Origin of the sequence: Oxalobacter vibrioformis (assembly GCF_027118995.1) — a bacterium.
GTDB classification, from domain to species: Bacteria; Pseudomonadota; Gammaproteobacteria; order Burkholderiales; family Burkholderiaceae_D; genus Oxalobacter; species Oxalobacter vibrioformis.
Genome location: NZ_CP098242.1, coordinates 2,347,268 through 2,575,913, shown reverse-complemented (window position 1 = coordinate 2,575,913; position 228,646 = coordinate 2,347,268). Strand labels below are relative to the sequence as shown.

Here is a 228,646-nt window from a genome sequence, read left to right as displayed (position 1 = left end):
TTTTTACAAACAGAGGTAATGGGAGAGCCTGATGAAGTTTTCGACAAGAACACGCTATGCCCTGCGTTTGATGCTGGATCTTGTGTCTGTTCCTGCTGGTGAGTTTGTCGCCCTCAAGGATATTGCGAAAAAACAGGATATCTCGGTCAAATATCTTGAACAGATCGTCATCTTCCTGACCCGCGCGGGGCTGCTTGTCAGTTCCCGCGGTCCGCAAGGCGGATACCGGTTGGCAAAAAAGCCATCAGAATACACGCCGGGGGACGTCATACGCGCCATTGAGGGAAATCTTGCCCCTATCGCCTGCCTGGAACAGCAACCCAACACCTGCCCCCGCGCAGCCCACTGCACGACGCTCAGGTTCTGGGAGGGGCTGCATCAGGCTACCAGCGCCTATTTTGACAGCATGACGCTTGAAGATCTGGGCAGCTCCGAAAACCCTGCCGATCTGTGTATGCGCTGAATGCAGCATGATCTGTATATGAAATAACGCAATGACAAGGATGGTGTTCTGAAATGACTGTCAGGCAATCTTTTCCGGATACGGAAAACACTCAAAGCCGGGAAAGGTATTCCCGCCATATCCTGCTGGATGAGCTTGGTGAAAGCGGGCAGGAAAAAATCAGGCGCGCCCATATTCTCGCTGTCGGCGCAGGCGGGCTGGGGTCTCCTGCCTGTTACTACATGGCTTCTGCCGGTATCGGGAAAATCACCCTTGTTGATGATGACAGGGTGGAACTGAGCAATCTCCAGCGCCAGATATTGCACCCCACGGACAGAATTGGCGAAAACAAGGCTTTATCCGGCGCGATGACCATCAGGCAACTCAATCCGGATGTGGAGGTTATCCCGGTGACGAGCCGTCTGGATACCGGCCTCATACATGCGCTTTTACAAGATGTCACACTGGTGATGGATTGCTCGGACAACTTTGCGACGCGGCATGTGATTAACAACGCATGTGTTGCCAGGAAAATACCGCTGGTTTCCGGTGCTGCGCTGAGATTTGACGGGCAGGTCTGCGTGTTTGATTTACGCCGGGCCGATGCCCCCTGTTATTCATGCCTGTATTCTGCCGATCTGGATTTTACCGACAGGAAGGCGGCCCAATTTGGTGTTTTTGCGCCGATGATAGGCGCAATCGGCACGATACAGGCGGCAGAAGCCCTGAAATTGATTGCCGGCATCGGAGAATCACTGTCCGGCAGATTGCTGTTGCTGGATGCCCTGAAAATGCAATGGACCGAAATCCTAATCGAGCGCAGTCCTCAATGCCCGGTTTGCGCCTCCCGCCGGTAAAAAAGGGGCAATAACGATGGCGTGGCCCCGTCTTTTCACAGGGCAAAATTATCTTTGCTGACACCCAGGCTGCTCAGATAAGCCTGCAGATCTGGCGGCAAAGCGTCAAACCGTGCCTTTTCCCTGCCTGGCTCAGGCAATACCTGGCGAGCATCAGGCTTTGGCGCTGTTCTTTGGTCCTGTCGCCACGAATACTGCCGTTAATTATGCGCAGCGATTTCATCCTTTTGTTTTTCAGAAATCAGGCCGGGCTTTACAACGACAATATAAGCTGGAATATGTTTTTTAATATCAGTTGGTTATATATTTAATTTAATGCAATATATAGCATTAAATTTGGCGTCTATGTGATTTTTGTGCGGGCGGCGGGCATCGCGGTTTAATGCGATTTTTTCTGCACATCAAACCAGGCACGGGCAACACATTTCTGAAAGCGGACAATTTGACCGGGATCGGGAATATAGCGATACATCTGGTATGGCATAACGGTCACCCAGGGTTCCGGCGGCATCGGGATCACCCTGTCACCCGTGTAAAAGCCCTGCGTGAAAAAATTCCACAGGCTTTTTCCCTCATCAAGGGCAACACCAAAAATCAGCAGGGGGACGCCCTCGGGCATCACTTCCTCCCCTCTTTTGCTCAATACGTCAGGCGGTATGAGGCTGGCCGGGGCATAAATCGAGCACACCAGCCCATCATCGCCCTTGTCCACCAGGGCATTGTATTCACTCAAGGGTTCAGGCAGCGAGACAAATTTCTGACTCTTTACGGCACTGGAAAGCCAGGCACTCATATTGTTAATTGCTTTTTCAGTAAATTCGTCCGGTGTTGACAGGACAGCTTTACCTTCATCCATGTTCAGGTAGTTGATTGTGTTCATATATTCAGCATTCCGTAGCGGAATAAAAGAAGGGATATCCGGGAAAGCACTCATTATATGTCGTATGGCCCTGTTTTCCAGATATCCGTTTGCCCTGATCCATAATCGGCCCCCGAGCCTTTACAAAACTTTACCTGCTTTTACATTTACTGCTCTTAAGAAATTCTCTGATTTGCTGATAATTACTCATGTTATTTCAAAATCAAAAAAACGGAGGGACATCATGATATCGTCAATCAGCAGCAGCATTTCATCCTGGAACAGCTCACTCTTTTCCAAACTGGATACGCAGGACAAGGGATACCTTGAAAAAAGTGATTTACAGTCTGCCCTTGAATCGGTTACTGCTGTAGCAGGCACAGCATCGTCTGAAAATATTGATGACATTTTCAGCAAGATCGACAGCGATGCTGATGGCAAAATCACGGAAAATGAACTGGGTACGGCATTGGCACAGCTTGCCGAAGAACTGGACAACCAGTTTTTCCAGTCGCGCATTGAACGCGGCATGACAGGCGATATGCCGCCTCCCCCGCCGCCAGAAGGCATGGGAGAAACCGATTCAGCGGGATTCACACTGGAAGAGCTGACCAGCCAGCTTGAGGAAATCGGCTCTTCTGACAGCAAGCGCTCGGCCCTTATTTCCAACATCATCGAAAACTTTGAGGCAGCAGATGCTGATGGCGATGGCAAGGTCAGCATGGAAGAGGCACAAGCGTATGACAAGGCCAATTCCACCACCCAGGCTGAAAATGACGAAACGAAAACCGCGATGAATCTTCTTCAGTTGCTCCGCGCCTATGGCATCGGCGAAGAATCTTCAGTATCGCCCATGCTGTCGGTAACGGCCTGATTACACTCCCCCCTGTAACCATTATTCCAGTACTGAAAAGAGCTGGAATAATGGTTTTTTTCATGGAAATGATACTGGCCGGCTCTGGATAAAATAAAAACGCTGCTCCTGTTTTTTTTATTTTTCTGCCTGCCTGTCATGACAAAAATTCTGCTTATTGATGATGATGTTGAACTGACGGATATGCTCGCGGACTATCTGAAACAGGAAAATTTTACGCCAACCATCGCTCATGATGGCGAAGAAGGTGTGGATGAAGCGCTTTCCGACGCTTATAGCATGGTTATACTTGATGTCATGATGCCCAAGATGGGCGGGACAGAAGTCCTGAAGCGTGTCCGGCAAAAAAGTACGGTTCCGGTGCTGATGCTCACTGCCAAGGGAGATGATACAGACCGGATTTTAGGGCTTGAGCTGGGTGCAGATGATTATGTTCCCAAGCCATGTACCCCTCGTGAACTGACCGCCAGAATACGCGCCATACTGCGGCGGGTATCCCCTGCTTTGCCGGATTCCCCCGAAGTCATCCATGTTGGCCTGCTTGAGATTTATCCTGAAAATCGGCATGTGACATGGGATGGCACCCCGGTTGTGCTGACCAGCACAGAATTCAACCTGCTCAAGGTACTGGCTCGCCACGCAGGGCAGCCTGTCAGTAAAAACGATCTTTCTCTCATGGTGCTGGACAGGCCGATGGCGCGTTTTGATCGCAACATTGATGTACACATGAGCAGCCTGCGCCAGAAACTGCCTTTGCTTCCCGGTGAGCGCTCCTGTATTCAGACTGTTTACAAGCACGGTTATCAGCTAATCAGGGAATAAACTCGTGGGACGCCTTTTCTGGAAATTTTTCTTTTCGATCTGGCTTGCACAACTGACATCAATTTTTGCCGTGGGTGCCGCGTTCTGGCTGCATCAGCAGCATCTTGCCAATGTCATGCGCGAAATCGATAGCAGCCCGCCCGCGCTTTTTGAAATTGAATCTGCTGCGGCAACCCTTGAGTATGGCGGTATAGAAGCCCTGCAGAAATTATTGCAAAGTAGAAGCAACAAGGACCGGCCAGCTCTCGTGTATGCCATTGATGAAAAGGGCCAGGAACTGCTTGGCCGGCCAATGGAAAACACGCTGGTAACGCTGGTTCGCAAAAATAAGGACGCCAATATTACACGGCACGTCAAAGCACCGGATGGCCAGTCCCTTATTCTCTTTGTGCCGGCACCGGAAGGCATGCTGAACCGCTTGCCACCCCCACAAAACGGCGCGGGAATGCCCCCTCCACCACCCAGGCCACCCCCTCTTTTACCCTGGCAAGCCATTTTGGCGGCGCTTTTGGCCAGCCTGTTATTTGCTGCCCTGCTTGCATGGTATTTCTCAAAACCCATCAATTTATTGCGAAAGGCTTTTAAAGCCGCCTCTTTGGGAAACCTGCAGCCGGAATTGGGAAAGCAAATGGGAAAAAGGAAAGATGAACTGGCTGATCTCGGGCAGGATTTCGACAATATGGCCGCACAGCTTCAGGCGCTGATAAATGGGCAACGCAGGCTCATGCATGATGTTTCACACGAATTGCGTTCACCGCTGGCACGGCTGAATGTGGCAATCGGCCTGGCCAGACAGCAGCCGGAAAAACAGGAGTCCTCTTTTGAGCGGATTGAATATGAAGGCACCCGGATCAACCGGCTTGTTGATGAGCTTTTGGTCCTGTCGCGGCTGGAAGCCGGTGTGATCGATGTGAAAGAAGACTGGATCAATGTTGATGAACTCCTTGCCCATGTCGTCAATGATGCGCGTTTTGAGGTGCAGGCGCGAGAAAAAAACATTCTCTTTGACAGCCGCTCTGATGCCCGGTTGAAAGGAAACGAGGAGTTGCTGTTTCGCGCCGTGGAAAATGTTGTTCGCAACGCAATCAAGCATACTCCTGTTGGCAGCAAGGTATGGATTACATGCGAAAAAGACGTAGCACAGGCCCAGGTACGTATATGCGTTTCAGACGAAGGAGCGGGTGTGGATGAAAACGAGCTTGATACGATTTTCAGGCGGTTTTTTCGCAGTACGCGAACATACAGTACGACAGAGGGTCATGGGCTGGGACTGGCTATTGCCCGGCAGATTGTTGAGTTGCATCACGGCAGCATCAAGGCATTTAATCTGCCGGATGGGGGCTTGTGCGTGGAAATTATTCTGCCTGTTGAGGCATGACAGGAGGTTCCTGCCTGTCTTGTAATACCCTGATATACTTTGACCGTCTATTCTATTCAGGAAGTTGCCATGCGTTTTGAAGGAAGCTCAAATTACGTTGCCACGCCCGAACTGCAGATGGCGGTGAATGCCGCCATCACGCTACAGAGGCCTTTGCTGATCAAGGGGGAGCCGGGTACCGGCAAGACCATGCTGGCCGAAGAAGTGGCGAGTGCGCTTGATATGCCGCTCATGCAGTGGCATATCAAATCGACCACCAGGGCCCAGCACGGGCTGTATGAGTACGATGCGGTTTCCCGTCTGCGCGACTCGCAGCTTGGAGATGAAAAGGTTGCCAATATCGCCAACTATATTATCAAGGGTGTTCTCTGGGAAGCCTTTGAGGCGGACAGGCCGACGGTGGTACTGATTGATGAGATTGACAAGGCGGATATTGAGTTTCCGAATGACCTGCTGCGGGAGCTCGACCGGATGGAGTTTTATTGTTATGAAACTCACCAGCTGATCCAGGCGAAACACCGCCCGCTTTTCATCATTACCTCCAATAATGAGAAAGAACTGCCGGATGCCTTTTTGCGCCGCTGCTTTTTCCACTATATCGCCTTTCCGGACAGGGAAACGATGACCAAAATCGTGGATGTCCACTTCCCGCACCTGTCGGAAAACCTGATGCGCGACGCGCTGGAAGTCTTTTACAATCTTCGCCAGGTCAATGGTTTCAAGAAAAAGCCCTCGACATCGGAGCTGATCGACTGGTTAAAGCTCCTGAAAGCGGAAGGTATTGATCCGGGATATTTAGCCGCTGGTGACAGGCTCTCCAATGTGCCGCCACTTTATGGCGCACTCATGAAAAACGAGCAGGACGTGGACATGCTGCACCGCCTTGTGCAGATGAACCACCAGCGCTAGGCACCCTCTTCTTTTCTGTCATGCTGGTCGATTTTTTTCTGCATCTGAAAGAACGGCGTGTTCCGGTAACCATCACGGAATTTTTGGCGCTGCTTGAAGCCCTGCAGGCGGGGATGGCCAACTACAGCCTGGATGATTTTTACGCACTGGCCCGAATCTGCCTGGTGAAAAACGAGGCTCACTACGATCGTTTTGATGTGGCCTTTGCGGAATATTTCGAGAAAATCAGGGCATCAGGCGAAAATGGTGGAGCCATTCCGGAAGCCTGGCTGCAAAATGCCACTGAAAAGGTGCTTTCCGCAGACGAACTGGCGCTCCTGGATACCGCGTTGAATGACACACCGGAAACGCCCCGCGAGCTGACACCGGAAGAGGAAAAACCTGTTGATGAGGAAAGTGACAAGCTATTTGGCCGTGGCGGCAGCGGCAAGTTTGGCGCAGGCGGTATCAATCCGGAAGGTCTGCGTATGGACGATACCGAAGTGCCCAGACAGGGTAGCGTCAAGGCCTGGAACAGCCGTGAATTCAAGGGGCTGGATGATGAAGTCGAGCTGGGCACGCGCAATATGAAGGTGGCGTTAAGGCGCCTGCGAAAATTTGCCCGTGAAGGCGTGCCTGATGAGCTGGATCTGGATGAGACCATCCGCAGTACCGCCAAAAATGCCGGCTGGCTGGACCTGGTCATGCGTCCGGAACGTAAAAACAAGGTCAAGGTGCTGCTGTTTTTTGATACCGGCGGCTCGATGACGCCGCATCTGAAAATATGCGAAGAACTCTTTTCGGCTGCCCGAAGTGAATTCAAGCACATGGACTATTTTTATTTCCACAATTGTGTGTATGACACGGTATGGAAGTATGACGGCCCTTCTTTTACCACCCACTATCCGATTCAGTACATTACCAGCAAATTTGGCAAGGATTACAAGCTGATCTTTGTTGGCGACGCCACGATGGGCCCAACCGAAATCAGTGAGCCGCTCAATAATACTTACCAGCAGACGCACAGCCGGCATTCCGGGGAGACATGGATGCGAAGTCTTTTGCTGCATTTCAGGCATGCTGTCTGGCTGAACCCGGAAGAAGAACGTTTCTGGAATATCACCCAGTCCATTGAGATGATCCGTGACATTATGGAAGACCGTATGTTTCCCCTTACCCTGCGCGGGCTGGATGATGCCATGCGAGCACTCAGCAAGTAAAATATCGGCTATGGCGCACAATATTGAAATCAAGGCGAAAATCAACAGTGTCGAAGCGATGGAACCGCTGGTTGCCATGCTCTCGGATGGCAACCGGGAAGTGATTTATCAGGGTGATGTTTTTTTCATTGCCCGACGGGACGCCTGAAACTGCGGATTTTCAGTAAAACCGCAGGGGAACTGATTTTCTACCAGCGGGAAGACAGGACCGGGCCGACGTCTTCTTTTTATGTCCGCACCACGGCAGCAGATCCGGCAGGCCTGCACGAAGCGCTGACTCTCGTTTATGGGGAGATCGGCCAGGCCGTCAAGGAACGTGCCCTGTACATGATTGGCAGGACACGCATCCATCTGGACCGGGTTAAAGGGATCGGGGATTTTATTGAGCTTGAGGTGGTGCTGGAAGATGATGAGTCTCCCGAGTCCGGTATTGCTGAAGCCAGGCGTCTCATGGCAGATCCGGGGATCGCTTCGTCAAGTCTGGTTGCATCGGCTTATATTGACCTCATCAATGCGAAAACCGATAAAGGCTGACCGGCTTTTTCCCTTCTCTTTCTCTCCTGCCTCTTGAGGAAATCGCCAGGATAGTGAAAAATAGACAGACTCACGCTGTTTTTTTCACTGGACTCTGCCTCATTCTAAGGAAAACAGGATGTTTACTGCTAGCCGTGTTCTGCTTTGTGTCACCCTCTTTTCCCTTACTGTTCCCGTTGTGGCACAGCAGATGCCGATCCTCTCGAAAGCCTGCCCTGTCGGGACAAAAGAAGCGCAGGCGCTTTTCCAGACCGGTATGCTGATCCGTTCCGGAAAAGGAAGCGAGAAAAAGAATCCGCAGCTTGCCGAAGAGTATTTTGAAATGGCAATTGTCAAAGGCAGCGCCCAGGCGGCAATCGCGCTGGGTGATATGTACCGCTACGACTTCGCCAAAAAGCATCCCAAAGCAGTGCGTGAAAAGCAGTCGAAGGCCATGTACACGCTTGCCACCGAGCTGGGCTGCCCTGACGCGAGTGCGTTTCTCGCCGAGTACCACAACAAGGGAATGGGCGTAAAAAAGGACCCGGAAAAGGCACTGGAACTGGTAAAACAGGCCGCTGATGCCGACTCCCCCAAGGGGATGGAAGTGTATGGACGGCTCATTGCCGAATATAAAAAGGATGTGGATTCCGGCAGGATATGGCTCAAGCGTGCAATAGAGATGGGCAATGGTGATGCGGGACTGCCGCTGGCTGATACCTATGCGCGGGAAAAGGATATCGGTGGGGTTGTTGTGTCACTTCGCTCTGGCGCCGCACAGGGCAGCAGGCAGTGTCTGCAGGTATTGACCGCCATCTTTGCCGATGGCCGCTATGGGCAGAACAAGGATGCCATGCACGCTTCCTGCTACCGGAAACTGGAAAAATCGATCGATGAATACGCTGCGCCCCAGCCCATTGCCAACCTGGAAAAACTGTGCGCGATGAAGAAATTTTTCATGCCGTTCAGGAACAGGTAATACGTTCTTTAAAAAACCGGCGGTTCAGACATGAACCCCCTCACGCTGTAGATGTCTGCGGCATTGCTTCCGGCTGCTTCTATAGTCATATCAAGCTGGAAAAAATGGCTTCGGGCGATGCCGGTGAAAAACTTTCCAGATCGGCAATATCGCTACAGAAAAAATCGTGAATCGCTAATCTGCCGGCAGATTGGTTCATGGAATCCCGCTTTTCCGATTCGATGCGGCCTCCAGCAACGATCCGGTTTTTTTTAGCGCGTCATCAGAAGAGAGCACAATCCTGTGGCCATCACAATGAAAAGAATGGCCAGGTACCAGATAAAACGCTGGATAAGGCGGATTTCCTGCGGACGGCCTCTGAAAAGAAAATCCACAACCAGGAAATACAGGGAAACAAAGATGAGGGCGGCATTGCCCATGTGGATAACGGGAACCGCCTGGCTTAATCCTGCATTCTGCTGCCCGAGTAGCCAGGAGGCAAGCGCGTAGCCTGAAAGAATGAAAAGTACGGTGGTAAAAAGAAGTGATTTGACTGTCAGGTAGGCGCTGTGCTTTTCAAGTTGCGCCCCCCATCGCCTGATGCGCGGGGAATTTTCAATCGGGTTGGGCTGCTGGCATGGCATAGTGTGGCTTGTATCAGTAGTTTTTGAAAATACAATGGCTGCATTGTATTCCATTTATACCGGGCTGTGACCTCCTGCCGGATTTGATCTTTCTCGTTATACCCGCTTAACAGCGAGGTGCAAACCTCAGCCTGATGTATGTTAAGCTTATTAACAGATAGTTGTCCTGCTCCTGATCGATGAAAATACTGCTGGATTTATTCGACTTGCTCAAGCTGACGCTGCTTGGCGTGACAGTAATCCTGCCACTGGCCAATCCGCTCACAACGGTTGCCCTCCTTTTGGGACTCTCCGGCCACATGACGCCGGATGAACGCAATGAGCAGTCGTTAAAGGCATCCATTTATGTCTGTATTATCATGCTGGTAACGTTTTATGCCGGGCAGATTGTCATGTCGCTGTTTGGTATTTCGATTCCAGGCCTGCGTATCGCAGGTGGCCTGATTGTGTCGGTGATCGGCTTTAAGATGCTTTTTCCGGATCAGAGTCCTCATGAATCAACCGAAGCAGAGCTGAAATCAGCTGAGATCAATCTGCACAAGAAATCCGATATTGCCTTTGTGCCACTGGCAATGCCAAGTACCGCCGGTCCCGGCACAATGGCGATGATCATCACCTCCACTTCTGCTGTCATGGCGGATGGCGGGGTATCGACCTGGGTTTATCTACTGGTCCCCATCCCGATTTCGATCATTGTCTCGCTGATCATCTGGGGATGCCTTCGCAGCTCAAACTGGATCATGCGGCTTTTCGGCAACAGCGGCATTGATGCCATCTCGCGTGTGATGGGTTTTCTGCTGATCTGCATGGCAGTGCAGTTTGCCATCAACGGCGTCATCGAAATCATCAATATGTTCGGTATCAAGCCGATTGTTGGATAACGCGATTTTCCCTTCTTCCCCTGCGTTTTATGCTTTATTTGCGGCGTTTGGGTGCTGTCGCGGAAAAGGTGAAATTTTTGTCACCATCGAGCGTCATGCGGTATGTCCAGCCATTCACCACCACTTTTCCTTTTCCTTTCTCTTCCCCATGTTTCGCTATGTTTTCCAGCTTTTTCCAGACTTCATCCATTGAGACATCAGGCTGGCTGGCCTTGATAAGGATACCAACAAGAACCGGAAAAAATCTTCTTCACAACCACTTCAAAATATTTTTTATATCATCATGTTGCATAATAATTTTAAAGCCATACATCAAAAAACAAAACGGCCTCTTTCAAGGCCGTTTTGTCCTGTTTTCCTGATTCGCCAACGCCTATTTCAGCGACGGCAGGAGTTCCTGCGAGCTGTATCTGGCAGCGCCCTCTCCCATTGAAGCCCCCAGCTTCTTGAGCACACGGTCAGAGAGTTTTTCTTCTTCGGTATAGTCCACGATTGTCTGGGTTTTCAGGACATCCCTGGCAACACTGTCCACATTACCCAATTCGTCAGCCAGCCCCAGCTCAATGGCCTTGGTGCCAGTCCAGACCAGGCCGCTGAATATATTGCCATTTTCTTTCAGACGGTCACCCCGGCCGGTTTTGACCACCGCAATGAACTGCTCGTGTATCTCATCAATCAATTCCTGGACATACTGTTTCTGCTGGGGATTCTGCGGGGAAAACGGGTCCATGAATGCCTTGTTCTTGCCGGATGTCATGAGGCGGCGCTCAATGCCAATCTTGTCCATGAGGCCGGTAAAACCGAAGCCATTGACCAGCACACCGATTGAGCCGACCAGGCTGGCCTTGTCCACATAGATGTTATTGGCAGCGGCAGCAATGTAATAGCCGCCGGATGCGCACATTTCTTCCACCACAACATGCACGGGCTTGTCCGGGTACTGTTGCTTCAAACGCTGGATTTCATCATAGATACGGCCCGCCTGCACAGGACTTCCACCCGGACTGTTGATGCGCAGGATAATGCCAACGGTCTTTTTTTCACCGAATGCTTTCTGCAATGCCTTGATGATGTTTTCGGCAGAAGCCTTTCCTTCAGACTGGATGACGCCATTGATCTTGATCAGCGCGGCATGGGACTCCATCGGCACGGTTTCGCTGCTGGAAAGATCAAAGGTCTTTGCCATGCCAAAGATAATGAGGACAATGGCAATGCCGACAAATTTGAAAAAGATACTCCAACGGCGTTTGGCCCGCTGTTCCTTGAGGCCGGCCGTCAGCATTTTCTCGATCATTTCTCTTTCCCAGGCAATGCTTTTTTCGGAAACAGCCTCCGGCTGGGGAGATGATGTGGCTGGTGTTGTGGTGTCGTTGGTGGTGTTTTCCATAAGCTCTCTTTCGGGCCTTGTCAGGCATTTTTCTTGAGCCAGTCATGCAGGCTGATCACGGATTCTGCAGTATACAGCGGCTTTAAGCGTTTGAGTTCATCAAGGGGGTGGGCGCCATACTGGACCGCAATGCCTGCTGCCCCGGCATTGGCGGCCATCAGCAGATCGTGGGTGGTATCACCGACCATGACGGTGCGGGCCATGTCTTCTCCGAGTTCTTCGGTGATCTCCTGGAGCATGGCGGGATGCGGCTTGGAATGGGTCTGGTCGGCGGTACGGGTGGCCTGAAAAAAACGCCCGGTGCCGGTCTCGGCAAGAACACGGTCCAGCCCCCGGCGGCTTTTGCCAGTAGCAACAGCCAGCAGGTAGTCGCTTAAAGCCAGGTCTTCGAGCATCTCGATAACGCCGTCAAACAGCGTGATTTCCTGGCTGAACTGGAGGTAGAGGCGCCGGTACTGGTCTGCCATCTGCGGATAAATCGCCGGGTCTGCGCCGGGCATAACCGCTTCCATCGCCTCATAAAGGCCAAGCCCGATAACATGGGCGGCCGTTTCTTTATCCGGCACAGGCAGTTTTAACGCATCGGCGGCTGCCTGGATACTTTTGACGATGGCGGCCGTGCTGTCCATGAGCGTGCCGTCCCAGTCAAAAACGATAAGGTCGAAGTGGTTTTTTGCCATGTGGTGAAGAGGGATATACCATCCCTCATCCTCTTTTGGTTAGGGAATCAAGGCGACATTGTAGCCTTTTCGCCGGTCGGGGTGTTGAGGCTTTCCAGGTAGCGGGCGCATTCGGGAGGCAATGGTGCCGTGACGGTCATCTCTTCTCCGGAATGGGGGTGGATGAAAGTGAGTCGGTAAGCGTGCAGGAACATGCGCTTTAAGGCCGCACCGGTATCGCCCGCTTTCTGGAGCTGGCGGTTCAGGTCAAAATCGCCGTATTTGTCGTCCCCGGCAATGACATGGCCGCTGGCAGCCAGATGCACCCTTATCTGGTGGGTTCGCCCTGTTTTGAGTTCAGCCTCAAGCAGGGTGAAGTCATCGTATTTTTCCATGACATTGAATATGGTGTGGGATTCAATGCCGCCGGGCTGGACGCGTACCCGCCTTTCACCATCGGGCGTGAGGTATTTGAAAAGCGGCAGTTTCACATGCTGGCGCTGGTTGGCCCAGTTGCCCTGCACCAGGGTCTGGTAGCGCTTGTCGATACTGCCTTCGCGCATCTGTTCGTGCATACGCCGCAGGGCCGGACGCTTTTTTGCCAGCATCAGGATACCTGAGGTTTCCCGGTCCAGGCGGTGGACGAGTTCGAGGTATTTCAGTTCGGGCCGGGAAGCGCGAAGCTGCTCAATGACGCCGAAATCCACACCGGAGCCGCCATGCACCGCCACACCGGCCGGCTTGTTGATGATAAGCAGGTGCTCATCTTCAAAGAGGGTTTCAAAGCGGGCCGGGGGAATAGCTTTTTCCTCCCGCTCGGCCATCCGGACAGGGGGGATACGGATGATGTCGCCAGCTTTAAGCCGGTAGGTCTGGTCGATCCTGCCCTTGTTGACCCGGACCTCGCCCGAGCGCAGGATGCGGTAGACATGGCTTTTGGGCACTCCCTTGCAGTGTTTGAAGAGGTAGTTGTCGATGCGCTGCCCGTCTTCGTTTTCGGTGATGGTGACAAGCCGAACCTGCGCCGGATTTGATCCAACAGGCCTTTCCTGCTGTTTTTTGGCACTTTGGCCCACCCTACCCCTGTTAGTTTGGCTCATTTGAATATATAATCCCGGAACGGTTCGTGCACTTTTTTCTGCACAACTGTTTTTTTGTGTGTACGCTGCAGATTTTAGCATTCTACACAGGGGGCATATCCATTGGCCTCGCCAAAAGGCAAATTGAATGGATGAGCTGTGTACGCACTTTTTTTAGCCGGTCAACGTTGCGCCCTGATGCTGCAACCGGATCAGGCAGAAAAAAGCAGGATTTTGCGTAGGAAATTTGAAGAATATAAAGCGGCAAGCATGATAGTAAAAACCGTATATAAATTGCTTGCCAACTGCGTGTTTGATAAGACTGCTGTTTTTTTAATGGTAAACACCCTGTTCTGCCCGATCAGGCTGTTTTTTTGAAAACGCACTGAAATGTATATTGCAGGCATTATTGCCGATATTACTGATTATCAGGCCCTCTCCTGTCCGGTGAGAAAACGTGCGCTTGCGCCTTTCCACCATCCGCCCGGGCATTTTTTCTTTTCCTCTTTCCATCCTGGCGTACACCCCAATGAACGACCGCTCCCCTAGGGTCGGTTAATACGATGAGGGCGTCTGTGAAAAGCAGTTTATGCTGCAAAGAGCAAGGCGCCGAGGGAAATCTGGATGCAGGCGTAGCAACCTACGTCAAATTCAGGTTTTGCGAGGCAACACCGCTATTTACGGCGTAAGCGCTTTGTAACAGGCATCATCGTTTTAACAGGTCCTACAGTGTGAAGCGGTGTAAAAGCGGCCCTTTGGGCCCCGGAGTGTATTTATTATGAAACGTATGTTGTTTAACGCAACACAGCAGGAAGAACTGCGTGTGGCGATTGTCGACGGGCAAAAGCTCCTCGATATTGATATTGAAACAGCAGGAAAAGAACAGCACAAATCCAATATCTATAAAGCCGTCATTACACGCATCGAGCCATCGCTTGAAGCGTGTTTTGTCAATTACGGTGAAGACCGGCATGGTTTTCTGCCTTTCAAGGAAGTGGTCAGAGGCCTTTTCAAGGAAGGCGTTGATGTCCGTAACGCTTCCATCAAGGATGCCCTTGCCGAAGGCCAGGAGATCATGGTCCAGGTGGAAAAGGAAGAGCGCGGCAATAAGGGCGCTGCACTGACCACCTTTGTCTCACTGGCTGGCCGCTACCTTGTCCTGATGCCGAACAATCCGCGTGGCGGTGGTGTCTCCCGCCGGGTTGAAGGCGAAGAACGCCAGGAACTGCGTGAAAACATTGATAAGCTTGACCTGCCGCCGGGCATGTCTGTCATTGCCCGCACTGCCGGTATCGGCAGAAGCGTGGAAGAGCTGCAATGGGACCTGAATTACCTGCTCCAGCTCTGGCGTGCCATTGATGGCGCCGGCAGCTCGGCGCCGGGCGCTTTTCTGATCTACCACGAATCTTCGCTGGTGATCCGCGCGATCCGCGACTACTTCCAGCCGGATATTGGCGAGATCCTGATTGATACGGACGAGATTTATGAGCAGGCCCGCCAGTTCATGAGCCACGTCATGCCGGATATGGTAAACCGGGTCAAGCGCTATCGTGACGATATTCCGCTCTTTTCGCGTTTCCAGATCGAGCACCAGATTGAAACCGCCTATTCCCGCGTGGTTCCGCTGCCATCCGGTGGCTCTATTGTGATCGACCATACCGAGGCACTGGTATCGATTGACGTCAACTCCGCGCGCTCAACCCGTGGCGGCGACATCGAGACAACGGCATTCAACACCAACTGTGAAGCCGCAGAAGAAGCCGCCCGCCAGCTTCGCCTGCGTGACCTGGGCGGCCTGATCGTGATTGACTTCATCGACATGGAAGTCTCGAAAAACAAGCGTGAGATCGAAAACCGCCTGAAAGATGCCCTGCGCCATGACCGTGCACGGGTGCAGATGGACAAGATTTCCCGCTTTGGCCTGATTGAGCTTTCACGCCAGCGCCTGCGCCCTGCGCTTTCAGAAGGCAGCCATATCACCTGCCCGCGATGCAATGGCACCGGCCATATCCGTGATGTGGATTCTTTTTCTCTGCAGGTGCTGCGCATCATTGAAGAAGAATCCATGAAGGAAAGTTCGGCAGCCATTCATATCCAGTTGCCGGTGGGTGTTGCCGCTTTCCTTTTGAATGAAAAACGCGGCGAAGTCATCAAGATTGAGGCGCGCCACCGTGTTGCGATAACGGTCATCCCGAACAAATACCTGGAAACGCCCCGCTACAAGCTGGAACGCTTAAAACATGACGATCCGCGTCTTGATGACAATCACCTGAGCTTTGAACTGGCTGAAGAGTCAACTGATGTGGACATGAGCTTCAACAAGACACAGAAAGAAGCGCCCAAGCCGCGTCAGGAAGCCCTGGTGAAAACCATTTCACCGGATGCGCCGCCACCGGCCCCGCCGCCGGCACCAGCCGCTGCCGCGCCTGTAGCCGCACCGGCTTCAGGTGGTGTCTGGGACAAGATACTGGCCTTTTTTGGTATTGAAAAAGCCGAGGAAGAAGTGGCTCCGCCACCGAAACCTTCCGGTGATACCCGCGCCAAACGCAATAATGGCGACCGTGACCGCAACCGTAACCGCAACCGTAATCGCCGGGGACGTGACCGCAATCGCGAAGATCAGGCGCCAGAAACAGCCATAGAAAACACCATGGACGTGGTCAATGACGAAATGACCATGCCAAAGGCGCCAAAGCAACCCCGGCAGCCGAAAGAAGGCGGCACAGGGGAAAGAAAGCGCAACCGCCGTTCAGGTGGCGCCAAGGGTGAGCAGAAGGAAAAAGCCGCTGCTACAGAAGAAATGGAACTGCTGGATGCCAACAACGAAGTCGTGAAAGAGCCTCGTGATACCGGAATCATTGACGCATCGGGACCGGCTGACGCGAAAACGGCTGATACCGCTTCGGGTGAGGACGAGCCGCGCCGCCGCCGTCGCCGTGGCGGACGCAACCGCAACCGCCGTGATCGTGACAGTATTGCGGACAGTGCGGAAGTCGCGGAAATCGTATCAGGCGAAGCCCGTGAAATCGATGAACTGGTTGATGGCCTCATGGCGGATACCCTCAGCCAGAATGATCTGGCAGGAAGGGATGTCTCCGAAGTGGCAACTCGCGATGCCAGGGTCGAAGATGTGGCTTTCAGGCCGGTTGAAACCGTTGAGGCAGTTGTCAAGGAAATACCCGCCGAGAATCCGCGTGTGACGCCAGTGGCTTTTTATGATCCGAATGATGAGGCTGTCGTGGATCTGGACGCCCTTCCTGCGGACAATCCGGCAGGGGTGCCGCTTCCTGTCGCTGAAGAAGTGCCAGTGGTTGCTGCAGAAGCCAGGACAGCCGATGCATCGCCCGAAACCGTGGCACTGGAGGTTTCAGACTTCCTCACGGCCCCTGTCTTGGATGCGGAGGTAACAGAAGAGACTCCTGTCGGGGAAGTGGTGATTGAGGAAACGATCCGGGTAGAAGAAGCGGTCATTGATGAAACACCGGCCGAGCCGGAAGTCATCGTGGTGGATGAGCCGGTTGTCGAGCCTGAGACGGTTGTCCTTGCCGAGCCGATGGAAGAAGCCGGCGTTGAGGTCAAACCCCTTACTGAAGCGGAACGCCATCCGATGGTTGAGGCGGAAGTGACTGAGGATTTCAGTGATGTGCTGGCTTCTGCCGGGCTGACCATGGCTGCAACTGACCCGGAAAAACTGCGCCAGGCACAGGAAAGGGCAGCACAGGTGGCCGTGGAGGAGGAAGCCCCCCGCCCTGCCCGCCGCCGCAGGATGCCGCCACCGGTTGCAGATGAGCCGCTGGTACAGGTGGATACGAAAAAATAAGCCGGATCACTGGCTTTGATGGGAAAGGGAGCGTGAATAACGCTCCCTTTTTTTATACCGTCATGTTGCGATTCCCGGAAACCGCCGGTTATTCCTCATCGTCATGCTCAACCGCTTCTTCAAGCCATTGCCTGAAAACGGGAGTATCGCGCGGATTCAGCAAAAAGGCTCACCTGGATATTGCCGAAATCTTTCTGCGTCATTTATCTTGTGACATCTTTTTCAGCTTGGCAATGGCATCCTTGTCGCCCTGTAGAGCAACTTTCTTGTACCACTTGACAACCTCCTTGCGATCCGGCTTTACGCCGTTGCCGCGTTCCTGTGCTTCGCCAGGAAGCACCTGTGCATCTGGCAAGCCCTGGTTTTCCGCTTTCTGGAACAATGCAACGGCTGCTTCAAAAGCCTTTCTGACACCCTGTCCTCGCATGTAATACCCAGGATTGAACCGGGCCGGTGCATATCCCTGTTGGGCAGACAGGCTCACGCCATGTTTCTGAAGCTTAATCTTTGTCTGCTTCTTCCATTTTGAGCCGGAAATCATCTACCCATTCATTCCGGGATAATCCCTGTTCTTTCATGGCCTTTTCTGCCCTGGCTCTCCATTCAGCCGCTTTCTTCTTGTCTACCGCCTGCCCCAGTTTGCCGTATTCGTATACTTCATACAACCGATACATGGATTTTGCGTGATCTTTCGCGGCAGCTTTCTGATACCAGTTAAGTGCCGCAGTCTGGTCTTTTTCGACACCGATACCGTAATCCAGATCACGTCCCATCATATACATGTCAACAGCATCGTCACCTGCTGCTGCCTTTACACGAAGTTCGTGCGCTTTTTTAAAGTCTCTCGACACACCCCACCCGTCAGCATACAGTTCAGACAAGCGGCCATTACAGCAGGCGTTATCAGGATTGGCCTGCAAACACTGGTTTAAAACTGCATGCGCCTTATTGTAATCGTGTTTGATGATCTTGCCATACATGAGCACATAAGCCAGGTTGCAATGGCCGAGGGCATTCCCGTGATCGGCGGCTTTCTGATACCACTTCGCTGCCTGTTGTTCATTCTGTCTGATGCCCCATCCATTGTCGTAGAAGAGGCCGACCGCATTCATTGCTTCAGGCATACCCCTGTCAGCGGCATCCCGATAGTATTTCAAGGCCATGGCCTTATCCGCATTGACACCAATGCCTTTCTGGTAAGCCATGCCAAGATGGTATAACGCTGTGGTATTGCCCTGGGCACCCGACTTGTGGAACCACTTCAACGCTTCCTTTTCATTCCTCATGCCGGGCTTCATATAAATCATGCCGATATTGTTCTGGACACCTGGATGGTCTGGATACTTCAGATAAATTTCAAGAGCCTTCCTGTATTGCCCTTTGTCATACAGCGCATCCGCATCACCCAGTTCCCCACTGAATGCGTAACCGGCAATGGCACAAGTCAATACAACCAAGAACAGTTTTAAAACGGTTTTCATATCAATCCTTTTATGGTTCGGGATAAGCAAGAGCTTATCCCGATTTGCCAAGGATGGGAACGGTTTGGCTATTTCATACGACGCGGCATGATCTTTTTCAACAGAGGTAATGGGCCGTTATCTGTGTTGTCACGAGGCACAACGTCGGTTTTGTCGATATCCTTCTGTTTGACATCCTTCGTCATCAGATGGAACATCTGTTCCTTCTGCTCCTGAGTCAGAAATCGGTTCAAAAAGCGGATGCCCTCGCTGGAAGCCAGGGGAAGTTTGCTTGTCGCTTTAGCCACCATGAAGTCCCAGCCTTCTGCCGGTTTCCCGGCTTTGCCGTATACAATGGCCGCCTGCAAAATCTCATCCTTCTGGCAAAAGATACGCGCGATGCCGGTCATGGTCCCTTCGACTTGCTGGTTAAGGATTGGGTTACCCTTGCTGCCAGGGCTGTCGATCATGCTGAGAGCAAGCCCATAGGCGTAATTCCCGACTACGCTCTGACGGAAATACTTGCCGCCCAGTTCCACTACCTTGTCTGGATGCTTTTTCCAGTCAATTTTCCAAAAGTCCCGAAGTTCCGGCAAGGGGTTGTTTTCCAGCCACGCTTCCTCTTGTTTCAGCCACGCATCCATTTCTTTGGTCCTGGTGCCGTCGGGAGAAAAGAGCTTGTTGAATAGTTGTTGGGTCGCCCGTTGTGATACTTCATTTTCCCGCGAGGTGTATTCAATGCCTTTTGAGAAGTCGTCATTCGGGTTGGCCATGTCGCTTTCATGATTGAGTGTGTCAGCGGCATAAATGGCGTTCATGGCATTGACGACGTTATCCTTTTTATAGGTGTTTAACAGTGCGTCGCTCACGGGTTTTGATGTTTTCAGCAAATCGGCTTCGGGTGTGGGAACAACATTGGGTCTGTCTTTGATCGGAGCCCAGTTTTCTCCCGTCACTATTTCAGGAAAAAGTTCAACGCCCTGTTTTTCCCTTATTGATTTCTGGACATACTGTACTGTGGGTTTCACCACGTTTTCGATGGTTAGGTCGCTAAGCGGCTTCAGTGTTTGGCCCACATCGTTGTATGGGTATGTGCTGGCAGCAGGGGTAACCTGATCGGTTTTCAGTTTCGCCTGCCTTGACTGGAATTCCTGCCAGGCGTCTGGATGTGGCTTCAGTCCGGCTATTTGCTTCAGCATTGCATCGTTGTCCCCATTTTTGATCGGATCATAGCTAGATGGCGCAAAATTGTTTTTTTGCGAATACAGTTTAAATCCCGTTGTTGGCGCAGTTGCCGCCTCAAAGGGATTGGGCAAGGATTTCGTATAGTCCGGTATTTCCATCGGCTTGTAGTCAGCTATAGCGCCTGGCGTTTGTTCGGCGGCCTGTGCTGGCGGGTTGGCCAGCTCGCTTTTACTTTTGGGATATTCGCCTTCATCCCACAGCCAGGGCATTTTGAGCATGGCCCTGCCTGCCGGGTTTTCCTCCCAGTCCTCAAGGGAGTCGTAATTGATTCTGTTTTCGTGATTGAACATAGCGTATTACCTTTATGGTTATCGGCAGGCTCAAAATTCGCCTGCAACTACCACAATATACGCACGTTGTGAACCTCAAAAGGCTAACTGTCACAATCTTTGTCCTGCGCCTCTGACAGCCCCGCCAGATAAGCGTTTCCGTGACATGAGGACACGCCGTTTTTTGGAGGTAAAAGCATTCGGACGTCAACGTACCGAAGAAACGCGCCATCGCCGCATTATCCAGACAATTTCCCTTGCGCGACATACTCCGGGTGATTTCACGCTGCTGCAACATTCTTCGCCAGGGTTTCAGCAATCCAACCATCTGCCGGTCTTGATGGTTTTTGACTCCCCCAAAAGATGAATCGGGCAGTTCATGGTATCTTTGGGGATAAAGCTGTTTTTCCGGTTTTTGCCGGATTTTCTTATTACTGGCATGCAAGAGAAAGTCATTTCCATTATTCCTGTGGCAACGCCTGCTGCTGCGAGGCAGGCTCCTGCTATCCCGGTAGCAGACAGGTTGGCGCGCCCGCTGCGTGATCTGCGCATATCGGTGACGGACCGCTGCAACCTGCGCTGTGTCTACTGCATGCCGAAACAGGTTTTCGGCAGGGATTTCCAGTTTATCCCGCATTCGGAAATGCTGTCTTTCGAGGAAATCAGCCGTCTTGCCGGTATTTTCGTGAATCTTGGCGTTGAAAAGATACGCCTGACTGGTGGCGAGCCGCTGATGCGGCGTCATGTGGAAAATCTTGTTGAACAACTGGCAATGCTCAAAACGCCGGATGGCCATGATATTGACCTGACACTCACCACCAACGGCGCGCTCCTCGCCAAAAAGGCCCGGTCGCTGTATGACGCAGGCTTGAAACGCATTACGGTCTCCCTGGATGCGCTGGATGACAGAGTATTTCGCCGGATGAATGATGTGGATTTTCCGGTCGCGCAGGTATTGGCAGGCATTGAGGCGGCGCAGTCTGCCGGTTTTTCTCCGCTCAAGGTGAATACGGTTGTCAAGAAAGGGATGAATGAGCAGGAAATCCTGCCGATTGCCCGCCATTTCAGGCACACGGGTATCATTCCCCGCTTTATTGAGTATATGGATGCGGGAAATACCAATGGGTGGCTCTCAGACGAGATTGTGCCGTCTGACACGCTGGTCAGCCTGATACATGCCGAGATACCGCTGGAACCCCTGTCACCGAATTATCCGGGCGAGACAGCCTCCCGGTGGCGCTACCGCGACGGCAGCGGTGAAATCGGGGTCATTGCCAGTGTGACGCAGGCCTTTTGCGGCGACTGCACCCGGATTCGCATGTCAACAACAGGCCGGCTGTATACCTGCCTTTTTGCCACGGCCGGTTTTGACCTGAAACCGCTCATCCGTGATGGCTGGTCTGATGAGCAACTCGCCCATGTGCTGGCGCGCCACTGGCAAAACCGCGAAAACCGGTATTCGGAACTGCGAAACACCCGTACGGCGATGCCTGGCCAGAAGGTGGAAATGTCCTATATAGGCGGATGAGATGGCGGCGTTTTCCTTTAACAGGCAGCAAAAAACATGAGCAAAGCGCTGGCAAAAGAAGCGGTTACGGGGCTGGTTCTGGCTGGTGGACGCGGCACAAGAATGGGCTCGGTAGACAAGGGCCTCCAGCTTTTTCGCGGCAAACCGCTTTTCATACACGCGGCAGAAAGGCTGGCTCCCCAGGTCGGTGCTTTGCTGCTGAATGCCAACCAGAATATTGCACGTTATGCTGAAAGCGGGCTGGCGGTTGTTTCAGATGAGCCTCTCACGTTTTCCGGCCCGCTGGCAGGCTTTGCCACCGGCCTGAAGCACTGCAAAACGCCTTATCTGGTCACGGTCCCCTGCGATTCTCCCTTTTTTCCTGAAACGCTGGTGGAAGCACTGGGCAAAGCGCTCCTGCGGGAAAATGCCGATATAGCGATTGCCGCTACAGGTCGTGTGACAGACGTCACACTACAGCCGGTTTTCTGCCTGATGCGGCGGGAACTTCTTCCGCATCTTCTGGCTTTTCTTGAAACCGGCCAGCGTAAAATAGATGCCTGGTATGGATCACTTCATGTGGCCCATGCGCACTTCATGGATGAGACGGCATTTCACAATATCAACACACTGGCAGAGCTGGAAACCCTGGAAAAAACAACCGGCAAAAAAGAATAAATTACTTCAATAAATAATTGCAATGCACTGATTTATAAGAAATAACCTCCAATGAAAAACAAAAGTCATTCATTGCCTGTGGCGCATGCACAACGTGTCATCAGTGAAGTCGTTCGTCCGCTCGACATGAAGGAAAAGGTGCCGCTGAAGGAAGCGTTTTTCCGGGTGCTGGCAGAAGATATCACTTCCCCGATTGATGTGCCTTTTCAGGATAATGCGGCGATGGACGGATACGCTTTTTCCGCGAGGGGGCTGGACCTGGGAATAAAGCAGGTACTGAAAATCGCCGGTGCGGCTTTTGCCGGGCATCGCTTTGAAGGCACCCTTGTCCAGGGGGAGTGTGTGCAGATCATGACAGGCGGTGTGATGCCCGAAGGCTGCGATACCGTGATCCAGCAGGAAAATGTGGTGGTGAAAGATGGCACTGTCACTCTCCCTGCCGCAAATGTCGCACCGGGCGCCAATGTCCGGCTGCGCGGTGAAGATGTGAAAGCGGGGGAAACCTGCCTGACAGAAGGGACGCTGCTGCAGCCAGCCCATCTTGGGCTGTTGGCTTCACTGGGCATGGCAGAAGTTGCAGTGAAAAAACGCCCGGTTGTCGCGATTTTTTCAACCGGGGACGAGCTTTGCCCGGTTGGCACGCCGCTCTTGGCCGGGAGCATTTACGACAGCAACCGGTATTCGCTTTACGGCATGGTCAAACGCCTGGGCTGCGAGATCATCGATATGGGTGTAGTCAGGGATGATCCCAAACTGATCCGGGCGGCATTTCTTGAGGCGGCAGGCAGGGCCGACGCCATCATCACCACAGGGGGCGTGTCCGTCGGCGAAGCCGACTATACAAAGGAAGTGATGGCCGATCTGGCTGAAATGGCTTTCTGGAATATCAGCATGCGCCCCGGACGCCCGATGGCTTTTGGGCGCATCCTCTCAGGCGAACGGCAAACCTGTGTTTTTGGGCTGCCTGGCAATCCGGTTGCCGTGATGGCCACGTTTTACTTTTTTGTCCGGGATGCGCTCTATTACCTGATGGGAACGTACCCTGCTCCCCTTCCTCACATGCGGGTCAAAACCGTTTCTCCGCTTTCCAAGCGGCGGGGGCGCACGGAGTACCAGCGCGGCATCCTGGCACCAAATGAACAGGGTGAATGGGTTGTGCGCACCACGGGTGACCAGGGCTCCGGCATGCTTTCTTCAATGACACAGGCCAACTGTATGATTATCCTGCCTGCTGAAGGTGAGGCGGTACCGGCCGGGGATACCGTGGAAGTTGTGTTGTTTGAGGGGCTGGTGTAAGGGAGACAACCCCTACAGCTCTCGCAACTGCCAGCGCTGGTTCTGGATACCGTAATAGCGGTCTGTCATGATGTCATCGCTGACGCCATGCTGCGCCATCAGGGCTTCAAGTTTTTCCATGCGCTGGCCAAAGGTGCGCAGTTCGTTGCGCAATGCGGTTTTTTCCGCGTCTGAAAACGGGAGTGCATTGAGGATATCGGCCCAGTTGGCAAGTTCATTGCCGTTTTCATCCACCCATTCGAGGGTACGGGATATGTCATCCCTGTCGAGATACATGGGGGCAAAATCATAAAGCGGCGTCAGCCGGGTTTGTCCATTCACCGTCTGCACAGCGGTGTTGTACGGGCTGTTGTCGGTATTGCCAAGGGCAAGGTTCATGATGTCTCGCCTGAGGTATTCCAGGGTGGCCTGGTGCGGATCGCTCACGTACTGCCGGAGGGTCTCCAGTATCCGGTTATGCGTCACGCCGGTCTCGGGATCAATCAGCCCGGCCAGCGAAACCATGCTTTCCTGCTGGTGGCGGATCACCCTGCCGGGCGTGACGAGACGGTCAAAGCGCGGCACGAACAGCATGTCATTTTTCCATTCGGGCATGTCGCCCGTGGTGAAAAGCCCCATATCCCTTGCCAGGCGCATGTAGGCCGCCTCGTGCTGGAGAATGGTCCAGTCGGCCATGTTTCTCGCGCGTGAAAGCTTGAGAATGACATGCCGCGCCACCCTGCTGTCCGGTAGCGTTGCATCGGCATACCAGAGGCCATCTTTCCCCTGCACCAACAGCAGCTTGGGCGCGAGCCCCTGAACACTGGTTGCCCCGGCACTGAATATGCCGTGGGCGTCAAAATGTTCGGCAAAGGCGTCGCTGCGGGAGAGTACTTCTTCTGTGGTAAAGCCCTGCTCCCACCATTTGGGGTCCAACTGCCGCATCCGCACCTTATAGGCATCTGCCGCCTCGCGAACGCGTATCTGCCCGACCGGGTTGATGGCGCCCGTCAGGAGCATGCGCCAGTCAGCCTCCGGGCCGTCAGACAGCTCCAGCACTTCCTGCAGGTATTGTCTGCCATCGCCCTGCGGGATGAGATCAAGCAGAAAGGATGGCCAGTGCGGTAATTCCAGCGTGGTGGATTGCGGACTGAAGCGCAATGAAGGCGCCTGGTGCCCTTCAAAGAGATAATCCGGATTAAAGGTCGTGACAGACGAACTGTTTCTGCCGACGGCGATATCGTCGACCGTGACAGTACAGCATTCCTGCCACCAGTTGTTCTTGAAGATTTCTATCGTGCACTGCATGGCTGTCCGGACAAAAAAGGAAGGTTACCAGGTCAGCGGCGCTGGCTCGTTTTTCCAGAAAATCCAGCGGCGTTCTTCATAGTGGTCGCCATTGCCTATCTGGTATGGCTGCTGTTTCCCTGCATCCAGTTCAATCAGGGAAATAAAACCGGCATAAGTGGAGACTACCAGTTTTTTGCCGTCGGGTGACATATCGATGGCGCTGATGGTCGACCCGATGAAATGCTGCCAGCGTGGCTCTCCGGTCTTGCTGCATGCCCGGAGATAGCCATAGGCATCGCCCAGGATAAACTCATCATTGCGGGAAACACCGGCATAGACGCGTGCGCCATCCTGCAGGAGAATGATCCCTTCTTTCTCTTCGTAGTAGTCGGTATTCAATCCGTTGAGCATGGCCGTGGGAACCCCGATTGTCGCCCCGTTATAGAAATGGCAGGCATTTAAGGCCAGCATGTCACTGTCTGCACTGAAAAGCGCATAGTGCGGGTACTCATTGTGCGGACCGATTTCTGCTATCAGCTTCAGACTCTCGTCAAATACATGATGTTTGCCATCCTGTGCGCCGACAGCGATATATTTTCCATCAGGCGAAACCGCGCCATGCTCCATCGAGACATTAACCGACAACTCTTCTTGAGGATATTCTTTTTGCGACCACGAGAAATATTCTTTCAGTTCTTCAGGGGTTGGCTGAAGGCGGTTTGCGCCATCCGGGGACAGGACAAATATACCGTCTTCGCTCACCAGGAGGACACGCCTGCCATCCGGGAAAGGGATGAGCCTTGTCGGGTCCGGGCGTGATTTCAGGGGGGCGACGGAAAATCCTTCGGGAATGTCTTCGATTCCTGTCGGCCAGGAACAAAGGGCGACCTCTTCGCCCTGCCAGCCATCGGTAATCCTGATGCCATTGCCTGAAGCAACGGCAAAGTAGCGCTTGTTGGGGCAACACCCGAAAAAGTCGATCCCGGGAACCGTTTCAACCGTTGTTCCCTGAATATGGACCACCTTCCCGCTTTCATAGGGCGCACCAATCCTGGCAAGAATGGAACCATCCGGCAACAGGCAGAGCATGGGAATACTCTGGCCGTTTTCATCGAGCATAAAGGCAAAAGGCTCATGGGCAGGCGGCCAGTACTCCCTGAAAAGATCGGTCTTGCCCAGCCGGTTAGCTTCTCTTAAGACAACCAGCAGGTGAGGAACGAGATGATCTCTTCCCGCCGATGACGGCTCATCTCCAGCATTTTCCCATCCGTCTTTTGTGCCTTTTTCGACATAGTCATTGATCGCTTTGGCATAGGCCAGCGTTTTTTCTTTCCATTCTTTTTGCGGATCAGACTCGGTCTGCATTGTGCCCTTTCTTTATGTTGGTTCGTCCGTGATGTCCTTATAGAAATGCGCCTGGCAGGCATTTTGCGTGGCAACAGGCAAGCAGGAATAGTATTAATAAATTCCCGGAAAAAAGTCCAGCGCACCGGTTAGGCTTTTTCAAAATATCAGGAAATACAACAGGATCGCTTTTTTCAGCAGCATGCTGTACGTTATGGCTTGTCCTGGTCGGCTTTGCCGGATGGCAAATTTTCGGGCAACGCAACAGGCGCTGCCGGACGTTTTCTTGTCAGGATATAAAGCCCGGCAATCGACGCGACGAAGAGTGAGCACAGCATCAGGGTCTTTGTGTCGGAAACCGGCTCCGAGCCTGCGGGAGGGGCGATGGCAAAAGCGGCATAGACGAAGAAACGGGCGGGGAAAAGGCTCAAGAGAAGCCCCAGCAAGTGCGCGATCAATGGCCGTGCACTTTTCCGCATGATATGAAGATAGACACGGCGCCATCCCCATATAAATATCAGAACAAAACCTGCCAGTACGATTGTTTCACCCATGCCAGATACTCTTTAATTACTCGGGCTGGTCTTTTAGTGTATCAATCTGCCTGTTTTCCGGGGTGTTTTCAAGATCCTTGTTGATGTAATTGAAAAACTCCAGGGCACGCACAAGATGTTCATCGACAATAGCAAGTTTTCCTGCCCCATCAGGCGTTCCCAGCTGTTCATCCCTTAATATGCTTTCCATCAGGATATTCAGGCTGCGCAACTCGTGCAGGCCATTGGACACACTCATGCCGATTTTGGGATCATACTGGACGGTACCGAGAATCTCTTCCATCCTTTCATGCGATGTCCATTCGCTGTACAGGTTTTTCAGGGCCGCATAGCGGACTTTGGTTTCCTTGACATCCATCTGTGCCGGGTCCTGCTTTTTCAGCCAAACCTGAAATTCACCAAGCTGGTTGCGGACATCTTCGAGCTTGACGAGAAGAAGCGAGGAAGCAAGCTGCGCCTCGAACTCGGTCGCTTTCTTTTTTCTGCGGCGGGAAATCTTAAAGCCGCCAAACAGCACCGCCACCAGCAGGGAAAAGATACCGCCAAAAATCTTCACGCCTGGATGCAGGAGAAAACCCAGCAGGCTGAATTTGCTTTTACCGTTCTCTGACTTTTTCTTGAACATATTTTCCTCAAAAAGGCTGCTGTAGGGGTTTTTAGGGAAATCTGCCGGAAACAGGCCCGGCAGCCCTTTTCCCGGCTTTACACGAACGCCACCCTGTCTAGCATACAGGAATATGTGGCGCTCGTAAAAGGACAGCACCCATCATGCGGGCAGATAAAAAAAGCCCGCCCCTTGCCAGGGACAGGTTTTCTTTCGGATGCCGTGCCGGCAACCGTTATTTTTTGTCTTTTGCGCCGGTATCCGGTTTGGGGTCGTCGCAGATTTCCATGGCGCAGATCCAGGTCTGTTTTGTGAAATAAGCCTTGCGCTGGCTTTCATCCTTGATCCTGCCCAACTCCAGGCAGGTGTTGCGCGCATCAATAAAGGCATATCCCTGGCGCTCATCCTGGCTCAGGACTTCAATACGGTCGATCCGGGCCTTTTCCCAGCCCTTTTCCGGATTGGCAACAAGGACAGAACAGGCGCCTTCTGAGATGACTTTTTCGTAAATGTCGCGGCTAACTACGGCATGGGTTGTTATGAGCTTGAGTGTGCCCTTTTGCAAAGACACCCGCATAACGTGATGCCCTTTGAGGTTGCGCATCAGCCTGGGGGGAACAGGATCAGCGCAGGCTGCATTCAGAAAAAGGGCGGTAATCATGAATAACAGTATTTTTCGCATGGTTTTTCCTTTGCAATCTGAAAAGCTGAAAATATTTTACCCCAAGCCATGCTCAATCAGATGGTTTGTCGCGTAAGCGCTGTGCCCCCATGGGAACCAATAACCGGTGAATGACTCCAATTGCCTTTACCTGCCCCATGAATAACACAGGAGATCGCCATGCCCATGCCAAAAGCGAAAAAAGGCGAATCAAAACAGGGGTTCATCTCCCGCTGCATCGCCAGGCTGACAAAAGATGAGCGTGACAAATTCCCGGCAAGGGAGCAACGTGCCGCCATCTGCTATTCCGAGTGGGGAGAAACACCGGAAGAGCGAAAAAAATATGACGCCGCGCGAAAAAGAAAACGCGAAAAGATGCACTGAAAGGCTTTGCAGCAGGCAATTTAATGAGGCCTGACCCTATCTGCCTTTTTTCGCCACATCGGCTTTCAGAAAAGCAACGAGTGACTGTTCGCGGGCACTGCGGCGCGCCTCAATGGTTTCTTCGGGCCAGTCATAGATGCCCTTGCCGGTTTTCATGCCCAGATTGCCTGCTTTTACCGCTGCTTCCATGAGCGGGCCACCATCGATGCGGTCAGAGAGCGTGGGGGCAAGCTGGGTGAGCATACTGGAGAGAATATCAAGCCCGCCCATATCAGCGCTTTCAAGAGGACCGGTAACCGCATAGCGGCGTCCTAACGACATGGCGATTGCCCGGTCAATTGTCCCGGCACTTGCCCAGCCCTGCTCCAGCATATGAAGTGCCTCACGCAGACAGGCTGCCTGGATGCGGTTGATGATCATGCCGGGCACTTCTTTTTCCATAACTACCGGCTCATTGCCAAGGGACCTGACCCATTCGGCACCCATTTCGCGCACGGTAGGCAATGTCTGTCTGATCGGGCAGACTTCAACGACCGGCATGAGATAAGGCGGCGTAAAGAAGTGGATGCCGAGAAAATATTCCGGGTGCTTCAGGCCGCTGGCGATCGCAGAAAGGGAAAGACTGGAGGTATCTGTCGCCAGGATGGCGCCTTCACGGCTGTGGCGCTCGGCTTCGGCAAAAACATACTGCTTGACTGCCAGGTCTTCAATCACGGATTCCATCACCATATCCGCACCGGCTACGGCTTTTTCAACACTGGTAAAAGGCTGGATACGTTGCCTGATCGCATCAGCCCTGCCGGTTGGCATCAGGCCGCTGTTCTCGTAAAGCGCGATGGCCCGGTCAATGTCAGCCATGCCTTTTTCAATGCTTTCTTTTGTGCGGCCAAAAAAGCGAACGTCATATCCGGCTTTCGCAGCAAGGAAGGCAATACCATGTCCCATGGTGCCGGTTCCCAAACAGGCAACTGTCCTGATTTCCTGAATTTGCATTGGCGTCACCTTTCCTTTAAGGGGTCTCATCAGAGCATACCAGCCTCCCGGATGAAAAACAAACCACTGTGCTGTTACAATCTGTGGCAACAGCAAGATCTCTGCCTGCCATGAAAAAACCTACCTGCTCTTTTTTCTTTTGATGCTTTCTGCCTCGTTTTCCGCGGCAGAAACAGGAAAGGCTGTGAATGTGGAAAACATCCCTTCTGCGCAGCATCTGAAAACAGCATGCCAAACGGATCACCAGGGCGAACATCTCATCACCGAAGCCCGGGCCGTGGTGAAAGACGGGACGCTTTATATCCATTTTCCGATGAATCCGGCCTATCATCTTGTCACGGATATTATGGTGAGAAACGGCAGGTTTTTCACTTCCCTGGCGTGGGTGCCGATATACCCTTCCGGGCCGCTAACCCTCCCCCTCACCCACGAGCACCTGATACTGGACAAGGCACACTATGTACCCGGAGATATCATCAATGGCTATCTTGACCTGGCTTTCACCATAACAGGAGACAAGCGCGTTATCGACGATGGAAAACAGGCTTTTTATGTCAGAGGGACTTTTTCGGCTATTGTCAGACCGGAAGGGTTTGACTCGCGTGCTGATGACAACATCAGCGCTTATGACCTTGGATACTGCCCTGTATGAACTGGGACTCCCCTACCACGCTTTTGAACTGTCTTTTTTGAAAAACAGCTTGTATATACGGAAACGGCTGGATCCAATCGGGTTACCGAAAGTGGGAAGACCCCGCTTTTCCCGGCTACGGGCAGCAGCAGACCCGCAGATGTATCCCTGCGTCTTTTCCCATGCCACCTTGATCTGTCTCAAGCCCTTCCTGCTGCCTGATCCGGAAATTCAAAGAGATGAAACGCTGAATCAACACACCCAATTTCCAACAATTAACTTTAATAAACCGCCATATTTAAATGATATAAAATAGTTTTTTATGTTTTTTTACAGAATAAGTCAAGTTTTTATATTTCCTGCCGTAAATAATGTAGCTAGGCGGAATCAGACCGGGAAATGAATCCTGGTTGCCTTTATAGTGATACCCATACCGTACAGGAGACCTGGAAATGACGACTATTAACAATATGCAGCAAAACGCTGCGGCCGTTTCCACGAGCAAAGAATCAAATACCAGCAATGTCACAAGTAAAATTGCCAGCCAGAAACCAACTGCTTCCAATATGCGTGCATCACAGAATGCCATGATTATTGAAGCTTCTCTCAAAGTTTCCGTCAAAGCCGGTGACAATCCACAGGGACTCTTGTTCCGCTCCAGCCTGGAAAGCGTTTACGAATCAATTGGCGGTTTTCAATCCAAGATCGACCCGGATTACCAGATGCCGTCGATGAACGACGCAAACAATCCGTTTGCCACCCCGGAAGGCACGGCAGGTGTTATCCTGGGCTTTTCACTGGGCCTGTATGAGCGATTTGCCGCTTCCCATAAAGGTGAAGACGAGGCTGAAGTGGCTGCCAAATTCATCGAAACCATCCGCGGCGGCTTTGAAAAAGGCTACGGCGAGGCTGTTGATATCCTGGAAGCGCTGAACGTCTTTGACGGCAACGTCAAGAGCGAAATCCAGAAGACCTGGGATCTGGTGCAAAAAGGCTATGATGATTGGCTGTCAGACAAGCTGGCTTCATTTCAGAAACCGGAAACCCAGCCAGAAACCAAGCCTGCTGATGTGACGGGTGATACCAAGGTAAGCGATTAAGCGTTTTTTTCATCTGCCCTTTAAGAAGATGATATTTGTAAGCCCGGACATTGTCCGGGCTTTTTTTATGCTGCAATCAAAACGCCCAGCGGGCACCGAAATTAACACCCCACTTCTGCCTTACGTCTGCGCTTCCCACACCGGTTTCAAGCTCGATATGGAATTGTCCCTGCCGGGTGGCTGTCTGGAGGCCTGCGGAAAGCACCCATGAGCCCCCTTCTTTTTCAGCGCTGAAACGATCCCCATTGATGGAAACCTTGCCGTTGGAGGTAAAATTCCTGATATGGTCAAGACGCCCGTAAAGCTGGGTTTTATTGTTTTTCCCGATATCCAGCGTGCGCCCGGCTGTTATCCCTGCCCGTCCCAGCAGGGTATGAAAACCATCCATCACAATGCGGTTTCCGTTATCTGTCGTAAAGTCAGAGCGGGTTGTCTTCAGCCAGGTCAGCTCTGCCTGCGGCTCAAGGAACCAGCCGCGGGCCAGGTCAAGCCGGTGGCCGGCTTCAATGTCAATAGAATAAGCCCGGTAACGGCCGGAACCCTTCTCCGTTGCCCCGTTACTGCCAAACCGGTAGTCACGGTCAAACCAGAAATGGCGGCCCACAAGGTCAATGTAGGAGCCATTATCAAACATCAGGCTGGCATAAGCGCCCACCAGGATATCCTCCGATTCACCGTTCCAGCTGTCAACGCCTGACAGGGTTGAATCGGCATACCCGACCAGGCCACCCAGGTAAAGCCGTTTGCCGTCCAGTTCCACCAGCCTGTCGGCACCGATTTCTCCTCCGGTTGCATACAGGGTGGCACGGGCATCCTGGTGGAGGTTGTTCTCATATCCTCTCCGATACGAGCGCATCCACACGCCGCCTTTTTCCGACGCATCCAGGCGCAGCTCACCCATCCGTTTGTGGATATCATTCAAGGATGCGATCGTCGCATACTTGGTGGCGTTGGCAATGGTCTGCACCTGCCGGGTCAAAGGCGACGCCATGCCGGTGTTGTACAGGTACCAGTTGTTGTAGGCGAGGGTGCCGCCCGCCCCGTCATCCACGGCGTCACCGCGCACCAGCGTATAGCGGTAGGCGCCCACATCCACCCTGCCCTTGTTCAGTGCAAATTCACCCTTGCTGCTATTGGCGACTTCAATGATCTTGAGCGATTCGCCGGGTGCCGCAGGATTTCCGCCACGGTTGGTAACATATACGACATGATTGCCTGAGGTATCGTCAGCGACAAGCATGTCGCCAACCCGGGCGCCCAGGTTGGTGTTGAGATGGATATTGCCACTGCCGCTCAACGTATCAACGGTAAGTGTCCGGTAAGCGGCCTGCTGGCTGATATCGCCTGTTGGCGCGGCATACCGGACATGGCCGGCTGCCAGCGCCAGATCATTTACTGTCGAGCTTTCCGTCATGTTCCATGCGGAATGCTGGCCGATCGAGGCATCCACTGCGCCGGACGAATCCTTGATGGTGCCGGTGAAGACGGCAGCATTGACCAGATCAAGATTTGTCCCGTTGCCGGTAAGCACCCCGCTTGTCAGTTTGCCCCCGTCCAGCTTCAGGGTTCCTGCATCAATATGGGTTGTACCGACCGAGGAGACGCCTGCCAGTGTGAGTGTGCCGGCACCTTCCTTGAGAAGCTTGCCTGTGCCGGTGATGGCGCCGGCATAACGGGAGTCATCTGTCCCGTTGGCTGTATTGACCACCGTCAGGGTCTTGGCGCCGATATTGACCGTGCCGCCGGTACCGGAGAGGCGGTTGAATTCCTGATCATACCCATTCAAGTCCAGTGCGCCATGATTGACAACGATGTCGCTGCTGGATTTGATGGCATCGATTGCCCCCATCTTCAGTGTGCCGCCGTTGAGTGTTGTCGATCCGGTGTAGGTATTGACCTTTGAAAGGATGAGGGTTCCATCGCCCGCCTTGCTCAGGCTCTTGCCGTCCCAGTTGTTGCCGGGATTGGCCGTCTGATCGCCCAGCACAATATCCACATCAAAGGATGTCCCGTCACTCATGGTAAAGCTGCCGGTACGCTTGTCCTGCCCCTCTGTCCACGCCAGGCGGAAACCCAGGTTATAGGATTTCTCGTCGGTGGATTTATAGCCGCTGTACAGCAGGTAATCCAGCCCTGAGGGTGACAGCGGATTCGTGGCAAAATTGCCGACAATGTTATTGGCTGACCTGATAATGGTATAAGGCGAGCCCAACTCTGTTGCCTTGACAGGCGGCGTTCCCGTATCGGCAAACCCGTTCACAACCAGCGTGCCAGCCAGCGTGACATCGGTCGCGTCAATGTCAGGGGACGCCCCGACCGTCACCTGCAGCGTGGAATTGGCTTTTTGCTCAAATTTTCCTCCGACCACCAGTTGCGCATTGTTCAGTCCGATGTGTGTAGTTGCTCCGGCCTGTGTTGTGTAATCGCCTGTTACGGTAAATTTGCCATCCTGCGCCAGATTCAGCGAGCCGCTATTTACGGAAACGCTGCCAACAGAAGAGGGTTTTCCGGAAAGCGTGAGCATTCCCGCCCCTGTTTTGGTCAGCCCTCCCGTGCCATTGATGGTGCCGGAAAATACGGTGTCGTCAGTGGCCGCTGTGGCATTATTCGCCGTCAATGTCCCACTACCCAGCGTGATGCTCCCGGCCCCACCAAGCTTGTTGGCTGTCTGGTTATAGTTGTTCAGATCCAGCGTGGTACCGGCTGCCAGTGTCACCTGGCTGCTCGAGGCAAAGGCGTTGGCAGCCCCTGTTTGCAACACCCCGCCATTGACCGTGGTTGTGCCGGTATAGGTATTGGTGGCGGAAAGAATCAGGGTGCCGGCTCCATTCTTGGTCAGGCTCTCGCCGTCCCAGCCGGTGGCAAAGCTGCCCTGTGGCGTCTGGTTGCCAAGGATGGTATCGACTTCAAATGTGCCGCTGTTTATGGTAAAACGGCCTGTGGCATGGCTGTCCTGCCCGTCTGTCCATGCCAGGCGGAAACCGATGTTGTACGCTTTTTTGTCTTTGGAAAGATGTCCGTCATACAGGAGGTAATCCAGCCCGGTGGAAGTCAGCTCGGTGGTAAAACCACCGCTCATGGCATTGGTTGAGCTGATCAGGGTATGCAGTTTTCCGGCCAGTTCGCTGGATTTTACCGGCGCAGCCGGATTAAAGCCTGTCACCACCAGATTGCCACCCAACACCCCGTCCACTGTCGTGATGCTCGGGTTGGATGTGCTGAAAGGATTTGATATGGTCACTTCCAGGGTCGAACCAGCCGCCTGGGTGAATGTACCGCCAACAGCCAGCTTTGAGGATGCTGTATCCAGGGTGGTTGTTGCGCCTGCCTGTGTTGTGTAATCGCCTGTTGTGGTAAAGGCGCCGCTTTGTGCCAGATTCAGGCCACCGCCACTCACCGTGACGCTGCCGACAAAAGAGCCGGTGCCATCCAGTTTCAGTTCGCCAGCGCCGGTCTTGCTCAGGGCACTGCTGCTGCCGCCGGTAAGGGTGCCGGAGAAGATCGTATCATCTGCCGTAGTGGCATTATTCGCCGTCAGGGTGGCCGTGCCCAGCGTAATGCTGCCGCTACCGGAAAGCCTGTTGGCTTTCTGGTTATGGTTGTTCAGGTTCAGCGTTGTGCCACTACCCACCGTTACCGCACGGCTGGAGGCAAAGGCATTGGCAATGTCGGTCTTCAAGGTGCCGCCGGATACGGTCGTGGCGCCGGTATAGGTATTGGCGCCGGCAAGGGTGAAAACCCCTCCCCCTGTCTTGGTCAGACCGCCGGTGCCGGATATGATGCCGGAAAAGGCGGTATCGCCTGCTGCAGCATTATTCGCCGTCAGGGTGGCCGTGCCCAGCGTGATGCTGCCGGTGCCGGAAAGCTTGTTGGCTGTCTGGTCATAATTATTCAAATCCAACACCGTACCGCTACCGACTGCCACTTCACTGCTGGCAGCAAAGGCATTGGCAATGCCGGTTTCCAGGGTACCGCCGGATACGGTGGTGGCGCCGGTATAGGTATTGGCGCTTGAAAGGATAAGGGTTCCAGCCCCCTTCTTGGTCAGGCTCCTGCCGTCCCAGCCCAGATCGAAAGTGCCGGTCTGGTTTGACAGCGCAATATCCACATCAAACGTTTTGCCGCTGCCAATCGTAAAGTCGCCGGTACCCAGTATCTTTTTCCCGTCTGTCCAGGACAGGCGATATCCGATGTTGTAATCCTTGCCGTCTTCCGATTTGTGGGCATCATGGATAAGGTAATCCATGCCCGATCCTGTCAGCGATGTCTTGCTTGCGAAATCGCCGCTAATGCCGTTGGTGGTATGGATCAGCGTGTAGGTGACGTCAGAGATGCCCGTGGCGCTGGTCGGCAGTGTGCCTTGCGTATACCCGCTGACAGTCAGTGCGCCATTAAGGAAGGCCTTATCGGCCGTGATGGCCGGTGTCCAGGAGGCATTTGACGCCATGGTGATATTCAGCGTGGCGCCGGTTTCCTGGGTGAAGTCATCGGCAACTTTCAGCTTGGCTGATGCAGCCCCGATGGTGGTGGTGGCGCCTGTTTTTGTCGTGTAGTCATCCGTAACGGTGAAGTCGCCGCTTTGTGTCAGGGCAAGCGTGCCGCCGCTCACCATGACATTCCCGACCGATGAGCCGGTGCCGTTTAGCGTGAGGGTTCCCGCGCCTGTCTTGCTCAGGCCACCTGCCCCATTGATGGCACCGGAGAAAGTGGTACTGTCAGACGTGGTTGCATTGTTGGCTGTCAGGGTGCCGCCACCGAGTGTGATATTCCCGGCGCCGCCAAGCTTGTTGACTGTCTGGTTGGTACTGTCCAGCAATTCCAGCGTCCCGCCCGCATTCACGGTAACGGCGCTGCTGGTGGCAATGACATTGTTTTTTGTGCCGAGCTGCAGGATGCCGCCATTGACCGTGGTAGTGCCGGTATAGCCGTTGACTTCGGAAAGGGTCAGGGTACCGCCCCCGCTCTTGGTCAGGCTCTTGCCATCCCAGCCGGTGGCGGAATTGGATGTCTGATCGTTCAGCGCAACATCCACATTAAAGGATGTCCCGCCACTCATGGTAAAGCTGCCGGTGCGCTTGTCCTGCCCGTCTGTCCAGGCCAGGCGGAAACCCAGGTTGTAATCTTTTTTGTCGTCAGAAAAATGGCCGTCATACAAGAGGTAGTCCAGCCCGTTCGATGTCAGTGGATTGGGGGTAAAGCCTGCGCCTGTCATGGCATTGTCAGAGCGGATCACGGTGTAGATCGTACCCGGCAGGTCGCTGGCTTTTGTCTGCGCGGATGAGGAAAATCCCGAAACGACAAGCGCGCCGTTCAGTTCTGCATTTTTTGCCGTGATATCCGGTCCGGCTGCACCGATGGTGACATTGAGGGTTGATCCGGCTTCCTGGGTGAAGGTTTCCTTGACATCCAGCTTGGAGTTGGCGCTGCCAATGGTCGTGGTGGCGCTGTTTTTCGTGGTGTAGTTCCCGGTTGCGGTAAAGGTGCTGTTCTGGGAAAGATTCAGGGTGCCACCGTCAACGCTGACATTGCCCACGCTGGAGGTGGCCGAGCTGATGGCGGTATTCAGGGTAAACGAACCTGATCCGGTCTTGACCAGGTCACCCGTGCCGTTGATGGTGCCTGACAGGGTGCTGTTGTCTGCCGTGGTGGCATTGTTCGCCGTCAGGGTGCCGCTGCCAAGCGTGACATTGCCGGTGCCGCCCAGCTTGTTGGCTTTCTGGTTATGGTTGTTCAAATCCAGCGTGGTGCCGCTACCCACTGTCACCTGGCTGCTGGAGGCAAAGGCATTGGCAATGCCCGCCTGCAGGATACCGCCGGATACGGTGGTGGTTCCGGTATAGGTATTGGCAGTGCCCAAAACAGCCGTGCCGTTGCCCATCTTTTCAAAGGAACCGGCGCCGGAAATCCGCTTGTTTAAGGCTTCCGAACCAGAGGTGATATTCAGTGCCAGCTTGCTGCCGCTGGCTGTGGCAATCCCGTTGGCCGCATCACTGGTGTTTTTACCCAGGGTGCCGACACCATCGGCCCGGAGGGTTCCTCCTGAAATGGTGGTAAGACCACTGTAATCATTGGCGGTATTCGTAAGGATGAGGGTACCTGTTCCCTCCTTTGTCAGTGAGGCGACATCGGCCGCGTTAACACCGGAAATCTTGCCGGAGAGCGTCAGCGTATGCGCGCCGGTGGCAAATGTTGCGGTTTGGCCATCGCCGATATGGATGGCATTGGCCAGGTTTTGCCCTGTTGCGGCTGCTTCCAGTCTGGCATTGCCTGAAAAAGTAATGCCGGCAGTGCCGGTGCCAAGCTGGGCAGCCCGGTTGAACTGGATGGTCCCGGCAGAGATATCTATGCCGCCCTCAAAATTGTTGGTACCGGCATTGGTAAATGCCAGGGTGCCGATCCCTTTTTTCTCCAGTTTCTGGGGAGCGGCATTATGCCCATAAGTCAGGATGTCTCCGGCATAGTCATCCGACGTGGTAATGCCATAAGCGCCGCCAAAAGAATAGGTACCTGCCGTATTCACTTCCATATTGGTGACAACGACATCCGAGCCAAGCGTGATGGCCTTGTTTTGGGGCGTGGCGCTGCCGTAAACCGAGGCATCCTGGAAGACAACCGAATCCCGGTTTTCAACATGGGTTTCTTCTTTGTGGTCGGAAGTTGCCGTCTTGTCCAGCCAGTTGCCATTATAGTCGGTCACATTGGTGTTCCAGACTGCATTTTCTGCACCTGTCCAGAACATCTTCAGGTTGTTGTAGTCGGCTGCCAGCCAGAGCTGGTTGCCGTGGCTGGTATTGTCAACGCTGTGAATGGCGGCATCATCGCCGTGTTTGATCGCAAAACGGTGGCGGTCGGTCTTGCCCATGCTATGGGCCGTCATATCAAAGGCCAGGTCAAAACTGCTTACGCTCGCATCCAGGTTGGTCGCGTCGATCAGCTTGTAAAACCCGCTCTTGTAATTGTATATATTCAGTATGACCTTGTCAGACCCGGCTACTTTCAATGTGCCGTCCACTTTCAGTAAATCCGCCTGCCCCAGGGTTGTGTTGGTCGGGTTGGGCGTGCTCTGGTTCAGGTCAAAGGCAATGAGCGGCTGCGTGGCATTGCTGTGCAGGATGACCTCCCCCTTCAGCGTCAGCGTACCGATCCTGTCGGCGGCAGCTACCGTGGTTGTCGCCCCCTTGTCGATCGTGGTTGTGCCGTAAAGGTTGAACTGGTCTGCCGTCAGCGTACCGCCGCCGGAGAGGATTGATCCGGCCTTGAGATCAAACTGCGTCGCCCCAGCAGAGCCGTAGGTCACGCCCTGTGCGACACGGAAGGTGCCGGTATTGACCGTTGTCGTGCCATGAAAGATATTGTTGTTGCCATTGCCGGTAAAGGCGAGCATGCCATCCCCGTTTTTGACGAGGCTGTGTGTCCCGGCAGAGGAAACCAGGGTATCGGTAAATTCGACGGTTTTCTTGTCCGCCACCGCAACGGTCATGTCTGATCCGGTATCCAGATACACCGCTTCACCGCCATCGGTACCTGCCGTATTGCCGCTGAAAGTGATATTGCCACCGGATGCGTTGATATCCAGGGTGCCGCCACCAGCCACATAGAAGGCGCCGCCCTTGTCGCTTGCCGCATTATTTCCAATCGTTCGTGCCGTAGCGCTGCTGTTGGTCAGCGAAATGTCTTGGGCATAGATGGCACCCCCCTGCACTGCCTGGTTACCGGTAATATTGAGTGCCGTGGTATTGGCATAATTGAGCGTGACCTTGCCGGTGGCGGTATAAATGCCGCCGCCTTTTCCTGCCAGCGCCCTGTTGTCAGTCAGGCTCAGTCCTGCCGCAAAATCAACATCGCCTGCAGCATGAATGGCACCTCCATCCCCGGCGGTTGCGGTATTCGTCGCAAGTGTCGTGTTTGCGGCAAAGTCGATATCCCCGTCGGTGGACTTGATCGCACCGCCGCTTCCACCAGCGGTGTTGCCGCTTAAGGTGGCTGCTGCGTTAAAGGCGAGCTCACCGGCAACATGGATGGCGCCACCATCCCGGCTGGCTTCATTTGAAGTGAAAGTGGAAACCGCGCCCAGTATCATGTCGCCTGCATGGATAGCGCCACCATCCCTTGCCTTGTTTCTGCTGAACAGGGTGGTGCCGCTGCCCGTGGTTGCAAACGCTTCTGCGCCGGTATTGATATTGACTGCACCGCCATCTGCCGATGTGCCCACATTGACGTTATCCATGCTGAGGATCTGGCCGCTTCCCACATTCAGGGTCAACTGGTTGCCGGCAGTACCTGCCACGTCGAAGTGATTCTGGATGGTGTGCGAATCCGTGAGCGTCAGGGTTTTGGATGTGCCGCCTGCCAGGCTCACCAGCCCGGCGGTGCCGCCTGCGGTGGTATAGGCGCCCAGGTTGGTGTTGCCTGCGCTTTCCCCTCCCAACTGAATTGTTCCTGCATTCCAGGTCGTGCCGCCGGTAAAGGTGTTTTGCCCTTCGATCACGAGCGTGCCGGTGCCGTCCTTGACGATGGCGCCGCCTGTACCGGCAGCCAGGTTACCGACCGTGCCACTGAGTGTCAGTGTGTTGCTGCCGGTATCGAATGTCGCTGCCTTGCCGTTTGCAATACGCATGTTGGAGGCAAGTGTGGTCGTGGCAGCAGCACGCAGTTTTCCGAAATCGATGAAGTCGATAAATTTGCCGGTGCCGACCTGGAGCTGGTTGCCGTTGGAAAAGGCGATAGTGCCGCCATCCACACCGGCCTTCCCGATTTCCACCCCGCCGGCAAAGGTGTTGGCCGCCGTATTGGAAAATATCAGGGTATTGCTGTTGTACTTGTACAGCTTGCCGGTATAGCCGGCAATATCATAGTCATTGTCGGCGGTAGTGGTCGTGATCGTGGTTTTTGCCTGGTCCGCAACCGCCGTGGAATACGTTGATATCCCGCCGGCACCGGAAAACGCCATGTCTGCGGTGCCATCAATAAAGAGGTCTACCGGCTTGACGACCGAGCCGAGCGTGTAATTCCCGCCGGTCAATGTCACCATGTCGCCGTCGATGTAGGCGTTGGTTGCCGGGCCGGTATCATTTTCTGACCAGCCACCCCCGGCAATGCTGCTGCCGGTACCGGTAGGGGTCGGGATAGTACCGGAAAAGGTCCAGTTGTTGTATGCCCAGGTACCGCCATCGGATGCCGTCACATGCCGGTTGCGCCCGATAATGTCGAGGGAAAGCGTGGTCTCTGTTGTCTTGTCAACGTATGAGGTGGCCTTGAGGCGGCCCAGGTAGTCGCTGTCCAATGAGGTGAGCTTGCCGGCGCTCAGATCAATCCCCGGCTGGGCACTGTTAAATATCCGCGCGTCGCTCTTCGTAACATCGGTGTTATAGCCGGATATCTTCCCGGTCGATGTCATGAGGGTGTATTTGTCCCGGATAATATCGTCAATATGGATGTCGAGTTTTTCCCCGTCGGTTACCCCGCTGAAAGCGGCGGTGCCGGTGACATTGATAAGGTCGGTTTTCGGGGTGCCGCTATTGGTGAGATTGAGGTGCCACTGTGCCGTATCGGCAATGGCAACGGCGCCTTCCAGTTCCATGGTGCCCTGTGAGGCAGGAAGACTGACCGTACCGCTTCCATCACGTCCTGCCGGGCGGGAAAAACTGCCGGCATCGAGGCTGACAATGCCGTCAAGCCGGATCGTGTCTGCCGCTATTTTTCCCTGTCCGGTAAGCGAAGCGCCATCTTTTATCTCGAAGGTATTGGCCGCCGCATTTGTTGCCGCGAGGGTGCCTTTTCTGCCGTATACCGGGTCAAGCGCACCGGCCGCCTCTCCTTTTTCCAGGCGGAAGGTGGCGCCATTGGAAACGGTCGTGCTGCCGTAGTATTGCGAATCTTCCTGGAAAATGGTGGTGCCGGACTGTCCCCCCGCAACGCCATGCCCCGTTTCCATATTGACGCCCGGATTGGATGCCAGTCCGGCGATATTGATCTGGGTTCCGGCGTCGCCGGTAATGGGATCGTAAAAATAGGTATTGTACGGGCCTTCGATATTGAGAATCGCGCCCTTAAAACCGGCAGAGGTGTTGCCGTATGCCAGGTGCATGGCATTCTTTGTGGCATTGGTCAGGTCAATCTTGTCAAAGTTGGTCGGATCATCCGGGGCAAAAACAGCGCCGCTATAGTTGCCTTCAAACCAGATGTCACCACCCTTGAAGCTGCCGGAAACATCCGTATATTTTTTGGTCACCAGCTCAACCGTCCGGCCACCATCGGCATACAGCCCGCCACCAGCATTTCCCACCAGATTTTTTGTCAGCGAGGAATTGCCGTGCAGGGTAAACGTCTTGTCCAGGCTGCTGGGGCCGTCATATCCGACATAAACGCCGCCACCATCCCCATAGGTGGCATTGCCGATGATGTCCGAACTGTCACGCAGGGCAAACTGCTTTTCGGCATAGATGCCGCCACCCTTCTGGGTAGCGATATTTCTGGAAATATCCGTGGGTACGGCCAGGGTATAACCCTCATTGGTATAGATACCGCCACCCCGGATAGCCAGGTTGTTGATGACATGCATCATTTCAGAGCCGCTGTAGACAACCTGCCCGCCATCCCCGATGTAAATGCCGCCGCCCTTGCCGCCGTTCACGCTGTTTGCGCCGCTGTCTGCCGTCGCATTGTTATTCTTGATGGTAAAGCTGCCCGAAAAGACGATATCCAGTATTTTTCCGTCATCCACCACAAAGCGGTTCTGCACGCTGACATCGTTTCCAAATACCAGCTTCGAACTTTCATGGACATACACCACGCCCCGGCTTAAAAAACCGCTTTCCGAATTATAGGAACCAAAAGCCTTGTTGTTGTTGACCTCGATGATACCGCCGCCCTGCACAAGACTGGCATAGCTGCTGTCGTAATCATGCAGGTTTCCGCCGAGGTGCACGCCGCCGTAAAATTCATTGGCATTGTTGATGACCAGGGTGCCGCTGCCGATCTTGACGAGTTCACCCGATGGCGTTTTTTCGCCTGCGCCCTTGTCAAGCGTGGTATAAAGCGCACTGTCGTAAGCAAGGATATTTCCGCCGTTAAAGGTAAAAATCGTACCGGAGGCACCCTCGTCAAATACCCGGACTTCCGGCACGATCACGTTGCCAGCATATTTTGTGTCGGTCGTAATATCAACAACCCGGCTGCCTGCTGGTGCATTCGCCGTCATCCAGGTATCGTCAAAGGTGACGATGTCGCCATCGAGAAACTGCTCTGTCCCGCCTGTCGTTGCGCTCTCAAAATTTCTGGCAACCATATTCCAGTCATTTCCGCCCGCACCGGTCCAGTGAGTGATGACATTGCCATTGGTCGTGGTATCGACGGAAAGCCACAGTTCCGTACCGCTGTTTTTTACCTCGGTAACAAGACCACCGGCAATGTCAATGCGGTCATTGCCCTTGAGGGTCTTGCCATTGAGGTTGATGTCAATGGCATCTGGGCCGAGCTGCGACAAATCCCTGTCGGTATATCCGCTGATGGCGCCGCCATCCGTCCTGATGAGCAGATAGTCCCCGTCCAGCGCACGTGACATGTTGATATTGAGATTGTCGATCTCCAGATCACCGTGCACAACCACCTGGTCAGACAACCCTGCCCTGTCCAACTGGGTCTGGAAGGTAGTGTTTTTGAAGAAGGTATTGACGCTGGCATTATCAGTAATATGAAGTGTGCCCAGGCTGGTCAGTTTATTGGCTGCGCCATTCCGGTCAAAGTCGTACATCCAGCGTGAGCCGGGCGAAATGGTTGCCCCCTCTACCCGGAACTGGTTGCCGGCAATGATATTGCCGTGGCCGGAAACGACGGCGCTGTTGGTAATGAGAGTGTCACCGATGGCATTGCCGCTGCTGCTGCCATCGTCTCCCTGGTTGCGGAAGGTGCCGCCGCCCATGCGGAGTTCGGCGCCGCTGCCGCTGAAAGTGGCCTTTCCGGCTGATGCTGCATCCTGGGCGCCCATGGACAGAAAGCCGCGCACATCGACAATACCCTGGTTGACGGTCAGATTGGCATTGCCCTTTGCGTAGCCGGGATCGGTTACCGTCCCGCCGACAAGCCACCCCCTGTCTGCATTTGTCACATTGCCGGTATTGATTGTCACATTGGCTGTGGAACCGGATTCCTTCGCCAGGATAGCGGTACCCGTGCGCAGGGAGCCGCCGTTGCCGATCGTGACGCTTGCATTGCCTTCATTGCCCAGTGTGATGTCCCCGGTAGTGAGGGTAGCTTCCATCTGGCCGCTGTTGCCGCCGCGCCCACTCAGACTGAGAGATCCGCTTGTCCCGGCCTGGTCACCAAAAACGGCGGTGCCGCCAACGGTAAACTGGGCGCCTTTGCTAATACTCAGGTTGGCATTGGCATTGCCTCCGACAAGCAGGCTGCCGGATGCGGAAATGCCGGTTCGCGTGTCGCCAGTACCGACCCCGTCAAGGGAAACGGTGGCCTGCCCGCCTTTTCCCAGGGTGACATCCGTAACACCGCTGATATGACCGCCATCGGCCATCGTAAGCGTTGCACTGGCGGTGTCGCCTACGACAAGGCTGCCGGTGGCGGCCAGTTCTGCCGGCAGGACACTTGTCGCTTCAGTTCCCTTGATGAGAAGCGAGCCGCTATTGCCTGTGCCAAGTGTAATGTTGGTGATGCCGCCGATTTTACCGCCATTGGTAATCTCGACAGCACCGGCATTGGTGGATGTGCCGATAGTAAGCGTGCCTCCCGCCACGACTTCGGCACGCCAGGTCTTGCCGGAATCGGCATCTTTTACTGCGCCGCCAACGATAATGGCATTGGCGGCGCCACCTTCAGCCGTGATGTTTTGCACGCTGGTCAGTTTGGCGCCATCAAGGATGCGGATGCTTCCCCCCTGCGTGACGAGATCATCCCCGCCAAGCGCCACTTCGGTCTGGTAGCTTTGTCTGCCGGCGGCATGGGAAAAGATGCCGGAAGCCGTCAGGCTCTGGCCTGCCGATGCCGTGTACCCCGGCAACAGGCTGCCCAGGTTAACTGACGCACCATTGTCAAAAAGCAGGGTATTACCCGTGTAGTTCAGTGTGCCGGTACCGGACAGGGTGGAACGGTCATAGGTGAAAGTGCCTGAGCCGGGTGCGGTTTCTGCCACATGTACCCCGCCAACTTTCAGGCTGCCGGTGATGGTACTTGTGCCATTCAAGGCCAGCTTGCCGCCATCGGTGACAGTGACATTGCCGAGGGTAGCCTGCCCATTGATGGCAGCCTGCCCTTTTTCTGAAATATTCAGGGTACCCGCCTTTACTGTGGATGAGGCATCCGCACTGGCCTGTGCGCTTTTGGAAACCGTCAGGGTACTCACATCGACGGTGGAGGTATTGGTCAGGTCAAGCGCACTGCCCGCGCCGGAAAGATTCAGGGTACCCGCAGTTATCGTGCTGTTGTCCAGCTTGACGGTAGCGCGGTAGTCGGCCCCCACGCCCCCGCCAATGCCGACGGTGGTGGCGGAAAGTGTGCCGTTTTTGAAGGTGAACGTGCCGGTACCGGAGTGAAACCCGAGCTGGCTGGCGGAAAGCGTATGGGAGTTAAGATCAAAGCCCAGGGAAATATTGTCCGCATCCGCCTTGATAAGGGAATAGCCGCTCATCAGCCAGCTGGTTTCAGGGGAAAGATTGATGCTGCTGTCGAATTGAATGGTGTTTCCGGACGCGGCGCCCTGCAACGCGCCTGACAGGCTGTTTGGCGGTGCTGCCGCATCGTCCCTGGCCCCTGCTTCATCAACGGTATAGTCGGCAGCCATGGCAGAGGAACTGAATCCGGCAAGACTCAGCATCGTCAGGAAGGCAAGCCTGGAAAGAGAAAAAGAGAACGTGTTGCGTGGGAAAGAGCGGGACAGTGCGGCTGTATTGGTGTTACCAAAGACATTTGCTCCCGGTTTTCTCAGAAAGCGTTTGGTGCGTCTTGGGGAGAGATATCCCTTCCCTGAAGACCTGGCGAGTTCGGATACAGCTGTCCATGCTCCCAGCGCCTGATTCCAAAGACTTTTAAAAATTCTGTTCATGCACGCATTCCTGCACAGCAAGCTCTCCGGTGCCTGCCAAGAAACCGTCTGCGTTAGCTTATGTCGAAGCCTGTTATTGTTTTATGGTGCTTCTGCCGGTACCACCTTTTTCTGCAAAATGACCTGTAACAGCAGCACTGACTCAGGCGACCCTGGATGCAAAACGATATCCAACTGACTCCCACCGAAAAGCATCAGGCTGCCTGAGTACGGTTTCATCTTATGATCCGGTTATGATCCGGTAATTGACAAAAAACAACATTTATAAATAAATATTTGATCATATAATTGACAAAAAACAACAGGCTGCATTCGCAAAAAACCGGCAATATGCAGGATGATTCATATCCGCAAACAGGAAAAAGGCTATGATGAATGGATGAATGGATGGATGGTCGACAAGCTCGCTTCACTTCAACCACAGCCGGAGAGCCTGTTCTAAATTTTGTGTAAGTGCTTATCATATAGTTAGGGCGTGTTAACACTAGACCGCTGTTCGCGAAAAGTCGTTTTGTTTCAAAGGGCAAGGCGCATCGGAAAATCTGGATGCAGGCGTAGTAGACCTACGTCAAATTCAGATTTTTCGAGGCAACACCGCCATTTGGGACACAACGGCTTTGCAGCAGGCTGTTTAGTGTTAACACGACCTAGATAGGAGATAAGCATGAAAAGAGAAGAACCCGAAGCCTTAGCCAAAGAAGCCGCCAAAGGCATCAGGACCCAGGAAGATTTAGATAGTGTCTACATGAGATATAAGAGATAAAACTCCCTCTGTTTGCCAGATGGCAGATGTTATGAAGCGATGATCATTATAGGAAGACCACCCTTTAACAGGAGATTCCATGAGACCAGCGTACAGACGCCACGACATATCCGACCAGGCCTGGGCTTTACTTGAGCCCCACCTTCCAGGACAGCCTGGTCAATGGGGCAGGATAGCCAAAGATAACCGCACCTTCATTAATGCTGTATTCTGGATATTACGCACAGGCGCCCCCTGGCGTGATCTTTTGCCGGAGTACGGAAAATGGGGAAGCGTTCACCAGCGCTTCATCCGCTGGCGCGACAAGGGCATATGGGAGCGCCTGCTGGAAATCCTGATAGATGAGCCTGATTTTGAATGGCTTCTGATAGATGCAAGTCACATCAAGATTCACCCGCACGCGGCGGGGGCAAGAGGAGGCAACCAGGGCATGGGGCGCACAAAAGGGGGCTCAACTCAAAAATACATCTGGCCGTGGATGCGAATGGTATGCCGGTCAGATGTCTTGTCACATCGGGTACCGTTGCAGATTGTACGCAGGCTTCACGGTTAATGGATGGGATATCCCCTCGCCATCTGGTGGCGGATCGGGGTTATGATTCAAACGCCATTCTTGACCATGCAAAATCCCGCAACATCATACCCGTCATACCCCCGAAAAGAAATCGCAAGGAGAAAAGAAGCTACGATCGGCAGATTTATCAGAAGCGTCACCTGGTGGAAAATGTCTTTCTTTATCTCAAACGCTGGCGGGGTATTGCCACAAGATACGCAAAAAATCTCGCGACATTTGCTGCCGCTGTGCAGGTGCGCTGTATCGCCCTTTGGTTGAATGCGTTAACCATACTCAAGTAGACGCTATCTAGCCGACTTTCGTCGTATGCTAACAAAAGTCACAGTCGAGGCGGCCTTAAATGCCGAACTGGACGCCTACCTGGGCTACGGCAAACATGAGAAATCAGAAGCGGGCAACAATCGTAACGGCAGTAGCAAAAAGCAACTCATTACAGAAGACGGCCCCCTTGATGGATGGATGGTCGACAAGCTCGCTTCACTTCAACCACAGCCGGACATTGTCCGGGCCAGACTGCTGACAAAGTATTGCAAAGTCCCTGGCGTTAAGCCGGGGATTTTGCTTTAATGGAATTGCTTATAGATATCCGCATAAAAGGCAGGCTCTGATGCTAAAGACACCGACACCGCAGCAACACGAATTGGAGATGGTCACCCTTGAAGAACTGGTTCCCAAAGACCATCTATTAAGACTGATAGACCGCCACATCCATTTTGACTTTATCAGAGAGCACACCGCCCATCTTTACAGTGCGGACAATGGCAGGCCCGCCCTTGATCCCGTAGTTTTATTCAAGATGCTCTTCATTGGGTACCTATTCGGGATAAGATCAGAGCGCCAGATAGAGCGTGAGATTCAGGTTAACGTAGCCTACCGCTGGTTTTTAAGCTTACGCCTGACAGACCGTGTTCCAGACGCCAGCATCCTTTCCCAGAACCGCCGTCGTCGCTTTGCTGGCACAGACATAGAACAAGTCATTTTTGACGAGATTGTTGAGCAGTGCATCCGTCATGGATTAATAGGCGGTCGCGTTTTTTACAGTGACAGCACACACCTCAAAGCCTCGGCCAACAAGAACCGTCACGAACGTCACCTTGTTGAGCAAAAGCCCGTTGCCTACCTTGCAGAACTCAACAGCGCCATAGAAGCCGACCGTTATTCCCATGGCAAAAATCCCCTTTCAGACAGAGACGACGAACCGCCCTCACAAAAAGAAATCAAAGTCAGCCCGGCAGACCCTGATGCTGGCTACCTTGTTCGTGATGGCAAGCCCAAAGGTTTTTACTACCTGGACCACCGCACCGTTGACGGCAAGTACGCCCTGATCACAGACACCCATGTGACGCCGGGAAATGTCCATGACAGTGTTCCTTACCTGAAGCGTCTTGACAGGATGCAGTCACGTTTTGGATTTGAGATACAGGCCGTAGGCTTGGATGCAGGTTATGACACACCACACATAGCCAAGGGACTCATAGAGCGAGGCATATACGGCGTTATCGGTTACCGTCGTCCGAATCACAAGGCGGGCTACTTTTACAAGCGGCAGTACAGCTATGACCCTCAAGGAGACTGTTATCTCTGTCCCAATGGAAAGCTTTTACCTTACCGTACGACCAACCGTTCAGGGTACCGGGAATATGCCTCTCAACAAGGGCAATGTACGGACTGCGCCTTTCTTATGCAGTGTACCCAGAGCCGCAACCAGATAAAACTGATCACCCGGCATATTTGGCAGGGCTTCAAGGAACAGGTTCATGACAATCGCCTGACGGCAAAGGGCAAGGCGATTTACCGTCGGCGACAGGAAACGGTAGAGCGCAGTTTTGCGGATGCGAAAGAGTTGCACGGTCACCGTTATGCGCGTTACCGTGGTTTATCGAAAGTGAAGGGGCAGGCGCTTTTAGCGGCAGCGTGTCAGAACATGAAGAAGATGGCACGCCTGCTTGAGGCAGCAAGCCTTGCTTTTTTGCGCCATTTCCCGGGAAGATTCGGCCTTGTCATTGGGATATTTCGGCCAAGGGGGCTTAATGGAAAATGTGATTGCTATTTTAATTTTGTTTTGATCTCCCGATAATGCGCCAATGAAAAAACCCCACTTCGAAAAAAATGGGGTTTGTCAGCAGTCTGAGCCGGACATTGTCCGGGCTTTTTTTATACCGATTCAATGCGGCTAAAACACTTCCATCTCTTCTTTATCCAATGAATAGCGCATGGGTTTCGATACAACCCTACGAGATATCAGGGGGGCTTTTCCTTGTGCGGAAAGTAACGTATCTGATGACGACTCACCGGTATTGAAGATACTCACCAGTTGCACCAGGCTGGTTGCCTGATCCTGCAATGACTCTGCCGCAGCGGTTGCCTGCTCGACCAGTGCGGCATTTTGCTGTGTTACTTCATCCATTTGCGTCATGGCCTGATTGACCTGCTCGATACCCTGTACCTGTTCACGCGTTGCCGCATTGATCCCGGCCATGGTGTTGGTCACATCACGGATGCTGCTGACAATCTGCGTCATGGTTTCACCCGCCTGGTCAACGAGCCGGCTTCCTTCATCAACCCTGCTCACCGAGTAATCGATCAATGACTTGATTTCACGGGCGGCACTGGCGCTGCGCTGTGCCAGGCTGCGCACTTCTGTTGCCACCACGGCAAACCCTCTTCCCTGTTCACCCGCCCGCGCGGCTTCGACGGCAGCGTTCAAAGCCAGAATATTGGTCTGGAAAGCAATGCCGTCAATCACATTAATGATATCCGTCATTTTCCTTGACGACTCGTTGATTTCACTCATCATGTCGACAACTTCAGATACAACGGCACCGCCCTTGACAGCGATATCAGAAGCCGATATGGCCAGTTGGTTGGCCTGATTGGCGTTATCACCATTCTGACGCACATTGGACGTCAATTCTTCAATAGTGGATGCGGTTTCTTCCAGTGAGCTGGCTTGCTGCTCGGTCCTGGATGACAAATCCTGGTTGCCGGCGGCGATTTCCATTGAGGCTGCTGCAATGGTATTGGTGCCGGCCCTCACCTTGCTGACAATGGAAATGAGGCTGTGCTGCATTTGCTGCATGGCATAAAGCAGGCTGGAGGTATCCCCTGCTTTCAGCCTGATCATGCCGGTCAGGTCACCCGATGCGATCTGGTTGACTATTTCATGTGCATATTCAGGCTCTCCGCCCATCTGCCTGAGCAGGCCGCGGGCAATCCTGATACCAACAATGGTGGCTATCAGCGATAACAGCAGGACGGCACCACCCAGCAAGGCACTGTTTTTGTAAAGACGGTCCACACGCGCATTCAATTGATGCTCCAGTACCTGCATGGAGGTGTCAATCAGCTTGAATTGCAGGTCAATGGCAGCGGTGTACTGGTTGAAAAAGTCGGCCGATCCGAACGACAACTGGTCCTTGTTGACGATTTCGGCCAATGCCAGCGCCTTTGCGGCTTTTGCCGCATTGATTGCCTGCTCTCCTTCTTGTGACAGCCGCTGCTTTGCCTGGGCATTTGCCGCAGTGGCCTTGTTGAGTGAATCCTGAAGTTTATTGATGTTGGCCTCGGCTTTTTCCAGTAATGCCGAAAAGGCAATACGGTCATTCATTTCTGCCTGTTTTGCCGCAAGCAGGCCAGCGCCTTTTGCACGCAATTGCCCAAACGCTTCCGTTAAGGCAGGCGCGGCAAAAAGTGTTGCACTGATCAGGTGAGAACTGTCAGGTGCCGGGTCAAATGTGAGGTGATAGTGGTCCTGTAAAAGATCGTTGAGGTCAAGCATGACAGCGATGGCATCTGTGTGGCGGTTAAAGCTCTCCCCGGCTGTTATCGTCTTTTGCGTGACTTTTGCCGAAACGTCATCCCACTGTTTTCTGGCGAGCGCCAGTGACGAGTCGATTGCCGGATTGGCTATTTTCTGATTGATAAATGTCTCGACTTCGGCAAACGCCTTGTTAACCTCCTCCATCTTTTCCTGGCGCTTGTCCTGGATAGCCGTATTACCGCTCAACAGCATATTCGACATGCCCCGATGCTGCTGTGCCAGCTGGACCAGCTTGAGAAGCTGCCGGGAAGGCGCAATGCCGTCAACTTCCTGCCTTGCGTTGGATATGGATTGCCAGACATCATGCAGATAAAGCGAAAACGGCAATGCCATCAGGAAAAAACCACAGACACCCAAAACCATCATCCGGGCTGATAAAGATAATCGCTGCAATAGTTTTGGCATGTGCCACCTCATGTATAAACAGTTGATTTAAACGATGCATTGCCTGGGCGAGTATACCGCAAAATAAAATGATGTGTCCTTGATGCGTGATCCCGGGGCAATGCCAGGAAATGGCCTGCTGTACGGTCTGGAATCGGCTCTGCCTCACGTATATAATACCCTCTTGTTTTTTCATCCGGGGATACTGTCATGAAGCAATTCCAGCTATGGGGCGTACGTTTTCTTTCAATCATTTTAGGGGTTGCCCTGACATCGGCATGGGCCGATGCCGCTGAACTCGATGCCTTCAAGGGCATGCGCGGGCAGATCGACATTGCCGGCGGCACAGCACATATCCCGGTCATGAAAGACGCTGCAAGGAAGATCATGCAGTCCAATCCGGACATCCGCATCAGCATTGCCGCAGGCGGCTCCGGTGTGGGGGTGCAGAAGGTTGGCGAAGGGCTGGTACAGATCGGCAATACCGGCCGGGCATTGTCGAAGGAGGAAGTGGCAAAGTACGGCCTGAAATCCTGGCCCTTTGCACTGGACGGTGTGGCAGTGGCCATTCATCCCGGCAATGGAATTGATAACCTGACCCCGGCACAGGTGCGCGATATCTTTGCCGGTAAAATCACCAACTGGAAAGCATTGGGCGGACGTGATGCGGCTATCCATCTCTATACGCGTGATGAAGCCAGCGGCACACGTGAAGTCTTCTGGGAAAAGCTGCTGAAAAAAGGCACGATCATCGATACCGCCAATGTGGTGACGTCCAACGGCGCGATGAAAACCGCACTGGCCAACGACCAGGATGGCATCGGGTATGTGTCGATCGGCCATATTGACCGCACCATCAAGGCACCGACACTGGATCAGGTCTCTCCCACCCAGGCCAATGCCCTGTCCGGCAAATACCCGATCGTGCGCAAGCTCTACATGAACACAAAGGGTGATCCGGATGCGCTGACCGCAGCGTTCATCAATTATGTGCGTTCTCCCGCAGGCGAGCCGATGATCAGGGCCGCCGGATACCTGCCAATCCAGTAAAGATGGTCGCCAGGCTGCTCTTTTGCGCTGCCGCCCTTTCAGGGCTGACCGTCCTGGCGATTTTCGGTTTTCTGCTGTGGTTTTCTTTGCCGCTCTTTCACGGCGGCATGCTGCTGTCACTTTTTTCCTGGCAGTGGCGGCCCACTGAGGAGGCATTTGGTATTTTGCCGATGGTGGCCGGATCGCTGTGCCTGGCTGTATCTGCCATGCTGATCGCCTTTCCTGTTGGTGTGGGGCTTTGCGGATTCATTCACGGCATCGGCCCTTCCCGCCTGGCCCGGCCATTACTGGGCATCGTGCGTTTCATGACCAGTATTCCGACGGTGGTTTACGGGCTGGTTTCAGCTTTTCTGCTGGTCCCTCTCTTGCGCGATGGTTTTTCCGGCTCAGGGTTTTCCTGGCTGGCAGCATTACTCACGCTGGCGCTCCTGGTATTGCCGACTATTGTGCTGGTGCTTGATAACCAGTTTCGCCTCCTGCACGAGGAAATGCACCTTTCTGCGATGGCGCTCGGGCTCTCACGGGCACAGCAGTTTCTCCGCCTGACGCTGCCGCTCTCGCGGCACGGGTTATTGATGGCGCTTGCACTTGGTTTTGGCCGTGCGATTGGCGACACGATGATTTCACTGATGCTGGCTGGCAATGCGCCACAACTGCCGCATTCGCTGCTGGACTCGATTCGCACGCTGACCGCACATATTGCCCTCGTTGTGTCGACTGACAGCCAGAGTATGGCGTATGGTTCGCTCTTTGCCTGCGGACTGATGCTGTTTGGCGTGTCGGTGGGGGTCAATGTGGTCCTTTACCGTCTGCGGCAGACAAACAGCAGGCAGGGGGAACGCTATGTCTAGGACTTCGCGCCTGGAAAAAATGGCCGCCATCGGTTCGTGGCTGTCGACAGGCGCTGTCCTGATGGCACTGGCCGTGATGCTGCTTTTCCTGCTCGTCAAAAGCGCACCGGGGTGGTCGTCTGCGCTCTTTTTCGGTGATACTCCCGCTCTGGACGCCCTCTTTCGCGGCGCGCCCGTGTTTGACGGGCTATGGCCAGCCTGCGTCGGCACGCTGGCACTGGTGCTGCTCTCGATGGTGATTGCCATTCCGCTGGGGGTGGCAACCGGGGTTTACCTGGCTGAGTACTCCCACGGGCGTTTTCGTGATGCCCTGTCATTTTTCGTGGATGTGCTGGCCGGCATGCCGTCGATCCTGGTCGGGCTTTTCGGCTTTGCCCTGATCCTTTTTCTGCGCAAGACAGTTTCCCCAGATGCCAATACGGGCCTGGTGCTGTCCGCCCTGTGCCTTGCCGTGCTGGTACTGCCCTATCTGATCAGCACAACACGCCTTTCAGTAACCGCATTGCCGATTGGCTTGCGCCTTACCGGGGCAAGCCTGGGGCTTTCCCACGACCAGATCGTCTGGTGCATCCTGCTTCCGGCGGCGCTGCCCGGTATTTTCAGCGGCATTATCCTGGCTATCGGCCGGGCGGCGGAAGATACGGCTGTTATCCTGATGACGGGGGCAGTGGCAAATGCCGGTACACCTTCCTCGCTCACGGGCAAATATGAAGCCCTGCCCTTTCATATCTATTATCTGGCAGCTGAGCACCAGTCACCGGCAGAGCTGACGCAGGCATTTGGCGCGGCGGTGGTGCTCCTTATCCTGACGGGCCTGATGTTTGCCTGCGCACGATGGCTGCAAAAACGGCTTCAGCAGCAATGGAAAACCGGAGGTGCCGCGTGACATCTGCCGCGATACGCCTGGAGCATCTGTCTGTCCTCTTTTCCGGCAAACCGGTGATCGACGATATCAGCCTTGTCATTGCATCCGGCGGACCGACCTTTCTGCTGGGGCGCTCGGGCTCAGGCAAGACGACGCTCCTGCGCGCGATCAACCGGCTCAACGAATGCTTTCCCGATTGTGAAACACGGGGCAAGATGAGTGTACAACTGGGCGGTGAATGGGTGGATGCCTATGGGCGGGATATACCGGCGGAAACCCTCCGGCGGCGCGTCGGCATGGTGTTCCAGAATCCGAATGTGCTGCCGCTGTCGATCACGCGCAATATCAGCATGCCGCTTGAGGCGACCCTGTCGCTTTGTACTTCGGAAAACCAGGACCGTATTGAGCAGGTCTTGCGGGATGTGCACCTGTGGGATGAGGTAAAGAACCGCCTTTCCTCTCCCGCGGCAACGCTCTCGGGCGGCCAGCAGCAGCGCCTGTGCCTGGCGCGGACGCTGGCTTTGCAGCCAGAAATTCTGCTGCTTGATGAGCCGACAGCCTCGCTGGACTTCAAGGCAGCACGGCAGATCGAAGACCTGCTGCTGGAACTGAAAGCGCGTTATACCCTCGTTGTGGTTTCTCACAGCTTGAGCCAGGCACACCGGCTGGCCGAGCATGTGCATGTGCTGCATGAGGGCAGCCGGATAGAAACCCTGCCGCCCGATGTATTCAAGGACAGGGAAGCGCTTTTTGCGGCGATGGGTGAACTGATCTGACAACCGGCAGGAAGACTCAGCCCGCCATCAGTTTTTGTGCTGCGGCACGAAAATCGGCTTCAGCGATACCGGATAATTCCAGCGTGCGGGCGTCCTGTGCACAAAGGAAATTGCGATGGATGGAGCGTTCGTACAGCGGATCGTAATGATCGGCCAGCAGTTCATCGATGAGGGTTTCCATTTGGCCTGACAGGGCAAGCTCGTGCCAGTGGGCGATCCTGTCGTTCCCGTGCAGCAGGGTCAGGCGGGAGAGCCGTTCGTTCAGCCACAAGGGATCGCGCACAAAATGCACATAGTCTTCCATCAGCAATCGCATGCGGTTTGGACGGGAAAGGTTCACCGCCGTACATTGCGAGGCGCGGATGCGTTCCATCAATGCTTCCGGTACGCGCAGCATGCCGACTTTCTTACTTTCGGATTCGACAAAAACCGTGCGGGCCGGATCAAAGCGACGCAGGGTATCCCACAGGTGGCTTTCAAAGCATTTCTGTGAGGGCTGCGGCTCTGCGGGAATGTTGCCAAGCACTGATCCGCGGTGGGCCGCGAGCTGCTCCAGATCGAGTACCTGCGCCCCCTCACCGGCCAGTACCTGCAAGAGGCGGCTTTTGCCGCTGCCTGTCGTGCCGCAGATGACATTGAAGGTGTAGTGCGCAGGGGTTTCATCCAGCGCATCGATGACCTGGCGGCGGTACTTTTTGTAACCGCCCTCAAGCTGTTCGGCATGCCAGCCGATCCTTGACAGGATATGCGCCATGGCGCCGCTGCGGTTGCCGCCGCGCCAGCAATAGATCAACGGCTTCCATTGGCGCGGCATGTCGATAAAGCGCTGTTCGATATGGCTGGCAATGTTTTTGGCAACAAGCGCCGCACCGACTTTTTTGGCCTCGAAGGGATTGGTCTGCTTGTAGAGCGTACCCACCCGTGCGCGTTCTTCATCGTTCAACACCGGGCAATTGATGGCGCCGGGAATGTGGTCTTCCGCATATTCGGCGGGGCTGCGCACATCGATGATGGCATCGTACCGATCAATGCGGGCAAAGAAATCGGTAACGGTATTTACTGCGAGGTATGGCATGGGTTATTTCAGCAGCGGCTGACTGCCTGCTATTGGCAATGATCAAGGCACCAATATAGCCCTGGAAGGCATGGCTGTCAAAGCAGGCCGCCCTGATGAGATAAAATGTCATGCAACACATTTTCAGGATGAACCATGACTGCTGAAGAACAATCCTGGTGGTTCTGCTGGTGCCACCACACCAAATTCATCGCCCACCAGGGCGTGGTTTCACGCGGCTGGATAGGTGTCAGCGAGCCCTTTGCCAATGAATCTTTCTGTATCGGGATGGCACAGGAAAAGGCAAGCTCACTGGGGGCAAGCTACCTGGCCTTGTGGCCGATTGCGGCGGCAACAGCAGAGGAAGCTGTCGATAAATTCATTGCGCATTTCCGCGAGCGGTATACCTGATTCGGGAGCACCGTGCCGGATACCGGGCAAAAAGCCGGATGGACGGGGAAACACCTTACAATACGGCAGCAAAAAAGGCGGCACGCCTTTCCTGGTCACTCAGGTCCATCATGTGCATGTGGTGCTCCATGGCACGCGTAGCCCTGGAATACAGGCGAAAATGGCTGCGCACGGTTGAGACTTCAATCACCACCCCGGAAAAGTCCAACGCTTCACAGCTTTGGAAAACCCCTTCTGACGCCGGATCACTCACCCGTTTTTCTGCCACATTCCACGCCGGGCCAAAATACGCAATCAGTGAAGCCTGTGCCATGCAGATTTTCTGGAATTCGCTCAAGGGATGGTCTTTTGTGGATAGGAAACGCGCCTCCTGCCTGTCTGTGCTCTTTGGCTTTAACGCGCCGGGCATGGGAAGCAGGTCATAGGGAAGATACTCAAAGGCATAAACAAGGATATCGTCGTCAGGCAGCGCCTCACGCATGGCGGCAAGCAATCCCTGCAGGGAGGCATCCCTGCGGACACGCTCGAAAGCGGAAAGCGCTGTCCCCTCCTCATATACATTGCCTGCGTACAGGACTTCCAGTTCATTGACCCAGCGTTCCTGTTTCACGATGTCCGGATGCTGCGAAAGGCCATGTGCATAAAGCCTGCGAACCGGATCGCCCTGCCCGTTGATGGTGTGGATTTCCCGGTGGGGAAAAGGCGAAAGGACGATGGCGGTTTCATTGGCCTCTAACGGATAGTCGAAGGAAAAAGGGATGGTGCGCGTCTGGCCATCTACACGGCAGAGCAACTGGCAGGCAATATGGCTGCCCTCGACGGAGAAATGTGCCGGATCAAAGGCAAAGCGCGGACGGCGGCAGAAAAGGATCACATGGGCAATCGACAGCACCCGGTTGATCGCTTCGCCGAAATTCATGTTTTCGCGGAGTTCGTCGGCGGGCATGGCAATGCCTCCCCAGGAGCGCAGGTGAAGGCTGAGGTCGGATAGCGGTTTTCTGGCAGTATCGTTCATCGTATGGTGTGGGAAAAGATCTGGTGGATGGGCTATTCCCCTACTGTATCGAAAACTGCCTGCCTGCTGCAAGTGATTGTGGCAAAATCGGCAAGAAGGAGACGCCAATTGATCAATGGCTGACCCTGATCAGGTATTTCAGATCATGGCGGGCTTTTTTCATCTTTGCCAGATGTTGGGGAAGATTTTCAAACACATCGGCCGTCTGCTCTCTCAGCAGATACTCGCCCTGGCCAACAGCATGCAGTAATCGCTCTCCGGTGGACATCAGCTCATGAACCTGCTCGGGGTTTACGAACCGGTGAAAAGCGCCCAGCGCGATTTCGTGAAGGGATATGCAGGTGGTAAACGGGGCAACCGGATTTTTTTCCACGCGGTCCTGCACGGCAACAAGGTGCCCGTAGTAATCCAGCAAACCAGCCAATTGCGTGGCCGCCTCCCCGCTCACCATGTCAAAGGCGGCATGAAAACCGGCCGGCCTGATCTCCCCCAGATTATGCAGCCAATCGGGATCGCGGTAATCCACTGCATGCTGCACGCCCAGCCGGATCAGATGTTCATGATGCTTTTCGCTGGCGGTGACCACAAGGTGAGCGCCTTCTTTGAGCAGCAACTGGGTCAGGAAATACCCGACCGAACCGCCTGCGCTGTTGACCAGCACGTTTTTTCCTTTCAGGGAAGGTGTTTTTTGAAATGCCTGCCAGGCGGTTAATGAGGGACAGGGAAATGCCGCCGCATCCTCATCACTGCAGTTATCAGGCACACGCATCAGGGTATTGGCTTTCATGCGGATATGACGGCTGAAGGAACCGTTGCGTGTCAGATCCGCGTGATAACAGACGCGCATCCCTTTTTCAAGGTGGCAAACATTTTCCCCCAGGGCGGTAATAATGCCCATGCCATCCACGCCCGGAATATGCCTGTCTTTCCACTCGGGATGCCCCCACTCGATCAGTTTCCAATCGACAGGATTCAAGCTGATGATCCGGTTTTCGACCAGCACCTCATCTGCTGCCAGATTGCCAAGCTCGACGCTTTCAAGTATCAGATCGGTTGGTTCTCCTTTTTCATGCCAGCACCATGCTTCGGTTTTCATATTTGAGTAAGTCTTGTTATTAGCCCTGAAAACTTTATCATATAAAATATCTCATCAAGGTCGGCTATATCATCAGATCAGATACATCAAAAAAACAAAAAAAGGCCCACATTTTCATGTGGGCCTTTTCGTATTCTGGCTCCCCGACCTGGGCTCGAACCAGGGACCTGCGGATTAACAGTCCGTGGTCGGGAAACGTTCAGTGTCTGGCTTAGTTATGGGTTAAAAATTAAGTCACAAAACTAAATCCATGCAATTCCGGTAGGGAGTTTAATCAGATGAATTTCCAATGTCAACCCCTACCGCCCACTTTAGTACCCCTCAATTACCTGTGGGAGGTCCTTAAGGTGCTCCCCATAGAGGGTCACATACTGCTGAGTGGTCTGGATGTTTCGGTGGCCCATGAAGGCCTGTATCTTGAAAGCATCCACACCCTTGGCAGCTAATCTACTGGCTACCGTATGGCGTAAGGCGTGTAAAACAAACTCCTTATCATCCTGAAAGCCCAGGGCTTCCCTTGCCTTAGCAAAGTGCTTATCTGCTGAGTGCACCGTAAGCCCCTCAAAGGGGTTCTTAGCTCCCCTTGGGGTTTCTCTGAGTGCCTTGAGCACCCTCTCTGTCATGGGAATCTGCTTGGGACTGTCTGCCTTGTTCTTCCAGATAAACAGCATGTTCCATTCCCACTTAACATCTTTATTGACATCAAGCTCCAGCATTTCAGACAGCCTACAGCCGGTATCAAGGAGGCACTCAACCAGCTTCCTCATCCGGTAGTTGTCCTGAAAATATGCAAGGAGGTTTTCCTCTTCCTGCTTATTCAGGATACGCTTCCGGCCCTGCCTTGGTTTCGCTCTGGGCATTTTATAAGGGGACAGCGGGTGCCCCCAGTTATAAGCCGCAGCTTCAATTAAAACTGACAAGAGGGACAGCCTTTGGTTTACTGTTGACGGGCTGATGTCTGGGTTAGTTTCCCGGAGCCACTCAACATAATCAACAGCGCGTGGCCGTGGAATTTCTGAAAGGTCCGCGTGTTCCCCAAAGTAAGCTGCCAAGGCCCTGAAGTTCCCCTCCAGTGTCTTTGGGCTCTTGCTGGTTCTCCACTGTTCTCTTTCCCTCATGCACCTGATAAAGGCCTCCCTCAGGCTGACTGTCCGGGGCTTTAACGGTTCCTCTAGAGAGACTGCTGGGCCTGACGAAACCTCCTCACGAAGGGCCTCAGGCACCCTCAAGGTGGCCTCTCCCCTATTACGAGTTTTCAGAGACTTCCTGATCCTCTTTCCACATGGGAGTGTTGTGTCAACCCACCAGATACCATTACGCCTAATCAACATTATTGTCCCCTCCTTTCACACTTAAATGATTTAAAATTCTATTTAGTGCTGATTGGCCCCTCTTTGTTAAAGCGATAGTCCTATATCGCCTGTCATCGTCGTATTCATAGTTGGTTAGAAGTCCTAACCGAGAGAGCAACACCACATTTCTAGAGATGGTGGCCTTGGGGTATCCCAAAGCCCTGCTCAATTCAATGTGGGTCATTTCACCACGCTGGGCCACTTCAAGGAACACAAGCATTCTTGGCATAGACAAGTCAGAGTTATTAAACTCCTTTGCCATGGCCTGAAGTGCCCCCTGAAGGTTCCCTACCGTCCTGCTGTAGTTTTCTGGTGCTGACATAATGGTCCCCTCTAAAAGAAGATAACTTTAAAGATGCAAAGGACATTTGTAAACAACCCATTTCCACAGCCCGGACGGCAATCACAGGACAGCCATAGCCACGATAACGGCCACAACAAAGGCAATCACGATGAACGTATCCACGTAGCTGTCTCCAGCTTCAGGTGCCCCCGTAGTATCTTCCACGTGCCCCACAATAAGGTCTTTGTAAGTTTGTTTATACATGCTATTAGTCTCCTTAGCGAAACTATTGGTTAAATGAAGCGGGCCGCCTGGGCATGATGAAGGTGCTCAGCTACAGATTCCTGAAGCTGTTCCCCAAACTCCATAACATCGTATTGACGCTCTGGGCCTAATGCAGCTGTCAGTAAAGAGGCGTTATATCGGCCTGTGCTGGCACCTGAATATTGGTTGACCATACTATCAATAATGATCTTTTCCATGTTCTTTTCTCCTTTAGTATTGCGTTTCTCACCAACTCCCCAAAGCCTGCAATCCCCAGCGGCTCTTAAATCCCAGCCAACCACACGAACCCTTTTAGTTTCCTTTCGCAGGGCCTCCAAAGCTGCCCTAATGGTTGCCGGTGGTTGTATTAGGCGGACTGCGAGTGCCTGGACGGTTCTGGGGGATTCCTTGAGTAGATTAAAGATGCGGCTTTTAATGTCTTTGGGTGTCATTTAAATTCGACTTGATTCAGACACTCATTTATGCAAATAGCTGCCAGACGGTTTTCATCTGGTTGCAACCACTTGGCATAGAACCCCTCAAGGCCTGCCAGTGTCAGCTCCCTTTTCGCCCTACTAAAATCGGCCAGCTCTTCCAGTGCAGCGTTCATAGCAGGTGTTTGTTTAATATCTTGCATTTTGTTATCTCCTTTAGTTGTTAATCATCCCAGCGAAGCTGTGAAATGATCTCTTGTAATTCTTCAGCCTTTGCCCCCTGCCTTAGGGCCAGCACAAAATGCCGATTGTTTACTGCTTGGTTTCCTGAAACTATAAGCTGGTGGACTTGCTCTTCCAGAGTGTCTCTCAGGATGTTTCTTTGGGCGGTGCTAAGGTTTTTCATTAGTGGTTCCTTTCTCACACTTCAAAACCATCAGCGGTATACCGCCGGTCTATGTAGACATTCATCAGGAAATCCCTTGCATCAGCTTCAGTTTCCTCTACAGGCTCCCCTGTAGCATCATCTATAAGTGGTGGTTCGGATTCCAGATAGTTGTCTATGGCTGTCTGCTGGGCTTCACTACTCAACTCCCCGAAGTCAAACCCGGTGCAGCTTCTTTCTACAATGTCCGCAGAGGCAAGCCACAGGAATTTGATTTTGTTTTCCTCATGATCTGTTACATCCCAGTCGGAATACTCGGAGACCACATCACGCAAGCTGTTTTCATCCATCTGGTCCAGTTGCGTCTTTATCTCGGGGGCCAGCATGAGGGCCTTTACATCTTCATAACATTGCCCTGAGTGGTAGCCGTAGTTTGCCTGCTCAAGTGTTAGCTGTATTTCTAAACGTCCACAGCCGGATACATGCCAATATTTGTGTGTGGTGTTCATGGGTTACCTTTCGTTATCTCTTTTGACTTGCTTTAAGTGTTCTCTTTCCATCTTCCGGAACCACTTCAGTTTTTCCTTGATATCTCTTTGGAGCCACTCAAGGTCACTTATGATCTCGTTTACAGCAAACTCGCTGTCGTAACAGTGGGAGTCCAGTTTGTTGATGATTTCGTTAATCACGGCTAGCCTCTTAGGAATATCTACCGGCAATCGCAGGAACCCTTACAAGGTCTACAGGTGTCTTAGCCTGCTGGTAAAGATATCCTGAGTAATCACAAAGCCACAGCCTTTCTTTACCTGCTTTCCATTCCTCAAGATGTTCTGAATCAGGGCGACATCCCTCTGGGGTTTCATGCACTTGGATATCCACCCGCCCGGTTTCGTCACAAGCATTGATGAGAACGCTTTGGCAATCTTCATCACTCGAAGGATCAAGGCCTACGAAATCCATAAATTGCTCTATGGCTTCCCGTGGGGTATTCCCGTAGAAAGACTGTGCGATGTATGTTGAATAACCAGAGCTGAGAATACAGCCCTGTTCAAAATCATCCTGTTCAGCAGTCTTGTTGATGCCGTCAATAACGTAAATCGGTCTGTCCATTTTGATTTCTCCTTTTGGTTATCAGTAAAAACACTCACAGATGCCCCTAAGGTGTCTTTAGAGGCATGAGAGAGGGCTTTAGTAGCAATTCCAAAGTTCTTCTAAAGCCTCATCAATACCGATGTTGTCTATGAAGGGGGCTTCCACAGCCTCCCCTCCCCAATAACCCTCTACATAGCCTGTCTGGGTGTTAATCCAGATGTTTGGCCCTCCAAAAGCCACCAGCACCCGGGCCGCAAGATATGTACGGTTCCCATCGACTATGTATTGGATGTCCAAAGCGTCTTGGAGATAATCGAGAGCGTCCATAGGCTCACCACATTCATTTAGGTAGTCTTCAGGGAAACCTTCAGTGAGGTGCTGGGCAATTCGGTTGACGTGGTTTTGTAATATTGGGTCCATGATGTGTTCTCCTATTAATTAGTGTCTTGCCATTTACCAGCCACCTTCACAGAGACAATTTCACCGGTCTCGTATGCGATGGTCAGTACAGTGTTTTGATACACCCGGGCAGATTCAGCGGCCCTTTTAGCTGCTGTGAGGCTTCTTGCGCTGAATCGGGTGCCCTGCACTTGGCTGTTGATGTTCTGTTGTTCTTTGAAGATGTATACGGTCATTTAAGGTTCTCCTAAGCTGTTATTGTTGGTGGTTACTTTGTTACTATTACACCATTATCAATAGTAACTTTGTTACCAGTCAATAGGAGAACGGAAAGAATCCTTGACCTAGATCAAGAATCCTTAAAATAAATGGTAACTATGTAACTACTTGCTTTGGGTGAAGGTAGCCAGCTTTATGTTCAGCAGTTCCCATCCCATGAGGGGCATCTTACGATGTTTTGAGGATGTAATAGGGTCGCACCAGCTATGGACTGTAGCAAGTTTGACATGCAACAAGTCAGCACACTGCTGCCGGGTAATCCCGTGCAGCCTTAGGAGGTTCTTTAGATCATCTGGGGTAGGCTGTTTCATTACAATCACTGTACAAAAGCCTTTGACATGTTGGATATAGAGCTAGTAATCTCTTGTAAATGATTGAGGCGCATCGCATATAAACAGCCTGCTTCCATGTTGGCTTTATTTTTCTGTTCTACTGTTATTCCCCAATAAAACTTACAACGGGCTATAGAATCTGTATCAAAGGATTCAAACCAAACTTTAGCTCTGTTCTTATTCTCTTGTGCTGGCAAAAGGCTAATAAGTGCGTCCCTATTTAGCATAATCTGGGCATCCACGACCGCCAGCTCTTTACGAGCGCATTTTCCGTACGCGCTTAGCCCTTGCTTACCATCACACACAGCCTGCCCCCAGGACAAACTAAAGACACTCATTAGAACCCCTAAAGCTACCCAGCGTTTAATCATGATCTTATCCCCCCTTTAATAGAGAATAAAATATAGCACAAGCTGGCCCCCGTGGATCATCAGACTATCTACAGTAACCGACTGTGACAGCCATGCCACCTCTTTAGTGTCTCTTTGGGTGTCTTTTTAATTAGAGGCCCGTAGAGCGCTTTTAATGCTTCAGCGCAGGGTAGTAGCCTGAGGTGTCTTTTGGAGGCTTCTAGGGGCCTTAAATAGTCTCTGAAGGGGAACTAAAGTGGTACTGAGGTGGTAGTGAGGCTCGAAAAACGCAGATAGAAATAAACAGGTGAAAACATTCTCAATAATACCCGACTAAACTGTAGGGTTATTCGAAAAAAGGAGGGATAAACTAAGCTATCTCTAGCCTGTCTACCCCTCCTGAGAGAGTAATTCGGTTGCTTAACGGATTGTTAGTCCGTGGTGAGCATAATAAAAACAAAGACTTAACGCTCTACAGTATCAAGACTGTGACTAGAGACCATCCCCAGCCCCTTCAATCGCATCATCAGGCTGCCTTCACGTGGCAACCATGGGCACCCCACGGGGGGACTTTCGGGGTCCTGAGCTCATCAGAGGGTTCTCAGATTTTTATAATAAATTATTCTGGATCATGGCCCACCTCAGGACCGCAATAGACCCGCTTTACGGCCAGCCTAAAGAGGACCATGAGGTGGTCATAGGAGAAATCTGGTACACGATGGGTGACTCGAACAACCGGCCACAGACTTATCAAGTCTATGCTCTACCAACTGAGCTAATCGTGCATGGCGAAGGGAGAAGGACTTGAACCTCCATCACTGGTTTTGGAGACCAGCGTTCTACCACTTAAACTATCCCCTCAGATAAATCTTTGGAACACCTACAGGGACTCGAACCCTGCCCCTCTGGTAGAAAGCCAGATGACCTAACCGCTAGTCTATAGGTGCTTTGTTTGATGATAATAATTATGGGAAAGCTACAGGGGCACCTATAGACATCTTTAGACATCTATAGGTATCTTTAGTACCCCTTAAGATATCTTTAGTATAACTATAGATAATCCCTATTCTTTCCCCTCTGTAGTGTCCCCTTGGGTACCACTTTTCTGGATTCCTTATTTAAAACAACACATTAAGCTGTATTCCAGATATACCTGTTTGAGTAGGTTTTAAAGTCCCCATAAGCATCCTCCAGGAACCTGTCCAGTTCCTCCTCAAACAGAGCGTCCTTATGCTCCTGCTCAGCGGTCTCCTGGTCTTTACCCATGTATTCGACCCAGTAGGCCACAGCCATGGCTAAGACATCCAGCCTATCGTCCTTTGGCAGTGAACCACGGTCTCTTGTGATCCTGGTCATCTGGTAGAACAGCTGATACTTGTGGTACTGATCCTGTCCATAGCTGTTGTAGTTCTCATAGTCCCTCTTGATGAGTCCTTCATCCACAACCAGCTTGTGCTGATTCATGACAGGCTCAAGGGTATCAATGATCCTCTTTTCCTTCTGGATACTGCTACGGACCTCCTCAGTGGAGCATGGGTATATCCTTGTCAGGAATGGAGTGAGCAGCTTAAGAAACATCCCATCACCAAAGTTACTTTCAACCAGGATGGTGTTGGCCCCATACCGCTTAGCTGCCCTCGCAAGGTATTCAAGGTTCTCATCTGAGTAGCCCCCTCGGAGGCCCCTACACTCCCTCAGGTACAGCCAGCCATTGAGCATAGAGACCACAGCAAAGGCCAGCTCATCACCGCCTCTACCAGCTGGATCAACAGCCAGGACTGTTCCTTGGTACTCAATGAAGTCCTTACTGATAAAGATAGGTCTGTGGAGCCTGTCCCCCTGTAGACCAACCACAGGTAGGTCTGAGCGTATCTGCTCGCCTCCTGAAGCCCATGATAGGCTGACAGGGGCAAGGTCACTACCAATGCCACCCATAACAATGAGGTCTGCCAGCTTCAGCGGGTACCTGTCGGCATCACTTGTGCTGGTATCCAGCATGAACTGCATGGCGAACCCAGAGCGACCATAGGAGGCTTCACGGGCCAACAGGTCCATGTCAGGGAACCTAAGGGGTTCTGTAGGGGCTCCACGGCCTTCGAAGGCTGTCATGAGGTCCGGAGACCGGGCTACATTATTGAGAATGAATGGAGCAAGCCTTCTCCCATACTTCTCTATAGCGGACTGAGATGGGTACCGTGCAGGCCACACATAGAGCCTGTAGCCGCGCTCCTCAAGCTGGTTATAGAGGCTCATCTCTGTCTGAGGAGTCCCCAGGAAGATGATCCTTGAAGTTGTCTTAGGAGTAAGAATTGCATCAAACTCCTTGACTGAGTTAGCCAGCTTGTCTCGCTGTGCCTGTGTCAGGGAGTTGTTTGGGACCTCAATATCATCTGCCACGACAACATCAGCACGGCTACCGGCCATCTGACCAGTGATCCCCACGGACTTAACTGAGGGGGCATGAGCTGCTGCTGCGGGTCCCACGTCAAAAGCAATGTTTGAATCACGCTGCCCTTCACGGGCCTTAAGGTGGTTAAGAATTGGCATCTCATAAATAAGACGCTTTGTGAATGTACTGAAGTCATCAGACCTTGACTTAGAGGCCGAGACAACCAGAATCTTTAGCTGTGGGTCACAGTACAGCAGCCACAGCACAAAAGCTGAAGTGATCCATGACTTCCCTACTCCCCTGAATGCCTCAATGATAATGCGCTGCTCCCCGTGTTGAAGGGTGTAGGCAATGTCATACTGAATGGAAGTGGGGTCTGGCAGGCCTAGGTGTTTCCACACCAGGTACAGAAAGTTCCTGAAGTCGGCCTTGAGTGGGTCATTAAGATCACTGGAAGTAGTTTCGATAGCGAGACTCTCCAATGGACATGGTGGCACCCACAGACCTCATTAGAGGCCCGTAGAGCGATTTAAATTAACTTGGGTAAGCAACCCTACGCGAGCTTATTTTGAGGGCTTAAAACGCCTCTAATCAGGTCGCGCAGGGAAAGACTTATTGGACAACCATAGGCTCCTTCTCGAAGCCTTCTTGGGAGGGGAACGGTAAGACAGTAGCGAGCTGTCCTAAGGGGGATGTAGGGACAGCCAGAGCTTCAATCCCATTGTCCTTCAGGAACTGCCTTGCCACATTCAGGATAGCGGCTGGAGTCTCATCCTTCTTAATTTCTGCAAGGAGTACCTCTGCAAGGGCCGTATGGAGTTCCCCAAGCTTCTCTTTTGGGGCTGCTTTAGTCATCTTCAGTTTTCCTTTCTGGTAGTTCTACAGTTTCCATGGGAAGACCAGCTCGGTATGCTGCGATCCTCCTAATGATGATTAGGGCTCGTGACCCAATATGACTCATAATGGCAACACAGACAGCCGAGCCAAGCTTAGGGACTTCCCCAAGTTCGCAGCCCCAAAAGGTGACCAAGCCTACAAATATGGCAGCCACAATGTCTGCTAACACCCGTCCCCACTTGATGTCCTTAAAGGCAATCTGTGAGTATTTTCCGGTAGCAGCAACAATACCGCCCATCAAAGCGATTGCCATATAGAACCCGTAAGTGGCTAGGGAATACAGCTGGGGGTCTTTTTCATCGGACATCAGTCTCCCCCCTAAACTCTGAAGGTAGGTGGGACCTTTTCATCTCGGACTCATAGGAACGGAGACAGTGGTCCTCTTCCCAGAAGAAGAGGCCATCAATAAGGATACCTAAGGCATACCAGTGTTTCTTGTGTTGCTGTCTCCAGGCACGAGAAGAAAGCGTTTCGTCAGCCCAGCCTCCCAGAAGTGCATTAAAGAGTTGGTCTAGAGCGATCAGAACCTGTTTCATGTAACAGGCCATTCAAATGGAGGCATTTCTGCAATGACTTCTTCCAATGAGGGAGCCTCACGATTACCTACAATCATCTGAGGGAGAACCGTGTTGAGTAGTTCAAGCGCCTTCGCCCAACATTGAGCATTCCAGTCCCGGATTTTCTCACCCTCAAGTGACCACTTTGGATTCACTGTGTTGCCGATATAGTTCCCTGCGGAAGTCACTGAGGCATACCCAGGGGTTCCATCAGGGCGCGTAGCGATTTGCCGATGAATCCATGTAGATAGTCCCGCATCCAAGAGTGCTTGGATTTCCTCAATTGTTGGTGGAGGAGCCGGAGGGGGATTATCTGCTGCATCTTTTTCTGCTTCCCAGAGGGCAATTATGCGAGCATAAGCATCCAGCGAATAGAATGAGGTATTAGCAGGTTTTACACCCTGAGCATTTATCTTGTATTCAATTTCACCAGAATTACCATACCACTGCACGGCATGGATATTTGATGCAAGGCTTGTCATATCCAGTCCCTCAAAGCCCCTGCCATCAATCATGACAAGGCCGTTTTCGGGGACAATTGTTATTTGCTTCATTGTTTATTCTCAAAGGTTAAGGGAGGGCGTGGGGTACTACTCCGCATAAGTAAAAGGCTGGCTTCGTTGGCCTTCACCATCTCGTTACGGAATGATTCGACAGCTGCTCCAGTCTGCCGCTGCTGCTGGCTGTTTTCAATGAGAAGCATAGGAATAAAGCTGTCAACACATCCACAACGATCAACAGCTTCACCACTGTTTGGGTCAGTTCCGCGTATTCGTATATATTTTGGACATTCGTGCTCTACGATGATTTCCCGACAGGTTTTACTAAAGCCTGTGGCTGGGCAGCGGATATTCTTGTCTGGGAGGCTCATCAATCTTTCCTGGCGATGATGGCATCTACATACTGGACACCTAAATCAACAGAAACACCTGTTAAGCTGTGGGTGTGTGCCCCATTACCCCCCGCTGCTCCTGTGTTAGAGCCCGCCGGACGCGCGGATGTGCCGTCTTGGGAGGGGTAGCATGTGCTGCCACCTGCGGCAGTATAACTGTGGCTATGGCTTGGCATTTGTGCAACTGTTAGAGTTGTGTTGCCAATCGATCCGCTAATCTCTCTTAAGGTAAAAGCAGTTGTAAAGGGTACTGTGCCCCCCGATATCCCGCCAACACTACTCACAATTCGTAGGGCCTTATCATTATGGGTAATTACTTTTGTCCAGCCTGTAGGGGCAGTGGCCTGGATAAAAAGCATCTGGGTTCCAGATTCAAACGCCGGAGAGCTGCTCTTTAAATTTGGGGTGGTAATTGCTGTTTCCCCAAACTCCATCTGTAAAACGTAGCTTGCGTCACTGTCCTCAACAACAGTTACCGACACGGTGTTGTTAAGCAGGTCTTCTGCCTCCTCAAGTGCCTTCTCAGCCCTCTCTGCGGAGTCGGTAGCAATCGTTACACTGTCTTTCAGTGTTTCATACAGTTCTAGAAGTAAGTCTGAAGTTGTCTCTACCTCTGCTGCCGTTGCCCTAATCTCCGTAAGAACGACCAACGTTTCTTCCAGAATGGGGGCAAGGCGTTCATCCACAGCGGCCAGCGCCTCTTCAATAGCGTCATTGACTTTATCAAGGGCTTCTTGTGCCTTTGCATCAATTCCTTGGGAGACCTCAAGGGCCATCTCCGCTTGGTCTACTGTTTCTTGAACAATGTAAAGGTAGAAAATATTTAGAAGGTCTAGGGGCTCTTCCCTAAGAAGGGCTCCGTCTACGAAATCAACAACAGACTCCTCCCTGGGTGTTATCCTGCGAACGACAACATCAGAGCCTTGAGGGGGTACTGAGGCTGTCTGGATTACTCCCTTATTCAGGAATGTGAAAGAGACTGGAACCTTATCGACCTCAACATGAATATGTTCAGGGGCTAGGAATGGGAAGTGAAATGTGAAAACATTCTGAGACCCGTCCACATTTTCATAGGTAACGTAGCTGTAAGCCACCATGGTTCTCCATATAAAAAGACCACCCGAAGGTGGCCTCTATTTGGTTTAAAAATTCCACCTAAGGGATTACCTCCCTATCTGGCTGGTTCTTTGGAAATGAATCGCTGAAGTAGTCATTAATGTTCCTCATTCCCCATGTGTTACCACCGGGGAGTAGGCTGAAAGCATTCTTGAAATCCTGCTTGGTCCACACCTTCCCTGAGGTAGGATTCAGGGATGAGCCCAAGGCACCCAGAGAGTTCAAACCTTTCTCTGCAAGCATCAGTGAAGGAGTCTTAAAGAGGTTCCTGTTATCGGTATTGGCTGTGCCGACACCACCAAAGAGGTCTTCTCTAAAACCCACCCAGTATCCCGTAGAAGCAATCGCTGGCATGACACCGAATGCAGACCCCCGCTGGATAGCTGCTGCTGCGATCTTATTCAGCGTCAGCTTCTCTTGGAGGGCTTTAGGGTCATGGGCATAGTTCAGGGATGTCTGGAGCATGTAGACCAGGGCTTCCCCAAGGAGTGCGTAGGTGAATACTGAAGCGGTCGTACGATCCCTGTAATGAACATTCTTATAGAAGTTCTTAGCCTGAGCCACAGAGATGAAGGTCTTAAGTTCCAGAGCCATCTTCCCGAAAATGGTATGACCAAAGTACATGGTTTCCCCGATATCGTGATCTTGGATAGCATCCCGAGTTTCCCTCTCAATAGCCAGCTGAAACTGATCGTATGTATGTGGGTCAGCATCATGCCACTTCTCCCATTCGATCTGCTCAACCTTGCCAGAATGCTCATCAGCCACTGTGTACTTCTTCAGGGCCGCCATAACATCACCCATCTCATCAGCCTCAATCCCCTGTCCTACAGCCCTTTTGATTTTGGACTCTCGGAGCGAAGACCGGCCAGTAGCCATGTTGTAGTAGTCCTGAACAAAGTTCCTGGCTGACCACATTCGGGTAGCTGAGGTGATCGTAGCGTTCCCCGACAGTTTGTCTACAGCATGGGAGACCTTGTTGGTCACGTTCTCAAGACGAGTCAATCCCCTGTCATAGGTAGCATCAGTAAGCTCATTCTGCCGTGCATAAGACATGGAGAACTCATTACCAAACCCCCACATATTCTGGATGTCACGAGCCAGTTGGTTGTCCGGAAGCTGTCCTCTCCTGAGGCCGTGTAGAAGTTCCCTGAAGCTGCCCGATTGCTGCCACACAGCCTTGAGGTGCCCGAGTGCCACAGCCTGCTTAAGCTCCCCCAAGGCGGGGAGACCAAGCTGTCCGAGGTAGGTTGACCGAGCATAGGCCCGTACAGCGGAAGCAATACGAGCCCCCTTCGAGAACACCTGAGTGGACATTGGTCGGCCTACAGAGTGGTCATAGATGTCCCTCATCCACTGGATTTCTTCACGAAGTTTCTCACCACTCACTGAGGTTTGATGCTGAGTCATGTGCTCATGTTCAATACCTTGGATGACGATCTTCTCGAAGTCTGCCTTGGATCGGATACCTTTCTTTGCCCAGGCTGTGTGACCGGCCATAGACCGCGTATACCTGTCTACAAGAAGTCTGGAGTCCCTCTCAAGCAGCTCAGTGATTTTCAGTTCTCTACCATCAGAAAGCTTCTCAGCATGCAGCTCATCAAGAGGCATCCTGAATTTCAGATTTGTGGCATCACCTTCAACCTTCTTACTGCCTGCACCAGCCTTGGCTTCAAACATGACATCAACAAGGGTATTGATACGTTCTTGGGACATCCCCTCTTTGGCTAAAGTTTCCCTGAGGGTTCCCATATCTCTCGGTGCGAGGAAAATATCCTGTACCGTGGACTTGAACTCACTACTCATGATTACATCAACAAAGGCTTCAGCTTTCTTAACGTCGCCCCTGAGTTTGGGGTCGGTGAAGGCATTAGCCACCAGCTTGTAAACAGTATCCCTGTCGTATTGCTGCATGATGTTTCTGATCTTCTCAGCACTCCACTGCCTGTTGACATAGAAATCATTTACATCAACATGCTCAGCCCCCTTAACGCCAGCCTTTTTTGCTTCAGTGAGAAGGTGTGAGTAGACCTCTTTATGAGCCTTTGAAGCTGCCAGAAGGTCATCCGCAATGTCAGCATTATCAGAGAGAACCTTCCGATCCCCTCCAGTGACATCTGTGACCATCTGGTAGAAGTCATCTCTGAATCCCTCTTTCTTGAGAGCATTCAGCTGCCGTTTCTGGGATGCACTATTTAAGGCTGCCTGAGCTTTTGCATGGTACCCGCCAGCGACTACACGGTTCTGGAGCGACACCTCCTCAGTTACTGTCCTACCTTGTACGAAGCCCCCCTCAAAACCAATAGGGTCCTTGACTGCAATAGAAGCCCAGCGGCGAACTGTTTGGTTCTTAGACCTGTTGAGGTGAGCTGAGAGGTCAAGACGGAGTGGAACCTTTACTTTGTAGTCTCCAATCCCGATTTCCCATCCGCCCCCCATAATAACGTCAGAAGCCATTACAGGTTCAACCTGAGCTGCCCCGACAGACCCTGACAGGTAGCCTGCTTCAGTAGCGACCGTAGGTTGACCTGCTTCAGCCCCCAATGATTCTGGGTGGAGGTTGTTCCTATCAATGAGGATCGTATCACCACTGATACTCTCTTCTACCCGGAGCTTCCCAGCCTGATCGGTGCCTAAGACGGTACCACGGGTTACTCCGCTCCCTCCGTCCTCACGAGGCCAGAAGACTTCTTCACCGATAAGCTCAGCGGTTGTGTAGCTTCTGGAGACTTCTTTATGGGGTACTGTTGGAGTGGCTGTTGGAAGCTCTCCTAATTGCGGCTCCTGGGGAGCGACTTCAGCGGCCTCATGTTTGGCCCAGACAGCCTCATAGGCATCATGAGTAATCTTTCCCTCATCAAATCCCTTGATAGCCGTTGAAATCTCACTATGAGTTTCCAGTATCTTGCTCTCAGCCGGGGTGGGTAAAGTATCGGTCTCCAGCCTCGTCTTGATGATATCAGCCACTTGACGATCAAGGTGCGCAGCTTTCATCACTCTATTAGCTTTCCAAACACCAGCCCCAGTAAACGGAGCTGAAAGAGCAAGCCCTGTGAGACCGGCATACAGAAGCTGCCGTTTGTCATCCTCCATGTTGAGAGACTGCCGAAGCTGCTCTACAGCCATGTTTTCTGCACCAGCTAAGCCAACCACTGTAGCAAAGGTCTTGAGGGACCCCTGCTTAGCCAGCGTAGCGGAAGCCTCAGCTGCTAAAGCGGCTCGTGTAGTTGCTACCTCAGCCGCTGTAGTGGCCTTGTTGAGCTTGTCTAAAGTGTTGGCTGTCTTCAATACCCGGCTGCTTTGAAGGACCGTTGAGAGTCCCCCTGAGGCAGCCATGAGAGCCAAGTTCTCAGGGTACACAAAGCCAAGCAAGAGAGCCGTAGCGTGTTCCCCCAGACCAGCATCAGCGATCCTTTGACGGTCCCTTTGGTTACTCAGGAGCCAATCCCTACGATACTCGAACTGTGCTCTTGAGGTGGACTCTAGGAGGTACTGATGCTCCTTCTGGGGAATCCCCTCAGTATCCGCTTTCCATTGCTCATTGTTCTCAAAGGCATAGAAGCCTTCCTCTGGGTAGAACTTATTACCAACATAGGTGTTAATGAGTGGAGGGATGATAGAGCCCTGCCTGAAGAAAGCTCCCTGCCCCTCCAGCCAGTCCTGAGTTTCCCCCCTCTCTTTCTTCTCAAGATAAACTTCAGAATCAGCTTGGGGGTACCCAGGGTGGTCTATGGTGGTGAAAGGGTTCTCTGAGGGATCAATGCTACCGGACAGAATTTGTTGTGTATGCTCCCTAGCCAAGCCGGGGATCATCGGGTCTGCCATGTTTAATTATTCCTTCAAATAGTTATTGGCGTACAAGTAAGAGGCAAAGCCAGCCGCGCCACGATTCCACAAGGCGGCCCTGAGAGCGTAGCCCTGGGTATCCAGACCTGTCTTACCAGACCTGTCTGTGTACTGCACCTTAAAGATGTTATCCATGGTGTGTGCCTGTTCAGTGACAACAGCGTTAATCGAGCTCTTGAACTTGGACAATCCCTGTGGACCGAGCTGATAGGCCATGTCAATAATCACGGCCCTTTGTGAGGCGGGCATGTGGTCCCAGTAACCCGCCCTAACGCCATTGATGGTGGATTCAGCGATCCTCTCATACTGCGGGAAGGTAGCATCAAGGAGCATCCGAGCCTGATCTGAGGTGAGCTCACGCTTACCAGACAGGATGTCATCATAGTATCCGGTGGGGATTCTAGCGGCCCTAAAGTCTCTCAAGACCTGCTCTTTGGTTCTGGAGCCAAGGTTGTAGCCAATGCCAATGTTCTTACCGGCCCCCCTCGCAGGGTCATTGTAGACTGACAGCCGGACCCCTTCGCGGGTAGCAATGAGCGCCTTAGCCAAGTCCTTGTAGTTACTGGTACCTGTCTTGACATCCGTAATACCGTTGGAGCTCAGGTACTGCTTCACAATCGTATCCCGGCCATACGGGTCTCCAGTCCCTTTCGGGGAGGTTGCAGGGGCATCACTCGCTTTCACGTTGATAACACTACTGAAGTAATCATTGAATTGGTCCTCATAGATTTTATTGATTGCTTGGATAGGTAAATCACCGTCCCTACCAGCTGCCCTGAGTTTCCCTGAGAGCTCCTCTAGGTTGCCCAAGTCAGCGGCCTTGAGGGTGCCTGAAGCAACCTTTTTATTAAGCTCCCTTAGGGCCGCTTCGTCCTCTGCTGTGACAAAGCTCTTACGGTGCATAGAGTCAATCTGGCCCCACGTAATCTGCCTAAGGGGGACTACAGCATCCCCGCCTCCGGGAGACCACATCACATCATAGTTGCCATTACCTCGGTGAGACAGGAAGGGCTTATTCTCAGCTCCCACTTCTTCCCTGATCTTGTTCATGTAGAACGATACCGTTTCTTTCGCACCCTCCCCCACAGAAGTGGGAACTCCCACATACTTGTTTGTAGAGGTGTCATGGATGAAGTTTCGGGATACATAGCGGGTCATCTCACTCTGAAGGTCATCCTCACTTGCCCCTGGGTTCTGAGCAATCCAGCTTTCCATGTAAGTTCCCAGCGAGCCCATCACCACAGCAGAGTTATCAACATCCTTGAACCAGTTACTACTGGCCTTGTTGATTGCCGTGTCACGCATAGAGACCATCTTCTTACGGAACTCAGGGTCCTTCTTACGTTCCTCCACGGCCTTCTTGTTCTCTGGAGAGATTCCCCTGTAAGCCAGCGTGTAAGCCTCAGCTTCTGAGTTGCCATTTCTTCGGGCGATCATGTAGGCATCCATAAGGGCCTTAGCGTCCCCCGTTGCGTAGGAGTCTTTAAGGTGGTCTGGGATGCCTTCATACGCCTTAGCCATGTTAAGGAACATCGGAGTAGGCTCTGAGTTCTGAGCTGGAGCTGCCTGTGCGAGTCCTGTGTACTTCCTTACGGCCCAATCAAGGGGAATAGAGGCCCCCGCCTTGGCAACATAATTCAGAGTCTGTGACAGAACTTGCTGAGCATGTTGCATCTGTTCGGGGTCATTAAGAATCTGGTCCAGACCTGCGGTGGCCTCTCTAGTGGCCCCCTCAAGGAACCGCTTCTGTGCCTCAGGGGTAGCAGCATTCAAGTTTCCGGTGCCTCCTAAGCGGCCCATGTGAACATACTCCTGCTGGGTTGCAATCTTCTCAGCTTGCTTGTGGTACCAGCTTAGGGCCGCTGAAGCTGTGCTAAAGGGCTTCCCTGGGCCAGTCAACTCAGCAATGTACTGTGGAGAGATATATTGACCAACATCCCACCCCGCCTCAAGAGAAGCCAGTGTCATGAAGTTGGCGGCCTGATTGGTCTGCTCTAACCTCTGTTCATACTTTGCTTGTGCCTGTGCACGTGCGATAGCGACCTTAGCACCTAGCTCAGGGTTCTTATCAACAATGGAATAGCCATCAGCCCTCTTACGGGTGAAAGCATCAAACAGCTGTGGGGTCCCTCCGTTTTCATTGGAATACCTGATAGACTGCCCAAGGTTCGCTTCATCCATTTCATTGAGGCTTCTGTAGGGCTGTGAAGCGGACAGAGACACCTGCCTATTGGCTTCCCATGCCTGCCCCACTCTCTCAGGATCACCGCCACCTTCCACAATGGCATTGTATGTGTTGGCATCAACATCATTGAGTGTGGCTTCCTTGAGCTTTGCCAGTCGGATGTTCTTGGTATCGAGAAGGAGTTTACCCTCTAAAGAATTGACATCAGATAGGACCTTAGTGGCAATAAGGGGGTCCGCTTGCTCCAACCCCGTTAGGTCCTGAGCTTTAAACTGTTGAGCAGCTGCCAGCGGATCGTAGTCGTCTTTGAGCTTATTGGCTTCATGATCTGCCAGCCGCATTGCAACCGCCTGAGAACCAAGCCTTTGACCAACTGCAGAGGCCACCCCACGGGCATAAGACGGGTCATAAGCAGGAGCTGCGGTGGCCTCTGGGGGAACCTCTATGGCTGTCGGAATTGAATCCAGAGAGACATCCTGCTTCTGGGCGTCAAGCTGGCCCCTCTCGAATGCCTCCGTGCGGCCTACAGCGTCTCTGGTATTCAGGTATCCTTCAATCTGTGGCCGAATGTATTTAAGAGCCTGGAGGAGCTCGGCAGAGTTTGAGGGCCTTGCCTGGACAAAGGTGTTGTGCTGTCTTGCAGCTACATCACCAATCAGCTCCTTCCTTCTTGAAGCATCTGGAAGGTTGGCTTTGCCAGCTACGTTTGTTTTATATTCTCTACCTTCTTCCATTTACTATCCTCTGTATCCCAGCTTGTTGAGAGTGTTACGCTTCTGGTCATCAAGGTAGCCACCAGCGATAGTGAGGCCAGCCCCGATGAGGGACGGCTTCTTAACACTGTGAGCTCTACTCAAGTTAGCCGCCATGATTGCTGAAGCCTCCGCTGAGGACTGGTTGTTAGCCATCCTTCGGTTGGTCTCCAGGGTAGCAATGTCAGTCCCTTCAGCCATCCTGATGTCACTTCCAAGCCTGTCAGCATTGGCGCCACCTAAGGCCGTATCTCCAGCTGCGGCTCTAAGCTGCCCCATGGACCTTATGGAGTCCAGAGCAATGTTGGACATCTTGTCTGAGGCTTGCATATTGTTCTGCTGTTGCTGGGTCTGAAGCTGTGCCTGAGCGGCCATGTTGGCCACATCAGCCTGATTACGCATGGCCTTGGCGTTCTGCCGGTCTGCATAATAGTTGTATCCAGCGGTACCAATGCTCAGGGCAGTTCCCCACCCAGCATTATTGGCATACCCAGCCAAGGAGGCCCCAAGGGAGCTCAGGAGGCTTGTAGAGGAAGCCGCTCCGGCCATCCCAGCACCACTTGCAGCTGTGGCCGCAGAGCTTGCTAGAGCTGTCCCAAAGGAGCTAAAGAGGCCCCCAGCGGCAGCTGTACCCGCAGCAGTTGCGGTAGCTGCTGTAGCAGCACTTGTGGCAGCAGCAGTTAGGGCCGCTGATGCAGATACTGGTTCACACATAATTAATCCTGTTTAATAGACATTCTGATAAAGGGCTCTGTCCCCTCTCCATAGTTTTCCACTATCTCCCCCCGTTCATAGCCGATCCTCTCAAGCCACCTCAGGGTGACTCTGTTTTCCAGATGAACATAATTGAACAGGTAACCATAGTGGGGGAGCATGGACATAGACCACGTTTTACCAATCAGGTAGATGAGCCGCTTGTGAGCGTACATTTCATCGGTACCTACCATCCAGATAACACCACCCTCAGGCACCCTTGAGATACCGAAGATGGTTATAGGCTCCCCATCCTTGACTGCCACAAGAGCCACCTCAGAGCTTTCTACAGACTCCTGTAGAGTGAGTAGGATGTCTCCCCCATGGGAGTGGGTAAGTTCTACCTTATCCACGTCCCTTAGGTTTACTGAGAGCTTCTCAAGGTGCTCCTGAGTGGGGGATTCAAAAACAATAGCCACGACTTAACCTCTCTGTGATTTCACTACCATCTCAGCCTCCCACTCAGCAGACTGGAAATGGGAAGGAAGGTGTGAGTCATTGATAATTTCAATCCTTGTTCTAAGGTTGCTTGACTTGATTGGAAACCTGTAGCTTCCAGAGACAATGGGAACTGTCCCGATGACAGCTGAAGCATCCCCTAAGGCTGTCCCTGTAAACACATAGGTGTATGTTTGACGAGCCCATGGGGTGACATTGATACGGAAATACCCTGAGTCACTGTAGTTGACCAGCATCCTCCGCAGCTTCACCGTGGCAGACAGTAGAGCGTTCTTCTGACCATCCTCAGCGTACTGCTCAGAGAACTCATAGCGCATAGTATATGGCACTCCAATGAACGCCTCGCCACCGCTGTAGTCCCCCTTGGCTGTCACCTTGTTGCCCTCTACAGTTGTCCCAAACAGCTGAAACCCTCGCTGCCCTTCAAAGGAGCCTCCAAGGACCACACTGACAGGACCTGTGGGGGTATAAGGGAGCTCCCAAGTGGTGAGCTTTGTGGCTGGATCATAGGAGCCTGTGAGCGTCACACGGCGATCCAGGAGCACCCTGAAGGAGAGCCCACGGTCTTCTAAAGATGGCTGGAAGTTCATTGTCTCCAGATACACCCCGTCAGCTCTCTTGATGATGAGGTAGAGATTGTTAGCAATGAAATCCATGTCCAGAATCTCCACCCCTTCTTCAAAGATAAAGCGGAACCAAGCGGACTGAAGCTTCTCATCCTTGGACCAGTAGAACTTGTAGGCATACAGGACGTTAGGCTCCCTTGCTGAAGCCGCTACGAGTAAATCCTCATTGGAGCTAGAGGCCAGCTTAAAGATGTCTCCAGGCACATAAGAGTCCACGTGAGCTGTGATGTCGATGGCATCATTGGAGACCGTAGTGTTGTCCACGTAATACTCCCGGACACCTGAGTACCCTCCCCTGGCAACCGTGAAGAACAGCTCCATACCGATAGACACTGGGCGAACCAGAGGAGAGCTTTCAAAGGATGTTGTGGGGTCAATACGAGCTGTCTTAGGGGTCAGTGTCTCCCCAGCTGTAAGCTGAAACTGTGTCTGATCGGAGAACAGTAGCAGGACCTTATTGAAGGACACAGCGTACTTTAAGATAGACACCTTGTTACCCGGAGCTGGAGCATCAATAGGATCACTATCAATTACTGTCCGGGCTGACTCGCCATAGAAAGAGTAGAACTCATTGGCCCTTGAGAGGACAACATTCTCATCTGCGAGTAGCCCAAGGCGGTTCCTGATTAGGTAGATGTCATTGATTGATGCACCAATAAAGGATGGGTTAGGGTTTGAATCCTCATCCCCAGTTGTCCTTCCGGCCCACTCAGCCTGCTTAAAGGTGAAAGTCCCGTCAGCTTCCCTGATTAGGACATGAGGCATTGTGGAGAGATCAAACTCATTGGAGATGTCAGAGGCTGTGGTTTCAATCCACCGACCATCCTTGTATTCAACGTAGTAATCAGACTCTGAGTTGTCCGGATCACCAATGACTTCAATCACATAGTCAGGAATCAAAGTGGCCGGTAGGTATGAAAACCTTGAGACCCCATTGCTGATGGCTTTAACACCCTCGTTACCGTAGGTGTCGGAAGCTGTTATTTCTACCTCTCCCCCATCAACCTTTTCAACCATGATCCCACCAGAGGTGAACCTTGTGACAGAATATCCGCCCCCTAGTTTTGTACTGAGCTCGGACCTAAGGCTGTCCGCAAGTCCGCTGATGGTTGCCCCTCCGGCCCCAAGGGATACCGTGGCGGTTGTACCATTTACCGTGATGTGGAAAGCATGGCTGGCCGGAGAAGCAATCACATTAGCAAAACCAATATTCACAGGGTTAGCTGGCTTCTTCCCTTCAGCCATACCGGCCTTCACAGTCCTGTTAAGGACAAACGAGTGGTCCGCTATGGTGGTCATATTAAAGTCAATCTTAGGGTTCTCACTGGTGAGGTACCCAAGGCCATCAGGCGTGTTGACTGTTTTCTTTTCAAAGGTGATTAAGTCATAGACCTCAATCATCCCGTCTGCAATGAACACCTCATAGCGTTCTGAAGTGTCCCTGTTGATGAGCTTACTGAAAACTTCCCTATCAAGGGTGTCCCGGAGCTTTGCTCTGTACTCCGTATTTGTTCTCTTACTGAAGCCAATGGCTACCGTAGGGTAGATGTTGTCGGCCACCTCACACTGACTTGTGTGCCGCATTGAGGCTGGCTGTTGACTGACTCCATTGAACAGGCTGGGGATGCTCTTATTAATCAGCATCCATTACCTCATGAGAATCCGAGCAGCATCCCAGTTACCAGACAGGATGTTGTAGTCCCCTGTCTCGGTCTCATGCTGCTGCATGGCCGTTAAAGCTGCATACTCGACTTCCTCAGAGAACTTGTGCTGGGAGTCAGAGCCAAGCTGACGAGCCTGAAAGACACGGGAGGCTCTAATCATGATGTACTGCCGGGCAGCTTCTGGGAGCTCGTCCCATGGAAGGAGCCAAACTACGTTTACCTTCAGGGGCTCCTTGAAGATGTATGTGTGGTTTCTCTTGTCATACGCTCGGCCACCACGCTGGACAAGATCAACAGCGGTATTGGTGACTAAGGAATCAATCTTGAGAATGTTTTGAGGGAGCGTAATGTGGCCCTCTGAATCTGGATAAAAGGGAAACAGTTCTTCACTGTTGAAATTCCAGCCTTTGAGCTGTACCTGCCTACTTACTTCATCCAGGGTGTCTTTAGCTTTAGCAACATCAACCAGCCCTGAGGATTCCAGAGTGTCCACAGGGGACTCCTCAATGGCATCCAGGAGTGTATTGACAGCTTCCAGCTTGGTTGTGAGTGTTGTGGTTGTCATCGCCAAAGAAAGAAGTGGGAGTAAAAAGAAAAAAGGGGAACCCCCATGAACTCTGGAGATTCCCCTAAGGTGTGCTGACGCTGTATTAAGGCGTAGCGGCTGTTACGATTTCTACTGCACAATCAGGACGGAGCCAGTCCGAACCGATTGCATATTTGGAAGTGACCAAGTGGCCCAGCCTACGTGGGTCGTAATCTGCCCGTGTGGTTGGATTAATCAGCTTCACGGTACCGGCAGCTTCACGAGTAGCAACCACAGCAGCTGTTTTCGAGAAGTCACCTTGGTACTTTGTGGGACCAGTAGTGATGTTGCTGTTAGGCAGGTTGTTGGTCTTGATGATTGGAGACCCAGCAATCCGCAGGATCGTGCCGTCAGAGTAACTGCCGGCACCCATCCAGTCCCTGTTAATCAGGTCCGTAGATTGAGCCATCAGGTAATACTGAGCTGGCCGTACATACGCAAAGCGTTCTGCGGAGGTTGGGATGTCCTTCTCATCCATAGCCTGATTGGCCGAGTAGATTGCGTTTGCCAGTACCTTGGCATCACTCATGGCTGTTGCACCAGTGAGCTGAGTACCCCCATTGGTGCCAGTTACGACAGCTGGTTGGCGAGCAGCTTTACACATGAGCTGGAGGATTACTTTGTCCCAAGCATCTGCCAGCGCATAACCAGCTTTCTTGGAGTATTCACCTCGGATGTCAAAGTGTTGCATCTGCTCATAAATATCGGCAAAGAACACATCAGCAACAAGCATGTCATCAATGGTGATGATTCGCTCATTCTGATTGGTTGCCTGGCCCAACAGCTCAGAGCCGGGGGTGTGGTACTTGGCAACTACATAGCCCGTCATCGGGAACTGTGCAGACTTACCATTACGGATAGAACGGACAATATGCTTGTCTTGGGTTACACATTGGCGTTCAAATGCGGCAAGGACCTCACCGGCATATACTTTCAGGTAAAGGTTCTTTGGATCACCAGTACCATTGACTTGGCCGCTTTGCGCGACTACTGCATTAGTCATTATTTATTACCTCATAGAGAGAATGTGAAAACGGTACATTGCGTACCTGCGGGGTTCACTTCGTTTCTCTATACCTTCACTAGATCAAAGATTATTCCGACCGCAGCCGGAGGCTATGCCTTGTCAAAGCAAATAGATATTTTGAAGATGAAGAATTACTGCTTAGAAACTTGTTGTGCGGCTTACCTTTGCCTCCACTAACTTGCGGAAGGCTGGGTCAGAGCTGTACCGTGGATCATTGATGTCACGGGTCATCTCTGCATGAGATGCGTAGCCGACTGAAGATGGGCGTGAAGTACCGCCTGACATCAGGTTAGGTGCTTTACCATTGGCCTTTTCATACTGAGCCTTCAGACCCATTACGGCAATCTCCATGTCCTCTCTGGAGGTATTGACTGCCCTGTTGAATGCCTGAAGCTGTGCCGGAGTGAAAGCTGAAGCGGCCCACGTAGCCATCTTGTTGAAGGCTTCTTCACCGCCAGCGAGGGTGTAGCCCTCTTGAGTCCGGCTGTCTACCAGAGCCTGCTGGCCTGCAATGTAGGCATTAACAACCTCAGGAGGTAGACCAGCCTTAGACAGCTTTGCGTAAGACGCTTCGGAGAGCTCGCCGGTCTCAGCATACTCATCATGGAAAGCATCAAGGTCCAGCGTAGAGCCTTCTTTAGATTCACCCTGCTCGCCCTCTTTAGACTGTTCAGCAGGCTCTTTAGCTTTCTCCTGCTTTGACTGGGTGTACTCTTTCTCTAAAGCCTTGTAGCTTTTGAGGACCTCATCAACCTTCACAGAGCCGGTCTCAGGGTCCCAGAACTTCTCAGGGACATCCTCAGGCCGCTGTGTGGCTTCACCATTAGAGGAACCTTCGGGGGTGTCTTGTGGAGTCTCCCCCTCAATACCACCCTCACCCTTAGCTGCCATCATCGCATTGTATTCATCCGATCCCGGCACCGGCTCAGCTGCTTTCTGAGTTGTCGGGGAGTCACTTGGGAGTGTGGTCATGTCTGTCATATTTAGAAATCCACCCGAATCAAGCCGTTGCTGTCTTTAGCACCACCCTTACGTTTGTAAGGAGAAGCTGGGGTGTCCGCTGGTTTCTCAGCGGGTTTCTGAACTTCAGCTGCTTTTGCAGCTTCAGGGGTGTCCGCTGGTTTCTCAGCGGGTGCTCCTGCTACTTTTGCGTTAGACATAATTCCTTTATGGTTGTTGTTGCTGATTAATCATTTCCTGCTTTGCCATCCCACCAAGAGCGTTTACTGCATTAGGCAGTCCTTGGCTAATCATTGATTGCATCATGGCTTCCTGTTGCATCTCAGCACGTTGCTCAGCTGGGATAACAAGACCCTTAACATCAATATTCAGAGATGCGGCTGTTCGCTTGATTAGCTCCCCTTTATCAAGGTAGAGCTCAAGACCTTCAGCCTTTGATACCTGCTCAAGAATCCCTACGAACTGCATCAGCTTCTGAAGGTCATTACCCCTTCCGATGGCTTCAATACCCGTAGTGATAAGCGGTTTGACGATTCCCTTAGGCAGCTTCGGAAGCTCTCCTGCGGCCTCCATAGCGGACATGATGATCCTGAGGGTGGGACGCTGGATGCTCTGAGTAAAGGCTGAATAAGAGCCCCCTCTAGCTGTCTCAAGCTCTGCCGCAAGATACCGAATCTCCTCAGCTGTTACCCTTTCTCCGTTCCGCTGGATGGCCGAGTTGAGAAGGAACGCATAAGAAAGAGATTCCTCAATAGCAGCTGCCTGCTCCTGAGCCACCTTGAAGTCCGCATACTTATCGACCTGAAGGACATCTACATCTTGCCTGTTGCCATTGATGATGGCCCCGTTCTCAGCTTGAGCCAGGGCTCTTTGCTTGGTGGTCCCATTAGGCTTAACAAGGAAGATGACCTTACTGGCAGCTGCGGCTCCGTCTAGGATTGCTTTGCGGAGGCCCTCAAGTGCCCTGAGGTCACCTAGATATTCCTCTACAAGGCCACGGCCATAGTCCTCACCAGTAATCTCGTTATAACGGAATACCAGCCATGGAAGGTTTTCATCGGTGTACTCACCTTCAGAAGCCTCCACATAGAGACCATTGATCTCTTGCCAGACTTCCCATTCTCCTGGGGCCTTCTTCCGGACGCACGTGTAGAGCTCCAGAGAGTCCTCAGTGTCATGCTTCATGGAAGCCTTGAGGGTGCCCTTGAGTTCCTCTCGGAGTTCTTCTGGGACCTCCATAAGAGATAAGTCCTCTTTGACAATAATCTCCAAGAGGTTGCCCATGGGGTCACGCTTGCATACGTACCTGTCCAGCCGGAATAGCTTTGCGCCTTCCAAGCCAGGTAGGAAGTGGAGACAAACATTGCCTGCCACAATTAAATGCTTAAAGGCTTCAAAGATGATTGGCCGGATTGGAGTGGTTTCCATTTTGAGCATGATTGAACGCTCAATGGACGCCATGGCTTCTTCAACTTCTCCTCTCGCGCCTTCAGTACCAGAGAGCTCCGCAAGGACACTCTCAGCTACCGTAAGCCGAAAGAATGGTTCATTAGGGGGGAATAGAGTAAGAAGGTATCTCGCTGAGATACTGTTGACACCCCTGCTCCCTACAGACTGCCTGGGAGTGGGATATTTAGTGCCGCTAGAGTTGGACTCTGGGGGAATGAGAGTAGGGATAGTAAGTGCTGCACACTCACGTGCCCTATCTAAATAGGAAGATCGTATACCTGATAATTGCTCATACCGCTGAGCTAGGTTTGGTCTGTTATGTTTATCCTCTGAAGGGCTCATAGGCTCCTCCATGGATTACGTAGGGGCCTTGATGCCGCTACCACCGGATGCACCGGCTGGGTCAATACGGAGACCTTTCCGTGTAGAGCTGACCTTACGGGTACCTGTAACAGAGCTTGAAGATGCTCCGGTGCTCTCTGGGAGCTGGAGTGTCTTAGGGGACTCTGGGGGGGAAACTGGAGGTGGGTCCACTTGTTTGGGTTGTTTGGGTTTGCTACCACACATTTAAGCTACTCCTTGGAGTCCTCAAGATACTCATCATGCTTTGCTTTGAGTTTAAGAACTAACCTACGCTCACCTGCTTTCATCCAGATTTCTCTGTCACTATCATTGGGATTGGGGGTTTGTTCAGGAACGCATTCATCAAGTCTTTTAATGAATGGTGTTGGAATGAGAGAGCCTAGACTCGCCCATGGGGAAGATTCAAACATATTGAATATTTAGAGGAAGGGTTATTGAATGGAAGATAGGGGGACCCTAAAGCTGTCTTAATACAACTATAGATAGCTTTAGTTTATCCTCCCTATCTGTACCTCTTTAGTGTCCCTTTGGGTGGCACTTTCCCTGTTTCAATAATAGAATCAAGGGGTTACCATGGCACCGCTACGAGCCCCTGATTTCACCAAAGAGATGAGGATTTCGATATTGTGTTTGGCTTTCTCAAGGTCCTGAAGGCCACCCTTACGCTGCCACCGGGTCAGGTACTTAATGGCATTTCCTTCGCAGAACCCAAGCCCATTCTTTTCAATGTACTCAACAGGCTGGATGGGAAAGTGTTTGTAATGCTCCCCGCCAACCTGGGTTTCCAGAGGGGCCTCTTTGTCCTCAGGCACCCTCTCTGTTAATTCAGCCACATACTTCGCAAGTGCTGGGTCCTCCTTGGTGAGCTCTGCAACATGCAGGACAGAGTTCTTACCCCATGAGTTTGTGACCGTGATGAAATCCCCGTCCACTTTGTTTACGGTGTACTTCTGTCCAAATTGTAGTGTCGCTGTGGCACTGTCAGGGCTTATCAGATAAACCCAGTCATACAGCTTGATTGATTCAGTTGCCCCTACTTGGGTTCCCAAAGAATTACCTCCTTCTTATTAAAGTCATAATCAGTGTGTCGAAGGATGCGAGCCAGTCTTGCCTGCACCAGAGCATCCTCCTCAGTCAGTCCTTTCTTCTTAAAGGCCCCTACAACAGCATCCCATGCTTCCATTCCAGACTTCCCCTTCAGAAGGGCTGTAGCTGTCTTAATGCCCACTCCGGGACACCCTGGGTAGTGGTCCACCGTATCCCCCATGAGGGTCTGAGTTAGGTGAAACCTGTCAGCAGAATCCAGAGAGACCTTACGGAGCCTGTAGGTGTCCGGGTTATAGAACTTGCCTGGGAGCGTAGCCATGTCCTTATCAGTGGAGACAATGATCTTCTCCCCTTTCACCAGCGTGGGATGGGTAGTCAGAATCCCCATGACATCATCGGCCTCCAGAGTGTCCCTCTTGTAGCTTCTGTAGTTCTCCTCAAGGTGGTCCTTAAGCGGATTAAGGAGGGCTGGCCTCGGTACTGCGGCCCTGTTGGCTTTGTAAGGCGGGTACAACTTTATACGGAAGCCTTCTGAGGAAGGACACGAAAGGCATACGATGACATCATCAGCTTTGAACTTCAGCATGAGCTGGCTGATCCATGTGTCCATGTCCTTAGCTGCCTGCTCAAGGTCCCCGATGGCTACTGAAGTGGCCCCGTTGCCCCACTTGAACTCCTTCTGGGAAACTGATGCATACTTGTAGGCTATGATGTCAGAGTCCAGAAGGAGGGTTACTATTGAGGTCACTCCTTCAGCAGTTCTACAGAGAGTGGGAGACCTGTCTCAGGGTCGAAGGTAAAGCGGACATTAGGGTTAGCAGCACCCCACAGCGCGGTTATCCCGATTTTCCCGTGTTTGACAACCACATCCCTAACCACAGGAACTGGCTTGACCCGGTACTCCATTTTGGGACTATCAAATTCCCAGCTTGGTTCTGTGTGCCATCCAAACGAAGAGCCAATTACACGGGCCTCTACAGCCTTCCCTTCATGCTGAGCGATCTGCTCCTTCTCCCACAAAAGTGGTACTCCTTTTACCCTAAAGAGTTTATCTGCGCCCCACCTTGGGACCTCTCCAGCGGGTACCCAGCGGCCTTTAGTTTTGCTGTAGACCTCAATATCAGCACCATCCAGCCATTGCTTAATGATGTTACTGTGCTTACGTTCCCGCTTTGGTTTGGTAGGGGCCGTAAGGGGACGACCAAGGTACGGCATAAATCGTGGACTGCGTGGTTTCATTCATCCTCCAATATTTCAATATGATCGCTCTCATTGAGAACATCCAGTAGGTTTCTTAATTGTTCTGAGTCGGTGTCTGCCTCTTTGGTGAGGCTGTAAAGGCTTCCTTCAATTTGCCTTGGTAATACAAAGATGGCTTCGGCTCCTGCATGAGGGACCTCGGAATCTTTATCTTTGGCCTCTCCTCTGTCGGGACATACACCTTGGTAGCGCAACCTGTCAGGGTTACCATAAGCAGCATCAATAGCAGCTTTTGCATTCTTGAAATCCTTCCCAGCCGCTTTGGCTGTATTGGTTAATCTCCCATCCTCCTTCTTGTTTTCTTCCTTACGTTTCTCAGCAAGGACCGCTGTGGTTTGTCTCTCAACATCCCACTCGGCTTGGACTTCAGCTTTTCCCAAAGAGAAAGCCAGGTAGAGGGAAGTGGCGAAAGCCAACAGCCCAAGGAGAACACCAAGGAAAGGAGAGCTCTTTTCATTAGGTAACATCAGCTCACATACGCCCGTGTCTTGAGCCAGTCCTCTTTGGCTACACTTGCGTACATCGGGAGAGGTGGTGGACTACCTGGATTCATCCGGCTCATGAGAAGCCAGAAGTAGCCCTCCATGGTTACCCTCCACTCATTCGTGGGGGCCAATGTAGCCAAGTGAAGGGATGTAATGAGGCCCCTTGAGGCCGCTGCTGCCACCGCTTTAGCCCGTGCTCTGGCCTCATTGGATTGTAGAGCTAGGGGCTGCTCTTGGATTAAGATGAGGAGAGAAGTGATCTCTGCCTCCATGCTTAGCTTGATTGTGTGTGTCATTTAATGTGTTTCACTCCAGTTGTTTCCAATTTTGTATTCACCGCTTAGTGGGCACCTAAAGTTGTAATACTCCCCAGCCAGCCTGATAGCCTCACAGCCCAGCTTCCCGACCTCCTCAGCAATCCCTTCATCAACTTCAACCTGCCACTCATCATGGACATTGGCTACAAACTCGTAGTTGACTCCAGGAAGATACCCACGGGACTGTAAGGAGTTATCAAAGATGACCAGAGCCCGTTTCATGATTGCAGCTCCGGCCCCCTGAAGAAGGGTATTAAGAGCAGCATGAAGCCCCCTCACAGACAGGAGTCTCCCATCAAGTCCCTTTAGAATCCCCTTACGATCCTGCGCTGTTACCTTCACACGCTCCGTAAGTTTCCCTAAAGCTGGGAGACTACGGGAGAGGCCCATGCGGGACCTATGTCCTGCCGTTCGGTTGTTTATGATGCGGGTTAAGATTTCCCCTAGCTTGGGGTCTTGAGCTCCGTAGATAAATGCGTAGAACCAGGTCTTAGCTATGTCCCTGCCAGACTCTCCTTCAAAGTAAAGCTTGACAGGATCAAGGCCAATACCTCTGGCGGTTACTGAGTGGATGTCAGTCCCCTTGGATTTGTCACCCTCAAGAACTGTCTTGATGTAAGCACCGTTGTCCCAAGCAGCCATATAGCCAGCCAGACAGCGAAGCTCCAGAGCTGCTGCATCAATCCCCACCAGCTTCTTATCACGCCTTACCTCAAACAGCTCTCGGCACTCTTTACCATATGGTGAGTAACCAGCAGGAACCTGAGCCATGTTAGGGCCGCTGTGTGTCATCCTTCCGGTGACAGCTCCGTTGGTATTCACAGAGCCATGCATCCTTCCGTTAGATACACACTTAAGCCAAGCGGCCTTCCCTTCAGCTATCTGCCCACACCTTTTGACCAGCATCAGGTATTCCTTAAGAGGCTCCGCTTCTGGATAAGGGAGATTCATTAAGGTGTCATCGTCTACCTTAGGCTTGCCATCAGCTGTGAACTCTGTGGGAACCCATCCATAAAGAGTTTTCAACCAATAAGCTATGTGGTCCCTACTCCCAGGATTAAACTCGGTGAGCTTGATCTTCTGAACAGGAGAGCCTGCTACATAGCCCATCCTTGAGTTGTCCCTCTTGGGGGTAAATATCTTCCCATCTCGAAGGTACTTAGGACCAAACACCTTACGGACCCTCTCAGCTGTCTCCAGCTTCTTCTGGACAAGAGTCCCATAGAGGTCCACAGCTTTAGGCTCATTGAACTGGAAGCCATAGCGTTCCTGACGAGCAATCACCCAGGCAACTTCATGCTCTAATGTGATTGACTCCTCAGAGAACGCTTTAGTTTCCAACAGGTTGAACAGCTTCAGGGTAACTGCGGTGTCCTGCTCACAGTAGTCCTCCATGTCCTGATTCCAAGCTGCCCATGGGTCCAGCCCCCGTGCCTCCATCTCTTTGGCATAGTCCCCCTTGTGGAGGTTAAGCCGGTGCCCCCAAGCCTCCAGACTATGAAGCCCAGAAAACTCTCCAGGTAGTCTCCGGGATTTAACCAGCTTTGCATCCTTGATCCTGATGTCTGCAAAGACGAGCCTTGCGTACACCAAAGTATCAATGACCTTGGAGGTGTCTACTTTGAAATGGGGATATAACTTCTTGAGAAGGGGGATATCAAACTTGATGGCGTTATGGCCGATAAGTCTGGGGGACTGCATGAGGACCTCAAGTCCCTCCTGAAGTGGGCGTCCAGAGGATTCTGGGTGGTCAGAGTACCGTGTTGATTTACCTGTTGATGTGGCTCGCATTACTAAGCAGTGAACCTTGGTGGCCTCATTAAGAAGGCCATCAGATTCAATGTCAAAGATCACTCTGACTCATACCCGTACTTGTCCATGAGTGCCGGAAGCTGTGCTGAGAGAGTCACTACATCTTCATAGTACAGCTTCTCTGTAGGACAACCTCTGTAGCCATCTGGCCGGTGCCCCTCAATATCTACCACAATACCGTTGTCGATTGGACGCAACACTAAACTCACCGCAGTTGGTGTGCCTTTATCTTTTCTCATTTAGAACATCTCCTTTTCAGTTGATTGAAATTCAATTCGCTCCTTCTCATACAGCCTCCACTCCTCTTGGTGGAGAGCTATAGGAATTGTTGAGCCAACCACACGGCCATCATTACGATGCTTAAGAAGCCGTACAGTTGTCTCTCCCTTAACCTCAGGGTCCTCTGCCTGTTGGTCCCTTTCGAGACCAATTAAGGTGTGAGCCCAGAAGCCAATGGCGCGGGAGCCTTTAAAGTGCTTGATATAAACCCTTCCCCCTTCCTCATGGGGTTTCCCATCGGGGGTAGCCAGGTGCGATACAAAGTGAATGATTACTTGAAGCCGGTGAGCCAGCCCTGCCATGGCGGCCATAAGGGTTTCCAAAGATTCCCGTTCATTGGAGGGGGCCGCAAGGGCAGTAAGGTGGTCCAGATAGAAGATTTGAATGCCCTCTGTAAGAGCCATGTAGGTGATCTTACTTTCCACCACTCCCCAGTCAGCTGTGCCGAATGAGTTGTAGAGCATCACCTTCCCATCAAGGGGACCTACAGCGGCCTTACGTTCCTCTTGGGTCCAGCTCCCATCATTGATGTGAAGCTGCTTCTTGAGGTTCTTACCAGCCAGTCTCACAAGGGTATCTAAAGGGGTCTGCTCAAAGGATAAGACCCCCACCCTCAGGCCCAGCTCAAAGATGTCAAAGGCCATCTGCTCTGCCAGAAACTCAGTCTTGCCAACACCGGTCCCTGCACCGATCCCTATGGCCTCCCCTAAGAGCCGCCCATGGGTAAGATCAGTGAGCGTAGGGAGGAACCAAGGGAGCCCCTTCTGAGGCTCCTTATCGAACTCTGGGAGGATGTCAGCTACTGTTACCAGCCCATCAGGCCGGAACTCATTGGCATTCCAGATAGCATTAATGAGGTCTTTCCCTCTGCCCGCTGTAAGCATCTCATTGGCATCCTTGAGGGGGAGCTTCGCTACCTTAACCTTGCCCGGTTTAAATAACGAAGCGCACTCCTCAATGGCCTTCTGAACCTGCTCTCTTGCTTTGGTACCTGGAGGATCATTGTCAAAGCAGATAACCACTTCATCAAAAGAATCCAACCACTCCAGATTGGTACGGAAGTCCTTGGCTGCCTTATTGATGCCGCTGGAGATAGACACTACAGGCCACTTGTTGTCCTGAAGCTGTGACAGCGACATGGCATCTATCTCACCCTCAGTAACCACCACACGCTTGCCTTTGGAGGGCCATAGGTGTTGCCCAAAGAGTTCTACCTTAACGGTCCCATTGATCCATGAGAAGTTCTTATCACGGTCCCTTAGGTGTTGAGCTCGTCTATGACCATCTCGATAATAGTTGGCGATCTGGACGATAGCACCTGAAGAGAGTTTGCCAACCTGGTAGTCAAACTTTCGGCAAGTCTCCTCTGAGATTCCTCTGGCAGGCAGGGATACATAGTCTCCACTAACTTCCTTATGTCCCACCCCCTCCCTCTGCACCTTGGACTTACCTTCACTTTGACCTGCCCTTTTTTCGCAAGAGAAGCAGTAAGTATGACCATCGTCATACACAGCGTTTGCATCGGATGAGCCGCAGTTGTCACATGATGTCTTGTGGAGGTACTGAGAGTCACTCATCGTCCCCAACAGTTACAACCATCAAAGGATTGACACTTTGTACATCCCACTGAGTAACCTTCAGGGACTTCAGTTACCCTACGGTTCCATGCTTCAATACAGTCCCCAGCATCAGCCCAGAATGTTGTCGCTACACCACACAGCCTGTGGTTTCCACAGTAAACAGCATGGGTGTCAAGTTCATCGTTGTATTCATACCTGGCTTCTGAGCCACAGCAAGGGCACGGCTTCAGAACAACTTCAGACATCTTTAACCTCCTTTAACAATCCCATCCCATAAGAGCCTCTCCCAACGCTTTATGGAGACTAGCGGTGGAATCCCCTTGGTACCTTCCTTCGGAGAACATTTGAATCAAGGCTGTGTGCATAACTTCCACTAGGAGGCCCTCTCTATGGGCAATCTGTATGGCAGTCCCAACAGACCTAAGCTCCCCTGCAAGAGCGTCTGGGGTGTCATGTACATGCGGCCCATTACATTTCCAAGGGGTCACACAGTTTGGACACAGACTTTCTTCAGACATCTTTAACCTCCCTATAAACAACCTTAGCCCTCTCCTGAAGGCCTCCAAGGTTCACCGCAAAGTTCCTCACACGCCATGCATTGAACATTCTTTCAAGGACCCTCTGAGGGACCACTTTGCGTTGTGCTTGGTCGGACTTAAGTTCCTCTTTGGCGTTCCTTTCAGTCAGCCTTTTGATTGACACTTCCATGTTTGGTTTGAAGATAACGACTTCCACAGGGAACTCTTCAGGGATGTCCTGAAAGAGTGAGAACTCCCCGATGTGGGTGTTGTCAAACACAATGTCTTTACCAAGGAATCCCGCAAGTTCTACTGCGGTAGAGAACATGACCTTCTCGATTTCTTTGACAAGGTGCCGAGTTTCAAGACGAAACATCTCACCGTAAGAGACTCCCAGAGAGTTCGCCAGGAACATCGTGATATCGTCATAGCTGATAACTATGGGATCACTCATTTCCTCTGAGACGTATGTGGATTTACCGCTGCATGGAAGGCCAACCAAGAAAACTACTTTACTTTGTTGGCTCACTTGGCTCCTTCAGTCCAGCTTCAGTTTTCGATAGGTGGTCATTCTCAAGGAGCTTCTTGAAGCCAACTCCAGCCGCCTTATGGTAAATGACGATTCCCTCAGGATTCATAAACCCCGGTGCCAAGTAAGAGCCATTTCTTTCAAGAAAGCGCAGGGCATTATCTATAGCTTCCTTAGAGAACACCCCTTGGTAGAGGATGGGAACAATTAGGCAGCACTCAGGAAGCTCTTTAAGGGATGTCCAGCGGCCAACGTTAAACAACGCAAAGTACCTGTCACACAGCCCATAGCCTCTCTGAATGCCCCGACCGTACCACTCACCAAAGTGTCTCCCAGGGCCGAGCTTAAGGAGTTCCTCTTTATTTCCTAAGACCCACGAAGCGAAACCATAGTTGTCATTCTCAGGAGTCAGGTAGCGGTTCCGAGAACCCGCAAAGATGTCGCCATCCTCAGTGATATGAACCTGGGCATTGGTGCCGTCAATCTTTTCGGTGATAATAATTTCGCGGGAGAGTCTGTGGAGTTTGGGGAAGGGAACGAATGATTCCATATTACTCAATTAAGTTTTCTCCTTATTTTTAAAACCTGTGTTGTTCATTTCCTTTCTCAGGGAAGCCAGCCACTTCTTTTCCAATGCTATGAGCATGGGAGATACTCTGCGAGATATACGGTCATAGAGATATCTCTCACTCAGGAACGCAGCCAGCTCCGCAGCTTTTTCTTCAACTTCCACAGTCGAATATATTGGTTCCTCACCATCAAGGACCTCCCGTATATCTCGAAGAACAGAAAGCGGGATGACGACCATTCGATCTTCAGTTTCCATGTCTAGCCCTCCAGTTGTTCAACTCCCGGACAGCCACAGGATCAACATAAGCTCCTGCTTCGTTTCTCTTCAGGTTGATCTTTGGGAAGTAACACAAGGCCCATGCCTCGAAGGACTGAAGGGTTTCTTCAGACATCTTTGGCCTCCTCAATGCGGACTACCTTGTTGCCTGGGAACCGTGCGATAAACTCACGGCCATCCTCCATACGGGTGCAGCGGACAGTCCTTGGTAAAAGCTCTATGACATTTCCAAGGAGCTGGAAAGAGCCCCCATAGCGGCTGGCCTTCTTGGCATAGGCAATCCTATCGCCCACCTTCAGGACATTCCCAAGGCAGTCTTTGACTTCATTTTTAGTTATCATTTGTTTTCCTTCCCAGTAATAACCATGTTGCCGCCAGCAAGAAACAACTTGTGCTCATCATATGTGTACCACTTCCCATCCTCGGCTTTGATAAAACAGGACATAAAGCACATTTTTGTGTCTCGTCCTGTTGCTTCCTTATAGACACCGCATTCATAACCCACGCCAAGACGGGCTATCCCCATGATGATAGAAGTAGCAGCCACAAGAAAAAGAAAAACTGGAAGCAGGAACTCCTTATAAAATGAAGGCATCACTTCGCCTCCACCACAGTTCCACTATGGAGAACTTCAGCCAACTCAGCGAATACCTTGGAGAGTTCTTCGGCATCTTGGGCTGTAATGTACTGGTGATTGAGAGCTAACCCTGTAAAGCCAGCTTCCCCGAACTTCACCCTGAGTTCCTCCCTAGCTACAGCCGGAGCAATTTGTAATTTCGCTCGGGAAGCCCTTGTTACAATTATCTGAGGCACCTCCAAGGTTTTCTTTACAATGGTTTCTTCTTTGATTTTCAAAAGTGACATTTCAGTTTCTCCTTTGTTCAGCCTCAAGCTGCCTTCAGTTGTTTCTTCAGTTCAATCTCAGCCCGTCTTTGGGCATCCCAGTGCGCCCTTAGGCTGGCACCATAGTTACCCCGCTGGCCCATTGCTCGGCGAACCTTGCGAGGAAGGTGGCGGTGAAGCTGGGGGTTATAGCGAGTGGTGTCTAAAGGTGCCTGAGGTTCTTTTGTGGAAGGCTGAGTAAACTTGTTCCAGAGTTTTGTAAGGAAGTTCATTTCGAGACCTCCTCTCCTGAGTTGAACCAGAACTCAACTGACTGGATGAGCATGTTGTAATGCTGGCCGTAACGGTTGTTGCCATGAGTTTTCTGTACAGCAGCTTTGAACTCTTCCAAGGTGCCGCCGAAGCAACCCCGTATCAGGAACACGCTTCCATCTTTCTGTCGGAATACTGTGAGAGTTCCTTGGTCGGAGCCAACTCCAGTGAACCACTGGATGTCTGTGCGTTTAGACACCCGCGCATCGCCGGACACCCACGCATTGCCGTACACCCGCGCATCGCCGGACACCCACGCATTGCCGTACACCCACGCATCGCCGGACACCTCCGCATTGCCGTACACCCGCGCATTGCCGGACACCTCCGCATTGCCGTACACCCGCGCATTGCCGGACACCTCCGCATTGCCGTACACCCGCGCATTGCCGTACACCTCCGCATTGCCGGACACCCACGCATTGCCGGACACCGAAAGATTCTTTTCAGATTCGATGTACCCGCCAAGGGTGCCTGGGGATACCAACAGTCCAATAGCAACAAGGGCCTTAACTCGGTAGAGGGTCTTGCCGTCCCAAGTCTTTTTAGTGTCGTCTTTCAGCAACACATACTTCTTGTTTTCTTTACTTGTCATTCAGTGTTCTCCTATGAATATCTACGAATGAAAAGAGGAGCCTCTTTGGGCTCCCCTTGGGTGGTATTTAGGTGATAAACTGCCGATACTTTCGACCCCTTTTCTTGTAGGACTAGTGGATGCTGGCAGGCTGTATCTGCCAGATGTTCAGGAGGTACACGTAAGGTGTGCCATGCTCTGTGCAAAGGAGCGGCTAGTACCCGTTCCGCTGCATTACTACCACTTGAGAAGGGGTCTTAAAATTTAATGTTGAAATACATGTTGATTGGCAATTCATAACAGCACTGGCGACCATCGTTCAGGCTGTTTTGGACTACATTTAATGTGGACTAAAGGGGACCAGAAGCGGTCCCTTTAGTTTTTCTTTGGCCCTTTCAAAGTTGAGAACCACTCCCGGACATCAAAGCATGGACAGGCTTTCTTTACGCCCTTGAAGTCCCTATGGCCCAGCACTTCAGCCTTAGGGAATCTTTGGGTAAGCTCTGACATAATGTCCTCAAGAGCATTGAACTGCTTCTTGGTGTAGTTCATTTCTGGAGTCTTTCCATCCTCCGCTACGCCACCCGACAGACAAATACCAATGGAGTAAGCGTTGTGGCCTTCTACGTGGGCACCGGGCTTTTCAAGTGGCCTACCTGTTTCAACGGTGCCATCTCTTTTAATAACGTAGTGGTATCCAATACCAAGCCAGCCTCGCCCCCTATGCATACGATCAATATCAGCAGCAGAAGTGTCCTGGGACGGGCGCGTAGCGGAGCAATGAATGACTATGTGGTTAATCTTTCGCACAAGCCTCAGCGTTCTTAAGGTGGTTGGAGAGCTCTCCAAAGTAGTCCGAGAGCTGCTTAGCGTCTGAGCTGTTCAGCCACATCAGCACACGCTCTGCTGGGTCCGAAAGCTGGCTCACCTCCACATAGCCTGTAGCGTCTGTCAGGTCAACTTCATGGAGGGCTATACATACATCAGCGTTGTGGAAGTTCTTCCGCTGACCGGCCACAGGAACCTGCATAGGGATTACCTGAATGTGCTCCTCTGATTTACGAAACACCTGTCTTGGTTCCCCTACAAGTGTGAAATTACACATTACTTTCCTTTCTTTTTCTCTTTGAGCCAAGCCGCTGGTATCTCCTTGTCTGCATACAGGAACCCATTCTTCTCACACCACTTGGCATAAGTAGTTGGACTACCCTTATAAATAGGAGCTGCTGAACGTTGGAAAACGAAGCGGATGTCTAGCTCAGGATGCTGGGCCTTTATCAGGAGGTGCTTTTTGCGATCCTCAATTTGAAGCCAGCCTTTTGATTCAATGATGATCCCATTAGGGAGCTGGAAGTCCCATGTATAGGTGTGTTTTTGTGGCGGGGAGGTGTACTCAAGTTTCCCTCCCTCATACTTGGCATCAATACCTGCGGCCTTGAGCTGCTCGTCCAGTCTTTCTTCTAGTCCAGACCTGTAGCCATTAGCTCGCCCCCGCAGGTATTTAAAGTTTCTTCCAGTTGCCACTTAGAAGTCGATGTCCTCATCTGAGGGGTCACTCATGGGAGCCGCTGTAGGTGGCTCATCGTCCTCAGCTTCGTAGCCGTCTTTCACTCCAAAGCCGTATGAAGATGCGCCTCCAGAGGACCCATTGCTAAGGGCAATGATCTGAACAGCAGACAGCTTCAGGGATGCTCCAGCCTCCCCTGTTCCTGGCACATAGTATGGGGAAATCTGTCCAGCAACACAGCCTCTGGTTCCTCCCCAGATGTCTGGAGGGTTCTTAAGCTCAACACCCTTAGCATCAAAGATTTTGGGACGCTGTGTAACGGTGGCCTGAGTTTTCCGGTTCTGATAAGAAGCGTTCATCTTGAATCGGAAGGCAATGTTCCCATTAGGATTGCCATCATCATCGTAACAATCTTTATAAGCCGGAGAAGCCAGCTTAAGGCTCTCCAAACGTTTCTTCATGGGACCTTTCTTCTTCCCATCTTTCTCAGCCTCAAGCTGCTTTTCAAGCTCGGCCTTGGCATCCTCAAACGATTGTTGAGCTACAGCGTCAACTTTTTCAATGAGTGGCTGAGCGACATCTGAAGGGAGCACAAGGGTTACTGAATACTCCCCTTGAGATTTAAACTTGGTGTCCGGCTCGCCCAGCTTTGGGTAGCTGAAATCACCTTCAGGCGTTGTGACTTTTTCATACTTAACTTTTTTATTGCCCATGTGTTTGTGTGTTTTCCTTTCGTTGGTGGTACTCCTCCTCAGCCGCTGAAACATCTACGCCTAGTCCAAGAAGGTTGGTGTGAATATCAACAGGGAGAGGCTCCCCGTGACTCCAATAAAACTTGGCCCTGCTAAGAAGCCTCTCCAGGTCTATCCTCACAGGTCACCTCATTTCATTTTTGATGTACTCCCTCAGAGCCCTTATCTCTGAGTGGTAGTGTGTGTTAAGGTCCCCCACAATTCGATCTGCCCTGTTAAGGAGCTCTCCTACAGGAACCCCTAACATGCTGGACACCTCCCTCATCAGGAGCGAAAGCGCATGAACGGCATCATGCTTTGGGATGTTTTGAATGGTGTTGATAAGGGAATAAGCCGCTGTAACAACCTCAGGCGGCCTAACCATGTTTAAAGAGTCTCTGTTCATCAATCCTTTTTGTTGGTTGACATCCACGGGTGTCTTGCCCGTGCCTCAAAAGAAAACCAACCGGCTGGAGCATGTCCATACCGGCCAGTTGTTCTCGCTTTTCTTTCCTTTTGGTTCCGTTGTTTCTTCTGCTGTGGTTTCATCTTGGCCTCCTAAGTTTTAATGGCTGGGCTGTACCTCTTTAGGGTCCCCTTGGGTGCCTTTTCCATTAAATTAGTTTACCGAGCGGAACTATTAGGCAAAAAAGTACAAGCTATCCATGACCTGTGACAGATCAAGATTTCCCTTTGGTGGCAGCTCAGGGAGTTTCTTAGCGGCCTTCTCCGGGAGCTGTGTTTCAAGCTGTGCTTTGAAGTCAGCCAGGACATCCCCTGAATACTGCTCAACAAAGGCCCTCCTTAACTGGTACGAAAGAATGTCTACTGATCCTGCATGGGTCCCAAAGGAATCATGGATCATACTGAAGTGCTCCACCCCTTCATCAGCACAATGACATACGGTCCTTTGCATGTGTGCTGCGTCCAGGCTGTGCACAAAGTTAGGTGCAATCCCCAGAGACTGCTTCCGGGTGTCCAGCACTTCTGTCTCAAAGCGGAGGGTAAGCTTCAGCTCACGGCCATTGATTGTCATACGAGTCCTTACCCCCTTCATCTTCTTGTAATACTGAAGAACCTGTAGACCAGCTGGAGTTACCCACTGAACCGGCAAGCCATTGGAAGCTGCTACCTGGGCAGACTTACGAAGCCACTCCATTGCCCTCCTTGCGGCCACTACAACACGGCCAATGGCCTCATGATTGTGCTCTGCAAGGTATGAAGCATCATCCCAGTCATTCTCGGATGCTTCCCCATCAGCAGCATCACTAAACTCTTTCATGAGCTGTTTCTTCATGCCATTTAAGGTGACTGCGTAGGGCACTGTCATGGTGTTACGCTTAACCAGCTGTCTGGTCACATTCCCTTCCCACTTCATGCCAAGCAAGATCCCGTTCTCAGCATCCTGTTTCACCAGCTCGTTAGTTACCTTAGCCACCTCCCCATATAAATCGCTAGGGACAGCTGAAGGAACCAGATTAGTGGCCTTACCTCCAACCTCATCCAACAGCATGGCAGAGAAGTTCTGAAGGCCGTTACAGGAGCCATCAAGGGACACCGGAAGGTCACTCTGATATTCCTCTGGCCTACCACCGGCCTTAAGGTGAAGCTCCAGCCCCAGATAAACAAAAGAGAACGCAAGGAACTGGAAAGGATCATCAGCTTCAGTCCAGAAGCGGGAACCATCAAGCGGGTTTAAAGCTGAGTCAAGGATGTGCTCATGGTGTTCCTGGACCCACGTAATGCGGTCATCAAAGGCCACCTTATCTACCCCGAAGCAGTTGGCACCATGCATATAGAGCCAATACTGTCCGTTGGTCCCCAAGGGTTTAGCATCAGCAAAAGTGAGGAGGGCTTTTGATACATCATCCCCCTGTGGAGTCAGCACAGAAGAAACTGGGTAGGCTCTTCCCCGTGTATCAAGGGAGTGTGGGAAATAAAACCTGTCAGTATCATGAAACTTACGGGCTATGGCAATCCGCTGGGCCGCTATGACACGTTTACTTGTTGTCCTGTAATTAAAATCATGGACCTTGGCGGCCTCCCTCCTCCAGCCCTTGTGAGCTTCTTGGTCTTTATCAGGGTCATGAGCCTTAGCTGGGGTCTCAAGGAAATTACTGGAGGGGAGCTTACCCACCCTCATTCCAGCTTGCCAGCACTCCTCAATAACCCTTAAGACTGGCCTATTGATCTTCCATGGGGTGTTCTGAAGAGCATTGATGGCCTTATAAACCATCGGCATTTCTACCCACTCCAGCTCCTGAAGGTAGTTCTTATTGGCTGTTTTAATAAGGGGATACTTCAGGGCCTCTGTGTAATACCCTCCGTTATACGGAGTAGACCACTCCAGCGGCTTGGCTATCATGGGCATGTGGAATGGGTGGAGCAGCTCACAGCGGCCATGGGCTTCCTGAAGCCACTCAGCTACAGATGGCTCTGGGCAGACAAAGTATGGCCTATCGCTGCCCTTTCCTTGTCCCATTGCCTTGAGATAAGCAAAGCCGGTTTCTTCTATGAAACAGTCAATGAGATAAGTCCCCACTTTGGTTGTCTCTGAGGCTCCCCACTTCACAGTCTTAATCTCAAAGTTCTTCAGGTACCGCTTAAAGACCAAGTGTCGGTGGCCTTCATGGGGGGACTTCGCAAGCCGCTTAAGGAGCACCCTGTAGATTCCCGGGTGTTCTTCTTTAAGCCGGTCATAGTTGACAGCGTTCTCAAGGGTTCTACCGATTTCCTTGGCTAAGGAAGTCAGTGCTGGGAACCTGTGGAAGCTGCTGATAATAGTCCGGGCTGTAACATAAGCAAGCATGTCAGGCTCAAACTGATCCAGAAAGTAGAAAACGGTGGAGCTCTTTAGGGGTGTCCCAGCCAAGACACGTTCTTTGTCTCGCTGTATCCGGTCTGCCAGTGGTTCAACAGCCCTACGAACCAGCCGCATCCCCGGAGGTAAATCCGCAGCTGCTCTCTTGGTGGTCATTGCCCGATAACGGTCAACACCCATTTTCACAATATCTTCTTCAAGATCGCGCTGGGCTTTGTTCAACTCTTCCATGATTTCTCCAATCGTTTGAAATAAAAACAAAAAGAAGAAGCCACAGGGAACCCTGCCGGTTGGCATAGAACAAATAAAACGGAAGTCGGTCCTCTGTAGCTTCCGGCTGGGCTAACTACAGAGGCCTAAAAATGAAGGCCGTTTAGGCAAAAGAAAAGGAGCCCTGGGCATGGTGCCTAGAGCTCCTAAAGTTGTTTCTAAAGGGATACCTTTTACTATCTTTGTCACAGTTTGAGTCACAATTAGTCTCTTGAAGAAAACTAAACCAGACACAAACTCAGGTAACCCTTTGTTTTGTTTTGGCTCCCCGACCTGGGCTCGAACCAGGGACCTGCGGATTAACAGTCCGTCGCTCTACCAACTGAGCTATCAGGGAATAAAGAAGAAGATTATAAGCATGCTCTGGGCCGATGTCAAATAAATCTCAGACTTATTTTGCGTTTTTTGCGGTCATTTCGGCTTTGTATTTGCTGTAGGCTTGTTTGCTGTGCCCGCAGACGAATTGGCAGCGGGTTTTTGTGCGGGTGCAGCCTGTGCGGATGGTTTGGAAGTGGTTGTCTGCCCTGCGGGCTGGCTTTGTGCTGGCGCAGGGTTGGTCGCCTCCTGCGTGGCCGGCTTTGTGTCTGTGGGCGCGGCTTCGGGTTTTGCGATTGGCAGGGCCAGATCGCCCTCTACGGGCTTGCCCTTGCCGGGGAATTTGGAGGTGTCGATCACCTGGATAAAGATTTCATCCCGTTTGATCATGCCCAGTTCAAAGCGGGCGCGCTCTTCTATGGCTTCGGTACCGACTTCAAGATCACGCACCTCGGAAGCCAGCTTGGCGTTGCGCAGGCGGTAGTCCTCGTTTTTTTCCTGTGCGGCCTCCAGTTGCAGGGAAAGCTCGCGCGCACGGAAAAAGCCGCCCTTGCCCATCCACAGCGGGTACTGGATGAGCAACAGCAATACGGCAAGGACAATGGTAATCAGACGCATTGTTCGGGCGGCTTCATACCAGACTGCCGGTAATATACCGGCAGTCTGGAAGGTTTATTTCAGGTTGTAGTAGGCGTTTTTACCGGGATAGCTGGCGATCTCGCCGAGGTCTTCTTCTATGCGCAGCAACTGGTTGTATTTTGCCATGCGGTCAGAGCGTGACATGGAGCCGGTCTTGATCTGCAGGGCATTGGTACCGACTGCAATGTCAGCGATGGTGGAATCCTCGGTTTCGCCCGAACGGTGCGAGATAACAGCGGTGTAGCCTGCCCGCTTGGCCATTTCGATGGCAGCGAAGGTTTCGGTCAGCGTGCCGATCTGGTTGATCTTGATGAGGATGGAATTGGCAATACCCTTGCTGATGCCTTCACGCAGGATCTTGGTGTTGGTGACAAAGAGGTCATCTCCCACAAGCTGGACTTTTTTTCCCAGCGCTTTGGTGAGTATTGCCCAGCCTTCCCAGTCGCTTTCTGCCATCGCGTCTTCGATGGAGATGATGGGATACTTGTCGCACCAGGTTTCAAGCAGGTTGGTAAAGTCGGCGGCGGAAAGGGAAAGTCCTTCCCCGGAGAGGTTGTAGCGGCCATCCTTGTAGAATTCGCTGGCGGCGCAGTCCAGGCCCAGGGCGATCTGGGTGCCCGGCTCGTAGCCTGCCTGCTGGATGGCCTGTATGATGAGCTGGATGGCTTCTTCATGGTGGGCAACGGATGGGGCAAAGCCGCCTTCGTCTCCGACGTTGGTATTGAGGCCGCGGTCGTGCAGGATTTTTCGCAGGGTATGGAAGACTTCCGCGCCATAGCGCACGGCTTCCCGGAAGCTGGGCGCGCCGACAGGGATAATCATGAATTCCTGGATGTCGAGGTTGTTGTCCGCGTGCATCCCGCCATTGATGACGTTCATCATGGGCACAGGCATCTGCATGACGCCGGAGCCGCCAAAGTAACGGTAAAGCGGCAGACCGGCCTCTTCGGCTGCTGCCTTGGCAACGGCCATGGAGACAGCCAGCGTGGCGTTGGCGCCAAGGCGGCTCTTGTTTTCGGTACCGTCCAGGTCAATCAGTGTCCGGTCAAGGAAAGCCTGTTCGCTGGCATCCAGCCCGATGATTGCTTCGGCGATCTCGGTATTGATATGTTCGATGGCGGTGAGTACGCCCTTGCCCATGTAGCGGCTGGCATCGCCGTCACGCAGTTCGATGGCTTCGCGCGATCCTGTGGAAGCGCCGGACGGTACGGCTGCGCGACCCATGACTCCGGATTCGAGCAACACGTCGCATTCTACCGTCGGATTGCCGCGAGAATCGATGATTTCACGCCCGATGATGTCTACGATAGCACTCATGATGGTTCCTTTATTGAATAAAACGTCGGGTTGGTGGTTTATGCAAAATCAAATTCGAGAAAGCCGGCTTTCTTGACAGCACGATCGATCTCGACAAGTGTGGCCAGGAGTTCTTCCATCCGGTCAAGCGGCACGGCGTTGGGGCCATCGGATTTGGCTTCTGCAGGGTTGGGATGGGTTTCCATGAAAAGCCCGGATATGCCGACAGAAACCGCTGCACGTGCCAAAACAGGTACAAATTCGCGCTGGCCTCCAGAGGAGGTGCCAAGCCCGCCGGGCAATTGCACGGAATGGGTCGCGTCAAATACAACCGGGCAGCCGGTCTTTCGCATCATGGCAAGTGAACGCATGTCGGAGACCAGGTTGTTGTACCCGAAGGATGCGCCTCTTTCGCAGACAAGGAAATTGTCTTCGGATACCCCTGCCTCTTTGGCGGCTTCCCGGGCTTTTGCCACGACATTGAGCATGTCGTCCGGTGCGAGGAACTGGCCCTTTTTGATGTTGACCGGCTTGCCGCTCCTGGCGCATGCCTGGATGAAATCGGTCTGGCGGCACAGGAAAGCCGGTGTCTGGATGACATCGACGACGTTGGCTGCGGGGATGATTTCATCTTCGCTGTGGACGTCGGTGATGACCGGCACATTGAACTGTTTTCTGACATCCGCCAGGATTTCCAGCCCCTTCTCTATTCCCGGCCCCCGGAAGGAGGATGAGGAGGAGCGGTTGGCCTTGTCGTAGGATGATTTGTAGATGAATGGTATGCCCAGGCGCTTTGTCATTTCGGTCAGTGCGCCGGCGGTGTCGATGGCGAGCTGGTGTGATTCGATGACACACGGGCCCGCAATGAGGAAAAAGGGCTGATTCAGCCCTGTATCAAAGCCGCAGAGTTTCATGCTGCCCTTTCTTGTACGTTGTGTTGCGTTTCTTTGTGCTTCAATGCTGCTTTAACAAAAGCGATAAAGAGCGGGTGGCCTTCACGTGGCGTTGACTTGAATTCGGGATGGTACTGCACGCCCATGTACCAGGGATGCGCACTCTTGGGCAGCTCCATGATTTCGCACAGCTTTTCATTGGGCGTACAGGCTGAGACAACGAGTCCGGCGCCCTTGATGCGGTCGAGGTAATGGTTGTTGGCTTCGTACCGGTGGCGATGGCGTTCTGTCACGACATTGCCGTATATCTCGGACGCCAGGGTACCCGGCTCGATTGCACAGGTCTGTGCACCGAGGCGCATGGTGCCACCCAGTTCGGATTCTTTGTCACGCTGCTCTATTTTGCCATCCTGGTTTTGCCATTCGGTGATCAGTGCGACAACGGGTTGCTCGGTATCGGGCGCAAATTCGGTGGAGTTGGCGTTTTTGAGGCCAGCCACATTGCGGGCGTATTCAATGAGCGCTACCTGCATACCCAGGCAGATGCCCAGGTAGGGGATTTTGTGTTCGCGAGCATACTGTGCCGCCTGGATCTTGCCTTCCACACCGCGTGAACCAAAGCCGCCGGGCACGAGGATGGCGTCGTATTTTTCCAGCAGGCCAGCGGTGCCCTTTTCCTCGATCTCTTCGGAGTCCAGGAAATCGATATTGACCCGGCTGTTGGTATGGATACCGGCATGGCACAATGCCTCGATCAGTGACTTGTAGGATTCGGTGAGATCAACGTATTTGCCGACCATGCAGATGGAGACTTCTTTTTCAGGGTTGTCCAGTGCGTGGACCAGCTTGTTCCACACGGTCAGGTCTGCCGGTGGCGGGGAAAGGTTCAACTCCTTGCAGATGATGGCATCCAGCCCCTGGTTATGCAGGAGATTGGGGATCTTGTAGATGGTGTCAACATCCCATACGGAGATGACGGCATCTTTCGGCACATTGGAAAAGAGCGATATCTTGGCGCGCTCGTCTTCGGGAATGGGCCTATCTGCCCGGCACAGGAGCGCATGGGGTGAAATACCGATTTCACGCAGTTTCTGCACGCTGTGCTGGGTGGGCTTGGTCTTGAGTTCACCTGCTGACGCGATAAAGGGAACGAGTGTCAGGTGAATGAATGCGGCCATGTTGCGGCCTGCTCTCAGACTCAATTGCCTCGCGGCTTCCAGAAACGGCAGGGATTCAATGTCGCCCACGGTGCCGCCGATTTCGACGATGGCAACGTCGTAGCCTTCTGCACCACGGTAAATGAAGCTTTGTATCTCGTTGGTGATGTGCGGAATGACCTGGACGGTCTTGCCGAGATATTCGCCGCGCCGCTCCTTGCGGATGACGGACTCGTATATCTGCCCGGTGGTGAAGTTGTTGATCTTGCGCATCTTGGTCGAGATGAAGCGCTCGTAGTGGCCAAGATCGAGATCAGTTTCCGCGCCATCATCGGTGACAAATACTTCGCCGTGCTGGAACGGGCTCATGGTGCCGGGATCCACATTAATGTAGGGATCGAGCTTGAGCATGGTGACTTTGAGGCCGCGCGATTCAAGAATCGCTGCGAGGGATGCGGCTGCAATCCCCTTGCCCAGGGATGATACAACGCCGCCAGTAACAAATACAAATTTTGTCATCACAAATGAGTGCCGGTGGAAATCCAGATTATAACGCATCATCCGCCAATTCCGATGGTGCCCGGCGTATTTTGTGCCGCAATGTTGCAGCGAGGCGACGCACCGCGTTTTTACCGGAAAATCATGGATTTACCTGCCATACCAGTAGCGTTTTCGCACGTTTCGCCAGCCTTCGGCTTCGACTTTTTTTCCAAACCGGATGAGGATGGCGCCCTCCTCGTCTGTGCGCATGCGCCTGATGCCCAGCACATCGTACCGCGCAGAGACGGTGTCGTCTGGGTGGCCGTACCGGTTGCGGTAACCCATCTGGAAGATGGCGATGGATGGCTTGACGGTGGCGAGAAACGGCAGGGAGGAAGAGGTATTGCTGCCGTGGTGCGGCGCGAGCAGGATGTCGCTTTTGAGTTTTTCGGGCACACGAGACAGCAGGCCGGATTCTTCCCGTGTACCGATATCGCCCGGCAGGAGCATACTCTGGCTGCCGGCGGTGATCTTGAGGACGCAGCTCAGTGCGTTGGACTTGTTTTTGTCTTCGGGGGCCAGGTGGATATCCATTGTGGGTCCCAGCATTTCAAACTGCACGCCATCCCATTCCCACATCTGCCCCGCAAGGCAGGGGCGATGGTCACGGGCAAGCGCCACCAGCGGATCGTCGGGCTTTAAGGAGGAATAAACGCTGCCCACGGTGATTTCCGGATCGGTGAGAAGTGATGCAGCGCCGCCTGCGTGGTCCATGTCGCCATGTGAAATGACCAGGACATCAAGCGAGGTAATGCCCCGCGCATTCAGGTAGGGGATAATGATCCGTGACCCGGCATTGACTTCATCGGTATAAGCCGGACCGGTGTCGAACAGGAGGCGGTGGTTGCCCGTTTCGACAAGGATGGCGCTGCCCTGTCCCACATCCAGTGCAATGGCCTGCACTTCCCCGCCTGGAGGATGGGAGGGCTGGGAAAGAAAGAGCGGCACCCAGCAGGCCAGGCCCAGCCATCTGGCAGGCCAGCCTCTTGGCGCGAGCATCCAGATCGTGCCCATTAAGGCCACCACGAAAAACCAGGTTTCAGGGATGGGGGCTCTCCAGACAGCGAAGGAAAAGGCACTGAAGTATTCCAGAACAATCGCCAATAGAGAAACCAGGTAATGCGCCACGCCGAGGAGGTAATGGGCAAGAAAGGACGGCATGATGCTGCCCAACAGCGCCATGGGTGTAACCACCGTGCCAACCAGGGGGATGGCAATGGCATTGGCCAGCGGACTGATCAGCGAGATGCGGCCAAAGAAAAGGAGTGTCAGCGGGATAAGGCCAATGGTGATGCCCAACTGGACACGGGCGGCATTTTGCAGGGCAAAGATCCAGCGTGTTTTTTTTGGCACTTCCTGGCGAAAGATGGTCTTGCGACCGGATGAGATAAAGAGGATGCAGCCGATTGCACCAAAAGAAAGCCAGAAACCGGGGGCAAGAACAGCCCAGGGGTCAAAAAAGAGTACGATTCCCAGGGCGGCAAAAAGGACATGGGAAACACGGGTAAGACGCCCCATCCAGAGGGCAATGGCAACGACGATGAGCATGTAGAGCGTCCGCTGCGCCGGTACGCCAAAACCGGCAAGGAGCACATAGACCCACGCCATGAGGACACCTCCCACGGCGGCGGCTTTCTGGGCAGGCAGTAAAAGCGGCAACTTCGCCCGGGTAAAAAAGGAACGCCGCCACAGAAACGAGACAAGGCCCGCAAACATACCGGATATGAGGGTAATATGCAGCCCGGAAATGGACACCAGGTGGGATATCCCCGTGCGGTTGAATACATCCCAGTCAGAGGTGGCTATCCCCTGCTGGTCGCCAATCACCAGCGCAACGATGACGCCGGCATAACGCGCATCCGGCAAGGCATGGCGGATATGGTCGCGCAGGCGGCTTCTGGCCCGGTTGATGATGCTTCCGGGTGTCATGACAAAGGGGGCGAGTTCGCGGTTTTTGACCGCCTCTTTTGTGTCGTGGCGCACGTAGCCGGTGGCCCGGATATGCTGCTTCAAAAGCCACATCTCGTAATCAAATCCGTCAGGATTGGCGCTGCCATGCCCACGCTTCAACCTGACATTGAGCCGCCAGCGCGCACCGGGCCGCACATCAGGGATGGGGGCGGCATCATCTTGCTGGAAGGTGTTGCTCCAGGAAAGGAGGAGCCGGGCAGGAACGGTAACCGGATGGCCGCTGAATTCGGCACGCTCTACACTGAACTGGAAGCTTTTGCCTGTTTCTGCCAGTTTTGGCAGGCTATCGATGGTGCCGGTAACAATGATGTTTTTGCCTTCGAGGTATTCGGGCAACTCATCAGACAAATAATACTGTGCAAAGACCGATGCCCAGAAAAAGCCGAACAGGATACCAGCAAGAAAACGCAGCAGCCGTTTGAGGGAAGCCCTGTCAGCAGCAAGCCGTTGCCAGAAGGAGGCAGCCATCAGTCCGATGCTGGCTACTGCCAGCAAGAGCAGCACAGGCCAGCCAGCCAGGTCGGCCTGCTGTTGCAGGATGATGACCCCCAGGGCAAAGCCGGCAATGGCTGCACGCATCAGGCGTTGAGGGGAAGCTTTGAAAGGCGTGGCATGACCTTGAGGGCATTTTCGGTGGTTGCCGTAGCCAGCGCTTCAGGTGTGATGCCGCGTAACCCGGCCAGCTCGGCACCAATACGCGGTAGCTCCTCCGGGGTATTGAAGGGTTTGTCGAGCCAGGCGGGTGGCAGGTCGGGCGCATCGGTTTCGATAACGATGGCGTCTTCCGGCAGCTCGACGGCAAGCCGCCTCATATGTTGCGCCCGTTCATAGGTAAAGGTGCCGGTAAAGCTCAGCATGAAACCCAGCCCGATAAAGGCATGGGCCTGCTGGAGGCTGCCATTGAAAGCATGGGCAACCCCGCCGGGTGTTTTGATCTGGCGGAGATATTTGAGGACTATGTCAACGGCGCGCAGGCTGTGCAGGAGCACGGGCAACCCGAGGTCGCGCGCCATTTTCAGTTGCTCCACGTAGTAATGCTCCTGTTTTTCCCGCAATGGCCCTTCCCTGCGTTCGGGTTTGTAAAAATCCAGGCCAATCTCGCCGATACCAACAAACTGCGGGTCAGCAAGGCTCGCTTCCAGCAATAGGCGCATGGCTTTCAGATCATCTTCTGTGGCGTCCACCACGCAGGACGGGTGAATACCCAGCGCATAGGCACAATTGGGGTGGCGGTGTGCCAACTGGCGCACGTCGGCAAAACCCTGCCTGTCGATGGAAGGAATAACGATACGGGATACCTTGAGATCCGCCGCACGGCGGGCAATGGCGTCGCATTCATCGGCCAGTTCGAGCGCATTAAGATGGCAATGGGTATCTGTCCACATGGTCAGTCGCATTCGGGTCAATCAGGTAATGACAGTTTACCGCATGGACTCCTGCTTTGCCATGCGGGTAAAAGCCCCGTGCTTTTTTATTGTGGTCCGGCGGCAGGAAAAGAAAGGCTTGGGCAGGATGGGAGCATAGCCGCCATGGCGTTCATCTAAAATCTGCGGGTACGCCCGCCAGCCGCAAAAACGGCGGCAATAAAACAGGAGGCAGGTCAATGACAGGAAAAGTCTTTCCACCGGAGACAAAACCCAGGGAAATCTTTGTTTATGTGTGCGAAAGGATCGCCCAGACGCTTTTGCCCTACGGATTTACTTATCGCAAAAGCCGCAATGAAATAGCAAGGATAAACGATGATACCGACTGTATTTTTCATTTCCAGCCATCCATCAAATCAAGTTCTGTCCGTTTCCGGATTTACATTGAGGTTTTCTCAAAAAAATACCGGCAACTCGAAAAAGAACAGGGTGAAAACGCGCCAACGGGCAGCCTTTTCCTGTATTAACCCGTATCAAACAATGTGTCCACCAGCGCCTGGATAACGCATCATGGCCGCTAGAATGCGGCTGGCATATGCCTGAATCGAGTAACAAGGGGATGACGATGCGGGGGAAAACAGCCGTAGCACCGGCTTTGATCATGACGGCAGGTGCGGTATCCTGTGGTCTGCTACTGATCAACCTGTCTGCTGCCCCTGCCGTGTTTAACCGTTCGCTGCTGTCATTTCTCTTCATTATCCTGCTGATTTATACGGGGTTTTGCACTTATCTGTATCTTTATCAGCGCTCGCTGCTTTATTTCGGGCAGCCCAGACGGCTGGAAAATGCCCCGCTCATGGTACTGCAACGCCCGGATGCGAAGGTGATGGTGACGATGCTGGAAAACGACAGGCCGGATGCGCTCATTTACTTTGGCGGTAATGCTGAGGATGTGTCGATGAATCTGCCGGACTTTGCCGAGCGCTTCCCGAACCATGCCCTGTACCTGATGCACTATCGCGGCTACGGCGGCAGCGAGGGCAAGCCATCAGAGCACGCCATTATGGATGATGCGTTTGCGCTGTACGATGAGGTGGCAAAAAGGCACGGACGTATTGTCGTGGCCGGGCGAAGCCTGGGAGCGGGTGTTGCGGTTCACCTGGCAGCAAAACGCCCGGCTTCGCGCGTTTTGCTGATTACGCCTTATGACAGCATAGAATATGTCGCCGGGCGCGCTTTTCCCTATGTGCCGGTGCGCTGGCTGCTGAAAGACAAGTATGAATCCTGGCGCTATGCGCCTGAAGTTTCTGCCCCTACCCTCATCCTGATGGCTGACCATGATGAGGTGATCCCGGCTGAAAGCACCGAGCGGCTTTACGCGCTTTTCCCGGAAGGGATTGCCACCCTGCTGGTGATTCCCGACTCACGGCATAACAGTATTTCCGCCTCGGAAAACTATCAGCGCGCGCTGACGGCTTTTGTGAATGCGGATTAGCTGGAAAGATAGGATCAATCCTGGAGGATTCTTTGCAGGAATCGCTTTCCGGTACTCGGTTTGTCGTCGCGTGTTGACCAGGCGATTTTTGCCCTGGCTTCCCATTCATCGGCTTTTTTCTCATCCACCGGCTGCCCCAGCTTGCCGTAACGATAAACGTCTGTCAGGCGGTCCATTGCTCTGGCATTGCCATTTTCAGCACTCCTGGTATACCAGTAAAGTGCATCACTGGCGCTCTTTTCAACACCAAATCCATGGTCATAAGAACGGGCGAGATTGAACTGTCCCATGTCATTACCTAGCTCGGCAGCCCGACGATTAAGTTCTGCCGATTTACTTAGGTCTTTACTTGTTCCTTGTCCTGTATAGTAAAGCGCGGAGAGATGAATCAATCCTGCTGCATTGTCCTGCTTTGCTGCTTTTTCAAACCATTTGAAAGCTTGCTCGTAATTCTGCCGGACTCCCTGACCGTTTTTATATAAAAGGCCTATTGCTACTTGTGCTCTGGGATTATTATGTGAAGCAGCTTTTTGATACCATGCCATGGCTTTGGTATGGTCCTTCTGAATGCCCGTCCCGTCTTCATACATAAGACCAAGGTTATACTGCGCACCGGGATACTGTTGATCTGCTGCGCGGTTATACCAGTAAAGGGACTTTTGATAATCTTGTCTGACGCCAGCACCTTCACTGTACATATAACCAAGCGCATTCTGCACTCTGGGGTTTTCCTGAACCTCCGGTTTCTGGAAATAGACCAATGCCCTCTCAAAATCTTTATTGAAATAATGCTTCAGTCCCTCGCTGATATCATCAGCAAATGCGAAGCCAGCCATAAAAAAAATCATCAAGCAGGCGAATACTCTTTTTTTCATGGATTCAACTCTTCCAAAAAAATAAAAAGGAATGGTAACTGTACCATTCCTTTTGTCGTTTTATTAAAGTTCCTTTTCTTTTTTCGCAGGCATATCCAGGCCACCCACATAATCAATCAGCATCTGTTTTGCCTCATTGCTCATCGTGTCATTAACGATGAGGAGCATCGTGCCTGTTACCGGGCTCATGGTATTGGCAACCTGCCGGATATTGTCGTTCCACTCGGCAACCGACTTGCCGACCATGCTGCCAAGCACGGTGGCTTTGTTCAGGTCTCCCCCGTTTTTGAGAAGCGAATTGGTATAAAGCTGCGCAATGGCGTCATACACCTGATACAGCTTTTCCACGCCCAGGGCGACATGGTTTCCGGCAAAGAGCCCAACAAGATCAACGAGCTTGCCGCCCATCACCGTCTGGTAGCCGAATTTTTCGAGCTTGTCGGCAAATTCATCGCTGTTTCTGGCTTCCCACAACTCCCTGGGAGAGATCAACCGGTTGCTGTCGAGCAGTTCCTTATCCTGTTTGTATGACACCAGCAGGTCTTTTTCGTAGGAGATATAGCGATCCCCGAATGTGGCTTTCATGTAGCCGTCGGCAGTCAGGGCAAAACGCCTCAGGGAATTTTTTGCGTTGCGTACCTTGGTGTCCATGCCGTGTTTCCAGTATTCCAACACTTCTGGATTATCCATTTTTTTGCCATAGGTGTTGCTGCGTGTGGCGGCATGGGCAGAAAGTATCTGTTTGAGGCTGTTGCGTGATGCCGTGCCGTACTGCTCATAGGCAACACCTCCCATTTTGGCAAGATTTTCAACAGGCGACACCCGGTATTTTCCCTGCCGGGCATCCTCGTATGCATTCGCCATATTTCCGCCATCGTCTGTCATACCCGCCATGACGGAGGAAGTAATGGTTGGCAGGTTGTTGAGGATGCTCTGCCCTGTTTCCTGTAGGGTTTCATTTGTCTTTTGCATGCCTGTATGCAACTGGCTGCGATTGTAGGCATCCGCGTCACCTAGTATGCCGGATGCGACAGATTCGGCTGACCGCCTGACCAGATTACCAGGTTGACCTTGTGCTGTTTTCAATGCCGGTTGTGTTGCTGTTGTCAGCGCCGAAGTCTCAACCAGATTTTGCATCTGTGCCTGCGGCACTTTCATGTTGAACTGAGTATTCATCATGTCAGTCACATCCGGTGCTTTAGCCTGCCCGGACAGGGAGGGGGCTAAAGCAGCAGAAGATGATGTGGCAATGCTGCTTTTCATTCCAGTAGACACCTTGGGAACGGTAGTGGGAAATCGTCTTTCCAGCCGCTGTTGTTCCTGCTTCTGTTGAAACTGTTCTGTAGCGACATTTCCGATCATGTTGACTATGTTATCGCTGGCTTTTTGTGCTTCATACGAAAAATCGGGTTCAGGCAATTCGGGTGTATCTGGCACAACAGGGGTAACCGGGCGTTTTGCCCGTTCATCTTCTGTCAGTAAATACGGCATTTTTTCACGTACGACTTTGGCAGCAGGACTGTCATCGGTCCAGATGTCATATTCCGGCCGCCCCCAGCTTATATCTTGTGACATACATTCTCCGTAAAAAATTATTGATCAATGGAATGCGGCAACATGGCCGCGCTATATCAATATATGCCCGCTGGCAAGGGGTTTTTGCTGTTTGCGCGAATGTTTGTCACGTCAGCCGGAGCGTAAGGGCTGGTGCGGGGTTTAGGAAGAGCTATATCCGCCGTTTTCAATTGTGAATGTCGGAATATGGTGGCTTTGGTTTTTTCTGGCAGCTTTTCGGTTTACTGACCGGTGTTCCGGTAACCCTTCAGCCAGGCATCCAGCCGTTTCATGGCTTTTTCCCGCTGGCGGCCCAGCGACATCGTGAAGCCGGTGTGGTCGTCCTGCCAGTTCCAGGGTTTTTGGGTTGTCAGCATGATGGCCCATACTGATTCGCCCTTTTGCCGTGTGGCACTGTTGGCAATGAGCGGATCAACAAGGAAAGTGAGCCAGGCCTGTTTTCCCTGTGGTGACCAGACGGACTCCAGTACCCACATTTCATCGGCCCACCACTCAAGCGAAACAAGATCGACCGGATTGATGTGCCAGCCCAGCTCTGCCAATAGATTGCGGATTTCTATGACGTGGTGTTCCATAGCTGTCATGTTATGGCCTGGCAGGGAGAATGACAAGAGACGGTTTCGTGTATTCGTGGGTCGGTGTCTGGGTGAGCCAGCCTTTTCTGACGTAGAGGGAAAGAGGCTGGTCATGCGCTGAAAACTGTTTTCCTCAAACCAGGAGCGAATACCGGCGTGTTCGGGACAGGTCTGCAGATACCCAAGGAAAAAACCGCCATGCACGTCATGGCGACATTTTTCCCCGCCAGGCCCGGTAATGGTGTCGCTATCGCCCTCTTCCAGCCAATCGTAGCTGTCCGGATGGACCTGGTAATCGTCCGGGCGTATCTGGCCGGTCTGGACACTCAGTATCTCGCACAGTTCGCGGGCCAGGCGGGTGTAATCATCAAAGAGTGAGAGGATATGGATATCCCAGAATGCTGAAAAAAAGGTGTTGTGAGGGACGACATAGCCGAACACCACATCAGGAAAGCTGTCAGCATAGGCATCATTGACGGCATCATCAGCGCTTTCCAGCAGCTCGTCATGCACCTGCATGGGCAGCGGATTGCAGGGGGGGCTTCATCCACGTCCATCAGCTTGATTTCCCACAGGCGGGCAAGTGAGATGTGCCCCTGCCCTTCGCGGGCTGCGGCTGATAAAAAGCGGGTCAGGTCTGGTCGGGATGCTGTAAGTGATTTTCCAGCGCATCATACAGCTGGGCATTGGCCTCTTCTTCCAGCAGATGGATGTCGTTTTCGCTCAGACCGAGAGTATGAATGGCTTCGGAAATCCAGCTGGTCGTATCGCTCACAAGCGTCCCACATGAATTAATGCAATTTATTATCAATGCATTATATTTGACAATGCGAATTTGCATGAAGAGCCCCTTCTCTGTTGAGGCTATTCTTCCAGCCCGTTTTCGGACATGCGCAGGATGCGGTCGCAACGCTGTGCCAGATCACTGTCGTGCGTCACAATGACAAAGGCCGTGCCGGTCGTTTTGGAGAGTTCCAGCATCAGATCGAAGATCTGATGCGCTGTCGGTCGGTCCAGATTGCCGGTGGGCTCATCGGCCAGGACACAGGCAGGCTGTGTCACCAGCGCACGGGCCAGGGCCACCCGCTGCCTCTCGCCGCCGGAAAGCTCGCCTGGACGGTGGGTCACGCGGTGTTCCAGCCCCACACGGGCCAGGATATCTTTCGCCGTTTTATGGGCGTCTTCGCGGCTGATGCGCCGGATCATCAGTGGCATGGCAACATTGTCCAGCGCGGAAAACTCGGGCAGGAGATGGTGGAACTGGTAAACGAAACCCAGGGACTGGTTGCGTACGGTACCGCGTTCTGTCTCGGACAGGCTGGCAAAATCCCGCCCTTCAAGGCTGACGGTGCCGGTTGTCGGGGTATCCAGCCCGCCCAGCAGGTGCAAAAGCGTGGATTTGCCGGAGCCGGAGGCGCCGACGATGGCAACGCGCTGGCCGGGGAATACATCAAAATTGACGCCTTTGAAGACTTCCACGACATACTGGCCCTGGGAGAAGGTCTTGCCAAGATCACGGCAGGATAATACGGCATCACTCATAGCGCAGCGCCTCCGCCGGATTGACGCGGGAAGCGCTCCAGCTTGGGTAAAGGGTGGCAAGGAAGGCCAGGATAATGGCTGCGCCGCTGGTGAAAAGCACATCGCCCAGTTGCAGGTCTGACGGCAGGGTACTGATCATGTAGATATCCTTGGGCAGGAAATGAAAGCCGAAAAGGCTTTCGATAAAGGGCACGATCACGTCGATATTGACGGCAATGAGGATACCTCCGCTCACACCGATCAGGGTGCCGAGTATGCCGGCAATGGCGCCCTGGATCATGAAGATTTTCATGATGGAGCGCGGCGACGCGCCCAGGGTGCGCATGATAGCAATATCCGCCTGTTTTTCGGTCACGGTCATCACCAGCGTGGAAACGAGGTTGAATGCCGCCACGGCGACAATCAGGAGCAGGATGATGAACATCATGCGCTTTTCCATCTGGACGGCGGCAAACCAGTTGCGGTTCATTCGGGACCAGTCACGAACCAGGAGATCACTGTTGTTAAGCTGTTTGGAGATTTCCCAGGCAACGACCGGCGCCTGGTACATGTCCCGGATGCGAAGGCGCAACCCGTTGGGGGCTTCCTGCTGGAACATTTTCATGCCGTCTTCCATGCTGATAAAGGCCTGGCTGGTATCGAGCATGTGGTGTCCGACATCAAACACCCCGGAAATCGTAAACTGTTTCAGGCGGGGGATCATGCCGGCCGGGGTAAGCTGGCCCTGCGGCGCGATCAGCGTGATTTTGTCACCCACAAATGCCCGCAACTGCCGTGAAAGACCGATACCGATCACGATATTGAAGGTACCGGGCTGAAGACTCTCGAAGCTGCCTGTCTTGACTTGCCGGGCGACATCGGAGACCTTGACTTCTTCTGACGGCACGATGCCGCGCACGATCACGCCCTGCACGCGGTCTGAGCGGGTGAGCATGGCCTGCGCCATGATGTACGGGGCAGCGCCCTTCACGTCGGGGTTTTTCATGACCTCAAGGGCAGTGCCCTGCCAGTCAGGCAGCGAGCCATAAGTATCGTATATCTCGATATGCGGCAACACCGACAGCATCTTGTCACGGACTTCTTTCTGGAAGCCGTTCATCACTGACATCACCACAATGAGCGCCGCCACCCCCAGCGCGATGCCGGCCATGGAAATGAGTGAGATAAACGAGATGAAGCGGTTGCGCCCGCTTTTGCGTGCGGAGCGGATATAACGCAGGCCAACCAGCCATTCATAGGGCAATCGGGATAGTACGCTCAAATTAAACTCCTGATGAGATGGCACAGTTTGCCATAGAATAGAGGGCAACGTCACTGACAAGTTACACAAATTACAATGATTTTTGCGTTTTTACATAAAGCCATGCGCCACCTGATCCTGAACGGTTTTGCATTGACAACACCATCCGGGCTTTTTTTCCTGAAAGATCAACCGCATGACAACCATCACGGTCAGACCGTACGCTTCCAGAACGGCCGATATGCTCTCCCAGCAGGGACTTCATCCCGTGCTGGCACGGATTTATGCCGCGCGGGGCATCAACGATATCAGCGAGCTGTCCACCGAACTCTCTGCCCTCCTTCCACCTGCCGGGCTCTTGAACAATGAAAGGGCCGCTGTGCTTTTGGCCGATGCGATTGCCGCAAAAAAGAAAATCTGCATTGTGGCGGACTATGACTGTGATGGTGCCACGGCCTGTGCGGTTGCCATCCATGGCCTGAAGATGATGGGAGGTGATGTTTCCTTTTTAGTGCCCAACCGTTTTGACAACGGGTATGGCCTGACCCCTGCTATTGTCGATGAAGCCCGTAAAAAGCACGGAACGCAGGTGCTGGTCACGGTGGATAACGGTATTGCCAGTATTGACGGGGTGCTTGCCGCGGTGAGCCAGGGCATGGAGGTGCTGGTCACCGACCACCATCTGCCGGGTGACAGCCTGCCCGAGAACTGTGTGATCGTTAATCCGAACCACCCTGCCTGCACGTTTGACAGCCGGAACCTGGCCGGGGTCGGTGTGATCTTTTACGTGATGCTGGCGCTTCGGGCCGAACTCAGAAAGCGCGGGGTTTTTGATGCCAAAAGCCAGCCCCGGCTGGACAGCCTGCTCGACCTGGTGGCGCTGGGCACGGTAGCCGATGTGGTGCGGCTGGACAGGAATAACCGTATTCTGGTAGCCCAGGGCTTGAAACGGATCGCTGCCGGCAATATGCATACGGGTATCGCTGCCCTTTTCCGTGCCGCCGGGCGGGAATGGCGCAGGGCCACCACGTTTGACCTGGGGTTCACTGTCGCACCCCGGCTGAATGCGGCAGGACGTCTGTCGGACATGGCGCTGGGGGTGGAATGCCTGGTAACGGATGATGAGGGCCGCGCCTGGGAAATCGCACAGACACTGAATAAAATCAACCAGGAAAGACGCGAGATCGAGAGTGGGATGCGTGATGAAGCGCTGGCGATGCTGGAAAATTTCCAGCCGGATGAAAGCGCCTCGATCAGTGTGCTGGATGCCAACTGGCACCAGGGGGTTATCGGTATCCTGGCTTCCCGCCTGAAAGACCAGTATTACCGTCCGGTATTTGTTTTTGCACCTGACAAGGATGGCAATATCCGGGGATCGGGCCGCTCGATACCGGGCTTTCACCTGCGTGATGCGATTGATCTGGTGGCAAAACGCCATCCCGGCATGATTTCCCGTTTTGGCGGGCATGCCATGGCGGCAGGCCTGACCATGCAGGGCGACGCTTATGATGTTTTCTGCGAAGCGTTTGAGGCCATCGCAAAAGAATTCCTGAACCAGACACAGCTGGAGCGTGTCATTGAAACGGATGGAACGCCGGATAATTCGTGCTATACACTGGACTTTGTGCACCAGCTGGAATCCCGCATATGGGGACAGGGGTTTGAGCCGCCGATTTTTTCCGACCGCTTTCATATCGTCAACCAGCGGGTATTGAAAGAGCGTCACCTCTCCCTTCAACTGGAAAAAAACGGGATGGCGTTATCCGCCATTTACTTTAACCATACCGCCCTGCTTCCCCGTGATGCCCGCCTGGCCTTCCGTATCGCAAGCAATGAATACAACGGCATGACATCGGTGCAACTGATTGTCGAATACGGGGAAGCGGCATGATTTTTTCTTCATGGATATGATGATGACAAAAACCAGCCGGATGGCAAAGACCCTGGCTGCCGGCATCGCTGGTTGTTTCCTGCTGCTGCCGCTTTCAGGGCAGGCCCGGTCCCCCCTTGAGATCGCCTCAATCACCGATCAGCATGTACGACTGACCGATTATGCAGGCATTGTCGAGCCGGATGCCGGGGACAGGTTGACCGGGATGAATGACTGGCGGGAAGCCAAAGGCGTCATGCAAGCGCACCTGAGCGCTTCGGGCTATGTCTATCTGGGTTTTCTGAGGCTGGCAAAAGACGGCGCCTTCCAGCAAGGAACCAGGCATGGGGATGGGGTGGACGCGCAGCAAAAGCACGGACAGGCCACTATGAAATAGATAGCGAAAACCATCTCCTGATCCTGAAGGATAAGCAGGAAATTACCCTGAAAAAGGATGGCACGCCTGAGGGAAAATATGTGCAGATTCCGGTATCGTCTCAACCGCGTATTTATCACATGGCCTGGTATTACCGTGACTGGCATTCGGAAAACCCGGCGGCAAATGTGCCGCATGAAGAACTGCTAGGGCGTGTTAACACTAGACCGCTGTTCGCGAAAAGTCGTTTTGTTTCAAAGGGCAAGGCGCATCGGAAAATCTGGATGCAGGCGTAGTAGACCTACGTCAAATTCAGATTTTTCGAGGCAACACCGCCATTTGGGACACAACGGCTTTGCAGCAGGCTGTTTAGTGTTAACACGCCCTAGTCTTGCAGGAAAAGCCGCCTGACGGGAAAAAAGCGCATGAGATCACTTATGTCCGCCACTATGAACGCAATAGGCAAAAATAAACCGCGAGGAAATATTGATGAAAAAGCACCGTTACCGTGTCACGATTGAATACCTGGCTGACAAGGAGGGGCAGCCGGTGACTGCCCCTCCCCTGCAATTCGAGGTGGGCAACCATGATGAAATTCTCTTCATCATTGAAAAAATCAAAAGCAGGAATGACTTTAACGATGAAGATGCCACGGCCTTCGGGGTCGGGCTGAAGCTTTTTACGGAAGTGATGCTCAACAACCGGAAAATGGATCTTTTCAGTGATTTTTACCCGCAAATGGTAGATTTCATGAAAACACTCAAGAAAGGCATTCCCTGATCAGGCAAAAGATTTTCTGTTGAAGCGCCGTGGAAACCATCCATAAACAACATTAAGCGGCTATTTTTCAGGTGGAGGCACCTGATTTTTTTCAAGAGCTGCCAGAGGTGGCTCCTCTATTAATCACCTGAGGGCAAAAGAAGAGCCCTTTTTCTGGTAAAACCGCATGACGAAGCCGTCTGAATCGAATATAGTTAGGTGACTTCCACTGATATTCGGGTGCCTCATGGATTTTGATGTTGTTATTGTTGGTAGTGGACTGGCCGGGCTTTCCGTTGCCCTTCGTCTTCCCGCTTCCTGTCGGATTGCCCTGATATGCAAGCGCACACTGGATGAAAGCGCCAGCAACTACGCACAGGGCGGTATTGCTGCGGTGCTGGACCCGGTGGACTCCATCGAGCAGCACGTGGCCGATACGATGCGGGCTGGCGCCGGGCTCTGTGAAGAAAACGTCACCCGCTTTATCGTGGAAAACGGCGCGGAAGCGATCGACTGGCTGATTGGGCAGGGCGTGCCCTTTTCACGGGATGAAAGTTCCGCCATCGGCTTTCACCTGACGCGGGAAGGCGGACACAGTGAAAGACGTATTATCCATGCAGCTGATGCGACCGGGCACGCTGTCCAGGTCACGCTGGAAGAGAAGCTCCGGGCCAGCAGTCATATCAGCATCTTTGAAAATCATTCTGCCGTGGACCTGATCACCTCCGACAGGCTGGGCAGTGATGTCCACCCGGTTCGCTGCCACGGTCTGTATGTGCTGGATGAAAAAGCCGGTGAAGTCCGTACTTTTTCCGCCCGGCACACGGTGCTGGCAACCGGCGGCGCAGGCAAGGTTTATCTTTACACCACCAATCCGGATACCGCCAGTGGCGACGGGATTGCCATGGCATGGCGTGCCGGATGCCGGGTGGGTAATATGGAGTTTATCCAGTTTCATCCGACCTGCCTTTACCACCCCTGGGCCAAGTCTTTCCTGATTTCGGAAGCAGTACGCGGCGAAGGCGGCCAGTTGAAGCTGCCGCCTGAAGCCGGAACGGACGCGGGAAAACGCTTTATGGAGTGGCATGATTCCCGCGGTGAGCTGGCATCGCGCGATATTGTGGCCAAGGCGATTGACTTCGAGATGAAAAAACGCGGTCTGGACCATGTAAACCTGGATATCACGCACCAGAGTCCGGGGTTTCTGAAAAGCCATTTCCCCACGATTTATGCCCGCTGTCTGGAACTGGGTATTGATATCACCCGTCAGCCAATCCCTGTCGTTCCTGCTGCACACTATACCTGCGGCGGGATCATTACCGACATGAGGGGCAAAACGGATCTGGACGGGCTGTATGCGGTGGGTGAAGCTGCCTGCACCGGCCTGCACGGCGCCAACCGGCTGGCTAGCAACTCCCTGCTGGAATGCCTGGTGCTGGGGCGGATGGCCGCGGCGGATATCGTCAAGCAAAAAGATACGCCGCTTGTGGCGCTTCCCGCATGGGATGAAAGCCAGGTGTCCAACCCGAATGAGGAAGTGGTGATCTCGCACAACTGGGATGAACTGCGCCGCTTCATGTGGGATTATGTCGGGATCGTCCGCACCACCAAGCGGCTGGAACGTGCGCAACGCCGTATCAAGCTGTTAAGAGAGGAAATCGACGAGTATTATGCCAACTTCATTGTCTCCAACAACCTGCTGGAGCTGCGTAACCTGGTCGAAGTGGCATCACTGATCGTTCAAAGCGCCCTGTCAAGAAATGAAAGCCGGGGGCTGCATTACAGCCAGGACTTTCCGGAGACGCATCCGAAAGCTTATCCCAGCATATTGACGCCGCAAAAAAGGAAACGTCCGCTGCTGAACTGATCCGTCTTTCGATACAACCCAACAAAAAAGCCTGTCGATTGATGAACTGCACCCCAAAAGTTGGACAAAGTCTGACGAATTGGAGGTGCAGTTCATCGACAGGCTTTTTCGGGAAAGATGGTGGTTCAGTTTTTCATGGCGGCCATGGCTTCGGCCTTGTCGAGGCGGCTTTGCAGGCCTTTTTCTAGGCTGGTGAAGTCGCCGTCACGGGCAAAATCGACAGCACTCATGTCCCACTCGTTACGCAGGCGTACGTCTGCGCCGTGATCCAGCAGGAGCTTGGCGGTATCGGTGTGCCCGCTTCTGGCAGCCATCATGAGCGGTGTGGTCTTGTTGGGTGCAGGCGAATCAACTACGGCTTTTTGGGCAAGCAGCATCTTCACGATCTCTTTGTTACCGACTGATGCAGCATAATGCAGCGCGGTCCAGCCGGACTGGTTGACCTTGGCGCCTTTTTCCAGGAGGGTCTTTACAGCGGGCGCATTGTTTTTCCAGGCAGCCAGCATGATGGCGGTATTGCCGTTGGTGGCGCGCTTGTCCAGATCAATTCCTTTTGTATTGACCAGCAGATTGAAAACACCCATGGAGCCTTCCTGCATGGCAACGATAAGGCCGGTATTGCCTTTGTAGGGTTCGGTGAGATTGGGGTCAACGCCTTTTTTCAGGAGGTTTTCCAGCAGATCGGGACGATCCATCTCAACAGCCCTGAAAAAATCGCTGCGGTCATCCGCCTGCGCCAGTGACATGAGAGAAAAACCGGAAAAAACGAGGGCAAACAAGAAGCATGCCTGTCTCAAAAAACGGGTGGTATTCACAGCAGTCATCGAATCTTAACCTTTTGATAATATATTGAAATTGTTATTGTTTTTCAGGAAAACCGGGTGCTGTGCGTATTGTACCCTGATAAAGCGAATACTGCACCTTCCAAAAGGCAGAATACCTTAAGGAATACGTAATCAACGCACCGGATCGGATCGGATCGGGTGACAGGAGAAAGAAAAGCCGGGAAAAAGGAAAGTGACGGGAGGAGGAGGTTTTTATGGGAGATTGCGAGAAACAACCTCCCTGGCTAGTCAAGCTAGTCGGATAATTGCATTACATTACGAGAACTGCAACGCAAACGGCTGCTGCCAGAACAAAGACACCAGCGATAATGTTACTTGTATTCATGATGTTACATCCTTAGTAGTTTGAAAATGCACCTTTCAACTTCCAGTCTTCTCTCCAAGACATTCACCGCTTGGTGCATACGGCTGGCCCATTGTACGCCTGTTTTTTTTGAATGTCAGTGCCGGGATTCGCGCATATACAGCAGTTTCACCCGGCATTAACATTTTACAAACATTGACTTAGGTCAATTTTATAACCATTCGTCATGAAAATCTTTTTTTCGTACACTTTTGTAATAAGCGTCAATCGGCACGTTATCAGGCCTTTTCCGCCTCAAGCAGATGCGTCAGGCCAAAGAGACGGAAAAAGTTTTGCGCACTTTCTCTGGCGATACGCGCTACCGGTACGCCTTTTATCTTCGCAAGCTGCGCGGCCACTTCACTCACGTAGGCCGGCTCATTCTGCTTGCCGCGGATGGACTGTGGCGAAAGATAAGGCGCATCGGTCTCGATCAGGATACGGTTAAGCGGAATCAGGCGCGCCACATGCTGGAGTTCCCGGGCATTGGGATAGGTGATAACGCCGGAAAAGGAGATGTAAAACCCCATCTCCATGGCAGCCTTGGCAATGGGCATGGTTTCATTGAAGCAGTGCATGATGCCGCCATAGCCGCCAGCATCGGTACCTGCGCCCTCTTCCTTCAACACGCGGATCACATCATCTGCCGCTTCACGCGCATGAATGATAAGCGGCTTGCCGCATTCCCTTGACGCGCGAATCTGGATGCGGAAACGCTCGAACTGCCAGTCGCGGTCTCCCTTGACATGGTGGTAATCCAGCCCCGTCTCACCAATGGCAACGACCTTGGGATGCTTGGCATACTCGACCAGGGTTTTGACATCCGGCTGCTTGTTTTCCTTCCTGCCGGGATGAACCCCCACTGCGGCATACAGATTGTCATGCTGCTCACAAAGTTTCAGCACATCCGGGATGTCATTCAAGCTGATGGAGACGACCAGCGCGTGGGATACGCTGTTTTTCTTCATGTTGGACAGGACTTCCGGGAGGCGTTTGGCCAGTGCGGGAAAATGGATATGGCAATGGGAATCAACGTACATGGATTACTCTCTCTGGTTATAAACAGGTGCAGGAGAGCATTGTAATTGATCCTGCCTGCGGGTGCATGTCAGTGCGCCGGAATGCTATCGGGTGAACAGCCTGCTGTAATCGAGAAGGATGTCTTCAATCAAAAGGCGCAGGACGAGCGGATGCTCGGCAATGCGGTTTCTTTCAGCCGTTTTTTTGATCAGGCGGAGCAATTCATCGGTGCTTACGCTGGCGGCCTGGGTTTCGAGGGTTTTCCGGTAGCGGGGAAAATAGCGCTGGCGGCCACTCATGGACAGCGACAGCAAATCGTACAGCCAGCGCTGCAGCCAGGCAATGATGTTCCGTGCGGATGAACGCTGGAGTTTTTCCGCAGTCTTTAGTGCCATGTCCACACCGGGAGACGCCAGCGCCGCCAGAAAGACATCCATTTCCTCACGGTTGCCGTTTTGCGCTTCTTCCAGGGCAGCAACAGGCGCACCGCCCTGCTCTGCCAGCCAGGTTTCGGCATCAGCGACACCCTCTGCTTTAAGCCAGGCCAGGGCTGCCGCAAAGTCGGGCATGGGCATGGCGAGCTTTCTGCAACGTGACAGGATGGTGGGGAGCAAGGCATTGATATTGTTGGTTACCAGGATAAATACGGTGCCTGGCGGCGGCTCTTCGAGCATCTTCAGGAGCGCATTGGCCGATTCGGTGGTGAGGGCTTCTGCAGGCCAAAGGCAGATGACACGCAGGCCGCCACGGTGCGTGGAAAGATTGATGACATCGGCTAGCTGGCGGATCTGGTCAATACCGATCCGTCTGGATGGCTCGCGGGCTGAACGCCCGGCTGTTTTTTCGTCCTCACCGTCTGCCGCTTCTGCACCCTCATCAGCCGCCCCCTTTTCGGCTTCAAGTGCCGCAGGCAGGATACGGCGATAATCCAGGTGTGCATACTGGTCAAACCAGCCGCAGGAAAGACAGGCATGGCAGGCATGTCCACCCGGGTGCCGGTTTTCGCACAACAGGGATTTGGCAAGCGTTTCGGCAAAGGCGCTTTTGCCGGTACCGACAGGGCCATGCAGCAGGATGGCATGGGGCAGGCTTGCCTGCATGCGATCCAATTGCTCCCAGACAGGGAGATGCCAGGGCAGTATGTTGTTTTGCGGATTATCCAATGGGTTGCAGCGAAAATATCATTTATCGACCAGTACCGGAGACCATGAAGGGTGCCCGGACAGTTGACTGTCATTTTACCTGACTTTGTGCCAATCACCAGTAAACAAAAAAGCCGCCTTGGAATGAAGTGCCCCCCTAAAGTTGGACAGCCAACGCTTAAGGGTTTCACTTTATGGGCAAGAAGAAATACAGTCCAGGTTCTGCTAACAAATAACATTCAGCCATGATTTGATGGCAGCGAGAAGCACGAAATTGGCGAAATGTGAAGCTTTCTTGTCATACCTTGTTGAGACTCTGCGGTTTTCCTTGATTCTGCCAATAAATCGCTCAACAATATTACGTTGTTTGTCGTGTCTTTTGCTCAAAGGCTTTTGTGCCCTGGCATTCCTGCGATAGGGGATGAGCGCTTTTAAGCCCGCTTGATGAATCTGGCCTCGTAAAGAGGCGCTATCGTATCCCTTGTCTCCAACAACGGCTTTCGCTTTACAGCTTATGGCGCTTTTGATCAGCACAGGCGCATAGGTGTGATCACTTGCCTGCCCCGACGACAGGCACAGCTTCAGCAAACGCCCCCTCTCATCAACAAGGATGTGCAGCTTTGTCCCAAAGCCGCCCCTAAAATAGCCTAATGCCTGGCAGCCCCCTTTTTACGAGCCCCCGCAGCATGGCGATGGGCTCGTATGATGCTGCTATCCATGAAGGTGATGTTGACTTGCAGTGCTCCTGTCTTTTGCAGGCGCATGAGGATTTTCCAGAGAGTTTCAGTCTCTTTTCTCCCAAAAGAGAAGAAGAGGAATGAAACGAGTGAAACAGGCGGCATGAAACCTGTCATCCGCACTGTTTGCACGCCCTGTTGAGAGACAGGGCTTTTTTTATGTCCTGTACAGCGCTTCCCGCAGGTTTTGCACTGTCTCATGTCCCTTTTGTGCTTTTCCGGCAAAACCGGCTTTTGCTGCTATGATGTTATAAGGAGGAAAGAGATATGAAGAAAACGTTTTTTCTTTTGCCAGCGGCACTCTTTCTGGTATCGGGCTGTATGCTGTTCGAGTCTCCTGTGGGTCCGGACGGACGGCCGATTGCGCCAATCTCATCGCCTCCCCCCAAAAAAACGCCCGACAAAAAGCCCGCAACAGGCAAGACCGCCATGCCTGAGGCTGTGGAATCGTCGATGAAGCATGATCCGACGCTGACACCGGACAAGGATGTCAAGCCGGACCCGTATGCCACGCCGCCGAAAACGGTAACGGGTTATCCCATGAAAACGGACAGTATCCGCGGCACGTCTGAGGCCTACCGCGACCTGAATTCCCGGAGAAGCACGCCGGACTACCTGCAAACAAAGCCGCGTGAGCGTGACCCGTTTTATAACGAGGTCAACCGCACGGGCAGCAACCCGATGAATACACCGGACAGGACAACCAATCGGCGCGTCTATCCCTGAGGTGGCCTGCCTCTTACCGGCATATGTGCCCTTCCCCATCTCATGCCGGATATCGGTGAATTTTTTGTCGTATTGGCACACTGGCGGCGATGAATGGCTATGCACCGTTCGTGATAAGCGCTAAAATCAGCAATTAATCAACTTTTTATGTCTGTCATGACAAGGTTTTTTGCCGTTGTCGTGACACAAGGCACCGGTCTTAGCGGGTGAGCTGCCGGAGGTTTGCAGGTAAACCGCACATGAGGGGAAAGACCATGAAACGATTCTGGATGGTACTGGCATGGCTGATGGTGCTACCGCTTGCCTCACACGCTGACACGATCACTGTCGGCGGAAAAAGCCTCACCTACCAGACACCCGCCGGGTATGTGGTTGCTTCAAAGAGCAAGTACAGTGAGCCGCTGGCTTTCCTGAAAAAGGCGCTGCCAGCCAATACGGTCATCCATGAAGTTTATATTGAAAAAGAGGTTGACCGGGATTATGGCAAGAAGAACCACATGCTGGACGACTATATTGTCATCGTTTCCCATGTGAAGTCAGATACTTTCCTGGTTGGCCTGGCTGATTTTGAAAAGCTGAAAGACCAGATTACGAAAATCCAGGAAACCCAGCTGACGACTTCGGTAAAGGAGCGCTCAAACCAGCGGCTTGATGAGGTCACCGAGGGTGCCCTGAAGATCGGCAATGTGCGCCCGATGGGGATACTGGAATCAACCGATACGCTCATTTCTTTCATGGCCGTCATGTCGCAATCCGCCAATATCAACGGCAAAAGCTTCAACTTTGACCAGGCGTTTGTATCGACGACGCTTCTGGCCGAGAGCAAGGTGCTCTCGATCAATCACTACCGCACCATTCACTCCGAGGAAGATATCAGCCGCTTCAAGTCAGATGCCTTACGGGCCGTTGCCAGCATGGATTTCAAGCAGGGTGCAGCCGCTGGTATAACGCAAACCCGTTCGGCTTCTGCTCCGGCTTCTTCTTCCTCATCCCCTCTTTCTTCCACGTCATCCGGCGAGAAAAAATCAGGCATGTCGCGCCTTGTTTCCGGCCTGATTTTTGGCGGCATTGCAGCCGGGATCATTTATCTTTTCAGGAGACGCAAGGCGAAAAAGGCAGAACAGGCGCCGACGCCGACAAGCCTGCCTGGCAGCACGCCGTTTCCTTCGAGTGGGGGCAACCCGGTAACATCGGTAAAAATCGGGGAGAACCGGGACAAGAAAGACGACGACCCGTTCAAGCCCGGCGGGGATACCTGATGTTCCGACGGGAAAGACGCGTATGACTGGGCAAATAACGATTGGCAATGCAGGACTGGTGCTGGCAGCGCCTTTTCTGACCAATTTTTTCAGGCATCTCGGGTATCTCGATGTGATGCGTTTTATTGATGAGGAAACGCACGCCAGGGCGATTTACCTGCTGGAATACATGGTCACGGGTGACAATGGCATAACGGGGGATTTGAACCTCAATGCCCTGCTCTGCGGATGGCCGCCCGGTCGCCCTGTCCCCCCGCCACCGCTTTTGAGCGAGGTGGAAAAGCAGCAGGCAGACCTGGTGGTGGAGGCGATACGGGCACACTGGACGGCCCTGGGCAATATGACGGTAAATGATCTGCGACATGCTTTCATGAAGCGCCGTGGACTGCTGGAGATGGGGCTGGCATATCGCCTCACGGTACAAGCTGAACCGCAGGATGTCCTCTTGAGGCAGATTCCCTGGGTATATGCGGTAACAAGGACGCCCTGGAGTGAAGTGATCGCTGTTGAGTGGTACAGCTGAGACCAGGGTCAGGTCTCATTAATTTTCCGTTTGCGAAAAGCCGTTTTGGCTCAAAGGGCCAGGCGGTGCAGACCACCATCAAGCTCCCGTTTTTCGATGCAACGCTGCCATTGGGGACACAACGGCTTTGCAGCAGGCAATTGATGAGGGCTGATCCTAATAACGCAGCTCCTGCCAGGTGGTGTCAAACAGCATGCCACTCAAAAGATCAAAGAAGCTCTCAGGCGAACGTCCGACGAAAACAAGATCGCTGTTGCCGGCAAAAGCGATGATGCGCACACAGCATGGCCGCATTTCATCATCGGTGGATACAGGTTGACGCGGTGCTTCTCCGAGGAGGCTGCCGAGCTGCCCGGCCCGGGTGATATCCCAGCGAAAAGGCGTTTCGGTCACGCATTGTCCGCGGAAAGCAGCATGCCCAGCTGCGGGTAAAAGCCGGGGATGTGAAATTTGCGGATGGTAAAGCTCGCAATTACATCGGAGTTTTCGATGGTCGCCTCAAATCGCCAGGGATCTTTCCAGATGACATCGCCCAGCCAGTATGTCTGGTAAGGCGCACCGATCTGCCGATGGGAAAGGACGCGGGTACAGGCTTTGTCGATGAGGGTAAAGCTGATGACTTCTTCATACATGCAGTCATAGTCCGTGACCAGGAGATAGCCGGCTTCTGTCTCAAACTGCCTTAAGAGGGTGTACCCACCGATGGTAAGGTCGAGCATGGCGCCATCGGCAACCAGTCGGGTTTTCAGCGGCCATTTCTCGTAGGGCCCACGATGCTTTTCAAGCGAAAAACGGGTGATTTCCAGCATATCTTTCTCCTGTATTTCTATTCGATCGCAGTGCCCCTGAAATAAGGCAGGGACATACCTGCCCTTCTGTCACCTGGTGCCTCATAGATGATTGTACCCCGTGGCAGCGGGGAAGAGAGGCCCGGCTTGAAGGTTTTGCTGTCAAGCTTGATCTGAATATAACGCCTTTCAATGTACGCTTCTTTGACGTATGCGTAAAGGGTGTGCGTATAACGCAACCTGCCGTTTTTATCCGGCAGTGACGGTAACGCCACCTCAAGGCACTTCCAGCCGCTATCACCACCATACGGGCCGCAATCCGCCAGTGTTTTTTCATCGCGCATGTCCAGTATACGGGAGTCTTGTACGCCATGAAGCAGGCCTGGCGCTGGCTGAACGCTGAAAAAGATAAAAAAAGGCCCGTACCGAAGTACGGGCCAAAGATGTAAGCAGAGAACACAAACACATTAGTAACTGTGTTCTGTGAAGTACCCCTGAAAAATACTTCACGATAAAACTATAACCGCCATTTTTGAAATAGTCAAATATGGATTATCCTAAAATGGCTATTAAATATTACTTGAAAATCAATAAGTTGTAGTAAATACAACGTTTTTTGAAGCAGGCATTGCCTGGCCTTGCGCTCCGGCCAGGCGCATCGGGAAATAGGAATGCAGGTGGTGCAGACCACCATTAAGTTCCCCTTTTTCGAGGCAACACAGCCATGTGGAGTACAACGGCTTTGCAGCAGGCTGTTTCGTGTTAACACACCCTAGAGCATCTCGACCCTGTTCCTGCCTTTTGCCTTGGCCTTGTAAAGGGCGCTGTCGGCCTGCTCGATAAGTTCTTCGAGGGTTTGCAAGGGGTCTTTCCTGATGGCGGCGCCTATGCTGATGGTCACGGGTATGGACGTGTCAGCGGCATCAAAAGGGGCCTCGCTGACTGCGCTGCGAAGCCGCTCGGCAAGCCGGCCGATCATGTCTTCATTGACATCATCCACAATGACAATGAATTCTTCCCCGCCATACCGGGCAAGGAAATCGGATTCGCGCAGGGTGTCCTGTATCTTGCCGGCGACCGATTTGAGGATGACGTCACCCGTGGTATGACCGTAGGTATCGTTGACATTCTTGAAGTGATCGAGATCGATCATCATGATGGAAACTGCCCGGCCTGGCGGCAGGTTGATAAAGGCTTTCTGGGCATTGTCCATGAAGTGGTAACGGTTGGCGATACCGGTAACGGCGTCGGTAAAGGCAAGCTGCTCCATCTTGTTGAGCCGGGAAACGGTCCACTTGATTTCCCGGAGATCGAGCGTGTAACCGGCCACGGCGTAGCCGGTCTCGTGCTTGACCCGCACCAGGGTGATTTCGGGTGGCACCGGTTCGCCATTCAATTTCTGGTGCATCCATTCAAAGCGCACCCAGCCGGTATCAAAGGCCCGTGAGATCATCTCTCCGGCTTTTTCTGACGACAGGCGACCATCGGGCTGGTACTCGGGCGAAAGGTCAAAGAAGCGGTCGAGGTATTCCTGCTTGTCTTTCAGCTCAAACAGGGTGACGGCTTCCTGGTTGCAGTCGATGTTGTTATGGTTCGTGTCCCATAGGTTGCAGCACAGCGGCACGGCATCAAACATGATGCGCATCTGCTCGGTGGCCTTGTTGGCCTCGGCTTCGGCGGCCTTGATTTCGCGCAGGTCACGCGTATAACCGGCCACGACGTAGCCGGTCTCATGCTTGACCCGCACCAGGGTGATTTCGGATGGCACCGGTTCGCCATTCAATTTCTGGTGCATCCATTCAAAGCGCGCACAGCCGGTATCAAAGGCCCGTGAGATCATCTCTCCGGCTTTTTCTGACGACAGGCGACCATCGGGCTGGTACTCGGGCGAAAGGTCAAAGAAGCGGTCGAGGTATTCCTGCTTGTCTTTCAGCTCAAACAGGGTGACGGCTTCCTGGTTGCAGTCGATGTTGTTATGGTTCGTGTCCCATAGGTTGCAGCACAGCGGCACGGCATCAAACATGATGCGCATCTGCTCGGTGGCCTTGTTGGCCTCGGCTTCGGCGGCCTTGATTTCGCGCAGGTCACGCGTGTAACCGGCGACGAGATACCCATCATCGTACTCAACGCGTACCAGGGTGATTTCGGATGGTACCGGCTCGCCATTGAGTTTGCAGTGCATCCATTCAAAACGTGACCGCCCCATATCAAACGCCTCACGGATTTTTTCAGTGGCTTTTTCTGACGACAGGCGACCATCGGGCTGGTACTCGGGCGAAAGGTCAAAGAAGCGGTTGAGGTATTCCTGCTTGTCTTTCAACTCAAACAGGGTGACGGCTTCCTGGTTGCAGTCGATGTTGTTATAGCTGGTATCCCATAAGTTGCAGCAAAGCGGCACGGCTTCAAGCATGAGGCGCATGCGCTCCTGTTCATTTTTGAGGATGGCATTTTTTTCTGTCTGTTGCATCTGTTCCACGCAGTACCTGTATGAAAATAATGAGGTTTAACATTTCAGGTTTGTTTTTATTTCCGTATTGTAATGCCAAACCGGGAAACTTGCTTGTCAGCAATATTACTTTTCTCTCGCCCTTTTTACCGTTTTTCAGGCGGTTCTTTTTTCCCTCCCGACGTGAGGCCAGGCGCTTTTCTTTTTCTGATATCTGCCTATAAAATAGAGTAACAGGCGACAGCACTCCATGAAAGGCATTACCTTATCAATACAGGGGGTATCCATGAAAGCACTGACAGACAATATCAGGGAACAGATCAACAATGGCTGGAAAGTCGGCATTGAGCATGACAACACGATGCTGGTTTATGACGTGATTGCCAAAGATGGCGATACCGTTATCGGCAAGGAGCGCTGGATACTGTATCCGAAGGATTCGGGCAAGCCGATTGAGGAAGTGAAAAAATCACTGCCGAAACTGACGGCGCTTTCTGAAGCGCAAATCGAGGAGCTGAAAAAGACCCAGACAACTTTTGCGTCGATTCCCTTAGATGAGGTCGTCAGTTGCCTGTCTGCCGCAGACGGCTATGTGTACAGCACCCCGGAGATGCAGGCAAAATACGGGGTCGATTACGAATAAGGCGAAAGCCCCGCTATTGAAGTGAACCCTTAAAGTTGGACAGCCAACGCTTAAGGGTTTCACTTCATTTGAAGACGGCTTTTTTGTTTTCTGTGCGATAAATCAGGTATGGGCTTGCCATTGGCGGGCCCGTGTCGGCTATAATGGCACATCTCCTTGTTTTTACTGTGTTATTACTGCCTTATGAAACGACTCTCCTGCGCCCTCCTCTTTTGCCTTTCCTTTTCTTTTTTCCCGTTTGCCCTGGCTGATGACATGAACAAGGCGATGGACCTGTATTTGCAGGGGGAATACAAGGAAGCGCTGGCTTATTTCCAGAAGCCGGCCATGCAGAAAAACCCGAATGTGCAAAACCGGCTGGGTGTGATGTATACGAGAGGCAATGCGGTCAGGCAGAACCACCAGACGGCTTTTTCGTGGTTTATGGAGTCCGCCCGACAGGGCAATCCGGCCGCCCAGTTTAATGTGGCCTACTCTTACGCGATTGGCGAGGGAGTCAGAAAGGACCCGGCCAGGGCGCTGGAGTGGTATGAAAAGGCAGCCGCCAACGGGGTACCGACAGCCATGTTAAATATCGGCGATATGTATATGGATGGCGTGGCGGTAGAGAAAAACCCGGGCGAGGCAGCCAACTGGTATATCAAGGCAGCGGCCAAAGGCAATGGCCCGGCCCAGTGCAAGCTGGGACGTATGATGCTGGAAGGTAATGGCATGACGCAAAATACGGTGGGCGCCATCAAGACGCTGGAGCGTGCTGCACGGTATAACGATGCGTGTTCGCGCAACCTGCTGGCCCATATGTATTCGGAAGGGATTGGTGTCAAGCGTGACCGTGCCAGAGCAGCCCGGCTGCGGATTGAAGGCGCCGGCAAGGGTGACCACCAGGCGCAGTACGAACTGGCCCATTCGTATGACAATGGTGTCGGCGTGAAAAAAAGTGAGAAGGAATCGCTTTACTGGTACGCCAGGAGCGCTTCAAGAGGCAATCTGTATGCCATGCAGCGGCTGGCCGAGATTTACCAGCATGGCCAGCTGGGGCTGTCTGCCGACTCGAAAAAGGCATCCCGGTGGCGGGAAATGGCCAGCACGGAGAAAGCCGAACTGGAAAGAGGCCGCCGTGACCGTATCATGGATCTGACGAATCTGACGTTGCGGTGATGGGGGTAAGATTTTATTACCGGTTCCGGGAGATATACCCGCAACGTGTGCTGAACCGCAGGTGAAGTGCACGGAACCGCCATCACACCAAAACCGCCCCGATTTACCCCATCCCCCCTTTTTTCCATTGACGCCACTACCTTGCAAAAAATATAATAAAATAATTGCATTTGCCAACAAAATAACTCGTAAGTCATTGAGAAAAAAGGATAAATATGCTAGACTACAATTGCAAGCTCTGACCTGACCACTCCACGCGCTCCCCTCCGCACCCCCTTACCCGCTCGCAAATCAACCCTTGCCATCTTCATCGCCACTGCCATTGTCGCAAGTCCGGCCATGACGCACGCCGATACACTCACTTATACCGGTAATGCCAGTGACCTGAAGCTCATACCGGCATGGGTGCCAGGCATGTCCAACGATCTTTACCCCGGCACCCGGGCAAACCCTTCGGGTTCCGGCAATACCATCATCATCGACTATGATCCCGCCGCTACCGGTATGGCTAATCCCGGCTACGTCTCCGGCGGACTATCACAAACTGAGGCCTCCTGCAATACCGTTATCCTCCGTAACGGTTATGTCCGGTTCAATGTCAACGGCGGGGAGGTCTACTCCACCGGCACCGACAGCAGCACCGCAAACTACAATACCGTCATCATCAACGGCGGTAGTGTCAGTAGTGTCAACGGCGGGTATGCCAACTCCACCGGCGGCACAGGCAACGCTACCGCAAACTACAACACCGTCAACATTACCGGCGGCACCATTCGCAACACTGTCTACGGCGGGTATGCTTCCTCCACCGGCGGCACCCGCACCGCAACCCACAACACAGTGACCATCGGACAAAACGCCCGACTGGCAAATATCACAGGGATCTACGGCGGCCGCGGCATGAGTATGGGCGACAGCTTCACCGGCAACACCCTCAATATCGCCGGGCAGCATACGGTAGGCAGCATCTATAGCTTCGAGCACCTCAATTTCACCCTCTCCAACAGCATGGGCAATGGCGATACGCTGGTTACGGCTGACGTAGTCAACCTGAACATGGGCGCTCCCGCTCCAGGCACAGCCTCCACCATCGGCCGCATCGATATCGCCAGCGGCGGCACGCCCCTGGCCGCCGGCAGTACGGTTACGCTGATTGAGGCGACGACCGCCTGGAACAGCGGCTCCATTGCCAATTCCACCGCCACCGGCATGAAGGGCATGTCCCTTCTTTATGAGTGGGAAATTGATACTTCGGGTATTACTCCGGGAAGTGCCAGCACCCTCAAAGCCACGGCCAGATCATTTCGCCTCAACCCCCAGACCCATGCCCTGCTCTCAGGCCGTTCCGCACAGGGCGCCCTCTTGAACCAGGGCGCTGATCTGGCTACCGGCAGGGGGATTGCCAATATGAAAGCGTCTGTAAAGGCTGGCAACCAGAGCTTTCTCGCCATGCAGGGTGGATCTTCCCGTTACAAGACCGGCTCGGGGATTGATATGGATAGTTTTGCCTTTATGGGCGGTGCTGTATGGGGAACGAAGCTGAATGCATCGACTGATACGGCTTTTGGTCTCTTTTTTGAAACGGGTTCGGGCAGTTATAACAGTTCGAACAGTTTTACGAATATGGCAAGCGTGAGGGGTAGCGGGAATACGCACTATATCGGAGCCGGTCTGCTCGGCTCTCTGGAATGGGCCAACGGGCTTTATACGGATGCCTCGCTTCGTTTCGGGCGGGTGGAGAGTGATCTGTCCACGAGTGTGGTGAATTACGGGCAACGGGGCAGCTATGATGATACGACCAGTCTTTATATTGGCGCCCACCTGGGGCTGGGGTACATCTGGCAGATGACCAGGGCGGATGTGCTTGATGTGTATACGCGTTATGTCTGGACTCATACGAATAGTGATGATGTACGGGTATTGGGAGATAAATACCACTTTGACAGTGCGGATTCTCATCGCTGGCGCACGGGGATGAAGTATGGTCATACGATCGGGAATTTTACGCCTTATGCAGGGCTGGCTTATGAGTTCGAATTTGACGGCAAGGCTGGCGGCCGGGTACACGGGTACAACCTGAAGGAAACGGATATGGGCGGCTCTACCTTCGTTGGTGAGCTGGGGCTGACCTGGGTGCCGGCGTCTATGCGTAATGCGTCCCTTGACCTGGCGCTGGAGGGCTTGGCCGGGGAGCGCGACGGCTTTATGGGGAATGTAAGGTTTAATTACCGGTTCTGATGCCACGTTGTAGCGTGTGCCAAATGCAATGCGGCGCACGATGGGCGTTCGCCAGGGGTGAGTACTTTGGCTTTGCCAGCATCCGGGGTCGTGCGCTTCGCCGCAGGCTCAGCACACGCTACGTGATATGCCTGTTGTGCTGCTTTTTCAAGGCAGCTTCGCTGCCATACCGTCTGCGCAGCAGGGATCCATACCACACAGCCGGTACATCCCCCCCCATACCGCATACCCATCGTGCGCCGCACTGCGTTTGGCACGCTCACTGCGTTCTCTGCACGCTACGAGGCAAACGCCACAACAAACGCATCTCATCACAACACCCTTTCTCCTTGATATATAACAAAACCCCTCCCCCCTTCTTCCTTTAGGATGAGTTTGCCACTCTGAAGCAAGGAGGATTTATGGACGCACAAACGTTTGAAAGCAAGTACCGGATCGACCTGGGAGCGACATATCTGATGCACCAGATGCGCTCCGGCGCCCCGCTGCATTATCATTTCAGCGATGGCTACAGCTATGACGTCATCAAGCGCAATACGTCTGAGAAGGAACTGTTGAATATGGCCCGCAGCATTGTTTACCTCAACGGGCACGGACAGGAAATGGTGAAAGAGGTGCTGGATGATTTACGGCAGTTACGCGCGGGTCTTCACAATCCCTACAAGGTGCTACGGCAGCCGGAAGTTATCCAATAGCGTGCAGTTTGCCGCTGCTGCCTGAATTCTGGTGGATGGTTGACAGCGAGGCATAGGCGTCAGCCGCTTTCTGGCCGCGTGCCGCAGCAGCGCCGGAAAGATCGATACCGGATGATTTTTTGTCATCGGTGCTGCCGGATGAGGTGGCGCCGGTCTTGCCGAACCGGGTTTCTTCTGCTTTTTCGCTTTTTTCCGCCTGTGCCGCAGTGCGCTTTTCTGCGGCTTCTTCACGTGCCAGCTTGCTTATCTCGGCTCGTGCGGTAGTGGCTTTTTGTGTAGCGCCGGCAGCAACGGAAAGGTCCTGGCTGGATGGGTTGGCCGGTGCAAGCGCCGCCCTTTTCACAAGTTCGGCCATCCGGAGGGCTTCTTCTGGGTCATTGGTTGAAGGGGTGCGGATGGAGACTTCGCCGCCATCAATATATCTTTGATCGTCAGGACCCGTGGTGTAGGTATAGGTGGCGGCACTGGCGTACTGGCCGCCTACGGCCTTGTGTGCGGCTTCATGGGCGATGACTTCCTGCTCTCGTTGCTTTAACTGGCTGATTTCATTTTTGATGGAAGGATCATCTGCCGGGGCTTTTTCGGCATCGCCTGTCTTGTCGGTGCCGGTTTTTTCCGCGTCTTTTGCCTGCCCTGCCTCATCGGCTGCGGCGGCGTCTGATTTTTTTGTCTGACCGGGCAGTACGATTTCGGGCTTATCAGCGGCGGCGTCTGATTCTGCCGCCTGACCCGGCAATATCACTTCGTCTTCGGCCTTGGCAAAAGGCATGCCCTGCAAGGCCGGGTTTTCTTCTTCTGCGGATGTCGTACCCATGACAGGGGCTTTTGTACCCGGATCGGTGGCGTGAGTATGGCCCATGCCGACAGTACCAGGGCCGGTAGGCGCCCTAACGGCCCTGCTGTAAGTCAGGGCTTCCTGAGTGGCGGCAGTACCGGTTGAAAGCATGATTTCAACGGACTTTATTTTTCGGCGACTTTTTTGGTCGCTACACTGGGAAGGTGGTTTTTCTTCTTCTATTTTCCGGTTTTCGGCCACACGCGCCCCCTGCTGCCCGAAGGCGCTTTGCAGCATGGCACTGGTGTGGCTGGAATCAATCCGCATATCCCCCCGGAAAAACGCCTTGATAACTGAATTATAACTGATTTTTCATTTTCCGCAGAGAAATGTTCCTTTCAGGGAACATACTGTTGCGGGCCGATTTGTGCGCGTCGGCATAACGCATTATCCTATTGACAACTTAATTTCATGTTACGACTCAAGGAATCTTTGATGAAACAGCTTGTTCCTGCCATTTTCGCGTTATTGATTTGCCGGGTGCGGGAAAAAAAGCGATACCCCGTCTAAAGAAGAGGCGCACAAAAGCACACTTCACTTTGTGGCACTGATGGTGATGGATGACCTGATCGAAAAAGGACAGCGCTCGGATTATGCTATCCTGCTGCCGAAGGAGATGCGACTGGCAGGCCATGTCAGGAAGGCGGAGGCGATCAACCTGGAATACGCGCAAAATCCCAGGCAGGCGGAATTCATCAGCTATGGGAGATATGAGAAAACCCGGCGCTTTTATGAAGTGAAACTGCATACGGAATTTACCGGGATTTTTACAAAAACGACACATATCCTGTCGGCAAATTCGGTCTGTCGTACCGGCAGCTATGAGGCATGTATGGGAATCAGGGAAAAGGGACTGCCCGAGGGCAATGCAGAAAGCCAAAAAGCCATACTGGCAAAAATAGCGCGCCTGCCACAAACGGATGAGGCAAGGAAATAGCTTTTCGGCCCGGCAACAAGGCACAGGCGCAAAAACCCCTGTGAGGGAAAACGATGAAGTTAAAGAAGATTGACGCAACGGGAAAGCCGTACCGTATTTTTGCGGAGCACCTGGAAAGCCAGGCGATTGACCAGTTTGTCGGCGCGATGCAGTTAGACAGCGTGTTAAAAGGCGCACTCATGCCCGATGCCCATTCAGGCTACACCCTGCCGATAGGCGCTGTGGTGGCGGTACAGGGGATGGTTTATCCCAGCTTTGTCGGTTATGACATCGGCTGCGGCATGTGTGCGATGAAGACGACTTTCCGTCCGGCCGATATTCGCACCCATGCGCCAGCCATTTTCAAGCGGATTTATGAGCAGCTTCCGGTGGGCTTTGCCCATCGCAAAACCCCGTCCGAATGGGGCGACTTCAAGCGGCTTGACCACACCCCTCACCTGAAAAAGCTGATGGTGAACGGCGGCCTGAAGCAATTGGGGACGCTGGGCAGCGGCAACCATTTTGTGGAGGTGGGCGAGGATGAATCCGGCGCGGTGTGGATCGTGATCCATTCGGGCAGCCGCAATATCGGGCATTCGGTGGCGACGCATTACCTGAAAGCGGCCTCCCCCGATGGCAGGCCGCGGGAAGGGTTTTTCGGGCTCTTGACCGATTCGGCAGCCGGGGAGGATTATATCCGCGATATGGCGTACTGCCTGGCATTTGCGCTTGAAAACCGTCGCCAGATCATGCACGTGGTGGCTGACGCCATTGCCTCGCAGGTGGAGGGAAAACTCATTGTCTCCAGCCTGATCAACCGCACCCACAATCATGCGGAAAAAACCGGCGGGCTGTGGATTCACCGCAAGGGCGCCACCCATGCGGAAGACGGCATGCCGGGTGTGATACCGGGCAATATGCGCGACGGCTCTTTTATTGTGCGCGGCAAAGGCAACCCGGAAAGCCTGTCATCCAGCTCGCATGGCGCGGGACGGGTGATGGGGCGAAAGGAAGCGAAAAGAAAGATTGACCTGGCGTCCTTTGCTGCGGACATGAGGGTGCGTGGCATCACGGCGAAGGTGGATCGTCACACGCTGGATGAAGCACCGGGCGCCTACAAGGATATTCATGAGGTCATGGCCATGCAGGCCGACCTGGTCGATGTCCTGCACCATATCCGCCCGATCATCAATATCAAGGGATAGCCGCCGGCTTTCTCTTTCTGCTTTTCTCCTCCCGGTGCGCATCAAGGTGCATTATCACGATGCGGCATAAGCATATGAAAACTCAATCGTTAGGATTCCCCCTGCCAGTCTCCTGAAATGGCACACTTGGGTATAACTGCAAAAAGCAGGAATCCGGTCAAAATAACACGAAAAAAACTGTCCGGATATCACAAGACTTGAAGCAGAAAACAGACACTGAAGGTTCTTATGAAATCCCTGAAGAATCTCTCTCCCGGCAAAACGCTGATCTTTCTGGTATCGCTTTGCCTTTGTGCCATTCTGGTCGTTTTTTTGATCGGGCATAAATCACGTGCGGAAAACATGCCAATGGAAGGACCATTCGCGCGGTTATCCCTGTCAGGGGACAGTCTGCCGTTTTCACGCGCTGCTTTTCAGTGCTCAAGAAGCATCCGGCGTGATATTTCCATGCAGAAAAAGCAGATGAAAAAAATGGAAAACCCGGGTATCATTGGGAAAAATGGCCCGCCGGCAAAAGAGGCTGACTAAAAGGTTTTTGCGCCTGTCACAAGACATGACGCAGCAAACAGACAACGACAACAGATGAAGACTGTAAGAAATCCGTCCCGGGCGGCCATTCTGACTTTCCTGGCATCTTTCTTCCTTTGTGCGGTTCTGATCACTTTTTCGATCCGGCACAAATCGCGTGTGGAAAGCATGGCCATGGAAAGGGTTATCGGCGAGAAAAGCGCACGGATCAGCGAGGTGCTGACCCGGCTGCTGTACAAAACGCAGGTGCTTTCCACACTGGCGATTGAAAATGACGGCAATATTGAGCGGTTTGAGCGCGTTGCACCAGCCATTGTGGACGATCCGGCCATCCTGAATATCGTGATTGCGCCGGGGGGCATTGTCTCGCATGTGTATCCCTTGAAGGGCAATGAACAGGTGCTTGGGTATGATCTTTTTGGTGAAGGGGAAGGCAACCAGGAGGCTATCCTTGCCCGGGAAAGGGGCCAGTTTGTCTTTGCCGGGCCTTTTAACCTGGTCCAGGGCGAAAAGGCGCTGGTCGGGCGGCTGCCTGTCTGGAGGAAAGCGGCTGAGGGAGAAAAAGCCTTCTGGGGGCTGGTCTCCGTGGCGCTGAAATACCCGGAAGCCTTTGCCGGCACGGGCCTGGATGACCTGAAAAAGGCCGGATTTGATTATGAAATCTGGCGAATCAACCCGGACACGCAAGAACGGCAGGTGATTGTACGAAGCAGCCGGGAGTACGTCAGCAGCACAGGCTATATCGAGATGCCGCTCAGAATCCTGAATGCCGAATGGGTTTTCCGGATATTGCCGGTGCGCGCCTGGTATACCTGGCCGGAAAACTGGATACTGATCCTTGCCGGGATTTTCATCAGTACGCTGATTGCGCTGGTGGTGCAGAACAACCACGAACTCAGGCATATCCATAATGATCTGGAATCAATGATACAGACCGATTCACTGACCGGCATCCTGAACAGGAAGGGTCTTTTTGACCGGCTTGACGGCCTGATCACAGAGAAAACGGCCTTTCAGCTCTGTTATATCGATCTGAATTATTTCAAGCTGATCAACGATATCTATGGGCACCATATCGGGGATTATGCCCTGGTTGCGTTTTCACGGAAAATGCAGGAGCACCTGGGTGAAAACGTCATTTTTTCGCGGATATCGGGGGATGAGTTTGTCCTGGCACGGATTGGCGATCCGCTTCCTGTCACCCAATGCGACAGTTTCTGGGCAGGCGTGGAAGCCGATTTTACGCAACCGCTTTTTTCGGCCGGCAGCGAAGCCATCACGCTGACTTTCAGCAGGGGTATCGCCCTTTTTCCGGACGATGGCAATACTGTGGATGAACTCATCTGCGCGGCAGACCGAAAAATGTATGCCGCAAAAAACGCCCGGTACGCCGTGGAAAAGAGGCGGCGCCATACCGACAGGTTCTTGCCGTAAACGGATCGGGCGGCAACAGAAACGGTTGCCTGATTTTTGCCTGCTTTTTGATCGATTCTGTTTGTTTGTCCAGGGCAAACACGGTATGATTCGCTCTGTTGAATTTGTCCGGATATTCCGCGTCACATCATGAAAAAGCTTTTGACCTGTTTTTTGTTCCTGCTGGCGCTTGCCGGCTGCAAGGACGCGCCCAAACCGGTCAAGCCGGAAGACATGAACGCCGGATATGTCCATTTTGCTGCCAGCCTGATCCTGGAAGATGTCATTCACAAGGGCGATGCCTCGGTTTATGCCCAACTGGTGCAGTCCCGTCCCCTCTCCCCGTACAAAATACTTTATGCCGATAACGTGATCGGGGATTTCAGGCGTGATTTCTCGTCTGCGGAAGACCGGTACTACCGCCTGCGCGGGACCGGGGCCGTCGTGCGCGGCACGGTTGCCGGTGTTGACAAGGCGGAGCAGGAAGTGATTTTTGTGAAAGAGGACGTGGAAGGAAAGCCGCCTTTTACCGGCACACTCCGCATCTCGCTTGACAGGGAGTTCTACAAGGATGGCGCGATGCCGGCCTATGAAACAGGCGCTGCCGCCACTTTCATGTGTACGCAATACCGTCCTGTCCATGATTTTAAAAATGAAACAATGCACAAGGTTGAGATCCGCATGATCGAGTGCAAGTCAGCGAATGATTATTATGGTGAAGTCCAGGACAGGATAAAGGAACGCCTGACAGATATTTATGCAGGCCGTGAATCGGTCAATCCTGATCTGGCAAAGGGCCTCGCCGCCCTGTACCTGACCGGGCAATCGGTCCCGGAAGATTCTGTCTGTCTTTACGGCGGCTACCTGGCCTGCCATGAAAACCTGGTGGATGAATTTGCCCGCAAATGGGGTGAGGTCAAGGTGGAAAATATCGGCAATATGGATATCGATCCGGAAAAGGTAACTTCCCGGAAAATTGAACAGGTAAAATCCGGCCCGGCAGAGCGCCCGGAAAATGCGGACCGCTCACCCTCGGGTGAAAAAATCCATGAGCAGCCTGAAGGGGTGACAAAGCAGAAGGAAGCCATTTCCCGGGTGAAAGTCCCCGGTGCTGACTGATCCGGAACAGAAAACCCGCAAAAAGCGGGTTTTTTTATCACTGCCACCCATTACCCGCCCCGGAAGTTGTCCCATCTGCTTTGACTAACCCTGGTGCTTGGTGTAATGTGGATTGTTAGTGTCAAACCCGATATACAGGAGCCAGAACATGAAGAAAATTATTCCTGTTGCATTGCTTTTGCTGGCGATCTCCGGCTGCGACAAAAAGACGAAGGAAGAGTCCAGCCAGGGGCTTAATCAGGGCAAGATCAATTTTGCCACGATCCTGGTACTGGATGACCTGATCACCAATGGCATCAATTCGGATTTTGTCTCGCTCTCCCCTGTTCCTATCGTGAATCCGGACGACACGGTAGCGGCAGATGCCATCCTGGAGGATTTCCGGCGTGACTTTGTGGATGCGCAAGACCAGTATCCGCTGAAACTTTCCGAAGGGCTTTCCATCACCTGGAACCTGGATCACAATGCGGACACGCAGTACGGCATGTCTTTCCACAAGGAAGACCGGGCAAAAAACATGGTGTTTGCCGGCAAGCTCTCACTGCGCTTTGACCCGGAATACTACAGCGCCACCCCCTACCCGACGTATTCAAAGGATTCGAGCGCAACGGTTATCTGCCGGGAATTTACCAGTGCAACGGAACGGAAAAACGATTACCTGCTCTGGGTGGAGGTGGCTTTTGACAAGTGCATGGCTGCCACCGACTATTACGCCTCGGTCAGAAGCCAGTTGAAAAACCAGCAGGAACCGCTAAAGGAGCGCCTGGCGAATATCTACGCGGGTAAGGAGGAAGTGAACGAGGATATTGCCCAAAAACTGGTCGCCTACTACCAGGCAGGCGGTGCCTTTACGGCGGATTCGGTGTGCATGACGGGTGGGCGGGAAGAATGCCTTGCCAACCTGAAAACGGAGATTATCCGCAAGTATGACGACGCGAAAGCCACTGATATCGACAGCCTGAAGGTGCGTACCAGCGAAAAACCCCAGCCGAAAAAGGCAGAGGAAGCCAAACCGGAAGGGGATGCGCCCAAAGCGGATGTAACGCTGGAAAAACCGGCAGTGGAGGAAAAAGCGGCACCGGACAACAAGGCGGCGGCACCAGCAGTAACGGAAGAGCCGAAAGCGGCAGGCACCGCCTCTGAGCCAGTGGAAAAACCGGCTGAGGCAGCGCCTGCCCCGGCGGACAAGCCCGCTGCCGCACCAGGGGGTGAAGCAAAACCGGCCTCCTGAGCACCGGCAAAAGAATGAGGAAAACCCGCAAACATGCGGGTTTTTCTTTGTGTTTTTTCCATGACGGGGTATGGTTTCATTGACAGGAACCCAATTAAACGGCACATGAAGATACTGGCTTTTATCAGGAACTGGACCCTGCCGCTGGCGATGGTCGCGGGCGCGGCAGGCTTTCCCGTAATCGGCTTTTTATCGCCCATCACGCCTTACCTGATCTTTGTCATGCTGCTGTTGACCTTCTGCCGCATCCCGCTGTCTGACATCCGTTTCAAGATGGAGCATGCGTGGCTGCTGCTTATCCAGATCGTCGGCGGGATGGGGGTGTATTTTGCCCTGGTCCCCTTCAATGTGCTGGTCGCCGAAGGCGCCATGGTCTGCGTGATGGCGCCCACGGCAACGGCAGCGGCTGTCATCACCGACAAGCTGGGCGGCAGTGCGGCAAGCCTCACGAGCTTTACGATTTTATCCAACCTGGGCACGGCGATAGCGGTACCGCTTTTCTTTCCGGCCATCCACCCCATGTACGAAAGCCTGGGATTCTGGGCGGCCTTTTTCATGATTTTCGGACGCGTGCTGCCGCTGCTGGTGGCACCTTTCGTTATGGCTGTCGTCCTGCACCGTTTTTTGCCGCGTGTGCACAGGAAGCTCTCTGCCATGCACAGGGCATCTTTTTACCTCTGGGCGATGGCGCTGATGATTGTCATGGCGCAGACGACGAATACGCTGGTGAACGAACCGGCTGAGGGGATGACTGAAATCTGAATTGCCGCCGGGGCGCTGCTGGTATGCTGCGGACAATTTTTCCTGGGCAAGAAAATCGGCGCCGTCTATGGCGAGCGGATCACCGGCGGGCAGGCGCTGGGACAGAAAAACACCATCCTTGCCATCTGGGTGGCGCACACCTACCTGACACCGATTACGGCGGTAGGCGCCGGCTCTTACGTGGTGTGGCAGAACCTCATCAATTCCTGGCAGCTCTGGCGGGAGAGGAAGCGGCAGGAAGCGGGGCTCGTGAAACTGCCGGAGTGATGGGGCTGTGGTGACGCGACGGCCCCCTTACACATCATATTCCCCCTCCAACCCCTTCGCCAGGTAATGGCTGCCCAGCGACTGGTTGTAGCAGTAGCACACGTCTTCCATGCGGACTTCGGTAAAGATCTTCGGCTCAGCCACGGCCCAGTTGCCCCTTTTTCCGGTACTTTTGCGATACACAAACCAGGCTTCGTCTGCCCGCATGGCATTGCCGATACGGGAGCGGACATCATAGACGAGGATGCCCTCTTCCTTTTCCACCCCGACACGCCAGTCCTGGTTGATAATGCGCCTGATGTCGTCTGTGAGTTCGTTTGCCATGGGGTGATTTTATCCTGCCTTTATGCGGGGCTCTTTTTGGGGATGCCTGTTTTCGCCACCATAACGAAAAAACAGCGCAAGGACAAGCGTCTTTGTCAGGGACATGCCCCTGTGGAAACGCCCCTTCTACAGCACGCTGAGCCAGATAAAGAGGGTAATGACGGAACCGATGGTGGAAAGCAGGATGGTGCGCGAGGCGATGCCAGCGCCTTTGCCGTACATTTCGGCGAGCATGAAGGGGCCGGTGCCGGTGGGCATGGCGGAAAGGATGACAGCGGTCTTTGCCCAGATGCCGGGCATGGAAAAGACGTGGTAGGCAAAAAACCAGGCGATGAGCGGCTGGACGATGAGCTTGAGTAAAACCAGCTCGATGGAGACGAGCGCACTGGTGGTTTCCTGTTTCTGCGCCAGGAAAAGGCCGGTGGCAACGAGCGCACAGGGACAGGCTGCCGATCCCAGCAGCTTGATGCCCTGGGTCACGCCGCCCGGAAAATGGATGCCGGACGCGAGCATGATGCCACCGATGACGGGCGAGACAATGAGCGGGTTTTTGATGAGGGAGACGGCCAGGTCTTTGAAGGCGGCCCCGATACTTGCGCCTTTTTTGCTGCTGATTTCCATGAGGATGATGGAAAAGGCGAAGTTGAAGGAAACGGTGAGGATACCGGCAATGACGGCCGGGGGGAGGCTTTCCTTGCCGAAAGCGAGCAGGCACAGGGGGATGCCGATGTAGCCGGTATTGGCGTAGGATGCTGCCGTGGCGTCAATGGTGGCCCTGGCCAGGTTTTTGCTTTTCATCCAGTGAAACAGGAGGACGGGAATGAAGAGGACAGCCACGCCAATCTCGAAAGCGATGATGAAGCCGGGCTGCCACAGCGCCTCAATACTGCTGCTGATGATGATGTCGATAGTGAGTGCCGGGAGCGCCAGGTAGACGACAAAACGGTTGAGTTCGGTGATGGCGGCAGCCGACATGATGCCGGTGCGCCGGAAAGCGTATCCCAGGGCAATCAGCGCAAAAACCGGCAGGACGATATTGGCAACTTCAAGCATGGGTCTGGTCTGTGGCTTTTCGCAATCGGTTGACGGGACAAATGCGCAAAAAAACCACCACGGATATCAACCATACCAGTGGTGGTTTATGCTGGCAGAAATTTTACGCTTTTATATCAAGCGCTGCTATCCCTGCCTTGGCAATGATGACATCTTCATGAGACTTGGCGCCGGAAATACCGACAGCACCGACACACTGCTCGCCGACCATGATAGGCACGCCGCCTTCCAGCAGCCCTTCGATATGGGGCACGGAAAGCACGGCATAGCGGCCATTGTTGATCATGTCTTCATAGATACGGCTTTCGCGTACACCCATGGCGGCGGTCTTGGCCTTGTTGGGCGCGATATAGGAGGCGATGGGCGCGACATTGTCCATGCGTCCGAAACAGAGGAGATGGCCGCCGTCATCAACGACGGCAATGGCGACACTCCAGCTGTTTTTGCTGGCTTCTTCTTCTGCGGCGGCCATGATTTGCCGGGCCTCGTCCAGTGTCAGTACGGGTTTGGTATTCATTGTTTCCTCTTTTTCGCTGGCATTTTAAGCAGGTTGATGGGAGGTCTTGATAAATTTCGAACGGTCATTGTAAGCCAGTGCCTTTCAAAAACTTCTTGTACGGAGTCAAGATTTGCCATCTCTGCATGAAAAGGCAGGTAACATTATCTGCTAAAAGGCAGGTATTATTAGGGATAACCCTAATGTTGCTATGCCTCTCTTTTCCCACCGCATGATGAATGTGACGATGTCGCACCGCCTTGATACGCTGGCAGCCCGGCTGGCGGCCAGGCTGGGCGCATCCATGGCGTCGCCTTTTGCGGCAGAGGAAGTCATTGTCCCCAGCGCGGCCATGCGGCGGCACCTGTCGCTTGCCCTTGCCGACACCAGCGGTATCTGCGCCAATGTGCGCTTTTCCTATCTGGCCCAGTGGTTCTGGGAAACGATCCGCAAAGTGCTCCCGGTTGCCGCCGAATCGCCTTATGCGGCGGATGTGCTCAGCTGGCGGATTTTTCATATCCTGGAAGATGGGGACTTTGTTGCTTCCCATCCGCGCCTGGCAAACTGGCTTAAGCGCAACGACCAGGCGGGGCGCTTCGAGCTGGCTGCCACGCTGGCCTCGCTTTTTGAAGCGTACCTGACTTACCGCCCGGACTGGCTTTATGCCTGGTTTGAGGGAAAGACGCTCACCCTCCCCCGCCCGGCAAAAAAAGGCGGGAAAGTGGAGGAAGCGGATGCTGCCTGGCAAGCGGCGCTGTGGCGCAGGATCGAGGCACAAACCGGCTCGGACGGTGTGCATCCGGGCGTGCGTTTTTTTGAGGTGCTGGAGGCTGGCAGGGAAAAGGCGGGCTTTCTTCCTGAAAGGCTGTCGGTTTTCTGCCTGCCGGCGATTGCCCCACAGTACCTGCAGATGCTGGAGAAAATCAGCGAATGGGTGGAGGTGGACCTGTATGTCCTGAACCCGTGCCGCGAATTCTGGTTTGATGTGGTGCCGGAAAAACGACTGGCTGTCATGAAAAAAACCGGGCAGGAAACGTATCATGAAACGGGCAATGCGCTCTTGGCGGCATGGGGAAAGCAAACCCAATCGCACCTGTCGCTTTTGATGGATCTCGGGCATGACTGGGATTTTCTGCCCGATACCGGGAATCCGGCCGTTTCGCTGCTGGGCCGCCTGCAGGAGGCGGTACTGGCGCTGGAAGAACCGGCTCTTGAAGCGATCGCCCCGGATGACCGGAGCGTGGAAGTGCATGTGTGCCACTCGCTGATGCGTGAGGTGGAGGTGCTCCATGACCAACTGCTGGCCCTGTTTGCTTCGGATGATCCCCCGGCCCCCGGCGATATCCTGGTGGTCACGCCCGATGTGGACACTGCCGCGCCGCTGGTGGATGCGGTTTTTGGCAATGCGCCGTCCGGAGCGCGGATTCCCTATCGCATCATGGGACGCGCCGCAAACCGGATCAACCCGGTGGCCCGCGCGGTAATGGATATTTTTGCGCTGGCAGCGTCGCGTTTTACGGCGGCCGATGTGTACGACCTGCTGTTGCAGCCGCTGGTGGCAAAGCGCTTTGGCCTGCAGGGTGCGGCAGACCAGGTGTACGGGTGGCTGGAGGAAGCGGGTATCTGCTGGGGGCTGGATGGGGAGCAGAAGCGCTCGCTCTCCCTGCCGATGGATGACAGCCGCAGCTTTCATGACGGCTTTTACCGACTTTTCCTGGCGTATGCCCTGCCCGCTGATGCCCGGATGCCTTTCGGCACACGGCTTCCCGCCGGGAACCCGGAAGGAACGGAAGCGGCGCAGCTGGGGAGCCTGTGGCACTTTATCCGATGCCTTTCCCGGCTGTCAGCCTCGCTTGAAAAACCGGAAGATGCCGAAGGCTGGCGGGAGGTGTTTCTCGCTGTGCTGGATGATTTTATCTGCCCGGACACGGCGCAGCTGGAAGACGATCTGGCAGTGCGGCAGGCGGCGGGACGGCTTTTTGACAGCATGGGGATGAATGGCAGGGGGCTGGCGGTGGATGCGGATGTCATGCGCCGTGCGCTGGGCCAGGCGCTGGATGAATCCGCCCGCGGGGCGGTGCCTTCCGGCGCAGTAACGATTACCGCCATGGCGGGGCTGAGAAACCTGCCCTACCGCATTGTCTGCGCCATCGGCATGAATGACGGCGCTTTTCCGGGTGACGCAAGTCCGCTGGAATTTGACCTGATGGCGCGCGCACCGCGTGCGGGGGACATGCAGCGGCGTGACGATGACCGCAATATTTTCCTTGACCTGCTGCTGGCTGCCCGTGAACGCTTCTATATCAGCTATACGGGAAAAAGTGTGCGGGATAATACGCCGGTTCCACCCTCGGTGGTTGTCTCCGAGCTGCTGGATACGATTGCCCGCGCCCTCGCGAAAGGCCATCCGGGGCTTCCGGTACCGGAAGCGGAAAAACTGGTGCGCGAGTCTCTGGTGATTGAACACCCCCTTCAGGTTTTTTCCCGCCGCTATTTCGAGCCGGACGGCGATACGCGGATAAGGAGCCATCATGCGGACTTTTGCCGGGCGCTGGTGAAAAAAGCCGAAGCGATGGCTGCACTTTCGCTTGCGGCTGACACGGCCCTGATAGATGACACAGACGGGGATGGGAAGGATGCCGCCTGGCACCGGGGTGCGCCCTTTTTCAGCGCCCCCCTGCCCGAGCCGGATGCGGCATGGCGGGAAGTGAGCCTCACCGGGCTGGCACAGTTTTTTGCAAATCCAAGCCGCTTTTTGCTGCAAAACCGGATGGGGGTATCTTTTCCTGCCAATGCGGGTGAGCTGCCTGTCAATGAGCCTTTTGTCGCGAGCCGCCTGGATGCCTGGCAGCTGGCTGACCGGCTGCTGCCGCTGCTGCTTCAAGGGCGCAGCATGGATGAGGTGCTGGCTGCCGCACAGGCCGGGACGGAATTTCCCTCCGGGATGCTGGGACAGGCCGGGATTATCGAAGAGCTGGACGCCCTGGTGGGGTTTGTGGACAGGATAAGGGATGCGCTTTCACCGGATTGTCTCCCGCCTTTCTCTGTCGGGCTGGAATTTGACATAGAGGGGCAGCCCTGGACGCTGGAAGGGGTATTTACGGAACTGCGGGAAAACGGGCTTATCCTGTACCGCTATGTGGATGCTGACGGCGACAGCGGCACGCGCTTTACGCTGTCGGCCTGGATCACGCATCTTTTCCTGAATGCCGTGGCGCCGGAAGACGTGGTGTGCAAAACGGCCTGCCACTTAATGAATGCGTCGTTTTCTTTTGTTCCCTGCGACAGGGACGAAGCCCGCCAGCTGCTGAAAGACCTGCTGGGGCTTTACCGCACGGGGCTTAATGAGCCGCTGCGCTTTTTCCCCTTGTCTGCCCGCGCCTTTATCGAGGGCAACGGCAATATCGGCGCTGCGCGGCGCAAGTGGGACAGCGGCAATGACCGGCAGCGCAGCGAACGTGATGATGTGTTTTACCGGCTGGCCCTGCGCGGGCAGGATGACCCGCTGGATGATTTTTTTGTCGATTGCGCGCGACGGGTGATGGAACCCATGAACCGCCTGATGAAAAGGCATGACGATGCATAGCGCACCTGACAATCTGGATATCCTGAATTGCCCGCTGTCCGGCATGTCGTTAATCGAGGCGTCTGCCGGGACGGGCAAGACCTGGAATATCTGCATGCTGTACCTACGCTTTTTACTGGAAGCGAAGCTTGCCGTGCCGGAAATCCTGGTGGTGACTTTCACCAATGCGGCGACGGCTGAACTCAAGGAGCGTATCCGCGCACGCATCATGGAGATGCTGCTTTTCCTGGAGGAAACGGCAGCCCCGTCAGAAGCGGACCCTTTCCTTGCCAGCCTTGTCTCGCACCTGGAAGCAGCCGAGACAGGACGCGAAGAGATGCAGCTGTTGCTGAAAGCGGCGCTGGCGTCTTTTGATGAAGCGACGATCTCGACGATCCACGGCTTTTGCCGTAAGGTGGCTGGCACGCTGGCGTTTGGCACCGGGCAGCCTTTTTCCTTTACGGTAGAGCGTGAGGAAAAGGAAACGCTTACGCATGTGGTGCACGACTTCTGGCGGCGGCATGTGGCAGCTGACACGCTGCCCCCGGCAATGGCGATGTACCTCAATGCCATCCGCATCACCCCGGAAGGGCTGGCAGCCTTTTTGCAGCGGGAAATGGAAAAGCCGCTGGCCCAAAAACGCTGGCCGGACGATCTCGCACCGCTGGATGAAAGCGACATGGATGCGCTCATCGCGGCGTATGAGAAGCTGAAGGATAGCTGGCAGCAATACCGGGAGAGCCTGCCGGATGTCATTGGCAACGCGGTGACTGAAAAGGTATTGAGCGGCGCGAAGTATGGCGGCAGGCCCCTGCCGAATATCCTGGCGGCGTATGAGTCGCTTTTTGCCCGGAAAGACCCGGCAGCCCTTTCCATCCTGTCAGACAACACGGCAAGAACCCGCCTGTGGCGCCTGACCACAGATGGCATGGCAGACGGCGCTAACAAGGGGAAAACCCCACCCCCGCATCCGTTTTTTTCGCTGGCAGAGACGTGGTTTACCCTGCGCGACGAGGCGATAACGCGGCTTCACCAGGCTTACCTGCACCTGCTTTTTATGCTCTCGAAAGAAGCGGATGAAGTGCGCCGCCGCCGCCAGGAAAACCGGGTGCTCTCTTCGAGCGACATGCTGTACCGCCTGTATGCAGCACTCTCCGACCCGGCCCTGCCCGATCTGCCGGCGGCGATCCGGCGCATGTACCCGGCGGCTTTGATTGATGAATTCCAGGACACCGACCCGATCCAGTTTTTTATTTTCCGCACGATCTATGCGGGTTCGGACGCGCCGGTTTTCTTTGTGGGTGACCCCAAGCAGGCCATCTACCGTTTCAGGAATGCCGACCTGCACACCTACCTTGCCGCCCGGGAGGAAGTCAATGCCCTGTATTCGCTGACACTGAACCAACGCTCGACACCGGAAGTGATCGCGGCCTGCAATGCGTTTTTCCTGAAAAATCCCAACCCCTTCATGCTGGACGGGCTGGGCTATCCGCCGGTCTCTCCCGGCGCCCGGCAACGGGAAGCACTGGCTGACGAAAGTGATGCCAGCACTGGCAACGGGATCGTGCTGTGGCGCTTGCCGCACACAACAGATAGCGGCTACCTGCGGCGCAACGATGCCATGGCCGCCGCTGCCAATGCCGTGGCCGATGAGATCGCCCGGTTGCTCCACGCCGGGCAGCACAATGAAATCAGGATCGGTGAAGCGCCTTTGAAGGCGGCGGATATGGCGATACTGGTGCGCACCCACAATGAAGCCCGGCGCATGCAGCAGGCGCTGGCTCTCCGCGGCCTGGCCAGTGTGTCGCTTTCACCGGGCAGCGTGTGGGACTCCCCGGAAGCGGCAGAACTGGGCATAATACTTTCCGCCATCATCACCCCGCGAAACCTGCCCAGGCTGCGTGCCGCGCTTGCTACCGAAATGCTCGGCCTTGACGCCCCTGCCATCGAGGCGCTTTCTGCGCAGGATGAAAAACTGCTGGCCAAAGTGGAGCGTTTCATGGCGTACCAGGCCGTATGGCTGGAACACGGGATAAGCTTTGTCCTGCGGCAGGTCATGGGAGAACACGATGTCTACGCCCGCCTTTTGGCCCTGCCTGACGGGGAACGCCGCGTGACCAATCTCCTGCACCTGGCAGAGTTGCTCAATGACGCCGCCCAGCATCACGCCATGCCCGAATCGCTTTTGCGCTGGATGACAGAACAAAGGGAAAGCGGCGCATCGGACGAAGAAACGCAGATACGTCTGGAGTCTGATGAAAAGCTGATCCGCATCATGACGATCTATGCAGCAAAGGGGCTGGAGTTTCCTTTTGTCTTTTGCCCTTTCCTGTGGGATGCCTGGCGAAGCAATCGCAACGACAGCCTGGACGGGATGGAGTACCAGGACGGCAACCGGCTGGTGATTGATTTCAGGGAGCATGATGCGCTCTCGGAGGCGGCGATCAAAAACCGCATGGCGGTCGAGGATGCGGCAGACCGCCTGAGGCTGGTGTACGTGGCACTCACACGGGCCATCTACCGCTGCTACGTGGTGGCGGGCTGTTACGTGCAGCCGTCAGGCCGCTCTGTAAATGTGAACCACAGCACCAGCGGCACGCTCAACTGGCTGGCAACGGATGCCGGTATCACGCCCGCCGAATGGATAAGCAACGGCGATGAAGAACGCGTGGCATGGATTGAGGCAGGCTGGCAGGCCATGGCGGACAGCTGTGACAGCATCACGCTGGCAGACCTGCCGATGCGCGGGGCACCCGTCACCGCTTCCCCTGAAACGGACGGCAGCAGCGCAATAACCCTCATGGCGGCGCCCCTGCCAGCCGCCATCCCCGCCGGGTGGCGCATCGGCAGCTATTCCGCACTGGTCTATGGCGCGATGGGCGCGATACATGAAGCCGCCGCGAGTGACCATGATGAGCGGGTGCAAGACGCTGGCCCGCCTGATGAACCGGAAACCGTGCCGGATACGGATGACATCTTCCTTTTTCCGGCCAGCCGCTACGCGGGCAATTGCCTGCATGCCGTTTTCGAGGAAGTGGATTTTACCGATGAAAGCACGTGGGATGCCGCCATTGCACAGGCGCTGCTCCGGCACCCGCCCTACGGGCGACTGCATCCTGAAGCGGGAAACACACCGGAAGCACTGGCTGCCATGATCCGGCAGATGCTGAAAAACGTGCTTGCCACGCCACTTCATAACGGCATGACGCTGGCCGGTATCGGGCTGGAAAAGCGCCTGACCGAACTGGAGTTTTTCCTGCCCGCGAAAAATGTCTCTGCTCCGGCAGTCAATGCCCTCATCCCCCCGGATTACCCGGTATCGAAGCTGGCTTTCCCGCAGCTGGAAGGCTATCTCAAGGGGCTGATTGACCTGGTGGTGGAGCACAATGGCCGCTTTTATATCCTCGACTGGAAATCCAACCTGCTGGGCAGCCAGCAGGCCGATTACGGGGAGGATGCAATCCATACCGCGATGGCTGAGCACAATTACCACCTGCAACACCTGCTCTATACCGTGGCGCTTGACCGCTACCTGTCACACCGGATGCCGGGCTATGCCTATGACACGCATTTTGGCGGGGTGCTGTATCTCTTTGTCCGGGGGGTCAGGCCCGCATGGCGCCAGGAAAACGGTACGCCTTCCGGCGTCTTTTTCCGCCGCGCGGATGAGCGGCTTATCCGTGCGCTTGATGCCCTGCTTTCAGGAGGAGGTGCCTGATGGCTTTTCACCGGACCCCCGCCGAGCTGCTGGCTGACGCCTTTTCAGCTTATGTGACCACCTGGGCAAAAGAGCGGGATGTGGACGAGACCGCACAGGACTGGCTGTGTGGGCTGGCGTACTGGCTGAGCATGGCTGTCTCTACCGGGCATGTGTGCCTGCCGCTGGAAGAACAGCCGGACTTTGACCGCTGGCCGCCGATTGCCGATGTCCGCGCCCTGCTTTTTGAGTCCGGCCTAGTCGGCACGCCTGACGCGCCCGGCAACCTGCCGCTGATACTGGACGCGGGCAACCGGCTTTACCTGCACCGCTACTTTGCTTACGAGCGCACGCTGGCAAGGCGGATACAGGCCCTCAAAACCGTGATGCCTGTTGATACGGCAGCCGCCCGTTTGGCACTGGATCGTTTTTTCGGCAAGGCGGAGGCGAAAACAGCAGACTGGCAGCGGCTTGCTGCCGCGCTGGCCATGCGCGGCTGTCTCACCATCATCAGCGGCGGGCCGGGCACGGGCAAGACCACAACAGTCGCCAATATCCTCGCCTGCCTGCTCTCGCAGCAGCCGGCGCAGCGCATCATGCTGGCAGCCCCCACCGGCAAGGCCGCCATGCGCATGCTGGAAGCCATCCGGGCACAGACCGCGCGCTTTCCTGCCGATGTGCAGGCAAAGATGCCGTCAGAAGCCTTTACACTGCACCGGCTGCTGGGCATGACATCAACGGCTGGAGTCTTTCGCCATCATGCGGACAACCCGCTGCTGGTGGATACCCTCGTGGTCGACGAAGCGTCGATGATTGATCTGGCCATGGCGTCGCACCTCTTTAACGCGCTGCCCGCCCATGCGCGGCTCATCATGCTGGGCGACAAGGACCAGCTCTCCGCAGTGGAGGCTGGCGCGGTCTTTTCCGAGCTCTCTGCCGATCCGGCGCTGACACCTGCCTGCCGGGCAGACCTGGCGGACATGACGGGTATCCCGGCAGAAGCGGTCACCCCGCCGCAGGCGCTTTCTGACACGGGCCTGGCTGACAGCACGGTATGGCTGAACCGCAATTTCCGTTTTACTGCCGACTCCGGCATCAGCCAACTGGCGCTGGCTATCCGTGACGGGCGGATAACGGAAGCCGAAACCGCACTGGAGAATGCGCCGGATGGCTCGGTGACCTGGCTCTCGCGTGATACGGCTGCCGCCCTGCCCAAAGGCGTTATCACTTTCCTGCATGAAAACCATGCGGCGTATCTGGATGCTGTGGCACAAAGCCCCGATGACCCGCAGGCAGTCTTTGCTGCCTTTGAGCGCTTCCGGGTACTGTGTGCCACGCGTGAAGGGGCTTACGGCGTATCGGCAGTCAATACGCTCATGGCAACATATGCCAGAGGCCGCCTGGATATACCGCCCAGGCAAACGTGGTACACCGGACGCCCTGTCATGATCATGGAAAACGATTATGTCCTGCGGCTTTTCAATGGCGATATCGGTATTGTGCTTCCCGGAGAAAACGGCACGCCGATGGTGTTTTTCCCGTCTGATGGCGGCGATTTCCGGGCAATTTCACCTGCCCGCCTGCCCGCGCACGAAACCGCCTTTGCCATGACGGTGCACAAATCCCAGGGATCGGAATTTGACGCGCTGCTGATCCTGATACCGCCTTACCCCACCCCGCTCATCACGCGTGAACTGCTGTATACGGCGGTAACGCGCGCCCGCCGCCATGTGTCACTGGTATGCAGCGAAGCCGTGCTGGAAAACGGCATCCTCACCTCGGTGAAAAAACACTCGGGGCTGGTGGCAAGATTAGCCGAAGAAGCAAAAAAAGCCCCCTTGTGACAGGCACCCCTGACGCGGGAGGGACTGAATTCCGAGTCGCACCGGGCCTGGTTCATTTCAAACGGATTCTGTCCTGACTGCAGTAGCGAATATATTGTTGCCCCGGCAATTACACGATAGACGGGGGTTGCCACTATTGCTCCTCAAACATCCGCATGATGAGGGTATCGGCAACATCGGGAGGAGGCATGCGATCAGCGTGCCGCTGTTTCTCCGCCCTTTGCAGCCACATTTTTGCCTTGGCCTCGTCTTGCTTCTGGCCAAACTGCCCATGAAAATAAACGCGTGCCATGCGCTCCATGGCTTTAGAACTGCCGTTTTCAGCGGCTTCCTGGTACCACCGGAAGGCTTCACTGGCGTTCTTCTTGACGCCGAGGCCATGTTCGTAGGCTAAGGCGAGTTTACGCTGCGCGTCCTCACTGCCTGTTTGCGCCGCTTTCTCATAAAGCTTGAATGCACCAGCAGGATCGCGCTGCACCCCCAACCCCTCGGCATACAGGTCAGCAAGGCCTTTCAGGCAGCAGGCGTCACCATGATCTGATCCCGCATCGAATAATTTTCTTGCACTTTCATAATTTTCCGGTACACCATCACCATACATGTATTTCTGGCCGAGATTACAGAGTGCAGACGTATTACCCATCCCGGCGGCCTTGAGATAATAATCAATAGATTTCTTCTGATCCTGTTTGACGCCGACGCCCTTTTCATAGATAAAACCAAGGTTATTCACCGCTTCACCCGAACCTAGTTCTTCGCCCTTTTCATAATACGCAAGGGCTTTTTGATAATCCTGCCCGACATAATCCCCGCTTTCATACATCCTGCCGAGATTGCTGTACGCATCAGGATAGTTCTGCGCTGCCGACTTCGTGTACCACTGAAATGCGATCTTGGGGTCTTTTTTCACCCCTTTACCCAACAGGTACATATTGCCAAGACGGTTTTGCACCCAGGCATCCCTGGAGGCATCTGCCTTGAGGAAACGCGATAATGCTTGGCTATATTTCTTTTGGTCGTACAGAGCCTTGCCCGCTTCCTTGTTGCCCGCAAAGGCGCTGCAAGCCGCAAGGAAAATAAGACAGCCACAAAGTATTTGCTTTACTGTTTTCATAGATACGTGGTTACTGCTGTTGTTCTTCAAACAGGCGCATGATGATGGTATTGGCAACATCAGGAGGGGACATCCGGTAGGCATACCGCTGTTTCTCCGCCCTTTCCAGCCACATTTTTGCCTTGGCCTCGTCTTGCTTCTGGCCAAACTGGCCGTGGAAATAAACACGCGCCATGCGCTCCATGGCAGGTGGACTGCCGTTTTCAGCGGCCTGCTGATACCACCGGAAAGCCTCAACGGCATTTTTCTTCACGCCAAGACCATGCTCGTAAGCCACCGCAAGATTGCGCTGCGCGTCCTCGCTGCCTATTTGCGCCGCTTTCTCATAAAGCTTGAATGCACCCGGAAGGTCGCGCTGTACTCCTAGCCCATAGGAATAGAGGTCGGCAAGGCCATTCAGACAGCAGGCGTTGCCATGATCTGATCCGGTATCGAAGAGTTTCCTGGCACGTTCATAATTTTTCGGCACGCCGTCTCCATCCATATACTTCAGTCCAAGATTGCAAAGTGCAGACGCATTGCCCATTCCTGCAGCCTTTACATAATAATCATTGGCTTTTTTCTTGTCCTCTTTGACACCGATTCCCTTGTCATAGATGAAACCAAGGTTAATCACTGCCTGTGACGAGCCAAGCGCTTCACCCTTTAGATAATATTCCAAAGCTTTTTGATAATCCTGCCCGACATAATCCCCGCTTTCATACATCCTGCCGAGATTGCTGAATGCATCAGGATAATTCTGGGCTGCTGACTTTTTGAACCAGCCAAACGCCGCCCCGGGATCTTTCTCGACCCCTCTGCCTCGAAGATACATCACGCCCAGCCGGTTTTGCACCCAGGCATCCTTTGAGGCATCCGCCTTGAGGAAAAGTACCAGTGCTTCGGTATATTTCTTCTGCTCGTACAGGGCCTTTCCTTCTTCCTTGTTGCCGGCAAAGGCGCTGTAAGCCGCAAGAAAGATGAGGTAGCCGCATAGGATTTGCTTGAGTGTTTTCATGGTATCTCCACAAAAAGGAAGGATAAGCTTCTATGAAGCTTATCCCCAAACGGCAAAAAAATAAATAAACTTTATCCTGCGGGGGAGAACTATTTTGTCAGAATGTCCCCCTGGCCTTTTCAGGGACCGGATAAATTTCTATTCAGGTCTATTAAACCGTAGAGCATCACGTCTTGCACGAAGGATTACTTCTTCCTTCATCTTGTCGGTGACATTACTCATCAGGTAGTCAAACATCAGTTTATGAGGGCCGGAAAGCTGGCGGCTCATGATCTGCATGCTCTTGTTGAACATGCCGGTTCTGGCAGCGGAGTCTGCTCCCATGCCGATGGCCCTCAGGAAGTCTCCTTCTCCATGCTGTAACACATCATCAGCATGAATCGTGCTCATCGTCCTGATTAACTGGTAGAACGCTTCAGCACCAACAGAAACCTGCCGCGTTGCCATGAAAATTCCGGCATCGATCATCTTCTGCCCCAGGAAATCCTTGTAAAATCCTTTCCTGAGACTGCGGATGGCATCTCCAAGATCCCTGCTCTGCTGTCCGGCATCAGCCTGTTTTCCGGCAGCGATCTGTTGCTTGAGTTGGCCTATTTTACCCGGCAAATTCCTGTCCGCCACAAAATGCGGGTCAACCTGTTGCATCAGCCCATCGGTAAACAGCTTGAGCTCCATCAAGCTCAGGGTAAATTCGCCCTTCTTGATATTGAATCCCTGGTAAAGGTGCTCGGCATCTTCCCATAGCCCGTCAACCTCGGCCTGGCGTGTTTTGCGGATGAATTCCAGAGGGGTATTGCCATTAATGAGCCTTGGTGCTGTCGAGCCTTGACTGTACCGAACGGGATCTTCGTTATACACACGCTCAAGCGACTTGCCTGCATGGTCCCCGTGCATGATGCCTGTCGCACTGGAACCGTAATCCCGGATTGCACCTGCTGCACCACCATACATATCTCCGAACAGGTTGCCCACGCTGTATGCCTCGGCATTTCGCATTAATTCATGGTCAATATGCGGGGAATACCTTGTGGTCTCATTCTTGGCAGGATGAGTCGACACAGCATTAGTCTGCGCTGGAGTAGCGGACACTGGCTCAGAGGACACTGGATGAGCCTGCGCCAGATTAACAGGCACATGGGTGTTCGGGTTGCCCTGAACATTGGCTTTGGGAAGCGATACATTCGCAGATTGAACCCGCTTTTGAGGTTGCCTTGCCGGTTCACTGGCATCTTGTATTCCTTTAAAGGCTGCCAGTAACCCCCCAAGCGGGTCGTCGCCTTGGCTATTCGTATCACCCAAATTCCAGTTGGCGCCCAGGGCGTTGGGTAAGCGCGACCTGGCCGCATTCGGATTAAAGTTGGCCGAATACGGTTGGTGCTCAGGCCGCTGGAAATAGCCATCCCGAAGGCTTGTGCTGCCTGACAGTCCCGTAAACCCGGTTTTAGCGGCCCCAAACATGTCATCAGTATCAGGTGGTTTCGGCATCTGATATCCTGATGTATTGAAATCAGGCATCTCCATTTCCGGTGTCTTTTGGTGCCAGGAAGGTGGATCAGGATATGGCTGCCCGATCGTATCAAATCCCTTGAGCACTGCTTTCATTGCGGGCGTTTCTTCCAGTTCGGGCGTACCCCACATCCCTTTGGGTTTCGGGCTCACGCCAGCCTCGTCGCCATCATCAAAAACAGACATGCGTCCTCCTTGGTATAAAAATAAAAAAGCACAATCCGCGCTATACATCTATCGTTATACCCCGCTGTCAAGGGGGAAAAGGCTGTTTGTGCGAATCTTTGTCACATCGCCTTAAGAGCAAGAGCAGGCAAGGGTTTTCAGCAAGGGGGCGCCGCCGGTTTTTTGCGGTTTTCAGATCAGCCTGGATGAAAGCGGGCGGCACAAAACCGTCCGAAAAATGGGAAAAATGGGGTTCACCCTGTCGCAGGGGCGATTTGCTTCATGGGTATATTCACCTTGCTCAACGCCGGGTATCGCGGTCTGGTGAGGTTTTTTTGACGTCCGACGGCCTGATGCCGTATTCGCTTTCGCACCAGTCCAGCGCGGCATGAAAGTCGTCAAACCATTCCACCCGGATATCATCTTCTCCTGTCGGGAGAATAAGGAGGCTTTCGTTTTTTGCGGCTTTGGTGGTAAAAGCGGTCACGGTATAGAGCCAAAGGGCATCCGGATCGGGCAGGCGCCCCATGCTGCGGGTGATGCCGGGGAATATCCGGTCCAGCGAGCCACCTCTTTCGGCTTCTTTTTTGGTGTAGTCGTCATACCCGATGGCTTCGATTCGCACCGTGCGCCAGGCATCCCTGTCCTTCAGGTAAATCTCGGCAAAAGCGCTTTGCGAGCGCATATCGCCAAAGCCCAGGGGAAAGGCTATGTGCGGATTGCGATGGTAGGTGATTTTCTTGTCCATACAGGGTGTTTGTCACACTCAGGGGTTATCCCGTCAAAGGAGCATGATGCCATATTTTGCATAACACATCGATGATAAAAGCCCCGTGTGCGCCATGCCGCATCAGGCGGCATATGTACGCCTGGCGGCTCTGCCTGCCAGGCTTTCTTTGCTGTGGCTGTGGCTGTGGCTGTGGCTGTGGCTGTGGCTGTGGCTGTGGCTGTGGCTGTGGCTGTGGCTGTGGCTGTGGCTGTGGCTGTGGCTGTGGCTGTGGCTGTGGCTGTGGCTGTGGCTGTGGCTGTGGCTGTGGCTGTGGCTGTGGCTATGGCTATGGCTATGGCTATGGCTATGGCTATGGCTATGGCTATGGCTATGGCTATGGCTATGGCTATGGCTATGGCTATGGCTATGGCTATGGCTATGGCTATGGCTATGGCTATGGCTATGGCTATGGCTATGGCTATGGCTATGGATAGGTTACCGCTTCGTGACGCCGATCGTCTGACATTTTCCATCATGAGGTGTCACGAACGGTTTTTTCCGCCGTGCCGGTTTCGTGGCACGATTCGTGCGCTTTTCTCATCATGGGTGTCGGCAATATTTTCTTTCTTTGTCGCCCTCTCCTGCGCTTTTACTGATCCGTATCAGAATGCCGGCGCCTGTTTTCCTGCCTGATAGAAACTATGAGCTGCGCAACGGTAGCCAGGGTGGTTTTTTGTTTAATTGTGAGGGGAGTCAATCATGTTGAAGGGTAAAGTAAAGACGTTAATCAGCGTGCTGTCAGCTGTTCTTTTTCTGGTATTTGCCGGTGCATCGCAGGCGCAATACCTGGGGCCGGGCGAGATGAAGGCGGATGCTTCGGTCGCGCAGATACTGAAAAAACCGGTTGATGGCCAGCAGGTGATCCTCAAGGGGTATATCACGCAGAAATTCGGTAAAAAATATTACGAATTCAAGGATACAAGCGGCACGATCCGGGTAAAAATCAATGAACGGCTCTTTTACAACCAGAAAGTGACAGAAAGCACGCTGGTGGAAATTTTCGGTGAAGTGGATAACGTTTTTACGAAGTCACCTGTTGTCGAGGTTTTCCGCCTCACTGTTATCAATCCGTAACCCGTGTTTTTCCGCATGATGCACGGACCGGCGGAGGTTTCCTGAAAATTTCCGGAAAACCGTTCCAGTTAGGCTCAGCCTAACTACCAGAAATCCATCGAATGATGCCGGGTTTGGTGTATGCTATGGGGAGAACCCCTTCTCTTGGGACAACTTGAAAGGAGTTTTTATGGCAAAGGCGTTAACAAGACTGATGGTGGCGGGTTGTGCCGTCATACTCATTGGTGTTTTTGGAATCGCACATGCGCAGTATGTGGGGCCAGGCCAGGGAACCAGCCTGACGACGGTAGCCGAAGTCCTGAAAAATCCGGTGGATGACCAGGAAGTGCTGCTGCGCGGCAAAATCACCAAAAAACTCAAAAAAGAGCGCTATGAATTCAAGGATGACACTGGCGCCATCCGCGTGGAAATCGACGACAAATACTTCTATAACCTGAAGGTAACGGACAGGACGATTGTCGAGATCTATGGTGAAGTGGAAAAGGAATTCATGAAATCACCTGAAATCGATGTCAAAAGGCTGACCATTATCCAACCATAACGGTGCTGCGATGATAACGCGATTGGGCCGGCGTCAAGGATGGGCCGGCCTTTTTTTATGAGATAATGGGGTATCAGCTTTAAGCGTGAGGCATGCGAATGCAGGGGAAAAAACGTAAGGGGATGAGACGCGCGGGCGTCTTCGGCTGGCTCGGCGTACTGGTTTTTGCCATGCTGGTCTTATGGCCGCTTCTGATCATGATCGGCATCAGGAGCCAGTTGCTTGCGGCATCACTGGATTTTCCGCAGCTGCAGGAGCGTTATACCTGGTACTACTTCCGTACCGCAGTGCTTTTTGTTGTCATCACCTGCGCGGCAATCAGCATGATCGGCGGCGCCATGCTTTTCAAACGCCGCCAGAAAAGCTCGGTATTCTGGGCAATTGCCGCACTCTGGATCTCGGGTCCGATCGGCCATTCCTTTGCCTTTTGCCTGCCTGCGCTGATGTATGGCTATGGTGATGTTATCTCCAACATCATGCGCTATTCGGATGTGCTGCTTACCGGTGTCATTATCCGGGCCGGCTGCACGGTTTACCTGCTGATGTCCCGGCGGGTCAGGCGAACCTATCCGAAAAAGGGTGACCCCCTTCCCCTCAAAACGGATGACTGAAAGGGGCGCCCCCCTTTCTTCTCTTACCCTCTTTCTGATACGGCGGTAAAGCGCTGGCGGATAAAGGCCTGGTTTTTGACTTCATCAATCATCGCCAGGGCATAGTCCGCATAGCTGATGTAAGACTCACCCCTGGTGTTGGTGATGACATTATCCTTTCCGAGCGTGTAGCGGCCTGTGCGCTTTCCCTCATAATCAAATTCGATTGCCGGGCTCATGTAAGTCCAGTTGATCGTGCTTTTTTCAAGCAGGGAAAATGCCTTTGCCATATTGGCAGCAGTGGGCAGAAAGTCTTTCGGGAAATCGGGCGTGGTATACAGCGGGATTTTCTTTTGCAAATCGACATAAAGGCTCCCTGCCCCGCCTACCATCATGAAACGCACGTCCGGCAGGTCTTCAAACACCGCAATCAGGTGCTCCACCGAGGTGAGATGTTCTTCTTCCTTGCCCGAAGGCGCCCGAAAGGCATTGATAACCACATCAAAGCTTTTCAGCGTGTTGCGGTTGAGCTCGAAAAGATCGCTTTCCAGAACATGGATACGGCTGTCCCTGACACGGTTGACAAAGCGGACAATGCCTGTGACGTCATGCCCCTGCTTCAAGGCTTCTGCCGCAAGCAGGCTGCCGGATTTTCCTGTTGCACCGATAATGCCGATTTTCATGATCCCCTCCGTTGCGGTTGGTTGAAAATGCCCTTCTCATGATAATACGGTAGATGGTGAGGCAATCACAATGGTTTTTTCCGAAAAAACCGGCGAGAAAAACCTGTTTCCGCACAAGGGCAGTATCGTCCGTTTTCAGCGGGGCATTATCCCGGCAGCCTCATCCGGAAAACAGGGTTATCTATCCCTGCAATGGCACAACGGGGCAGACCACCACCCGGCAAGGGGAAACCTTGCTGCCCACGCAGAAAAACGCCTCCCATGCGGGGCTGGCTTATGAGTTCAAATTTGACGGCAAGGCTGGCGGCCGGGTACACGGGTACAACCTGAAGGAAACGGATATGGGCGGCTCTACCTTCGTTGGTGAGCTGGGGCTGACCTGGGTCCCGGCGTCTATGCGTAATGCATCCCTTGACCTGGCGCTGGAGGGCTTTGCCGGGGAGCGCGACGGCTTTATGGGGAATGTAAGGTTTAATTACCGGTTCTGATGCCACGTTGTAGCGTGTGCCAAATGCAATGCGGCGCACGATGGGCGTTCGCCAGGGGTGAGTGCTTTCTTTTTGCCAGCATCCGGGGTCGTGCGCTTCGCCGCAGGCTCAGCACACGCTACGTGATGGTGGCATACGGAATGGCAACACACCGAAGTGAGGGCCACAGGATGGGCAACTCTGTTGCCCATGCCGGTAATATGCCGATATGGAGAATCACTCGACACAGGGAACCATTTCTGCATCCGCAACAATCAAACGTCACCCCAATCTCGAGACACATCTCATCGTAGCAAACAACACAAGCAAAGGGCATCACTCCGGCAATTTCATATGAATAAAGGGATAGGCTTTACCCTGCCCGTCAAGGGGTGAATGACCGGTTTCTTCAAAGCCGTATTGCTGGTAAAAGCGGGTGGCGGCCTCGTTTTGCTCATTGACGTCTACAAAAAGCCCGGGCCAGTCTTTCCTGACAGAATCCAGCAGGGCGCGGCCAATGCCTTTTCCCATGAATGCGGGTGCAACAAAGAGCATCTCCACTTTTGGCGGATTGATGCCAATAAAGCCCGTGATAACACCGCCCGTTTCCTGAACGCGGATTACCTCGAGGCCACCCAGCCAGAGATCGCGCAATTGCGTGTAGAGGGTGTCAAAGTCCATCGGGTCAAGAAAATGGTGGGTGGCAGAAACCGACTGCATCCAGACTGTCAGGATGGCGGCATGGTCGGCTTTGGTTGCCCGCCTTATTCTTTTATTTTTCATTATTTGCACTCTTTGTTGCTCTTTTTTGTCAATTTTTAATTATTTTTCACAAATAAAATATAAGGGATACGTAAGATGCAATCGGATTAATTGAGAAAAGTTTAAGGCAAAACAAAAGCCTTCTGTCTCTTTGGGATTGAAATAGTCGCTGGGCTTGAAGGAGGTGAGCCTGAGCGCGTGATTTCAGGAAGAAAGGAAAAGCAGCATGCTTGCAGTATCCGCACAATCGTCCATACCCGCATGGGGCAGGCAGCCTGCCTGCAGGGGTTTTCGCACAACCTGCCGCATAGCGGCCATGCCAGCGATGACGGCGACAGAAAAAACTGTGAAAGGCCTGCTTGAGACCCCCGCATACGGCCAGCATGTCAGGCTGACAGGCAAACTGGTCGGCTGCCCTGGCACCAGGCGTTATCTTTTTGCCGATGATACGGGAGAAATCGCCACCCGGATCAGACGCCCGGTTTCCGGCAATATGGCTCTCCTGAAAAACCAGAAAATCGTGATCAAGGGCGAACTGAAAAGAATGGTATCGGGCGAGCATGTCCTGCGGGTCCAGACGCTCCGCCTGCCTTATTTCCCGGGAGGATAGCGGCTTTTTCGCCTGCCTCGCGGGCTTTGGTATTTAGTTGTTTTTATGGTTACGCCCTCATTAATTTGCCGTGGGCGAAAAGCGGATTTTTCTTGTCTGTCGAGACGCAGGGACAAAATTGGACGATGGCGTATTGAACATACGGCGAGGTCAATTTTGAACCGGCAACGAAGGCAGGCGGGAAAAAGCCGCTTTGCAGCAGGCCAGTTAAGGAGGGCGTAACCTGGTTGTCAGGCTTTATCGATCAATGTTATAGTGGTTAACAGCGTTCTCATCTGTCGTCCACCCGATGACCGCTTTGCCATCCTGTTTTCATGCAGCACAATACTCAAATGGAGGCATTATGTTTAATTCAAGACTGGGAATGATTCTGATGGTATGCGCCGGTATTTTTGTCGGCATCACCAATTATTCCTACGCACAGTACAGCGGCCCCGGCAGCTCCAGTTCCTCATCCAAGACTTCTTCTAAAGACCGGCTGAAAGAAGTGCTCGGCATTGAAAAGTCCAGCAGCAAGGATGTTGTCACGATCAAGGAACTGAGGATAGACCCGGTCTATAATGAGGATGTCACCGTCAAGGGCAAGCTGGTGAAAAAAACCGGCAGCAAGGTATACCGCTTTGAAGACGGTACCGGCACCATGAGCGTGACAATCGAGGACAGCCTCTTCAAAAACAAGGAGGTATCGGAGTCCACGACTCTCGAAATTACCGGCCGCGTGCAAAAGACCAAGAAAAAGCTTTTCAAGGAAATGGAGTTCAAGGCAAACAGCCTGAAGATTGTCAATTCCTGACAATCGGCCAGTACAGTTCTCTCCTCCAGGGTCAGGTCTGACCCTGAACTTCCGGGAGACTTGCCAGCCCCATCATGGTGTCATGCCATGGTGGGGTTTTGTGTCCAGGCGCATTCCTCATTCATCTGCTGTGGGGTTTATCTTCTGCGCCGCTTTGGGTATGATCGAAACAGACGGTGTCTTGCCGCCCGCTTCTCATCAGGGAGCAAGTGCCGGGGTTTTTGTGTTGATTTTCTTTTTCAGGCGTTATTTTTGTGTATATCACGGTTTATTTTGATGCATTCCTGGTCGGTGTCCTTTCCGGTGGCGAGGACAGTGAAAGGCTGGTAATTGAATATGGCGGTGAGGAAATCTCCCTGCCGATTGACGTGGATGATGCGCACCGGCTGCAAAAACAGCTTCATGCCGGCGAGCTGCCCGGCAGGAAAGGCGCTGCCCGGCTGGTGTCCCGCGATGCGGTGGGCCTGCCGATCCGCTACGGTTTTTCTCCTTATCCCGACCAGACACTGACACGCGCTTTTGAGCTGGACGGGTTTGATTACACGGCAGATGGTTACAACGTCAACTGCATCGGCTGGCGAAATGACAGCAACCCGGCCGGGTTTCTTGCACCCAAAGGCGTGATACCCGGCGTGGACGGTAATTTTGTCACAGACGGCACAGAAGGCTTTGAGATTGATGTGCCCTACCAGTTCACCAATCTGTGCACCAGCATGGGCAGCGATACGGTTTCGGTTTTCCGCGATTTCATGGCAACAGCCTGCAACATTGCCAGCACGCCCGAGCTGCCGAGGGCAGACTTTCTGGAAAGCAAGGGGCTTGAAGCAGAAGCGCTCATTGCGCGATATTTCGAAGCGGCTTATAAACGAACAGAAAAGTGAGAAGTACAAAAGGAATCACCGGGACGCCTTATGGACGCCCCGGTGTTTTTTTTGCAGCCTTGTAAGCCGCAGATGAAAAGGGATTGGCCTATTCCAGATACATGCTCCGTTCAGCCTGCCGTCGTATGGTCAATCCTTTGAGGACCCGTCCGCCAGCCTTGTTCCAGAGCAAAAAAGCATCTGCTGCGCGCTGGTACTCTTTTCTGCCTGTCAACCGACAGACAGAAGAAGCACCAAATGCGCCGGTGCCGATATTGTACGCGAGTGACGTGCAGGCGGCTACCTTTGCAGGCGATTCTTCGAGCAATTGTGGACATTTTTGCAACGTCAGCCCCATAAACTGGGCCACGCGCTTTTTGATTTCCTCTTCTGCCTTTTCCTGTGTCCAGACATCGCCTTCTTTTACGCCGAGGGTTTCGCCGTATCCGATAGTCCAGACACCTGCCGGGCATTTGTAGGCTTTCAGACGGCAGCCTTCAAAGGCCTTGATGATGACAAGGGCCTTTTCCAGCGCAATATCTGCCGCGCTCATGAGCGTTTCTCGACGACACGGCCGACAAACCAGAAGGCAAGGATACCGGCAAGAATGGATCGATCATCTTCATCATAAAGGCGCAGGATGGCTTCCCATCCGGAAAGCCCGCTGTAAATGGCCAGGACAAACATGGCCAGCTTCGCCATGCCGTAAATCAGCAGGAAATAGTAGGTGGTAAGCGGACGAACCAGGAAATTCATCGCATCCACGATTTTCATGCCGGTTTTCTGCATCTGGCCTTCCAGCGCGGCTTTTCTGGCATCATAAACCGCCAGCGCCTGTTCGGACTCACTGGTAAAACGCACCTCTTCCATTCTCATGGCTGAACGCGTTTTTTCCAGCTCTGCCTGCTTTTCCAGCATGGCCAGTTCGTGCGAATAATCCTTGCTCTTGTTGGCAATGGCGAAGACTTCCGGCATCATCCGCATGAGTCCGCCACCGAGCATGGACAGTAATGACATTAGCATTTTTTTCTCCTTTTTTGTGCAACAAAAAAAAAGGGGTGAAAGCCTGTCGGCCTTCACCCCGAATCCAGTATAAATGCTTTGGCAAGCTGTCAAGCCCCCTTGTCCAAACATTTGTCCAATCGGCGGCTAAGCCTTATCTGGTGCGGATTTGCGAAAACCGGGCACCCGCTGAAAACGCGTTTTTTTCACCTGCCTTCCCTCACCGGTAACGGGGGGCGGAAAGCGGGATGCCACCATGCAAAAAGGGCGGGATAAACCCGCCCTTTGGCAAAACGAAAAACTGCGCTCAGAAGGTGTGCCGCAAGCCTACCTGGATACCGAAAATCTCGCTTTTCTCAACCATGGTGAAATTGTAATGTTTGCCGACAAAGGCATTGCCCGCATCGAGGTAGGACACCATGCCGTAAAGCGATGTGCGCTTGGACAGGAAGTGGGTATAGCCCAGTGAATATTTCCAGATATCCTCGTCATTGACGCCGTCATCCCAATTGCCCCAGCTCACCCCCGCCTGGATCTGGCCGCTGCCGATCCGGTACACCAGCCCCAGGGTGGCATCGCTCTGGTCAACATCGCGACCGGACAGCATCCAGTTGGTATAGGGGCCCGTAGCACCGGCATAGGTATCGGCAAAGCGGGCGCTGCTCCTGGAATCCTGGTAGCCGAGAGAGACGGTTGCCGGACCCCAGGTATAGGCGCCGCCTACATTCCAGGCCCAGGAATTGTCAGTGTCTGCCATCCGGTGGTAGTTACCTGTCAAAAAGAGCGGGCCATTATCGTATTTGAGCGTGACATTAAAGCCGTCATTGCCGTTTCTTTTGTAATAGGCGCTGTCGTGCTCATCCTCACCCAGGGAATAGGAAAGGCCAAAGGAAAAGCCGCTCCACACCGGGCTGTCATAGCGCAAGGAATTGTGCAGGGTTTCTGCATACAGATTATTGCCATAGGCCAGATTGGCGCCGACACTGAAATTAAAGAAGGGGTCTAAACGGCGGTAGTTTTCAATTGCCAGATTGTATACCCGGCCCAGCCTCACCGCACCCCAGTCATTATGCTGAAGACCCACAACAGCCTGCCCCTGAAAGTCCGGCCGTCTCCTGCCTTCCTCACCTGTTGCACGGCCGCTGTTGAAATCGGCCTCATTTCTCCTGCGGGCCCGGTCACCGTCGTTGAGCTCCAGCCATTCCTCAACCGCAAAAATGGCTTTGAAGCCGCCGCCCAGATCTTCAGCGCCGGCAAAGCCGATCATATTACCGTAATTGCATGCCATCCCTGCATCACGGCCGCTTTCCCTGACATACCCGGTGTCAATATTGCCATAGATGCGCACGTTGCTCTGGGCGTTTGCCACACCCGCCATTGATGCCACTGCCCCCAGCGCTGCCAGCGCGATAACCGCTCTTTTCATTTGCATTTCCAATATTCAGTGTTTAAAACTATTTGATGTTCAAACTACCGAGCAAATTTTATGCCATTTCCCTTACAGTTCAAGCGCTTTGTTGTCGGAATCCCGCGCTTTTCCCGAAAAACAGGAAAATTATGTTGTTTTTTTGCACCAGGCAATGAAGCAGGGCCGCAGCAAGAATTGCTGACAGTACGGTGTTGCTGCCAGACTTTTTGTGCTCAAAAAAATCAGGCTGCTATAAAAGCAGCCTGACCGGATGAATGTGGATTGTTTGTTGTGTACGCGGGCCGGTTAATTTGTGGTGATCGGCTCGCCCAGGCTTTTGAGTTTTTCCAGCGCTTCTTTATTCCCGGCTTTGGCAGCTATACGGTACATCTCAAGCGCTTTTTTCTGGTCTTTTTCAACACCCCGTCCCGTTTCGTACATGAAGCCAAGCCAGTAGGCAGCAGCAGGTTCCGGCATGCCGTTTTTTATCGATTTCCTGAAATAATTCTGAGCCTTGAAATCATTCTTGTCTTCCAGATAATAACCATGAAGATATGTCATGCCCATAACATATTGAGCCTGAGCAAAACCATGAGATGCCGCTAGCTGATAGTAACCAAACGCTCTTATGGGATTTTCCCTGACACCTTCTCCGTTATCATACAAACGTCCCAGCAGATACATCCCCATCGGGCTGCCCTTTTTTTTGCACCAGTTGCCCATTCAAACGCTTCTCTATAATCCTGCGGCACGCCTGTTCCTGTACGATAAAGTTCAGATAATACAGCCTGTGCATCAGCATGTCTTTGCAATGCTGCTTTTTTGTACCAGGCTGCTGCTGTTTCTGCATTTTTTTCTACCCCTTTTCCGTTGAGATACAAATACCCCAAATTAAATTGGGCATTTGCATTTCCTTGCATGGCAGCTTTTTCATACCATTCACTTGCCTTTTTGTCGCTCTGTTTAGCGCCTTTGCCTGATGTATATAAAACACCAGCATGATATTGCGCATCAGCATCTCCCTGCGCGGCAGATTTCAACGTCCAGTACAATGCCTTTGCATCATTCTGATGAACCCCTTCCCCTTTGCTATACATCACACCCAAATTATATTGGGCATAAGCATCTCCCTGCACGGCAGACTTCAACATCCAATACAATGCTTTTGCATCGTCCTGATGAACTCCCTCTCCTTTGCTATACATCACACCCAAATTATATTGCGCAGAAACATGGCCCTGCTCTGCCGCCTTTCGATACCATTTGACAGCTTCTTCTTTATTTTCTTTCACACCATAAGCGTGACTGTACATAACACCAAGACGATATTGGGCTTTCCTGTTTCCATTTTTTGCGGCTGTCTCTATAAGAGGCAATGCGCTTTGATAATTCTGGCTTTTATACAGCTTTTCGCCTTCAATATAATTATCTGCGTTTGCCGTATTAAAAAAAACGGAAACAAAAACAATGAATATAACAACAAGTTTTTTTTCAAGTAATAAAGTCATAGATGAACAAAGCGTATTATTCAAAATAACATTATGACAAATAGATTATTTCTCATGTGTGTTTTTCTTCCCTTCAGATAAATAATCACCCTGCAAACCTTTTTTACCTATTTCAGCAGCTATATTCTGTCCAATCAAGGTAGGCTTACTTTCCCCTCCGCTACGAGACATTTTCATGAACTTTTTTAACCCCAGCGACACAAAAATGCTCTCCACCGCTTTCCTGTAGGCATAGGGCGCGGCCTTTTGCCGGATAAGCTCTTTTTTCGCCGCCACCGTATCCGGGTATCGCCCGAGCATTCCGGCATATTCCGGATAGTCATGCACCAGATCATCTTCTGATGCGGCCATGATCGTATCATGGAATTTATCTCGCTCACTGTAATAGGTGGTGACGCCCTCGGCGATGACTGGGGCGGTCAATTCTGCGACGTAGGAAGCACTGCCGCCACTCAGCGTTTTGGTCAGGGCGGCACCGGTACCCACAACCGGCAGCACGTCTTCGATGAGGAACCCGGCGACCGCTGAGGGAGAAGTAAGCAGATTGTGGTCGGGATCGAAAAGGCTTCGCGTTTTGTAGTCTTCACTGTGGGTGGCTTCAAGCTTCTGTCGCTCACTTTTGAGCACGCCGACATCCTGGTCGATCAGTTGCTCCATAAAATCGGTATTGCGTTCATTGGCCCACTCGCTGCCTGTCTGTCCTTCAGGGGCAAAACGGTAGTCGCTCGCGGCACTCTGCATAACAGTGTCGGGAGAATTGCCGGGGGAAGCCATGTTGGCGGCAAGACGGGTTGCAAATTCAGCGACCTTGTACTGTGCGACATGGGGCGCGATGCCAAGGTCTTTTGCCCAGTCGCTGTGGGAGCCAGCCCGGCTGGCATCTGCCAGTGCGTGGATGTAGTCGGGGTCTGTGTCCGGGGCATGGGTGTAGCTGTCCTTGAGCGTGTCGCCCAGAGGAGCCAGCCAGGGATCGCTTTTTTTGACTGCGGCGTCAAACACCTCCCGGCTTTTTTTGCCCGCTGCATCCCATGCATTGATCACCGGCTCGGCCAGTGCTTCCGGACTGAAAGACGCTTTCAGGTTGTCCGGATCAAGCGGTGCGCCCTGCCCGCCGTTACTCGCGTTGACGGCTTTGTTCCATGCAAAATGGGTAAAGGGACGAAGCAGGTTGTCCCGGTTTTTATGAAGGTCGGGGATGGCGCTGCCATCGCCGCCTGCACTGGCAGAGAGACTCTTGCCCAGATTACCAGGGTAGCCGCTCTGGCTGCCTGTGGCTGTCTCCGGCGCACCCAGGTTGTCAATGCGGGTTTTCAGGCGATTTTTGAGCGTATCGCTGTCATAAGCGGGCTGTCCCATGTAAAGACGCCCACTGCCCGGCGCGCCTCCCGGTGCGGGCGTGAGCGGCCCTTCTGTGCCGCCCGGTGCCATGCTGGAAGGGGGTTCATACGCCAGGTGAAACCCTTCGTTTCCTGAGCTGTCTGCCATGGGGTTGCTGAACCAGTTGAATGTGTCTTCTTCTTTTGCCATTGTTTTTCCTTTCGTCAAGGGGTGTTAACCCGCCTTGGGTGTCACAGTCCCATGCGATCCATGTTTCGCCGGATCAGTTCTTCGGTGGATGACGGGGCGTTGGGATAATCATCGTCCCGGGAGCCGGTATCCCATCCCTTTTGCTCATACGCGGAGGAAGGGATGATGATGTTGTCATACAGGTACTGGAATTGCCGTGCCCAGGATGAGGGCTCATGGATGGCAAGAAATTCGTTGATTTTTGCCGGGTCGCGGAAGTACTGCCGGATATGCTGCATCCGGATATGGTGCCCCGGCTCATCTTCGTACAGCCGGAAGTAGGATTCGGCTGACAAGATGAGATCATGGAGATTGCTCCGCTCAATAGCGGGGGGCGAAGCGGGCATTGCTTTGCGGGGTTCTGTTTTTTGTGCTGGTGCGGCATATGCGTCGCGGGTGTCTGTGCGGGCCTGAGGCGGCTGCTCACCGGAGCGATTCGCTTTTTCTTCCCTGGGGGGCATGCCAAGGCGCTTCATGAGAGCGGCTTCCTGTTCATCGAGGAGCCTTAACGCTGCCTGAAGCTTTTCTTTTGATCCTTCGGCCACAAAACGCCGGTATGCGATCTGCCGGACAATATCCTCTGCCGTGTCTCCCACATCTCCAATCGCCAGGAGGGCGGCATACTCGGCTTCCTGTTCCTTGAGCCGACTCTCGGAGGCCTTGCGAGCTTCAATCAGTTTTTTGAAGAGTTCTCCGGTTTTCGCATCCGCCGCTTCACCCTGTTCCTCACCAGGCGTTGCCTGCGCTTTTTCCGGTTTTTTCCCTTCTGTCTTTTTCACCCCGCGTTTTTTCAGGCTGGGCGCATGCTTTTTTCCCTGCTGCGCATTGTCAAATGCAATGGACAATGCCGTCTGGGTATTGCCCCTGTCTTCAGGAGCGATGGTGATGTCTTCTGCTTTAGCGGGTGTCATAAAAGTCTGGTTGCTGTTGCCTTGCATGTTTTCTCCTCTCTATGGGGGTGGTGTCATACCCTGAATGTATGGGTTGTGTTTTCTACGGTGATGTCAGGGATATCGTCTTCGATAAAATGCTCAACGGCATCGGGTGAGCGGCGGCGGCGCATGATGCCGTATCGGGTCGCATCCCAGGCATGGTCATTGGCGCGCGTATCCACATCCTCGGGATTAATGGCATCCGGCGCGATGGAGGGGACGGTTGCCAGCCAGTGGCGGCATGTCCTGAACACCTTCAGGCGGTTTTCGCACAAAAGCCGGATGATTTCCTGTGCGCCATTGACGCGCGAGCCTTTGGCATTCCAGGCTTCCTGCCACCTGACGCCGTTTTCCCGAAATATCTGCCCGATGGAACGGTCTGCACCGTTTCTGGCAAAGATGGACGGGTCTGCCAGATTCATGCGGTACTCATAGCCCATGCGCTCGTCATGTGCCTCTATCACCTTTATCCTCTTTGCCACGTCAGCGGCATTTTCACGCGTGCCTTGTCCCGGTTTTTCTCCTGCGCCATAGAGCTCACGCCAGATGTAGATGACGCCATCGTGGTCCATGGCAAACCAGTAGACGGCATAGGGGGCGGCATATCCCCAGTCCATGGCTTTCCAGACCCGCCAGGATGAGGGGATCATGAACGGATCGATGACATGCTCGGCCGGATTCCACACGCCTTCAAGGAAGGAACCGATATGGATATCCCAGTCACCCAAAAGCCAGGCGCGCCTGCGGTTGGGGTCTCTGATCGCTTCCAGTGTGGGCAGGTAATCCGGATCGGCGTCGAGCAGATGGGTATTTTCGAAAATGGAGGAATGGATGCGCACGCGTGGCTGCTGTCCTTCCTCGCGGATGATTTTTCCCGGCGGCACGTCGCCGATCCGGTAGCGCTCCTTCACCGCCGTATGGCCGATACCGTAGGGGTTGCAGGTTGCCCGGATCATACGGGGCATACCGGCAAAGGAAGAACGGCAGGTGGACATCATGGACTCAAAGAAGGTCAGGTCGCGCCAGTTGGTCAGCTCTTCAAAACCGAGCCATGGATATTCATGCCCGTGATAATTCCAGTAATCGTCTTCTGTCGCGCCATAGCGGAAATACAGGGTCTCACCGGTGGGCCAGGTCCACCGGTAATCGGATTCATTGAAACGGATGCCAGGGAAGATGGAAAAAAACCAGCGCTTGGATTTGGCCACGACGTCGGCAAGCTGCGGGTAGGTGAGCCTGAAAAGTGCGCCGCGCCAGTTTTCGCCAAACCCGCGGCCGCAATACTGGGCAAACGACATCAACAACGCATCGGTTTTCCCCCCACCCCGCGTTCCTTCGAGCAGCGCCTCAAATACCGGGCAGGAAAGAAAGCGGGTCTGACTGCCCGGCAGGGGTTGCCAGATGACAGGGTAATCCGGTTTTTTCTGAAGGAATGGGGGTGTTGTCATAGCGCTTTCGTTATCTGGTTAAAGAGAGGCTTCCCCGCTTTGTCAAACGGCGGGGAAGCAAAAGGCGTTTTGCGCTGAAAAGCGCATGTTTCAGTAGCCTGTTTTCAGCGCTTTTTAGAGCGAAATCCTGACACATGCTCCAGATAGGCGGTCGCATCAGTCGGTTTTCTTGATTTTGCGATCGCTACCGGGATTTTTGCCGTCATCTTGGAGAGATCCTTCACGAGCTTTTCAAAGCGTTTTTGCCCCATACCGGCGGCAAGCTGACGGGTAAAGCTGAAATCATTGCCCTTTTCCTGCTGCGCGTATTTTCCCTGCTGCTCGTATTTTTCCTGGGCCCGCTGCAACCAGGAAGATGGTGCAGGCCGGGAAGCCGCGGTATTTTTCTTTGCAAACATCGCTTCCTCGTTTTTTTGCGCCTCGCTGATACGGTTCTGTCTTGCCGCTTCAAGCGTCTGTGAAAAGAATTGGCGTCCTTCAGCAGGGACAGACATACCGCTGTCGTCAGCCATGAGTCCCATCCTGTCGATGTGCTTGCTGGCAATGGCTTCGACACCGCCCGGATCAGGCGCGGTGGCACCATAGCGCTTTTGGGTCAGTCCCAGCGACTGGTTCATGCTGTCAAGCGCATCCGCAGTCGGCATCTGGCCGCCAAAGCTGCCTGCCATTTCCATCCGGCGCAAGTTCTGTCCCTGCCCCTTCCCCATGGCGGCATACGGCTCGCCGCGTGCTGCCAGTTGCTGGTAAGCGTCGCCTGCCGCCCGTGTGAGCGGTTCAAAAATGCCTGCGCCCTGATTGGCATAATCGCCATCAAAGACGGTGTTGAGATAATCATCATTCATCAGTTTCTCCCTGTTTTTCCTTCTGTTGTTTGTGGTTGGATCGGGAAAGGGGCAACGCCTCACTGGCTGCCGCCTTTTCCCACTCGGATTCATCAAGGGATGGCGGCACAACGAGCACACCGCTTTGCAGGGTCTGCCCGTTTGAAACGACATCCATCTTGTCGGTAAACATCCGCATATGCCGCCCTAAAAGTTCCAGCGTCCGGTTGGCCGATGACGGCTCAAACATGACGCCTTCCACTTCCACCGGCTCGGCGGTGCCTTCCCGCGAATTTTTGACAATGGTCATGACCTTGACTTTCCTGCGGCCCATGCAGATATCGCGCAACTCGCGCAAATCCTGTATGACTTCGTCCTGGGAAAGTTCCGTCCTTTCCTGCCGCTTTTCCATGGCACACCCGACAGCGGCCCTGACAGCCGCCTCGCCAAGCAGGCGGGAAGCTGTCTGCTTGGCGGAGCGCTCACTGTAGCCGGCACGAATCGCTGCCTGGGTGCCATTTAAGTCAACGAGATATTCCGATACAAAGCGGGCCTGCCTTGGATTAAGCGCATCACCGGCCCTGCTGCTTTTGCCTGTCGCAGCGGGTGCTGTCGTCCTGTCTTTCACGCCCTGTCCTTTTTCTTTCATCGAAAGAGGGCCGGGTACCCTTCACCCGGACGGGAATCAAAATCGAGTGTCTGCCCCTTGCCGTTGTTTTCCTCTGCCCAGGCAAACCCGTCAACACCGGAAAAGTAATCCAGCCGATTGAGGATTTCGTGGGCGCGGTCCTGCCCGAAACTGTCTGCCAGGAGGTAATACAGCCCTTTTCCGCTGATCTGCGTCTCCCCGTCGCGGATGCTGTTTCTTAAGCCCATTGCCAGATTTGCGCCCGCTTCCCCGTAAACCGGGTCGCTCACGATTCGCGAGATATCTTCTGCCAGCTCCGGGCCATATTGCGCACCCGTTGAAAAACGGGTATTTTTTGGCCCGCCATACTGGCGGGGATCAGGGCCTGCCATGTAATCGTATCCGTACTCGTCATAGGTCGGCCTTAAGGAAAGGGGCTTGTCTTCGGGTACCAGCTGGCTGCCAAAATCGACACCATGGGCGCTGTAGGCCGGATTATCGGGCAGATCACGGTACCGGTTTTCCCGCTCCATTTTTTCCATCGCCCTTTCTGCCTCATTGGGCGAAAAACGAAGCATCTCATTGCCGGAAAAGGTCGGGTTGCCCCTCACCCCGCTGAAGTAACCAAGCTTATTGATGATCTGCCCGGCCTGCTCCACACCGAAATCATTTTTGAGCCGGTTCCACAGTTCCTTGCCATTGACATTGCTGTGGGTTGATACATAGCTGTTTGTCAATTCGGCAGACGTCTTTTGCCCTGCCTGCCCATATACCGGGTCCTTGAGATGGTCTGACAGGTCTTTGGCAAGACCGGGCTTGTAGTTTTTTTCAATGGAAAATTCCTGGTTGCGCGGCACACCATAGTCCCGCTTGAACGGCTGTGCCTCAAACGTCTTGCCAAGCTGCATGGAAGGCGTTTCCTGCCAGTTGCGGTTCTCCACCGGATTGATGCTGCTTTCCATGGCGGCACCACCCCGGTTGATCCAGTCGGCGCTATCGCTCATGGTATTGGTAAAATCCTGCTGGAATTTCTCCTGCCCGGCCTGCTTGAAACAGGGTTCGTCTGTCGTGCCAAAAAGCCCCTGTCTTCCGGAGAAGGTGGGGGACTTCACCGTGAGATTGCCCGTCGTATCGCGCGCCTTGACGCTGGGCGCCAGCCTGCGGCAAATGGCTTCATTGTCAGAAAGCCCCGTGTTTTCCGGAAACCGCCTGCGCCATGCCTGTACACCGGGGTATTCGTCGTTATCCAACGCAAAGCCGCTTGGCTTCACATTGATGAGGGGGCCGTCAAACGGCTGGTTCAGGGTGTTGGTTGCCCAGTCTGTGATGGGCTTGTAAATATCTGCACCAGCGATGGCATCATCTGCCATGTAAATTTTTTCCAGTTCGTCCATAGTGTTCTTTCCTGAATGGTTGGTATATGTTGGAGGGGCTTGCCCCAGGTCGTTTCCCGTCAGATCCCCATGCTGTCCATGATGTCGCTCATTTTTTCCATCAGCGTGGCGTCAGGTCGGCTGCTTGCGGGCCCCTGCATGGTCGGGCGGCTGCGGATCGGCTGCATGCGCGGCTGCGCTCGCATGGGCGGCACGACGATGTTGTCGTACATGAAGCGGATTTGTGAAAACAGGCGCCGGGAATCCAGGTTTTGCGTGAGCTCCTGCAAGACACCCGGACGGGAGAGGTGCTCCTTGAGGCGAGAGACCTTGAACACATGGTCGGCCTCACCGGCCCGCGACCGCAGGTAAGACGTAATGGCATGCTTGGTCTGTTCAAGATCCTGCACATACCGGGCATTATCCCGGTCGTAGTTTTCCCTTTCCTCGCGCTGGCGCTGGTTTTCGCGTTCGCTGCGCTCGTACTTTGCCAGTCGAGCCGCGTGCTGCGGCGTGAGTTCCTTTCGCTCCACTGCTGCTTTCAGCTCGGGAAAATCCGACAGCAGGTCAACCCCCGGCAGATTGACATTCAATCGCTTGCAGACCATCTCGCGCTGGTCTTCCAGCATCTCCAGCGCAACCCGCAGGCTGTGTTCGTCTCCCTGCCTGATCAGGCTGCTGTACTCGATATTCTGTGCCAGTTCAGCCACCGGAACGCCCGTTTCCTTAACCAGGTTCCTGAGGCCGTCAAGAACGCCCTCATTGTGCCGGTATCGTTCCTCCGCCTCGTTTTTCGCACCGATAATGGCCTTGATGCGCTCCCTGCCCCGCTCGGACGGGATGGAACTGATGATCGCCGCCTCTTCCTCCTCGCGTGTTCTCGGCAGGCGCGGCTGGCTCTCCATGTTGACTGCCGGTTTTTTGTCGTTCTCATCCTTTTCAGTAATCTCGTCGAGATACTTCATGATGGCCTCACTGAAAGCGGGCTTCTCTTCCTCGTCCGTGGCTGTATCCTCCTCGTCAAAATCCGGCGCTTTCGATTCGATATAGCCACCATCTTCCATGCTGTCACTGTCCATGACAGAAACATCTGAGATGCTGTTGTCTGAAACATCCGCTACGCTGTCATTGGTACTGTCAAAGGTATTGCTGTCTTCCATTACGGTTCCTCCTGTGTTTTATGGATGCCGTTTCCATACGGCGTAAGTGTTGTTTTCAAGCCGTGCCTGGCCCGCCGGGGAGCTGGCCCATGATCTGGCTCAACAGTTGCGGATTTTGAAGCAGCTGGCCCATGAGTGATTCAATATCCCCCTGGCTCATGCCTGCGCCGGTGAGCTCGGCCATTCCCTTTGCCATGAGATTGCGTCCAGCGGCTTCCTGCCCGGCCTGCGCGGATGGCATACCTCCCGCTTCTGGCGGCACCACCTCACTGATGGCCTGGCTGACTTCGGGCGGCATGTCTTCATACCCCGCGCTCAATTGGCCGGTATCTCCCTGCTGCCCTGTTTGCTCCCCGCCAGCACCCCCCATCATCTGCTGGAGCATCTCTGCACCAGGCATCCCTGCTGCTGCACCACCTGAGGGGTTTTCCATCGGATTGGCCTGTGGCGGCTTGATATCCGGCACCAGGCTGTCCACATCGATTTTTTCGTCAAAGCGCGCAATGCTTTCTTTCAGGAGCGCAATGAGTGAAGCGGCATCAATGCCCTGCATCTGGAACTGGATGATCTGCTGGATCAACGGCTGGATGACGGGCAGCATTCTGAGCCAGGTATCCTGGCGGTCGAGATTGTCCGGTGCGCCAGTACTGCCTGCGCGGATCTGGAGTTCGACATACTGGAAAATCTCTTCACGCGAGAGGCTCGGCCAGTCGTAGCTGTGCTCAATGACGCCGATGACGGGCTGGCCGGTCATGGGGTCAGTCACCCCTTGAAGCGGCCCTGTCCTGTGTGGCCCCATGACGCGTTCCACCTGCTCGGCAGAAAGCTCCTGTACCAGTATCTGGGCGGTATATTCGGCAATCTGCTGGAGAAAGTCTTCCACCTGGTCACGGAATTCGGCAATACGGGAAGATAGCGATTGCTGCATGATGCTGGCTTCGGTTGCCGTTTTCGGGATGGTGATGGAAGCGCGCACCGCATCCTGAAGGCCGGTTACCTGTTCCCAGTCCGCCCGCACGGGCGAGGTGTCATACACCATCGGGTCTATCGGCGGATGGGTCTTTGGCATGATGGCCTGCTGCAGGGGCAGCCCTTCGGAATCGATCAGGGTGATCTCGCCCAGCGCCGCATCCGAAAAGCGCCTGAGCGTCCGCTCACTGATATCCGCTCCGGCAATATAGCCCGGCTTGATCAGCTCACGGTGCTCGTTATAGCGGTTTCGCGTTTCATTGTGCTCCTCCTGCAGCCGCTCGGTCAGATCAACCATCGAGGGGCCGATAAACTGCCCGTCCACCGTCTGGAAAGGCAAAAGGAAGAAGGGATACCACCTGGCACCGCTATTGGCCGGTGAATAAGGCTCCCTTAACCAGTAGTCGCACCCCTCTGCCATGGTATAGACACGCTGGGTCTTCTTGTCCCAGATTTCGAGGATACAGATCTGGGCATCATCAGAAACGCTGGTGGTCCCGGAGAAAAGGCGTCCGCTGTCGCTTTTTTCAAAGCTGGTATGGTAAGTGGTCGCCTTGTCCAGCTTGTAGCCATACAGCCCTTCTGCCAGCGATTTTTTCATCGGCACAATCTGGATCATCCAGTCGGCCTGCTCATAATCCCAGAATTCGGCAATGGTGGGATCGATGAGCAAATGCTCTGTTAATACCCGGTCTATCACGATGCCTTCCGCCTTCACCACCTCGGCTTTTTCACGGAGGGCGCTTAAGCTTTCCTTCAGTTCGGCTTCCAGTCGTTCCTGCTCCCCACGCCCGCCATCATCGTTTATTTCCATCATGAGCTGCTGCACCCGCGCCAGATTGTCCTGTGCATCCTGGATGCGCGCGCCGATGATGGGGTCTTTGCCCATCTCCCGCTGGTACATGACCTTGAGCACACCGAAAGAACAGGTGAGCGCCGCACGCACGGTGGATTTGGCCCGCTGCTTGAGCCGGGCGTCAGCCAGCTGCCGGTTTGTCACGCTTTCGATTGTCTTGCACAGGAGCTTGAGTTCCCGGCCTGCATGCTGGGGAACCACCGAGATTTCCGGATTGCGTGCATAGATACCGGGCAGGATGGACGCAATGCTGCTGTGTATCAGATTGGCCCTGTGCAGGTAAAAATCGCTGTTGGTCGGATCGCGCGTCCAGTCAAAGCCGGAAACCACCTGGCGATTGTGCTGGATACGGCGATGAAAGCGGTCCCAGTGCCTGCGCGCATTGGTCACCCGCTCTCCCCATTTTTTTGCCAGAGGATTTGACTCCGGCTGGTCTTTGAATGTTTTTTTCACGGTTCTCTCTTTCTGGTTGTTGCTGTCACTACACTGTTATACGCGCGCTGGCAACCCCTTCAGAACATTTGTCAAAAGTTTGTCCAACACGCCCATAACTCATTGTTTTACATGCAATTTTCAGAAAGAGGAAAACGCTGTTTTTTGGCACATGACGGGCACAACAGAAAAAACGGGCGGGAAAAAAGGCAAAAAACCGTCAAAAACGGCGGATCGGCTGTCCGGATAAAAAATCCGTCAACGCTTTTTCAGAAAAGGGGCAGATAAGCCGGGGCAGGCAGAAGATGACTGGCAAAAAAAAACCGCGTATGAGCATACGCGATTATTAAGAGCAGAAAAAGGAGACATCGTAAGCTCTAGAGCAATACCATTACAGTCTACTCCCAGGCAAACGCTGTCGTTTGATCTAACGCATGAAGCAGCTTTCTGGTTGACAGGCCAGTGGCAATTTTGTTGCCGCCGTAGAATAGGCCTGAGTTTTGGCTGGGTCCAGGGGCTACCCCTAACCCACGATGGCAATCAGTTCGATGATGAAGTAAAGCGTGGTATCGCCCCAGATAAAATCCACGGGCCGCGCACCATTGGCCGAGCCGGGCGGGCAGGTGAATTTGACCTTGCTGCCGACATTCATCTCCGGTATGCCGGTCTGCCAGCAGCCGATGACATCCGAGAGCTTGTAGATGGACGGGTACCGGCGGGAATAGGAACGGTCAAACTCGGTGCCGTCTTCCAGGTGCCCGATGTACTGAATATGGACAATGGCATTGGGCGCCGGCTTGGGGCCGTCTGCCGCGCGCATCACTTCCATTTTGACGCCATTGTAAAGCGTGATCTCGTTGGGGTTGCGCTTGGGCAGCGCATTGGTTGCCGCCGGCAGCGCATTGGTTGCCGCTGGCGAAACGACGGCGGGCTGCGCCTGGGGTTGGGCCTGCTGGGTCTGTGGCTGCGCTTGTGGCTGTTGTGCTGGCGCTGCCTGTGGCTGCGCCGCCTGCTGGGCAGGCTCCTGCGCACTGGCCTGCGGCATGGCAAGCGCTGTGCCGACCAGTATGACAAGGGCGAAGGTAACGAAAGAGGAAAATTTGCGGTTCATGAATGCCACGACAGAATATACAGGCATATTAAACCATGAAACCCGGCTTTATGCATCTTTTCCAGCCAGGAAATACCGGTGCAGGGCGGCGCCAATTCACAAAAAACGCCAGGCGCTGGAAGACTTTGCCGGTGAGCGGGACGGGCTTATGGGAAATGTGCGGTTCAATTACCGGTTCTGAGGGAAACCAGCCCGATATGCCGATATTTCGTAGCGTGTGCCAAATGCAATGCGGCGCACGATGGGCGTACGCCAAGGGGGAGCGCTTTTTCTTTGCCTGCGCCTGGGTTCGTGCGCCTCGCCGTCACACTACAGCCCAGCAAACGGATAATCTTTTTGTCTGCCAACAAATATCACTATGATGGCTGTGTCCGTGTTAGCATTTCAGGATTGGCATTTCTGGAGTCCCATGAAATTTTTCCGGTCCCCTTATCTTTCTTTCTGGCTGGCAGTGCTGGTTTCCCTTCTCGGACTGGCCTTCTGGGTATCGTGCTCGCCAGAAACGGTATTTCGCTACACCAGCGAATCCGGCCCGATTGAACGCCTGACAGAATGGGCCTATCTGGGGGCCATGGGCATCACACTCCTTTTCGGTGTCTCTCTCTTGAAACGCAAAACCCTCGTCGCCGTCCTGATTGTACTGGGCTATATGGCCGCCCGTGAGGCAGACCTTCACAAGGCGCTCTTTTCCATCAGCATCCTGAAAATCAAATTCTGGCTTTCCGGCAGCTATCCCTTAACCAGCAAGCTGATTGCCGCTGCTGTCCTGCTGCCCGTCGCCTGGGCGGTAGGGTACCTGCTGGCCTTTCGCACCATCTCTGTCCTGGCCGGTGTGCGTGAACGCATGTCCCATGCCATTTCGATAATCATGATCGTGGCGGTGACAGCCATCTCGAAAGTGCTTGACCGCTCGCTCAATGCCCTGGTTGAACTGTTTGGCTGGCAGTTTCCCCAATGGCTCTGGTCTTTCCAGGCGTCGCAGGAAGAGCTGCTCGAATGCCTGATTCCCTTCCTCTTCCTCGTGGCACTCTTCCAGTACCGCAGCTACATCCGCCAGCGCGGCATGTCGTTCTTTTCCAATTACTGAGAAGATGGCGCCAGTCAGTCAGAATAGCCCATGTGCCGGGCCATGCCGTCCAGCTCTTTCACCAGATCGGGCCGCGAAGCCTCAATAGCCCGTACCCGTGCTTCGCGGTATTCTGCCGCTGTCATACCGGATGCGGCCGTTTTCTGCCGGGTGGCTTTGGGTGTACCTGAGGCAGCCTTCCCAGCGCGTTCTTTTGAGCGAGCGTACTGGCTGGCGGCACTGGCGTTTTTCCGGGCAGTATCGGCTTTCACCTTCCTGTCGTACATGCCCGCCGTGTGCGGATTGCCCACACTGATTTCACCCGTGCCTTTATTCACCACATAGCCGCTGCCGCCAATACTGGAGTAAGGCGCATAAGGCTTGCCGGAAATGATTGCCATGGTGCGGTTGTAGTTTTCCACATCGCCATTTTCAAGGTATCCCATTGCCCTCTCGCGCAATGCCTGCTCCTGGAATTCGGATACCGCTTCGGCAAAGCGCTTGACATTGCGATCCCCGGTGACACGGTACGCCTGCATGGCGCGCACCATGTACTCCGGCGTTTCACCCGCTTCATCCCTTTCATCGAAGGCGTAGGTCATTTCCCTTTCCTGCGCCAGGCGATAGCGTTCCGTATCGGCTTTTGCCTGGTTGAAGGTATTGCCGTTTTTTACCGTTTTGCCGCTACTTGCGGCATCCTCGCCTGTCAGGATACGGGCTATACCCTTTTTACTCTTTGCCGACAGCTCGGTGCGCGGCATTTTGCGGTACGAGCGGCTATAGTAGCGCTGGGCAAAAACCGATCCGGCAAACAGGAGCAATACCACCGCCAGGAAAAAGCGCAACAGCACTTTTTCAGACGGCATACACCGCCGGAAAGCAGGAAGACGGCCGGAAAACAGCATCGGGAAACAGCATGGCTTTAACATGGTTTTATTCAGGGCAAGACACAAGGCAGCCTGAAATGGTTCAGCCTGCTCTTACTTTATATCACAATTTTTTTCGCATCCATGACATTTTTATTGCATCGAAAACGAGAGCAGGTATCATGAACTTTCCCTATCAGGAAATCTCTGATTAACGTGTCTTGTGAGATGAAGTGCAAGGCGCACGGAGCGCAGCAGGCGCGGCATATCTTGAGATAGACAAGCTTGCGAGCCCCGCGCAACGCAGCAATTCGTTCACCCGACGCGTTAATCAGAGATTTCTGGCTCCTGTTTTCATGGAGAATGCTATGTCACCTGAACAAATGACCCTCTACTGGGGCAAAGGCTGCCCGAGCTGCACGACACTGGAAGCATATTTCGCTGCCAATACGCCCGAGCGCCTTGCAACCATCAACCGCAAGGAAATCTACCACAACAAGGCGCACTACGAAGAGCTGCGTGAAGTCGGAAAAGCCTACGGCATCCCGGAAGAATTCATCGGCGTCCCCTTTCTCGCCATGGGCGAAAAACACCTGATGGGCAATGCCAGCATCATTGCTTATCTGGAGGATGTGCTGCCGGAGTAAGCGAAAAATTGCTGCCGCAATATTCTTATCACTAAAAGATAGACGTCTTTGTTGCATTTGGATACACTTGGCTGTCAATTTTTAATTGGCGGCCTTATTTTTTGCGCATTTTTCTTGTGCAAAGAAAACAATACCCCTAAAAAACACAAAAATAAAAAGAATTAAGGAGAGAAATAAATGCAGAAAAAAGCAAAAATATTCTTGCTCCTGGGAATGGTTTTACCATTTTTTTTATCAGGATGCTTAACGGCATCTCACCATAGAGAGCAGGTTCAGGACGACTCAACGGACAGGATGACCGTCGGGAAAGTTCAGCGGGAAATAAGAGTTGGTATGAGTGGAGCAGAAGTCGCACAGGTACTTGGCTCACCCAATATTGTTTCTACCGATGAAGAACGCAGGGAAGTCTGGATTTACGACAAGATAGCAACCGATCGGGCATATTCAACGAGTAGTGGTGGAGTAAGTGCACTGATTCTTGGATGGGGTGGAGGTGCTGCAGGAGCGGGTTCTGGTGGCATCAGCGGCTCTTCAGGTGCGTCATCGACCAGCCAAAGAACCCTGACTGTCATTATCAAGTTTGGCAAGGACAATAAAGTCAGAGATTTTGCATACCATACCTCAAGGTTCTGATATGAAAAAAAAATCGTTTCTGGCTTTATTAGCAACCGTATTGCTCGCTTCCTGTGTCACGATTCCACCGAATACGTTTGTTGTTGACCAGACCCAGTTGGAGCAGCGCCAAGCAGAAACAAGACGTTATGACGGTATGGAAGAAGAAGCCATTCTTCAAGCCAGCGCCAATGTGCTTCAGGATCTGGGATATGCGATGGGAGACTCTGAACTCAGACTTGGTATTTTAACGGGCAGTAAAGAGCGTGATGCAACCGATGGTGGTGAAATCGCCGTGTCAATTTTTGTTGCACTTTTAACCGGTGCAGCAACGCCTGTCAGCCAGGACCAGACCATTAATGTCCTTCTTGTCGTTCGCCCTGTCCTGGACAGTAACGGCAAGGCCGTCAAAAACAGTCATTATGTTCGTGTTTCTTTTCAGCGAATCGTTCGATTAACCAATGGCGCAACACGTGTACAAACCCTGAAAGATCCCGAGTTGTACCAGGAATTTCATGACAAATTATCCAAATCCGTCTTTATTGAGGGACAAAAAATATGAAGAAATACTTCTTACCCATAATTCTGCTGTGCAGTATCGTTTTATCCGGCTGTGTTGCAACGACCAAAGATCGAGTTCTTGATTCTGACGAGGAATCGCAATTACAGAAACGCAGCTATCAGACACGTGTATTTGACACAGCCGATAAGGATAAGGTCATGAGGGCAACGGTTTCAACCCTGCAGGATCTGGGCTTTCTCGTTAACCAGGCGAATTTCCAGCTAGGCACTATTACTGCGACAAAAATGGATGGATACACCACGAAAGCCACTGTCAACGTGCGCCAAAAAGGCCAGAAACAGATGAGCGTGCGTATTAATGCCCAATTCAATAATGCGCCGGTAACCGAACCACAACACTATCAGAACTTCTTCGCATCGCTTGAAAAGTCGCTGTTTTTAACTGCTCATGCCGGTGAGTAAATAGAAACATTTGTACCATTAAGAAAAGGGCATATCTGTAAAAAGATATGCCCTTTTCCTATCTGAGAGTGTTGCAGATTTATACCAAGCAGCCGATATTATATGATTTGTTATCTATCAGAAAAAATCGGCATTACTGAATACATCACCAATTGTTTTTGCATCTTTTAACGAAGAGGCTACGCCAGCAGAGCCAACGCCTGACGCAACCCCGCCCAGGATATTCAGCCCCGTATTGGGCCTCCCTGCCTCATCGATTTTCATCTTGTCCACGCCATACTGGCCACCAGCGAAATTACCCAGACGGGCAACATCACTGGCAGCGTCAGCCATGCCGATCCCTTCGTTCTGCCGCAGGCGGTTGGCACTTCGTTGCTTGCCAAAAAGTCCCGCCAGTTCCTGCGCCATTTTCTGCTGGCTGGCATTGGACCTGGCCTTGGCTGCCTGGTAATCCGAAGACACATTGCCGGCAGTGGTTGTTTTGATGGTATTGGCAGCTTGCGCCGTTTCCACCGGCTGGTAAAACGCCTGTGTCAGTTCTTCTGTCAGTTCATCCTGTTTTTCCTGCCGGTTTTCCGTTTTGTATTCCTCCGCCTGTTTCAGCGTCCGCTCCTCGGCCTGCCGCTGGAACTCATTCTGGCGGCGCATGGCGTCTTCCGTTGCCTGCCGCTGCCGTCTGGCCGCATCTGACGCTGCCTTGGCCTGCATGGCAGCACCGGCAACCATGGTCACGATAGACGCGACTAAAAGTTCATCAACTCCAAACATTGATCGCCTCCTTATTCATTGATCTTGTAAAACGTGCGTCCCTCGTACCCGGTTTGTCCGACCGTACCGCTGGAATTGTTGAGATTGAACGCGCCGCTGGCATCTCCACTGCTGTTGCCGTAATACTTGGACGTGAGGTATGCCTGCCCCATATCGTCAAAGAGACTGCCGATGCTGGCCGTCGCCCGCTCGGCATAGGCACTGTCTGCCGCATTGTCCAGGCTTTGTTGCGCGAGGCTTTGTGCCGTGCCGGAGCCGATGTCGGACTGCGCCATGGAAATGAGCGACTGCCGGTTTCTCTCATCCTGGAGTTTCAGGTTGGCAGCAGCACTGTCGGCAAGGCCGGTGGCCTGCATGAGCCCTTCATTGTTCTTGCGCTGCAGTTCGGCATTGGAATCAATATCCACCGAGCCGCCCAAAAGGCCGTTTCTGGCCAGGCCAAAACGGTTGGATCGCTCTGCATTTTCATACTGGCGCTCCACGTCACGGGAGTTGATGTCATAGATCGCCTCCTTATGCTCATCGTATAACTTCTGACGCTCATTGGTTGGCACATAAGACACGTTCCGGTTGTAAAACATGCCGTTATTAAAATTATCCTGCCCCTGTTGGAACACAGGATCTACATCATCTCCGACCTCATGATGAAACATGTACTGAATTTTCGGCTTTTTCGCACTCCATATGCGGTTGCCCTGCTGATCGAAATAGTCCTGTTCAGGATTCCAGCTTGTGGCCTTGTCATAGGTGACAACTTCACGCGCTGAATCAAAAATATTATTGATGGTATTTACAGCCGCCTGAATGCGTTCTTGCCGTTGCCTTTCCATTTTTTCGGCCGATTTGGAGCTGCCGCCCCCCTTGTGGCAGGTACGAAGCCCATCCGCACCATAACCATTGTGTTTGCTGAATATCACGTTGTCTCCCTGTCGTCTGTCATTTGTGAATCCGTATTTCTCCCTTGTTAATTGTTCACGCCACGGAAGACATGCCCCTGATAATTTGACTGCCCGGCCGTACCGCCGGAATTGTTGAGATTGAACGCACTGCTGCTATCCCCGCTGCTGTTGCCGTGGTATTTGGCACTGAGATACGCCTGTCCCATATCATCAAAGAGACTGCCGATGCTGGCCGTCGCCCGGTCGGCATAAGCATTGTCTGCCGCATTGGCAAGGCTTTGCTGCGCGAGGCTTTGTGCCGTGCCGGAACCGATGTCGGACTGCGCCATGGAAATGAGCGACTGCCGGTTTCTCTCATCCTGGAGTTTCAGATTGGCCGCCGCGCTGTCGGCAAGCCCGGTGGCCTGCATGAGCCCTTCATTGTTCTTGCGCTGCAGTTCAGCATTGGAATCAATATCAACCGAGCCGCCTAAAAGGCCGTTTCTGGCCAGGCCAAAACGGTTGGATCGCTCGGCATTTTCATACTGGCGCTCCACGTCACGGGAATTGATGTCATAGATCACATCTTTCTGCTCATCGTACAGTTTATCCCTGTCCGACTGGGCAAAAATTGAATTGATGGCATCAACAGCCGCTGCAATACGCGCCTGGCGCTGCTTTTCCATTTTTTCGGCAGATTTGGAACTGCCGCCTCCCTTGTGGCAGGTACGAAGCCCATCCGGGCCGTATCCGTTGTGTTTGCTGAATATCACGATGCTTCTCCTTTATGGTTGAGATCCAGCCTGACAAGCTGGTATGTGGTTACAAAATGATGCTGTGCGAAAATCCGGGCCATGCCCTGGCTGCAGCTGGCTTCTATCCAGTCCGCACCTGCGTTTTTTGCCCACACCCCGAAATCTTTCAGGAAACGGGCCATGACTTCATGTGATTTTTTGCCGCCCATGGCGAGATAATTCACTGCGAGTTTTTGCGGGTAATGCCTGAATTCGAAAGCCAGTGCCATGATGATTTTTCCTGCCTCACGGACAAGACTGATAACGATACTGCCATCCATTGCCATCCGGTAAATATCGTCGACAGTAAATTCCCCGTGCGTTGCGCGTACCACGACTTTGTGGAAAAGGGGTTGTAACTCTTCCCAGTCTGCCTGGACAGCTTCACCCGTCGTCAGAAACTCCATACGCATACTCATAGCGGCCCCTGTATCTCGTAATAGATGGTCAGCGCATTCAACTGGAACGGCTTGCCATCCTTGTTGCGGAATCGCGGTGAAAATTCGGTGCCGGTTGCATCGAGCGGAATCAGGCCGCCCGGGCGGGTATTACCGATCACCCGGATTTCCTCGGTAAAGGCTTCGGTATTCCTCACATCAAACCCGAGCGAAAAATAGCATTCGCCTTCCATGACAAGATCAATGGCATAGACGCGCTTTAACATGCCATCCGACTTGAAATCCAGATACGCCATCTGCAAAACGACCTCATACTCTTCCCCGTCATCGGTATGCTGCTCTTCGGAAAGCTGGTAAACATCATCCCCGCTTCTCAGGTAAAGCACCCCGTCCAGCTCGGCAAGGGCATCCACATCAAAAGGCAGCTCATAGCGGCTCCAGGCGGCAATCCCGGAACTCTTGGAAACGGAATAGACAAATATCTGCCTGCCAATCGCACAGAGATACTGCCCGGTGCCGTAAAAATAAGCGGCTTTGGGCAGCGATGTCGCCTCCTTTAGCACCGGCCTTACCAGCGTATCAATGGGCGAACCGATATCCAGGTCTGCCAGCTTGGTCATGAGCTGGCGGGTCGTAATCGAGCGAAAGCCGAAGTCCGAGAGGAAATACAGATCACCCGAAACCGTCGCCAGTGATTGGGGATAGGAAGTGCCGACATTTTCCACAATCTCGTCTAAGCGCATGACACTCGGGTCTGGATCGGCTATCCATACCTGTGCCCCATCGCGTGTGAGCGCCACCAGACGGTTGGCATAAATGCCCAGCGCATTCGTGGCACGGTCGCCCCTGGCATTTAACCCGGTTGGCAAAAAGCCGGCGTCATCGGCTTCTGTCCAGTCTGTCGGGGCGCCTGTCCTGGAATAACGCACGGTTGAGCCATCCGGTGATACGGCAAATATCTTTGATGCCAGCTTGAGGACCGCCGTAGTATGAGGACAATTTTCATCCGTAATCTGGGTGACAAAGGGCAAATCAGGCGCTTGTTCTTCCGTTTCTTCTTCACCCTCGCTTTCTTCTTCCCCGGCACCGTCAGATCCTTCCGCTGTGCTCTCACTTTCCTTATCTTCGCTTTCCGCTTCCTCTTCAGGCTCAGCTTCGTCTTCGGGCTCAGGCTGCAGATAATGATGCAAGGTTGTCTCTCCATACCCGGCCACGACATACAAATAGCCATTGAAGACGTCGGCAAAATGGATATCTGTGATCGTGTCGAGTGTCTCATCCCTGCAGGTCAGGCGGTTTGCCTGGAAACGCGCATCCGTATGCGTTATTTCGCCAAAGGCGCTGCCGTAGAAGGTGTGGAGCTTGCCCAGGGCGGCAACCAGTCCCTTTGTACCGGCCTCCAGTGTCGCCATCTTTTTGAGGCCGGGACGTTTCGAGGTGGCAAGCCCTGTCGTCACGTAGGCATTTTTCATTTCGCGCAGCCGGTTGGCATCCGATACCGATGCCGCCTTGCGGTGGTCAATGCCCAGCTCGAATTTGTCAAAGGTAATGGCAGGCATTATCGGCCTCCCGGCGTGTAATGGTAGGAGCCGTTTTCCCCGTTTACCCGGCCGTCACCGGTATGATCGCCTCCATTGATGAAATAGCGCCGGTTCTGGTGCTGCCGGACTTTTTCCAGCCTGAGCAGATTGGTGCAGGCCGATACCGCCACCTGCGCATCCGGATGGCGATAGTGGGATTTGGCCAGCGACAGCGCATACAGGAAAACGAGCCGGTCAGATATGCCCGGCCGGTCAGACGGCTGGTTAAAACGCGGCCTGGATGCAATATATTCAACCATCAGGCCATATGCCCTGTCCGGTATGGGCCAGAGCTCTATCTGCCCGTTCAGCGTTTCATAGCGCACCGGCTGGCTGCGGCTCGCATCTCCCCGCTCTCCCTCGCTGATGCCCTGTATGAGCGGATAGCGTTCATTGCCATCGACAATCCAGACCAACTGGACAAGCTGGGGATCAATATCCTCATCCTCGATATCGTTATGCCAGTCATAAAGGTATGAACCGGGCTCCAGCGTGATCACCGTTTTCTTGCGCATCATGACCGGATTCAGTTGCGCATACATGATGTCGTGCGCTTCCTGTAAAAATGATGTAAAAACGGCATTGTTATTGTTGGATGCGGGTCCCTGTGCGACAAATCCCATCCGGGATTTCAGCTCGGTCAGAAGCTCGCCCAGGGTGCGGTTACGTTGTGAGAGGCCGTTCATGCTGCTCCTTTCTGTACGGGATGGACAAACGCACACCGCGTCTCCAGACGTGTCATGCGCATATCAAGCTGGGTCACCTCCTCGCGTGTCTCGCGCTCGGCTTCGATGAGTCCCTGCTTGATCTCGTCAAGCTGTGTCTGGATGCGTGAGCCAAACCAGGCGAGAATCATGGTCAAAAGCGCCAATAACGCGCCAATGGCCTGCAGGAGATAAGGGATGATTTCATTCATTTCACCCTCCTGAATTCAGGCGGCAACTGGCTGCGATCCAGCTCCGATTCATAGGCCTGGCGGCAATGATCCGCCTCCCAGAAAAAGAGGCTGTCAATGATGATTCGCAGGATGCGCCAGTGCGTTTTTCTGTGCTGTTGGCGCCAGGCGCGTGAGGAAAGCGTTTCATCGGCCCACCCGCCAAAAAGCGCATTGAAAAGCTGGTCGATGGCTATCAGGATCTGTTTCATGACGGCCACTCCATTTTTGGAAGCAGAGCAATCAGTGCTTCTTTTGCCGGGATTTCACGCTGCCCTGCCAGCACTTCTTCCTGCAACGCATAACAGCGTTCCCATACCCGGCTTCTCCAGCGCTTGAAGGCAAGGCCTTCGGCGTCAAATTTCGCATTGCCGGTATCACCATAAGTGCAGATAGTCAGTGTGCCATCATAGTTGCGCTCCTGTGCCGTGGCATCCAGATGCTCATCCACATAAGCCAGCAGCATCTCCCGGATATCCGCCTCGGTTGGCGGGGCGATCATTGCCTGGATGCCGGAAGGATCAAGTTTTTCTATCACTTCTTCATAGGCAAAGTCTGCCTTGGGGGCAAACGCGATAATGAAGTCCGCCAGGGCATCTCCTTCAAGAAGCATCCCGTCTTTTACCGGCAGGGGCAGATTCAGCACCGCTGTCTTTCCTGTGCCCGTTTCTGTGTAGCTGACCAGAAACACTCTGTTCTTGAGGTCAAACGCTTTGATTTCGTAATGAATATTCATTTCATTTCCTTAGTTGAGTACTGCGCCATACAGGCTGCCTGTTGCAAGCCATGTGACGTGTTTGTTTCCCTGGATGGCAGCACCGCCTGCACCGCCAGCCCTATGGTCTCCGTACCACGAGCTCTGGTACCTGCCTTGCCCGCTTGTACCTCCGTTAAACCCTGCCCAACCACCACCGCCACCACTGCCCCCGGCGTAGTCTTTGCCTTCTGTGCCACCGTTGCCGCCCGGTCCATAATTGCCACCGGCTCCACCAGCCACATGAGTTCCGTTTCCGCCGCTGTGACCGCCTGCGCCTGCGGCTGTGAGTGAAGCAGTCCCGCCGCCGCCTCCGGTGCGTTTTGACCCGCCCATGTTTGCCGATCCTCCTGATCCGTATGGCATACCGCCGCCGCCGCCTCCACCGCCTCCGGAGTTTCCACCTCCACCTCCGCCTCCGCCTCCACCGCCTCCGGCGATGACTCCGTTGTTGGTTATTGCAGTGTTGGCAGATTGCACCAACAGACCGGGGCCACCTGGATTTCCGACAACCGATGTGTATCCGTTACCCGCTCCATACCCGCCGTTTCCTCCTCGGCCAAGTATCCAGCCGCTGTTTACGAGAAGCAGCCCTTCAGGAAAACTGCCTGAAACAGTCAGTGCAGGAACCGCTGTGCTTGTTGAATAAATATAAATATCCGCAGGAATATTTGCGATGAGAAAACTTTGCCCATCCCAGCCGGCAGCCAGGGCCATCGCCCTGATATCCACATCAGCAACACTGTTGGCAATGGTGAGAACAAACTCACTGGCATAGAATTGCCGCGCCACGCCATTAATGCCGACATATCCCTTCTTCACCCTGCGTGCGGAGCCATCGACGCCCACATACATTTTCCGGACAGCCGCCGCTGTATTTCCGTATCCGATATAGCTTTTCTTTGTCATGGCATCACTCGTAAAGCAGGTAAAGCGACCCTGTCGCCAAAGGCGTGACGCCCGGGGTTACGTCTGTGGTGCCGAAAGTGATGACCTGGCGGAGCTTGCCGGGGGTAATGATGGTCGAATCATCAACACCTGCTGCTATTTCATCCAGCGTTGCGATACGGGCAACACCGGTATGGCTTTCTGTGGCGTTCATCATATCCACCGCAAAATAGCCGTCGATATGGAACACAATCTGCTGCTCCAGCCGGATGCTGCCAGGCTTTAACGCACCGCCATTGCTGTTTCTTAAAGGATAAATGCCCCCCCCGATCCTGATCGATGGCGTTGCTGTCCTGTTGGTCTCGGGTACGCGGATCTGCAATACCAGTTGATCCTTGAGGGCAACCTCACCCGGAAAGACCAGGGCATCGCCTGTTCCTGTGCAGATACCCTTCACAAGCATTTCAGAAGCAATCGCAGCACGCTCAGCGGCAAGGGCAGCACTTTGCGATGCAGAAAGCGCATCGGCAGAAGCCGAGACGGCACAGGATGCTGCCGCAGCAGCATCCTTTTTCACTTGCTCCGCAATCTTTTCCGCCTCATCAATATCGATGATGGCAGCAATCGCTTCCGCCCGGTCTGCCGCCGCCTCTGCCCTGTCCAGCTCATTCTGGACATCCGAGCGTACTGCGGCGGAAAGATCCTGCACGATCTGATCGTCCAGCGAGTCATACGTCACCACGTCAGGGCGCAACCTCCCGTCATCGGCCTGGAGGATCGCCAGGTTTGCCCGGATATCGTTGATGGAATTGGATGTCTTGTCCAGCTCGGCATTCAATGCGGAATGATCCGTTTCATGTCCGAAATCATCGGCAAAATTCTTTCCGCGCGTGTATTTGGGAGGTTGTGCCATGACGTCCTCCTCTCTCAGTCTTTGGCAGCGTCGGATCGCCCACGACCCGCACGCGGCTTTTTCGCCGCCTCAATGGCATTGTCCAGCGCACGCGTCATGCGCTTGCCATAGACAGACTCCACCAGCTCTTCGCCGTACTTGATCTCAAGACGGGCATACTCGTCCTCAGCAGCCTTGAAATCACCTGCTGCCGTGCCATTGCCGTTTTCGTCCGCACGGGCGTTGTCGCTGTTCAGGACATTTTCTGTACCAAAAAGCGCCTGCAAAAGTGCAATCTCGTATTCCGGCACAAAAACCGGGGTGAGGGTATGGGCGTCACGGCGGACATGAATTGTGTACAAGGGTGTCATAAAATTCCTTTTATCGTCAGTTTGTCCCGCCGCCGAAGCGGCGGGACGTTGGAAAGGGTTACGGCTTTGCGTTTGTCCCTGTCTTACGCAATGGACAAAACAGCGTGGGCATTGGCGCGCTTCAAAACGAGCGCCACACGCATGTTGATCATCTGGTACAGCGCCAGGATGTTGTATGGCCTTGTCGGGCTCACAATATCCAGGTCGTCATCACGGAATTCCATGAATTTGCTGTTGATGAAGTAGCAGCGTTTTTCCCACGGTGTAGTCGGGGAATCAAGCGCATCCAGCGCCTCGAACTGCGGGTCCCAGATGATTTCCACGCCCTTGAAATAAAGGCCCGTGGACGTGCCGCTACCCACACCGGCATCAATACGCTTGACCTTGCCTGCATTGGTGTTGTTGGTCACCGTCACGGCATACTGGCGGTAGGCATCAATAAAGCTTGAGCCGGCCAGGATGAAGTCCGGGCTGCCGCCATTGCGGATACACTTGCGCCACTGCGCTTCCATGGCGGTAGCCAGTGCACCCGCACTGGTCGAGGCAATACCTGTCGCGGCATTGTTGCGCCAGTAGGTGGCAATCGAGCGGTCAATACCACCGACAATACCTGTAGCTGGATTCAGGGCAATCAGGGAGTCCAGACCCGTTACTGCATCAGCAGATGCCGTGCCGTCACGGTGCAGCTCAAGCGAGAGCTTTTCATTAAAACCGATACGGAAGGCTTCCATCTGCTCATTTAACAGATCAAGCAGCTGCACCTTCTCGTTTTTTTCGACCTTGTATTCCCTGCGCTCGCCTTCCCTTACCTTGATACCATTGCCAAAGAGGGTGTCATGGGAAATGTAAAAGCCGTCCACGGCACGGCGCCAGGGAAAGGCCGCCTGGTCGGTTGTCTGTCGTTTGTTGAAGGATACCGGCGCTTCACCGTAAGCCCATGCAAAATTGGAGTCATGGCTCTTGCGGATATTAACGACGACATTCTGTTTGGCACCCAGGAAAGTCTTGCGTCTTTCCATGAGTTTTTTGAGCAATGGGGTATCGACGCTCACCTGGTCGACAGGCGCATTGCGCATGAATTCATCCAGGGTGGTTTTCCCCAGGTATTGCAAATCTGCGGTTGAAATTGGCATTTGTCGCTCCTAATATGAAAGAAAAATTTCTCTTTCACACCGTGCAGGACGCAATTCCTGCTCTTTGGCCTTTTCCCCCTGCCGGCGCGACTTCGGCTTCATGCGACTTGGGAGTGCTGGCGCTTGCGCTACCAGGACGCGACCCCTGGCGATTCAGCGACGAATTTCGATGTGTTGTTCTTGCAGGCTGCCAGGGCACCATCTCCGTACTGGTTGCACCAATAACGTCATGGAATGATGCCTTTATGAGGCAGCCTGTTCCTGCTTTTTTGTGTGTTACCACACGGATGTTATTTTAACCCGGCTGTCAAGCCGTTATGGCTGTTTGTGCGAAACTTTGTCATGCACCCCGGAAGGCCGCATGAATACTGGCTTTCCGGGAGTATAGGAACCGCTAGCTCAAGACATTCCAATTGCAGTAAAGAATCTCACGCTTCCACTTGATAAAACAATCATCTTTTCAGAAGAAATAGACTGATGTCCTAACCATTGCGAGTATGCATTTCCTACTGCATTTGCATTACACCATCCGAAAGTAACTCCGAATATCTGTGAAAATGGTTTTTTGAATATAACTGATGATGTATTAGCGGGAATAATGCCCCACTGCATCAGCATGCCTCCAGGCATAATCTGATAGCCATTCTCTTCGAGACGCTGGTTACTGCCACCAAAGTCAGTTAAGCCGACTTTCTGATTGACATCATTGGCAAGCGCCGTAACATCCACCATCCCCGGATTGAGCGTGGCATCAAATGCCTTGATGAGAACCATCACCGGGAAATTCATGGGGCGGGTTTCATCAGCAGCACCATATACAGAATGCATCGCATTATTCAACCCAACCCTATCACTCAAAGTCGTAGTTCCAGTTACTATGCCGTATGTAGCAGTGCCTGTATAGGCTCGGATCGCAACGTCCCTGTCATTGCTCGCTCTATTGCTTCCCGTAGAAAAACCATCAAGTAATACCTTTGTTGCATCCTCCTGATACCGGTACGGATGCACCTCACCTGACGCATCCCGGCCGCGCAGGAAATACTTCGATGCCGCGGGCAGTACCAGATATACGCCATCCGGGTTCCTGTCCGCACCATCCATCCCATCACAGCGATAGAAAAAGTCTGCCGACTCATTCAGTTCTTCACCGCACCACACGCTTTCAGCCAGTTGCGGATACGTAGCAACACCTACACAGATTGGGCTATCGCTGTTGATGCTGAGAAAGCCTGCCGGGACAACCGTGCCGCCATAGGTGACGATGGTGCCGACCGGGATACCGCCGCTGCCGAAAACACCCCATGCGGGATTAAGCAGTACGAAGCGGTCATACTCGGCGTTGTACTGAAGCAGCATCTCGAAACCGGCCCCGGCAATGTCACCCACCGCCAGCGGCAGGTTGTTGCCCTTGACGATCACACGCGGCGTCGCGCCACCCGGCTTGAAGGTCGGGGTGGTGGTTTCATTGGCCCCGATTGCCCGCACATACATGACCACATGGTCTTTCGGCGGCTCGGAGACGCCGCCCCTGAAGCAGGCGGTAATCACATCCGGCGTACCGCCTGCGGTAGCCGACATGGCAGCTATTGCACCCTCGCCTGCCTGCCCTGCGCTCGCTGCCGCTTCAGCGGCAGCGGCGGCCGCCTTTGCCGCGCTTTCGGCTGCCGCATCCTTGCTGGCAATCGCTGCCATCACATGCGCCCCGGAAGACTGCGCGGCTGTGAGTGCCGCATTGGCCGATCCTGCCGCACTCGTGGCAGAGCCTGCGGCGGTATTCGCGGAAGTGGCTGCCGTATGGGCAGAGGTGGCAGAAGCTTCTGCCCATTCCCGTGCATCCTCACTGGCGTGGGTGGCACCCTGTTCATGAAGCGCTGCCTGATGCGCGCTGGCTTCAGCCGAACCAGCCGATGAGGAAGATGCGCGGGCAGCCTGCTGCGCCTCATCCCGGTATTGCCCGGCATCCTGCTTGTATTGAGCTGCCTGTGTCGCACTGCCTGCCGCACTGGTCGCGGATGCGGAAGCGGCATTGGCAAACCCCTGTACCTCATCTTTGATCTGCGCGCTCTCCTGTTTGGACTGGGCCAACTGCGAGGCACTGTCAGCGGCTGCTGTTGCCGAGGCACTGGCTGCGCTGGCGTACGATGCCGCCGCAGAGGAAGAGGCGGCTGCCGCACTGGCAGATGTCGTTGCCTCGGTAGCTGACGCTTCTGCGGCAAGCGCCGCATCTTCGGCACGCTGGATATCGTCACCGATTTCCTGTTCGATACTGTCAGCGATGAAGTCAATCACTTCATCACTGACTGAGTCGAGTGTGACGGCATCCGGCAACAGCTTGCCGTCATCGCCCTGGATCAGGGCAAGGTTGGTATTAATCGTGTTGATGGAACTGGAAACGTTATCCAGTTCGGTATTGAGTGCGGCGTGGTCGGTATTGTCACTGGCATCAATGGTAAAGTCCTTGCTGCGGTTATAGTCTGTCACTTGTGCCATAACATTCTCCTTGATGATTGTTCTGTGCGGCAGGCATGGCACATGCCATGCCTGCCGGGGTTATATTGGTGAGTTATCTGTCAGGCTACTTAGCCGTTCAGTGCCTTGATGCACCACATGACGGGGAAATTCATGGGGCGGGTTTCATTTGCTATGCGTGGAGTGCCATTAACACCATCTGATATCGCACCTTTCGCCATCAAGGCAACTGGATTACTATGAGACGAAGCAACATCATCCATCAGTACCCTCCCATAAGAGCTATTCGAAACTTTCGACACCGTTGAATCGGTTAATTTATGCCAGTGCCCCTGAAACGTATCCCTTTGATACTGATACGGATGCACAACCCCTGACACATCCCTGCCGCGCAGGAAGTACCTTGAACCCACAGGCAACGCCAGGTAAGCGCCATCTGCATTACGGGAAGTGCCGTCTGCCAGGTCGCAGCGGAAGAAGAAATCCGCCGTGTTGTTGTAGTCCACGCCACACCAGACGGCTTCTGCCAGATCGCGGTATTCGGCTACCGGCACATAGCGGCTGCCCTCATCAGCCAGCGACAGGTAGCCCGCAGGCGCTTCCGTACCGGCATATGACATGATGGTGCCGACAGGCACACTGCTGTTGTACACACCCCATGCGGGATTCAAAAGCACAAAGCGGTCATATGCCGCGTTGTACTGGAGCGGCATCTCAAAGCCCGCCCCGGCAATATCGCCCACCGCCAGCGGCAGGTTGTTGCCCTTGACGATCACACGCGGCGTCGCCCCGCCCGGCTTGAAGGTCGGGGTAGTGGTTTCATTGGCCCCAAGCGCCCGCACATACATGACCACATGGTCTTTCGGCGGCTCGGAGACACCGCCCTTGAAGCAGGCGGTAATCACATCCGGTGTACCGCCCGCGGTTGCTGACATGGCGCCGGATGTGGCGGCTTCAGCGCTTTGACCGGCATTGCCTGCACTGGCAGCAGCAGCGGCGGCACTGACGGCAGCGGCATCCTTGCTGGCCTCCGCAGCAGCAGCGTGCAGTCCGGAAGACTGGACAGCAATCAACGCGGCATTGGCTGAACCGGAAGCGGCTGTGGACGCGATGGCAGCCGTACCGGCTGATGTGGCGGCGGTGGCAGCAGATGCCCGCACATCTTCCAGCAGATGCAGCACTTCACGCACCACCTGGGCAATCTGTGTGGCACTGTTGGCTGCAGCAGCGGCAGAAGAAGCCGCTGATGTGGCCGATGCGGATGCCGACTCCGCCCAGCCGCGTGCCGTGTCGCGCGCCTCTACGGCTCCCTGCTCATAAAGCCCTGCCTGCGACGCGCTGTTGACCGCTGTCTGCGCCGATGCGGCGGCTGACTCGGATTCCAGTTGGGCCTGGTATTTGTAAAGCGCTGCACTTTCCTTGTGCTGATCTGCCAGGGTGGCGCTGTCAGCTGCCGAGGCGGCAGAGGTGGATGAGGCATCTGCCAGCCGTTGCACGGCATCCCGGTTTTGCGTAACATCCTGGTTGTATTGTGAGCAAAGTGCTGCACTGTCTGAGGCCTGTGTTGCTGAAGTGGCGGCCGACGTGGCAGAGGCTTCTGCCACGAGGACGGCATCACTCACCCGCTGGAAATCCGGCTGCAATTCAAGACGCACACCGGCAGCCAGGTAGTCAATGACGCTGTCATCTATGGCGTCAATGGTAACGGCATCCGGCAGGAGCCTGCCGTCATTGCCCTGGATAAGGGCGAGATTGGTACAGATACTGTTCATGGATAGTGAGGCCCGGTCAAGCTCGGCATTGAGCGCCGCATGGTCGGTGCTGTCCGTGGTGTTTTCGGTAAAGTCCTTGCTCCTGTTATAGGCTGGAGGTTGTGCCATGGGAAAACCCTTTCTGTTGGTGCGGCAGGGCTGCCGGCTTTTGCCCGGCGCACTACCTGTTTGCGGATTGTCAGGCAACGTCACATTCACGGAAAAACATTGCTCCGCCAACGCAGCAGGTATGGATACCTGCGCTGGGCTATGCTGTGACGCCTGATACGAAAGCATGTGTTTTTTCACACCGTGCAGGACACCATCCCTGCCTGTTGTGCCTTTCCCTGCCGGCGCGACTTCGGCTACTGGCGACTTCGGAATTTTGACACTGTGCTACCGGACGCGACCCCGGCGATACCGCGACAGATTCGATGTGAATGGCTGGCAATGATTTTCTGCACCATCCCGGTTACTTTATTCAATGGATATCCGGAATGATTGTGCATTTTTCCACTGCGCTTTTATTGTGTTTTTCACACAGGATCATTTTAGCCCGGCTGTCAACTGCTTTTGGCTGCCTGTCCCAATCTTTGTCTCATCAGCCGGAAAGCCCGATGAATAAAGGATGCGAAAAACCAGGCAACCGGATGAAAAAGGAGGTAAATGACAGTGCCGGATTTCCCGTTCTTTTTCCCCTGATACCGCCTCTCAAAAAAACGATAGAAAAGCATCAGGAAAAAACAGGAAACCCGGCACCATCGCGACAGGATTTTTCCATCAAAACAAAGGACGCTACCCCATCTCCGGCAGGGAGACTGTCACGTCGATTGCCATGACATCCGCTGCTGTCCGGCATTTTTCCAGCCGGTCTTCCAGCGCCTGGCGCTGCCCGATGACACACCCTGCCAGCAGGGAAAAGATTTCATGCTTGGCCATCACCTTTTCTGCCAGCTCATCAAGCGTTATCCCCCGCATCTGTGCAAGCACAGAAAGCAGCGGCGGGATCGTGGCGGGATCAGCAAGGTAAGCCTGCGCCTCGGCTGTCTGCTGGGAAAAAGTCTGGACTTCGGATGCGGGATAGTCATAGACTGCCGCATTCAGTATCCCGTCACAGGCGGCATTGATCTCTGCGAGTTTCGCTGCCTTTGCGCGATCCAGCGCGGAGCCGTCTTCCCTCCATGTGCCGTCTTCACTGGCGATATGGTGTTCATCCGGCCGCCGCCCTGTCATCTCGATAAAACCATCAGGACAAACCGGATGGCTGCGCTGGTCGATATGTTCGACATTACTGCTGATAATGCTGTAGATTTTCACTGGATTTTTCCTCCACGGGTAACGATCACGCGGCACGGCGTCGCGACATTTAGATTTATATTGGCTCCAAAGGGACTGCCAACATTTGAGCTGCTTGACGCCAGATAAGTACCTCCCGTCTGAATGACCACCTGTTCATTACGTTCACCATACTGATAGGCATCAACACCGTATCCGCCGCCTGCATACATAAAGCCGGCGGCCCCCCACTGACCATCAAGCAAAATCTGGGCTTCGCACTGCACGTAATAGCCCGGATAAGGGTTATCCATGACAACACGCTGGTTAACGGATACCTTGCCAGGCTCTTCTGTGGTGCCGTCATTCGGATACAGGATGGTGGATACAGACAGGCGTGAATTGAGGTCGCTGTACTGGTTCAACAATCCGGTCACGTCAACGAGACCCCTGCTGACTACCGCACTGGCCACCTTGATGCACCACATGACGGGGAAGTTTTCCGGGCGGGTTTCGGCTTCTCCCTCGTATTTCACATAAGGCGCCTTCAGTTTGGGTATATCCGTTACCTCAACCAGGTCACCGGCTGCCGTACCGGTATACGCCACCAGCCCGTTTGCCGCCGTATTGTTGAGCGCTCCCAGCGATGTGGCTGTTGATGTACCGGTAAAAGCAATTCCTGATACCGTGCTGGTATGGGAAGCAATCGCTCCCTCCTGGTGCTGATAGGGATTTATCACACCGGTTTCATCCCGTCCCCGCATGAAACGCTTTCCTGCTGCGCCAATACAGATCCAGGCACCTTCCGGATTGCGTCCGGTTCCGTCCGGGTTGTCACAGCGGAAAGCAAAATGCGCCGTATCATTGTATTCATCACCGCAGTAGTAGAGCGGCACAAACTGCGGCAGGGTCTCAACCCGGTGAAAGGAGGGCAACTCCCTGCTGATCTCCAGCCATCCGGGCGGCGCCTGGTTAGTCCAGAAACCCGCCACCATACCCAGCGGCACCGCATTCTCATTGGCAGCCTCAACCAGCTTCCCGATATCGAGCATGGCCGGATTGTATATTGCCTCATAAAGCTTGATCAGATACAGCACCGGAAAATTCATGGGCCGCGTCTCATCAGCCGTGCGCGGCTCGCCGTGCTCTCCGTCAGAAATCGGATCGCGGATTGGCGGATAATTGAATTTGCCGGGCATCTTGCTGTCCATATAGGCACGGGCGGTGGATTCCTGGGAAACAATCCCGATCGCCATACCGGATTCATGCCGGTGTCCCTGGAAAGCATCTTGCTGGTACTGGTAAGGATGAGACTCGCCGGCAGCCGCCCGTCCACGGATAAAATAACGCGCCGCCATCGGCAGGACAATATACTGGCCCGCCACATTCCGTCCCCATCCGTTCGCGCTGTTGCAGCGATAGAAGAAATCCGCATCCTCATTGTTTTCTTCACCGCACCATACTGCATTGGCAAATGCGGGATAGGTGTCAACCTGCACCACCTGCACCGTATCGGTCGTAATATTCATGTACCCCGGCGGAATACTGTCCGGCCTGCCCCCCCATTCGATGATGCTGCCGACCGGCACGCCAGTACCGTTGGAAACACCTTCCACAACGGCTTCAAGCCCTTCTACCCTGGCTTTCAGCGCAATCACGTCCACCCCGTTTTCATAAACCGCGCTGCAGCGTGCCCGGATGATCCACTTCACAGGGAAGTTCATTGGGCGGGTTTCGTCACCTGCGTTCCCGTTTGCGACAAGACCTGTATCTGTCCCCTCAGCATACGCATATCCTCCGGCTGCAAAATTGACGGTGCCGGAATTGGCAGTATCGAGTTCCCGGCTCACCGCCAGTGACTGCAGCACTCTCCGGTGGGTATGGTTCTGCAGGGTATCGCCCTGGTACTGGTAAGGATGTCCCGTGCCCGTTTCATCGCGGCCGCGCACAAAATAGCGTGACCCTTCGGGCATCTTCATGTAATCACCGGTGGAAGAGCGCATCGTCCCGGCATCGTCCACTGTGCGATAGAAGAAATCCGCGTCGGCATTGTATGGTTCTCCGCACCAGACGGTATCAAAAAGCGCGGGATAATCCTCCCGGCTGATCATCTTCCCGTCCAGCGAAAGAAAATCCTTCGGCGTATTGGTCCCCATCCACATGGTCACCGCGCCGACAGGCAAGCCTTCCGCCTGCGTGCCACGGATACTTGTCGGATTCAGCAGCACGATCTTCTCAAGCCGGGCGTTGTACTGAAACAGATGGTCCCCCGCCATGTCACCGGCATCAAGCGGCACATCCATCCCTTTGACGACCGTACAGGAAACCGGGGCATCCGCATCATCAACAAAGCGGATAACAGGAGCGGCGGTTGTATTTTCGCCCGGAACCCGGATAAAAAACGCCTGCATGTCCTCCAGCGGCAACAGGCCGTTTATCCTGACCTGCATGGCGTCAGGACTTCCCTCTGCCTCACATTGCTGCAGGCTGGCTCTTTCCAGTGCCTGTGCCGCTTCCTGTGCCTGCTGGACGGTTCTCACCGCCTCTTCGGCCTTTTCTGCTGCAAGCCGGGCCGCCGTATCGGTCTGGATGATTTTTTCATCAATCCCTTCTATTGCACTCTCCGCTTTCAAAGCGGCGGCAGATGCCCGGTCCAGCTCATCCTGGACACCTGCGAGGACATCGGCAGAAAGATAACGGATCAGCTCGCTATCAAGAGAATCATGGGTAACCGTATCCTTTCGCAAGCGCCCGTCATCCGCCTGCAAAAGCGCCAGGTTGTGACGGATGTCATTGATGGAATTGGATGCACGGTCAAACTCGGCATTCAAGGCATTGTGGTCGGTATTGCTGCCCGCATTGCGGGCAAAGTCGGTATCCCGGTTATAGGCTGGTGGCTGTGCCATGGCAACTCCTTTCCTTAAGGTTGTCCATGGCGAAAAGCCATCGTCTTCGCCGGTGCCATGCCTGACCCGGCAGCCTTGCGGCATAAATGAAAAGAATCGGCCCGGCGCCCGGATAACAGATATCCGGCAGCCTGCCGCTGGGTTGTCAATCGTCGCATTTGTCGCTCCCTGTATGAAAGAGTGTTTTTCTTTCACATCGTGCAGGACGCAATCCCTGCTTTTTCTGCATAGCCCTTTTCCGGCGCGACATCGGATACCTGCGGCTTGCCAGGTGTTATGCAGTGCGCTACCAGGACGCGACCCCCGGCGGTTCGGCGACAAATTCGATGTGCTGTCTGGAATCAGGCCTCATTAAATTGCCTGCTGCAAAGCCGCTGTGTCCCAAATGGCGGTGTTGCATCGAAAAACAGGAACCTGACGGTGGTCTGCACCACCTGCGTCCCCATTTCCCGTTGCGCCTGACCCTTTGAGCCAAAACGGCTTGTCGCAAACAGGAAATTAATGAAGCCTGACCCTTGCGCCTTTTCGACGCAGGGTTATTTTAGCCCGGCTGTCAATACCTGGCGGCTGTCTGACACAATCTTTGTCATATCACGCGGAAAGGCGCATGAACGCTTACTTCCCATCAGGCAGGCATGTAACAGAATAAAAGAGAAAAAGAAAACTGCCTGTTTTTCAGGCAGAAAAACGGTCAACGTTTCTGCTTGCGCACCGCACGGGTTTTCTCGTACCAGGATTGGGCGAGCGTCATATTTTTGGTCTCCCCCAGATCACCCGTTGTATAGGCATGGGCAAGACGCTCCATTGCCCGGTCCTGGCCCGCATCTGCTGCCTTTTTGTACCAGGCGAAAGCCTCCCGGGGATTTTTGGTGACACCATGCCCGTTTTCAAGCATCTGTGCCAGGATGTACATGGCTTCAGCATAGCCCTGCTGCGCCGATTTCCTCACCCACTCCGCCGCACGCGGCACATCCTGCTGCACTCCCCATCCCCTGGCATACATCAGGCCAAGATGGTACTGTGCCGCCGGGTAATCCTGCCTGGCGGCATTAATGTAGTTATAAACCGCCATGGCGTAGTCACGGCGCGTACCGCGTGAGTTTTCATACATCCTGCCCAGATTATTCTGCGCAGGGGCATAGCCCTGGTCTGCCGCTTTCTGGTACCAGACGATAGCATGACCCAGATCCTGCTTCACCCCCCGGCTCTGGTCATACATGTCGCCCAGGCTGTTTTGCGCCTCGGCATTGCCCTGGTCTGCCGCCTTGCGAAACCACATGGCCGCTTCTGTCTCATTACGCTTTCCCCCCTTGCCTTCTGCCAGGAAAACACCATACCCGTACTGCAGGGCCGGATCGCCTTTTTCCGCACCTTCCTTGAATATCATATAGGCTTTCCCGTACTCTCCCTGGCGGTACAGGCGCCATGCCTCATCCACGGTACCGGCATAAACAAGCGGCAGCACAAAAGCAAAAATGGCAACAAGAAAGATTCCCTGCACAAAAAAACGGTCAGGTAAAAAGCGGATGACTGTTTTCACAGCAGGGGCTCAAAGACGCGGTTAATGATGCACTCAAACAGGTTATAGACGGATTTTGCCCGTAACAGGTTCCATCTGGCAGCAATAAAACAAACCGTCTTGTCAGTACCGCCCGGCACAGACAAGACTGCCATGGTAATCAGATACTCATGTCTTCTTCGCTGAGAATCTGCCCTCTTCTCATGATGCGGTCCAGGCTTTCCCTTGCCTCATCCATTCCCTGGTCTGCCGCCTTTTTGAACCATTGCGCAGCCGTATGGTAATTCTGCTTGACGCCGTCACCACGCAGGTACATGCCGCCAAGATTAAACTGCGCCTGCGGCAGATTATGCTCTACCGCCTTGCGGTACCACGCCAGCGCCTTTTCAAAGTCCTGCTTCACACCCAGTCCACGCGCATACATAAAACCCAGATTGTTCTGGGATTCAGCATACCCCTGTTTTGCTGCCAGCTTAAACCATTCAACCGCCTTCTTGTAGTCACGGGCAACCCCGTCGCCGCGCGTGTATATCAGGCCCAGCGAATCCTGGGCCTCGGCCAGGTTCTGGTCAGCCGCCTTCCTGTACCATTTCAGCGCTTCCTTGTCGTTGCGCTGGACACCTTCACCCTTGTAATAAAGCTCTGCCAGCAAAAGCTGAGCCTCCGGAAATCCCTGTTCGGCAGCCTTCCTGTACCATTTTGCCGCTTTTTCCGGATTTTTCTCCGTGCCTCTTCCCGTGGCATACATCAGGCCAATACTGGCCTGGGCTTCCGGCAGATGCTTGTCTGCCGCTTTGGAAAACCACAACAGCGCCTGCTCATCATCTTCCGGCACCCCCATGCCTTCAAGATAAAGCTGCCCGAGCTCATACTGTGCCTCTGCATAGTTCTGGTCAGCCGCCTTTTTATACCAGGCATAGGCTTGCGCCAGGTCCTGCTTGATACCCAGCCCGTCCTTACAGGCATTGCCCAGCTCATACTGCGCCATTGCCAGCCCCTGGTTCGCTGCCTGCCTGTACAGGTTTACTGCCTGGGCCAGATTCTTCTCGACAGCCCGGCCTTCCGAATAAAACACGCCCAGATTGGCCAGCGCCTCGGGCAATCCCTGGTCCGCCGCCTTTTTAAACCACATCAGCGCTTTGGCATCATTCTGCGGCACACCCCTGCCTTCGGAATACAGAAAACCCAGGTTATCCTGCGCCTTGGCGTGTCCCTTTGCTGCAGCCTTGCCATACCATTCAGCCGCCCTGACATAGTTCTGTGCAACGCCTTCCCCTTCTTCCAGCATCCCCGCCAGATCGAACTGTGACTGGGGATCACCCTGCTTGGCCGCCTTCTGGTACCAGTAAGCCGCTTTCACATGGTCTGCAGCCATCCCGTCGCCGTTGTAATACATGGTCGCCAGCGCAGCCTGTGCGCGCATGTCACCACTTTCCGCGGCCCGGGAAAAAAGGGCAAATGCCTGGGAATATTCCTTTTTCTGGTAGTGGACAGCCCCGTCAGCATAATCTTCGGCCAGCGCCACATCCGGTACCAGTGCCAGACAGGCAACAAACACTACCGGCAGCCATACCGGCGCTTTTCGGGTGTGATAAAAAACTGATGCGGATTGTGTCATGTCTTCGTGATTAACCGATACGCGTGCTGTTCATCCTGTGCCGTATGACAAAAGAGGGACAGTACCATACGCTGCCCCTCTCCAAAACCAGCCGGGTCAGAGAATATGTTCCTTATACGCCCCTGACAAAATAAACATTCTGGTTGCTGACATACAGATTCCCGAGATTGTTCTTTGCCTCCGCAAATCCCTGGGCAGCCGCCTTTTTAAACCAGTCTGCCGCCTGCACATAATTCTGTACGACACCTCTTCCTTCGTAGTACAGGACACCCAGGTTATTCTGTGCTTCTGCCAGCCCCTGTTCCGCAGCCTGGCTGTACCAGCCTGCTGCCATCGCCATATCCTTTGGCAAGCCAATCCCGGCTTCGTACAGCCTGCCCAGATTGTACTGGGCGGAAGCCACACCCTGCTCGGCGGCTTTCCGGTACCACTCGATAGCCTGCGCCGTAAACTGGCCACCACCCATGCCCCTTTCATACAGGACACCCAGATTATTCTGGGCAGCTGCCAATCCCTGCCCTGCGGCACGGTGATACCAGATAAAAGCCCGCGCATGATCCTGCTTGACCCCCTGCCCGGTGTAATACATGTTTGCCAGGTTATTCTGGGATTCGGCATACCCCTGGGTCGCCGCCGTGTAATACCAGAAAACCGCCTGCACTTCCTGCTGCGGCACACCGACACCACGCTCATACATGAGTCCCAGGCTGTTTTGCGCTTCCACCATCTTCTGGGCGGCCGCCTTCTTGTACCAGACGTGCGCCTCGATATAATCCTGCTCTACTCCGCATCCCTTGTAGTACATGCTGGCCAGGTTGTACTGGGCATCTGCCAGCCCCTGATTGGCCGCGAGGCTGTACCAGTAGGCTGCCTGGATATCATCATGCCGCACCCCGAGACCACGGGCAAACATGAATCCGAGATTATTCTGCGCGCCTGGCAGCCCCTGCTCGGCCGCACTGCGAAACCAGGCGGCGGCAACCGTATCATTTTGCGGCATCCCGGCACCGGCGGCATACAGCCGACCCAGATTGTACTGCGCCTGTGCATTGCCCTCTCTGGCTGCCTTGCGGTAGTGAATCGCCGCCTTGACATAGTCCTGCGGCAACCCGATACCTCTTTCAAAAAGCACGCCCAGATTGTTCATTGCCTCGGCAGACCCTTGTTCTGCCGCCCGACCAAACCACAACGCTGCCTGGGAAAAATCCTGTACCACACCCTTGCCGCCAAAATACATCACCCCCAGCGCATTCTGGGATTCTGCATGCCCCTGCTCGGCCGCGCTGTAAAACCAGATGAACGCCTGCGCATCATCCCTGGCGACACTTTTGCCTTTCTCATACATCTCGCCCATCTTGTTCTGGGCAAGGCCGTATCCGTGTTCGGCTGCCATGCGGTACCACTCGACAGCCACACCATAATCCCTCTGGACACCAATACCCTGCTCGTAGATCATGCCGAGATGATACTGGGCCTGTACATATCCCTGCTCTGCCGCCTTGTTAAACCATGAGCGTGCCAGAGCATCATTCTGTGGAACACCCCGGCCTTTTTCATACAGGGCGCCCAGGTTGTTCTGCGACTCGGCCAGCCCCTGCTCTGCCGCAAGGCGATACCATTCGGCTGCCAGCTGGTAGTTTCGGGTTACTCCCAGCCCGTCCTGGTACATGACAGCCAGGTTGTTCTGCGCTTCGGCATGGCCGCGAACCCCTGCCATCCGGTACCAGTCAGCGGCTTTTGCCAGATCCTTTACCACCCCGGTCCCGTTAAAAGACATCCTGCCCATGTTGAACTGGGCTTCAGGCAAGCCCTGCTCTGCCGCTTTTCTGTACCATTCCACAGCCGACGTATAGCTCTGCCTCACACCAAGGCCGCGCTCATACATGATGCCGAGATTATTCTGTGCGCTCCTGTGGCCTTTTACCGCATACTTCTGGAAAAGCGGAAAAGCGCTGTCGTACTGCTTGCGGTAATAGTTGTCTATGGCATCCTGAAGCGGATCGACATCCGTGCAATTGACGCACAGATCTTTGGAAGAAGCAGCAATAGAACTGCCGGCCTGCATCAGCATGGCAAAAAGCAGTATCTGTATCAGGGGCCAAATCCTGAAAGGGGCATCCTTTCCTGCTCTCATGATCTATTCTTCTCGTTAAAAATGAAAAGGCGGACAACCATTCTAACTGATAATTCCGGCATAACAAGTCAAAATAATTGGACATCAGAAACTTTTTTCCCAAAAAGTGAAAAAAAGAGACGCTCACCTGTTTTTCCGGGAAAAAAGCGGGTATCTTCATACCCGCTTTGCAGGCTCTGTCCTCATTAACTTGCTGTCCGCGAAAAGCTGATTTTTCTTGTCTGCCAAGGCGACGGGACAACATTGGGTGAAGGCGTATTGGACATACGGCGAGTTCAATTTTGGCCTGGCAACGAAGGCAGGCGGGAAAAGGCAGCTTTACAGCAGGCAATTAGGGCGTATTAACATTGGACCGCTGTAAATCAGTTGATGCCCAGGAGCTCAATCTCGAAAATCAGCGTGCTGTCCGGCGGGATACGGCTGCCCGCGCCACGGGAACCGTAAGCCGTATCAGAAGGACAGGTCAGCTTTGCCTTGCCACCGACTTTCATCTTCTGCACCCCTTCCGTCCAGCAGCGGATCACACCGCGCAGCGGGAAGTTCGCCGGCTGTCCGCGTGAGTAGGAACTGTCAAACTCCGTTCCGTTAACCAGTGTGCCACGATAATGGACCGTTACCCGGTCAGAGGCGGAAGGCGATTTTCCTGTTCCCTCCTTTATCGTCTCGACCTTGACCCCGGAAGGCAGCACCACTTCGTTAGCCGCACCTTTTTCCGGCGCGGCAAAAGCCGCTGTCGCAACAGCCAGTGCCGCTGTCGCAATCACCAAACGCAAACCACTTCGCATACGATTCCTCCCTGTTAAAAAACACGTTTCATTTCCTGATGGCAGAACCCTTCCTGCCCCTACTTGTAAAACCGTACCTTTGGCCCAATAGCCGCCTGTACAACCGGCATCAGCACATCAGCAAGCACTGTCCCTGACTTCAGCTCTGCCAGTTCCGCTGCTTTCAGCGTACGCGCTGTTGATCCTGCCCTGCCCGCTTCCAGCACAATCACACTGGCCGGGTCAATTCCCGGACTCGCTAAAAGCTGCCTGCTGTTGGTCGTCATCACCATCTGCGGCATCATCCGGTATGTCTTGTCCTTTTTCAGGCGGCGCAATTCAACCAGAAAAGCCGGAAAACGCTGCATCAGGGCATCCGGAAGATATTTTTCCGGTTCATCCACCATCAGAAAAGGCAGATCATCCAGCGTCGACCAGAAAAAGTCGATCATGCGCAGCATGTCATCCGTAAACCATTCATCTGTTTGCAGGCTGCGCTGGCGGTGGGTAGTATATTTTGCTTCCAGGTACGGGCTGCCTGACTCATCCCGCCAGAAATACAGTTCCGAAAACCCGGGAACAGCCAGCTGCATCATCCGGCCAATCGTATTCATCCTGAAATTGCGCGCGCTGTCCTGCACCTGCGTAATCCGATCCATCAGCCCAACCCCCAGTACCCGGGTTCCGTCACCGGGCAGATTCACCGTCTCACCCTCTCGCGGAAGTGAAAAAACAGGCAGGAGACAGCAGTTGGCACGGAAAAAATCAGCCAGTTCACGAAAATCCCCATTGACACCGGTCTGTTCAAGCTGGGTCTGGGTCAGGCACTCCATATCGCGCCTGTCCTGTGCTGTCGGACGGTTGAGTATCAGCTTGCCGTTTTTCCACACCCGCTCCTGGGCCACCAGGTCCCGGTGCCGTCCCTGGCCTTCCATCCTGAGCGCCAGCACATAACGCCAGATTACCGGTCCACCCACCTTTTCCGAGAGCTCGACATCGACACTCATCGCCGTGCCTTTTTTTGACGAATCCGACGTATTCAGAAGAGAGCGCACATGCGCCAGACCGCCGCGCTTTTTCAGGGCGCCCTGCAAACCACCACCACCCTCACGGCAGATGTCACCCAGAAAACGGGGAATATCAAGCAGGCTGGATTTGCCCACGCCGTTGGCGCCGACAAGATAAGTGAATTCCTTAAGCGAGATATCAATGGCAGAAAAATTGCGCCAGTTACTGGCCCTGACCCGAGTAATCAACATAAGCCCCTCCTTGCGCCGGCCCCCTCAAAGCGTGAGGTCACCGTAGCATTGTAGCGGTAACGTATTAATAATCAAGCAATTTTTCAGCAGACTCAGCGTTTTTTGCTGCGTGACCGGGCCTGCTTTTTTTGCTGCGCGCTTTTGGTGGTCCGGGGTTTGCTTTTTTTAGGGGAAGAAGCGGCCTTGCTCCCGGACGTGGCTGTCTTGCTACCGGTTTTCTTTACGGCACCGGCAGCATCGGCTGCGGGTTTGCTGTCCTGTGGTGCCGCAGGCGTAAAAACCCGCTTTTCTATCACCTTTTTACCACCATCCTCTTCACTGTCCTCCGTGACATCGCCAGCCGGTACCGGACGTTCCTTTCCATACAGTTCCCGCTGGGCACGGGCATTTTCCGTCGCCGCTGCCCGCGCATACCACATGGCCGCTATGTCATAGCTTTGCTGGACCCCGCGGCCTTCCTCATAGAGCGCCCCCAGACTGTGCTGAGAACGGAAGTCCCCCTGGTCAGCCGCCTTTTTGTACCAGTAAGCCGCCTTCTCATCATCACGCGTCACACCCCTTCCCCAGAGGTACATCACGGCGATGTTGTACTGTGACTTCACATCGCCTCTTTCCGCCGCTTTCTCATACCAGTGCGCTGCCTTCGCATCATCCGCTTTCATGCCGATACCCTGCGCATACCGGAATGCCACGTATGGCTCGACCTCTTTCACCTTGTTTTCAGCCGCCTTGACCAGCCACATCGATGCCTTTTCCGCATCCTGCTCGATGCCCTGTCCCATGTCATACATCAACCCGAGGTTATACTGCGCTCTGGCATACCCCTGTTCGGCCGCTTTCTCATACCAGTAAGCCGCCTGCTGCCCGTTTTTCCTGACACCCCGTCCGCTGGCAAACATCAGGCCCAGCGCATACTGTGCATCCGGCAGGTTCTGCCTTGCCGCTTTCCGGTACCAGGAGACAGCCCTTGCCTCATCCTTTTCCACACCAGCCCCGCGGGCATACAGCGCACCCAATCCATACTGCGCCCTGGCATCCTCCTGCAACGCCGCCTTGTGGTACCAGTACTCCGCCTCCTCAAAATTTTTGTCAACCCCGCGCCCTGTCGCATACAGGATACCCAGATTCCGCTGGGCAATCGCATCTCCCTGAAGCGCTGCCTTTTTGTACCAGTCAAAAGCCGCCTGAAAGTCCTTTTCCACCCCGCGCCCGGCAGCATACATCGCACCCAGATAACGCTGCCCCTGCGCATCCCCTGCCGCAGCCGCCTTTTGATACCAGGCGACCGACTCCTCATCATTTTTCCCGACACCCCGCCCGGCCGCATAGGCTGCCCCCAGGGCAATCTGGGCTTCCACATGGCCATTCTCAGCCGCCTTTTTATACCAGGCGGCGCTTTCTGCCCCATCCCTTAACACCCCGTGGCCAGTGGCATACATCCGGCCGAGCGCATACTGCGCTTCGGCAAAACCGTTATCCGCAGACTCCCGCATCCAGAAAAGCGCTTTCTCATCATCCTGGGAAACACCGACACCATCAAAACACATCGCACCCAGGAGATACTGCGCCCCGGCATGTTCCTTCTGAGCCGCCTGTTCCAGCCAGACCGCGCTTTCAGAGCGGTTCGTATCCACCCCTTCACCCAGGGCATACATCCGGCCAAGCGCATACGCCGAACGCGCATCCCCTTTTTCCGCGCCTTTTTTAAAAGCCTCTACCGCCTTGGCATACTGCTTCTTCTGGACAAAACGCTTCCCGTCAGAAAAAGCATCCGCCCATACCGGGGCACTCCCCAGCCCGAAGAGGCAAATCAGAAAACCGGTCAGAAAATAACGCATCATGAGTAATCAGGTGCCGGATAAAGGTGAGAAAACCCGCCGACAAAAACATGTCAGGCTGACATCATGCCACAAATTTTTACCGGGGCATATTCACCGCGTCAATAAGAAATCCCGGACGAATCAGGCAGCAGGCTCCCCTGGCGAAGCAACAAAACGCGCTTTCCAGACGAAAAAACAGCGCCTGACATAAAACCAGGCGCTGCCTTTTTTCGATACCCTTTTTTAGTGCATCACTTGTCTGACTTCGACTGGATTTCCGCCATTTTTTTCTGGGCTGGCGTGCTGTCACGCGAAGCGGCCTTCTGATACCACTCGATCGCCTTTTCCCTGTTCTTCTCAACGCCCCGGCCTTCCTCATACATCACACCCAGGCTGTACATCGAAAACGTCTCGCCCTTATTGGCCGATTTGGTATAAAGCGCAAACGCTTTCTGGGCGTCCTCCTTTACCCCCAGGCCATTCTCATACAGATAAGCCAGGATCAGCTGCGCTCTCGGATCGCCATTATCGGCACCTTTTTGCGCCCAGTTTGCCGCCTTCACATAATCGCGCTCACCTCACGGCCCCTGGCGTACATATCGGCCAGAGCCGTCTGGGCAAATGAATTATTCTGTGCAGCGGCTTTTTCATACCATGCCACCGCCTGCTTGCCGTCCCTCCTGACACCAAGACCCTGCTCATACATGATCCCCAAACGGGCCTGCGCCTTGTCATCACCACTTTGGGCTTTTTGCCTGAGCGTGGCGATCACTTCCGCATTGTCACCCCGCTGCATGCGCACGCGTTTTGGTGTATCAGCCTCTCCCTTATCGCCGACATCCTGTGCCGTTACCATACCCGTTGCCGCAAAACAGCCCACCGCCAAAAGTGCTGCCAGCAATCCCTTTTTCCCCATGCCTTTCTTCATCATACCCATCCCCTTCTCGTCAAAAAAATTGATTAACGGAAACATCAGCCTTTATCATGCCACAAGAAAGTACCTCAAAAGAAGAGCCCGCTGAAAAAAACACCCTCTATTACAGGCATCGCGCATGGAAAAGAAATAAAAAAAACGCACAGATTTTTCTGTGCGTTTCCGGTAAATCCTGCATTGACTCCTATTTTGTCTCTTCCAGCTCAATCAGACGGTTTCTGGCAGCATCACTCCCCTGCGAAGCCGCCTTCTTGTACCATTCCAGCGCCTCTTTTTTGTCCGCCTTCACACCACGGCCCTCTTCATACAGGGCGCCAATGCGGTACATTGAAAAATCATCCCCTTTCTCTGCTGCCTTCTGGTACCACGCCATCGCTTCCTTATAATCGGCTTTCACCCCTTTTCCACGCTCATAAAGCGAGCCGACAAAACCCTGTGCAAAAAGATTGCCCTGCTCAGCCGCCTTGAGCATCCATTCATACGCCTGCCCGTAATTCAGCCTTACCCCCAGGCCACGCGCATACATAAAGCCGACACGGCTTTGCGCGTGCGCATTGCCATTTTCCGCTGCCTGCATATAAAGCATCATCGCCTGCGTGTAATCCTGCGTGACCCCGATACCCTTCATATAAAGATACGCCTGCCCGTTTATCCCGCGCATATCCCCCTTGTCAGCCACCTCCTTGTACAGCTGCATCGCCTTGGAAAAATCCTTTGCCGCGCCCTTGCCGGAAATATGCATGCCCGCAAGCTTCAAAATCGCATCCGTATTACCCTGGTCGGCCGCCTTCTGGTACCAAAAAGCCGCCTGCACCTGATCCGCCTTTACCCCCTTGCCGGTGGCATACATGATCCCCAGGTAAAACTGCGCTTTCGCGCTGCCTTCATCGGCCGCCTTCATGAAATACTCATGCGCCTTGGCATAATCCTGGTCAACCCCCTCGCCTTTTGCATACTCAAGGCCGGTTTTCACCAGCGAACGGGTGCTATAGGAATCCTTGCCGGAAATTTCATCAGACGCCGCATAGCCCTCGTCTTCATAACTAAAAGCACTGTCGGCCTGGCGAGCCCGTTTCGACTCTTCCTCCTGCGCCAAAGCCTCACCGGAAAGCGACAGCATGAGCGCCAGGAAAAGGCCAAACGCCATCTGGGAGGTCAGGTTAGTTTTATTTTGTCCCATCATTGCATCCTCTATCTGCTTCCCCTTGCCGGACTGGCAAGGCATCACCCGGTAGGCCAAACAGCGCAAGGGGAAACCCTATCTTGCCATAACCGGCAGGCATATCGGCAGAATCAGGCACAAAAAGCGGAAAAATACGTAACAGGTGTGTATAAAAAGCGACACTTTTCCAGCAGGGAAGTCATTGTGTCGCAAAAAGCGAGCGCGCCCCTTTCATCCCGCACTTCTGGTACCTGTCATACGCTTTTGCCACCCGCTCCCGGATAGCCTCGCGTGACGCGCCCTCAGCCCAACTGCCGGCCAGCGCATGCAGCACAACCCATCGCCGCAGCATCCGTTATTTCCCCTTCCCTCTTTTCATCCTGTCCAGCCGCTCCTGTGCTTCTGCATTGCCCTGTGCCGCCAGTTTTCTGTACAGTGCGGCGGCTTGGGCCGGGTTTTTCTCTACACCCACTCCCTCCTCGTAGAGGACGGCAAGCATGAATTCCCCTTGAGGCAACCCCATTTCAATCGCTTTTTTTGTCCAGCGGAAGGCTTCGGCACCATTTTTTGCTACGCCGTCTCCGTTGTAGTAAATGGCGGCAATGTTGTACGCCGCCTTGCTGTGTCCCTGCCCGGCGGCAAGGATGAACCATTGGATGGCTGCCGGTTTGTCCTGGGCAATGCCCAGTCCCCGGCTATACATCACCCCGATCATGTACTGTGCTTCGGTAAAATCCTGCCCGGCAGCCTTCTGAAACCACGCCATGGCTTCACCGTAATCCTGCTTCACGCCTTCACCGTCGTAATACATCATCGCCAGGTTGTATTGTGCCTTCGGGTAATCCTGCCCAGCGGCTTTCATTGTCCATTTGAGCGCCTCAGCCAGATCCTGCTTCACGCCATCCGCATCAGCGTATAAAACGCCTACATGGGTCTGAGCCCCAATACTGCCTGCTTGGGCGGCCTTGAGATACCACTTGAAGGCCTCGGCATGGTCTTCCGTGACACCTAGTCCCCTGTAATAGAGACCGCCCAGATTAAATATGGCTGATGCGTTCCCCTGCCCAGCCGCTTTCTGGTACCAGTGATAGGCTGCCTGGTAATCCTGTTTGACGCCCCGTCCGTTTTCGTATTGCAAGCCGAGATTATACTGGGCGGTAGGGTGCCCCTGCTCTGCGGCTTTCCGGTTCCAGAAGGCTGCCAGCCTATGGTCCTGTTTGCAGCCTTGGCCATCAGAATAGAAGTTGCCCAGCATGCCCTGCGCTTCGGCATCCCCTTGCCCGGCTGCTTTTTCCATGTAGATACAGGCATTTTTATAGTCGCGCTCCTTGTAGTACGCCACAGCTTTTTCCTTGTCTCCGGCGAAAAGGGAAGGGGAAACGAGGAGCCCGATTAGCAACAGGAAAAAAAGGGGTATTTTGAAAAAATTTTTCATAGAAAATAGCCCAGATTTATTTCAGATTCGGCGCATCCAAGCGTTTTTTCGCTTCAGCATTACCCTGCATAGCAGCCTTCTGGTACCACATCACAGCCTGAGCCTGATCTTTCTTTACCCCGACGCCGTCCTCATAGAAGATACCGAGCACAAACTCCCCTTCCGGCAGCCCCATCTCCGCCGCTCTTTTCATCCACCGGAATGCCTCTGCTTCGTTTTTGGAAATGCCTTTGCCGTTGTAATAAACCGTCGCAATATTGTACGCCGCCTTATCGTGCCCTTGCGCGGCAGCAAGAGCAAACCATTTGACGGCCTCATGTTTATCCTGCTTTACCCCCAACCCCCTGTTGTATATTACCCCCAGCATATATTGTGCTTCATCCAGTTTCTGCTCTGCCGCTTTTTCAAACCATGCCTTTGCCGTCGCATAATTTTGCTCAACCCCTTCACCACCGTAATACATCATGGCAAGGTTATATTGCGCTTTCGGCTCATTCTGCTCTGCGGCTTTCGTTGTCCATTTCAACGCCTGAGGTAAGTTTTTTGTAACGCCCTCGCCATTACGGTACATTTGTCCTAATTGAGTCATTGCGCTGGTTTTTCCTGCTTCAGCGGCCTTGAGATACCACCTCACCGCCTCGGCATCATTTTTTGTGACTCCATATCCATGATAATAAAGGCCGCCCATATTGAATAATGCACTCTCGCTCCCCTGCGCAGCGGCCTTCAGATACCAATAACGGGCCTGTCCATAGTCTATTTCGACCCCCGTCCCATTCATATACTGCAATCCCAGATTGTATTGGGCGGTAATATCTCCCTGCTCGGCCGCTTTCTTGAACCAAAAAGCTGCTTTTCCAGAATCCTGCCCACACCCCTCTCCTCTGGAAAACAACTGGCCCAAAGCACCTTGTGCTTCTGCATCACCCTGCCGGGCAGCCTTTTCCATGTAAACAAACGCTTTTTTCAACTCACCCCGATGGTAATAATCCACCGCCTTCTCCTTGTCTCCAGCAAAAAGAAAAGGAGAAAAAAGCAAAAGAAAAACACAAAGCATCCAATGGCGTTTCACGCGGGCACATTGAGTTTTTGACACATCAAGCGCATGCAAAAGGTGGGAGAAAACAGGCGTCATATTATTTTCCTCGATACAGGGTTGCGCCCCATGATGCCATACTTTCCTATCACGTTAAAACAGCAAAACCGAGAACCTTCCCTCAGGCCCCCGGTTTTCGTTTTACCCCGCTAAAAATGATCCATATCCCATTCACTGCTTTGTATCAGTTCCTCCAGCATCCGCTTTATCATCTCCTGTGAAGCAGGTCGTCCCTGGTCCAGTACTGTCTTTTGCATGATGTTTGTCACAGCCCAATCGGTATTTGCCCCTGTCGCCTTTTCCACGTAATGGCCGGGCAATCCGGCTGCTGCATCGGCAATCCCTGAGAGCAGCCCCTCTTGAAACGCTTCAGACTTCATTTCTTCCCGGTGTCTTTTCTCTCCCGAAAGCCGTTGTGCCGTTTCCTGATCAGCCAGCGTCTGGTTGTACACGCGCTGCCCCTTCTTTCCCGCGTTGTACAGCGTACTCGCAACACCAAGCCCAGGCGCATAATAATCCCTTATCGCGCCAGGAGCGGCCCTCGCCAGTTTACCAGTTTGACTTACGGCACGGCCCAACGTGGTCGGTTTGCCATTTTGTGTCAGGAGTGGAGAGTTATTTTCCATCTGTTCAATTGCATATTCAAGCCCTTTTGTTTTTTCCCCGAAATCAGCCAACGCTTTCCCTGGTTCCGTCTCCCCATACAACGCATTAAACGTTTGTGCCCCCATCTCCACAAATGGTGTGGCAGTCTCTGCCACGCCATGAAAAAAACCACCTACCACTGGCGCCATCACCTGGACATGTGGCAGTCTTGCCGACGCCTTCAGATGCGCAACCGCTTTCTCCGAATCTTCTCCATATAGCATCCTGCGATTCATATCCTGCGCATGCGGGTCTGTCTGCACATTATGGAAGGTATTATTTGCCCCCCACGTATCCCCGGTGTGCAGGCTGTTGCCCACGCGCCTGCCATAGCCCTCACCGGCACCACCGCCTGCCTGGTTCTGCGCCAGCATCACCAGCGGCTTATAGCTGGCCCTCTGCAACCCTTTTACCGCCTCATGCGGATCGTATGAGGGCTTATGGCCCTGGTTAATCTCGTCAAGCCCCTCGGATAATATCGTCATTAAAGGTCGCCCTGAATGCGACTTTGCACTCCCGCTCACCGCCTGCTGCCAGGGTTTCTCCTGCAGCGTATACCCTTCGTTGATTTTATCGATATGACTTTCCAGTATCTGTTTCAGGGGACGCGGCTGTCCGTTGCTGTTGCCCTCACTCCCCAACAGGTTTTTCCTGTCTGCTTCAAATAAACTCATATTTCCTCCTGTGTCGCTGCCCTGGCAGGCATGGCCATGCCGCCAGCGCGGATTTTTTTACGTAAAAAAAATGCACCGGTTTCCCGGTGCATTCCTTCCGTTATACCCCGCTTTTCCAGCTGTCAAGTCTCCCTGTTACGATCTTTGTCCGCCACCCCTGAAAGCCAGCTGGCATGCCCCTTCCCGACAAAAGGCCACCCGCCGGATTTCGCCCATCCACAAAAAAAGCCGCTGCAACCTGACGCCGCAGCGGCTTTCCCTTCCCTTGCTGGACAGATAGCTATCCCCCCGTTTTTTTCCTCAGTTCACGCAGCCGGTTTCTCGCATCCTTGTTACCGTTTTCCTCAGACACCGCATACCAGTGCGCCGCCTTTTCCGCATCAGGCGCCATGAAGCCCGCGCCAGTCTCATAGATCAGGCCCAGCCGGTACTGCGCAAACGCATCCCCCTTGTCTGATGCCATCCGAAGCCATTTCCGGGCCTCACCGTAATTTTTCTCCACGCCCTTGCCATACAGGGTCAGGTACCCCATCAGGCTTTGCGAATAGGCATCGCCCGCATCCGCGCCTTTTTTCGCCCACTCGTATGCCTTCCCGTCGTCGTGTGCGACAAACATGCCGCGCACAGACAGATTCGCCAGCCGGCCATTCGATTTTGCATAGCCCCTGCCCTGCCCAGACCGGCAGGCATACCGCATCTTACCATGCAGCCACCGCCATTTTTCCTCCACCAGCCACAATCCCGGCCGCCACAAAAAAACCTGCTCAATAGCAGGTTTCAGACTGCTGACAAACCCCATTTTTTTCGAAGTGGGGTTTTTTCATTGGCGCATTATCGGGAGATCAAAACAAAATTAAAATAGCTATCACATTTTCCATTAAGCCCCCTTGGCCGAAATATCCCAATGACAAGGCCGAATCTTCCCGGGAAATGGCGCAAAAAAGCAAGGCTTGCTGCCTCAAGCAGGCGTGCCATCTTCTTCATGTTCTGACACGCTGCCGCTAAAAGCGCCTGCCCCTTCACTTTCGATAAACCACGGTAACGCGCATAACGGTGACCGTGCAACTCTTTCGCATCCGCAAAACTGCGCTCTACCGTTTCCTGTCGCCGACGGTAAATCGCCTTGCCCTTTGCCGTCAGGCGATTGTCATGAACCTGTTCCTTGAAGCCCTGCCAAATATGCCGGGTGATCAGTTTTATCTGGTTGCGGCTCTGGGTACACTGCATAAGAAAGGCGCAGTCCGTACATTGCCCTTGTTGAGAGGCATATTCCCGGTACCCTGAACGGTTGGTCGTACGGTAAGGTAAAAGCTTTCCATTGGGACAGAGATAACAGTCTCCTTGAGGGTCATAGCTGTACTGCCGCTTGTAAAAGTAGCCCGCCTTGTGATTCGGACGACGGTAACCGATAACGCCGTATATGCCTCGCTCTATGAGTCCCTTGGCTATGTGTGGTGTGTCATAACCTGCATCCAAGCCTACGGCCTGTATCTCAAATCCAAAACGTGACTGCATCCTGTCAAGACGCTTCAGGTAAGGAACACTGTCATGGACATTTCCCGGCGTCACATGGGTGTCTGTGATCAGGGCGTACTTGCCGTCAACGGTGCGGTGGTCCAGGTAGTAAAAACCTTTGGGCTTGCCATCACGAACAAGGTAGCCAGCATCAGGGTCTGCCGGGCTGACTTTGATTTCTTTTTGTGAGGGCGGTTCGTCGTCTCTGTCTGAAAGGGGATTTTTGCCATGGGAATAACGGTCGGCTTCTATGGCGCTGTTGAGTTCTGCAAGGTAGGCAACGGGCTTTTGCTCAACAAGGTGACGTTCGTGACGGTTCTTGTTGGCCGAGGCTTTGAGGTGTGTGCTGTCACTGTAAAAAACGCGACCGCCTATTAATCCATGACGGATGCACTGCTCAACAATCTCGTCAAAAATGACTTGTTCTATGTCTGTGCCAGCAAAGCGACGACGGCGGTTCTGGGAAAGGGTGCTGGCGTCTGGAACACGGTCTGTCAGGCGTAAGCCTAAAAACCAGCGGTAGGCTACGTTAACCTGAATCTCACGCTCTATCTGGCGCTCTGATCTTATCCCGAATAGGTACCCAATGAAGAGCATCTTGAATAAAACTACGGGATCAAGGGCGGGCCTGCCATTGTCCGCACTGTAAAGATGGGCGGTGTGCTCTCTGATAAAGTCAAAATGGATGTGGCGGTCTATCAGTCTTAATAGATGGTCTTTGGGAACCAGTTCTTCAAGGGTGACCATCTCCAATTCGTGTTGCTGCGGTGTCGGTGTCTTTAGCATCAGAGCCTGCCTTTTATGCGGATATCTATAAGCAATTCCATTAAAGCAAAATCCCAGGCTTAACGCCAGGGACTTTGCAATACTTTGTCAGCAGTCTGAAACCTGCTCAATAGCAGGTTTTTCCCTATTTCCATGAAAGACGCGTCTGTGGCATTAACACGCCCTAATACCGCCCATACCGCATCTCACCCCAGTCCCTGATCACGCTGCCGATCACATCCCCGTTCCTGAGGACAAATTCCAGCCAGGCGGGAATCGGGCCGTCACCTTCCCCCTCGCTTTTCGCCACCGCCTCCAAAATAGGGTTTACCACCGCTTCCCCGTTCGCCAGAAAGGCAAAATACCAGTAATCCGCTTTCTCTATATCCTGCGGCACCCCCAGCCCGTTGGCATACATCCAGGCAATATTGTGCTGCCCCAAAGGAAACCCCTGCCGGGCAGCAGCCAGATACCACTTTGCCGCCAGCCCCATATCCGCAGGCACCCCCATCCCCTGCTCATACATCCGCCCCAGATTCACCTGGGCTGCCGGATTCCCCTGCTCTGCCGACTTCGTATACCAGAAGCGTGCCCGCATGTAACTGGCGCGATCCCCCGAAAGATTCTGGAAATAAAGCCCCTGGTTGAACTGGGCCGCGTCACTTCCCGCGTCAGCCGCTTTCCTCATCCATTTCAGGGCTTCTTCCTCGTCTTTGGCAACCCCCTCTCCAGTCATATACATCATCGACAGCACATGCATCGCGGGTGCATATCCCTGCGCTACCGATTGATTGACCCATTTCACCGCCTTGTCCTTATCCGGCTCAATCCCGTCACCATCCAGGAGCATATTGGCCATTTGCAGCTGGGCAGCCGGATTACCGCCCTCAGCCGCCGCCAAAACCGCAGCGAAGGAAGACTTGTCATAATCCGCAGAAAACGCCGGATTGCCCACCCCCAATGCAGCAAGCCGCTCCCTGGCAGCAGCCAGCCCCTGCCTTGCCGCATCCTGGTACAGCGCGATGGCAATCTCACGATCCGGCTCAACCCCATCACCGCGCTCATACAGCATGCCCAGAAAATACTGCGCGCCCGCGTGGCCCTGTTCAGCGGCCTTTGCCATCGGCACCGTCGCCTTGCCCGTATTCCTGTCATGCTTAAGATAAAACGCGCCCAGACTGAACAGAGCTTCCACATCCCCCTGATCTGCTGCTTTCCGGTACCAGAAAACCGCCTTTTCCAGATCCTGCGGTACCTCATACATCCCCTGCTCGTAAATCAGTCCCAGGTTGAACTGGGCAACAGCATAACCGTTATCCGCCGACTTTTTCAGCCAGTAAAACCCTTTTTTATAATCCATGCTGACCCCGTCACCTTCCGCGTACCGCAATGCCAGCTCAAGCTGCGCAGCCACCTCCCCCTTTTCCGCACGGGATTTCACGGCCGAAAACGTGTCGCCCCCCGACGCATGCGCCAGGCTCCCAAAAACCATGTACAGCACAAAGAAAAACAGGGGGAAAAAAACCTTGCCGGAAAAAAGGACTTCCCCCTGTGGTAAACCACCCGCCCGCATAGCGTAACCTCCTGAAAACAAGGCAAACCCAAGCATTCATCTTGCCATGTCATTCAATCCAGATGTGGGTAATTTCACCGCTGCAGCAAAACCATTTGCGGCTTTTCCGAAAAACGCATAAACACTGGCCCGCAACAAAACATCGCCTAAAAAACAGGCAAATTATGGCGCACCCCCTGCCAGGCATTCCCTGCTGCCCCGCTGCAAAAACAGCCAAAAAAGGTCCATTTTCAAACAAACACCCCCCTTTCAGCTGAAAACGCCCAAAAAAAACAGGGCGTTGTGCCCTGTTTTTTCATAAAAGGTCTATTAGCCAGATCAGTGCACCCGTTCACGCATATCAAAGCTGCTGGAAGCATCGCCGTGTCCCGACAACCGAAAAGCCAGCGCTGTAGCCAGTACAATCACAAAAGCCGTTGACAGTACCACCGCATACGCCTTTTCAAACGCCGCGCTTGCCAACCTGAAAAGTTCAGCGGCTGCCTGCGGGCCAAGCCCTTCCGCGACCAGAAGCGCCTCATCCAGGCTGTCACGCACCACAGCGGGCAGATTGGCGCTTTCCGGCACCACAAAAGACACCGTATACATAATCGAAAGCAGGCTGCCCATCAGCGCAATGCCAATAGCACCACCCAGTTCGTACGATACCTCCTCTACTGACGCCGCCATACCCGAACGCTCCGCCGGTGCATTACTCATGATCGCATTGGACGCTGCCGTCATGCCAGCGCCCGTCCCCATACCAAGAAACACCAGACTGATCCCCTGATAAACCCGACTGGCATCCTTGAAAAGAAGAAGCCCCAGCAAACCGGCACAGGCTGCCATCAGCGCCATCCAGACAACCCGCTCCATGCCGAAGCGGGCAACCAGCCAGCCCGACAGCGGCCCCGTGACAAACGCCGCCAGCGGAAGCGGAATCAACAGCAGCGCGGCTTTTAACGGCGACAACTGCAACACCAGTTGCAGGCGTTGCGAAAACACCAGCTCGACGCCCACCATGGCAACCGACATCACCAGCGCCACAATCACGCCCATCGAAAACGGCCGGTTCCTGAAAAGAGAAAAATCAATCAGCGGCACCCTGCTCCTTGTCTGCCGCCTCACAAAAACCACCATCCCGATCACACCGGTAATCGCCGCAGCCAGCGCAATCACCCACGAGGAATCACGGCGGGCAATCTCCTTTACCGCATAAGCCAGGCCAACCAGCCCCACCATCACCTGCACCGAACCAACCAGGTCCCACGTGCGCCCTTTTTGCTTTTTACCTTCCGGAAGCAGCAGCACCCCCGTTACCAGCGCGGCAATCACCACCGGCACATTAATCAGGAAAACAGACCCCCACCAGAAATACTCCAGCAGGACACCCCCCACCACCGGCCCGAAAGCCGCGCCGCCGGACGCCACCGCACCCCAGATACCAAAAGCCATGGCCCGCTCTTTTTCATCCGTAAACGTCACCCGGATAATAGACAGTGTCGCGGGCATCATCATCGCAGCACCTACCGCCAGGAGAACCCGGGCAGCAATCAGCGATTCCGGCACCGGCGAAAACGCCGCAAAAAGCGACGCCACACCAAAAACCATCAAGCCGCCAACAAACATCCGCTTGTGACCCAGATGATCCCCAAGCGTGCCAAGCCCCGGCAAAAGCCCCGCCACCACCAGCGGATAAGCATTCATGATCCACAGCTTCTGCGACGCAGAAGCTTTCAAATCATGCGTCAGACTCGGCAGCGCCGTATACAGCACCGTCATATCCATGACAACCAGCATCAAGGCACTGGAAACAATCCCCAGCACCACCCATCTTCCATATCTTTGCATCATTGCACCTGTATATGCTTCGTTTCGGGCCCAACCGCGAGCCTTTTGTAACCACCCTCAAGGCGTATTTTTCAAATCCGGCGTCGAAACACCTGCCGGTTTGACCTGTTGGCAGCCCGCTTTTGCGTGCCGCCCTGTTTGAAATCCGGCGTCCCGAAGGACGCTTTCAGATTGACAGGCAAAATTACCTAAGTTTTCGACTTTGGCTTGCCTTTTTTGTTCTGTCTCTTTGCCTCACCGGCAAACACCGCCCTGCCGTCGCCATTCTCCTGCCGGTAGGCCGAAGCGCGTGTCATCTCAACCAGCCGTGACACCATCCTTTCCCGGAAAGCCGGCGCAAACACCATCCCTTCCGTGAGGTCCGCCAGCCACAGGCCGTCTGCCGCATACTGCACGATCCACAGTTCCGGCGAATCCGCCATCTCGCCGTACAGCGCCATCTGATCCTTTATCCATTCCTGCCATCGGCTTCGCAGCCCCATATCCGTCGTCATCGCCAGCGAAAGCACCCCAAAAAGCCGGTTTTCCTCACTCGCGCCTACATCGACATGCGTCACCGTCATCAGGTAGGCGCGGGTAAAACGCCCGAAAGCATCCGTATCTTCCTTCGCAAAAACCGCAATCCGCTTTTCCAGCCAGGCCAGGATGCGGTCAAACATCGCATCCAGGAGCGCGCGCTTTCCCTTGAAATGATGCAAAAGCCCGCCTTTACTCACACCAGCTCCCTGCGCCACCGCATCCAGTGTCACACTTGCCACGCCTTTATCAATCGCGATCTTCCCGGCCACATCCAGCAGCCGCGAGCGCAAAGCCGCAGGATCATTCCTGCGCGTTCTGCCCGGTGCGGGTTCCTTTTTTATGACAGTTTCAACTTGCATGACTCATATCATACCGTCTGGACGGTTTTTTGTCAAGCGAGAGGGGAAGCCGTGCTTACGCGACGGCAGGTGCGTTTTGTTTTATCATCCTATGCGAGTGGGCGTGTCTACGCCTTTTGATTGGGGTAATACCCTTCGCTTGTTGTATTCACTACGCTCAGATTAGACCTCGATAGAACATCATAAGGTGGCTGGTTGTGACCCGCAGCAACGATCTTTTTGTCCTCGCTTCGCTCGTTCTTACCCCACTGGCCCGGCAGCAAAAAGTAACCAAAAAGTGCCGTGCGGACTTCTCGTCCACCACACAGCGGGGATTCCCGATTCGGCGCTTCACCTTAGTGCCGGCATCCGGAACTCGTTCGCTTCGCTCTCTCAAACAGCCGCCTGCGAACCTCCAGCCATTCATCACCTCATCGGCTTCGCCGTAATGCATTTGCCTGCTAACCGCGTCAGTGGCATTTGCAGGGTATCTTCTCATGCTATAGCTAATGCACAGGATATATTCTCTTTCTCTGCCCGGATACGTAGCGTGTGCCAAACGCAGTGCGGCGCACGAGGTACGCACGGCAAGGGTGGGTTCTCTTTTTTTGCCAGCTTGTGTTCGTGCGCTTCGCCAAAGGCTCAGCACACGCTACTATTCCTCGCTATGTCGCTTTTTCAATGGCAGCGAAGCTGCCCCATCCCGTCTGCGAAGCAGGGGCATATCACCCCGCAAGGAGCCTTTTTTGGTTTCTTTTTCTGATTAGCTAAAAAGTGTCCTGCCGCCGGTCAGTCACCCACCTTATGAAGATAAATAGAGGACTAGTCTGATCGTAGACTCAAACACCAGCGAAGGATAAAAAAAACGTGCCCGCCGTCGCGTAACAACGGCCCAATAGATCAAGCTACCGTTGCAGCAGCAGCAACAGCACCCACCCCCTCTTCCTCATCATACCGGGCAATCTGCCGGTTATACCACCCCATCCATCGCTGTTGCAGCGTAAAGCTGGTGCCATGCCGGCTTTCATGATCCATCACCGACATGAAAAGGAAAAAGAGCCGCGAAACCAGTGCGCCATCCAGGCCCGAAACAATAAGCGGCTCCAGGTTGGCCCGTCCCGAAATTACGATGCGGTAGGCACGTTCAAAGCGCCCCAGGCTCTCCGGATCATTGGCAGCAACGCGTGAAATCCGGGCATCCAGATGGACAAGCATGGTATCGAAAAGCGCATTGAGCAGCATGTCAGGCGAGCGGTAAAACGACGCCAGTTCATGAGGACTTGCCAGCCCGTTTGCCGCCAGCCTGTCAAAGGAAAGGCGCAGGAGAAGATCCGCAAACCCGATATCGGCAAAAGCTTCCCGGGTGACCAGATTTGCCGCAGCGCCCAGTATGGCATCCCGCTGGCGTCTGGTACGGTTCCCCGAAAGCGGTTCATCAAGATAATTCAGAGAGGAGTTGTTGTTTTTCATGCAACAGAAGATACGCTTTCGATGTCTTTTTGTCAACATTTTTGTTGTAAAAAAATATACATTTTTTGATAACAAATGGTAACTGATTGTAAAAAAAACAAGAGGCAACAAACCTCCTGTTTTTCTTTTTCACAAAAAGCGGCGCTCAGTCTGCCCTGGGCATTCCTGTTTTCCGGATAGCCCTTTCCTCTCCCTTCGCTGCCGCACGCTGGTACCACAGCTGCGCCTTTTCCCTGTCAGTCGCAATACCGCCGCGCCCTTCCTCATATATTTTACCCATCATGTACTGCGCCTTTGGATACCCCATCTGCGCAGCCTGCGTAATCAGCGCCACGCCCTGTTCCATCCTTGTACATGATAGCCAGCTTCTTGTAGGCCCGCACGTCGCCATTATCCGCCGATTTTTTATACCAGTAAGCCGCACGCGGCAGGCTCTTGGGCAACTCAACCCCGACCTGGTAACTCGCCGCCAGCATCACCTGCTTTTGAGGATCCCCCTCCATCGCCTCTTTCTGCAGCCCGGCAATCCACTTCTCCCCCCTGCCCGAAGCCCGGCTCGATCATCGACGAATCCGGTGCGTCCACCTGCGCACACCCGTGTATGAATGCGACAACCCCCATCACCATCATGGCGGTGGCAAAAAGCCGCGCCATCCGTGCCGTGCGTCCTGCGTTTTGACGCATTGAAGCCGTTTCCTGCATATTTTTCTCCAGAGATAAAAAGACCCTGCTGCACCGGATTGGCACAAAAACCCAAAATGGTGTAACTTGGCCCTGTTGTATCACAACCCCGATCAGACCAGAATGCTTTTGCTCCATACCTGCTGCGCCCCCTGCTCCGCTGCCATCATTGAATGGCTCGTGGCACAGGGCGAGCATCCCACCCTCTTCTACTTCAACCCCAACATCTTCCCGCAGGAAGAATACGACATCCGCAAAAACGAATGCACCCGCTACGCCCAAAAGCTGGGGTTGACCATCGTGGATGGCGACTACGACCACCCGGCATGGCTGACCCATATCGCCGGCCTTGAAGACCAGCCGGAGCGCGGCTCCCGCTGCCAGGCCTGCTTCAACATGCGGATGCTTGCCACCGCACGCCGGGCAAAAGAAGCGGGCTTTTCCCGCTTTGCCACCACGCTGGCTTCCTCCCGCTGGAAAAGCCTTGAGCAGATCGCCACCGCCGGGCACCGGGCCGCAGAGGAAACCGGCGGCGTCACCTTCTGGGAAAAAAACTGGCGAAAAGACGGCCTTTCCGAGCGCCGCCGCATCCTCCTTGCCGAAAACGCCTTTTACAACCAGACCTACTGCGGCTGTGAATTCAGCATCCGCAAACCCTGAAACCACACCGATTGCATCAAAAAGCTTCCACATATTTTGGCAACATCGGCCATATCATCGCTTACAATGAAGGCTGCGTTCGTCATCGGGGAAAGCATCCATGAAAAAAATACTTGCCATGCTGGCAGTCATTACCCTTGCTACCGGCTGCACCATCTACAAGAGCGTTTCACATTACACGCCCGACCCGGAGAATGTGGAAACCGTGCGCACCACCGTCGAAATCCCTGTCAACATCGGCGAATTTGCCGACGCCAGCTTCAGGAAAGAGCTGACCTGCGGCAGCCTGGCTATCGTCGAAGCGCCACAGGACGGCTGGACCTATGCCGACGCCATCCGCTACGCCCTCATTGACGAACTCACCCAGGCTGAGCGCTATGACCCCGCCTCACCTGTCACCATCACGGCCCTTTTGAACCGCATTGACTTCGACACCGAAAAAGGCATGTGGATCATCCGCATGACGCTCACCTCCTCCAACGGCAGGACCATGACGATTGAGGAAACCCTGCGATACAGCAGCCTGGGCACCGGTGAAATCGCCTGCATGCAGGCCGCATCCAACTACCTGCCTGTACTCACCGCATTCATGAAGCAACTGCTGGCCTCACCTGAATTTGCCGAGCTGGCAAAAAACACGCCGCCCCCGGCCGTCACGCCGGATGAAAGTGATCCCGGCCAGATCCTTGATAACGAAGAACAGGCGGCAGCCGAAGCCAGGGCACGTGAGATCGGCAAAGAGCGTATCCGGCTGAAAGACAGCCTGGACTCCACCCGCAAATCAGACCCCGGCAGCCTGTAAGCCGCCCGAAAGAAAAGGAGGCTTGAAGCCTCCTTTTTTCATGAAAAAAAACCCGTTTTCCGGCTTTTTCCTCACCACGCAGGAATACCCGCAATGCGGGCAATTCTCGACCATCTCCGGACGAAGGGATGATCGCCCCAGCAGGCGGGAAAGCGCCTGCCGGCAAACCGTACAGCGCCACAACGAATTGACGATCCGGTTATTCACCCAGAAAGCCAGCCCGATCAGAACAATGGGCAGCGCAATATGCCAGCTTCCGCCAAGCCGGGCTTTTGCCAATGGCACCAGCACGCAAATCAGCACGAAAAAAACCAGCAGGAAAACAATGATAACAAGCGCTATCCTCATCGCCCTGCCTTACGCGTTGCGGCTCATTTTTGCGGCATAAAGCGGACACCATCCATCGACGCCGGACGCGGCTCAGGCCAGGCTGCCCAGGCCGCTTTGGCCCGCTCGCGCCACAGGGCCGCTTTTTCCGGATCTTCAGCCTGCTTGAGCTGCCCTTTTTCATACACCTCGGCCAGGCGCTCCATCGCCAGCGGATAGCCCCGGCTGGCGCTGTGCTCATACCAGCTGAAAGCTTCCCTGTCCGTGGAATATTCCATCCAGCCGATCTCGTTGGCCTTGCCGATGTTGTACTGGGCTTCCGCATTGCCATTGCCTGCCGCCAGCTTGTCCAGTTCCAGCGCCCGTTTCGTATCCGGCAGCGCGGTTATCATCCCGCTCATGTACATGAAAGCCAGGTAATGCTGGGAACAGGCATTGTTCTGCTGCACCCCTTCCTCAAACAGCGCACGGGCTTTCAGCGGGTCAGCAGGCACCCCCCGCCCGCGAAGCGTCAGATAACCCAGCTGGCACTGCGCCTCGGCAAAATTCTGGTCTGCCGCCTTTTTATACCATTGCGCTGCGGTCGCCTCATTTCTGGCAACACCATGCCCCAGACGGTACAAATCACCAATCGCCTTTTGCGCACTGGCATAGCCCTGATCCGCGGCCTTCTGGTACCACTGCATCGCCACGGCATAATCGGCCCGGGTGCCCTGCCCGTATTCATACATGGCGCCAACCGTAATCACCGAGGCCATGTGCCCCTGCGCTGCCGCCTTTTTGTACAGGTACAGCGCCTTGGCATAATCCTGCTTCACCCCCTGCCCCTTGTAATACATCGTCGCCATGCTGTTGATGGCGACCGGGCTTTGCGGCGCGGCTTCACGTACCGGCTCGGCGGCTTTTTCCGGCTCCTGCCTCTCTGTTTTCTTCGCAGCGGCAGCCTTCGCAGGCTTGCCCTTTGCTGTCGAGGCAGGAGCAGCGCCAGCCGTTCCCAGAGCAGCAACCCCCATCACCAGCAGGGCAACAAACGGTATTCTTTTCATCTGCTTCACTCTCTTTGCTTCCATTTATCGGACATTTTCCTCACAATCATAGCGCCTTTCCCGTCCCTTTTACACCCAGCAGAAAAATCAGGCCGCATCAACAGGTGTGCATTACCCCCGGCAAGGGCGCCGACTGGATCGGTAGTCTCAGCCGCCTCTGAGTTTCAGCAGCTCCTTTTTCGATTCCTCATGCCCCTGCACCGCGGCTTTTTCAAACCACCGCACGGCTTCGGCATCGTCTTTCGGCAAGACCTCCCCGCTTAGGTAGCCCATGCCCATCATGTATTGGGATTCTTCCAAACCTAATTCGGCCGCCTTGCGAAAATTGCGTTCGGCTTGGGTCAAATCCTTTTCAACACCAAGACCATGGA

Annotated in this window: 227 protein-coding genes, 4 tRNA genes and 2 pseudogenes (1 of these 233 only partly in view); 69 read left to right on the top strand and 164 right to left on the bottom strand. The window is 53.7% G+C overall.

Annotated features, from left to right (window positions below; genetic code table 11):
• Positions 1-31: 31 nt before the first annotated feature.
• A complete protein-coding gene (locus NB640_RS12765; RefSeq protein ID WP_269309070.1) occupies positions 32-463 on the top strand; it encodes an RrF2 family transcriptional regulator in 432 nt (143 codons plus the stop codon).
• Between the two features lie 53 nt (positions 464-516).
• Positions 517-1,299 carry a HesA/MoeB/ThiF family protein gene (locus NB640_RS12760; protein ID WP_269309069.1) on the top strand — a complete coding sequence of 261 codons (783 nt, stop codon included), beginning with the start codon at positions 517-519 and terminating at the stop codon, positions 1,297-1,299.
• 379 nt (positions 1,300-1,678) lie between these two features.
• Here NB640_RS12760 and NB640_RS12755 read toward each other — a convergent pair whose 3' ends face one another.
• On the bottom strand, positions 1,679-2,179 hold the full coding sequence (locus NB640_RS12755) for a hypothetical protein (protein ID WP_269309068.1): 501 nt from the start codon (positions 2,177-2,179) through the stop codon (positions 1,679-1,681).
• Positions 2,180-2,402: 223 nt separating this feature from the next.
• Here NB640_RS12755 and NB640_RS12750 point away from each other — a divergent pair, with 223 nt between their 5' ends.
• The 9 genes from NB640_RS12750 (at position 2,403) to NB640_RS12715 (ending at position 9,002) form a co-directional block, all read left to right on the top strand.
• The gene (locus NB640_RS12750; protein ID WP_269309067.1) at positions 2,403-3,032 is read left to right on the top strand and encodes an EF-hand domain-containing protein; all 630 of its coding nucleotides are present in this window, start codon (positions 2,403-2,405) and stop codon (positions 3,030-3,032) included.
• 138 nt (positions 3,033-3,170) lie between these two features.
• Positions 3,171-3,854, top strand: a complete 684-nt coding sequence (locus NB640_RS12745; protein ID WP_269309066.1) for a response regulator transcription factor — start codon at positions 3,171-3,173, stop codon at positions 3,852-3,854.
• Between the two features lie 4 nt (positions 3,855-3,858).
• Entirely contained in the window at positions 3,859-5,232 is a 1,374-nt protein-coding gene (locus NB640_RS12740; RefSeq protein WP_269309065.1) for a HAMP domain-containing sensor histidine kinase, read from the top strand.
• Positions 5,233-5,301: 69 nt separating this feature from the next.
• A complete protein-coding gene (locus tag NB640_RS12735; protein WP_269309064.1) occupies positions 5,302-6,141 on the top strand; it encodes an AAA family ATPase in 840 nt (279 codons plus the stop codon).
• 20 nt (positions 6,142-6,161) lie between these two features.
• Positions 6,162-7,340: a vWA domain-containing protein gene (locus tag NB640_RS12730; RefSeq protein WP_269309063.1), complete on the top strand. Its 1,179-nt coding sequence runs from the start codon at positions 6,162-6,164 to the stop codon at positions 7,338-7,340.
• 10 nt (positions 7,341-7,350) lie between these two features.
• Positions 7,351-7,488, top strand: coding sequence for a CYTH domain-containing protein (locus tag NB640_RS12970; protein WP_332880216.1), 138 nt, complete (start codon positions 7,351-7,353; stop codon positions 7,486-7,488).
• Positions 7,485-7,874, top strand: coding sequence for a class IV adenylate cyclase (locus NB640_RS12725; protein ID WP_332880245.1), 390 nt, complete (start codon positions 7,485-7,487; stop codon positions 7,872-7,874). The genes NB640_RS12970 and NB640_RS12725 overlap by 4 nt, the downstream gene beginning before the upstream one ends.
• A gap of 118 nt (positions 7,875-7,992) precedes the next feature.
• Positions 7,993-8,832 (top strand): tetratricopeptide repeat protein, encoded by an 840-nt coding sequence (locus NB640_RS12720; protein WP_269309062.1) that lies wholly within the window; start codon positions 7,993-7,995, stop codon positions 8,830-8,832.
• Entirely contained in the window at positions 8,790-9,002 is a 213-nt protein-coding gene (locus NB640_RS12715; RefSeq protein WP_269310470.1) for a hypothetical protein, read from the top strand. The genes NB640_RS12720 and NB640_RS12715 overlap by 43 nt, the downstream gene beginning before the upstream one ends.
• A gap of 81 nt (positions 9,003-9,083) precedes the next feature.
• On the opposite strand, the gene NB640_RS12710 is transcribed toward NB640_RS12715, so the two are convergent.
• On the bottom strand, positions 9,084-9,455 hold the full coding sequence (locus NB640_RS12710; protein WP_269309061.1) for a hypothetical protein: 372 nt from the start codon (positions 9,453-9,455) through the stop codon (positions 9,084-9,086).
• Between the two features lie 179 nt (positions 9,456-9,634).
• Here NB640_RS12710 and NB640_RS12705 point away from each other — a divergent pair, with 179 nt between their 5' ends.
• A complete protein-coding gene (locus tag NB640_RS12705; RefSeq protein WP_269309060.1) occupies positions 9,635-10,336 on the top strand; it encodes a MarC family NAAT transporter in 702 nt (233 codons plus the stop codon).
• Between the two features lie 34 nt (positions 10,337-10,370).
• On the opposite strand, the gene NB640_RS12700 is transcribed toward NB640_RS12705, so the two are convergent.
• From NB640_RS12700 to rluC, 4 genes are all read right to left on the bottom strand, one after another.
• Complete coding sequence (locus NB640_RS12700; protein WP_269309059.1) at positions 10,371-10,526, bottom strand: hypothetical protein; 156 nt, start codon at positions 10,524-10,526, stop codon at positions 10,371-10,373.
• A gap of 183 nt (positions 10,527-10,709) precedes the next feature.
• A complete protein-coding gene (gene sppA / locus NB640_RS12695; RefSeq protein ID WP_269309058.1) occupies positions 10,710-11,723 on the bottom strand; it encodes a signal peptide peptidase SppA in 1,014 nt (337 codons plus the stop codon).
• Positions 11,724-11,743: 20 nt separating this feature from the next.
• Positions 11,744-12,403 carry an HAD-IA family hydrolase gene (locus NB640_RS12690; protein ID WP_269309057.1) on the bottom strand — a complete coding sequence of 220 codons (660 nt, stop codon included), beginning with the start codon at positions 12,401-12,403 and terminating at the stop codon, positions 11,744-11,746.
• A gap of 47 nt (positions 12,404-12,450) precedes the next feature.
• Complete coding sequence (gene rluC, locus NB640_RS12685) at positions 12,451-13,482, bottom strand: 23S rRNA pseudouridine(955/2504/2580) synthase RluC (protein WP_269309056.1); 1,032 nt, start codon at positions 13,480-13,482, stop codon at positions 12,451-12,453.
• Between the two features lie 138 nt (positions 13,483-13,620).
• On the opposite strand from rluC, the gene NB640_RS12680 reads away from it, so the two are divergent.
• Positions 13,621-13,839: a hypothetical protein gene (locus tag NB640_RS12680; RefSeq protein ID WP_269309055.1), complete on the top strand. Its 219-nt coding sequence runs from the start codon at positions 13,621-13,623 to the stop codon at positions 13,837-13,839.
• A gap of 400 nt (positions 13,840-14,239) precedes the next feature.
• Entirely contained in the window at positions 14,240-17,281 is a 3,042-nt protein-coding gene (locus tag NB640_RS12675) for an Rne/Rng family ribonuclease (RefSeq protein ID WP_269309054.1), read from the top strand.
• A 199-nt stretch (positions 17,282-17,480) separates the two neighbouring features.
• Here the strand turns inward: NB640_RS12675 and NB640_RS12670 are convergent, their stop codons facing one another.
• The 4 genes from NB640_RS12670 to NB640_RS12655 form a co-directional block, all read right to left on the bottom strand.
• Positions 17,481-17,765 carry a tetratricopeptide repeat protein gene (locus NB640_RS12670; protein ID WP_269309053.1) on the bottom strand — a complete coding sequence of 95 codons (285 nt, stop codon included), beginning with the start codon at positions 17,763-17,765 and terminating at the stop codon, positions 17,481-17,483.
• A 16-nt stretch (positions 17,766-17,781) separates the two neighbouring features.
• On the bottom strand, positions 17,782-18,762 hold the full coding sequence (locus NB640_RS12665; protein ID WP_269309052.1) for a tetratricopeptide repeat protein: 981 nt from the start codon (positions 18,760-18,762) through the stop codon (positions 17,782-17,784).
• Between the two features lie 68 nt (positions 18,763-18,830).
• Positions 18,831-20,204, bottom strand: coding sequence for a hypothetical protein (locus NB640_RS12660; protein WP_269309051.1), 1,374 nt, complete (start codon positions 20,202-20,204; stop codon positions 18,831-18,833).
• 363 nt (positions 20,205-20,567) lie between these two features.
• Positions 20,568-20,696, bottom strand: coding sequence for a hypothetical protein (locus NB640_RS12655; protein WP_269310469.1), 129 nt, complete (start codon positions 20,694-20,696; stop codon positions 20,568-20,570).
• On the opposite strand from NB640_RS12655, the gene moaA reads away from it, so the two are divergent.
• The 3 genes from moaA to moeA are packed head-to-tail and all read left to right on the top strand — an operon-like array spanning position 20,695 to position 23,736.
• The gene (gene moaA / locus NB640_RS12650; RefSeq protein WP_269309050.1) at positions 20,695-21,783 is read left to right on the top strand and encodes a GTP 3',8-cyclase MoaA; all 1,089 of its coding nucleotides are present in this window, start codon (positions 20,695-20,697) and stop codon (positions 21,781-21,783) included. The genes NB640_RS12655 and moaA overlap by 2 nt on opposite strands.
• A 36-nt stretch (positions 21,784-21,819) precedes the next feature.
• On the top strand, positions 21,820-22,440 hold the full coding sequence (gene mobA / locus NB640_RS12645) for a molybdenum cofactor guanylyltransferase MobA (protein WP_269309049.1): 621 nt from the start codon (positions 21,820-21,822) through the stop codon (positions 22,438-22,440).
• A gap of 51 nt (positions 22,441-22,491) precedes the next feature.
• Positions 22,492-23,736: a molybdopterin molybdotransferase MoeA gene (gene moeA / locus NB640_RS12640; RefSeq protein WP_269309048.1), complete on the top strand. Its 1,245-nt coding sequence runs from the start codon at positions 22,492-22,494 to the stop codon at positions 23,734-23,736.
• A 12-nt stretch (positions 23,737-23,748) separates the two neighbouring features.
• Here the strand turns inward: moeA and NB640_RS12635 are convergent, their stop codons facing one another.
• The 5 genes from NB640_RS12635 to NB640_RS12615 form a co-directional block, all read right to left on the bottom strand.
• Positions 23,749-25,023, bottom strand: a complete 1,275-nt coding sequence (locus NB640_RS12635; RefSeq protein ID WP_269309047.1) for a type II toxin-antitoxin system HipA family toxin — start codon at positions 25,021-25,023, stop codon at positions 23,749-23,751.
• Between the two features lie 24 nt (positions 25,024-25,047).
• Positions 25,048-26,370, bottom strand: coding sequence for a WD40 repeat domain-containing protein (locus NB640_RS12630; protein WP_269309046.1), 1,323 nt, complete (start codon positions 26,368-26,370; stop codon positions 25,048-25,050).
• Between the two features lie 191 nt (positions 26,371-26,561).
• Entirely contained in the window at positions 26,562-26,903 is a 342-nt protein-coding gene (locus NB640_RS12625; RefSeq protein WP_269309045.1) for a hypothetical protein, read from the bottom strand.
• Positions 26,904-26,919: 16 nt separating this feature from the next.
• Entirely contained in the window at positions 26,920-27,528 is a 609-nt protein-coding gene (locus tag NB640_RS12620) for a hypothetical protein (protein ID WP_269309044.1), read from the bottom strand.
• 214 nt (positions 27,529-27,742) lie between these two features.
• Complete coding sequence (locus NB640_RS12615) at positions 27,743-28,189, bottom strand: putative periplasmic lipoprotein (protein WP_269309043.1); 447 nt, start codon at positions 28,187-28,189, stop codon at positions 27,743-27,745.
• 159 nt (positions 28,190-28,348) lie between these two features.
• Between NB640_RS12615 and NB640_RS12610 the strand changes: the two genes are divergently transcribed.
• Positions 28,349-28,552: a hypothetical protein gene (locus tag NB640_RS12610; RefSeq protein WP_269309042.1), complete on the top strand. Its 204-nt coding sequence runs from the start codon at positions 28,349-28,351 to the stop codon at positions 28,550-28,552.
• Positions 28,553-28,588: 36 nt separating this feature from the next.
• Here NB640_RS12610 and NB640_RS12605 read toward each other — a convergent pair whose 3' ends face one another.
• Positions 28,589-29,545 (bottom strand): 3-hydroxyacyl-CoA dehydrogenase family protein, encoded by a 957-nt coding sequence (locus NB640_RS12605; protein ID WP_269309041.1) that lies wholly within the window; start codon positions 29,543-29,545, stop codon positions 28,589-28,591.
• Between the two features lie 184 nt (positions 29,546-29,729).
• Here NB640_RS12605 and NB640_RS12600 point away from each other — a divergent pair, with 184 nt between their 5' ends.
• The 3 genes from NB640_RS12600 (at position 29,730) to NB640_RS12590 (ending at position 31,276) form a co-directional block, all read left to right on the top strand.
• Complete coding sequence (locus NB640_RS12600; protein ID WP_269309040.1) at positions 29,730-30,197, top strand: hypothetical protein; 468 nt, start codon at positions 29,730-29,732, stop codon at positions 30,195-30,197.
• On the top strand, positions 30,172-30,492 hold the full coding sequence (locus tag NB640_RS12595; protein ID WP_269309039.1) for a hypothetical protein: 321 nt from the start codon (positions 30,172-30,174) through the stop codon (positions 30,490-30,492). The genes NB640_RS12600 and NB640_RS12595 overlap by 26 nt, the downstream gene beginning before the upstream one ends.
• A 136-nt stretch (positions 30,493-30,628) precedes the next feature.
• A complete protein-coding gene (locus NB640_RS12590; protein ID WP_269309038.1) occupies positions 30,629-31,276 on the top strand; it encodes a DUF5610 domain-containing protein in 648 nt (215 codons plus the stop codon).
• Positions 31,277-31,352: 76 nt separating this feature from the next.
• Here NB640_RS12590 and NB640_RS12585 read toward each other — a convergent pair whose 3' ends face one another.
• Positions 31,353-45,329, bottom strand: a complete 13,977-nt coding sequence (locus NB640_RS12585) for an autotransporter-associated beta strand repeat-containing protein (protein WP_269309037.1) — start codon at positions 45,327-45,329, stop codon at positions 31,353-31,355.
• Positions 45,330-46,171: 842 nt separating this feature from the next.
• Between NB640_RS12585 and NB640_RS13095 the strand changes: the two genes are divergently transcribed.
• From NB640_RS13095 to NB640_RS12565, 3 genes are all read left to right on the top strand, one after another.
• A protein-coding gene (locus tag NB640_RS13095) for an IS5 family transposase (RefSeq protein WP_408637931.1) occupies positions 46,172-46,947 on the top strand; the annotation gives its coding sequence in 2 pieces (ribosomal slippage) (positions 46,172-46,544 and positions 46,544-46,947; 777 coding nt in all).
• A gap of 25 nt (positions 46,948-46,972) precedes the next feature.
• The gene (locus tag NB640_RS12570; RefSeq protein ID WP_269309036.1) at positions 46,973-47,233 is read left to right on the top strand and encodes a transposase; all 261 of its coding nucleotides are present in this window, start codon (positions 46,973-46,975) and stop codon (positions 47,231-47,233) included.
• Positions 47,234-47,273: 40 nt separating this feature from the next.
• The gene (locus NB640_RS12565) at positions 47,274-48,743 is read left to right on the top strand and encodes an IS1182 family transposase (protein WP_269309035.1); all 1,470 of its coding nucleotides are present in this window, start codon (positions 47,274-47,276) and stop codon (positions 48,741-48,743) included.
• A 96-nt stretch (positions 48,744-48,839) separates the two neighbouring features.
• On the opposite strand, the gene NB640_RS12560 is transcribed toward NB640_RS12565, so the two are convergent.
• A complete protein-coding gene (locus NB640_RS12560) occupies positions 48,840-50,891 on the bottom strand; it encodes a methyl-accepting chemotaxis protein (protein WP_269309034.1) in 2,052 nt (683 codons plus the stop codon).
• Between the two features lie 189 nt (positions 50,892-51,080).
• On the opposite strand from NB640_RS12560, the gene NB640_RS12555 reads away from it, so the two are divergent.
• Genes NB640_RS12555 through NB640_RS12540 form a run of 4 tightly spaced genes read left to right on the top strand, consistent with a single transcriptional unit; the run spans position 51,081 to position 54,412 of the window.
• The gene (locus NB640_RS12555) at positions 51,081-51,920 is read left to right on the top strand and encodes a phosphate ABC transporter substrate-binding protein (protein ID WP_269309033.1); all 840 of its coding nucleotides are present in this window, start codon (positions 51,081-51,083) and stop codon (positions 51,918-51,920) included.
• A 2-nt stretch (positions 51,921-51,922) separates the two neighbouring features.
• Entirely contained in the window at positions 51,923-52,771 is an 849-nt protein-coding gene (locus NB640_RS12550) for a PstC family ABC transporter permease (protein WP_269309032.1), read from the top strand.
• On the top strand, positions 52,764-53,657 hold the full coding sequence (locus NB640_RS12545; protein ID WP_269309031.1) for a PstA family ABC transporter permease: 894 nt from the start codon (positions 52,764-52,766) through the stop codon (positions 53,655-53,657). The genes NB640_RS12550 and NB640_RS12545 overlap by 8 nt, the downstream gene beginning before the upstream one ends.
• Positions 53,654-54,412 (top strand): phosphate ABC transporter ATP-binding protein, encoded by a 759-nt coding sequence (locus NB640_RS12540; RefSeq protein ID WP_269309030.1) that lies wholly within the window; start codon positions 53,654-53,656, stop codon positions 54,410-54,412. Before NB640_RS12545 ends, NB640_RS12540 begins: the two co-directional genes overlap by 4 nt.
• Positions 54,413-54,428: 16 nt before the next feature.
• Here the strand turns inward: NB640_RS12540 and mnmH are convergent, their stop codons facing one another.
• Positions 54,429-55,487 (bottom strand): tRNA 2-selenouridine(34) synthase MnmH, encoded by a 1,059-nt coding sequence (gene mnmH / locus NB640_RS12535; RefSeq protein WP_269309029.1) that lies wholly within the window; start codon positions 55,485-55,487, stop codon positions 54,429-54,431.
• Between the two features lie 135 nt (positions 55,488-55,622).
• On the opposite strand from mnmH, the gene NB640_RS12530 reads away from it, so the two are divergent.
• The gene (locus NB640_RS12530; protein WP_269309028.1) at positions 55,623-55,877 is read left to right on the top strand and encodes a hypothetical protein; all 255 of its coding nucleotides are present in this window, start codon (positions 55,623-55,625) and stop codon (positions 55,875-55,877) included.
• A gap of 55 nt (positions 55,878-55,932) precedes the next feature.
• Here the strand turns inward: NB640_RS12530 and NB640_RS12525 are convergent, their stop codons facing one another.
• From NB640_RS12525 to NB640_RS12230, 61 genes and pseudogenes are all read right to left on the bottom strand, one after another.
• On the bottom strand, positions 55,933-56,892 hold the full coding sequence (locus NB640_RS12525; protein ID WP_269309027.1) for a hypothetical protein: 960 nt from the start codon (positions 56,890-56,892) through the stop codon (positions 55,933-55,935).
• A gap of 112 nt (positions 56,893-57,004) precedes the next feature.
• A complete protein-coding gene (locus tag NB640_RS12520) occupies positions 57,005-57,988 on the bottom strand; it encodes an alcohol dehydrogenase catalytic domain-containing protein (protein ID WP_269309026.1) in 984 nt (327 codons plus the stop codon).
• Between the two features lie 311 nt (positions 57,989-58,299).
• Entirely contained in the window at positions 58,300-59,319 is a 1,020-nt protein-coding gene (locus NB640_RS12515; protein ID WP_269309025.1) for a tyrosine-type recombinase/integrase, read from the bottom strand.
• Positions 59,309-59,662, bottom strand: coding sequence for a MarR family winged helix-turn-helix transcriptional regulator (locus tag NB640_RS12510; RefSeq protein WP_269309024.1), 354 nt, complete (start codon positions 59,660-59,662; stop codon positions 59,309-59,311). Before NB640_RS12510 ends, NB640_RS12515 begins: the two co-directional genes overlap by 11 nt.
• An 81-nt stretch (positions 59,663-59,743) precedes the next feature.
• The gene (locus NB640_RS12505) at positions 59,744-59,887 is read right to left on the bottom strand and encodes a hypothetical protein (protein WP_269309023.1); all 144 of its coding nucleotides are present in this window, start codon (positions 59,885-59,887) and stop codon (positions 59,744-59,746) included.
• Positions 59,888-59,916: 29 nt separating this feature from the next.
• The gene (locus tag NB640_RS12500; RefSeq protein WP_269309022.1) at positions 59,917-60,339 is read right to left on the bottom strand and encodes a hypothetical protein; all 423 of its coding nucleotides are present in this window, start codon (positions 60,337-60,339) and stop codon (positions 59,917-59,919) included.
• Positions 60,336-60,524 (bottom strand): hypothetical protein, encoded by a 189-nt coding sequence (locus NB640_RS12495; RefSeq protein ID WP_269309021.1) that lies wholly within the window; start codon positions 60,522-60,524, stop codon positions 60,336-60,338. The genes NB640_RS12500 and NB640_RS12495 overlap by 4 nt, the downstream gene beginning before the upstream one ends.
• 20 nt (positions 60,525-60,544) lie before the next feature.
• Positions 60,545-60,727 carry a hypothetical protein gene (locus NB640_RS12490; protein ID WP_269309020.1) on the bottom strand — a complete coding sequence of 61 codons (183 nt, stop codon included), beginning with the start codon at positions 60,725-60,727 and terminating at the stop codon, positions 60,545-60,547.
• A gap of 14 nt (positions 60,728-60,741) precedes the next feature.
• Entirely contained in the window at positions 60,742-61,215 is a 474-nt protein-coding gene (locus NB640_RS12485; RefSeq protein WP_269309019.1) for a hypothetical protein, read from the bottom strand.
• Between the two features lie 190 nt (positions 61,216-61,405).
• Positions 61,406-61,816 carry a hypothetical protein gene (locus NB640_RS12480; RefSeq protein WP_269309018.1) on the bottom strand — a complete coding sequence of 137 codons (411 nt, stop codon included), beginning with the start codon at positions 61,814-61,816 and terminating at the stop codon, positions 61,406-61,408.
• 78 nt (positions 61,817-61,894) lie between these two features.
• On the bottom strand, positions 61,895-62,218 hold the full coding sequence (locus tag NB640_RS12475; protein WP_269309017.1) for a hypothetical protein: 324 nt from the start codon (positions 62,216-62,218) through the stop codon (positions 61,895-61,897).
• Positions 62,219-62,232: 14 nt separating this feature from the next.
• The gene (locus NB640_RS12470) at positions 62,233-62,433 is read right to left on the bottom strand and encodes a hypothetical protein (RefSeq protein WP_269309016.1); all 201 of its coding nucleotides are present in this window, start codon (positions 62,431-62,433) and stop codon (positions 62,233-62,235) included.
• A 359-nt stretch (positions 62,434-62,792) separates the two neighbouring features.
• Positions 62,793-63,179, bottom strand: a complete 387-nt coding sequence (locus NB640_RS12465; RefSeq protein ID WP_269309015.1) for a hypothetical protein — start codon at positions 63,177-63,179, stop codon at positions 62,793-62,795.
• A gap of 688 nt (positions 63,180-63,867) precedes the next feature.
• A tRNA-Ile gene (locus NB640_RS12460) sits at positions 63,868-63,943 on the bottom strand.
• 1 nt (position 63,944) lies between these two features.
• A tRNA-Trp gene (locus tag NB640_RS12455) sits at positions 63,945-64,019 on the bottom strand.
• 11 nt (positions 64,020-64,030) lie between these two features.
• Positions 64,031-64,105, bottom strand: a tRNA-Glu gene (locus NB640_RS12450).
• Between the two features lie 184 nt (positions 64,106-64,289).
• Complete coding sequence (terL, locus tag NB640_RS12445; RefSeq protein ID WP_269309014.1) at positions 64,290-66,029, bottom strand: phage terminase large subunit; 1,740 nt, start codon at positions 66,027-66,029, stop codon at positions 64,290-64,292.
• A gap of 130 nt (positions 66,030-66,159) precedes the next feature.
• Positions 66,160-66,402 carry a hypothetical protein gene (locus NB640_RS12440; RefSeq protein ID WP_269309013.1) on the bottom strand — a complete coding sequence of 81 codons (243 nt, stop codon included), beginning with the start codon at positions 66,400-66,402 and terminating at the stop codon, positions 66,160-66,162.
• A complete protein-coding gene (locus NB640_RS12435; protein ID WP_269309012.1) occupies positions 66,395-66,751 on the bottom strand; it encodes a phage holin family protein in 357 nt (118 codons plus the stop codon). The genes NB640_RS12440 and NB640_RS12435 overlap by 8 nt, the downstream gene beginning before the upstream one ends.
• A 225-nt stretch (positions 66,752-66,976) precedes the next feature.
• Positions 66,977-67,555, bottom strand: a complete 579-nt coding sequence (locus NB640_RS12430) for a hypothetical protein (RefSeq protein WP_269309011.1) — start codon at positions 67,553-67,555, stop codon at positions 66,977-66,979.
• A complete protein-coding gene (locus NB640_RS12425) occupies positions 67,552-67,872 on the bottom strand; it encodes a hypothetical protein (RefSeq protein ID WP_269309010.1) in 321 nt (106 codons plus the stop codon). Before NB640_RS12425 ends, NB640_RS12430 begins: the two co-directional genes overlap by 4 nt.
• Positions 67,872-68,990, bottom strand: a complete 1,119-nt coding sequence (locus tag NB640_RS12420; protein WP_269309009.1) for a phage tail fiber domain-containing protein — start codon at positions 68,988-68,990, stop codon at positions 67,872-67,874. Before NB640_RS12420 ends, NB640_RS12425 begins: the two co-directional genes overlap by 1 nt.
• A gap of 58 nt (positions 68,991-69,048) precedes the next feature.
• On the bottom strand, positions 69,049-72,834 hold the full coding sequence (locus tag NB640_RS12415) for a hypothetical protein (protein WP_269309008.1): 3,786 nt from the start codon (positions 72,832-72,834) through the stop codon (positions 69,049-69,051).
• 6 nt (positions 72,835-72,840) lie between these two features.
• Complete coding sequence (locus NB640_RS12410; protein WP_269309007.1) at positions 72,841-75,774, bottom strand: lysozyme family protein; 2,934 nt, start codon at positions 75,772-75,774, stop codon at positions 72,841-72,843.
• Between the two features lie 3 nt (positions 75,775-75,777).
• Positions 75,778-76,290 (bottom strand): virion core protein, T7 gp14 family, encoded by a 513-nt coding sequence (locus tag NB640_RS12405; protein ID WP_269309006.1) that lies wholly within the window; start codon positions 76,288-76,290, stop codon positions 75,778-75,780.
• 218 nt (positions 76,291-76,508) lie between these two features.
• Positions 76,509-76,964 carry a hypothetical protein gene (locus tag NB640_RS12400; protein ID WP_269309005.1) on the bottom strand — a complete coding sequence of 152 codons (456 nt, stop codon included), beginning with the start codon at positions 76,962-76,964 and terminating at the stop codon, positions 76,509-76,511.
• Between the two features lie 3 nt (positions 76,965-76,967).
• Positions 76,968-79,274, bottom strand: a complete 2,307-nt coding sequence (locus NB640_RS12395) for a phage nozzle protein (RefSeq protein ID WP_269309004.1) — start codon at positions 79,272-79,274, stop codon at positions 76,968-76,970.
• A 3-nt stretch (positions 79,275-79,277) separates the two neighbouring features.
• On the bottom strand, positions 79,278-79,859 hold the full coding sequence (locus tag NB640_RS12390; protein ID WP_269309003.1) for a hypothetical protein: 582 nt from the start codon (positions 79,857-79,859) through the stop codon (positions 79,278-79,280).
• Between the two features lie 85 nt (positions 79,860-79,944).
• Positions 79,945-80,883: a phage capsid protein gene (locus tag NB640_RS12385; RefSeq protein ID WP_269309002.1), complete on the bottom strand. Its 939-nt coding sequence runs from the start codon at positions 80,881-80,883 to the stop codon at positions 79,945-79,947.
• Between the two features lie 162 nt (positions 80,884-81,045).
• The gene (locus NB640_RS12380; protein ID WP_269309001.1) at positions 81,046-81,888 is read right to left on the bottom strand and encodes a capsid assembly protein; all 843 of its coding nucleotides are present in this window, start codon (positions 81,886-81,888) and stop codon (positions 81,046-81,048) included.
• Between the two features lie 2 nt (positions 81,889-81,890).
• Positions 81,891-82,067 carry a hypothetical protein gene (locus tag NB640_RS12375; RefSeq protein WP_269309000.1) on the bottom strand — a complete coding sequence of 59 codons (177 nt, stop codon included), beginning with the start codon at positions 82,065-82,067 and terminating at the stop codon, positions 81,891-81,893.
• A 7-nt stretch (positions 82,068-82,074) separates the two neighbouring features.
• A complete protein-coding gene (locus NB640_RS12370; RefSeq protein WP_269308999.1) occupies positions 82,075-83,658 on the bottom strand; it encodes a portal protein in 1,584 nt (527 codons plus the stop codon).
• A 581-nt stretch (positions 83,659-84,239) separates the two neighbouring features.
• Positions 84,240-84,728 carry a DUF3310 domain-containing protein gene (locus NB640_RS12365; RefSeq protein ID WP_269308998.1) on the bottom strand — a complete coding sequence of 163 codons (489 nt, stop codon included), beginning with the start codon at positions 84,726-84,728 and terminating at the stop codon, positions 84,240-84,242.
• A complete protein-coding gene (locus tag NB640_RS12360) occupies positions 84,713-85,474 on the bottom strand; it encodes a hypothetical protein (protein ID WP_269308997.1) in 762 nt (253 codons plus the stop codon). The genes NB640_RS12365 and NB640_RS12360 overlap by 16 nt, the downstream gene beginning before the upstream one ends.
• The gene (locus tag NB640_RS12355; protein ID WP_269308996.1) at positions 85,471-85,965 is read right to left on the bottom strand and encodes a hypothetical protein; all 495 of its coding nucleotides are present in this window, start codon (positions 85,963-85,965) and stop codon (positions 85,471-85,473) included. The genes NB640_RS12360 and NB640_RS12355 overlap by 4 nt, the downstream gene beginning before the upstream one ends.
• Positions 85,962-86,453 (bottom strand): hypothetical protein, encoded by a 492-nt coding sequence (locus tag NB640_RS12350; protein ID WP_269308995.1) that lies wholly within the window; start codon positions 86,451-86,453, stop codon positions 85,962-85,964. Before NB640_RS12350 ends, NB640_RS12355 begins: the two co-directional genes overlap by 4 nt.
• A gap of 314 nt (positions 86,454-86,767) precedes the next feature.
• On the bottom strand, positions 86,768-88,642 hold the full coding sequence (locus tag NB640_RS12345; RefSeq protein ID WP_269308994.1) for a DNA polymerase: 1,875 nt from the start codon (positions 88,640-88,642) through the stop codon (positions 86,768-86,770).
• On the bottom strand, positions 88,639-88,800 hold the full coding sequence (locus NB640_RS12340; protein ID WP_269308993.1) for a hypothetical protein: 162 nt from the start codon (positions 88,798-88,800) through the stop codon (positions 88,639-88,641). The genes NB640_RS12345 and NB640_RS12340 overlap by 4 nt, the downstream gene beginning before the upstream one ends.
• 39 nt (positions 88,801-88,839) lie before the next feature.
• Entirely contained in the window at positions 88,840-90,456 is a 1,617-nt protein-coding gene (locus tag NB640_RS12335; RefSeq protein WP_269308992.1) for a toprim domain-containing protein, read from the bottom strand.
• Positions 90,453-90,704, bottom strand: coding sequence for a Lar family restriction alleviation protein (locus NB640_RS13090; RefSeq protein WP_408637932.1), 252 nt, complete (start codon positions 90,702-90,704; stop codon positions 90,453-90,455). The genes NB640_RS12335 and NB640_RS13090 overlap by 4 nt, the downstream gene beginning before the upstream one ends.
• A 265-nt stretch (positions 90,705-90,969) precedes the next feature.
• Positions 90,970-91,506: an AAA family ATPase gene (locus NB640_RS12330; protein ID WP_269308991.1), complete on the bottom strand. Its 537-nt coding sequence runs from the start codon at positions 91,504-91,506 to the stop codon at positions 90,970-90,972.
• The gene (locus tag NB640_RS12325; RefSeq protein WP_269310461.1) at positions 91,490-92,056 is read right to left on the bottom strand and encodes an RNA ligase family protein; all 567 of its coding nucleotides are present in this window, start codon (positions 92,054-92,056) and stop codon (positions 91,490-91,492) included. Before NB640_RS12325 ends, NB640_RS12330 begins: the two co-directional genes overlap by 17 nt.
• 9 nt (positions 92,057-92,065) lie before the next feature.
• Entirely contained in the window at positions 92,066-92,332 is a 267-nt protein-coding gene (locus tag NB640_RS12320) for a hypothetical protein (RefSeq protein ID WP_269308990.1), read from the bottom strand.
• A 128-nt stretch (positions 92,333-92,460) separates the two neighbouring features.
• Entirely contained in the window at positions 92,461-92,694 is a 234-nt protein-coding gene (locus NB640_RS12315; protein WP_269308989.1) for a hypothetical protein, read from the bottom strand.
• Positions 92,691-92,948: a hypothetical protein gene (locus NB640_RS12310; protein WP_269308988.1), complete on the bottom strand. Its 258-nt coding sequence runs from the start codon at positions 92,946-92,948 to the stop codon at positions 92,691-92,693. The genes NB640_RS12315 and NB640_RS12310 overlap by 4 nt, the downstream gene beginning before the upstream one ends.
• Entirely contained in the window at positions 92,948-93,217 is a 270-nt protein-coding gene (locus NB640_RS12305; protein WP_269308987.1) for a hypothetical protein, read from the bottom strand. Before NB640_RS12305 ends, NB640_RS12310 begins: the two co-directional genes overlap by 1 nt.
• Positions 93,218-93,240: 23 nt before the next feature.
• Positions 93,241-93,468: a hypothetical protein gene (locus NB640_RS12300; protein WP_269308986.1), complete on the bottom strand. Its 228-nt coding sequence runs from the start codon at positions 93,466-93,468 to the stop codon at positions 93,241-93,243.
• On the bottom strand, positions 93,465-94,103 hold the full coding sequence (locus NB640_RS12295; RefSeq protein WP_269308985.1) for a bactofilin family protein: 639 nt from the start codon (positions 94,101-94,103) through the stop codon (positions 93,465-93,467). Before NB640_RS12295 ends, NB640_RS12300 begins: the two co-directional genes overlap by 4 nt.
• A gap of 354 nt (positions 94,104-94,457) precedes the next feature.
• The gene (locus NB640_RS12290; RefSeq protein ID WP_269308984.1) at positions 94,458-94,892 is read right to left on the bottom strand and encodes an N-acetylmuramoyl-L-alanine amidase; all 435 of its coding nucleotides are present in this window, start codon (positions 94,890-94,892) and stop codon (positions 94,458-94,460) included.
• Positions 94,879-95,217, bottom strand: coding sequence for a hypothetical protein (locus NB640_RS12285; protein WP_269308983.1), 339 nt, complete (start codon positions 95,215-95,217; stop codon positions 94,879-94,881). The genes NB640_RS12290 and NB640_RS12285 overlap by 14 nt, the downstream gene beginning before the upstream one ends.
• Positions 95,187-95,606 carry a hypothetical protein gene (locus NB640_RS12280; protein WP_269308982.1) on the bottom strand — a complete coding sequence of 140 codons (420 nt, stop codon included), beginning with the start codon at positions 95,604-95,606 and terminating at the stop codon, positions 95,187-95,189. The genes NB640_RS12285 and NB640_RS12280 overlap by 31 nt, the downstream gene beginning before the upstream one ends.
• Complete coding sequence (locus tag NB640_RS12275) at positions 95,607-96,302, bottom strand: hypothetical protein (RefSeq protein ID WP_269308981.1); 696 nt, start codon at positions 96,300-96,302, stop codon at positions 95,607-95,609.
• A gap of 163 nt (positions 96,303-96,465) precedes the next feature.
• On the bottom strand, positions 96,466-96,753 hold the full coding sequence (locus NB640_RS12270; protein WP_269308980.1) for a hypothetical protein: 288 nt from the start codon (positions 96,751-96,753) through the stop codon (positions 96,466-96,468).
• Positions 96,754-96,960: 207 nt separating this feature from the next.
• The gene (locus tag NB640_RS12265; protein ID WP_269308979.1) at positions 96,961-99,372 is read right to left on the bottom strand and encodes a DNA-directed RNA polymerase; all 2,412 of its coding nucleotides are present in this window, start codon (positions 99,370-99,372) and stop codon (positions 96,961-96,963) included.
• A 300-nt stretch (positions 99,373-99,672) separates the two neighbouring features.
• Positions 99,673-99,748 (bottom strand) — tRNA-Asn (locus tag NB640_RS12260).
• A 320-nt stretch (positions 99,749-100,068) separates the two neighbouring features.
• Positions 100,069-100,344 (bottom strand): annotated as a pseudogene (ftsB, locus tag NB640_RS12255) (cell division protein FtsB); the annotation flags it as partial.
• 54 nt (positions 100,345-100,398) lie between these two features.
• The gene (eno, locus tag NB640_RS12250; protein ID WP_269308978.1) at positions 100,399-101,682 is read right to left on the bottom strand and encodes a phosphopyruvate hydratase; all 1,284 of its coding nucleotides are present in this window, start codon (positions 101,680-101,682) and stop codon (positions 100,399-100,401) included.
• Between the two features lie 38 nt (positions 101,683-101,720).
• On the bottom strand, positions 101,721-102,575 hold the full coding sequence (gene kdsA / locus NB640_RS12245) for a 3-deoxy-8-phosphooctulonate synthase (protein WP_269308977.1): 855 nt from the start codon (positions 102,573-102,575) through the stop codon (positions 101,721-101,723).
• Positions 102,572-104,230: a CTP synthase gene (locus NB640_RS12240; protein ID WP_269310460.1), complete on the bottom strand. Its 1,659-nt coding sequence runs from the start codon at positions 104,228-104,230 to the stop codon at positions 102,572-102,574. Before NB640_RS12240 ends, kdsA begins: the two co-directional genes overlap by 4 nt.
• 129 nt (positions 104,231-104,359) lie before the next feature.
• Positions 104,360-106,801 carry a DNA internalization-related competence protein ComEC/Rec2 gene (locus NB640_RS12235; RefSeq protein WP_269308976.1) on the bottom strand — a complete coding sequence of 814 codons (2,442 nt, stop codon included), beginning with the start codon at positions 106,799-106,801 and terminating at the stop codon, positions 104,360-104,362.
• Positions 106,801-107,619, bottom strand: coding sequence for a TatD family hydrolase (locus tag NB640_RS12230; protein ID WP_269308975.1), 819 nt, complete (start codon positions 107,617-107,619; stop codon positions 106,801-106,803). The genes NB640_RS12235 and NB640_RS12230 overlap by 1 nt, the downstream gene beginning before the upstream one ends.
• 206 nt (positions 107,620-107,825) lie before the next feature.
• Between NB640_RS12230 and NB640_RS12225 the strand changes: the two genes are divergently transcribed.
• Positions 107,826-108,113, top strand: a complete 288-nt coding sequence (locus NB640_RS12225) for a hypothetical protein (protein WP_269308974.1) — start codon at positions 107,826-107,828, stop codon at positions 108,111-108,113.
• Between the two features lie 68 nt (positions 108,114-108,181).
• A complete protein-coding gene (locus NB640_RS12220) occupies positions 108,182-109,081 on the top strand; it encodes an alpha/beta hydrolase (protein ID WP_269308973.1) in 900 nt (299 codons plus the stop codon).
• Between the two features lie 14 nt (positions 109,082-109,095).
• Here the strand turns inward: NB640_RS12220 and NB640_RS12215 are convergent, their stop codons facing one another.
• From NB640_RS12215 to NB640_RS12190, 6 genes are all read right to left on the bottom strand, one after another.
• On the bottom strand, positions 109,096-109,956 hold the full coding sequence (locus NB640_RS12215; RefSeq protein ID WP_269308972.1) for a tetratricopeptide repeat protein: 861 nt from the start codon (positions 109,954-109,956) through the stop codon (positions 109,096-109,098).
• 63 nt (positions 109,957-110,019) lie between these two features.
• Positions 110,020-111,531, bottom strand: a complete 1,512-nt coding sequence (locus NB640_RS12210) for a hypothetical protein (protein WP_269308971.1) — start codon at positions 111,529-111,531, stop codon at positions 110,020-110,022.
• Between the two features lie 221 nt (positions 111,532-111,752).
• Positions 111,753-112,625, bottom strand: a complete 873-nt coding sequence (locus NB640_RS12205) for a hypothetical protein (RefSeq protein ID WP_269308970.1) — start codon at positions 112,623-112,625, stop codon at positions 111,753-111,755.
• A 112-nt stretch (positions 112,626-112,737) separates the two neighbouring features.
• Positions 112,738-112,881 carry a hypothetical protein gene (locus NB640_RS12200; RefSeq protein WP_269308969.1) on the bottom strand — a complete coding sequence of 48 codons (144 nt, stop codon included), beginning with the start codon at positions 112,879-112,881 and terminating at the stop codon, positions 112,738-112,740.
• 89 nt (positions 112,882-112,970) lie between these two features.
• Entirely contained in the window at positions 112,971-113,648 is a 678-nt protein-coding gene (gene lolD, locus NB640_RS12195; protein ID WP_269308968.1) for a lipoprotein-releasing ABC transporter ATP-binding protein LolD, read from the bottom strand.
• Positions 113,641-114,909, bottom strand: coding sequence for a lipoprotein-releasing ABC transporter permease subunit (locus NB640_RS12190; RefSeq protein WP_269308967.1), 1,269 nt, complete (start codon positions 114,907-114,909; stop codon positions 113,641-113,643). The genes lolD and NB640_RS12190 overlap by 8 nt, the downstream gene beginning before the upstream one ends.
• A 175-nt stretch (positions 114,910-115,084) precedes the next feature.
• Here NB640_RS12190 and recJ point away from each other — a divergent pair, with 175 nt between their 5' ends.
• From recJ to nadB, 4 genes are all read left to right on the top strand, one after another.
• Positions 115,085-116,779, top strand: a complete 1,695-nt coding sequence (gene recJ / locus NB640_RS12185; RefSeq protein WP_269308966.1) for a single-stranded-DNA-specific exonuclease RecJ — start codon at positions 115,085-115,087, stop codon at positions 116,777-116,779.
• 10 nt (positions 116,780-116,789) lie between these two features.
• Entirely contained in the window at positions 116,790-117,155 is a 366-nt protein-coding gene (locus NB640_RS12180; RefSeq protein WP_269308965.1) for a hypothetical protein, read from the top strand.
• 468 nt (positions 117,156-117,623) lie between these two features.
• A complete protein-coding gene (locus tag NB640_RS12175) occupies positions 117,624-117,914 on the top strand; it encodes a DUF3861 domain-containing protein (RefSeq protein ID WP_269308964.1) in 291 nt (96 codons plus the stop codon).
• A 226-nt stretch (positions 117,915-118,140) separates the two neighbouring features.
• Positions 118,141-119,760, top strand: a complete 1,620-nt coding sequence (gene nadB / locus NB640_RS12170) for an L-aspartate oxidase (protein ID WP_269308963.1) — start codon at positions 118,141-118,143, stop codon at positions 119,758-119,760.
• Between the two features lie 125 nt (positions 119,761-119,885).
• Here nadB and NB640_RS12165 read toward each other — a convergent pair whose 3' ends face one another.
• From NB640_RS12165 to NB640_RS12150, 4 genes and pseudogenes are all read right to left on the bottom strand, one after another.
• The gene (locus NB640_RS12165; RefSeq protein WP_269308962.1) at positions 119,886-120,584 is read right to left on the bottom strand and encodes an ankyrin repeat domain-containing protein; all 699 of its coding nucleotides are present in this window, start codon (positions 120,582-120,584) and stop codon (positions 119,886-119,888) included.
• 603 nt (positions 120,585-121,187) lie between these two features.
• Positions 121,188-121,988, bottom strand: coding sequence for a TatD family hydrolase (locus NB640_RS12160; RefSeq protein ID WP_269308961.1), 801 nt, complete (start codon positions 121,986-121,988; stop codon positions 121,188-121,190).
• Positions 121,989-122,072: 84 nt separating this feature from the next.
• A complete protein-coding gene (holB, locus tag NB640_RS12155) occupies positions 122,073-123,068 on the bottom strand; it encodes a DNA polymerase III subunit delta' (RefSeq protein WP_269308960.1) in 996 nt (331 codons plus the stop codon).
• A 267-nt stretch (positions 123,069-123,335) separates the two neighbouring features.
• Positions 123,336-123,761, bottom strand: a pseudogene (locus NB640_RS12150) (IS5 family transposase); the annotation flags it as partial.
• Between the two features lie 353 nt (positions 123,762-124,114).
• On the opposite strand from NB640_RS12150, the gene NB640_RS12145 reads away from it, so the two are divergent.
• From NB640_RS12145 to NB640_RS12135, 3 genes are all read left to right on the top strand, one after another.
• Positions 124,115-124,573 carry a hypothetical protein gene (locus NB640_RS12145; RefSeq protein ID WP_269308959.1) on the top strand — a complete coding sequence of 153 codons (459 nt, stop codon included), beginning with the start codon at positions 124,115-124,117 and terminating at the stop codon, positions 124,571-124,573.
• Positions 124,574-124,827: 254 nt separating this feature from the next.
• The gene (locus NB640_RS12140; protein WP_269308958.1) at positions 124,828-125,832 is read left to right on the top strand and encodes a hypothetical protein; all 1,005 of its coding nucleotides are present in this window, start codon (positions 124,828-124,830) and stop codon (positions 125,830-125,832) included.
• Positions 125,833-125,854: 22 nt separating this feature from the next.
• The gene (locus NB640_RS12135) at positions 125,855-126,355 is read left to right on the top strand and encodes a contractile injection system tape measure protein (RefSeq protein WP_332880215.1); all 501 of its coding nucleotides are present in this window, start codon (positions 125,855-125,857) and stop codon (positions 126,353-126,355) included.
• A 156-nt stretch (positions 126,356-126,511) separates the two neighbouring features.
• Here NB640_RS12135 and NB640_RS12130 read toward each other — a convergent pair whose 3' ends face one another.
• The 5 genes from NB640_RS12130 to NB640_RS12110 all read right to left on the bottom strand — a co-directional run bounded on the left by NB640_RS12130 (position 126,512) and on the right by NB640_RS12110 (position 129,836).
• Positions 126,512-126,748 carry a hypothetical protein gene (locus tag NB640_RS12130; protein WP_269308957.1) on the bottom strand — a complete coding sequence of 79 codons (237 nt, stop codon included), beginning with the start codon at positions 126,746-126,748 and terminating at the stop codon, positions 126,512-126,514.
• Entirely contained in the window at positions 126,745-127,164 is a 420-nt protein-coding gene (locus tag NB640_RS12125; RefSeq protein ID WP_269308956.1) for a hypothetical protein, read from the bottom strand. Before NB640_RS12125 ends, NB640_RS12130 begins: the two co-directional genes overlap by 4 nt.
• A gap of 17 nt (positions 127,165-127,181) precedes the next feature.
• Positions 127,182-127,487 carry a hypothetical protein gene (locus NB640_RS12120; RefSeq protein ID WP_269308955.1) on the bottom strand — a complete coding sequence of 102 codons (306 nt, stop codon included), beginning with the start codon at positions 127,485-127,487 and terminating at the stop codon, positions 127,182-127,184.
• A 428-nt stretch (positions 127,488-127,915) separates the two neighbouring features.
• On the bottom strand, positions 127,916-129,610 hold the full coding sequence (locus tag NB640_RS12115) for a sensor domain-containing diguanylate cyclase (protein ID WP_269308954.1): 1,695 nt from the start codon (positions 129,608-129,610) through the stop codon (positions 127,916-127,918).
• The gene (locus NB640_RS12110) at positions 129,573-129,836 is read right to left on the bottom strand and encodes a hypothetical protein (protein WP_269308953.1); all 264 of its coding nucleotides are present in this window, start codon (positions 129,834-129,836) and stop codon (positions 129,573-129,575) included. The genes NB640_RS12115 and NB640_RS12110 overlap by 38 nt, the downstream gene beginning before the upstream one ends.
• A 39-nt stretch (positions 129,837-129,875) precedes the next feature.
• Here NB640_RS12110 and NB640_RS12105 point away from each other — a divergent pair, with 39 nt between their 5' ends.
• The 4 genes from NB640_RS12105 (at position 129,876) to NB640_RS12090 (ending at position 134,323) form a co-directional block, all read left to right on the top strand.
• Positions 129,876-130,232 carry a hypothetical protein gene (locus tag NB640_RS12105; RefSeq protein WP_269308952.1) on the top strand — a complete coding sequence of 119 codons (357 nt, stop codon included), beginning with the start codon at positions 129,876-129,878 and terminating at the stop codon, positions 130,230-130,232.
• Positions 130,233-130,415: 183 nt separating this feature from the next.
• The gene (locus tag NB640_RS12100) at positions 130,416-131,390 is read left to right on the top strand and encodes a tetratricopeptide repeat protein (protein WP_269308951.1); all 975 of its coding nucleotides are present in this window, start codon (positions 130,416-130,418) and stop codon (positions 131,388-131,390) included.
• Between the two features lie 339 nt (positions 131,391-131,729).
• Positions 131,730-133,628: an autotransporter domain-containing protein gene (locus tag NB640_RS12095; protein ID WP_269308950.1), complete on the top strand. Its 1,899-nt coding sequence runs from the start codon at positions 131,730-131,732 to the stop codon at positions 133,626-133,628.
• A 401-nt stretch (positions 133,629-134,029) separates the two neighbouring features.
• Positions 134,030-134,323: a hypothetical protein gene (locus NB640_RS12090; protein WP_269308949.1), complete on the top strand. Its 294-nt coding sequence runs from the start codon at positions 134,030-134,032 to the stop codon at positions 134,321-134,323.
• Here the strand turns inward: NB640_RS12090 and NB640_RS12085 are convergent.
• Positions 134,313-135,425, bottom strand: a complete 1,113-nt coding sequence (locus tag NB640_RS12085) for a putative metalloprotease CJM1_0395 family protein (RefSeq protein ID WP_269308948.1) — start codon at positions 135,423-135,425, stop codon at positions 134,313-134,315. The genes NB640_RS12090 and NB640_RS12085 overlap by 11 nt on opposite strands.
• A gap of 274 nt (positions 135,426-135,699) precedes the next feature.
• Between NB640_RS12085 and NB640_RS12080 the strand changes: the two genes are divergently transcribed.
• From NB640_RS12080 to NB640_RS12045, 8 genes are all read left to right on the top strand, one after another.
• Positions 135,700-136,095, top strand: coding sequence for a hypothetical protein (locus NB640_RS12080; protein ID WP_269308947.1), 396 nt, complete (start codon positions 135,700-135,702; stop codon positions 136,093-136,095).
• Positions 136,096-136,148: 53 nt separating this feature from the next.
• Positions 136,149-137,279, top strand: coding sequence for an RtcB family protein (locus tag NB640_RS12075; protein WP_269308946.1), 1,131 nt, complete (start codon positions 136,149-136,151; stop codon positions 137,277-137,279).
• A 228-nt stretch (positions 137,280-137,507) separates the two neighbouring features.
• Positions 137,508-137,807, top strand: coding sequence for a hypothetical protein (locus tag NB640_RS12070; protein WP_269308945.1), 300 nt, complete (start codon positions 137,508-137,510; stop codon positions 137,805-137,807).
• Between the two features lie 54 nt (positions 137,808-137,861).
• Positions 137,862-139,241 (top strand): diguanylate cyclase domain-containing protein, encoded by a 1,380-nt coding sequence (locus tag NB640_RS12065; RefSeq protein WP_269308944.1) that lies wholly within the window; start codon positions 137,862-137,864, stop codon positions 139,239-139,241.
• Between the two features lie 129 nt (positions 139,242-139,370).
• Entirely contained in the window at positions 139,371-140,339 is a 969-nt protein-coding gene (locus tag NB640_RS12060; protein ID WP_269308943.1) for a hypothetical protein, read from the top strand.
• A 148-nt stretch (positions 140,340-140,487) separates the two neighbouring features.
• The gene (locus NB640_RS12055; RefSeq protein ID WP_269308942.1) at positions 140,488-141,570 is read left to right on the top strand and encodes a hypothetical protein; all 1,083 of its coding nucleotides are present in this window, start codon (positions 140,488-140,490) and stop codon (positions 141,568-141,570) included.
• Positions 141,571-141,603: 33 nt separating this feature from the next.
• Positions 141,604-142,332: a transporter gene (locus tag NB640_RS12050; protein WP_269308941.1), complete on the top strand. Its 729-nt coding sequence runs from the start codon at positions 141,604-141,606 to the stop codon at positions 142,330-142,332.
• Positions 142,333-142,461: 129 nt separating this feature from the next.
• Entirely contained in the window at positions 142,462-142,599 is a 138-nt protein-coding gene (locus NB640_RS12045) for a hypothetical protein (protein WP_269308940.1), read from the top strand.
• 27 nt (positions 142,600-142,626) lie between these two features.
• Here NB640_RS12045 and NB640_RS12040 read toward each other — a convergent pair whose 3' ends face one another.
• From NB640_RS12040 to NB640_RS12030, 3 genes are all read right to left on the bottom strand, one after another.
• Entirely contained in the window at positions 142,627-142,923 is a 297-nt protein-coding gene (locus tag NB640_RS12040) for a hypothetical protein (RefSeq protein WP_269308939.1), read from the bottom strand.
• Positions 142,924-143,049: 126 nt separating this feature from the next.
• The gene (locus NB640_RS12035; RefSeq protein ID WP_269308938.1) at positions 143,050-143,976 is read right to left on the bottom strand and encodes an AEC family transporter; all 927 of its coding nucleotides are present in this window, start codon (positions 143,974-143,976) and stop codon (positions 143,050-143,052) included.
• 103 nt (positions 143,977-144,079) lie between these two features.
• Complete coding sequence (locus NB640_RS12030; RefSeq protein ID WP_269308937.1) at positions 144,080-144,493, bottom strand: GlcG/HbpS family heme-binding protein; 414 nt, start codon at positions 144,491-144,493, stop codon at positions 144,080-144,082.
• 190 nt (positions 144,494-144,683) lie between these two features.
• Between NB640_RS12030 and recC the strand changes: the two genes are divergently transcribed.
• From recC to recD, 3 genes are read left to right on the top strand one after another with little or no spacing between them, the layout of a single operon-like run.
• Positions 144,684-148,058: an exodeoxyribonuclease V subunit gamma gene (gene recC / locus NB640_RS12025; protein ID WP_269308936.1), complete on the top strand. Its 3,375-nt coding sequence runs from the start codon at positions 144,684-144,686 to the stop codon at positions 148,056-148,058.
• A complete protein-coding gene (recB, locus tag NB640_RS12020) occupies positions 148,045-151,755 on the top strand; it encodes an exodeoxyribonuclease V subunit beta (RefSeq protein ID WP_269308935.1) in 3,711 nt (1,236 codons plus the stop codon). Before recC ends, recB begins: the two co-directional genes overlap by 14 nt.
• On the top strand, positions 151,755-153,578 hold the full coding sequence (gene recD / locus NB640_RS12015) for an exodeoxyribonuclease V subunit alpha (RefSeq protein WP_269308934.1): 1,824 nt from the start codon (positions 151,755-151,757) through the stop codon (positions 153,576-153,578). The genes recB and recD overlap by 1 nt, the downstream gene beginning before the upstream one ends.
• A 133-nt stretch (positions 153,579-153,711) precedes the next feature.
• Here recD and NB640_RS12010 read toward each other — a convergent pair whose 3' ends face one another.
• From NB640_RS12010 to NB640_RS11995, 4 genes are all read right to left on the bottom strand, one after another.
• Complete coding sequence (locus tag NB640_RS12010) at positions 153,712-154,692, bottom strand: tetratricopeptide repeat protein (RefSeq protein ID WP_269308933.1); 981 nt, start codon at positions 154,690-154,692, stop codon at positions 153,712-153,714.
• A gap of 10 nt (positions 154,693-154,702) precedes the next feature.
• Entirely contained in the window at positions 154,703-155,689 is a 987-nt protein-coding gene (locus NB640_RS12005; RefSeq protein ID WP_269308932.1) for a tetratricopeptide repeat protein, read from the bottom strand.
• 138 nt (positions 155,690-155,827) lie between these two features.
• Positions 155,828-157,381 (bottom strand): hypothetical protein, encoded by a 1,554-nt coding sequence (locus NB640_RS12000; RefSeq protein ID WP_269308931.1) that lies wholly within the window; start codon positions 157,379-157,381, stop codon positions 155,828-155,830.
• 280 nt (positions 157,382-157,661) lie between these two features.
• Positions 157,662-158,108: a hypothetical protein gene (locus tag NB640_RS11995; protein WP_269308930.1), complete on the bottom strand. Its 447-nt coding sequence runs from the start codon at positions 158,106-158,108 to the stop codon at positions 157,662-157,664.
• 113 nt (positions 158,109-158,221) lie between these two features.
• Here NB640_RS11995 and NB640_RS11990 point away from each other — a divergent pair, with 113 nt between their 5' ends.
• The 4 genes from NB640_RS11990 to NB640_RS11975 all read left to right on the top strand — a co-directional run bounded on the left by NB640_RS11990 (position 158,222) and on the right by NB640_RS11975 (position 160,355).
• The gene (locus tag NB640_RS11990) at positions 158,222-158,563 is read left to right on the top strand and encodes a hypothetical protein (RefSeq protein ID WP_269308929.1); all 342 of its coding nucleotides are present in this window, start codon (positions 158,222-158,224) and stop codon (positions 158,561-158,563) included.
• Between the two features lie 265 nt (positions 158,564-158,828).
• On the top strand, positions 158,829-159,203 hold the full coding sequence (locus tag NB640_RS11985; RefSeq protein ID WP_269308928.1) for a YgiW/YdeI family stress tolerance OB fold protein: 375 nt from the start codon (positions 158,829-158,831) through the stop codon (positions 159,201-159,203).
• A 169-nt stretch (positions 159,204-159,372) separates the two neighbouring features.
• Positions 159,373-159,744, top strand: coding sequence for a NirD/YgiW/YdeI family stress tolerance protein (locus tag NB640_RS11980; RefSeq protein ID WP_269308927.1), 372 nt, complete (start codon positions 159,373-159,375; stop codon positions 159,742-159,744).
• 122 nt (positions 159,745-159,866) lie between these two features.
• On the top strand, positions 159,867-160,355 hold the full coding sequence (locus NB640_RS11975; protein ID WP_269308926.1) for a DUF2569 family protein: 489 nt from the start codon (positions 159,867-159,869) through the stop codon (positions 160,353-160,355).
• A 23-nt stretch (positions 160,356-160,378) separates the two neighbouring features.
• Here NB640_RS11975 and NB640_RS11970 read toward each other — a convergent pair whose 3' ends face one another.
• Positions 160,379-161,017 carry an NAD(P)-dependent oxidoreductase gene (locus NB640_RS11970; protein WP_269308925.1) on the bottom strand — a complete coding sequence of 213 codons (639 nt, stop codon included), beginning with the start codon at positions 161,015-161,017 and terminating at the stop codon, positions 160,379-160,381.
• Between the two features lie 53 nt (positions 161,018-161,070).
• Between NB640_RS11970 and NB640_RS11965 the strand changes: the two genes are divergently transcribed.
• On the top strand, positions 161,071-161,505 hold the full coding sequence (locus NB640_RS11965) for a hypothetical protein (RefSeq protein ID WP_269308924.1): 435 nt from the start codon (positions 161,071-161,073) through the stop codon (positions 161,503-161,505).
• Between the two features lie 315 nt (positions 161,506-161,820).
• Here the strand turns inward: NB640_RS11965 and NB640_RS11960 are convergent, their stop codons facing one another.
• Positions 161,821-162,267 (bottom strand): GNAT family N-acetyltransferase, encoded by a 447-nt coding sequence (locus NB640_RS11960; protein WP_269308923.1) that lies wholly within the window; start codon positions 162,265-162,267, stop codon positions 161,821-161,823.
• A gap of 205 nt (positions 162,268-162,472) precedes the next feature.
• On the opposite strand from NB640_RS11960, the gene NB640_RS11955 reads away from it, so the two are divergent.
• From NB640_RS11955 to NB640_RS11945, 3 genes are all read left to right on the top strand, one after another.
• Positions 162,473-162,856: a NirD/YgiW/YdeI family stress tolerance protein gene (locus tag NB640_RS11955; RefSeq protein ID WP_269308922.1), complete on the top strand. Its 384-nt coding sequence runs from the start codon at positions 162,473-162,475 to the stop codon at positions 162,854-162,856.
• Between the two features lie 343 nt (positions 162,857-163,199).
• On the top strand, positions 163,200-163,649 hold the full coding sequence (locus NB640_RS11950; protein WP_269308921.1) for a NirD/YgiW/YdeI family stress tolerance protein: 450 nt from the start codon (positions 163,200-163,202) through the stop codon (positions 163,647-163,649).
• Between the two features lie 254 nt (positions 163,650-163,903).
• Positions 163,904-164,530 carry a hypothetical protein gene (locus tag NB640_RS11945; RefSeq protein WP_269308920.1) on the top strand — a complete coding sequence of 209 codons (627 nt, stop codon included), beginning with the start codon at positions 163,904-163,906 and terminating at the stop codon, positions 164,528-164,530.
• Positions 164,531-164,618: 88 nt separating this feature from the next.
• Here the strand turns inward: NB640_RS11945 and NB640_RS11940 are convergent, their stop codons facing one another.
• The 14 genes from NB640_RS11940 to NB640_RS11875 all read right to left on the bottom strand — a co-directional run bounded on the left by NB640_RS11940 (position 164,619) and on the right by NB640_RS11875 (position 179,723).
• Complete coding sequence (locus tag NB640_RS11940) at positions 164,619-165,062, bottom strand: lysozyme (protein WP_269308919.1); 444 nt, start codon at positions 165,060-165,062, stop codon at positions 164,619-164,621.
• Positions 165,059-165,532, bottom strand: coding sequence for a hypothetical protein (locus NB640_RS11935; RefSeq protein ID WP_269308918.1), 474 nt, complete (start codon positions 165,530-165,532; stop codon positions 165,059-165,061). The genes NB640_RS11940 and NB640_RS11935 overlap by 4 nt, the downstream gene beginning before the upstream one ends.
• A gap of 286 nt (positions 165,533-165,818) precedes the next feature.
• On the bottom strand, positions 165,819-166,937 hold the full coding sequence (locus NB640_RS11930) for a porin (RefSeq protein WP_269308917.1): 1,119 nt from the start codon (positions 166,935-166,937) through the stop codon (positions 165,819-165,821).
• Positions 166,938-167,225: 288 nt separating this feature from the next.
• On the bottom strand, positions 167,226-167,603 hold the full coding sequence (locus NB640_RS11925) for a tetratricopeptide repeat protein (RefSeq protein ID WP_269310458.1): 378 nt from the start codon (positions 167,601-167,603) through the stop codon (positions 167,226-167,228).
• The gene (locus tag NB640_RS11920) at positions 167,546-168,427 is read right to left on the bottom strand and encodes a tetratricopeptide repeat protein (protein WP_269308916.1); all 882 of its coding nucleotides are present in this window, start codon (positions 168,425-168,427) and stop codon (positions 167,546-167,548) included. The genes NB640_RS11925 and NB640_RS11920 overlap by 58 nt, the downstream gene beginning before the upstream one ends.
• Positions 168,428-168,472: 45 nt before the next feature.
• Complete coding sequence (locus NB640_RS11915; protein WP_269308915.1) at positions 168,473-169,954, bottom strand: hypothetical protein; 1,482 nt, start codon at positions 169,952-169,954, stop codon at positions 168,473-168,475.
• 41 nt (positions 169,955-169,995) lie between these two features.
• Entirely contained in the window at positions 169,996-170,931 is a 936-nt protein-coding gene (locus NB640_RS11910; RefSeq protein WP_269308914.1) for a hypothetical protein, read from the bottom strand.
• Between the two features lie 26 nt (positions 170,932-170,957).
• The gene (locus NB640_RS11905; RefSeq protein ID WP_269308913.1) at positions 170,958-172,373 is read right to left on the bottom strand and encodes a terminase family protein; all 1,416 of its coding nucleotides are present in this window, start codon (positions 172,371-172,373) and stop codon (positions 170,958-170,960) included.
• 104 nt (positions 172,374-172,477) lie between these two features.
• Positions 172,478-173,215, bottom strand: a complete 738-nt coding sequence (locus NB640_RS11900) for a hypothetical protein (RefSeq protein WP_269308912.1) — start codon at positions 173,213-173,215, stop codon at positions 172,478-172,480.
• On the bottom strand, positions 173,208-173,843 hold the full coding sequence (locus NB640_RS11895; RefSeq protein ID WP_269308911.1) for a terminase small subunit: 636 nt from the start codon (positions 173,841-173,843) through the stop codon (positions 173,208-173,210). Before NB640_RS11895 ends, NB640_RS11900 begins: the two co-directional genes overlap by 8 nt.
• A complete protein-coding gene (locus NB640_RS11890; protein WP_269308910.1) occupies positions 173,840-175,216 on the bottom strand; it encodes a hypothetical protein in 1,377 nt (458 codons plus the stop codon). Before NB640_RS11890 ends, NB640_RS11895 begins: the two co-directional genes overlap by 4 nt.
• Before the next feature lie 59 nt (positions 175,217-175,275).
• The gene (locus NB640_RS11885) at positions 175,276-176,355 is read right to left on the bottom strand and encodes a MerR family transcriptional regulator (RefSeq protein WP_269308909.1); all 1,080 of its coding nucleotides are present in this window, start codon (positions 176,353-176,355) and stop codon (positions 175,276-175,278) included.
• 55 nt (positions 176,356-176,410) lie between these two features.
• Positions 176,411-178,633, bottom strand: coding sequence for a hypothetical protein (locus NB640_RS11880; RefSeq protein ID WP_269308908.1), 2,223 nt, complete (start codon positions 178,631-178,633; stop codon positions 176,411-176,413).
• A 502-nt stretch (positions 178,634-179,135) separates the two neighbouring features.
• Positions 179,136-179,723: an FKBP-type peptidyl-prolyl cis-trans isomerase gene (locus NB640_RS11875; RefSeq protein ID WP_269308907.1), complete on the bottom strand. Its 588-nt coding sequence runs from the start codon at positions 179,721-179,723 to the stop codon at positions 179,136-179,138.
• Here NB640_RS11875 and NB640_RS11870 point away from each other — a divergent pair.
• Both NB640_RS11870 and NB640_RS11865 read left to right on the top strand, forming a co-directional pair.
• A complete protein-coding gene (locus NB640_RS11870) occupies positions 179,722-179,904 on the top strand; it encodes a hypothetical protein (protein WP_269308906.1) in 183 nt (60 codons plus the stop codon). The two genes, NB640_RS11875 and NB640_RS11870, sit on opposite strands and share 2 nt — an antisense overlap.
• Positions 179,905-180,132: 228 nt before the next feature.
• Positions 180,133-180,810, top strand: coding sequence for a hypothetical protein (locus NB640_RS11865; protein ID WP_269308905.1), 678 nt, complete (start codon positions 180,133-180,135; stop codon positions 180,808-180,810).
• 14 nt (positions 180,811-180,824) lie between these two features.
• Here NB640_RS11865 and NB640_RS11860 read toward each other — a convergent pair whose 3' ends face one another.
• The gene (locus NB640_RS11860; protein WP_269308904.1) at positions 180,825-181,655 is read right to left on the bottom strand and encodes a hypothetical protein; all 831 of its coding nucleotides are present in this window, start codon (positions 181,653-181,655) and stop codon (positions 180,825-180,827) included.
• Between the two features lie 368 nt (positions 181,656-182,023).
• Here NB640_RS11860 and NB640_RS11855 point away from each other — a divergent pair, with 368 nt between their 5' ends.
• The 4 genes from NB640_RS11855 (at position 182,024) to NB640_RS11840 (ending at position 183,898) form a co-directional block, all read left to right on the top strand.
• Positions 182,024-182,302: a hypothetical protein gene (locus NB640_RS11855; protein WP_269308903.1), complete on the top strand. Its 279-nt coding sequence runs from the start codon at positions 182,024-182,026 to the stop codon at positions 182,300-182,302.
• Between the two features lie 177 nt (positions 182,303-182,479).
• Complete coding sequence (locus NB640_RS11850) at positions 182,480-182,935, top strand: hypothetical protein (RefSeq protein WP_269308902.1); 456 nt, start codon at positions 182,480-182,482, stop codon at positions 182,933-182,935.
• A 1-nt stretch (position 182,936) separates the two neighbouring features.
• Positions 182,937-183,476, top strand: coding sequence for a hypothetical protein (locus NB640_RS11845; protein WP_269308901.1), 540 nt, complete (start codon positions 182,937-182,939; stop codon positions 183,474-183,476).
• Positions 183,473-183,898 (top strand): hypothetical protein, encoded by a 426-nt coding sequence (locus NB640_RS11840; protein WP_269308900.1) that lies wholly within the window; start codon positions 183,473-183,475, stop codon positions 183,896-183,898. Before NB640_RS11845 ends, NB640_RS11840 begins: the two co-directional genes overlap by 4 nt.
• 117 nt (positions 183,899-184,015) lie before the next feature.
• On the opposite strand, the gene NB640_RS11835 is transcribed toward NB640_RS11840, so the two are convergent.
• The 41 genes from NB640_RS11835 to NB640_RS11635 form a co-directional block, all read right to left on the bottom strand.
• Positions 184,016-184,666 carry a hypothetical protein gene (locus tag NB640_RS11835; protein WP_269308899.1) on the bottom strand — a complete coding sequence of 217 codons (651 nt, stop codon included), beginning with the start codon at positions 184,664-184,666 and terminating at the stop codon, positions 184,016-184,018.
• Positions 184,667-184,677: 11 nt separating this feature from the next.
• Positions 184,678-185,583, bottom strand: a complete 906-nt coding sequence (locus NB640_RS11830) for a hypothetical protein (protein ID WP_269308898.1) — start codon at positions 185,581-185,583, stop codon at positions 184,678-184,680.
• Positions 185,584-185,630: 47 nt separating this feature from the next.
• Positions 185,631-186,317 carry a hypothetical protein gene (locus NB640_RS11825; protein WP_269308897.1) on the bottom strand — a complete coding sequence of 229 codons (687 nt, stop codon included), beginning with the start codon at positions 186,315-186,317 and terminating at the stop codon, positions 185,631-185,633.
• A complete protein-coding gene (locus tag NB640_RS11820) occupies positions 186,314-186,757 on the bottom strand; it encodes a hypothetical protein (RefSeq protein ID WP_269308896.1) in 444 nt (147 codons plus the stop codon). Before NB640_RS11820 ends, NB640_RS11825 begins: the two co-directional genes overlap by 4 nt.
• Complete coding sequence (locus NB640_RS11815) at positions 186,754-188,295, bottom strand: hypothetical protein (RefSeq protein WP_269308895.1); 1,542 nt, start codon at positions 188,293-188,295, stop codon at positions 186,754-186,756. The genes NB640_RS11820 and NB640_RS11815 overlap by 4 nt, the downstream gene beginning before the upstream one ends.
• Positions 188,295-189,002: a phage adaptor protein gene (locus tag NB640_RS11810; RefSeq protein WP_269308894.1), complete on the bottom strand. Its 708-nt coding sequence runs from the start codon at positions 189,000-189,002 to the stop codon at positions 188,295-188,297. Before NB640_RS11810 ends, NB640_RS11815 begins: the two co-directional genes overlap by 1 nt.
• On the bottom strand, positions 188,999-189,232 hold the full coding sequence (locus tag NB640_RS11805) for a hypothetical protein (protein WP_269308893.1): 234 nt from the start codon (positions 189,230-189,232) through the stop codon (positions 188,999-189,001). Before NB640_RS11805 ends, NB640_RS11810 begins: the two co-directional genes overlap by 4 nt.
• The gene (locus NB640_RS11800) at positions 189,229-189,462 is read right to left on the bottom strand and encodes a hypothetical protein (protein WP_269308892.1); all 234 of its coding nucleotides are present in this window, start codon (positions 189,460-189,462) and stop codon (positions 189,229-189,231) included. Before NB640_RS11800 ends, NB640_RS11805 begins: the two co-directional genes overlap by 4 nt.
• On the bottom strand, positions 189,459-189,986 hold the full coding sequence (locus tag NB640_RS11795) for a hypothetical protein (RefSeq protein WP_269308891.1): 528 nt from the start codon (positions 189,984-189,986) through the stop codon (positions 189,459-189,461). The genes NB640_RS11800 and NB640_RS11795 overlap by 4 nt, the downstream gene beginning before the upstream one ends.
• Positions 189,987-189,995: 9 nt before the next feature.
• Positions 189,996-190,913, bottom strand: coding sequence for a hypothetical protein (locus tag NB640_RS11790; protein ID WP_269308890.1), 918 nt, complete (start codon positions 190,911-190,913; stop codon positions 189,996-189,998).
• A gap of 4 nt (positions 190,914-190,917) precedes the next feature.
• Positions 190,918-191,805 carry a hypothetical protein gene (locus NB640_RS11785; protein ID WP_269308889.1) on the bottom strand — a complete coding sequence of 296 codons (888 nt, stop codon included), beginning with the start codon at positions 191,803-191,805 and terminating at the stop codon, positions 190,918-190,920.
• A gap of 14 nt (positions 191,806-191,819) precedes the next feature.
• Positions 191,820-192,155 (bottom strand): hypothetical protein, encoded by a 336-nt coding sequence (locus tag NB640_RS11780; protein ID WP_269308888.1) that lies wholly within the window; start codon positions 192,153-192,155, stop codon positions 191,820-191,822.
• A gap of 83 nt (positions 192,156-192,238) precedes the next feature.
• Positions 192,239-193,288 carry a phage major capsid protein gene (locus NB640_RS11775; protein WP_269308887.1) on the bottom strand — a complete coding sequence of 350 codons (1,050 nt, stop codon included), beginning with the start codon at positions 193,286-193,288 and terminating at the stop codon, positions 192,239-192,241.
• A gap of 399 nt (positions 193,289-193,687) precedes the next feature.
• Positions 193,688-195,778, bottom strand: coding sequence for a hypothetical protein (locus NB640_RS11770; protein ID WP_269308886.1), 2,091 nt, complete (start codon positions 195,776-195,778; stop codon positions 193,688-193,690).
• 89 nt (positions 195,779-195,867) lie between these two features.
• Complete coding sequence (locus NB640_RS11765) at positions 195,868-197,637, bottom strand: hypothetical protein (RefSeq protein ID WP_269308885.1); 1,770 nt, start codon at positions 197,635-197,637, stop codon at positions 195,868-195,870.
• A 666-nt stretch (positions 197,638-198,303) separates the two neighbouring features.
• Complete coding sequence (locus tag NB640_RS11760; RefSeq protein WP_269308884.1) at positions 198,304-198,825, bottom strand: hypothetical protein; 522 nt, start codon at positions 198,823-198,825, stop codon at positions 198,304-198,306.
• Positions 198,822-201,689: a tail fiber protein gene (locus tag NB640_RS11755; protein WP_269308883.1), complete on the bottom strand. Its 2,868-nt coding sequence runs from the start codon at positions 201,687-201,689 to the stop codon at positions 198,822-198,824. Before NB640_RS11755 ends, NB640_RS11760 begins: the two co-directional genes overlap by 4 nt.
• A gap of 14 nt (positions 201,690-201,703) precedes the next feature.
• Positions 201,704-201,847, bottom strand: a complete 144-nt coding sequence (locus tag NB640_RS11750; protein ID WP_269308882.1) for a hypothetical protein — start codon at positions 201,845-201,847, stop codon at positions 201,704-201,706.
• Between the two features lie 533 nt (positions 201,848-202,380).
• Entirely contained in the window at positions 202,381-203,229 is an 849-nt protein-coding gene (locus tag NB640_RS11745; RefSeq protein ID WP_269308881.1) for a tetratricopeptide repeat protein, read from the bottom strand.
• Positions 203,226-203,363 (bottom strand): hypothetical protein, encoded by a 138-nt coding sequence (locus NB640_RS11740; RefSeq protein WP_269308880.1) that lies wholly within the window; start codon positions 203,361-203,363, stop codon positions 203,226-203,228. The genes NB640_RS11745 and NB640_RS11740 overlap by 4 nt, the downstream gene beginning before the upstream one ends.
• Before the next feature lie 5 nt (positions 203,364-203,368).
• Complete coding sequence (locus tag NB640_RS11735; RefSeq protein ID WP_269308879.1) at positions 203,369-204,826, bottom strand: tetratricopeptide repeat protein; 1,458 nt, start codon at positions 204,824-204,826, stop codon at positions 203,369-203,371.
• Between the two features lie 112 nt (positions 204,827-204,938).
• The gene (locus tag NB640_RS11730; protein WP_269308878.1) at positions 204,939-206,960 is read right to left on the bottom strand and encodes an SEL1-like repeat protein; all 2,022 of its coding nucleotides are present in this window, start codon (positions 206,958-206,960) and stop codon (positions 204,939-204,941) included.
• Between the two features lie 362 nt (positions 206,961-207,322).
• Positions 207,323-207,745, bottom strand: a complete 423-nt coding sequence (locus NB640_RS11725) for an FKBP-type peptidyl-prolyl cis-trans isomerase (protein ID WP_269308877.1) — start codon at positions 207,743-207,745, stop codon at positions 207,323-207,325.
• Positions 207,746-207,804: 59 nt separating this feature from the next.
• Positions 207,805-208,983, bottom strand: a complete 1,179-nt coding sequence (locus NB640_RS11720) for an AAA family ATPase (RefSeq protein WP_269308876.1) — start codon at positions 208,981-208,983, stop codon at positions 207,805-207,807.
• Positions 208,984-209,075: 92 nt separating this feature from the next.
• Positions 209,076-210,824, bottom strand: coding sequence for an SEL1-like repeat protein (locus NB640_RS11715; protein ID WP_269308875.1), 1,749 nt, complete (start codon positions 210,822-210,824; stop codon positions 209,076-209,078).
• A 230-nt stretch (positions 210,825-211,054) separates the two neighbouring features.
• Complete coding sequence (locus NB640_RS11710; RefSeq protein WP_269308874.1) at positions 211,055-211,366, bottom strand: tetratricopeptide repeat protein; 312 nt, start codon at positions 211,364-211,366, stop codon at positions 211,055-211,057.
• Positions 211,363-211,776, bottom strand: a complete 414-nt coding sequence (locus NB640_RS11705; protein ID WP_269308873.1) for a tetratricopeptide repeat protein — start codon at positions 211,774-211,776, stop codon at positions 211,363-211,365. Before NB640_RS11705 ends, NB640_RS11710 begins: the two co-directional genes overlap by 4 nt.
• Positions 211,777-211,921: 145 nt before the next feature.
• Positions 211,922-212,986: a tetratricopeptide repeat protein gene (locus NB640_RS11700; protein WP_269308872.1), complete on the bottom strand. Its 1,065-nt coding sequence runs from the start codon at positions 212,984-212,986 to the stop codon at positions 211,922-211,924.
• Between the two features lie 112 nt (positions 212,987-213,098).
• Positions 213,099-213,251: a hypothetical protein gene (locus NB640_RS11695; RefSeq protein WP_269308871.1), complete on the bottom strand. Its 153-nt coding sequence runs from the start codon at positions 213,249-213,251 to the stop codon at positions 213,099-213,101.
• A 3-nt stretch (positions 213,252-213,254) separates the two neighbouring features.
• A complete protein-coding gene (locus NB640_RS11690; protein ID WP_269308870.1) occupies positions 213,255-214,334 on the bottom strand; it encodes a tetratricopeptide repeat protein in 1,080 nt (359 codons plus the stop codon).
• 16 nt (positions 214,335-214,350) lie between these two features.
• Positions 214,351-215,469: an SEL1-like repeat protein gene (locus NB640_RS11685; protein WP_269308869.1), complete on the bottom strand. Its 1,119-nt coding sequence runs from the start codon at positions 215,467-215,469 to the stop codon at positions 214,351-214,353.
• Between the two features lie 110 nt (positions 215,470-215,579).
• A complete protein-coding gene (locus NB640_RS11680; protein ID WP_269308868.1) occupies positions 215,580-216,749 on the bottom strand; it encodes a hypothetical protein in 1,170 nt (389 codons plus the stop codon).
• 280 nt (positions 216,750-217,029) lie between these two features.
• Positions 217,030-217,548 (bottom strand): tetratricopeptide repeat protein, encoded by a 519-nt coding sequence (locus NB640_RS11675; RefSeq protein WP_269308867.1) that lies wholly within the window; start codon positions 217,546-217,548, stop codon positions 217,030-217,032.
• A 32-nt stretch (positions 217,549-217,580) separates the two neighbouring features.
• The gene (locus tag NB640_RS11670) at positions 217,581-219,050 is read right to left on the bottom strand and encodes an IS1182 family transposase (RefSeq protein WP_269308866.1); all 1,470 of its coding nucleotides are present in this window, start codon (positions 219,048-219,050) and stop codon (positions 217,581-217,583) included.
• A gap of 163 nt (positions 219,051-219,213) precedes the next feature.
• Positions 219,214-220,602, bottom strand: a complete 1,389-nt coding sequence (locus NB640_RS11665; protein WP_269308865.1) for a tetratricopeptide repeat protein — start codon at positions 220,600-220,602, stop codon at positions 219,214-219,216.
• A 318-nt stretch (positions 220,603-220,920) separates the two neighbouring features.
• Complete coding sequence (locus NB640_RS11660) at positions 220,921-222,435, bottom strand: MFS transporter (RefSeq protein ID WP_269308864.1); 1,515 nt, start codon at positions 222,433-222,435, stop codon at positions 220,921-220,923.
• 185 nt (positions 222,436-222,620) lie between these two features.
• Positions 222,621-223,310 (bottom strand): TetR/AcrR family transcriptional regulator, encoded by a 690-nt coding sequence (locus NB640_RS11655; protein ID WP_269308863.1) that lies wholly within the window; start codon positions 223,308-223,310, stop codon positions 222,621-222,623.
• Between the two features lie 879 nt (positions 223,311-224,189).
• Entirely contained in the window at positions 224,190-224,759 is a 570-nt protein-coding gene (locus NB640_RS11650) for a hypothetical protein (RefSeq protein WP_269308862.1), read from the bottom strand.
• A 145-nt stretch (positions 224,760-224,904) separates the two neighbouring features.
• Positions 224,905-225,042 (bottom strand): SEL1-like repeat protein, encoded by a 138-nt coding sequence (locus NB640_RS11645; RefSeq protein ID WP_269308861.1) that lies wholly within the window; start codon positions 225,040-225,042, stop codon positions 224,905-224,907.
• On the bottom strand, positions 225,032-225,235 hold the full coding sequence (locus NB640_RS11640) for an SEL1-like repeat protein (protein WP_269308860.1): 204 nt from the start codon (positions 225,233-225,235) through the stop codon (positions 225,032-225,034). Before NB640_RS11640 ends, NB640_RS11645 begins: the two co-directional genes overlap by 11 nt.
• Complete coding sequence (locus NB640_RS11635; protein WP_269308859.1) at positions 225,204-225,443, bottom strand: hypothetical protein; 240 nt, start codon at positions 225,441-225,443, stop codon at positions 225,204-225,206. The genes NB640_RS11640 and NB640_RS11635 overlap by 32 nt, the downstream gene beginning before the upstream one ends.
• A gap of 120 nt (positions 225,444-225,563) precedes the next feature.
• Between NB640_RS11635 and NB640_RS11630 the strand changes: the two genes are divergently transcribed.
• On the top strand, positions 225,564-226,100 hold the full coding sequence (locus tag NB640_RS11630) for an epoxyqueuosine reductase QueH (RefSeq protein WP_269308858.1): 537 nt from the start codon (positions 225,564-225,566) through the stop codon (positions 226,098-226,100).
• Between the two features lie 100 nt (positions 226,101-226,200).
• The gene (locus NB640_RS11625; protein ID WP_269308857.1) at positions 226,201-226,902 is read left to right on the top strand and encodes a hypothetical protein; all 702 of its coding nucleotides are present in this window, start codon (positions 226,201-226,203) and stop codon (positions 226,900-226,902) included.
• Here the strand turns inward: NB640_RS11625 and NB640_RS11620 are convergent.
• The 3 genes from NB640_RS11620 to NB640_RS11610 all read right to left on the bottom strand — a co-directional run.
• Positions 226,882-227,250: a hypothetical protein gene (locus NB640_RS11620; protein WP_269308856.1), complete on the bottom strand. Its 369-nt coding sequence runs from the start codon at positions 227,248-227,250 to the stop codon at positions 226,882-226,884. The two genes, NB640_RS11625 and NB640_RS11620, sit on opposite strands and share 21 nt — an antisense overlap.
• 23 nt (positions 227,251-227,273) lie before the next feature.
• Entirely contained in the window at positions 227,274-228,299 is a 1,026-nt protein-coding gene (locus NB640_RS11615) for a tetratricopeptide repeat protein (RefSeq protein ID WP_269308855.1), read from the bottom strand.
• Positions 228,300-228,422: 123 nt separating this feature from the next.
• Positions 228,423-228,646: the 3' portion of an SEL1-like repeat protein gene (locus NB640_RS11610; protein WP_269308854.1), read on the bottom strand. It continues 643 nt past the right edge of the window; only the last 224 of its 867 coding nucleotides appear in the window; the start codon falls outside the window, past its right edge — the gene reads right to left on this strand; its stop codon occupies positions 228,423-228,425.

What these genes read in the sequence shown, in the direction of transcription:
- NB640_RS12570 (WP_269309036.1), top strand. Translation starts at nt 46,973, where the DNA reads ATGCTAACAAAAGTCACAGTCGAGGCGGCCTTAAATGCCGAACTGGAC.
- NB640_RS12135 (WP_332880215.1), top strand. Translation starts at nt 125,855, where the DNA reads ATGACTGGGCAAATAACGATTGGCAATGCAGGACTGGTGCTGGCAGCG.
- NB640_RS11925 (WP_269310458.1), bottom strand. Translation starts at nt 167,603, where the DNA reads ATGTATCTGCTGGGACGTTTGTATGATAACGGAGAAGGTGTCAGGGAA.
- NB640_RS12225 (WP_269308974.1), top strand. Translation starts at nt 107,826, where the DNA reads ATGACAGGAAAAGTCTTTCCACCGGAGACAAAACCCAGGGAAATCTTT.
- NB640_RS11670 (WP_269308866.1), bottom strand. Translation starts at nt 219,050, where the DNA reads ATGCTAAAGACACCGACACCGCAGCAACACGAATTGGAGATGGTCACC.
- NB640_RS11950 (WP_269308921.1), top strand. Translation starts at nt 163,200, where the DNA reads ATGTTTAATTCAAGACTGGGAATGATTCTGATGGTATGCGCCGGTATT.
- NB640_RS12075 (WP_269308946.1), top strand. Translation starts at nt 136,149, where the DNA reads ATGAAGTTAAAGAAGATTGACGCAACGGGAAAGCCGTACCGTATTTTT.
- NB640_RS12060 (WP_269308943.1), top strand. Translation starts at nt 139,371, where the DNA reads ATGAAAAAGCTTTTGACCTGTTTTTTGTTCCTGCTGGCGCTTGCCGGC.
- NB640_RS12055 (WP_269308942.1), top strand. Translation starts at nt 140,488, where the DNA reads ATGAAGAAAATTATTCCTGTTGCATTGCTTTTGCTGGCGATCTCCGGC.
- nadB (WP_269308963.1), top strand. Translation starts at nt 118,141, where the DNA reads ATGGATTTTGATGTTGTTATTGTTGGTAGTGGACTGGCCGGGCTTTCC.
- NB640_RS12520 (WP_269309026.1), bottom strand. Translation starts at nt 57,988, where the DNA reads ATGAAAACCGAAGCATGGTGCTGGCATGAAAAAGGAGAACCAACCGAT.
- NB640_RS12165 (WP_269308962.1), bottom strand. Translation starts at nt 120,584, where the DNA reads ATGACTGCTGTGAATACCACCCGTTTTTTGAGACAGGCATGCTTCTTG.
- NB640_RS11750 (WP_269308882.1), bottom strand. Translation starts at nt 201,847, where the DNA reads ATGCGACGATTGACAACCCAGCGGCAGGCTGCCGGATATCTGTTATCC.
- NB640_RS11865 (WP_269308905.1), top strand. Translation starts at nt 180,133, where the DNA reads ATGAAATTTTTCCGGTCCCCTTATCTTTCTTTCTGGCTGGCAGTGCTG.
- NB640_RS11725 (WP_269308877.1), bottom strand. Translation starts at nt 207,745, where the DNA reads ATGCGAAGTGGTTTGCGTTTGGTGATTGCGACAGCGGCACTGGCTGTT.
- NB640_RS11855 (WP_269308903.1), top strand. Translation starts at nt 182,024, where the DNA reads ATGTCACCTGAACAAATGACCCTCTACTGGGGCAAAGGCTGCCCGAGC.
- NB640_RS11900 (WP_269308912.1), bottom strand. Translation starts at nt 173,215, where the DNA reads ATGAATGATGATTATCTCAACACCGTCTTTGATGGCGATTATGCCAAT.
- NB640_RS12000 (WP_269308931.1), bottom strand. Translation starts at nt 157,381, where the DNA reads ATGTCTGTTTTTGATGATGGCGACGAGGCTGGCGTGAGCCCGAAACCC.
- NB640_RS12390 (WP_269309003.1), bottom strand. Translation starts at nt 79,859, where the DNA reads ATGACAACCACAACACTCACAACCAAGCTGGAAGCTGTCAATACACTC.
- NB640_RS11875 (WP_269308907.1), bottom strand. Translation starts at nt 179,723, where the DNA reads ATGAACCGCAAATTTTCCTCTTTCGTTACCTTCGCCCTTGTCATACTG.
- NB640_RS11975 (WP_269308926.1), top strand. Translation starts at nt 159,867, where the DNA reads ATGAGACGCGCGGGCGTCTTCGGCTGGCTCGGCGTACTGGTTTTTGCC.
- NB640_RS12355 (WP_269308996.1), bottom strand. Translation starts at nt 85,965, where the DNA reads ATGAAACCACGCAGTCCACGATTTATGCCGTACCTTGGTCGTCCCCTT.
- NB640_RS12745 (WP_269309066.1), top strand. Translation starts at nt 3,171, where the DNA reads ATGACAAAAATTCTGCTTATTGATGATGATGTTGAACTGACGGATATG.
- NB640_RS12660 (WP_269309051.1), bottom strand. Translation starts at nt 20,204, where the DNA reads ATGCTCAAAATGCCCTGGCTGTGGGATGAAGGCGAATATCCCAAAAGT.
- NB640_RS12125 (WP_269308956.1), bottom strand. Translation starts at nt 127,164, where the DNA reads ATGCTGGAAATCACCCGTTTTTCGCTTGAAAAGCATCGTGGGCCCTAC.
- NB640_RS12350 (WP_269308995.1), bottom strand. Translation starts at nt 86,453, where the DNA reads ATGTTACCTAATGAAAAGAGCTCTCCTTTCCTTGGTGTTCTCCTTGGG.
- recC (WP_269308936.1), top strand. Translation starts at nt 144,684, where the DNA reads ATGCCTCTCTTTTCCCACCGCATGATGAATGTGACGATGTCGCACCGC.
- NB640_RS12305 (WP_269308987.1), bottom strand. Translation starts at nt 93,217, where the DNA reads ATGTCACTTTTGAAAATCAAAGAAGAAACCATTGTAAAGAAAACCTTG.
- NB640_RS12180 (WP_269308965.1), top strand. Translation starts at nt 116,790, where the DNA reads ATGGATATGATGATGACAAAAACCAGCCGGATGGCAAAGACCCTGGCT.
- NB640_RS12385 (WP_269309002.1), bottom strand. Translation starts at nt 80,883, where the DNA reads ATGACTAATGCAGTAGTCGCGCAAAGCGGCCAAGTCAATGGTACTGGT.
- NB640_RS11990 (WP_269308929.1), top strand. Translation starts at nt 158,222, where the DNA reads ATGTACGCCTGGCGGCTCTGCCTGCCAGGCTTTCTTTGCTGTGGCTGT.
- recD (WP_269308934.1), top strand. Translation starts at nt 151,755, where the DNA reads ATGGCTTTTCACCGGACCCCCGCCGAGCTGCTGGCTGACGCCTTTTCA.
- NB640_RS11770 (WP_269308886.1), bottom strand. Translation starts at nt 195,778, where the DNA reads ATGGCACAAGTGACAGACTATAACCGCAGCAAGGACTTTACCATTGAT.
- NB640_RS12675 (WP_269309054.1), top strand. Translation starts at nt 14,240, where the DNA reads ATGAAACGTATGTTGTTTAACGCAACACAGCAGGAAGAACTGCGTGTG.
- NB640_RS12470 (WP_269309016.1), bottom strand. Translation starts at nt 62,433, where the DNA reads ATGACCGTATACATCTTCAAAGAACAACAGAACATCAACAGCCAAGTG.
- eno (WP_269308978.1), bottom strand. Translation starts at nt 101,682, where the DNA reads ATGAGTGCTATCGTAGACATCATCGGGCGTGAAATCATCGATTCTCGC.
- NB640_RS12525 (WP_269309027.1), bottom strand. Translation starts at nt 56,892, where the DNA reads ATGAACGATACTGCCAGAAAACCGCTATCCGACCTCAGCCTTCACCTG.
- NB640_RS12665 (WP_269309052.1), bottom strand. Translation starts at nt 18,762, where the DNA reads ATGAAAACCGTTTTAAAACTGTTCTTGGTTGTATTGACTTGTGCCATT.
- NB640_RS12970 (WP_332880216.1), top strand. Translation starts at nt 7,351, where the DNA reads ATGGCGCACAATATTGAAATCAAGGCGAAAATCAACAGTGTCGAAGCG.
- NB640_RS11675 (WP_269308867.1), bottom strand. Translation starts at nt 217,548, where the DNA reads ATGGGGTTTGTCAGCAGTCTGAAACCTGCTATTGAGCAGGTTTTTTTG.
- NB640_RS12720 (WP_269309062.1), top strand. Translation starts at nt 7,993, where the DNA reads ATGTTTACTGCTAGCCGTGTTCTGCTTTGTGTCACCCTCTTTTCCCTT.
- NB640_RS11640 (WP_269308860.1), bottom strand. Translation starts at nt 225,235, where the DNA reads ATGCTGGCGGCGAGTTACCAGGTCGGGGTTGAGTTGCCCAAGAGCCTG.
- NB640_RS12205 (WP_269308970.1), bottom strand. Translation starts at nt 112,625, where the DNA reads ATGCAGGTGCATGACGAGCTGCTGGAAAGCGCTGATGATGCCGTCAAT.
- NB640_RS11905 (WP_269308913.1), bottom strand. Translation starts at nt 172,373, where the DNA reads ATGACAACACCCCCATTCCTTCAGAAAAAACCGGATTACCCTGTCATC.
- NB640_RS12100 (WP_269308951.1), top strand. Translation starts at nt 130,416, where the DNA reads ATGAAACGACTCTCCTGCGCCCTCCTCTTTTGCCTTTCCTTTTCTTTT.
- NB640_RS11655 (WP_269308863.1), bottom strand. Translation starts at nt 223,310, where the DNA reads ATGCAAGTTGAAACTGTCATAAAAAAGGAACCCGCACCGGGCAGAACG.
- recJ (WP_269308966.1), top strand. Translation starts at nt 115,085, where the DNA reads ATGACAACCATCACGGTCAGACCGTACGCTTCCAGAACGGCCGATATG.
- NB640_RS12295 (WP_269308985.1), bottom strand. Translation starts at nt 94,103, where the DNA reads ATGACAAGTAAAGAAAACAAGAAGTATGTGTTGCTGAAAGACGACACT.
- NB640_RS11735 (WP_269308879.1), bottom strand. Translation starts at nt 204,826, where the DNA reads ATGACACAATCCGCATCAGTTTTTTATCACACCCGAAAAGCGCCGGTA.
- NB640_RS11730 (WP_269308878.1), bottom strand. Translation starts at nt 206,960, where the DNA reads ATGAGAGCAGGAAAGGATGCCCCTTTCAGGATTTGGCCCCTGATACAG.
- moaA (WP_269309050.1), top strand. Translation starts at nt 20,695, where the DNA reads ATGCAAGAGAAAGTCATTTCCATTATTCCTGTGGCAACGCCTGCTGCT.
- NB640_RS12495 (WP_269309021.1), bottom strand. Translation starts at nt 60,524, where the DNA reads ATGCAAGATATTAAACAAACACCTGCTATGAACGCTGCACTGGAAGAG.
- NB640_RS12115 (WP_269308954.1), bottom strand. Translation starts at nt 129,610, where the DNA reads ATGCAACAGACAGAAAAAAATGCCATCCTCAAAAATGAACAGGAGCGC.
- NB640_RS11910 (WP_269308914.1), bottom strand. Translation starts at nt 170,931, where the DNA reads ATGCAAGGCAACAGCAACCAGACTTTTATGACACCCGCTAAAGCAGAA.
- kdsA (WP_269308977.1), bottom strand. Translation starts at nt 102,575, where the DNA reads ATGAAACTCTGCGGCTTTGATACAGGGCTGAATCAGCCCTTTTTCCTC.
- NB640_RS12480 (WP_269309018.1), bottom strand. Translation starts at nt 61,816, where the DNA reads ATGGACAGACCGATTTACGTTATTGACGGCATCAACAAGACTGCTGAA.
- NB640_RS11800 (WP_269308892.1), bottom strand. Translation starts at nt 189,462, where the DNA reads ATGAAACAGATCCTGATAGCCATCGACCAGCTTTTCAATGCGCTTTTT.
- NB640_RS12490 (WP_269309020.1), bottom strand. Translation starts at nt 60,727, where the DNA reads ATGAAAAACCTTAGCACCGCCCAAAGAAACATCCTGAGAGACACTCTG.
- NB640_RS12320 (WP_269308990.1), bottom strand. Translation starts at nt 92,332, where the DNA reads ATGGAAACTGAAGATCGAATGGTCGTCATCCCGCTTTCTGTTCTTCGA.
- NB640_RS12465 (WP_269309015.1), bottom strand. Translation starts at nt 63,179, where the DNA reads ATGATTAAACGCTGGGTAGCTTTAGGGGTTCTAATGAGTGTCTTTAGT.
- NB640_RS12595 (WP_269309039.1), top strand. Translation starts at nt 30,172, where the DNA reads ATGACCTTGGATACTGCCCTGTATGAACTGGGACTCCCCTACCACGCT.
- NB640_RS12585 (WP_269309037.1), bottom strand. Translation starts at nt 45,329, where the DNA reads ATGAACAGAATTTTTAAAAGTCTTTGGAATCAGGCGCTGGGAGCATGG.
- NB640_RS12215 (WP_269308972.1), bottom strand. Translation starts at nt 109,956, where the DNA reads ATGAAAAAAAGAGTATTCGCCTGCTTGATGATTTTTTTTATGGCTGGC.
- NB640_RS12610 (WP_269309042.1), top strand. Translation starts at nt 28,349, where the DNA reads ATGCCCATGCCAAAAGCGAAAAAAGGCGAATCAAAACAGGGGTTCATC.
- NB640_RS12265 (WP_269308979.1), bottom strand. Translation starts at nt 99,372, where the DNA reads ATGGAAGAGTTGAACAAAGCCCAGCGCGATCTTGAAGAAGATATTGTG.
- NB640_RS12145 (WP_269308959.1), top strand. Translation starts at nt 124,115, where the DNA reads ATGAAGAAAACGTTTTTTCTTTTGCCAGCGGCACTCTTTCTGGTATCG.
- NB640_RS12550 (WP_269309032.1), top strand. Translation starts at nt 51,923, where the DNA reads ATGGTCGCCAGGCTGCTCTTTTGCGCTGCCGCCCTTTCAGGGCTGACC.
- sppA (WP_269309058.1), bottom strand. Translation starts at nt 11,723, where the DNA reads ATGGAAAACACCACCAACGACACCACAACACCAGCCACATCATCTCCC.
- NB640_RS11985 (WP_269308928.1), top strand. Translation starts at nt 158,829, where the DNA reads ATGTTGAAGGGTAAAGTAAAGACGTTAATCAGCGTGCTGTCAGCTGTT.
- NB640_RS12220 (WP_269308973.1), top strand. Translation starts at nt 108,182, where the DNA reads ATGCCTGAATCGAGTAACAAGGGGATGACGATGCGGGGGAAAACAGCC.
- NB640_RS12625 (WP_269309045.1), bottom strand. Translation starts at nt 26,903, where the DNA reads ATGGGTGAAACAATCGTACTGGCAGGTTTTGTTCTGATATTTATATGG.
- NB640_RS12730 (WP_269309063.1), top strand. Translation starts at nt 6,162, where the DNA reads ATGCTGGTCGATTTTTTTCTGCATCTGAAAGAACGGCGTGTTCCGGTA.
- NB640_RS11665 (WP_269308865.1), bottom strand. Translation starts at nt 220,602, where the DNA reads ATGCGGGCGGGTGGTTTACCACAGGGGGAAGTCCTTTTTTCCGGCAAG.
- mobA (WP_269309049.1), top strand. Translation starts at nt 21,820, where the DNA reads ATGAGCAAAGCGCTGGCAAAAGAAGCGGTTACGGGGCTGGTTCTGGCT.
- NB640_RS12700 (WP_269309059.1), bottom strand. Translation starts at nt 10,526, where the DNA reads ATGGATGAAGTCTGGAAAAAGCTGGAAAACATAGCGAAACATGGGGAA.
- NB640_RS12070 (WP_269308945.1), top strand. Translation starts at nt 137,508, where the DNA reads ATGAAATCCCTGAAGAATCTCTCTCCCGGCAAAACGCTGATCTTTCTG.
- NB640_RS12105 (WP_269308952.1), top strand. Translation starts at nt 129,876, where the DNA reads ATGAAAGCACTGACAGACAATATCAGGGAACAGATCAACAATGGCTGG.
- NB640_RS12275 (WP_269308981.1), bottom strand. Translation starts at nt 96,302, where the DNA reads ATGGGCAATAAAAAAGTTAAGTATGAAAAAGTCACAACGCCTGAAGGT.
- NB640_RS11785 (WP_269308889.1), bottom strand. Translation starts at nt 191,805, where the DNA reads ATGGCACAACCTCCCAAATACACGCGCGGAAAGAATTTTGCCGATGAT.
- NB640_RS11870 (WP_269308906.1), top strand. Translation starts at nt 179,722, where the DNA reads ATGAATGCCACGACAGAATATACAGGCATATTAAACCATGAAACCCGG.
- NB640_RS11695 (WP_269308871.1), bottom strand. Translation starts at nt 213,251, where the DNA reads ATGCTGCGGCGATGGGTTGTGCTGCATGCGCTGGCCGGCAGTTGGGCT.
- NB640_RS12440 (WP_269309013.1), bottom strand. Translation starts at nt 66,402, where the DNA reads ATGACTAAAGCAGCCCCAAAAGAGAAGCTTGGGGAACTCCATACGGCC.
- NB640_RS11795 (WP_269308891.1), bottom strand. Translation starts at nt 189,986, where the DNA reads ATGAATATTCATTACGAAATCAAAGCGTTTGACCTCAAGAACAGAGTG.
- NB640_RS12555 (WP_269309033.1), top strand. Translation starts at nt 51,081, where the DNA reads ATGAAGCAATTCCAGCTATGGGGCGTACGTTTTCTTTCAATCATTTTA.
- NB640_RS12560 (WP_269309034.1), bottom strand. Translation starts at nt 50,891, where the DNA reads ATGCCAAAACTATTGCAGCGATTATCTTTATCAGCCCGGATGATGGTT.
- NB640_RS11965 (WP_269308924.1), top strand. Translation starts at nt 161,071, where the DNA reads ATGGTGAGGCAATCACAATGGTTTTTTCCGAAAAAACCGGCGAGAAAA.
- NB640_RS12690 (WP_269309057.1), bottom strand. Translation starts at nt 12,403, where the DNA reads ATGGCAAAAAACCACTTCGACCTTATCGTTTTTGACTGGGACGGCACG.
- NB640_RS12430 (WP_269309011.1), bottom strand. Translation starts at nt 67,555, where the DNA reads ATGAAGCAAATAACAATTGTCCCCGAAAACGGCCTTGTCATGATTGAT.
- NB640_RS12375 (WP_269309000.1), bottom strand. Translation starts at nt 82,067, where the DNA reads ATGTCTAACGCAAAAGTAGCAGGAGCACCCGCTGAGAAACCAGCGGAC.
- NB640_RS12420 (WP_269309009.1), bottom strand. Translation starts at nt 68,990, where the DNA reads ATGGTGGCTTACAGCTACGTTACCTATGAAAATGTGGACGGGTCTCAG.
- NB640_RS12425 (WP_269309010.1), bottom strand. Translation starts at nt 67,872, where the DNA reads ATGAGCCTCCCAGACAAGAATATCCGCTGCCCAGCCACAGGCTTTAGT.
- NB640_RS11790 (WP_269308890.1), bottom strand. Translation starts at nt 190,913, where the DNA reads ATGACAAAGAAAAGCTATATCGGATACGGAAATACAGCGGCGGCTGTC.
- NB640_RS12300 (WP_269308986.1), bottom strand. Translation starts at nt 93,468, where the DNA reads ATGAACTTCCTTACAAAACTCTGGAACAAGTTTACTCAGCCTTCCACA.
- NB640_RS12620 (WP_269309044.1), bottom strand. Translation starts at nt 27,528, where the DNA reads ATGTTCAAGAAAAAGTCAGAGAACGGTAAAAGCAAATTCAGCCTGCTG.
- NB640_RS12335 (WP_269308992.1), bottom strand. Translation starts at nt 90,456, where the DNA reads ATGAGTGACTCTCAGTACCTCCACAAGACATCATGTGACAACTGCGGC.
- NB640_RS12545 (WP_269309031.1), top strand. Translation starts at nt 52,764, where the DNA reads ATGTCTAGGACTTCGCGCCTGGAAAAAATGGCCGCCATCGGTTCGTGG.
- NB640_RS11715 (WP_269308875.1), bottom strand. Translation starts at nt 210,824, where the DNA reads ATGATGCGTTATTTTCTGACCGGTTTTCTGATTTGCCTCTTCGGGCTG.
- NB640_RS11805 (WP_269308893.1), bottom strand. Translation starts at nt 189,232, where the DNA reads ATGAATGAAATCATCCCTTATCTCCTGCAGGCCATTGGCGCGTTATTG.
- NB640_RS11635 (WP_269308859.1), bottom strand. Translation starts at nt 225,443, where the DNA reads ATGCGTCAAAACGCAGGACGCACGGCACGGATGGCGCGGCTTTTTGCC.
- NB640_RS12505 (WP_269309023.1), bottom strand. Translation starts at nt 59,887, where the DNA reads ATGTATAAACAAACTTACAAAGACCTTATTGTGGGGCACGTGGAAGAT.
- NB640_RS11960 (WP_269308923.1), bottom strand. Translation starts at nt 162,267, where the DNA reads ATGAAAAATAAAAGAATAAGGCGGGCAACCAAAGCCGACCATGCCGCC.
- recB (WP_269308935.1), top strand. Translation starts at nt 148,045, where the DNA reads ATGACGATGCATAGCGCACCTGACAATCTGGATATCCTGAATTGCCCG.
- NB640_RS12175 (WP_269308964.1), top strand. Translation starts at nt 117,624, where the DNA reads ATGAAAAAGCACCGTTACCGTGTCACGATTGAATACCTGGCTGACAAG.
- NB640_RS11810 (WP_269308894.1), bottom strand. Translation starts at nt 189,002, where the DNA reads ATGAACGGCCTCTCACAACGTAACCGCACCCTGGGCGAGCTTCTGACC.
- NB640_RS12605 (WP_269309041.1), bottom strand. Translation starts at nt 29,545, where the DNA reads ATGCAAATTCAGGAAATCAGGACAGTTGCCTGTTTGGGAACCGGCACC.
- NB640_RS12325 (WP_269310461.1), bottom strand. Translation starts at nt 92,056, where the DNA reads ATGGAATCATTCGTTCCCTTCCCCAAACTCCACAGACTCTCCCGCGAA.
- NB640_RS12500 (WP_269309022.1), bottom strand. Translation starts at nt 60,339, where the DNA reads ATGACACCCAAAGACATTAAAAGCCGCATCTTTAATCTACTCAAGGAA.
- NB640_RS12030 (WP_269308937.1), bottom strand. Translation starts at nt 144,493, where the DNA reads ATGAATACCAAACCCGTACTGACACTGGACGAGGCCCGGCAAATCATG.
- NB640_RS13090 (WP_408637932.1), bottom strand. Translation starts at nt 90,704, where the DNA reads ATGTCTGAAGTTGTTCTGAAGCCGTGCCCTTGCTGTGGCTCAGAAGCC.
- mnmH (WP_269309029.1), bottom strand. Translation starts at nt 55,487, where the DNA reads ATGCCATACCTCGCAGTAAATACCGTTACCGATTTCTTTGCCCGCATT.
- NB640_RS12755 (WP_269309068.1), bottom strand. Translation starts at nt 2,179, where the DNA reads ATGAACACAATCAACTACCTGAACATGGATGAAGGTAAAGCTGTCCTG.
- NB640_RS12120 (WP_269308955.1), bottom strand. Translation starts at nt 127,487, where the DNA reads ATGCGCGATGAAAAAACACTGGCGGATTGCGGCCCGTATGGTGGTGAT.
- NB640_RS12240 (WP_269310460.1), bottom strand. Translation starts at nt 104,230, where the DNA reads ATGACAAAATTTGTATTTGTTACTGGCGGCGTTGTATCATCCCTGGGC.
- NB640_RS12230 (WP_269308975.1), bottom strand. Translation starts at nt 107,619, where the DNA reads ATGCGACTGACCATGTGGACAGATACCCATTGCCATCTTAATGCGCTC.
- NB640_RS12565 (WP_269309035.1), top strand. Translation starts at nt 47,274, where the DNA reads ATGCTAAAGACACCGACACCGCAGCAACACGAATTGGAGATGGTCACC.
- NB640_RS11850 (WP_269308902.1), top strand. Translation starts at nt 182,480, where the DNA reads ATGCAGAAAAAAGCAAAAATATTCTTGCTCCTGGGAATGGTTTTACCA.
- NB640_RS11815 (WP_269308895.1), bottom strand. Translation starts at nt 188,295, where the DNA reads ATGCCTGCCATTACCTTTGACAAATTCGAGCTGGGCATTGACCACCGC.
- NB640_RS12010 (WP_269308933.1), bottom strand. Translation starts at nt 154,692, where the DNA reads ATGAAAACAGTAAAGCAAATACTTTGTGGCTGTCTTATTTTCCTTGCG.
- NB640_RS12005 (WP_269308932.1), bottom strand. Translation starts at nt 155,689, where the DNA reads ATGAAAACACTCAAGCAAATCCTATGCGGCTACCTCATCTTTCTTGCG.
- NB640_RS12050 (WP_269308941.1), top strand. Translation starts at nt 141,604, where the DNA reads ATGCGGGTTTTTCTTTGTGTTTTTTCCATGACGGGGTATGGTTTCATT.
- NB640_RS11995 (WP_269308930.1), bottom strand. Translation starts at nt 158,108, where the DNA reads ATGGACAAGAAAATCACCTACCATCGCAATCCGCACATAGCCTTTCCC.
- NB640_RS11895 (WP_269308911.1), bottom strand. Translation starts at nt 173,843, where the DNA reads ATGAAAGAAAAAGGACAGGGCGTGAAAGACAGGACGACAGCACCCGCT.
- NB640_RS12530 (WP_269309028.1), top strand. Translation starts at nt 55,623, where the DNA reads ATGACTGCTGAAGAACAATCCTGGTGGTTCTGCTGGTGCCACCACACC.
- NB640_RS11980 (WP_269308927.1), top strand. Translation starts at nt 159,373, where the DNA reads ATGGCAAAGGCGTTAACAAGACTGATGGTGGCGGGTTGTGCCGTCATA.
- NB640_RS12760 (WP_269309069.1), top strand. Translation starts at nt 517, where the DNA reads ATGACTGTCAGGCAATCTTTTCCGGATACGGAAAACACTCAAAGCCGG.
- NB640_RS11860 (WP_269308904.1), bottom strand. Translation starts at nt 181,655, where the DNA reads ATGCCGTCTGAAAAAGTGCTGTTGCGCTTTTTCCTGGCGGTGGTATTG.
- NB640_RS12710 (WP_269309061.1), bottom strand. Translation starts at nt 9,455, where the DNA reads ATGCCATGCCAGCAGCCCAACCCGATTGAAAATTCCCCGCGCATCAGG.
- NB640_RS12485 (WP_269309019.1), bottom strand. Translation starts at nt 61,215, where the DNA reads ATGAACACCACACACAAATATTGGCATGTATCCGGCTGTGGACGTTTA.
- NB640_RS12370 (WP_269308999.1), bottom strand. Translation starts at nt 83,658, where the DNA reads ATGAGCCCTTCAGAGGATAAACATAACAGACCAAACCTAGCTCAGCGG.
- rluC (WP_269309056.1), bottom strand. Translation starts at nt 13,482, where the DNA reads ATGAGCCAAACTAACAGGGGTAGGGTGGGCCAAAGTGCCAAAAAACAG.
- NB640_RS12655 (WP_269310469.1), bottom strand. Translation starts at nt 20,696, where the DNA reads ATGCCAGTAATAAGAAAATCCGGCAAAAACCGGAAAAACAGCTTTATC.
- NB640_RS12750 (WP_269309067.1), top strand. Translation starts at nt 2,403, where the DNA reads ATGATATCGTCAATCAGCAGCAGCATTTCATCCTGGAACAGCTCACTC.
- NB640_RS12140 (WP_269308958.1), top strand. Translation starts at nt 124,828, where the DNA reads ATGAAACGATTCTGGATGGTACTGGCATGGCTGATGGTGCTACCGCTT.
- NB640_RS11915 (WP_269308915.1), bottom strand. Translation starts at nt 169,954, where the DNA reads ATGGCAAAAGAAGAAGACACATTCAACTGGTTCAGCAACCCCATGGCA.
- NB640_RS12765 (WP_269309070.1), top strand. Translation starts at nt 32, where the DNA reads ATGAAGTTTTCGACAAGAACACGCTATGCCCTGCGTTTGATGCTGGAT.
- NB640_RS11940 (WP_269308919.1), bottom strand. Translation starts at nt 165,062, where the DNA reads ATGAGCGCGGCAGATATTGCGCTGGAAAAGGCCCTTGTCATCATCAAG.
- NB640_RS12515 (WP_269309025.1), bottom strand. Translation starts at nt 59,319, where the DNA reads ATGTTGATTAGGCGTAATGGTATCTGGTGGGTTGACACAACACTCCCA.
- NB640_RS12090 (WP_269308949.1), top strand. Translation starts at nt 134,030, where the DNA reads ATGGACGCACAAACGTTTGAAAGCAAGTACCGGATCGACCTGGGAGCG.
- NB640_RS11690 (WP_269308870.1), bottom strand. Translation starts at nt 214,334, where the DNA reads ATGAAAAATTTTTTCAAAATACCCCTTTTTTTCCTGTTGCTAATCGGG.
- NB640_RS12410 (WP_269309007.1), bottom strand. Translation starts at nt 75,774, where the DNA reads ATGGAAGAAGGTAGAGAATATAAAACAAACGTAGCTGGCAAAGCCAAC.
- NB640_RS12705 (WP_269309060.1), top strand. Translation starts at nt 9,635, where the DNA reads ATGAAAATACTGCTGGATTTATTCGACTTGCTCAAGCTGACGCTGCTT.
- NB640_RS12315 (WP_269308989.1), bottom strand. Translation starts at nt 92,694, where the DNA reads ATGATAACTAAAAATGAAGTCAAAGACTGCCTTGGGAATGTCCTGAAG.
- NB640_RS11930 (WP_269308917.1), bottom strand. Translation starts at nt 166,937, where the DNA reads ATGAAAAGAGCGGTTATCGCGCTGGCAGCGCTGGGGGCAGTGGCATCA.
- NB640_RS12615 (WP_269309043.1), bottom strand. Translation starts at nt 28,189, where the DNA reads ATGCGAAAAATACTGTTATTCATGATTACCGCCCTTTTTCTGAATGCA.
- NB640_RS11660 (WP_269308864.1), bottom strand. Translation starts at nt 222,435, where the DNA reads ATGATGCAAAGATATGGAAGATGGGTGGTGCTGGGGATTGTTTCCAGT.
- NB640_RS12415 (WP_269309008.1), bottom strand. Translation starts at nt 72,834, where the DNA reads ATGGCAGACCCGATGATCCCCGGCTTGGCTAGGGAGCATACACAACAA.
- NB640_RS11620 (WP_269308856.1), bottom strand. Translation starts at nt 227,250, where the DNA reads ATGAGGATAGCGCTTGTTATCATTGTTTTCCTGCTGGTTTTTTTCGTG.
- NB640_RS12395 (WP_269309004.1), bottom strand. Translation starts at nt 79,274, where the DNA reads ATGCTGATTAATAAGAGCATCCCCAGCCTGTTCAATGGAGTCAGTCAA.
- NB640_RS11820 (WP_269308896.1), bottom strand. Translation starts at nt 186,757, where the DNA reads ATGAGTATGCGTATGGAGTTTCTGACGACGGGTGAAGCTGTCCAGGCA.
- NB640_RS11835 (WP_269308899.1), bottom strand. Translation starts at nt 184,666, where the DNA reads ATGTTTGGAGTTGATGAACTTTTAGTCGCGTCTATCGTGACCATGGTT.
- NB640_RS12380 (WP_269309001.1), bottom strand. Translation starts at nt 81,888, where the DNA reads ATGACAGACATGACCACACTCCCAAGTGACTCCCCGACAACTCAGAAA.
- holB (WP_269308960.1), bottom strand. Translation starts at nt 123,068, where the DNA reads ATGCAGGCAAGCCTGCCCCATGCCATCCTGCTGCATGGCCCTGTCGGT.
- NB640_RS11680 (WP_269308868.1), bottom strand. Translation starts at nt 216,749, where the DNA reads ATGAGTTTATTTGAAGCAGACAGGAAAAACCTGTTGGGGAGTGAGGGC.
- NB640_RS11740 (WP_269308880.1), bottom strand. Translation starts at nt 203,363, where the DNA reads ATGGCAGTCTTGTCTGTGCCGGGCGGTACTGACAAGACGGTTTGTTTT.
- NB640_RS11780 (WP_269308888.1), bottom strand. Translation starts at nt 192,155, where the DNA reads ATGACACCCTTGTACACAATTCATGTCCGCCGTGACGCCCATACCCTC.
- NB640_RS11705 (WP_269308873.1), bottom strand. Translation starts at nt 211,776, where the DNA reads ATGTTTCCGTTAATCAATTTTTTTGACGAGAAGGGGATGGGTATGATG.
- NB640_RS12510 (WP_269309024.1), bottom strand. Translation starts at nt 59,662, where the DNA reads ATGTCAGCACCAGAAAACTACAGCAGGACGGTAGGGAACCTTCAGGGG.
- NB640_RS11955 (WP_269308922.1), top strand. Translation starts at nt 162,473, where the DNA reads ATGCTTGCAGTATCCGCACAATCGTCCATACCCGCATGGGGCAGGCAG.
- NB640_RS11615 (WP_269308855.1), bottom strand. Translation starts at nt 228,299, where the DNA reads ATGGAAGCAAAGAGAGTGAAGCAGATGAAAAGAATACCGTTTGTTGCC.
- NB640_RS11765 (WP_269308885.1), bottom strand. Translation starts at nt 197,637, where the DNA reads ATGGCACAACCTCCAGCCTATAACAGGAGCAAGGACTTTACCGAAAAC.
- NB640_RS12310 (WP_269308988.1), bottom strand. Translation starts at nt 92,948, where the DNA reads ATGCCTTCATTTTATAAGGAGTTCCTGCTTCCAGTTTTTCTTTTTCTT.
- NB640_RS12630 (WP_269309046.1), bottom strand. Translation starts at nt 26,370, where the DNA reads ATGCAGACCGAGTCTGATCCGCAAAAAGAATGGAAAGAAAAAACGCTG.
- NB640_RS12160 (WP_269308961.1), bottom strand. Translation starts at nt 121,988, where the DNA reads ATGTACGTTGATTCCCATTGCCATATCCATTTTCCCGCACTGGCCAAA.
- NB640_RS11630 (WP_269308858.1), top strand. Translation starts at nt 225,564, where the DNA reads ATGCTTTTGCTCCATACCTGCTGCGCCCCCTGCTCCGCTGCCATCATT.
- NB640_RS11775 (WP_269308887.1), bottom strand. Translation starts at nt 193,288, where the DNA reads ATGCCAATTTCAACCGCAGATTTGCAATACCTGGGGAAAACCACCCTG.
- NB640_RS11685 (WP_269308869.1), bottom strand. Translation starts at nt 215,469, where the DNA reads ATGACGCCTGTTTTCTCCCACCTTTTGCATGCGCTTGATGTGTCAAAA.
- NB640_RS11845 (WP_269308901.1), top strand. Translation starts at nt 182,937, where the DNA reads ATGAAAAAAAAATCGTTTCTGGCTTTATTAGCAACCGTATTGCTCGCT.
- NB640_RS11650 (WP_269308862.1), bottom strand. Translation starts at nt 224,759, where the DNA reads ATGAAAAACAACAACTCCTCTCTGAATTATCTTGATGAACCGCTTTCG.
- NB640_RS12035 (WP_269308938.1), bottom strand. Translation starts at nt 143,976, where the DNA reads ATGCTTGAAGTTGCCAATATCGTCCTGCCGGTTTTTGCGCTGATTGCC.
- NB640_RS11935 (WP_269308918.1), bottom strand. Translation starts at nt 165,532, where the DNA reads ATGCTAATGTCATTACTGTCCATGCTCGGTGGCGGACTCATGCGGATG.
- NB640_RS11645 (WP_269308861.1), bottom strand. Translation starts at nt 225,042, where the DNA reads ATGATGGGTAAAATATATGAGGAAGGGCGCGGCGGTATTGCGACTGAC.
- NB640_RS12210 (WP_269308971.1), bottom strand. Translation starts at nt 111,531, where the DNA reads ATGTCACAAGATATAAGCTGGGGGCGGCCGGAATATGACATCTGGACC.
- NB640_RS11885 (WP_269308909.1), bottom strand. Translation starts at nt 176,355, where the DNA reads ATGGAAGACAGCAATACCTTTGACAGTACCAATGACAGCGTAGCGGAT.
- NB640_RS12475 (WP_269309017.1), bottom strand. Translation starts at nt 62,218, where the DNA reads ATGGACCCAATATTACAAAACCACGTCAACCGAATTGCCCAGCACCTC.
- NB640_RS12085 (WP_269308948.1), bottom strand. Translation starts at nt 135,425, where the DNA reads ATGCGGATTGATTCCAGCCACACCAGTGCCATGCTGCAAAGCGCCTTC.
- NB640_RS11720 (WP_269308876.1), bottom strand. Translation starts at nt 208,983, where the DNA reads ATGTTGATTACTCGGGTCAGGGCCAGTAACTGGCGCAATTTTTCTGCC.
- NB640_RS12435 (WP_269309012.1), bottom strand. Translation starts at nt 66,751, where the DNA reads ATGTCCGATGAAAAAGACCCCCAGCTGTATTCCCTAGCCACTTACGGG.
- NB640_RS11840 (WP_269308900.1), top strand. Translation starts at nt 183,473, where the DNA reads ATGAAGAAATACTTCTTACCCATAATTCTGCTGTGCAGTATCGTTTTA.
- NB640_RS11920 (WP_269308916.1), bottom strand. Translation starts at nt 168,427, where the DNA reads ATGACTTTATTACTTGAAAAAAAACTTGTTGTTATATTCATTGTTTTT.
- NB640_RS11890 (WP_269308910.1), bottom strand. Translation starts at nt 175,216, where the DNA reads ATGGACGAACTGGAAAAAATTTACATGGCAGATGATGCCATCGCTGGT.
- lolD (WP_269308968.1), bottom strand. Translation starts at nt 113,648, where the DNA reads ATGAGTGATGCCGTATTATCCTGCCGTGATCTTGGCAAGACCTTCTCC.
- NB640_RS12235 (WP_269308976.1), bottom strand. Translation starts at nt 106,801, where the DNA reads ATGCGTGCAGCCATTGCCGGCTTTGCCCTGGGGGTCATCATCCTGCAA.
- NB640_RS11970 (WP_269308925.1), bottom strand. Translation starts at nt 161,017, where the DNA reads ATGAAAATCGGCATTATCGGTGCAACAGGAAAATCCGGCAGCCTGCTT.
- NB640_RS12065 (WP_269308944.1), top strand. Translation starts at nt 137,862, where the DNA reads ATGAAGACTGTAAGAAATCCGTCCCGGGCGGCCATTCTGACTTTCCTG.
- NB640_RS11625 (WP_269308857.1), top strand. Translation starts at nt 226,201, where the DNA reads ATGAAAAAAATACTTGCCATGCTGGCAGTCATTACCCTTGCTACCGGC.
- NB640_RS12040 (WP_269308939.1), bottom strand. Translation starts at nt 142,923, where the DNA reads ATGGCAAACGAACTCACAGACGACATCAGGCGCATTATCAACCAGGAC.
- NB640_RS12590 (WP_269309038.1), top strand. Translation starts at nt 30,629, where the DNA reads ATGACGACTATTAACAATATGCAGCAAAACGCTGCGGCCGTTTCCACG.
- NB640_RS12095 (WP_269308950.1), top strand. Translation starts at nt 131,730, where the DNA reads ATGACGCACGCCGATACACTCACTTATACCGGTAATGCCAGTGACCTG.
- NB640_RS12635 (WP_269309047.1), bottom strand. Translation starts at nt 25,023, where the DNA reads ATGCAGTGCACGATAGAAATCTTCAAGAACAACTGGTGGCAGGAATGC.
- NB640_RS11755 (WP_269308883.1), bottom strand. Translation starts at nt 201,689, where the DNA reads ATGGCACAGCCACCAGCCTATAACCGGGATACCGACTTTGCCCGCAAT.
- NB640_RS12735 (WP_269309064.1), top strand. Translation starts at nt 5,302, where the DNA reads ATGCGTTTTGAAGGAAGCTCAAATTACGTTGCCACGCCCGAACTGCAG.
- moeA (WP_269309048.1), top strand. Translation starts at nt 22,492, where the DNA reads ATGAAAAACAAAAGTCATTCATTGCCTGTGGCGCATGCACAACGTGTC.